Origin of the sequence: Aporhodopirellula rubra, from assembly GCF_014192335.1 — a bacterium.
GTDB lineage: Bacteria > Planctomycetota > Planctomycetia > Pirellulales > Pirellulaceae > Rhodopirellula > Rhodopirellula rubra.
The window spans coordinates 115,343-301,378 of record NZ_JACHXU010000009.1; the positions used below are offsets into that span (position 1 = coordinate 115,343).

Genomic DNA, 186,036 nt, shown 5'->3' on the forward strand with positions numbered 1-186,036 from the left:
GTCGGCTTTAAACGCCAGCGAGTGACGTCCCGAGGGTCAAACCGGGTGCCGGAAGGCAACTCGACCCTTCGAGGAACACGTCGATCGCACGAGCAGCACCGCGACCTTCGTTAATCGCCCAAACGACGAGGCTTTGACCACGACGACAGTCACCTGCCGCGAAGACTCCTTCGATGTTCGTCGCAAACTTGCCATGCTCGGCTTGGAAGTTGCTTCGACCGTCTGTTTCCAAACCGATTGATTCAGCGACGTATTGCTCTGGTCCCAGGAAACCCATGGCGAGCAAGATCAATTGCGCCGGCCATTCTTTCTCGCTGCCTTCGACCTCACTCATCTGCCATCCACCCTCGTCGTTCTTCGTCCATTCGACGGCGACGGTTTGGATGCCTTTGAGTTTGCCCGCATCATCGGTCAAGAACTTCTTGCTCAAGATTTGGTATTCGCGAGGGTCCTTGCCGAACTTCGCTTCCGCTTCTTCGTGACCGTAATCGACACGGAAGATCCGAGGCCATTCTGGCCATGGATTATCCGCACCGCGAGCCTCAGGAGGCTTCGGTAACAATTCAAAGTTGACCACCGAACGGCAGCCGTGCCGGAGACTCGTTCCGATGCAGTCGGTACCGGTATCACCACCGCCGATGACGATCACGTCTTTGCCTTCGGCACTGATAAAGCGACCGTTCAAGCTGTCCCCGTGCACGCTCTTTTGCGTGTTCGCGGTCAGGAATTCCATCGCGAAATGAACGCCTTTGGCGTCGCGGCCTTCGATCGGCAAATCACGCGGTTTTGTTGCGCCACATGCCAACAGGACGGCGTCATAATCCTTGCGTAGATCTTCCGGTGAGATGTCTTTACCGATGTTCACGCCGGTGCGGAATTCGATTCCTTCGGCGGTCATCTTGTCGACACGTCGCTGCACGGCCTTCTTCGACAACTTCATGTTTGGGATGCCGTACTGCAGCAACCCACCGATGCGGTCGGCACGTTCAAACACGGTGACCAAGTGACCGGCTTTGTTAAGCTGATCGGCAGCCGACAATCCCGCGGGTCCACTACCGACGATCGCGACCTTCTTGCCGGTTCGCTCTTTCGGCGGTTCGGGTTTGATCCAACCTTCTTCCCATGCACGATCAACAATCGCGTTCTCGATGTTCTTGATCGTCACCGGTGGATTGGTGATCCCCAACACGCACGCGCCTTCGCACGGTGCGGGGCAGGTCCGACCGGTGAATTCAGGGAAGTTGTTCGTCTTGTGCAACCGCTCGATGGCTTCCTTCCAGCGGTTGTTGTAGACCAAGTCATTCCACTCGGGGATCAAATTATCGATCGGGCAACCGCTCGCCGATTGGCAGAACGGAACACCGCAATCCATGCAACGGGCGCCCTGAGTCTTCAGTTGTTCCGTTTTATGCTCGGTGTAAATCTCGTCGTAATCGTTGATACGGACGACTGGCAAACGCCATGGCACTTTTTCGCGATCGAACTCTTTGAATCCGGTGGGCTTACCCATAGTAATGATCCTGGATGATGACGGGGGAGGCTGGGGGCTGAGTGGGGCGAGCGATTACCGGCCCCGCGGCGCCCATGACGAATCGTCACGGGCGGTTAATAAAAGGGAGATACAAACCTACGCGTTTACAGCAACAGCGGCGGCTTTTTGCTTCTCGGCGTTCTCAAGCAGAACGCGTTTGTAGTCGGTCGGCATGACCTTGACACACTGGCTCAGGAACTTATCCCAGTCTGCAAGTGCTTCACCGGCAACTTCACTGGAGGTGAACTCTTGGTGACGTCGAATCATCTCCTTCACCATGGCTTCCTCTTCACCGGCTTCGATCTTCTCGAGTTCAACGGTTGCGAGGTTGCAGTTCAGATTGAAGTCACCATCACGGTCCCACACGTATGCGATCCCGCCGGACATGCCTGCGGCAAAGTTCCTGCCGGTCCAACCGAGAACGACAACACGACCACCTGTCATGTACTCACAACCGTGATCTCCAACGCCTTCGACAACCGCGTTGGCACCACTGTTGCGAACACAGAATCGCTCGGCCGCACGTCCGCTGAAGAACACTTCGCCGCTAGTCGCACCGTACAGGCACACGTTGCCGACAATGATGTTGTCCACTGCCGAGAACGTTTTTTCACGCGGCGGATAAACAACGATCCGCCCGCCCGAGAGACCTTTACCGACATAGTCGTTGGCATCACCTTCGAGTTCGATCGTGACACCGTGAGCCAAGAAGGCTCCCAGACTTTGTCCTGCCGAACCGGTCAGGTCGATATGCACGGTATCATCAGGAAGTCCTTGTTGACCATGAACCTTCGCGATCTCATGGGACAAGATCGTTCCGACGGTACGGTTGATGTTGATGATCGGCGATGTGATGCGGACCGGTTCACCGGTGTCGATCGCGTTGCGGGCTTCACCGAGCAACTTCGTCATGTCGAGTGATTTCTCCAAACCGTGATCCTGAGCACGCGAGCAAATCACGCCGACATCTTCGTGTGGTTTGTTCGCCGGGTGCAGCACCTGGGTCAGGTCCAATCCGTCGCTCTTCCAGTGCTTGATCGCGTCATCGGTCATCAACACTTCGCTGCGTCCGACCATTTCATCGATCGTTCGGAAGCCCAGCTTCGCCATCAAACGACGGGCATCCTCGGCGACCATGAACAGGTAATTGACGACGTGTTCCGGTTTCCCTGTGAACATCTTCCGCAATTCTGGATCTTGAGTCGCAATTCCGACGGGGCATGTATTCAGGTGACACTTCCGCATCATGATGCAACCGAGCGTGATCAACGGAGCAGTCGAGAAACCGAACTCTTCGGCACCCAACAATGCGGCGATGACAACGTCGCGACCGGTCTTGAGACCACCATCGGTTTGCAAGACCACACGGCTACGCAGATCGTTCAACACGAGCACTTGATGCGTCTCCGCAATCCCGAGTTCCCACGGCAATCCGGCGTGCTTGATACTCGTCAGCGGCGATGCACCTGTACCACCGGTATCACCGGAGATCAGAATGTGGTCTGCGTGTGCTTTAGCAACACCCGATGCAATCACACCGACGCCCACTTCGCTGACCAGCTTCACGCTGACTCGGGCGGCGGGGTTGCTGTTCTTGAGGTCGTGAATTAACTGCGCGAGATCCTCGATCGAGTAAATGTCGTGGTGCGGCGGAGGACTGATCAAGCCCACACCCGGGGTGCTGTAACGAATCCCTGCGATGTAATCGTCCACCTTCTTACCAGGCAACTCACCGCCTTCACCAGGCTTTGCACCCTGCGAGACCTTGATCTGCAACTCGTCCGCGTTGGTGAGGTATTCGATCGTGACACCGAAACGCCCCGACGCGATCTGCTTAATTGACGATCGCTTGGAATCACCGTTCTCCAGTGGCTTGAACCGAACCGGATCTTCGCCGCCTTCACCGGTATTGCTTTTCCCGCCGAGTCGGTTCATTGCGATTGCGAGTGACTCGTGTGATTCGGCACTGATACTGCCGAGGCTCATCGCACCAGTGCAAAAACGCTTGACGATTTCTTTTGCACTTTGCACTTCGTCGAGAGGCAATGACGGACCGGCAACGCCTTCTTTGAATCCGAGCAAACCTCGGAGCGTGCAGCGGGTGCGATTGTCTTCGTTGATCGCGTGAGCAAACTTCCAATAGGCGTCTTCGTTGTTATTGCGTGCGGCAACCTGCAGGCTCGAAATCGCCTGTGGGCTCCACGCGTGTTTCTCGCCTTCGGCACGCCAATGAAATTCACCGAGGTTTGGCAACGAAGGCAGCTTGTCATCGGCTTTGGTTGGGTAACCCAGCTCATGTCGTCGCAGAGTCTCTTCGGCAAGGATGTCGAACGACACACCTTGGATACGACTCGCCGTTCCGACGAAGCATCGTTCGATGATTTCATCACGAAGCCCCAATGCTTCGAAGATCTGTGCACCCTTGTAACTTTGCAGGGTACTGATGCCCATCTTGGCCATCACCTTGAGCATGCCTTTGCCGACGCCCTTGCGGTAAGCGGCAACGATCTTGTCGTCATCGAGCGCGGCGGGCAACAACCCATCACGGTGAGCTTGCCAGAGGGCCTCGAACGCGAGGTAGGGGTTGATCGCGTCGGCACCGTAACCGATCAGCAAACAGTGATGATGAACTTCGCGAGCTTCACCGGTTTCGAGAACCAATCCGACACGGGTTCGTTTCGCCTGTGCAACCAAGTGATGGTGCACCGCACCGGTGGCGAGCAACATGCTAACTGGAACGCGACCGTGAGCGATTTCGCGGTCACTCAAAATAACCAACTCGATCCCGTCATCACACGCCGCTTCGGCTTCGGCACAGATTCGATCCAGTGTTTTCTGGACGCCGGCTTTGCCTTCACTGCGATCGAACGTGATATCGATCGTGCGACTGTTCCAACCTTTGTGGTTGATATGCTTGAGCGCGGCGATCTCTTCGTTGGTCAGAATCGGGTGATCGACAAGCAAACGATGACAATGCTGATCGGTAGCGGCGAGCAGGTTCTGCTCGGGACCGATATAGCATTCCAACGACATGATCACCTCTTCGCGGATCGAGTCGATCGCGGGGTTGGTCACCTGTGCAAAGAGTTGCTTGAAGTAGTCGTAAATCATCCGTGGCTTGTCCGACAGACATGCCAACGCCGAGTCATTGCCCATCGAACCGACCGGGTCACGCAACTGCTCGACGAGCGGACGGAGCATGAAGTTCATCGTTTCGGCGGTATATCCGAACGCTTGCATGCGTGAGAGCAGCGTTTCGCCGTCGAAGCCGTGCGGTTCTTGCTCGGGATGCAAATCGGCCAAGCGGATACGTTGTTCTTTCAACCATTTGCCATAAGGCATCCGGCTCGCAAAGGTACGCTTGAGCTCCTCATCCGGGATCAAACGTCCTTCCTCGAAATCGATCAAGAACATTTTGCCTGGCTGCAATCGACCTTTCTCACGAACGATCGAAGGATCCACCGGCAGCACGCCGACTTCGCTCGCCATGATCACACGATCATCGTGCGTGATGTAATAACGACTCGGACGCAGACCGTTGCGGTCCAACGTGGCTCCGATGTATTTTCCATCGGTGAACACGATCGACGCCGGGCCGTCCCATGGTTCCATCAGGCAACTGAAGTACTCATAGAAAGCACGCTTCTCTTCCGGCATCGTTTGATGCTTTTGCCAAGCTTCGGGGACCATCATCATGATGGCCTCTTGCAAGGTGCGGCCGTTCATCAACAGGAACTCGAGCACGTTGTCGAACGTTCCCGAATCGCTCAGGTGAGGTTCGATCACGGGGAACAGCTTCTTCAGCTCTTCGCCGTAGATTTCGCTTTCGGCCATGCCTTCACGGGCACGCATCCAGTTTCGGTTGCCACGGAGCGTGTTGATTTCACCGTTGTGACTCATGAACCGCAGCGGTTGAGCACGGTCCCAACTCGGGAACGTGTTGGTCGAAAACCGGCTGTGGACCATCGCGAGATGCGTCTCGAAATCGTCATCTCGGAGATCGGGGAAATAGGGCATGACCTGCGCGGGCGTGAGCATGCCCTTGTAGATGATGACCTTGGTCGACAACGAGCAGACATAAAACACGAGCGCTTGCTCGAGCGTTTCGCTGCCACGGAGTTGATGCGACGCTTGCTTGCGGATCAGGTATAAACGACGTTCGAATTCCTCTTCGGAGATGCCATCGGCGGCCGCAACGAAGAGCTGCTCGATCACGGGTTCGCTGCGACGAGCGGTCGGACCGACGTCTGCGGCATCGGTTTCTTGAGGAACGTCACGCCATCCGATCAAAGTCTGACCGGCATCGACGATCAGCTTCTCCATCGTGTCTTTGCAGATCTTTCGCTCGGCTTCGTCCGGTGGCAAGAAAATCAAACCGGCAGCGAACTTACCCGCTTCGGGCAAATCGACACCGAGGTCCGCCTTAGCGACCTTCCGAAGGAACTTGTGCGGCAAACCACACATGATACCTGAGCCGTCACCGGTGTTGGGTTCACAACCACACGCACCACGGTGATCCATGTTTTGCAAAATCGTGTCAGCATCGATCACGATCTGATGGCTGGGAGCACCCTTGATATGAGCGACGAAACCGACACCACAGGCGTCTTTTTCCATTTCTGGATCATAGAGGCCTTGAGCGGGCGGCAAATGAAATCGGTTGAATTTGGTCATCGTCGTTTGTATACAGTGAGGAGTGAAAACGATTAATCGATAAGGCGGCTGATCTCCGTCCTAAATCAGCACGGACACGGCCCGATCCCTGGACTCGCTTTTTTCGCGGTCGGCCTTGGCGGCCTCCGTCTTACTGAGCAGGTCATGCTCCATCTCGCGGCCCAATAACAGTGAGCCGAATTCGGTTGCGGCGCGGCTAAGCTTACCACGCTTGCGGAAAATGATACCCAACGGGCGTACCATCTGAATTTCGGGACACGCAACGACCCTGAGGCTGCCCGTGGCGGTCTCGCGCCGCACGGCCGCCTCGGGAACAATCCCGACGCCTCGGTTGGCCTGAATCGCACGCACGATGGAATCGCAATTGTCAAATTCCATCGAAGTCAAAACGGTCACGCCGGCCGACTTCAGACATTGATCGATCGCTTGACGGAGCACCAACCCCTTCACGAAACCGATCATTTCGATCCCTTCGAGACGTGATGCTGTGATCTCAGTCTCGTTCGCAAACGGGTGCTCGGCAGAACACACCAAACGCATTGGCTCCGACTGCCACGGGATCGCTCCAAGGGCTTTTGTCGCCCGAGGGAAGCTCACCAATCCAAAGTCGACTTCGTTGCTCAAAACCATCTCGACCACCCGCTGACTCGATCCGAACTCGGTTCGAATGCGAACGTCGCGGTGATTTTGCTCAAACGCCTGTTTCGCCTCGGGCATGTAACTCAGCCCGACCGAATACACGGCCCCCACCGTGACGGTGTCGATCAGCCGACGACCGTGCTGATGCACGCGGTCTTCGAGCTCTTTGTACTGGCGGACGATTTCCCGAACGCCATTGAGATAGATCTGCCCCGCCTCGGTCAACTTCAGTGGACGTTTGGAACGATCAATGAGGGTCGTTTCCAATGATTCCTCGAGGTGCCCGATCGATTGACTGACGGCACTTTGAGTAACGCCACCAGCGGCGGCAGCTTTGGAAAAGCTCCGCTGGTCGGCGACGTGACAGAAAAGTTCGAGGGTTCGTAGCTGCAAATGGCACCGTATTAAAATGACTGATACTGCGAGCCGCGATCGTTAGATCGGCTAATGCGAGAAGCTTACTAATCATGCGCGATAACGTCAAGAGTCGCGATAACTTAGCAATACAGGACGGCTCGCCCGCGTTCCGCACGCCGGTGCGACTCCGCGAACCCCGCTCTCGCGGGCCAACCCTTAGGAGCACCGCAGAAGGGCCATCCCAAACGAGCAAAAAAGACAGCCAAGCTGAAAATACAGACGAGCCGACAGCGGGAAACGGTGAGAATTGCTCGGAACGATCACGGAACCGAGGTCAAGAGTGAAACTTAATGTGAAAAAAGCATTAACGGATCGGTACATCCGAGCACAAACCGCGTTCAGACTGCGACGAATTGCCGTCAAAACCGGGTTAACCCCACTGACACAACCGGCCCCCAAGCAGGTGTGGCAAGATTTGACAGTCGGGTCAACTTTGTTACCATAAGACACCTTTGGCGGATCCGTAGACTTCACAGCCACGGACATCCGCCAAACAATCCCACCTTCCGCCCGGAAATTTGCAAACAACCGTTTGCATCTGTTCCGAGCCCCCGCCTCACCAATTTGTTACTCACGCCTGCGAACAAGCCTCGCGAAGACGCGTTGCGAGAGCTTTAACAAATTTCCCACCTCGAGTCTCGACCTCCCATTACCCCGGTACCGATCCGGATTGCACGGTGGGGATGGAGACTTCCCTTCGCTCTTGTTAGGAGCCGACAACGATGATGTGTCAAGGAAATCCATTGACCCGCTCGGGCCTGTTTGGACGTCGCGGTTTTTTAATGGCTGGTGCCGCCGGTGGGCTAGGCCTTTCACTACCGGATTTTCTAATGCGGCGAGCGGCCGCTGAACTCAAACAATACGAGTTCATCAAGGCGCGAGCAAAAAGTGTCATCCATATCTATTTGCCTGGCGGGATGGCGCAGCAGGAATCATGGGACCCCAAACCTTACAGCCCTCTTGAATACCGCGGCGAACTCGGCACGACGAAGACCAACACCGGTGAGGTGATCTGCAATTCGATGCCCAAGTTGGCCAACCAAGCGGATAAGTACTGTGTCATCCGTTCGATGACGCACGGTGAAGCAGCCCATGAACGGGGAACACACAATATGTTCACGGGCTACAAACCGAGCCCGGCATTGCAGTACCCGAGTTTCGGTGCGGTGGTCAGCCACGAATACGGGCCACGCAATAACTTACCGGCCTACATCTGTATCCCGAATGTCCCCAACGAATTCGCGGGAACGGGTTATCTGCCGAGTAGTTATGGCGGATTCGCGTTGGGTGCCGATCCGGCACGTGACGACTTCCAAGTTCGCGACTTGAATCTCGCCAGTGGCGTCGACGCCGAACGTTTCGTTCGTCGCAAAGCGGCACTCGAAAAGATCAACCAACGGTTCGTCTCAATGACGGCCGCGGACAACATCGGCGCGATGAACACGTTTTACGAGCGTGCCTACGACTTGCTCGACACGCCCGCCGCGAAGGAAGCGTTCGATCTCACGAAGGAAGACGGCAAGATGCGTGACCGCTATGGTCGCAATCAAGCGGGTGCGAGAATGTTGATGGCACGGCGGTTAGTCGAAGCCGGGTCACGCCTGGTGACGCTGACATACGGCAGCTGGGACATGCACAACAACATCACCGGCGGCATTAACGGCCAAATGCCCGCTTTCGATCAGGGCCTCTCGGTATTGCTCGAAGACTTGAGCGAACGCGGGATGTTGGACGAAACGCTGGTCATGGTCAGCAGCGAATTCGGACGGACGCCGAAAATCAACAACGACGCAGGTCGCGATCACTGGCCGAAGGTATTCAGCGTCATGTTGGCTGGTGGCGGCGTCAAAGGCGGCATGATCCACGGGGCGTCCGACGCAACCGCGACGGAACCTGAATCAGATCCGGTTTCGCCCGCTGACTTGGCAACGACGATGTACCACCTGCTGGGAATCGTCGCGGACAAAGAACTCATGGCCCCCGGTGCCCGACCGATCGAAATCGTCGACGGCGGCAAGATCATCCAAAACATCATCAGCTAAGCAGGAGTATCTCAGATGCGAATGATCTCCCTCGGCCTCTTGTTTCGGCGTCCCTTGCTTCAGCGTCCCGTCGCTACTGCCACACTATTGGCCGCCGCATTTTCACTCGGGTTGTTTTCTCCCGCGATGGCGGCGTTTCCGATCGTCACCTATCACCAACCTCTCGGTGTAACGCGTGGCGGAGAAGCAACCGTTGTCCTGCATGGCGACCGACTCTCCGATGCACGTGAAGTCTTGTTCGACCAACCGGGCATCGAAGTTCTTGAGTGCAAACCGATCGACAACAAATCGGTCGAACTGAAGGTCAAAACCGAAGCGACGCTTTCGCCAGGCATGTATTCGTTTCGGGTCGTCACCGCGAGCGGTGCAACGAACCTAAGATTTCTCAGCGTGGGCACCATGCCGACGGTCGACGAGGTCGAGCCGAACAACGACTTTGCATCGCCGCAAGAAATTGCGATGAATCATACCGTTGAAGGAAACGTGGACCGCGAAGACGTCGACTGCTATCGCGTTTCGCTCAAGGCGGGCCAAAAACTAACAGTCGAAATTGAAGGAATCCGCCATCGATGGAGCCTGAACAACCGCGACATCCTCGATCCCTACATCGCCATCCTCGACGAAAAGCGATTCGAAGTCGCGGTCAGCGATGATTCGATGCTGTTCCAACAAGACGGTGTTTGTTCCTACACACCGGAAGAAGACGGCCAATACACGATCCTCGTCCGAGACAGCTCGTTCCTCGGCCAACGCAACATCTGCCGCTATCGGTTGCATGTCGGTTCTTTCCCAAGGCCGACCACGGTGATTCCGTCAGGCGGAGTCCAGGGCGAAGTGCTCAAGGCGAAATTGATTGATATCGACGGAACCATCACAGACGCTACGGTGCAATTGCCGACCGATTTAATCACGGCAAAGAACAGTGCCGCGTCACCGACTCAGCCATACCCGGTGATCACTGAGGATGCCTCTGGGATCTCGCCATCGCCGAACTGGATCCGCGTCGGCAATCTTCCGATCGTGACCGAGGTTGAACCCAACAACGATCACCGCAACGCTCCCGAATGCACCGTTCCAGCTTTGTTATGCGGCGTCATTGGCGAACCAGGTGATTTCGATTGCTTTGCGTTTAATTGCAAGAAGGGCGAAAAGTATCTCGTCAAACTCTACGCACGCGAGACGCTCCGTTCGCCTCTCGATGGCGTCATGAACGTGTTTGACGACAATGGCAAAACAATCAAAAGCAGTGACGACAGCGGTGGAAAGCTTGATGGCTTCTTTGACTTTACTGCCGCCAGCGATTCGAAACACACGATTCGCATTTACGATCACCTGCGTGGTGGCAGCCCACTGCACAATTACTTAATCGAGGTCAGTCGGCTCGAACCGAGCTTCAGCATCGATCTGAAAGAACTGCGTCGCGACGAAGCGATGATTGTCCCGGTTCCCGTCGGCGGCAACGGCGCGATGATGGTGCAAGTCAAACGAGATCAATTCAACGAAGAGATCTCACTCGCGTTGGAAGGTTTGCCGGAGGGTGTTACCGCTCAAACGTTCCCCATCCCCGCCGGTCGGGTTGAAATCCCGGTCGTGTTCACCGCGGCGGCGGACGCAAAAATCACTGGGGCCTTCTTCGACATCCTGGGCGAAGGCAAACGGGGCGATGAAGTCGTTTCAGCGGATTTGCAGCAATATCATAAAATCGTTCTCGGTCAGAACCGACGTGCCATGTTGGAACATTCGACGCCGAAGGCGGTCATGGCGGTTTGCGATGCGATGCCGTTTACGATCGAACTCGTACAACCGAAAACTCCGGTGCTCCGACGTGGTAGCAAAGAATTGGTCGTTCGCATCGAACGCAACGAGGGTTTCGAAAATGCGGTTTACCTCAAGACGCTCTACAACCCACCGGGCGTCGGTGTGAACAACAGCCGAAAGATCGACAAAGGTCAAACCGAAGTCCACATCCCAATCACCGCCAACCAAAACGCAGCGATGGGGACATGGCCGATGGTGATGCAGGTCAGCTACGGCACGAAGCTCGGCACCCAAACGGTTGCAACGGCACCGATCATGCTCGACGTTGAAGACTCCGTTTTCGACTTCAAATTCCCACGGGCTGCCGCCGAAACGGGTAGCGAAACTCCATTGTCGATCACGATGGAAAAGATTCGTGACATCAAAGGGGAAATGGAAGTCCAGCTCGTCGGCCTTCCCAACGGAGTGACGTGCGACGCGGCATCCCAAAAGGTAACGCTCGAAAGCACGACGGTCACCTTCCCATTGAAGATCGCCGCTGATGCCAAGACCGGCCTGCACAAAACACTCAATGTCCAGACACGAATCAGTCGAGACGGTGAAACGATGATCCAAACCAACGGCACCGGAGAGATCCGCATCGACAAACCGGTCGTCAAGAAGACGCCAGCGGCTGAACCAGAGAAGAAGGCTGCTCCGCCTCAACCAAAGACCGATGCCCCTCCGAAACCACTCAGCCGACTCGAACAGCTTCGCCAAGAAAAGGAATCCTCATGATTCGATCTAGCCGTGTCGTCAACCGACACAGTCGCGCTGCGAGTTCGTATGTGCACGGAAACCATTTTGCGGGCTCCCGCAGTCAAAACGTCAACCTAGCGTTGCTGTACTTGGCCACGTTGGTCGCCTGCGTCGTTCTCTCGCGTACCGCCTCGGCGGCCTCACCCGACGCGTCCGTTTCGAAACCGGACCCGCGCAAGACGATCCAGATGGACGTCTACCCAGAGACGATTTCACTCAATTCCGGCGCCGATTTCCAATCCTTCATCGCCGTGTTGCGACGCGACGATGGTGTGACGCTCGACATTTCCGACCGGGTCCGATGGACGGTTGAGAATCCAGCGATGGCGAAGATCGACGGTCACATTTTGCGTCCGCTCGCCGACGGTGAAACTGTCTTGGCGGGACGATACGAAGGCGGCTTGGTTCGCGTCCCGGTCAAAGTTGAAAACGCTGCAGCCAATCCACCGATCAGTTTCGCCAAAGACGTGATGCCGGTGCTAACCCGTTCGGGCTGCAACACGGGTTCCTGCCACGGTGCGGCACGCGGGAAGGATGGATTTCGCCTCAGCCTGTTCGGCTTTGACCCGCAAGGCGATTACCAACGGATCACCCGCGAGATCGGCGTTCGCCGGATCAACATAGCATTGCCCGCCGAGAGCCTGTTTCTGAAGAAAGCGATCGGCGCGGTTCCACACACCGGTGGAAAACTATTCGATGTCGACAGCGACTATTACGCGACGTTGCATCGATGGTTGCAATCGGGTGCTAAGAACGATCCTGCCGACGCACAACCACCGGCGGTCACGTCAGTTGAAATCTATCCGAAACAAGCCGTGCTCGAAGGCGATGCGGCGGTGCAGCGTATGGTAGCCGTCGCGACCTACGCCGACGGAACCACCCGCGACCTCAGTCGCTTGGCGGCGTTTTCGACCAACAATTCATCCGTCGCTTCGATCGAACAGGATGGCGTGGTGACGGCGCACTCGCGAGGCGAAGCGTTTGTGATGGCGAGGTTTGACACGCACACCGTCGGCAGCCAAATCCTCACCCTGCCGGCGAACCTTGAGTACACACCGCCGCCTTCGCAACCGAGCAATTACGTCGATGAACTCGTCGACAAAAAGCTGCAACAACTCCGGATTCTTCCGAGTGGCCCATGCACGGACGAAGAGTTTATCCGCCGATTGACGATTGACGTCACGGGATTGCTGCCGACCGACGAAGAAGTCCTCCGGTTCACGGCGGACACGGCACCCGACAAACGCGAGGCACTGGTCGATCAACTACTCAGCCGTAAAGAATTCAGTGAAATTTGGGCGATGAAGTTCGCTCAACTGCTGATGATCAAGAGCGACAACACGGTCAGCAAGAAGTCCGCGTTGCTTTACGCGAATTGGCTGATTGACCAATTCGCTCGCAACGTCCCGATCAACCAAATGGTGCACGATCTTTTAACGAGCACCGGTGGCACGTTCGGCGAACCAGCAACGAACTTCTACCAGATCGAACGCGACACTCTTAAAACGTCTGAGAATGTCGCTCAGGTGTTCATGGGCATCCGGACTCAGTGCGCCCAATGTCATAACCATCCGTTCGATCGATGGACAATGGATGACTACTACGGCTTCGCCGCATTCTTTGCCCAAGTAGGCCGCAAACAGGCCGAAGACTATCGCGAACAGATCGTCTTCAACCAGTTCGGTGGCGAAACGAAACATCCCGTCACCAACCAAAACGTGGCTCCGAAACTACTCGGCGGCCCGACACCGGAAACGCGTGGAAAGGATCGACGCGAAGTGCTGGCCGACTGGCTGGTTTCGCCCGAAAACCCGTACTTCGCAACGAGCATCGCGAACCGAGTTTGGGCACACTACATGGGTGTGGGTATCGTCGATCAAGTCGACGATGTTCGTGTCAGCAATCCGGCGACCAACCCTGAACTGTTGGAAAAGCTCGGTAAAAAGCTGATCGAATACAACTACGACTTCCGCAAATTGGTGCGAGACATTTGTGTCAGCCGTGCCTACGCACGGAGCTGCCAAACCAACGAAACCAATGCTCACGACACGCGAAATTACGCCCACGCGGTCATCCGCCGGATTCCTGCGGAAAGCCTGCTCGACTGCATCTGCCAAGTCACCGAATCGGACGAAAAATTCACTGGCCTTCCCCTGGGAAGTCGTGCGGTCCAGATCGCGGACGGAGCGGTCTCGAACTACTTCTTAAACACGTTCGGTCGATCGCCACGGACAACCGTTTGCGATTGCGAAGCCACAACCGATCCCTCGCTTTCACAAGCGTTGCACTTACTCAACGGGGCAACGGTTTCGCAAAAGATCACGGCGGGGAAAGTCATCAATAAATGGATCGAACAGGAAAAGCTCGAGCACGATCAAGTCCTCGATCGGATCTACCTCCGCTCACTGAGTCGGATGCCTGATCCAGAAGAACGCGAAGCAGTTCACACGATGCTCGCCGAAAAAGACGCGAACGCTCAGCAAGTGTTCGAAGACGTGTTTTGGGCCGTGCTCAACGGTCGCGAATTTGTATTCAATCACTGAGTCAAACAACATGAATTTCTTTCGATTGCTCGCGGCCACGACGTTTGGTCTTTGCTCCACGGGCGTGATGGCGGCGGACGCAAAAACCACCGACGGCGCGCCCGCAAAAGTGACGTACGAAGACGACGTCAAACCGATTTTCCGTCAACACTGCATGACCTGTCACAACCAAAGCGACAAGCGTGGCGGATTGGCGATCGACTCCTACGCGGCGTTGATGGAAGGCGGTGGCAGTGGTGAGGTCGTCTATGACGATGGCGACATCGACGCCAGCCGGTTGTGGCAACTCGTCAACCATGACGACACGCCCGTGATGCCTCCCGAGCAACCCAAGATCGCCGCGGAACAACTCGCGATTCTGAAAGCGTGGATCGAAGGCGGCGTGCTCGAGAACTCCGGCAGCAAGGCGAAAGCGAAAAAGAAAAACGCGTTGGCGTTTGCAGCCCCGTCGACCGGAAAGCCAGACGGACCACCACCGATGCCCGCCGCGCTGCCACAGAAGGTCCCCGTCGCGACCGAACGCGCCTCCGCCGTGACGGCCATCGGCGTCAGCCCCTGGGCACCATTGATTGCGGTCGCCGGACAAAAACAGATCGTGCTGTACCACGCCGAAACGGCCGAACTACTCGGCATCCTTCCATTCGACGAAGGGATCGCACAATCGTTGCGATTCAGTCGCGATGGCCGATACCTCATCGCCGGTGGCGGCGAACACAGCGTGCGCGGGATCGCGGCGGTTTACGAAATCGAAAAGGGAACCCGCGTCGCTACCGTGGGTGACGAGTACGATGTCGTGTTCGACGCCGATTGCAATGACAAACTTTCGCGGATTGCATTGGGTGGCCCGCAAAAAATGCTGCGGATCTTCGACGCGACCGACGGCTCGCTGCTGTTCGATCTCAAGAAACACACCGACTGGATCTACTCGGTCGCCTTCAGCCCCGATGGCGTACTAGTCGCGTCGGCTGATCGCAGCGGTGGGCTCGTCGTCTGGGAAGCCGACACGGGCCGGCAATTCCTCGATCTGACCGATCACAAAGGTGCCGTGAATTCTCTTTCGTGGCGTGACGACTCCAACGTTCTGGCCAGCGCCAGTGACGACGGCACGGTCAAGCTTTGGGACATGATCGCAGGCAAAGCGATTAAATCGATTAACGTTGGCGGCGGTGCTGTGATGGCGGTTCGGTTCGACCATAAAGGGCAACTCGTTACCGCATCGAAAGATCACAGAGTCCGGTTGTGGGATCCATCGGGAAACAAGATTCAGGAGTTCCCGCCAATGTCCGATGCGGTACTCGAAGCGGCGATCACACACGATTCGAGCCACGTGGTTTATGGCGATTGGACGGGCACAGTCCAACTGACCTCGATCGCCGATCCAGCCGCCACCAAACCGTTAGCCGCCAATCCGCCACCCGCGGCGGAACGACTCAAAGCGGTTGAGCAAACACTCGCGTCGATCCGCACGCAACTCGAGCCGTTGGCGAAATCACAACAGGATTTCAAAGCGAAACTCGACGCCGCCGAAAAATCGCTCGCCGAAGCCGATGCGGCTCACAAGGCTGTCGTTGCCGAGATCCAACAGAGCCAGGCGAAAGAACAGTCTCTCCGCGAACAGGCAACACAACTGAACGCAAAACTGCCCGGCATGGTCACGACATCCCGCGACCTGCATGACGCCGTGATTGCGACACGCTTGTCTCTCGGCGACGCTCCTGACGCAGCGAAGATCGAATCGGTCGCCGCAGCGGAAGCTAACCTTGCGAACCATTTAACCCAAATCGCACAAGCCCGACGTGACGCGGTCAACCGAATCGCTCAGGCCGAAGCGGAAAAGACACGCACCTCGGAATTGACGACCAAGGTGAAACCCGCTGAAGAGCAGATCGCTCAGAAACGCGGCGAAGTGGAGACCGCCAAGAAAGCGTTCGAGCAGGCCAAACAAGCTCACGATGCAGTCGCGGCACAAATGAGCGAGCAAGAGAAGAAGAAACAGGCACTCGCCGCTGCGGTGCAGTAGCGGCACTCGGGAGTGACCGCACGACGCCTGTCTCGGTCGCGAACTTATTCCTATCTGGAACCTATTCCAATCGCGAGCCTATCCCGATCACGTACCGGTGTAACGCTGGTCCGGATCGGGCAAGCCTCTCACGAGGCGGCTACGTCGACGCGGTTTTTGACCTGCCAAAGCACACCGGCGCGGCGGATCGTCGGGACCAATTCGCTTCGCAATTCTTGATTGGGCAGCGTGCCACGCAAGATAATCGCGGTGTTCTCGACCGTCACTTGCAAACGGGCCGCGTAGGCACCGAGCCGTTCGTGGACGCGAATCATGGAATTGATCCGATTCAGACTGCGATTTGCGCGATTATTGCTTTCACTTGAAGTATCCATCTCTCGACTCGTCACTTGAATGAAGATGTAAGGTACTGATCCATAACTTAGTAGCGGAAAACGGGCGGCATTCGTGACATAAAAAGCCGCAAATTCGCTCACATTTTCCGATCAAGGGATCCAAGTCACTTTCTCATTGACGAGCCGTAAAGGCATATCGCGTGCCGATTAGTAGATCAGCATCGAATTTTACGTGTGTACCACGATGTCGCCGCAGTGAGCCGTTCCGACCGGTTCACGTGCGACAGACGATCGTGATCCTCAACGATGACTACCACTCTGGGTCATTGATCACTTCTTTGCCTGCTCGGGTGAGCAGCTTTTTGAACAGCTCAGGATCGGTGCTGCGGGTTACAAATCGGATCGCACCGTCGGCGAGCGCCACGTGAAAGCCGCCCTCTCGAGCATTGCCCAAATTTCGCATCGGGTTTTCGAGATCGATTTCAATGTCCTCAGGTTTCGACCACACGACGGCGGCATCTGGATTGACCTCGACGACAAGAATCGAATTGCTCAACCCATCGAGGAAATCACGAAACGCGGTTTTCTTCAGAGGACGCATTCCCATGTCGTCGCCGACAACGCCTTGAACAATCGTCATCCCAGGCGGAAGAGGCACGCCGGGTGCCTCATAAACGGCGGGCAACTTCTTTGATAACGGAAGATTGTGCTCGCTATCCCAAGGTTCATCGAGGTGAAACTGTTGATACAACTCTTGTTCTTCGAGGAATGGCAGGAGCGCGACTCGCCAACTCAATAACGGCTTACCGTCGTCGTCGGTGATCGCTGAAGGAGGCAACTGTCGATACGCCGCATGGTAATTGTGAAACGCCAACAAGACCTGTTTGAGGTTGTTCGAACCACTCATCCTTCGGGCGGCTTCGCGAGCTGCCTGCACGGCTGGGAGCAACAGACCGACTAAAACTCCGGTCGTCGCGATGCCGACTTCCGATTCCAGCTCGATCGCGACTTCGTCACCTTGCAGTTTCGGTTTTAAAGATTGCGTGATCATGTCGGCCATTCGGTTGGCGTATCGATCGGTCGCCTGACGCATCGCGTTGGATTGATCAGTCGAGGCCAAATTGCGATTGATCTCGGCGATAGCGAGCACTCGGGCGGCCATAATCGAGTCGATCAAAATTGATTCGATGCGCTGCGCGGCAACCTCATCGGTTCCCATCAACGCAATTCGCAGATTGCCCGAATCATCGGTGAAGTCGGCGTGAATTTTGATCGCCTCGGTGAGGCCAGGAATTTGAGCGAGTGGTTGCAGGTCCGGGGCGAGTTCGTTCGCATTCTGCATCGCGACCCCACTGAGAATGGGACGAACCTGCTCGGTCACCACCGCGATAGTCAGTCCAGATGAATGCGACATTGTTCGCAACAACATCGGGAGTTCGCCGGCACCGTTGTCGGAATCGAGCATCCCTTGAAGGTAGCCTGCCATCCCGACATACAACGTCCTCGCGTTGATCATAGAAATGACTGTTCCGGGCGGGCCCTCAATCTCGTAGGCGGTATGATCGCCGATTGGTACCTCATCCGGAGAGGCATCGATGGATTCACGCAATCGCGCGAAGTTGATCTTATCGGTGAACTGAGTGATCGCACCGAACTCCGGTTGCATCGTCTGTGGATTGAGCGAGATCACCAATTTGATCTCGCTGACATCGAACGGATCGATCCCCATCCCTTCAATCATTTGCACCCGCAACACCTCGACGGGAAACATCTCCACCATCGGGTTGTTAAACCAACTCGCCGGCGACAAAACGACTGCAGCCAAAGCGTCATCAGGAACGTAGCGGCTGAGCGAGGAGGCCGGAGCGGCGGTCTCTTGAGCCGACGCCGAAGGAGCCAATTCCAAAGGTAAGAAGAGCGTTAGCGCGGCGGCAAACACACCTGCGGTGAACGCGGTAAGAGATCGTGTCATCATTTCATCCGGTGGAGAGTGAGAAGCGAACGGCGGGTTTGATGCCCCCGAACCGATTTTCAGTTTAACGAACCTGATTATGGCGGTGTGTGCCGAGGCAGCATGGCATTAAAAAAACCGCCGCAACCCGAAGGCAGCGGCGGTTTCGATGAATCGTTCAGCGGACGCGTCGCCCGATCTCACTCAAGCCGGCAAAACGCGATCCGATGGAACAGTGTCAGGTCGTCATTAGCATCCGTGACAAGGCGAGGCACTCACGGGAGCACCGCAACCGCCACAGCCGCTGTTGAGAACAGGGGCAGCCATCACAGGAGTCGAGTAGACAGGTGCGCCGCATCCGCCGCCCTGCATGATCGATGGTCCCGTGCTGATCACTCCGCCGCTGATGATGCCGGTCGAGGCACCGCTGCGACATGGGTGAATGGTTTCTTCGACCAAGGTTGGAACCATTTTGCAAACTTGGACGGTTTGCTCTTTGATCACGGTGTGAGGAACGTTGACGACGTACTCTTCGACTTGCTCTTCGGCGACTCGCTCGTAGCGTGTCGTTTGATAAGGCTCGACAGAGTACTCAGGCACGTTGTACGTGTAGCTGATTTCCTTCGTACGCTCTTCGGTCGAGTAGGTGACGTAAGGGATCGTTTCGGTTTTCGTGACCGTGTTGTACGTCAAAGTCTTTCGCATACGAGTGCGAGTTTCTTCGTTGTACTGAACGACTTTACGAGTCCGGGTGCGTGATTCATCGACGTAGTCGACGACTTGCTTGGTACCGGTACGAGTTTCCGGACGATAGGCAATCGTGGTGCATTCGTAAGGAACTTGCGTCGACTGCTGTTCGTAAACGGTGTAGTTAACGACTTGCGATTGTTTCGTGCTGCTCGTGACGGCGATCGTTTCGGTCGTCACGTTCGGGACCCAAACGCGTTTGGTCGTGGTAGTCGTTGTTGGGGCACAACTGGTTGCCACGGCGGGAGCCGAATAGCTCACGCTGCCGCCGCATCCGCCGTAACTGCCGCCACCGCATCCGCCACAAGACGAAACCTTCGCACATCCACCACAGGCTGAACGGCAACCGCAACCACAACCGCGACTGTGGCTGACGCCGCATCCGCTGCCGTAGCTAGCAGACGAACCACAACCGCTGCTGTAAACGACGTTGGTCGCGACAGGTGCGGCAGGGACTTCGATGACTTGCTCTTCCCAGTGGCCGTAGTCTTTGGTGACCGTTTTCATTTCGGTCGTTGGAACGTCGATTTGGATCGTTCGCGATTTGGTAACGGGCACGGCGTTGACGACCGTACGTGTCTTTTGCGTGGTAACGGGGTAAGGAACGTTGACGGTGTATGTGAAGGTTTCGTCGCGGAGACGTGGCACTTTCACGGTGTATTCTTCAGGAACGTCGACGAGGCTCGGCACGCGAACGGTGTACTCTTCAGGCACTTCCGACCACTGCGGGACGGTTTCGGTCACGTCGACGGTCTTTTCGCTCTTGTTGGGAACCAGAACCGTGTAAGTGATGGTTTTGGTATCGGTCTTAGGAACGTTCGTTACCGTGGTACGGTATTTTTCTTCGGTAACGGGAACCGTCTTGTAGATGGTTTTGGTGCGGAATCGCGTTTCCGGGCGAGTTTCCTGGACGGTGACCGGACGTGTTTCGGTGACGTAGGTCGGCTTCATCACGACGCGGTACGCCGTGGTGGGCTCGCAAAGTGTTTCCGGCGCGGGAACGCTGCTGACCGAGACCGAGGGTCCGTAGCTGGCGTTGACGCTGTAACTGCTAACCGATGGGACGACATAGCCTTGGCCACAACCTACCGCTCCGCCGCAGCCACTGCTGACAACGGTTGGCGAGGTGCCGCACGGATCCGAGCAACCACCACAGGGTTGGCATCGGGCCGCCGCGGTCGTCGCGTAGGAAGCGAGCATCGCAGTTGCGATACCCAAGAAGCGGGACATTGAATTCACTGCTGTGTTCCTCAAAGAGAGTTCATTAAAGCCGAAACGGCGAGACTTAGAGATCAAAACGAGATATAGAGCCAACTGCGCACACCACCCGTCAGGTGACAGACTAAACTGAACATTCGCCCATTCAATCTTCCAACCGGTATTTTCTGCGCAAAACAGCTAACCGACAAAAGTGTCGCGTCTTACCCAGGCTATTGCAATCGTCAGAATCCTGACAAATCTCACTATGCGGAAAAACCTCCCAGCCCCCGCAGTCCCTCACGCGACCGAGGATTCGGATTCAGGCTCAAGAGAAGGTTAAAAATCCCAGCGGTTTCCCCGCCCTCCGGACTTCAAAAGACATCTGCAAACGGTTCCAATTCGTGCCGAGTCTTTCCCAAAAACTCTTCCGCGATCCCGCCCGAAGGTAAACAGATGACTAGTGTCCCTTTCCGCTCAACAGCAGGTTTATATTTTGGGAATCGAGACGCCCGGTCGCTTTTCGAATTCGGCCTCTGCCTCGTCACGACGATTTCGTTGAGCATCGCCGCTGCGACCAGTTTTGCCGCCGGTCCCGGGCAGCCCGTGGTGGCTCGCGTTGAGATGAAATTCGCCACCGGCGAGGAAGTCGTCGACGTCATTTCCAAGGGCGATTTGCTGACGGTGGTGGAAGACCGGGGCGACGACTACGTCATCGTGACTCACGACGGGACACGCGGTGCGGTCGACAAAGTCAACGCGGTAGAACTAGCCGAATCGACGGGAATCTACACCGAATTGATCAAAGAATTCCCTAACGAGGGTCGCTATTACACGCTCCGAGCCTCGGCCTGGTGGGCTCTCGGAAAGCAAGACGAAGCCCTCGAGGATTTCAACACGGCGATCGACAAAGGTTACAAGGCGGCCCACGCCTACAGCAGCCGAGGGTTGTTCATGGCGGCGCGCGGTGAACACGCCGCGGCAATCGAAGACTACGACACGGCACTGAAGATTGACCCCGACGACATCACGCCGATGATCAATCGAGCGGCCGTGCACATGGGACAAGGCGAATACGAAAAAGCGATCGCTGACTACACGACGGCCCTCGAAGTTCGCAAAAACAACGCAGCACTCCTGCGTCAACGGGCGATCGCGTACAAGGCTGCCGGCCAGTATGACAAAGCCATCAAGGACTTCGACATGATTGTCGACGCCAACGCAGAAGACGTCGCGGCGATCATGGGACGCGGCTACATCCGATTCCAACAACAAGAATTTGCTGCCGCCGCGGCCGATTTCTCAGCAGCCTTGGAACTCAACGATGAGGATCCGGTCGCCTGGAACAACCGCGGCTACAACCGCTACCAACTCGGCAAAGCGGAGGCCGCGTTGGAGGATTACGACCGTGCGATCGAGTTGGCCCCGAACTACGCGCTCGCTCATCAAAACCGCGCCTGGCTGTTAGCGACGGCCGAAGACGAATCGCAACGCAACCCAACAGCCGCAATCGAATCCGCCGAAAAGGCATGCGAAATCAATGCCTATGGAAATATCGGAGACCTGTCGGCGCTCGCGGCCGCCTACGCCGCAGCGGGTCAATTCAAGGACGCCGTAGGATGGCAAGAGAAAGTCGTCGAGATCGCTCCGGCCGACGTTAAGACGTTCGCCGAAAAAATGCTGACGCGCTACCGAAACGAAAAGCCTTACATCTCCGACCCGGTCGCGGCCGAAAAAGCGGAACGCGAAGCCGCCGAAGCGGTCGCCCAAGCCGAAGCGGAGAAAAAGAACGAAGCGGCGATTAAAGAAGCCGCCGCCAAGCTGGAGCGAGAAGCAAAGAATAACGCGAAGGGTGAAATCGAGGTCGAGTGAGAGGCCGGGAATCGGAACCCATCACCGTTGCGAGAAACGCATCGCTTTTGCATCCAAACCTTCGCCGCACGTTACCGAGCGGCCACACAAACGGCATCTTTCGCGATCAGCAATCACGCGTCATGAGAGGTCTAGCTGCGAGAAGACCACCGCCATCGATTCCGCGTAGCCGTCGGGATCGCCCTGACAATCTTGCCACGCCTTCACCTTGGCTTCTTCGAATTCGATTGCCGCTTCCGGAGCCGAACGAAGATAATCTCGCAACCGCATGGTCTGTTGCAGCAACGGTGCCCCTTGGGTGACCGCGTAGACCTGGTGCGTGACTTCGCCGTGACGGGGCTTGTGCAGCGTGATCCGCCGCCCGCCGCCGCTGGGTGCCCACGATGGCGTTTCGACGGCGAGAAAGTTCAGACCTTCAATCAACGCCGCGGATTCATCCAAGTCGACGGGATCGGCGACGACAGCCACGGCATCGACCACTGGCCGAGCGATCAGCCCACTGATCGCGGTCGACCCGATGTGTTCGACGGCGACGACACGTCCCTCACAGCACTGCAGAATACTGCTGCGAGTTTGCTCAAACTCCTGCCGCCATCTCGCGTCGTGGTGCATCAAACGCACCCGCCCCGGTTCGTCATCTTCGTCGAAATGGTTGCCCAGCCAGTGAGGTTGCGTCAAAGTTTTACCCGTCTTCCTCAATCCGAAACTGATATTTGAAACGTGGGGGGCTGATTTCGATCAACGCCCGTCTCGGTTATAACCCCATGCCGAGGGCGAACGCGAGCGAGTCGTGAACGCCCACCGCTCATCCTCTCACCAGACACAATCGCCCGTGAATTCAAACGACACCACGAATTTGAACGCCACGTCCCCCTCTTCGGCATCCTCAACGAGTCAAGCCTTGGTGGGCGTCATTATGGGCAGTCGCAATGATTGGGACACCATGTCTGCGGCCTGCGAGATGTTATCTCAGCTTCAAGTCCCGTTTGAAAAATCCGTGGTATCCGCCCACCGCACGCCACAGCGAATGTTTGAGTACGCTCAGTCCGCCCGCAGTCGTGGTTTGCGAATCATCATCGCGGGAGCGGGCGGTGCGGCCCACCTGCCAGGCATGGTCGCCTCCGAAACGATCCTTCCGGTGATCGGGGTGCCGATTCAGAGTCGAGCCTTGCAGGGACTCGACTCGCTTCTTTCGATCGTCCAAATGCCCGGCGGTATCCCTGTCGCGACGATGTCGATCGGCAAGGCGGGGGCGAAGAACGCGGGGATTCTGGCCGCCCGCATGCTCGCCATGTCGGATGAAGAACTGGCGAGCCGCGTCGAAGCGTTCGTGCAAAAGCAGCACGATGACGTGATCGCGGGTGCGGACCTCAGCGACGTCTGACGAACTGCGTTCTCACCACTCCACTCGCCCCGTATTGAAGTCACGTTTTGAAGGAAGGCCCACGCGATATGAATTCGACTCTTGCCCCGATCCTGCCCGGATCCACGATCGGAATGGTCGGTGGCGGTCAACTCGGCCGCATGTTCGCCATCGCTGCGGCGAAACTCGGATACCGCGTTGGCGTGTTCTGCGGCAGCAGTGACGAACCTGCCGCGGACGTTGCCACCTTCACGGTTTGCGGCCCGCTCGAAGATCATTCCGCGATCGAAATTTTCGCCGATCGGTGCGACGTGATCACGCTCGAGTTCGAAAACATTCCCGCCGAAACGATCGCTGCTTGCGGGCGTCACGCGCCCACTTTTCCGGATGCCTCGGTGCTCGCGACCGCCCAAGATCGCTTGCTCGAAAAGTCGACGCTGCGTGACGCCGGGCTGCCGGTCACTCCGTTCATGCCGGTCGCCAACGCCGAGCAGGCCTGCGAGGCGGCCAAAGAATTCGGATGGCCGATCATCGTCAAAACGCAGCGAAGCGGTTACGACGGAAAAGGCCAACATCGCCTCAGCAGCGCCGACGAAGCCGAGGCTGTCGATTGGCAGGGCGGTGGCGACTGGATCGCCGAAGCAATGATCCATTTCGAACGGGAAGTTTCCGTCGTCGTGGCTCGACGTGCCGACGGCAAATCCACCACGTTCCCTGTCTTCGAGAATGATCACCGCAATCACATTCTCGACCTAACCACTCTCCCGGCCAACATCACACCCGAAACGGAAAACCGAGCACGAGAGATCGCGATCGAAGCGACCCGCTGCCTCGATGTGGTCGGCCTGTTGTGCGTTGAGATGTTCATCCAAAACATTGACGGCGAACAAAAGATTTACATCAACGAAGTCGCACCGCGGCCTCATAACTCGGGACACGTCACCATCGAGGCCTGCCACACGAGTCAATTCGAACAGCACGTCCGTGCCATCTGCGGGCTGCCTTTGGGAAACACTGATTTGATCGCACCGGCAGCCGGAATGATCAACTTATTGGGCGATCTTTGGGGCGAAAATGGTGCCCCACCGAATTGGCAGGCCGCACTCGCCGTCGACGGAGTCTCGCTGCATCTCTATGGAAAACACGCCGCCCGGCCCGGACGAAAAATGGGACACATGTCTGCCGTTGGCGATTCGCTCGATGATGTCACCGAGCGCTTGCACCGAGCCCGCAACGCCCTGCGTCAGTAATCGCAACCATCGCGAACCGCGGCTCCTGCTCCACACAAACGACACACCGAACATTCATTTCATCACGCCTGACCCTCTTTAAGAAAACGATTCCCCACATGAGTAGCGCCGTCCCCGCCAACACTTCCGACCGCCCCCACGACACGATGCGTGAGGTGCAAATCGAGTGTGGCTACTTGGAATCGAATCCCGCCAGCGTCCTGTATCGCAGCGGAAAGACGATCGTGTTGTGCACCGCATCGATCGAGCGCAACGTTCCACCTTGGATGGTCGGACGCGGCAAGGGATGGGTGACGGCGGAATACAACATGCTCCCCGGCAGCACGAGCCCGCGGAAACGACGCGAACGCGGCGGAAAAGTTGACGGCCGCACGACCGAAATCCAACGACTGATTGGCCGCAGCCTGCGTGCCGTCGTCGACTTGGAAGCCCTCGGCGAACGCTCCATTACCGTTGATTGTGATGTCCTGCAGGCCGACGGGGGAACCCGAACGGCGTCCATTACGGGTGGCTTCATCGCACTTTCGCTCGCCGTCGCTGAACTCGCAGCCAACCCCGATCCCGATCCAGAAGCGAAACCGGTCGTTGTCGCCGATGTGTTGCCACGCAGCGTCGCGGCCGTCAGCGTGGGAGTACTCAACGACGATGTCGTGTTGGACCTCGACTACGTCCTCGACTCCGCCGCCGATGTGGACATGAACGTTATCATGACCGGTGATGGCCGATTCATTGAAATCCAGGGCACCGGCGAAGAAGCGACGTTCGACGATGAACAACTCGCCCGCATGCTCAGCCTCGCCAAGAAAGGCATTCGCGAACTGACCGAACTTCAAAAAGCTGCGATCGGCTGAACCGCCCGCGCTGCGACGGCCAATGACACTCGCCGCTGCGAATCCCAAACGGCATCGCGAATCACAGCACGCCGTTTCCTTCGAAAAGGAACACCAATTCTTCTCGATGCCGAAACGGAATCCCCGCCGGTGCAGCGAGACACCCAGATCAGTCAGGCATTGGGCGGCGCATGTGCTCATACGCGCCAGGCGTCGCCAATCGGCCACGACGGGTGCGGACCAGCAACTCGCTACGCAACAGGAACGGTTCGACTTCGTCTTCGAGCGTATCGCCACTGACGTTCATCGTATGAGCGATCGCGTCGAGACCAGCGGGACCGCCCAAAAAGACTCGCATCAGAGTGTCGAGATAATTGCGATCCTGTTTATCGAGGCCGAGCGCATCGATCCCAATCATGTCTAGCGCCGCACGCGTGATCTCCTGATCAACTTTTCCGCCGGCTTTGCTTTGGGCGTAATCACGAACCCAAAGCAATCGATTGTTCGCTAACCGCGGCGTGCTGCGAGACCTCGCCGCGATGACGGCGGCCGATGGATCGTCGACTTTGATTGACAACTTCTTCGCGTTGCGGTGAACGATCTCGGACAACTCTTCGCGGGTGTACCAACCGAGATGCTCGCGAATTTGGAATCGATCACGCAGCGGCGCGCTCAACATCCCCGCTCGCGTGGTCGCGCCGATAAGCGTGAAAGGCTTCAGCTCGAGATTGAGGGTCCGGGCGTTCACACCGTCGCCGAGAACAACGTCGATGCGATAGTCCTCCATCGCGGTGTAGAGGTATTCTTCGACCGCTTTGGGAACACGGTGAATTTCGTCAATAAACAACACCGAGCCCTCCGAAACGTTTGTCAGGTAGGGCAGCAGGTCCTTCGGAGCTCGCAGTCCGGCACCGTTGGCCATTTGCACGGTGGTGTTCATTTCCGCCGGGATGACGGTCGCGAATGTCGTCTTGCCGAGACCGGGCGGCCCGTCGAAAAGGATATGTCCGAGCGGTTCGCCACGCGATTGAGCGGCGTCGATCGCGATTTTCAACCGTTCGATCACATCGCGTTGGCCGACCATTTCGTCCATCCGGCGGGGACGCAGCTTGACGTCAACTTCCGCGCGTGGACGTGATTCGTCGCCGCTGGCGGTCGCGGGTGGCGCACCCGGTGGCTTCCCAGGCGGACGTTTTGCATTCGTCTCGCCCCCGGAGGGATTTTGCGAGTCAAGCGCATTGCCGCGCCGTTCGGGGTCGGATTGTTGGTAAATTGCTTCACGTGCCATCGTGGATTCCGTCGAGCTATCTCTCAAACAAGTGCGATCTGCTGAGTTCACTGTAGCGGTCGAGAACCCATCGGTGGTAGTTCAGTTCGCTGCCGCGCGGCGTTCTCACTTGAGAAAACTGCGTAAATTGCCATGTATTTGAGTGCCAGAATGATGCCGGAATCCTCGTCGGACCAGCCCACCGCAACCAACCGTCCCGATAAATCGGCGAGCGGCCCCCCAGCCGCAGACATGTCCGACCCACAATGGATCGCCAAATACGAGCCCTATTTGAGAATGCTCGCTCGGACTCACATGCGTGCCGCCTATCGGGCCAAAATCGGGGCGTCCGACATCGTCCAACAGGCCATGCTGCAAGCCGTCGGAGCGATCGACCAATTCCGCGGCGGGACCGAAGCGGAACTGAGAGCGTGGCTGCGACAGATTCTCGTCCGGCAAATCTGCCATCTCGATCGAGACCTCCATCGTGACAAACGCGACGTCCGGCGAGAGCGGTCCATGGAGCAAAAACTCGCGCAATCGTCCATGCGACTCGAGGGACTGCTGGCCGCTGACCAAGCAACACCGAGCCAAGTTGCGATTGTCGGCGAAAACGTCACCGCCCTCGCTGCCGCGGTCGAACGCCTGCCCGACGGACAGCGACAAGCGATCGAACTGCATTATCTCGAAGGCCTCAAATTAGCCGAAGTCGCTGAAGCGCTCGGAAAGACAACCGGAGCCGTCGCGGGACTGCTCCACCGGGGCATGAAACAACTCCGATCAGACTGGGAATCGTCACAACAAGGCTCGACCGGAGGCGGGGCATCGTGACCGACAAACAAAGTGAACCTCGCGACGACGAAGAACTCAACAGTGATGATCTCCACGATGAAACGGCGGACGTGGAGCACGCGGACCAAACGGCACCGGAAAACACCGCACCCGATTCTGATGATGGGTCCGAGTCCAATGATGAGCCCGACGACGACGTTGAACACGCATTCGTGAACGAACCCGAGGACGAATACGAACCGGAAGACGACTTCGAAGATGACGAGGACGCATTCTCGCTCGAGGAACTCGGTGCGGCCTACAAACATATTGTTGCGAAATCAGATTCCGACGACGGTAGCGAAGCGATTCAGACCGGCGAAGTCCTTCAACGTGAACAACTGATCGCGGCTCAAGCGGTCGATCAGAGCGAACCGGAATCGGATCCGTCCGAAGCCCCTGATGATGATGTTGAAACAGAGGCAACGACATCGGAAGACGAACCCGAAAGCGCCGCCACTCCCGAAGCGATTATCGAAGCCGCGCTGTTTGTGGGACATCCCAACGGACATGGAATCACGGCAGCACGATTGGCATCGATCATGCGTGGGATGACCCCAGAAGAAGTGATCGAAACGATCGACACGCTCAACGAGTCCTACCGAACTCACCGACAGGGGATCCGCATCGCACAAGATGATTCAGGCTATCGCCTGATCGTGGCCCCCGAGGTCGAGTCGATCCGCCACGTCTTTACCGGCAAGGTCCGTGAAACGAGGCTCAGCCAAGGGGCGATCGAAGTGCTCTCGCTCGTCGCCTATCAACCGGGGATCACCGCCGTCGAATGCACCGACAAACGCGGGCGCGACAGCGGCCCGTTGCTAAACCAAATGGTCCGTCGACGCTTGATCGAAATGCGCCGTGAACCGGAAGAAGAACCGGCCAAACCCAAACCACCGGCCGTAGCGACGATCGATCCGGACGAAGCGGGCGGAACATCCGACGCGTCAGAGACATCCGACGCCCCCGAGTCAATTGACGCCCCTGCAAAACCGAGCAAGAAAAGGCCTAAACCCAAACTGGTCTCGAAATTCTATCCCGCTGAGCGGCTACTCGTTTTACTAGGGCTGGAATCACTCGACGACCTTCCTCAGGTCGAAGAAGTGCACCTCGAGTAGTTCCCGCGGAGCTGATGCAACGCGACTCATGGTATGAGTCGCGTTTTGCTTGATGATGCTGTACCGGGAGGGGTATCCCCGCCGAGTGATACGATCTCGTAACTGATGTCGAAACGACTGCCCGCTCAGCAATCCGCTTCGATCAACTGCCAACTGCCCGCGTCGGTCTCAACCTTCCAGATATCCGGCATCGCTTCGTCGTTCAGATGGGCAGCAACGAGGCTCGCCATCGGATCCGGAATCACGAACGCCACGACTTGGTTGCGGCTCTTACGCAGCACACGATTGATCGCTTTCATCACACGGGTGGCCGCAACGTCGAGCGACTCGCCTCCCGGTGGGCAGACCGTTTCCGGATTCTCCGCACCACTTCGGTAGAGCCGAGGTTGGTTTCGACGAATCTCGTCAATCAGTTTGCCATGCCACAGGCCATGATCGATGTTGCGAAAACCGTCAATCATCTTCGGACGCAGATCGCGGCCTTCGACGAGAACGGCAGCCGTTTCACCCGCGGATTCGCAGGGTGCGTGATAGACAGCGTCGAGGCGAATTCCCGCCAATTCTTCGGCAAGGTTTTCTACTTGTTCGCGACCACGCTCGCACAGCGGCATGTCCAGCGAACCCTTCATGCGGCCCTGTTCATCAAATGTCGTTGCGCCCGGGCGAATCAAAATCACACGCGATCGTGCTGCAGATCGAAGAGAGATCACCGTGAACCTCCGTTTGCAGACATCATCGCGTCGTTCAATTCCGAAACCGCAACGGTGTAATCGTCGCTCGAAATGATCGCCGATCCGACAACAAACAAATCGCAACCGGCTTCGCGAGCCGCACCGATGGTGGAGAGATTGATTCCGCCATCGATTTCCAACAAAAGCTCAGGGTAGCGTGAGCGCAGTTCACGAATCCGATCGATCGCGACCGGGTTGAACGTTTGGCCGCCAAAGCCCGCTTCCACACTCATCACCAAAACCATGTCGACGCTGTCCAGACACACATCGAGTTCGCTCAGTGGCGTGCCGGGGTTGATCGCAACGCCAACGCCCACACCGAGGTCGCGAACTTTGCCAGCCACCTCGACGGGATCTTTCACCGCTTCGACGTGAAATGTCAGCATGTCAGCGCCCGCATCCACCATCGGTTTGGCGTACGTCACCGGATCGCTGATCATCAAATGAACGTCCAGCGGCATATCCGTGTGTCGCCGCAGGCCTTCGACGATCGGCATGCCGAACGTGAGATTAGGAACGAAGTGGCCATCCATCACATCGAGATGAAGGATTTCAGTGCCCGCCTCGCGCAGCCGATCGACCTCGGCCATCAGATTGCCAAAATCGCAATTCAGCACGCTCGGCAAAATTGCCGGGCCGGCTCCACGAATCGAATCGAGCTTGGCTCGGTTCATAAGGTCCATTCCAACGAGGATCGAAACCACTGATCAAATGAAAAACACCCAACCGACGACGTAAAACCAGAAGCCTGGTGTGGGGACGCCTTCGGCAGACACCTTTCAATCAGTGTTTTGAGAGTCCACGGACACCGCCGCGGCATGTGAACACAGGTATACCTGTGCGCATTGCGTTGCCTCTCATCTGACACCGGCACGATTGCCGATCGTCGCGACCAAGATTGGGCAGAGACCGGTGCGTTGTCAATCGCTTGATTTTTCACGCCGGAGCCCGGAAGTCGATAGAGTTCAGCTTCACCTCGCAAATTCACGGTTTGCGTGGAAACGAAAATGTCGATTCGGTAAAAAAAGACGCCGCTAAAATTCTCATATCTTTCGAGAACCGAACACGTCCATCGGCATGATAGGTGGGCGTGCCTCAAGCCGACCTGAGCCGCAACAGAGACATTGATACAAGATTCGTTAGGACATTCACCCTTGGGAGATAACGCTCCACAGGGTATACCTACGAGGAAACAACCTCATACAACTGATCGGCGGTGGATTCTCCCGCCGATTCCAATCGGATTTTCTATCCCCATGCCCGATAATTGGAACATTCTCGCCAGCCTCCTGGGTACACCACGTCCCCCGGAACCGGTCGAAACCACTCCGGACGAGCCTCAAGAAGCGTCCCCAGCAGTGAAAAATGAAACTGCTGAAGAAACCACCACCGAGCAAGCCAAAGTCGACGACGTCGAGCCCGCCAGCACCGAATCCAATGAGTCCAGCCGCTCGAGCCTGCGTTCATCGCACTCGGTGTCCTCGACCGAATCTGACGAGCCTGCTGCGGAAACAAAATCAGACGTCGACGTGCTCGAAGCTCTGACCGCGGTCCAACCGCCGCCGAAATTGCCCGGATTCGGACTGCCCGATGACGAACCGGTTGCTGCCCCGGCGAAAGCCGCCACGCCGGCCAAAGCCGAAACCGCCGGTTTCGGTTCCGCCGAAGCCGATATTTCCGAACGTGAATCCCAACTCAGCGCCGGACGCCGGTCTGAATCACGCTCACGGCGTGAACCAGACGACTCCCGCGGTGGATCTCGTGGTTCAAGTCGCCCGTCGCGGCGATCGGGCGGATCGAGTTTTGCCGACGGCCTCGGAGTCGTCTCGCCAGACGATGATGATGACGCTCAAGAGGACGAGGTGTTCGGTTTCGTCGACGACGACAACGTTGCCGACGAAGAAGAAACCAACGAAGTGGAGGCACGTCGCCCTGCTTCGCGTGAAGAACGTTCATCCGAAGGCGATCGCGACGAGTCACCTCGCACCGCACCAAATTCACGCCGTCGCGGACGCCGCGGTCAACGACAACGCATGTCCGAAAGCGACGTCGTCGACACTCCGGCCGACGAAGAATCAGCCGACCGCCCACGCGGCCGCGTTGAGAAATCCGACGATGACGACTCCCGATCACGTTCGCGAGGACGCTCCCGCCGGGGAGGCCCGCGCGACGACGAGAAAGCCTCCGAAGACCGCGGCCGAAGCGGTCGCAGCCGAGGACGTGGCCGCGGACGCGACGAAGAGGACGACTTTGGCGCAACCGTCGTTGCGAAAGAATCGTCCGAACCGAAGGAAAAGGACGCCGAATCGGACTCCAACGACTCACCTCGTCGATCCCGACGTGGTCGAGGCGGACGACGCGGCGAACCTCGTCGCGGTGAACGCGAAAACGCCAGCCAACCTGCTGCACGAAATCGCGGACCGGCAATCGACGATGAAGACGGCGATGACGGATTCGCAGCCGACCTATTCGACGACTTTGACTCCGACGACAGCCCTGCGGATGACTTCGGCTCAGAATCCAACAGCCCACGCTCGTCAACTCGCAGCGAAAACGAGGATGACGATGGCCCTCGCGCCGGACGTCGGTCGCGACGTGGCGGTCGACGCCGAGGACGACGCGGCTCCGGCGCGTCCGAATCGAGCGATGCAGAGACGACCGCGCGAGCGAAAAAGCCATCTGACGACCTCCCTCGCTCGGCATTCGACGATGACCTCGAAGATGACGAAGAAGTCGAAGTGATTCGACGGGGACGCGCCGAATCGAAAGATCGCTCGCGCGACGACGAAGGCGGTGGACGCGAGCGTTCTCGCCGAGGCGGCAGAGGCCGTGGCCGAGATCGCGATTCGCGAGATCGTGACTCCCGCTCCGACAGCGGCGCCGCGGGACAAGACTTCCCCACATGGAACACCATCGTTAACACCATGGTCGACAAAAACCTCAGCGGTCGACGCGGAGGAGGAGGCGGCAGCCCACGAGGCGGTGGAAGCGGTGGCGGACGCGGCAACTCGTCGAACGGCTCTCGAGGCCGACGACGCTAAAATCCCGATCCGATTTATAGAAAACCAGTAACGATCCATAATCAATTTGCAAGGAACTCTACGACGTGTTTAAGAATTTTTGTCCTCAAGCCCTCGGTATCAACGGTCGCCAAAGTGAACTCATCGAATTGGCGCTGACCTATGCCTTCCGCGGCATGGATATCGACATGCACGACATGCTTCGTCGATCACAACGCTCCTCATTCGAAGACGCTTCGAAATACCTGAAGGCAGCGGACATTCGCATCGGAACCTTCACGCTGGCACTCAATCTTGATGCCGACGACGATGCGTTCGCAGCGAGCGTGGCAACACTGCACCCGCTCAGCGAAATCGCTCAACAACTCGAAGTGGACCGCGCCCTCATCCGCGTTCCTGCAGCAACCGACCGATTGCCGTTCAACGAATTTTTCGAAGTTCAACGCAATCGAATCGGCCAAATCGCAGACGTCCTCGGATCACGTGACATCAAACTCGGCGTCGGATTCCGTGCCGGCAAAGAGCACACTGAAGGCAAACAGTTCCCATTCATCTCGAAAGTCGAGACCTTCCGCGCCCTCGTCGACGCGATTCCAAACGTTGGATACCTCATCGACACTTGGGACTGGGTTGTCGGCGAAGGTGCCATGGATCAATTCAGCGAAATCCCAGGCGATAAAATTGTCGCCGTGCGTTTGGGATCGATTCCTGAAGACATCGAACCAAGTGCCGCCACCACGCACGACCGCATCCTGCCTGAACTCAACGGCCCGCTCGATCACGTCAAAGTGGTCAAGCACCTCGATGAAGGTGACTTCGCAGGACCGATCAGCCCAACCGCGTCGACGCTGCAGTACAAAGGCCAAACTCGCGAATTCCTCGTGCAGAAGGCTCAAGAAGCGATCGATGCGATCTGCAAAGAAGCCGGCCTGACCGTCGCACCGTTGCCGATGGACCTCATCGAAGACATCCCTTACGAACCGACTCCGATGATCTAATCGGATCGGATTGGAGCCAGTGCTGCGTGACAGCAGAGAACGAGGGTGAAGGCCGCACCGAATATCATCAAGAAATTCGGTAAACAACCAGACCACGGAAATTCTTGACGAGTTCCGTTACCCTAAAATGAAGCTGTGACCTACCACGAGGCTGCAATTGGATGACACCACCAATCGAGGGAACTCCTGCTTCCGCGACGTGGCAACCAACGGCGGAAACTCATTGATCGCCACGCCCGACGGGCGTGGCACTACTAGATGCACTGTTTGAGAATCATTCGATGAGCGAAGCGGAACCTGATCTCCTGACCCAACTCGGCGGAACCGAAGGGCTACGGCGAGTCGTTGACGAAATGTACGTTCGCGTCCTCGCCGATAAAGACCTCAGCCATTTCTTCGAAGGTGTCGAAATGGACACGCTCGTGCGAATGCAGACCGAGTTCATGGCGTCGATCACATCCGGCGACATTGCTTACACCGGCGCCGACCTGACCCGCGTCCATAAAGGACGAGGCATCACCCGGCAACACTTCTCTCAGTTCGTCGGTCACTTCACGTCAGCCCTGCAATCACACGGCGTGACTCCCCATGCCATCGACCAGGTGCTCGGAAAACTCGCGATGTACAGCGACAAGATTACCGGCACGACTAACGTCGACGGCTAACGCTCGCTGCGTGACTGCCGAAGCACTCCCGCCATGCGATCACGGCGTGATTTCCACCGGGCTATCGCGTGAGATCACCTCATGCGAACACGACGACCGGGCCAACACCTCGCCTCGCAGCGTTTGGCCTGACAGCGGACCACCGAGCGGATGACTCCTCGCGACACGGTCTTGCGCTGACAACAAGACGGCGTCACTGAAAACATCAAAGCATTTCAAACGATAGTGCGCCCGACCGCGGTAGCTTCACTCGCCAAAATTCAGCCCCCTGAAGCCTGACGAAATCGGCTACGTCTTTATAAAAATTGCTCTCGGTTTCAGATCGCGTGCGCCTCGGCACAATCAGCACCGACACACACCACCCCGCGCATCGTTCAACCGATGAATTAGCAAACGACCGGAAGCACGTTGACCAACCGCACTGGCCGGAGCCTAATCGAATCTTCATGCGTTTGAGGAAACAGCGCGTACGCGTGTTCGATACGCTAAAACTTGATTACGCTCTCTCGCCCCTTTTCGTCCCGCGGTGGCGTCGTGCGACAACATCGCAATGGCCTAGCCGAAGCTTACTACCGTTTCACCAATCAATCCCCGTACATTCCCCGCCATACACCACGTGCGCCACACACACACCACGCGCGACACCTTGCAACCTCAGCCCCCACTGCCTTGACACCACCGGATGCTGCCCGCAGCGAGACACCTCGCCGTGACCGTCTTTTCGCTGGGCACATGATTTGCTGATGTTGTGCCACTCATCCCCAATCCATCCTCTGTTGAGTTGCCATGACCTTCTTGCCTGCTATTACTCGGCCGCGGGAATCCGCCGCGTTAACGACAGACACGCCCGTCAAGCACGCCAATCAATACGCCACCACGCCTGATGTTCGAACACCGTTCGCAACTGATGTCATCGAAGGCCTTTCACAGCAGCGCAAACGCCTGCACTGCAAACATCTTTACGATCGTCGTGGGTCTCAACTGTTCGACAATATCTGCGAACTACCTGAGTACTATCCGACGCGCACCGAACTGGCGATCATGCATCGTTACGCCGACGCGATGGCCGAGCAGATCGGCCCCAATGCGGCACTCGTTGAACTGGGCAGCGGCAGCAGCCAAAAAACTCGCGTGCTGCTGGATCATTTGCGTGAACCAACCGCCTACCTTCCCGTCGACATCTCACGTGGTCATCTCCTCGAAACCGCCGACAAACTGAGACGCGAGCATCCCGGCCTCAACATTCAACCAATCGTCGCTGACTTCACCCAACCCATCGAATTGCCGTCCTCACTGGCCACCGAAAAGGTGTGTGTCTACTTTCCCGGATCGACGATCGGTAACCTAGAACCGCACGACGCAGTAAAACTACTCAAGAACATCGCCAAACTCGCTGGCAACGAGGCCGGGCTGTTGATCGGGTTCGACCTGCAAAAAGACCATGATGTTCTGCACGCCGCCTACAACGATTCACAGGGCGTCACGGCGGCCTTCAACCTAAACCTGCTACACCGAATCAACCGCGAAGCGAACGGCAACTTGATCGTCGATCAGTTCAGTCACCATGCGATCTACAATGCATCCAAAGGGCGAATTGAAATCTCAATCGAGAGCAAAACCGATCAGACTGCACGTATCGCGGGTCAAGAATTTCACTTCTCAAAAGGTGAGCTAATTCACACAGAATACTCTCACAAGTACACACAAGAAGGATTCGCCAACATGGCCGCTTCCGCCGGCCTGACAACCAAGAATGTTTGGACGGATCCTCGTGACTGGTTCGCTGTGAACTATTTGGAATCGAAACATGGCAACTGACGTCCGCTCGTCGCAAAGAACACCCGCGGTATCGAACAACGCAAAAACACCCTCGTTGATGGATTCGACCCTCGATCGATACAAATGCGTTCGCGACCTTAGCACCCAAATTGCAGAGCCTCTGTCACCCGAAGACTGCGCCATGCAAACGATGCCCGACGTCAGCCCAACCCGCTGGCACCTGGCCCACACGACTTGGTTTTTCGAAACTTTCCTACTGAAAGAACGCCCCGGATACCACCCCTTCAACACCAGTTTCGAACGCCTCTTCAACTCGTATTACAACTCTGTCGGGCAGCCATTTCCTCGCCACCGACGAGGGCATCTTTCTCGCCCGGGACTAGATGAAACGCTTCAATACCGACAACACGTTGACAACCTGGTGAGCGAACTCATTGATTCGGACACCCTGAGCGACGCACAACTGTCCGTGATCGAACTCGGCCTCAATCACGAACAACAACACCAGGAACTGATGCTCACCGACATCAAACACGTGCTGGCATCTAACCCATTGCAACCGACTTACATCGCCGATGGCGTCGCTCCGGTTGACGCAACGAACGCACCGCCGCTGCAATGGAATTCCTCGGATGAAACCATCGTCGAGGTCGGGCATGACGGCAACGGTTTCGCCTATGACAACGAAAGCCCACGACACCGTGAACTCATTCACCCTCACAAGATCGCGTCACGGTGCGTGACCAACCGTGAATACTTGGATTTCATCGACGACGGCGGTTACCGACAACCTGAACACTGGCTGTCGATGGGATGGGACGCAGTCAATCAGCATGCTTGGGACGCACCGCTTTACTGGATATCGCAAGACGGAAACTGGCAGCAGTTCACACTTTCGGGCGTTCGCCCGCTCCACCTGGACGAACCCGTTTGTCATGTGAGCTACTTCGAAGCCGACGCGTTTGCACGGTGGAGCGGCAAGCGATTACCGACCGAATTCGAATGGGAACACGCCGCGTCGGGCAACGCAATCGGCGATGTTTTCTGTGATAAACTCATGCAGTCGGGCAGTGCCATTCACCCTCGCGTGACCGGCGACAGCGATTTCCTCGGGAACGTTTGGGAATGGACGGCGAGCCAATACATGCCATACCCAGGATACCGACCCGTTGCAGGTGCCCTCGGTGAGTACAACGGGAAGTTCATGTGCAACCAATTCGTGCTCCGGGGCGGCTCCTGCGCAACATCGTCGGACCACATTCGATTGAGCTACCGAAACTTCTTCCCACCCGACGCCCGCTGGCAATTTAGCGGCATCCGCTTGGCTCAGTAACAGCGTTCCGCTGAAGCCAGCGTCTGCTTCCTCAAATGAGAAGCTAAAGGCGACGAGCTACCGAGAAGAAGCTCAGCACCAAAGCAGACCGATTCACAGCCATTTGCGGCGTCGAAAAAGCCGAATTTGTCACCGATTCGGCGACAAGGATTCATTCGAAGTCCTACTTAGAAAAGCTGATCTCCAGCCGAAACATCGATTCGCCGCGAACCTCCTTCGTACTGCTTCTGTCATAGGGACATCCTCCCGCGACGCGTGTGCATTAAGCCCCGACCTAAATGGCAGGCCGCACGACGAGCACGATGCGAGCGAGAATTGCTGTTGCAAAGCTTCGAATTCCCAAACGACAGACTCGTCCCCGATTCAACTTCCAGATAATCGCTCCCATGGACACGACTCATCAAATGCTCGATGTCACCGGGCCGGCAACGGCTACGTTGTCTGTAGGTGATTCGATGAGTCCGATCACCGTGATTGGGACCGAGTCGATTCGTGAATCGTTTGGGCCGCAAACATACCAACAGGCAATCAACAGCCGACTCGCACCTGGCGTCTCTCGCGTTGTGCTCAACCCGGACGCGCATGTCGGCTACGGCGCGCCGGTGGGCTGTGTGATGGTATCGCCGACGCACGTTTACCCCGGTCCTGTAGGCGTCGATATCAAATGCTCGATGAGCTTGCTGCAAACGGATCTCCCTGCCGATGCGATTGAGGAACATACCGTTCGCCGGAAACTGATCAAAGCAATCGCCAAACGCGTTCCGACTGGCGCCGGACGCGGACAACGCCATGTCCCAAAGGCTCGCAGCGTGGACGGTTCGCTCGGCTTTCGCGTTGCCACCGAAGGCGCGTCCAAAATGGTCCTGAAGAAACTTGGGATCCCCAAAGCGTGGGCTGATCGATGCGAAGACGCCTACCACACTGCCGCCGACGGGACTTCCGATTCCCTTGCGGCGAGATTGGAGTGGATGGGACGAGACAGGGACAAGCTCAATCGAATCGAGAGCAAGTACCGGCAACTGGGCAGCTACGGCGGCGGCAACCACTTCGGTGAAGCCGAGGTAGTCCAGGTGTCTCAAGATCCGCACGCCCGACAGATCGCAGAGCAGATCGGTTTGCGACACAACCATGTTGCGTTTCTTTCGCACTGCGGCTCCCGCGGATTCGGCCACGATCTCGCGATGGGGCAATTCCGTGCTTTGAAATCAAGCTTCCAAAAACAAGGTCTCGCTTTCCCTGCCGGCGACCCGCAACTCGTTTACGCCGAGGCCGATTCGCCCGAAGGACGACTGTACCTCAGCGACATGGCGATGGGGGCTAATTTTGCCACGGTGAATCACCTGCTGATCAATGCCTTGGTACTGGAGTCATTCCGAGATGTGTTCCCCGGCATTCGCGGTGAATTGATCTACTTCATCAGTCACAATATTGTCCGTCGCGAACCCATCGACGGACAAACGCAATGGGTACATCGCAAAGGAGCCACGCGAGCCTTACCGGCAGGCCACTCACAACTCGTCGGCACCGAGTTCGAACACACGGGACACCCGATCCTGTTGCCCGGCAACCCACGCGACGGGTCGAGCGTGATGGTTGCTCGTCCAGGCGCAGCATTGTCCGCCTTCAGCGTCAACCACGGCGCGGGCCGACAGATGAGTCGCACGAAAGCAAAGAAAAACCTTTCGCAAACGACAATCGATCAAGACCTGCTTGATCACGACATTGTCAGTAACTGCCGGGTGTACCCGCGAGACGAAGCCCCCGATGCATACAAGGACTTTCGCGAAGTGCTCGACAGCGTGGTGGGAGCCGATTTGGCGATGGAGGTCGCACGCCTGAAGGCGAAGTTCGTGCTCAAAGACGGTGCACCGGCAGACGATTGACGCCGCTGCTACGGACGAGGCGGCGGGCGTGAAGACCAACACGTTTCAAATGATGACGTGCCCGTTCACCGTGGCTGGGCTTGCGAAAGCTCGCTCCACCGTCTGGTGACGGTGGCTACAGTTCGAATTGGCTACAGATAGCAAACGATGTCGCCGGTTGCCTGCGGTGCCGAATGCCGATCACGACGAATCGGCACGCGACTATGCCTGGCGTTTACGATTGGCCCTTGTAGGCGCGGTCGACATATTTAGTGTCGATACTTCCACCGAGGAACGCCTCGTCCTTCAAGATCCACTCGTGGAACGGAACCGTCGTCGAAATGCCTTCGATTTGAAGTTCCTTGAGGGCCCGAAGCATCGTCGCGATTGCCATTTCACGCGTCGGACGATGAACAATCAACTTGCCGATCATCGAATCGTAGTACGGCGGAACGGTGTATCCCGTCGTCACATGGGAATCGAATCGGACGCCCAGTCCGCCCGGGGCGAACATCGATTGAATTTTGCCGGGACACGGCTGGAAATTCTTCGTCGGATCTTCCGCGTTGATACGGCACTCGATCGCAACGCCGCTGCAGGTCAGGTCTGACTGCTGGAACGACAGCTTTTCTCCCGCCGCAACGCGGATCTGCTCTTGGATCAGGTCGACGCCGGTAACCATTTCGGAAACCGGATGCTCGACTTGGATCCGCGCGTTGACTTCGATGAAGTAAAAGTTGTAATCCTTGTCGACGATAAACTCGACCGTTCCCGCACCTGCGTAGTCGGCCCCTTTGATCATGCGAACAGCGGCATCACAAATCGCTTCGCGGCGTTCTTGAGGCAGGTCGGGGCTCGGGGCCTCTTCGACGAGCTTCTGGTGACGACGCTGGACACTGCAGTCACGTTCGAAAAGGTGACACACGTTGCCGTGCGTGTCGGCGATTACCTGGACTTCGATGTGGCGAGGCTGCTGGACGAATTTTTCCAGATACACGCCGCCATTTCCGAACGCTGCGATCGCCTCGTTACGGGCCGCTTCGAGCTGGCTGACCAAAACGTCTTCGGTTTCGGCGACACGCATCCCTTTACCGCCACCACCCGCGGTGGCTTTGATTAGGACAGGGAAACCGATTTCCCGGGCGACTTCGGCCGCACGTTCGAAATCGGCAATCAGTCCGTCACTGCCTGGCACGACAGGAACGTTCTGAGCGACGGCCATCGAACGGGCGGTGTTCTTATCACCGAGCTTTTCCATCGCGGTAGGCGAGGGGCCGATGAATTCAAAACCGCTGCTGCGACACATCTCGTTGAACTGAGCGTTCTCGGCGAGGAATCCGTAGCCCGGGTGAATCGCATCAACGCCCGCGACTTCGGCGGCGGCAATGATTTGGTCGATCTTCAGATAGCTGTCGGAACTGCGAGTGGTCCCGACGCATAAAGCACGGTCGGCCAGACGGACATGCATCGAGTCCGCATCGGCTTGGCTGTAAACCGCGACAGATTCGATACCCATCTCACGACAAGCACGAATGATTCGCAGGGCGATTTCGCCTCGGTTGGCGATCAGGATACGTTGAAACATCGCTTAGCCACCGGTTTGGATGCGGAAGAGCGGTTTACCAAAATCGACGGGCTCCTGATCGCTGACCAGCACCTCAACGATCTTACCGCTGCATTCGGCCGGAATTTCGTTGAACACTTTCATGGCTTCGACGATGCAAACCACGGTGTCTTCGCTGACCGAATCACCGACTTTGACAAACGCCGGAGCTTCCGGGTTCGCTCGGGCGTAGAACGTCCCGACCATTGGCGAATTGATGGTGATCGTTCCTGCCGGTGGTGCGGCGGCGGCTCCGCCTGCGGCAGCCGCAGGTGGGGCCGATGGCGCGGCCGGAGCAGGGGCTGCTGGAGCCGGAGCGTAGGCGGCGGGTGCAGCGACCGCGGGCTGCGATCCGCCACGGGTCAACCGGATTCGGTCGTCGGATTGCTGCAAATCCACTTCGCTCAATTCGTGTTGCTCCATCAGCTCAACGATTTGGCGGATGCGATCAATATCAAAAACATCGCCGGAACGATTGGATTTTGAGCGATCGCTCTTGGAGGTGGAGCCGCTTTTGGGCGAATCAGCAGTCATGCGAAAGGCCTGAGTTACAAACGTGATTTTGAAGTTCGTGTGTGGGTGACGCGTTGTTTTACATCACGAGCGGGCAATCATCGAGACCCTTGGGAAGGTCGCTGAGGACCTCACATCCGGTGTCGGTGACCAACAGGTCGTCTTCGATGCGAATTCCAAACTCATTGGCGAAATAAACGCCCGGCTCGACCGTCACAACCATTCCCGATTTCAGTGTTTCGGTGGAGGACGGTCCCATCCGTGGATCCTCGTGAATTTGCAATCCGAAACCATGCCCCAGGCCGTGATTGAACGCCTCACCGAGTCCCGCTTTTGCCAGCACAGCGCGTGCCGCCGTGTCCACGGCCACCGCATCGACTCCATCATGAATGGCAGCGATTGCCGCCAACTGAGCCTCCAACACCGCTTCATAAGCCGCTGCGAAACGATCCGAGGTTGGCGACGTTGAGCCGGGACGATGCAGCGTGCGGGTCAAATCGCTGCAATACCCGTCCACCTTCGCGCCCCAATCCATCAGCAGCGTCCGGCAATCACCGAGCGGGATATTGCCAGGGGTATAGTGAGGCAAAGCCCCGTTGGGCTCGGCACCGATGATCGGGTGAAACGAAACCCCCTCGGCTCCGAGGCGACGCATCTCAGCCTCGAGTTCGTAGTAGATTTCACACTCAGTTTTTTTAGGTGAAAAATTCGCAGTCACCTTCGTGAAGGCCTGCTGAGCGACCGAGACGGCCCGGCGGATGGTTGCAATTTCGTCGGCATCCTTGATCGCGCGGAGTTGTTCGACACGCGAAGAGGTTTCCACCCACGTCACGTCCGACAATCGACTTTCCAAATCTCTCAACATCGAAACGTGAACATGATCGGCTTCGAATCCGATGCTTTTCACGTTCGGCATCGACGAAACGACCTCGGCGAGCAGTCCGCCCATCTTCTGACTCGGCGGTCGAATCGCGACGGGCAAATCCGGGCATTCTTGCGCGAGTTGGATCTCATAGCGTCCGTCGGACAAGAGCGTCGCGGAGGCGTCCGGACGGACCAACAACCAAGTGCTGTCGCCGGTGAATCCGCTGAGGTAGCGGACGTTGATTTCACTGTTAACGAGAAGCGCATCGATCTCGAGATCGGCCATCGTTGATGCGAGACGTGCGATTCGGTTGGATTGGTTGTCTTGGGTCATGGGTGGTTTGTCGTTTGCGAATGTCGAAGTTGCAGGCCTCAACGCCACGATCGGACGCATGCCTCAATAGAGCGAACAGGCTAACAACAAATTACGAACAACTCACCGCCCCCGCCGGATCGATCTCGCACAAAATCGTTCTTGGACAGAACGATTGACAATCGATGGGTGCAAGGCCCAAAAGTTGACCTCAAAACGAAAAAAACGCCACAGACGCGAGCGGGCAAGCGTCAGTGGCGTTTTTGAGCGAGGCGAGGATTTCGTCGGTGGTTTACACCAACTCTTTCTTTGCACCGACGAGAGTTCGCAAACGTTCGGCGAGCAAGTGCGCGTCGAATGGTTTCTTGAACGTTTCGTTGATACTGCTTCGATCGAAGCTCATCGGTTGGCCGTCATCGGGCAGCAACGCGATCAGGACGATATCAGTGAAATCGATATTCTTCCGGAGGTTCTGGCAAATCTGAACTGCTTCGATCTTGCCGATCGAGAAGTCCACGATAATGCAATCCGGGTTAAAGCTCTCAGCTTGAATACCGGCTTCGAAACCGCTGGCCGCAACTGCGACTTTGAACGATTTCTCAGGTGGCAATTCTCGCTTCAAGTTTTCGATCAACACCTGATCCTGGGCGACGATCAGGCATTTCGCCATCGCTTCGTCTTCCAGGTCGCCCAGCGGCATGCCGTGCTCTTTCAGGAATTTGATCAGATATTCTCGCGGAATCCGTCGATCTTGCGATCCAGGAATCCGGTAGCCTTTTAAACGCCCCGAATCAAACCATTTGCTAACGGTTCTCGGAGCAACTTTACAGATCTTTGCGACCTGACCAGTTGTGAAGACCTTCATTCTAGGTTCTCCAAACGCCTCGTTGAATCATCCCTTGAGAAAATGGTGCGTCGGTAACCATTTCCTCGATGGCCCTTGGTCGTTCGTCGAATCGCCTCGTGTTGAATCGGTAATATTGCGGTGGGTCGCAACGGATTCGACGAAACAATTTTCAAAACGCTGGGTCTGGGCCAGCCGGCTCGCATCCTGCTGAACGCGTTGCCGAAGTGGGATCCTCGCGGTTGATAAAAGTAATTATTAGTTGGATCATCCACGCGGGTACGTGAATGTTCGGGGGAAAAAAATAGATGCCGCTTATCGCGTCATGACAAAACGATCGTTCCTATTTGAGAGTCGGCTTCACTGTCACTCGCATCGAACGTGGGTTCGAAATGAATGTCGGCAATCCGTCTTCTCTCAATGGAACGGTCTTGTCAGATCGCTCATCGACCGCGGTCGCACTCTCCCCTTCGGCACTTTGATCCCTGAACCGAAGTCCCGTTGAATCAGTGGCAATGGTGATGAGCCCGAACACGTTTCCCAGAATTCCCCCCTGGGTGTCCGTCGACCTTCGCCCCTCGCTTCGATAGTTTAGTAAGCCTGCAAGTTGATGACTCTCGACCGAAGCCGCGAGGCACCTCCGCCAGGCCAGAAACCGAAGCAAAAGGGAAAGTGTCCTTCCAAGGCTTAGTGTCGAGAAAAACCGGGGTAACTCTTTAATGTGATTCAGCACGAATAACCAGTATCAGCCAATCGAGCCGCCAATCACCGTTAATCACGAGTCAAGAGCAATCGATCTCAGCCAAAAAAAAATTCCCGGTACCGTTAGGACGGTCTCAAACCGGGATGGGTTCCCCCCCTCGAGATCCCCCAACCGTCTTAATTCATATTTTTTTCACGAAAAGGTTGGATTGCATGAGCCAATCTGATTCCGTGGGCTCGACCCATTTCGATGATGCCGGCCAAGCCCACATGGTCGACATCACCGCCAAACCTGTCACCGCTCGCGTCGCGGTTGCGTCGTCGATGATTCGCATGAATCCCGAGGCAGCCGAATTGGTGCGAACAGGAACCGGCCGGAAAGGAGATGTCCTTTCCGTCGCCCGGCTCGCCGCGATCGGGGCGACGAAGTGGACTTCGACTCTGATCCCGCTCTGTCACGCCATCCCTATCGAGGGGGTATCGGTGGATTTCCAATGGGGCCCCCTGGACGAATCGCCGGCCATTGACCCTGCCGATGGGGCCTCGGAAACGCTACGATGCGTCGCGACGGTTCGGACGACGTACAAAACCGGCGTGGAAATGGAAGCGATGACGGCGGCCTCTGTGGCCACGCTGACGGTCTATGACATGCTCAAAAGCGTCGACCGCACGATGGTGATCGTCGAGACCAAGCTGGAATCGAAAGCAGGCGGCAGATCCGGCGTTTTTTCCCGACAATGAGCGACATCGAGTTGCCCAACCGTGCGGGAAATCGGTTCTAAGAACGGCCGGTCGATGGTATCCCCGATACCGGTCGTGGCATTCCCATCGGCGGATCGTCACGGATGAATGACACCTCGCTCATCATCCACCACCCACGAGAGCATTCTCAAAAACCCGAGAGCCTTCTCAAAAGCAGTCGGCGTCAGTTTTTCACCTTCATCGCTTTCTTTCCACGGCCAAACGTTTAATGGACCCATCGACTACTGCTTCCGCGTGTTCGCCTGAGGCTGCCATGGCGGATTCCTCTTCGTCGTCCGCGGGGATCGCTCGCAACGGTGAAAAAGCGGCACCTTCGTCGATCCCATCGCCCAACCGGGCCGCCGAGGCGATGGCCCGCGTCTATGGCCCTATCGCAAAACACCTGGTCGACGTCGACGCCCGATTGCATCTCGAATTGCAATCCCAATACGAAGCCCTCGTTCCCGTCCTCCGCCACGGAACTCAGTTGGGTGGAAAACGATTGCGTCCCGCGTTGCTATTGCTGTCCGCGTTGGCGACGTCGCGTGAGCTCGCAAAGTCCGCCGATCCGACTGCGGATGAATCAGACGCGATCGGCGAAGACCACATTGTGATGGCAACGGTCGTCGAAATGGTTCACACCGCGACCCTAGTTCACGACGACGTCCTCGACAAAGCGGACACACGCCGCCACGTGCCGACGATTAACGCTCGTTGGAACGATGACACCAGCATCCTGTTGGGCGACTACTTGTTCGCACAAAGCTTCTATCTCGCCGCGACGTTGTCTTCGACACTCGCCTGCCGCTGGGTCGGCCGAGCCGCCCAACGAGTCTGCGAGGGAGAACTGCGTCAAATTCTCGGTCGCGATTGGCTCGACATCGATGAAGAGACCTACCTCGAAATCATTCGAGGCAAAACTGCCGAACTGACCAGCGTCTCTTGCCGATTGGGAGCCCAATTGAGCGATGGCGATGAATCACTGGTGAACGCCCTGGGTGTCTACGGCAACGATCTCGGGATCGCGTTTCAGATCGCGGACGATTTTCTGGATTTGTGGGGCGACGGCGATCAAGTCGGCAAAACTCTCGGCACCGATCTGGCACAAGGCAAGATCACGCTGCCTCTGATTCGTTTGCTTCGACATGAGAACACCTTGATCGCCTCCCAAGCCGTCGACGCTCTCCGCGCCGCGCCGCAAGAACGCATGCGGTTGATTGCTCCGTTATTGAGAAAGAGCGACGCCGGCGAATACACTCGCGACGTCGCCGACCGGTATCGCCGCAGCGCGATCGCCGCAATCGAGTCACTCGCCCCCTCCCCAGCACTCGAGTCGTTGATCCGCATCGCCGACTTCTCAGTCGATCGCAGGTTCTAACGTCGCCTCTCTTAATACGATCTCGATTTCGAATCCTCCACTCACCTGCATTCCCAGCGAATTCCAATGCTCCGCTTCGGTGCCGTTTCCTATCTCAACACCAAACCACTGGTCGAGACTCTCGAACAGCGGTTAACGGATTGGGGCACATTGCGATTGGATCTGCCCTCACGATTGGCGGCGGATCTCGCGAGCGGTGATTTGGACGTCGCGCTGATTCCGAGCGTGGAGTACTTTCGCAACCAATCCAACTACGCGATCGTGTCCGACGCCGCGATCGCGTGCCGCGGACCGGTCTGGAGCGTTCGGCTGCTCAGCCGCGTGCCGATGCCTGAAATTCGTACTCTCGCACTCGATGAAGGCAGCCGGACCAGCGCCGCGATGGCTCAAGTCCTGTTGTCGGAAATGCATGGAATTCGGCCCCAAACGGTGCCGTTCCCGATCGGATCCGACGCTGCCGAGCTCGACGCGGACGCGGTGCTGATGATCGGCGACCGGGCAATGCATCCGCCTCGTGGAACCTACAAAGAGATCTGGGACCTCGGCGATCGTTGGTGCCGCTGGACTGAACTCCCGTTCGTGTTCGCGATGTGGGTCGCGCGGCGTGAAGTGGTCGAGAATTCAGATCAACTCAAACGCATCGATCTTGCCTTGAACGCCAGCCGTGACGATGGTGCTCAGTGTTTTGAATCGATCGCCATCCGCGAAGCTGCCGATCAGGGCCTGACAAACGAAGACCTGCATCGATATTTTGCCGAAAACCTTCACTTTCATTTAGGCCCCGGCGAACGGGCCGGCTTGAGTCTTTTTCGCAAAAAAGCGGAAGCGATCGGCTTGGTCCCACCCTTGCCGACGGCTTCAAATCCGAACGCCTGACACCTTTGTCTTCCCTCCGTGCCAGAACATCCTGACGCATCATGAACGCTCCTGTTGCCAGTACCACATCTTCCGTCCGCTCGATTCTCGACCGTGTTGTCGACGGCCAGCGATTGAGTGACGCCGACGCCATCACGTTGCTGCAATCGCATGACCTCGCTGCAATCGGTGCCGCCGCCGAAACGGTCTCGCGGCAAAAACACCCCGAGCCATACCGAACCTACAACATCGACCGGAACATCAACTACACCAACGTATGTACGGCGGTGTGTGACTTCTGCGCGTTCTACCGCGGCCCTAAGAGCGACGAGGGATACGTCTTACCGCGTGAAGTGTTGCTACAGAAAATCCAAGAGACCGTTGATCTCGGCGGCAACCAAATTTTGCTGCAGGGCGGTTTGCATCCGAAGTACAAACTCGATTGGTACGAGGAGATGCTCACGGATATCAAAACAAAGTTCCCACAAATCAACATACACGGGTTCTCCCCTCCGGAACTGCATCACTTCACCAAAGTCAATCGTCTTTCAATTAACGAAGTCCTCACTCGATTGAAAGCGGCCGGGCTGGGCAGCATCCCTGGTGGCGGTGCGGAGATTCTGAATGACCGCGTGCGTGGAGAAATCACCCGCGGCAAAGTCATGACGGATGACTGGCTCGGCGTCATGCGTGCGTGGCATGAACTCGGTGGCGTCAGCTCGGCAACGATGATGTTCGGTCACGTCGAAACCGTCGCCGAACGAGTCGAACACCTTCGACGCCTCCGAGAGGTGCAAGACGACACGGGTGGGTTCACCGCGTTCATTTGCTGGACGTTCCAACCCGAAAACACCGAGATGAGTGACGTTCCGAAAACGGGATCGTTCGAATACCTGAAAATGCTCGCCGTCTCACGTCTGTATCTCGACAACATTCCCAATCTGCAGAGTAGTTGGGTCACCCAGGGTCTGAAGATCGGCCAAATGGCGTTGATGTTCGGTGCAAACGACATGGGCAGCCTGATGATCGAGGAGAACGTGGTCGCCGAAGCGGGCACGGTTCACTACCTGTCGCTGCAACAAATCCGCGAAGCAATCGAGGAGCACGGTTTTGAAGCCCGGCAACGCGACGTGTTCTACAACCTCGTCGACGAAGAACTGGAACAAAAAGCGATCACGGCCAACGCGAACGCCAGCGCCCGCGAATTGGTCCAAATGAGCGTCTGAGCACCGCCGCCACGAAATCAGAACGCTGCTATCCTAAACCCCGTCCTCACACGTAATCGAGTCTCGCCGAGGCTCGGTTTCCAAAATGAGTCGACGGGTAACGCAGATTCCGCGGGACACAAACACAGCGTGGCGAGCCGCACGCGACGAAGCGATTTCCAACTAACCGTCGTGCTGGCCTTCGAACTTCCGGTTCCACCCGCCGTTAACGTTGATGGTTTGTCCGGTGACGAACCCAGCGTTGGGACATGCTAAGTACGCGACCGCTTCTGCGATATCTTCGGGACGCCCCCATCGTTGCATCAACGACTGATTCTGAGCACGTGCATTCCAATACGGGCTCGTTGTTTCGCCCCATGCGGTTTGGATCCAACCGGGGGCCACGGTATTGACGCGAACGCGTGGTGCCAAAGTTTGCGCGAGGCTATTAGCAAACGCCATCACCGCCGCTTTCACGGGACCGAACATCATTCCCGCATCACCCTCCATCCCCTCGGGTGCTTGATCCCATCCGATGAAGATCATCGACGACGCGACTTCACGCGACATTACCTGTTCTGCCATTGCGGGCCCGATGATGCGTGACATTGCAATCGTGCCGCAGACGTCCACATCGAGCAGCATTCGCAGCTTCTGATCAAACGACCACGATGCGGCCTCGCCGGTCAAAACATCGACGCCCGCGTTGTTCACCCACGTCGAAATCACCCCGAGGCGTTCGATCGCGTCATCCGCGAATCGGTGCACGTCGTCCGGTTTGCTCAAATCCGCAGCCATAACGTCGCATTCAACGCCGAGACGTTTAATCTCATCGGCGGTTTCGAGGGCACCGTTACGATTGCGGCGATAGTGTACCAACACCTGCGCCGAATCCTCGAGGCTTCGTCGGGCAACGTCCTCGGCCAATCGGATCGCGATCGCGCGACCAATTCCGCTGCTGCCACCCGTTACCACAATGCCTGTCATCGAATCTGCCGTTGCTGGTGAGGATGCCAACGTCGATGCGTTGGCTCTCGTCTAACCGATCACGTCGGCAGACTTATCGTACGGCTTAGCCTACCCCGTTCACATAGCGTATTGCAATCGAGGGTCATCGAGACCGAGGCGTTTCATTTTCTTGTACAACGTCGTGCGATTGATTTCCAATTCATCTGCCGTGGCGGCACGGTTCCAGGCGTGACGTCGCAGGGAATTAAGAATAATTTCCCGTTCGGGAGCTTCGAGTGCTTCTCGCAAACTTCGCCCCACGGTACCGCTGGCGACCGGAGGCATCGATTGCCCCGGCGCGGCTGCGCGGTTGGAGGTTGAAAATCCGATCTCACGGTTGTCCTGTTTCGTCACCCCTAGAACTTCAGGTGGCAGGTCTTGGAGACCGAGTACTCGGTCGCTGCCCAACAGCACAGCCCGTTCGACCACATTCTCGAGTTGCCGAACGTTGCCCGGCCAATGATACGCCTGCAATGCCGCCATCGCCTCATGATCGAACGCTTCGACATCCCGCGACGCGGCTTCGGCGGCCTCGCGAATGAAGTGATCCGCCAACAACGGAATATCCCCGGGTCGCTCACGAAGCGACGGCAAAACGATATTAACGACGTTAATTCGGTAATACAAATCTTGCCGGAAACTTCCGTCGGCGACGCCACTTTCGAGATCCTGATTCGTCGCCAAAATCACACGAGTGTCCACTTTGCGAGTCTCGGTTCCACCGAGCGGTTCGAATTCAAACTCTTGAAGCACGCGAAGCAATTTGACTTGCATCGCGGGCGTCGCAGTCCCGATCTCATCAAGGAACAGGGTTCCCCCGTCGGCCAATTCAAATTTCCCGACGCGGTCGGTGTTGGCGCCGGTGTAGGCTCCCGCCACATGCCCGAACAATTCACTTTCTAACAACGTGTCCGGCAACGCACCACACGCGACTTCGACGAACGGGCCGCCGCGACGTGAACTGCGATGATGAATCGCTCGAGCGATCATGCTTTTCCCGGTACCGTTCTCTCCCGTGATCAAAATTGACGCGCGGGCGTCGGCCACGCTATCGATCACATCGAAGATTTTCATCATCCGGTAATCATGGCTGAGGATGCTCTCCAACCCACTGCGACGATCGAGTTGCTTGCGAAGAGCTTCGTTTTCCTGCTCGACTTTGTGATGATTGATCGCTCGGTCGATTGCCAGCATCAACTCATCGTCGATGACTGGCTTCGTCAGCAAATCAAATGCTCCCGCACGAACGGCTTCGACTGCCGTATCCGGCGTTGCATAACCGGTCATGACCAGCACCGCAGTCTCGGGATGATGCTTTGCCGCATATCGAATCAGATCGAAACCGTCTTCGCCGCCGAGACGCAAATCAGTGATAATCAGGTCGAACGGACGCCCGCTCAGATGAGCTCGAGCTTGCTGAAGATCGCTCGCGACTTCGGCATCGTATCCGACTTCGACGAGCCATTGCCCGAGCGATGTGGCAAGATGAAAATCGTCATCGACGAGTAACAGACGTGCGGTGTTGTTCATGTGGTGTTTCCGAGGCGTCGGTGGCGTTTCGACTACACTCATATTTAGGTCGGAAAACACGCTCGGTCAAAAATGTCATCACATGTTTCAAAAAATCAACGTCAACTGAAGCGACCGCGAATACGTGACGGCATCAATTCGATCAAACGCTCGCGAGAGGCAGGTTTTTTCCATTGCGACCAACCGATCGCACAGGCCAGAAGAATCGCAACCCAAGGCGATGCCAGTAACGTGAACGGCAATAGCGACAACATCACGGTCTTGGATCCGATCGGATAACCAAAGAACACCATCGCACTCCACACACAGACCATCACTACTCCGTGAGCGAGCAAGGTGGCCACGACGGCCCCCATCAATCCGAAACGTGGCAGCAAAATCGCATTGAGCACGAGGTTCGCAATCAACCCGACGAACATCGCCAAAGCAACCGCACGGCCTTTCTCGGCGGTCAGCAAGTAGCATTGCCCGACCATGACGAGGGCAGACCAAGTACAAAAACAAAGCGCGAGCGGCATCAAGTTCAACCCGTCGCTATACCGTCCTTGCAACAACACATCGAACATCCACGGTCCGATCAGGATTGCGAAGGCCCCGCCGACGGTAAAAACCAACGACACTGCGAGCAACGCGTCTCCGATTCTCGCACGTACGGAGTCGAGTTTCTTTGCCTCCCAATCGGCGGACAAATAAGGCATCAATACGCCCGCGATCATCGTCCCGACACTCAATAACATCATCGGAACGATGCGTCCTGAGTGGTACTGTCCCACGGCGGCCTGGCCCATGGTCTCGCGAATCGAATCCGCGGATCCCGATGCCAACGCATCGGGTGGCAGTGGCAAAAAGTGCAAAATCATATAACGATCGGACAACTCAAAGAGGTTTCCGATCAGATTGGTCATCCACAACGCTGCCGCATACGGTGCCAAGCGGCGAACCATCCGCCCGAGACTTATTTTGTCGTCGGTTTCGTTCGCAATTCCAGCGATTTCTGGAGTCTCCGACACACCGGTCGCAGCTTTCCAATTTTTTGCCAACGACCAGACTCCCGGCAACGTCGCGAGCAAGCAAGCAACCGCGAAGACCAAGATCAATCCGGTAAACCCGCCGCCGTTGACCAACCATGCCAAACTCAGCACGGTAAATCCGACGCCGTGCACAAACTGCATCATCGAGACGACTCGCACCTGGCGCAAGGACGCGTTCAGATCCGATGCAAAGTTATAGACAATCATGCCCACAACCGCGGCGGCCATCGCGTAAACCAATGACGCGGATTGACTCTGTAGAAAGATCACCCAACCGAACCACTCCGGAAGGAGAGCCATCGCGGCAACAAACACTCCGGTGCAGACGAGGGTTCCGATCGCAATCCGGCGAACGAAAGGTTGCAACTGCCCCTTCAACCGGAAATGTTCTGTGAATTTTGGAAGCACTCCCGGAATGCCAAATAACATGACCGGAGTAATCAGGGTGATGAATCCAAACGCCATCGACCAACGTCCAACGTCGGTGTCGTCCATCAGGCGACAAAACGCCATCCCGCGAACAAATCCGATCCCGCGTCCAACCACGGTCATGGCGAGCATCACCAACATGCCGACGGCAAGCGAATCAACGCGAAATTCGCGTGAGGTGCGATTCGCTCCAATCATAGGAACGATCTGTTGAGGTTCAGCGGCGGAGGACATACAGGCGTGAATGATGAAGAAATACAGCCGCAGGCGAAAGATACATGCGATCATCTAATTTTGGGACGTGATCGCAGTCATGTCGGTTAATCGCACTGATGTGACACAGACTCATCGGGGTCCGAGCCTACAGATTTGGGTTGTAACGATCATGCGGTTGATGAGGCTCTCGCCATTCACACTCGCAAAGCAGCGTCCCCAAAAAACACTCGGCATCGGTCGGTGTTTCGCACCTGGCGAGTCGGTGAGACGAGACCTCTGGGAGTCCAAAGGTCCGACTAAACGGTCCGAGTCAGTTGGCCAGGCGTGCCTGCCTAAGTGCAATTCCTTATGCAATGACGCGGTGAAGACTGCTATACTCGGCTATTATCTTTCCTGCCGCCGCTCCCGGCATCTCGCTGAGAGCGTCTTTCTCGTGCCTTTTAGGTCGCTTGATGACAACCACTGCTGAAACCGCGCCGGATGATGTCGTTAATAAAAGCCCGTCTGCGCTCGACATTGACATGCGGACGAGTCGATTCGAAAAGGTATCGAGCTTCTATTTGACGCTCATTCTGTTTTTGGGCGTTATCGTTTCGGCATTGTTTCTTTTGTGGACACTCAATCGCTGGGCGTCACAAGAAGAGATCAAACACTCTCGTCCCACTCGCACCGCATGGGTTCAAGGGACCGAAAATGGATTGACCAACGGCTTTGACGAACCCTCGCGCGATGAATATCCAGCGTTACAGGAACCGACTCTTGACGCGACTTTGGTAGCCGTAACCGACGCCGCTACCCAAACGGCGGCCTCGTTCGAAGGCGCAATGGGGCTAGGCGATTCACAAAACCTTGGCAGGGGTGCCCGGCGTGGAGGCCCCGATCCTGGTAGCGAAAACGGCGTCGATGTGATCCCCCGGTTCAACCGCTGGCAATTGAATTTCTCCGCCGCAGATTTGAGCACCTATGCCGCTCAACTCGACTTCTTCGGCATCGAACTCGGTGTCGTCGGTGGCGGCATCCAAGGAGTCGATATTGTCAACGAGCTGTCGACACAACCGAAGAGCAGGCGAGTCGTTGATACAAGTGACGAGAAACGCCTGTACTTCATGTGGAAGACCCCGAGCCCATTGATGAAGCACGAATCGGTTTTACTGGAAGCCGCAGGGGTGAAACTAACCGATCGACACATGATCCGTTTCATTCCGGCACGGCTCGAACAACAGCTCGCTGACGCGGAACTCGAGTTCGCTGTCATGGCGGGGCATGAATCCGAGACAGAAATCGCCAGGACTGTGTTTCAATGCGTTGCCACCGAAGACGGTTACGAATTTCGAATCGCCGACCAACGCTATCGCTGATCAACATCGAGGGTAATCCAACGCCTCTGCAAAGCCCGTCTGTTGTGCCGTTTTGCGCGGTCATGCGGGCGAGCAAGAATTCCAGCAAGTCACCTCACGTCCCATTCCGATACTTCATCGCAGGCGTCTTTTCAGATAGCGGGAGTTCGGAGCGATGTGGCGAAGTCTATTTTTAGCAATCGGAATCATGGTCATCGTTGTCGGTGTTGAAACGATGTTCATCGACTCAGCGAGCGTGTATGCAGCAGCGGAGTCCACCGCGGTCAATTTTGTTGACCCCAGTGCCACCCCTGCGCCCACGACAAAAACGTGGCAACCCGGTGAAAAGTTCCCGTGGGCAATGCTCGCGATCGGAACCATCATCGTCCTCTACGCGATCACGCTCCCCAAACGCTGGCACCGAACCGCCGAAGGTTGAGCCCGGACGCCTTTTCGCATGTTCGAACGCACACGATCGTGAACCGATCGACTTGGCATAGTTGAATAGTGAAGGTCTCCCCAAACCCTGTCACGTCTCGGCTTCCTATCTGCCCGGAAGCCTGAATCGCCGTGACGTTCGCTCCCAAAATTCTGGCCCCTGATGAGACGGCACGTTAGGCTATAACGGCACATCCGTTTCATTCCAACGCAGCCGGCGCGGCAGAGGCAGGGCCGCCAACATGAGCCCGCAAACTCGCGACGAACCCTCAACTCACCGGTCGTTGCTCGATCGTGCCCGAGACGGCAACGATGAAGGGTGGCGAATGTTGGTCCAGGTTTACGGACCGATCGTCTACAGGTGGATCCGTCGATGTGGAGTCCAGTCCGCTGACGCCGCTGATGTGATGCAGGAAACATTCCTTTCGGCTTCCAAATCGCTCGCACGATTCGACATGGAACGTACCGGGGCGACGTTTCGAGGTTGGCTTTGGACGATCGCGAAACACAAACTTCGCGACCGCCAGCGGGCCGAGGCCCGAGAGCCCGCTCAGGGAAACCAATCGATCGAGGAGATTGCGACCGAGCAATTACATTTCAACGACGCCGATCCTCCCAGTGAAATTGCCGAAGATATCCAGTCGGTGCGAATTCGCATGCTCGAGGTGCTGCGGACGTCGATTCAGCCGCGCACGTGGCAAATGTTTTGGCGAACGGCCATCGACGGCTGTGACCCTGGTGACGTGGCCGACGAAATGAATGTCAGTCGGTGGACGGTCTACAAAGCGAGGGCTCGGGTACTCCAGAGATTGCGAGAGGAAATGCGTGGATTTGAGTGATCTCGGGCTGTCCAATCTCACCGTTGTGTCATCGGACAACCCGCTTTTTCCCACAGGAACATGTCACCGATGATCGCGACTACCTCTCAATGCCTGAGCACGACCGAACTGAAAAAGCTGCTCGAGGGCCAACTCGATGCCGATGCGTTTGAATCCGCGAGTGAACATGTCGATCGCTGCAGCCGCTGCCAAGCCTCGATCGAGGAAATCAGCGAATCGCCCCAGTCGCTCAATTTTTCAAAGGATCCTGATCCCCTCGAGAACGAGTCCGCCTGCCAGTTCGCGATCCATCGATTACTCGTCGCGAAACCAACCGTCAACACGACCGCGTCACAGGGAGACGAATCGTTGCCACTGCAACAACTCGGCCCCTACCGCATTCTCGGTAATCTCGGTCGGGGCGGAATGGGAACCGTTTGTCTCGCCGAGCATGTTCGGCTCAAACGTCGCTGTGCTATCAAGCTATTACCGCCCGCTCGTGTTGCTCAGCCCGGTTGGCTAGAACGCTTTGAACGTGAGATGGCGGCAGTCGCCTCGCTCGAACATCCGGGAATCGTTCGCGCTAACGACGCGGGAACGGAGGCGGGATGGCACTATCTCGTCATGGAATATTTAGACGGACTCGATCTCGCCCGGGTCATGCGTGCAGTCGGCAAGCTGGCGGTTCCTGATGCCTGCGAGGTGATCCGGCAAACCTCGCTGGCGCTCGCCCACGTCCACGGTTCGGGTCTCATCCATCGCGACATCAAACCATCCAATCTGATGCTGACGCGCAGTGGCACGGTGAAGTTACTGGATCTCGGCTTGGTCTTGGCCGGTGACGACCCGCTATCGTGTGATGACCGATTGACGACGGTGGGGCACCTGATGGGAACGCTGCCCGCAATGTCGCCGGAACAGTTAATGGACAGTCGGCGGGTCGACGCCTCTGCAGATGTTTATTCACTCGGAGCCACACTTTACCGGCTGATCAGCGGTCGCTGGCCGTTCTCCAGTGATGGCGGAATTGCAACGCGGGTGCTCGCGATCACGAGTGAGTCACCACCGCCACTCGCGACTGTACATCCCGATGTGGATCAACAACTGAGTGCCTTGGTCGATGCGATGATGAGTCGCCATTCCAAACACCGCCCCAGTGCAGACCGTGTGGCTGACAAAATCCAAGCGTGGACTAGCGAAGCAAACTTGAAGGCACTGATTCGCCGCGCAGAATCAACCCAACCGGCGGATGACGATGACGCACCAGCACCACGTTCGATCGCAGTGATGTCTGCGAACGACAACACCCCACCACGCAGTCGCGGCGGCAAGTCGCTCGCGGGTGGCTTTCGAGCGTTCGGCTTGCTAGCCGCAGTAATGCTGCTCGCGACGGTTGTGATTCAAATCCGTGCCGATCACGGCAATGTTGTCGTGACGACAGACGGAAAGGAAACCCAAGTCGAAGTCATACCCGACGATGCAACCGAACCGGACGCCGTCGGCACCAAACCAGCAGTTGCGGAAACCAAACCCGAACGATTGTATCTCGGCAAGAACTTCCAGCACTGGATGGATGTCTTCCAGCGTGAACAACAAATCGAAGCGATTGGACAAGCGATGCGAGCGGTCGAGTTGCTTTCTCGAGGTGAACCGCAACGTGCCGAGGCAGCCAAGGTGACCTTGCAATTGGGAAATGAGTACGGCACCCGGTATGTTGACGAAACTCCCGACAATCGATTGGAAGGTTCCGGCGGATCCTCATCCAACCCGGAACGGTTCATGGGTTACCTGACGGAAGTCTTTCCGTTCTACCTCCCCGAACCTGGACTCATTGAAATTGACCGTCAATTAGCAAGCGGGAATGACAAAGCGAAAATCGCCGCGATCATGGTGTTGGAGAAATACATGGATGGTGTTTACAACGGAACGTACTACGACGAACGGAAAAAATCAGCGAGCCAATACATCGCAAACTTGGCAAAAACAGACACTGGTGCACGGCAACTTCGCAACCTCTTGGATCATCTCGGCTCCTCATTCGAGTCACTAGATAAGCATGTCCGCAAGCGAGCCAGTCGTACCGGGTCGATTTTATCGTCTGGTGAATACGACGCGATCGCGTCGCGAAAAGCAGCGTGGGACACCGCTATTGATTTGATTACCGCCAGCAAGAGCAACATCGATCCTCCGGCATGGATCGCGAAACATGTTGTGGACGCAGTGCGAACCGCAGTCGCGGAGTACGAAGCGAGACCGGTTGACCCAGTAACAGGCGAGGACATGGTCTCACCAACTCAAAACACCTTCGGAATGATGGGCGGCATGGGAGGATACCCCGCACCGCCGGATTGGGCGATCGACCCGAATATCTTGATGGCAGCATTGGAAATGCGCCGCGAAGGACGCCTCCCTTTCCCCAACGAGTTCGTCGTCGCCCTAATCACCCATCCCGGATTCCGTTGGCATTTCGGATTGGATGAGCAGATCGCGACGCTGGACGGATTGGTCAAAGACGAACCCAACGCACTCAACCTCGTGCTCACGGCCGTCGACAAGCACCTTCAAAAACTGGATTCAATGCTTGAGGGCAGCGAGCACCACTCGATCGGATACAGCTATCCAATGCTTGCGTTTACCGGACGTCTATACGCCGCACATGTTGCGGATATCGAAACCGCAATCCAACGGTTCGAAAAACTACAATCCGCGTTGAAGGCGAACGGGTTCAGCGGCTCTAACGATCTGCTCCAACCCATCATTGAGATATTGAAGCAGCGATTCAACGAAGCTCAAAAAAGCAGCGACAATTAATCGCTCGAGCGATTTAGAAATTGATACGCGATAGAGGGTCGGCTTCTGCAAATCGAGACATTCCGGTGAGTACCGGATGCACGTCTCCTGTTGAATACCGCCACAGCCGGAAGCAAAGAACGTGCAGACGCGCGTAGTGTTTCCCGCCGATCAATCCATCCCGAGATCCTCGATGAACCGTGCGGTGAGAACGATCTCGGAAGCGTCGACTCCGAGTGCGTCAACCAAAACCGGGCGTAATTCCGCCAACACATCCTCGGCGGTGTTGAGATTCAAGTGTTTGGTCGCAAATTCGGTTTGAGTTGCGTAGCGTGCCAGGGCACCAAACGTTGATAATCCGTCCGGCGGTACTTGCCGAAACCCGACCGTTGCCGAATGCAGAAACCACGATCCCATGGCCGCCAGTGGCAAGATATCCGTGTTTACGGTGAATGCCGACCACATGGCGAAAAGGAACAGCAACAACACTGCGACGACCAGCAGTTTCCTCAGCCACGGTGGACGACGCAGCGCACGTGGCGATGCGTCTTGAAGGTCTCCGAGCCAGCTCCAAAGCTGTCTTCGCTGGGATGGATTCAAGACGTCCACAACACGAGTGCGGGTTCGAATGCGCAAACCATCGTCAGCGGCAATTTCTCGGACACGTCGACGAAGATTAAAAAAAGACGCCAGAGAAGGGCAAACTGCAGAACGCGTTGCATCGATCCGTTTCTGGATCACGGCCACCAGATCGCCGACCGTACGGACGCGTTCGGACTCGGTGCTGCGAATCGTGATGCCGAAGTGATCCTCGACATCCATCAAAATCTCAACCGCATCGAGTCCCATGGCTGCTCCATTGAACGCAGGTCACGTGGCCTGCGTCTTGCTGATTTGATCGATCACGTCTCGAGTGAACGCGTTGACTTCGGAGGGATGCGTCAACGAGATCACGTGGCCGCCGCCTTTGACGACCGTGTCGGGTTGAGTGTACCGAATCGGCAGCGTCCAATCACGATCGCCGTGGATGTGAAAACCGGGCAATCGAACTCCGGCTGATGACGCCAATCGAGAATCCGAGCGAGTGACCATTTGAAGACGGCCGGATCGGAACCACGAAATTGCTGAACGAGCCCCCACGAAAACGGAGCGATACGGCGGAACAACGTTATCGCCAGCGGCGCCGCGAGCCACTGCAACATACGGATCGGCAACCAGCCGACGAGCGTCTTCAACGGCCGAGCCATTCGCCCGTACAGCGGCAGTTCGTCGGGCGATGCGATACTGCCGATCAAGAGCACCGCGCGAGCATCCAAGTGCTGGGCAACGTGCAATGCCATCATGCCGCCGAACGAAGCGCCCCCAACGACACACGGACCATGAACACGCAAGTCCTCGGCGATGCGTCCGGCGTATGCATCGAGGGTCTCATTTGAAACCGGCGTCGGCCACGGCGGAACGATGAGTTGCGGGAACGCGATCTTTTGCGGTACGAAGATATTCGCGTCCGCGGCGAGGCCGGGAAAGAGGATCAGCGGAAGCGTTTTATCGTTGGTCATCGGTGCGACGCACTCGATGTCGTAAACGCCTCAACGCAGAAGAAAGCTTCGCCGTCGAAGAACATGTGGAAGCAATTCAGCGTGAAAAAGAAATGCGAGTAAAACGGGGTCTCCCCCGTTTTACTCGCAAATCAGCGTTTCGCCTAACGGCTAGCGAAATGCGTTTCGACGTCGACAAACGGGTTCGATCGGATCTTGCCCGGCTCGAATGTTTTCGCGGTTGCCAAAGTGTCTGCTTCGTTCCAGTTGTTTTCGACAACTGGGCCTGCTTTCACGGGAGCATCAAAGCTCGCCGAGCGGCAGATGAACGGGTTGCTGACCGGACCTTGGTAAGTGCGTGAACGCAGCCCCGACGGTCCGGCTTGGCCTTGATAACTGGCCGGTGCGGAGACTTGCGGAGGCGCCGCAAACGGGCTGATTCCGTATGGACGGAAGTGGCGAGTCCCGTAGTAAACCGGTGGGTTCAACGCGAAATAGGGCGGTGTGCCGACCCGCGAACGATACTGAACACCGTAGGGCTGGTAGAATCCGTAGGCTTGGAACCCATAGGCGCCAAAACCTTGTGCATGCACGCTACGGTTGTCCATCAATCCGGCGAAACAAACCGCGGCGACAAGGGCGAGCATTCGCAACATAGTGAAAAATCTGCTTTCCCCCGCTGGCGGCGAGGTAATTTCCGTTCGGCCTCGGGCCCCGGCGGGGTTTCCGCGGGTCGTGGTGAAACCGGAGGAAGGGGTGGGTTTCGGTTCAAAAACGAGTCTGTGATCGCATGGTTCAACGACGCACCCCCGTGCAGACTCCACGTTAGTCTCGCCTTAAAAACCTTGCAACGAAAACAATTGGTAACTTGAGTAGTTCTTTTCACGAATCGAGACGGAAATTGCCCGCACACGACGAAAACGTGATCTCACAGGACAGCGTTCCGATGAAGATCGCGTGTGTGATCCACTCGCTCGACGGAGGCGGTGCCGAACGCGTAATGGCGGGGCTAGCCTCCCGTTTGGCGATGCGTCACCACGACGTCGATCTGATCACGCTGGACAATGGTCAACGTCAGCGACATCCGCTTAGCGATTTGGTGAAATGGCATCCCCTCGATGTACTCTCGACGACCGACCACCGCGTCTCTCTGCCGACGCGTCTGAAGCGTCTTCGCGCGGCAATCATCGTGGGAGGCTACGACGTTGTCTTGTCTTTCTGTGACTCGACCAATTTGCTGGTGATGTTGTCGACCCGGTGCATGCGGCGTCCCGTGCCGATCGTGCTAAGTGAACGCAGCGATCCGGCTCAACAATCACTCGGGGCCGCTCGCGAATGGCTCCGTGATCGCATGTACCCAAAAGCCGATGCGGTGATCGGGCTGAGCGACGAGGTGGCGACAACATTGCAATCGCGAATGCACGTTCAGCCGATCGTGATCCCCTCGGCGGTCGAAGCGCCGCCCCATCATTACTCTGACATGCGGTTGGCATCGCATCGTCGTCCGGTGACTCCACCGATCGGCAACCGCTCGTCGGTTCGGTTGATCGCGATCGGACGTCTCGAACCGGAGAAAGGTGTCGACCGATTGCTCTCGGCGTTGGCGACTCTCAACGAGTCTGGTAATTCGACGGATTGGCGTTTGAAAATTCTTGGCGACGGCAGCGAAATGGAGCGTCTACGATCATTCGCGGAGGAACATGGGATTGAATCTCGAATCGAATTTTGCGGCTGGGTGGACTCGGTGTGGCCCCATTTGGCGGAGTCAGACGTGTTCGTTCTGCCGAGCCTTTACGAGGGGTTCCCTTCCGCGATGTTGGAAGCGATGGCGGGCGGTCTCGCGGTGTTGGCCGTCGACGCCGGTGGCGGGGTACGGTCGGTAATTCGACACGGAGAAAATGCCTGGTTGGTCGACAACGAAGCGGGCCCGCTTCTCGATGGCCTGCGAACCTTGCTTTCGGACGCGGCACTGCGTGGGCGATTGGCAAATTCGGCTCCCGAGGTCTGCGACCAATTCGGCTGGGACGCGATGGTGGATGCGTACGAGCGGGTGCTCCGCGGCGCAGCACGTTCCTCGTCAGGAGGCACACCGGTGCCAACCGATGGCGATGTCGAGGCCCATCCCCCTGCGCCAGATTGTGTGACACAATAGGGGCTCACGCGTTTGCGCCGATGCCCTCGAAGGAGTGAACCCCATGAGCGATCCAGAAACGAACATCGCCTCCCAAACCGGCAATGAACAATCCGGTATGGCGCCTGAGCAGAGCCCCGTGGGTGACCTGCAGCAACCCTCGGGGATCGTTCACGACAAGAACGAAGTGCCGGTCATCGTTCACAGTCGCGCCAGCGGGCCGATCGCGGAGATGACGTTTTTGCAGCGGGCATTGCTGTTCGCCGAACTCGCCATGGTTTCTTACAACGATGAGCGTGAAGCGACCGCTGCGGCAGAATTCGTGGGATTTCCGGACGTAACGTTTTTCGACCACGACGGATCCCAGGCTTACCGTTTTCGAAACGACCATGATTGTGTGATCGCGTGTCGAGGCACCGAACCGAACGAATGGAACGACATTCGGGCGGATGCCAACGCGGCGGCGGTCTTGGCGGAAACGGCGGGCAAGGTGCACCGTGGTTTCAAAACCGAAGTCGACGATTTATGGCCGATGCTCGAAACCGCACTCATCGGCAACGAACAGCCGACGTGGTTTTGCGGGCACTCCCTCGGTGGTGCGATGGCGACGATTTGTGCAGGCCGCTGCTTTTTGTCACACATTAAAACGACCCCCAGCGCGTTGTTCACCTACGGCAGTCCTCGAGTAGGTGACAAACGGTACATCAATTTCGTTAAACTCGATCACTTTCGATTTGTAAACAACAACGACATCGTCACTCGCGTCCCGCCGGCCTGGATGGGATACCGTCATTGCGGTACCGAGGTATACATTGACCGCAACGGAAATCTCGGTCATCTCGGGATGTTGATGAAACGCCGGGACCGTTGGCGTGGCTTCCTGAAAGGGTTGCGTCGATTTCGCGTCGACCATTTTTCCGACCATCCACTGCACCAATACATCGGGCCGATTCTCAGCGCGGCGCGCCAAGAGCAGGCTGAACTGGGGCGTGGCAAAGAAGCCATCAATGCCTCAGACTTGACCCGCTGAACCTGAACGCTCCCTCCTCACGGATTCCGAATGAGTTCCTCTGAATCGTCCCAACCGCAATCGCAGGCATCCGCCGATGACTCGGTCGTCACCATCGAAGGTGTCGAACTGAAGCTAGCGCATCCCTATGAGTCGCCCGGCGACTGGATCGGTCAAAGCGAAATCCTCAAACAACTGCTCGCGTGCTGGATCACGGTCGACGACACGGACCTGCCGTTGACGCCGCGTTTGTTGGGTTCTCCCGGTGTGGGCAAAACGCAGCTCGCGATTGCAGCGGCAAAGCAACAAAAATTGCCGCTCTACATCTACCAGTGCACCGCCGACACGCGTCCCGAGGACCTGTTGATCACGCCCGTGCTCAGCCGAGGCGGCGAAATCTCTTATCACGCCTCGCCATTGGTCAGCGCGATGATTCGCGGCGGTGTCTGCGTGCTCGACGAAGGCAACCGGATGAACGAAAAGTCCTGGGCCTCGCTCGCTCCGCTGCTGGACAATCGTCGCTATGTGGAATCCATCGTTGCGGGCATCACGATTCCGGCATCGCGTCAATTCCGCGCCGCGGTGACAATGAACCAAGACGAATCGACGTTCGAGATTCCCGACTACATTCTCAGCCGCCTGCAACCGACACTGCAGGTCGGATTCCCGAACAAACAGGACGAAATGGCGATTCTGCAGTACCATCTGCCGTTCGCCGAGCCCGAAATGCTGGCGTTGACGGTCGATTTCCTGCAGCATTCACATGAATTGAAACTCGATTTCTCGCCTCGTGATGGCATCAATCTTTTGCGTTTCGCGATCAAACGGATGGCACAGGATCCCGATCATCCGGTCGCTCATGACGACGCCTGGCAAGAAGCCCTCGAAAAATGCTTGGGCGAAGAAGCAGTTGATCTCGAATTGTTAGCCGAACGTCGTAGCCGAACGCTCGGCGGCGATGCCGTGCCGCTCGGCCTCGCCGATCTGTTCTTCGACCCCGATGATCCGTTGCATCCCGATCGGGATGATGACGACGACGATGACCTCGACGGCATCTAAACCAGATTGACGCCACACGCTCGCGGCGATTGGACGATTTGTTGCTCCAGGCAACCTGAAACCTGATCGCCAACAACGGGAAACGCAGCACCTACCGAATCGCCTCTCCTACGGCTATCTTTCGGGTGCCTCGCCAGTCGTCGATTTCGTGAAAGTGGTCCCCTCAAAAACGCCCCTTCGCACGAGACCGAACGTGTCTCCACACGTTTCGCTAGCGTTTGGCACTCCCTTTCATCGGGGGCCCCATCAATCGAAATGGCGTTCCACTGCGTGACGCTTCGCGTTGATTCGCCCCTCCTTCCGCCCATTCATCACTCGTATTTCCCACGAAATTCATGTCAGACCGCGAGCTACCATTACGTTTGGCCGTTGGAGGGGACCACGCCGGTTTCCCGCTCAAAGAACTGGTCACCAAACATTTCTCGGAATTGGTCATCGAACTGATTGATTGCGGAACGCACGACGCGTCCCCGAGCGACTACCCGGATTTTGCCGTGGAAGTGGCCGAAAAAATCAACAGCGGCCAAGCCGACCGTGGGCTGCTGATTTGCGGCAGTGGTGTCGGTGTCAGCGTTGCGGCAAACAAAATTACTGGCATCCGAGCGGCAATTTGTCACGACACGTACTCGGCACATCAGGGTGTCGAACACGACGACATGAATGTGCTCTGCATCGGAGGTCGGATCATCGGTAGCGAATTGGCGTTCGAGATCATCAAATCGTTCTTGTCCGCCCGCTACACCCCCGAAGAACGACACGCCCGACGACTTCAAAAAATCGTGGCCCTCGAAGAAGATTGATCTCCCCGCGAGATCGCCGGACTACTCGATCCCGACCTACTGCCGTATAAAGACGTACGTTTCGTTCGTTTCCTTGAACCTGAGTTCGACAACCATGACCCAAATCCTGGCCGCCCGTGCGGGTGAAATCACTCCTGAAATGGAATTCGTTGCCCAGCGTGAGTCGCTCACGCCGGAATTGATCCGTGACGAAGTCGCGGCCGGCCGGATGGTCATCCCTGCTAACAAGGTCCATGCCGCCGGTGCACTCGAACCGATGGCGATCGGCATTGCAGCAAAGTGCAAGATCAACGCCAATATCGGCAACAGTGCCGTCACCAGCAACGTCGGGGAAGAACTCGACAAACTGCACACCGCTGTTCACTTCGGTGCCGACACCGTGATGGATTTGTCGACCGGTAAAGACATCGACAACATCCGTCGTCAAATCATCGACAAGAGCCCCGTGCCGATCGGAACCGTGCCGATCTATCAAATGCTCGAAGAACTCGGTGGAAACATCGAAGACATGACGGCCCAGCACTTCCTCGACATGGTCGAGCATCAGGCCAAACAGGGCGTCGACTACATGACGATTCACGTCGGTGTCAAACTGGAACACTTGCACCTGACCGTCAACCGCGTCACCGGCATCGTCAGCCGCGGTGGATCGCTGATCGCCAAATGGATGATGGCGCACAACAAACAGAACCCACTCCTCGAAGCGTTCGATGACCTCTGCGACATCATGCGTGAGTACGACGTGACGTGGTCACTCGGCGACGGCCTGCGACCCGGCAGTATCGCGGATGCCTCGGACGCGGCACAGTTTGCGGAACTCGATGTCCTCGGCGATTGCACACGTCGCGGTTGGGAAAAAGGAACACAGGTTATGGTCGAAGGGCCAGGCCACATTCCTTTGGACCAAATCCAAATGAACATCGAACGACAAATCGAAGTTTGCGACGGTGCCCCGTTCTACGTGCTCGGCCCTCTCGTGACCGACATCGCGCCCGGGTACGACCACATCACCAGTTGCATCGGTGCCGCCAACGCGGGCATGCACGGTGCCGCGATGCTGTGCTACGTCACTCCGAAGGAACACCTCGGGTTGCCTAACGAAGAAGACGTCAAGCAAGGCTGCATCGCCTACAAGATTGCCGCACACACCGCCGACGTCGCGCGCAAACGCGTCGGTGCTCAAGACCGCGATGACGCTCTTTCACGAGCACGATTCGCGTTCGACTGGAAAGAACAATTCCGCTTGGCACTCGATCCCGAAACCGCCCAGCGATATCACGACGAGACCCTGCCTCAGGACACGTTCAAGAGCGCTCATTTCTGCAGTATGTGTGGGCCTAAATACTGCTCGATGAAGATCACCGAGGACATCCGGCAAATGGCGAAAGACAAACAACTCGTCGAACTGCCGACGCCTTAATCTTTCCCCTGCGACGATAACGCGAAATACACATCGAGCGATTGCAAATCTGCAATCGCTCTTTGCGTTTTATCTGCCTGCCAATCCCACGCATTATCGCGATCTGGATTGCTCGGCTCCGATGTCGGCGCCACCTGCGACACGTTGAGCGAATTGATGACACGAAGGGCGTCGACCGCAGTGACATGACCGTCGCCGTTGGTGTCGTAGAAGACGTTAACATCACTCTGCCGCACCCCCAATTCCGTGTCCGAACTGGTCGCGAGACGATTGATAATCATCAACGCGTCAAGTGCTGTGACATAGCCGTCATCGTTAACATCGTGAACCGAACTCGTGTTCTGCCACGCTGGCACCGCGGACACATCCAGCACGAAGATTTTTTCGATGTCCGAATCTTCAGGACCGCTGCGCAGGAACACGACCGCCTCGTCATCGTCGATCGTCACGTGCTGATCGGATTTCAGTCGCAGTCGTCCATTGACGACTTCAAAACGGTCGTCTGACAGCATGAGAGAATCAGCGAGTCCCGTGACTCCCCCGAGACTCGCCCCCGCAACCATCGGGTTAACATCGACTCGCTGCGCACCGTCGTAACGCTGAAACGCCGTGTCTGAAATTGCCCCGTCAAACGTGTCAGTGCCGGTGACGACGACGTTTTTGACATGGCGTCCGTCGGAGACGACACTGGTCGTTCCATAAACCCATGTCTCACCAGGATCCAGTTGGTGATTTACATTGGTGTCCCCTTGGTTTAACGTCGCCGTGGCCCGTCCCGTCGAAAGCACCGTCAATCGATCACCCATCGCCGCAAACAAGAATCGACCGCTCGCGTCGATGGTCATCTCCGACGCCAAACCACTGGTATTGATTGTCCCGGTCTGACTGTACGTCGCCGCCCCAAAGACGGACACGGTTCCGGACTCGGACGTCGTGTAGACAAACCGACCGTCCGGCGAAAACGTGATTTCCTGAGCGAACGAACCAGGTGGATTCGGAAGCACAAAGAGTCCCGCAACCGACATGTCCGACGCATTCCGAGTGACGATGCGGATCCCTTCGGGAAGCGTTTCACCTGCCCTCACTTTCGAGGAAACTGCAGTGGCATAGGCGATTAACTGGCCGTCAGGGCTCAACGCAAGACTCTGTCCATTGCTGCCGCTCAAATCGACGTTCTCTTCGCTCTGCCAAACCACACGGGCGGGCGTGGAACTGATATCAATTTGGTACAACGAAGCAGGCGTCGAATTGGCATCGGCGTAGTACAAACGGGTGCGATCTGGACTGATCTTGATCTCGCCACCCGATACCGACACAGGCAACGTTTCACCGATCGCCTCACCCGTCACCGGACTGAGTTGCATCAGATTTAAATGACCTAGCACGAACAGTCGCCCGTCCGCACCCACTTCAACATCGCGAGGTATTTGAGCGATGCTGATGCCGGGCAACGACTCAAAGGTTTCGACATCAATCACGCCGATATTCTGCGTCTGTGAATTGGCAACATACAAACGGCTGCCGTCCGGCGACAAAGCCATCCCGGATGGTCCACGGCCCGTCTCCACTGAGGCCTCGATCGATAGAGTGAGCGTATTGATCACAACCACGCGATCTTGATTCGTCACGCTCACAAACATGTAGGGCAACGTCGGATGGGCAACCATCTCCTGCACCGAAAAACCTGCAAACTCAGCCATTACCGAACCGCGAGGACTCAGCCCCGTTTCGGTCGTCGGCGGCAATGAAACGGAAACCACTGAAGACGACGGTTCAGATGGCACATCCACACGGACACTCACGTCCGTCACGGGCACGTTTCCAGCGTTCGTTACCTCATATGTCCATTGTACAGAGGTGCCCGAAAGGAACAAATTCTCATCCCCCAACGTCACACGCTGCCCGCTTCCCGCAACGACGGTTTCCACAACCGCGTTCACGCCGAAGTAGTGGATTTCGGATTCGCTGGTGATAGGCGGCTGCGCCAAAGGTGTCCCCGATCCGGTAACAGCTTGGTTCGTTGCAACGATCTGATGCAGCACCGATCCATCCCCGGCAACCAGCACTTGAGAACGGTATTCCCATGTTTCACCGACAGAGAGAATTCCGTCGTTGTTCGCGTCAGGGCTGATGCGAGTCGGTGACGCATTTTCAAACCCACCGCCGCCGTCTGCCCACTCCGGCGCCGCCAACGGTAGAGTTCCCGTGTTCGCGATAACCATTTGAATTTGATATTCGTCGCCGGCGCGGATCGCCGTTTCCTCCGTCGATCCATCCAACGGATTCCCGGTTAGGTCGAGCAAGTGAAGCTCAACGCTCGCTTGCGCACCAACTCCAACGTAAAGTGCTTCCTGCGTATCGGCTACCACTCCTCCCGCCGGATCCGTTGCGGTTACCGACGCGCCGCGGAGGAACAACCCGAGATCGCCCTCATCGTCATAAGTAAAGACCCACGTTTCATCGAGATCCAATTCGCCGTTGTTATTCGTGTCGCCTCCCGACAATGTCGCAGTAACGTCGTCGGATGGATCTTCGGTCCCCGCGTCATCTACGACCATCACCCCTGACAAAGGCGAGTTCCCCGCACTGCGAACCTCGTAGGTCCACACCATCGGTTGGTTGACGTCGATTTCAACAGCAACGCTATCAGAGAGAGATTGCTGATTGAGAAGTACCGTCAAACTGACCGCTGCTTCCACACCAAAGTAAACGCTCGAAGAAGACGCTGAAATGGAAAGACTCGGTGTGGGCGGCTCGCTGACATCGACATAGGAGTCGGCATCAAACAGCCATTCCCGGCGATGCTCGCCAGCGTGGGCAACTTCGCTGTGTTCAAAGACCCACGTTTCATCGGCATCAAAAATCCCATCCGCGTCGGAGTCTCCACTGACATATGAATCCATCACGTCCACCAACGTTTCGCTCGAGTCGGCGTCGCCCCAGGTTAACTCAAGGTTCGTCAATCCACGTGCACCCACGTTCGCGATTGATTGTTGCCAAACCAACACCTCATCAAGCTGGACCTGATATAAACCGGTCGAGTCCGTCGTTCGGCCGATGAGTTGTGTCGACATTTCCACAGCGACAAACCGGCCGAAGTAATGACTATCGACTGATTCAATTACCAGTTCACCTCTCGCATCAACGGCCCTGACTTCCGTCGTCGTTTGCACCAATCCGTCTTTGACCAAACCGTCTGCTCGGAAGTGCCACGTTTCCCCGGGATCCATCACACCATTGGCATCCACGTCGCCAATGTTCAACGGAGCGGATCGACCGGTCGAATAGACTCGCAATTCATCGTCAAACGCGGCGATCAAATCCTGACCACTCGTATCGACGATCAGTTCTCTCGCTTCCCCCTGGACACTCATGCTTCCTGAGTCGGCGAAGGTTGTGGTGTCCCAGGTGTTAATGATTCCCGATCTACTGACGGTATAGGCCACCGCGTCATCGGAACTGAACGACACTTCGCGAGGGAACATGCCGGTTTCGAAAAAGCCAATCGGCTGCATCGTATCGGTTTGGAATTTGGCAATTCGGTAACCGCCCTGACCGTTGCCTGCCGCATAAGAAACGAAGCTTCCGTCATGACTGATCGCGAGGTCCTGTCCATTACTGCCAATGGCTGTCCCTGGCGTGCTTTGCCATAGAACGGCAGGCGTCGGCGCCGAAATGGAATACTGCGACAACGAGGCAACGCCCGTTCCGATACGAGCGACGTACAACCGATCACGTTGCGGATTAATCGCCAATTCCCCGTTTTCAAACCCTGTTTCGATTGGCGTAGCGACTTCATTCCCGAGCACGCGATCAATGGTTTGCAACTGAGAGTTTGTCAGAACGTACAGTCTGTCATGGTGGCCGACTTTAACATCGATTGGCTGGCCGGTGATTGTGATCGTTTTTTGATTTCCGCTTTCGAGATCGATCTCCACGACCGATCCGTTTTTGTCTCCGACGTCATAGCTCGTCACATACAATCGCTGTGCATCGGGTGACAAACCCAATCCATGCGGCTGTGAGTTGATCTGAATTGTCTCAATGATCTCTAACGATGAGGTATCGAGAACGAGAACCTCGTCTTCGTCCGCGGACGTCATGTAGACGCGTGGCCGGATCGGGTCGACCACCATCTTCGAAATTTTTTGATCGTCAAAAGTCGCTAACAACTCTCCCGTGGCAGCGACGCTCACGCTTTCGTCGACAACATGTTCAGGAACAACATCATCGGCCGGCTGAAACGGCGCCCCTCCGTCATTACGGAGAGTCAATTCGACGATCGGTCGATCGCCTGTATTGGTCACCGCAAAGTCCCATTGCTCATAAGTACCAGGAGCAACAGAGGGACCCGGTGAGTTTTCCGTACCACGGCCATCGATTGTGATATCGATATCAATTCCCGCCGCCATCACCACTCGGCTTTCGAGTGATTCTATACGCGGCGAACGTTTGGTGGACGCCAATCCGACATCGCGACGGATTTCGGAACGGGAGTGACGACGAGGACGACGATGCTCTGAACGTGGGGACATGTTCATTCGACAATGGAGACGCGCGGATAAATCTGTATCCGAGCATAATCACCACCTCACCAAAGGCCTTCCCGATCCCTCATCATTCAGGGGGTGGACCACCCTCTGTTCCGATTATTCCGATCATACGGATTACGACAGCTCGCCTAGTCCGGAGGATTTTGCGGCAGACCGAGCTCACGTCGGTCTGAAGGCATCAACATCGGAAGTTAGCCGTTCGCTTGAGCCACGCTAGGCCGCCAAATCATCTGAGAATTGATCGTCGGAAAAACGTTTTGTCGCCGGAATCGCGCCCGCAATGCGTTCGCGTTGCGTTTCACGGTTAGAACGAGAACCATCGAGCATTTGCTGCAAACGCTCCAGCGTCATCGCCATTTGATTCCATTCCCCAACGACCTCCATCGTCGACATCTCATTCGCGTCATCCCGATCAAACCCTCTTTCATTGACCCGCACCACCCCCGATAAAACCGTCATCTTCTGAACCGATTCATCATTTCCGAGGCCATCTGCAGCGGGCGTTACATTCGAATCACAATCATCCTCCTCCGTTGGCAGAATTTGCTGCATCACTTCGTGAACAGCCCACAAAGCCGCCTTGCGAGACGAATCAGCTGCGACGACACGACGAAAAGTACCAGATTGAACGTAAAACTTAGCCATTGAATCATTCCTTGAGAGAGTAAGTTGCCGGGACAACCAAACTATCGGACAGCCCTTGGACACCTTTGGTCACCCACGCATCAAGGATCCAGGTGCTGGAAATTTTCGCGTTCGGGCATCACCACATACCGAACTCCAACCCCGCAGGCACACGAGCATTCGTTACCGCAGAAATCGTCATTCTGAGAAAACCGCCCTTGCGGTAACGTGCACGGCACGACGACTGTGGCGGGCAACCGGGCATGGTAAACTTCTCATCCGGATTCCCGGACGCGATCGCGGTCATCCCCCAATCTCCGATCCTCCTCTTAGACCTATTCAATGCTCACTCATCACGGCGCTTACGACGGTGTCACCGGTTCTTGCCATCAGCTTTCGTGGAACAACGGACGTTCCAGCTTGTTGGTCGATTGCGGCATCTTTCAAGGTAGCGATGCCAAGAAGCATCCCAACCCGGAGATCGAATTCTCCCTGAAAGGGATCAAGAGTCTTTTGTTGACTCACGTGCATATCGATCATGTCGGCCGTTTACCGTATCTGTTGGCCGCCGGATTCGAACAACCAATCTACTGCAGCGAACCGACCGCCAAACTGCTACCGATGGTGATGGAGGACGCGCTCAAAATCGGATTCACTCGGTCGAAACGCTTGATCGCGAAATTCAACCATCAGATTAGAAAGCTGCTTCGGCCGCTGCCCTACCATGTTTGGCAAGAGATTCCCGGTGGCCCCAAGGTACGTTTGCTGCCCGCCGGACACGTCCTCGGCTCGACTATCTTTGAAGTCGAACTTCCCGATGGGAAACGCGTCGTGTTCAGCGGAGACATCGGCGCCGGGACGAACCCGTTACTCAACCCGCCCGTCAGTCCGGAGAAAGCCGACCTGCTCATACTCGAGAGCACCTACGGCGACAAATTGCATCCGCCCAAGATCGATCGACAAGCCGAACTCGAAAAAATCATCCGCCGAACCCTGGAGGATCGCGGGGTCACGATCATTCCCGCATTCTCACTCGGTCGAACGCAAGCGTTGCTTTATGAACTCAACGGAATCTTTGAACGCGTTCAGGAAACCGAACACCACACATTGATGAAGCAAATCGACGTGATCGTTGACTCGCCGTTGGCGTCGCGGTTCACATCGCTCTACAAAGAAATGCAAGACCACTGGGGTGAGGAAGCCCAAACGATCCTGCAAACCGACGATCAACCATTGGTGTTCGAAAACCTAACCACCGTCGGCAGTCACACCGAACACAAGGAAACACTCAACTACGTCGACAAACACGAATTGCCCGCAATCGTCATCGCAGGCAGTGGCATGTGCACCGGTGGACGCGTGATGAATTACCTCAAACGATTTATAGGCGATCCCCGCACCGATATCGTGTTCGCCGGATACCAGGCCGGTGGAACCCCAGGCAATTACATCGCCAGGGGCAGCGATTGGGTACGACTAGACGGCCGAAAATACACCATCAAAGCGGACGTGCACCAACTCACCGGCTACTCGGCTCACGGCGACCAGAGTGACTTGATTCGTTTCGTCGAAGAAACCAAAGAGCCGGTCGGCGAAATCCGGTTGGTTCATGGTGACTATGGGCCGAAGCGAACCCTGACCTCCAAATTGACTGAACGTGGCTATAAAGTGATCTAGCCTCCGCTATTCAGTTGTCCCCTACTCATCTTTTCTTGACCATATCGCGCAATCAGGCCAATGGAATCCACCCAAACAGTCATCATCGGAGCGGGACTCGCTGGTCTCGCCTGCGCCAAACGACTCGCCAATGCCGGACAGCCTTGCGTAATCATTGAAGCAACCGACCGCGTCGGTGGTCGGGTTCGCACCGACCAGGTTGACGGCTTCACTCTCGATCATGGATTCCAAGTTCTCCTAACGAGTTATCCCGCATGCCGTGAACTGCTCGACTACTCTTCGCTAAGACTGTGCCCGTTCGAACCTGGCGCACTGATCCGTCAAGAAGGCCAGTTCCGCCTGCTGAGTGATCCCTGGAGACGTCCGTTCAACACCGTCGCTACGGCATCCAATCCAGTCGGTACATTGGGTGACAAGTTGCGAATTGCCGCACTGCGCCGCGCCAGTAGCAAGGGTACACTCCAAGACGTCTACAACCGGCCCCAAAAGTCCACGGAACAACGATTGCGGGAGGACGGATTCAGCGAGAAGTTCATCAACGAGTTCTTTCGCCCGTTCCTCGGTGGTGTCTTTCTGGACGAAACATTATCGACATCAAGCAGGATGCTCGAATTTGTGTTTCGCATGTTTGCAGCGGGTGAAATTGCAATTCCAGCCGATGGCATGGCAGCGATCCCGCGTCAACTCGCAGACTCACTCCCACGTGGCACGCTTCGCCTGCAATCATCAGTTGTTAGCCTTGAGGAGTTGCCCGCCACCGAAAGTGGACACCACCCCAGAAACCGTGTCGTGATGAGCGACGGCGCGATCGATTGCGAACGAGTTGTCGTGGCCACCCCGAGCGACGCGGCAGCACGATTGTTAAACCGGCCTGAACTAACAACAAAATGGTCAGGAACAACCAATCTCTATTTCGCGGCCAACGATTCACCTGACCCACGACGGCTCTTAATGCTGCGTGGTGACGAGGACGCGCCTGTTCAATCTGCCGTTGTGTTAAGCGATATCGCGAGAACCTATGCCCCCGCCGGAAAGGCACTGATTTCGGTTAGTGTCGACGAAGCAAGTGAGCCATCCCACGGCACCGACGATGCGGAAATCGAAAAACGCGTCCGCGATCACCTTGAAAAATGGTTTGGCCACGAAGTGCGCACTTGGCAGTTAGTGCGCACCTACCGTGTGCCCTACGCGCTTCCGGTGCTGAGCATGGACAACGTTCTTGACGAAGAGCGAATCCTCGCAAAACACACCGACAACTTATCTCCGACGAGCGTATTCATTGCCGGTGATCACTGCGAGACGCCGAGTATCCAGGGGGCGATGAACAGCGGACTGAGGGTCGCCGACCGCATCCTATCGGACCTCAAAACAAAAACCTCTGGCACTTGATGCCCCGCATCGCCGTACGCGAGCGTTAGACTTCTTGAGCCTGCAACATCCAGAGGTGTTTTTCCATCGGCGCAGTAATTCCGATGCACAGGTCTTCGGAAACGGGATCTAAATCGCCAAGCTTCTCGATGGAAGCTCGCAAAGTTTCGATCGTGGATTTGATCGCATCGGCAACCAGTTTGATCGTCTTGGGAACGTCTTGAAAACCGCCCGGATAGACCTCGAGCTCACTTTCGCTGGCGACCGTCTCTGAACGGCCGTCTGCCGACACACCAAGCGTCGCAATGCGTTCGGCGATCTCGTCACTCGCGTCGCGGGTGGTCTCGATAATTTCGTCGAGCTGCAAGTGGATACTTCGGAAATTGGTCCCTACGACGTTCCAGTGGGCCTGCTTCATCAACAACGCCAAATCGACGAGATTGACGAGGTTCTGCTGCAACAACGCGGTAACTTTTTCGTTAGGTTCCGAATTAAGGATATCGCGTTTGAACTGTGACTGTGTTGCGGTAGACATGAAATTTCCTTCAAAAGAGTATCTGTTTTAGTAACCCAACGTCGTCCGCAGAAGCGAACGCCCCAATGGGCAAACGAAATACTCAGCAAACCCCATACCAATCCTGCTGAGAGGGTAGACCGAGTAGATCGACCGCAGCTTTCGCCCCCGCGGACTCAACCTCCGCTATCGCCGAGCAAGACGGTCATCTCCAGCAATCGTGCAGATACCGAGGTGATTGCGATCACGACAATCGGCAGACTGATCCAACCCCATGCCGGCAACCACAAACCCCATCGCTCCCTACCACGAAGCGTCAGAAGCGTGAGATGCCACGTCGAACCGAGCAGCGCTAACAGCGAGATCACGACTGCGACGGACATCACACTCATTGTTTGCAGCCCATGCGGCAGCGGTGCCGTCGCCAACGCTGCCAAAACGATTGCAAAGTAGGCTACGCCCGGTGTCGCAAAGTACGCCATGACGCCGCGCCTTACCCATTGTCCAGTCGACGCACCAACTAAAAAACACAACGCATAGATCGCCAGCAAACTGACTCCCCAGTGACTCAAGTATTCCGCTTCGAAACCCAATACGATCGATACGACCACCCAAACCACCGACAGAACAACCGACACGCTCGCCGGAACCAGCATCCGTGTCCACCAGATCAGTGCAGGTGACAAGCCGCGATCAGCGAAGAAGTACCGTCGCGGCATCCGGTTGTCACCATGAAAAACGCTCACCCCGAGCGTCATCTGTAGCAAAATCAAAACCGGGAAGGTAATAAGTCCATGCATCTCGGAACGCCGATTCATCATCACGATTGCCAACAAAGCGGTGCACATCGTCAGCAACGACAACTGCAGCAACCAACGATTCTGCTGCACGTGTTGCCAAACCAGAGCACGAACGACCGATGGCCTTTCCGCCACTCCCATCTTCAACGCCACCGGACGGACATCGGTCGACCACGAAAAGAACCGCCAAGGTTCATCGCTCGGTCCCACCAGACGTCGTCTTGCCAACCAAAGCACCACACCGATAACGACCAGGTGCGCGAACAGTGGAGCCATGGCAAAGACTGCCTGCTCCCCTACGGAAGTCTGAGGATCGAACAAACGACCGGTGCTGCCTGGATTCATCCAACTTGCGTACAAACTTACACAAACCAACCATGCGATCGCGAAGGGAATGATTGCGATTGCCGAAGCGAGCGAGTTGCGAATCAAGAACGCGGTGAGAAATCCGCACGTGAGAACGACGAGGTTGACATATCCCAATAGACAAAAGCCGACAAAGACCACCCAACCCGCATTCACGTCCTTCGACCGCGATCCCATCTCCAAATCGAGAAAGAAAGAACAGCAAACGAATATCACCCCGGTCCAAACAATCGACGCCAGGACCAGCAGCAATCCCGCGATCATCTTTGAACTAACAACGAACCACCACGGCGTCGGTAATCGGCGCATCCAATCAAACGTACGTTCTTCGTTTTCGGTCCCGACTAAGGTCGGTGCCGCACCGAGCGTGACGAGTCCGGGCAAAAACAAGAGCGTTGCAAAGGAACCATCGAGATCAGTTGAGCTACCTTCCCATATCCATCGAATCAAACAGAGCAATGTGGCCACCGCGAGCGGGCCGATCAACGCCGCGAGCAACAGCGACCGCAGCAATCGTAGATCTTTCCACAACAGATGCCGTAGTGGGCGGATCGATTCGAATGGGCTCGACTTGACGTCAGTCGCGGAGTCATTCATCGAGTTGACTCCAGTTGGTGTTCACGCATGAAGGACACCGCGTGGTCCGGTTTGCGAGGCTTACTCGCACAAACCGCGATAAAGATTTCTTCTAACGACGGCACGACCTCATCAACACTACGAACCCCTCCTTCTTCACCGAAATCGTTTCGCCAGTCATCGGGCAAACCGTTGATCACCCATCTTCGCTGGCGTCCGCTGATTGTCTCACTGAGCACATCACCGCGCGGTGGCCTGCAATACACATGAGCGTCATCCAGTGTCGCGGTGACGATCCGTGTGTGATGCTTGAGGGTGTCCAAGGGCTGGACCAATCGAAGCTTCCCGGCGTGAAGAATGGCGACGACATCCGCAACACGCTCGACCTCGTTGATTTGATGACTGCTCAACAAAACCGTACGCCCCGCAGCCGCGCGATCGACCATCGACTCGAGAAACTGACGGCGCACCATCGGATCGAGCCCACTGGTCGGTTCATCCAAAATCAATAGTTCAGGATCGTGAGCAATCGCGAGTGCCAAGGCGACTTTCGCACGTTGCCCTTTACTCAACGCAGAGAGCTTGGTTCCGACGGGAACCTCAAATTCGTTAATGAGTTCCGAATAACGCCGCGGAAACGCATCATCGTAAAACGCGCTGGTGAACCATCCAATTTCCGACGCAGACATCCATTCATACATCGCCGGCGAATCAGAAACGTACCCAATCCGCCGGCGAATCAATTCCGACTGCGCGACACAATCATGATCAAGCACCCTCGCAACACCGCGATCGGGTCGAAGATAACCCGTCAGAATACGAATCAACGTCGTCTTGCCAGCACCATTTTCGCCGAGCAATGCGAACACTTTCCCCTTTGGCACCGATACATCAATTTGGTCGAGGGCCAACGTGTTGCGAAACCGCTTCGTAACCTCTTTTACATCGATCGCCGTACCGAGGGCACCGCTCTTTTCCGGTGCATCGCTTTGGTACATACCTGCATCCGCATCGATCTCAGCCATCGTTGTTCTCTCCACCTGAAGGAAGAGGCGACGAGTCAGCGTGACCGGTCGCCGGTTGCAAATCGAGTAACGCTCTCTCGAAAATTTCGCGTAGCTGGACAGTCGACATTCCGCCCGAAAACGCATCCGACAACGTCGCTCGGACGTTCGCCGCCACGATTTCGTTGCGGGCATCCAAACACGATTCAATCGCGTCACGACGGACGACCATCCCTCGACCACGCAGCGGCTTCAGAATCTGCTGCGTTTGCAATTCACGGTACGCACGAGCGATCGTGTTGGGATTCAGAGCAATGTCGCGAGAAAGCTGACGCACGCTCGGCAACATCTGCCCGCCCGCGAGCGTCCCATCGGCGATCGCGAATTTGACCTGCCGAACAATCTGTTCGTAGATCGGAATCACGCTGTTGGGGTCGATCGAAAAAAACATGCGTCGCCAATTCCCGTAGACGGTTCGACTCCACCGGGCGCTCGACGACCGTGATCTCGCGAAGACATACATCCATCGCAAAAGCAGCCGACCGCACGATGCGATCACGCACAAGCGATACTGCATCGTCTGAGCCCGAAGCACCAGTGTGCTATCACGATAGCACACGGAGCCGTTTCGTCAACAAGACGAGTGTTTTTCTTCAATCCGGGCCGCATCCAGACTACGCCCCAACGACGCTTTAAACTCGCTGCGGACGATACAGATCGAGATCGGCACGCCCAGCCAATCCCGCGTAGATTCCTGCGATTTGCTTCCAGCCCGCACGCAATTCTTCTGCAGCATCAGGAAGATCTGACGATTGGACTCGGAAGAAGTAATCCGTAAGCAGATCAAACTCGAGCTGGCAAAAGTCCGAAGGCAAATCAGCAACAATCACACATTCACATCGCAGCTGTCCGGCCTCCGCGTTGCCGTCGCCTTCGTCCCCAATCGGTTTGCCGCGGAGCGACAGCAAGAAGTCCGGCGGGATATCGTCATCGAGATCGTCCCCCGCTTCGTCGGACGACTCGTCATCGGCGAGCACCGGAGCCAACGCGACGGAGTCGACAAACGTGCCGGGATAGACTCGCCCGCGCAAAAGATCCGTCGCAACGACTGATTGCAAACCGTCTTCGATCCACTCCTTCATCGTTACCGGCAACGCAGCAGGGGCATCTTCCCGCTGGGCCGCGATCGCTGAAATTGCGAGCGAAGACATGCTGCGGTCGGGAAGCATCGGAAGCGGATCGTTCCAACGCTCGTCGATCGTTTTACCGTCGAGCCAATGACGCGCAAACCAATCGTTTTGAAACGTTGGACCGATGCGATGACGTTCCGTCTTGGTGCTGGCACGTTTCGCCCATACGTCCGCGCCGGCGAGCAAGGTGACATCGTATCCTAAGTAGCGGCCGTACAGGGCGGCTTCAATCCCGATCGGTGTTGTTCCAATGACCGCAATCGTGCCAGGCGGATCAAGAGTGGCGGGCAGGAAATCGTCTGGTTGCATGTTCATGATTGAGTGGAGTGGTGTTCTTGTTGCTTGCCGACAGAGAAAGGCGACATGTCCATGAAAGTTGTTTTTTGTTCGATCAAGTCTGCCATCGCGGTTGCCGTTGCGGGTGCGAAGTGAATCCCGCTGCGATAGTGTCCCGAGGCGACATAAACACGCTGGCTGTCAGGTTGACGTCCGATCAACGGGAAACCGTCAAACGTCATCGGCCGCAATCCCGCCCACCGTTGAATCTCCGGTGCATCGGCGAGATCCGAGCACACGTGCCCGGCAAATTGACGAAGGTGATCGATCACTTCCGCGGTCGTGTGCTGGGCAAACCCAGCCTCCTCTTCGCACGAGCCAACGAGTACGTGCCCGTCGCCGCGGAAGACGAGGTACCGGTTGCCAATGTTGAGCACCGCAGGAGCGTTAAACCGGTCGCTGTGCAACAACAGGATCTGACCGCGGACGGGAATCAATGCGTTTTCTAGCTTGGCCGTCGGCGTGATGTAACCTGTTGCGGCACCACCGCACAACACCACACGATCGGCGAGGATGTTTTGGTGCTGCCAATTCGAGTCGGTTCCGATGGTGACCTGCTGACCGGATTCTTCGACGGCCGTCACCAGGGTGTCATAGACAAACCGAACCCCGGTTTGAACACATGCCGCGTGAAGTGCTTTGAGCACGCGTGAGGGGCGAATTTGATGTTCGTCGGGAACCCACCATGCGGCGAGATCGGGACGTTGCTTCATCCAAGGATTGTCTTTGATCCACTGAGACAACTGGGGCAAACGCTCACCGACTTCAACGCGGTTCAACGCCTCGCACTCGATATCGAGTTCTTTCCAGTACGCTGTCATGCCTCCCATCGCGGCGGCCTCGCCAACGGTTTCGGTGAGATAGTATCCGCCGCATCGCATCAGGCCGACATCGATCCCGGTGAGCTCGCCGAGTTGGTGCGCCCATTGGGGCCATAACTGGTGACTGTAACCACGCAATCGATCGAGCGGATCGGTCGCGCGTTCAAAGTTGGCAGGTGGCAAAATTCCACTCGCGGTCCACGATGCGGGCCGGTTGGTTTGCGTGTTGTCCTCGACGGCCGACGTGTCTTCGCTCCCGGCACTGCGACGTTCAAGCAGAACAACCGATTGCCCACGGCGAGCGAGCTCCCAGGCGATCGACATGCCGATGATGCCGCCACCGACAATGGCGATTTCGCGATTGTTTTCAACTGACGGAAGTGTTTTGGCGGGACGGCTAGATGGATCGGGGTTCATGGTCGTTCTACGGCGAGGGCTGGGGAACCGTTATTTGAGTCGCATTTGGCTGGATTGGATACCTCCCACCCCGTCCCTGGCGTGGGCGATTCAAGGGATCGAATTCTGAAACAGAGGGTGCCCATGCGGATATTGGCGTTGGATCGTTTCGACGAGCCGATTCAAATCCGCGGCCGTATCCACGTCGTGACGCCGTTCGAGCACCGCGACCGAGAGCCCCCGTTCATTCGCCGCAGTCAACGTCTGCTCGAACACCGTCTCGGTACTCCAGGCGATCCCATCGAACAACCCAGCGAGAGTCGTCTCGGTGACCGGGGACGACATCAGAGGATCCCGATCCGCCCCACTCCTTCGCACCCCGATCAAATAATAGCCACCGTCAAACGCGGGACCGATCACCACATCATTTTGCTGTAGCTGCGCCCACGCGTTTTCAATATCCGCATGCGAAAGCAACGGGCAATCCGCGCCGATCAACACGCACGAGCGGCCTCGATATCGATCCGCCGTCTCACTCGCATCGCTAATCTCACTCAATGGTTCACCGGCGATCGCCCTCGAACGGGGAACCGGGAAAAGCAGCCCGGCAAACCAGGACTTCATGCGATCTCCTAAATCTCCGCCCCCCTGGTCGATCACCTCCCAATTCGAAATCGAACGCTCCGCAAGAGTCGCCTCGAACCGCCTGAGTCGCTCAGGCGGCGTCGCCACGAGCTGCCGTTGGTCGCCGGCACCAGACAGTTGGCAGAGCAGGTGACAAACGAACCGCTGATGGATCATCGCGGCCAAATTCATCGCATCGGTGGATTCACCCAAATTGAGCTTTCTCGCGACCTCAGCCAGCAACGATGGCGTACGTTCTTCCGACGAGCTTAGAGACATCGCGAGCCGAGTCTTCACTCGACCGGGATCCCAGTATTTTGCCATCACCCCGAGCGCAAGAAAGTTTCGTTTTTGCGACATGTTTGTGCGAATAACCGAAGGCAGAGGGGTGATTTTTGAGTACACTCGAACGCAGATCGCACGCGGAAAATCGTGGCGTGGAACGGTTCTTGCGGTGTCCGATCGAGCGGTGTGGTATTCTTAATGAACTGCGCAACGCACCTTAACCCCGCCTTTGGGGCAGATAATGAGGTCGTAGACGGTTCATTCGACTAGAAAGATACTATTAAAACGATTAAAAAGTGGCTCCAGCCTAAACGGGTTTAGCTAGACTGCCTCTATTGGCAGCAACGCTCAAATCTCGGTCGGCTGCCGCAACAATTCTCCGGGCGGGATCACGGTCGACCTCTCCATGTCATCCATTACCTCAGAACGCTTCGTATCGATGGTTGCTAAGAGCAATCTGATCGATGAGAACACGCAAGAGCGTTTCTTGAAGAAGGTATATGACAAGTGCGGCGGAAAACTGCCCTCCAACCCTCGGAAATTGGCCACCGCGTTCATACGGGCGGGATTGCTGACCGAATGGCACATCGAAAAGATCTTTGCCGGTAAGTACCGCGGATTCTTTCTTGGCAAATACAAACTGCTCGGCCACATCGGCACCGGCGGAATGAGCAGCGTGTACCTGGCCGAGCATGTCGGCTTGCACGACAAACGGGCGATCAAAGTCCTACCAAAGAAACGGGTTCATGACGCCTCCTATTTGGCACGATTCAAACTCGAAGCGCAAGCGATCGCGTCGCTCAATCACCCAAACATTGTGCTGGCGCATGACATCGACAATGAAGGTGACACCCACTTTATTGTAATGGAATACGTCGACGGCATCGATTTGCAAATGCTCGTTCGCCGCGACGGCCCCCTGGACTTTTCCAACTCCGCCGACCTGATCGCCCAAGCCGCACGCGGACTCGAACACGCACACCAACGTGGCGTCATTCACCGTGACGTCAAACCCGCCAACCTGTTGATCGATCAAGACGGACGCGTTCGACTCCTCGACATGGGTCTCGCACTCATGGCGTCTGAGGAAGAGCACTCCCTGACAGTCGCCAACAACGAAAACGTCCTCGGAACCGCCGATTACCTGGCGCCCGAACAAGCCCTAAACAGCCACAAAGTCGACCACCGCGTCGACATCTACGGTCTCGGTTGCACGCTGTATTACCTGCTAACCGGACGCCCACCGTTCTCCGACGGAACGTTAGCACAACGGATCATCAAGCATCAAAACGAAATGCCACGATCGATCCGAGAACTTCGGCCGGATTGCCCCGGCGAACTCGAGGGCATGTGCGTCAAGATGCTTCAGAAAGATCCCGCGTATCGCTATCAATCTGCGAGAGAGGTCGCCGAGGTCTTCGAGAAGTTCGCCGCACGCGTTCCCAAAGGACAACCGGTTCGCATCGGATTGGGTGACGCACCCGCTGATGTCGCACCGTTGTCGTCGCTGAGCTTTAACGACAGTAGCTCGGGCGGCATCTCGCGAGACAACGTGCAGCACGACACCGTCACCGGAAAAAACGACGAAACGCTCGCCAGCAGTCGGTCGAAATTGATTCGCGAACAAGACCAACTCGCCAGCAGCAGCGGACGGTTAGTGAAAGTTCAATCGATGGGCATTCCATCGGATTCATCAGCGGGCAGCTTGCTCGATCTAGAAGTCGAGTCAGGTTTCCGTGACCCGTCTCAACGCAAGCGACGCGACAACCATCCGATTATCGACAGCGACACTCAGCTCCGTCGCCCATCCCAAAACCAACGAGCTCCGATGGATCCGTTGTTGATGGGAACGATTATCTCCGCACTCTTTGTTGCGGCCCTCGTGCTCGGATACTTCATCGCACGAGTGACTTCTTAATACCGATCACGGCTTCATACTGACTACGGTTTCATGCCGATCGCAGAGAAGCGACGGCGTTTCGTCAGCACCAAGACTTCCGGTGAAACCAAACGACTCGTGACGCCGCTTGGTCGCGGGGCGTGAACCGAAGTTCAATCGCCCTGAGCTTTGCCCAAAACGCAGGCTTATGGTTTCGCTTTGCGTTTGTTCTTCTTGGGTTTACCGGAAAAAGTCCGCTTTGGACCGGCGTGAGCGCCGCGTTTGCCATTCTTAGGCCGGAACCCGCCACCGCTGCGGTTGCCACCACGCTGATAGCCGCCACCACGTGAATCGCCCTCAAAATCAGTGTCGCGTGACACCTCGAGGTTCAAACGCTTGCCCGACACCCAGGTCTTGCGAAGTTTTTGATAGATGTCCGACGGCATGCCTTCCGGCAAATCGATCGTGCTGAACTCGTCGCGAATGTTGATCGGACCAATGTATTGCCCTTCGATACCGGCTTCGTTCGCGACCGCACCGACGATATTGCCCGGCTTCACACCGTCTTGCCAGCCGACTTCGATACGGTAACGAACCATGCCTTCGCGTGGTGGACCGAGTTGACGGTTCGGTTTGTTGCCGCGGCCGTGGGCTCCGCCCCGGTCACTGCCGCCGAAGTGATCCCCGCGATCGAAACGTCCGCCGCGATCTTCCGAACGCGCCGCCGGCCGATCTTTCATCATGAACGGACGCCCTTGCAGGGAGATCTCCGCAAGAGCGGCTGCGATCATTTCGAGAGGTTTGCCGGTTTCTTCGGCGTAGTTCGAGATCAACTCTTTGAACAGAGTCAAATCCTTTTCCGCCGTCGTGTCGGTGATCTGCTGCCCGAATCGCTTGACCCGCATCGCGTTGATTTCTTTTGCGGTCGGAATGCCGACGATTTCAATCGGCTGCTTCGTGGCACGTTCGATGTGCCGCAACTTCGTACGCTGCGCGTTGGTCAAGAAAATGATCGCTTCGCCATCGCGGCCCGCACGTCCGGTACGTCCAACGCGGTGGATGTACGACTCGGTGTCGTGAGGCAAATCAAAGTTGAAGACGTGACTGATCCGTGGCACGTCGAGACCGCGAGCGGCAACATCCGTTGCGACCAAGATATCGAGCTTGCCGTTCTTAAGTTGGCTGATGGTCCGCTCGCGAACCTTTTGCGGCATGTCACCGTTCAAGGCCACCGCGGACAAACCTTCTCGCGTGAGGCTCTCGGCGACACTGATCGTGGCATCTTTGGTCTTGGTAAAGACGATCACACCATCGGTTTCCTCGACTTCGAGCAAACGCACAAGTGCGTCAATCTTGTCACGTGGCGAAACGAAGAGGGCACGTTGACGGATCGAGTCGGCGGTCGCCGTTTTCTTTTTGATCGTGATCCGTGCCGGATCGTTGAGATACTCGTCAGCGATGTTCCGAATCGGTGGCGGCAGCGTCGCTGAGAAAAGGGCGACTTGACGAGTCACTGGTGTCTTTTCGAGAACGAACTCAACGTCTTCCAGGAAGCCCATGTTGAGCATCTCATCGGCTTCGTCGAGAACCAAGCAATCGAGTTTGCCGAGATCCAACGTGCCGCGATTGACGTGATCGATCACACGCCCCGGCGTCCCGACAACAACTTGAACGCCACGGCGGAGTTGTTTGAGTTGGGGCTCATAATCCTGCCCACCGTAGATCGCGGCGACGGCAAAACCAGGAACCTTGGCACCGTACGTCGAAAACGATCGAGCGACCTGAATCGCCAGTTCACGCGTTGGAGCCAGCACCAAAACCTGCGGGTGATACTTGCTGGTGTCGATCGTCGTGAGGATCGGCAATGCGAACGCGGCGGTCTTGCCGGTCCCAGTCTGCGACTGAGCCAAAACGTCTCGGCCGTCGAGCATGTAAGGGATAATCTCGGCCTGAATCGCGGTCGGCGTGTCGTAGCCGGACTTCACGACCGCTTCGAGCACTTCGGGACGAAGAGGGAACGCGGCAAAGCCCTTGTCTTCTTCCTCGACAGGTACTTCCGCAACGACTTCTTCAGCAACGGCTTCCGCAACGACTGGTTCAGCAACGACCGGTTCTTCTACGGCAGGCTGTTGAACGGTGGCTCGTTCAGCGATCGGCTGCTCGGCAGTCACTTGTTCGGCAGTCGGTTGCTCGGCAACAGGCTCTTCAACAGACGACGGGCTAGCGACCGATTCTACCGCGGTGGCTTCAGGCTCAACCGGTTCTGGGGCAGCAGCCTCAGCAACGACCGGTTCAACATCAGTCGGCTCAACTGCAACCGGTTCAATGGCGACGGCTTCGTTCACCACTGGTTCGGTCGCTACCGACTCAGCAGAGGCTAATTCAGCAACGTCGACGGGCTCTTGATTCGATTCCGCCACCACAGGCTCAACAGCAACAGGCTCAACAGCAACAGGCTCAACAGCAACAGGCTCAACAGCAACAGGCTCAACAGCAACAGGCTCAGCAACAATCGGTTCAGCAGCGACCGGTTGTGTCACGACTTCTTCTTCGAGTTCGGCGACGGGTGCGGAGCAGATGACTTCGCTTTCGACATCCGACGGGACCGCGAGACACTCCACGGTCGTGTCTTGGGTGTAGCACGCCAAAAGGGCGTCGTGAGTTACCAGTGCGGGTTGCACGGACGATTCTTCAAATTGGTCGTGTTCAGCAACGAACTGCTCCTGTTCGGTGACGAGGAGTGATTCGTTGGGTGAATTCTGTTCAGACAAAACGGCGTTCTCAGAGTTTGGAAATTGGCTCGACATGTTAGCTTTCAATGCGCAGATCAACCCCAAAAACCGAATCACGAAACCGGTCGGCTGGGGCGTAGTTTAGGTCGGAAGGATGGCGTGGCGAACGAACGCACCGGATACAGGACCGATGCGACGCAACACAGATCGCGACGCTGCTTTCTCTTCCAAGGCAAGTGATAAGAAAATCACGCCCGTAGGATGGCTCATTTGCCCACAAAGGTGATTGCGAGACGGGAACCGTTAAAGACTTGTCGCGTAAATGAGCCCGTGAATCATGAAAAATCCGCGTGTCCTCGATGACTCACTGAGAGCGAGCTGGCCGGTGGCCAAAGACGTGCGGAAGGATCGGATCGAAGTTCTGTGAATCTTCGACGGCTCTTTCGTGCGAGGGAGTCTAACCTAAACTCTGATTTTGCAATAGGAGAAAACTCGGAAGTCATCCGAGTTCGGAGATTGCTTCGCCGCACACGCCCACGCGCGGCCTACCATTCCGCTCAACCGGTTATTCCGATATCTCCCCACGCCCCCCACCATCGATCCAATCAGGGGGAACTCCGGGCGAGTTTCATCGCGGCCGTGTTGGCCGCAGAGGACGATTGCTCAGGATTCGGAAAACGGATCAGGCTTCGGAAAATAACGCGTCCAGGCAAAGCTGGCTCCATGTTTCCAACCGATCGTAGCTGTCTCGCAGCTCCGCGAGGGTCAAGAATTCACCTTCGGCGAGCTCCGGTTCGTTACTCGTCACGTTGGGTTGCTCGAGCGTAAAGCGGTGGATCACGCCCAGGTGCACGCGTCCGACTTCGTTACTCGGGTCATACAGAACGCCTTCCCGGTCATCGGTGTAATCGCTCAGGATCGTGACCTCTTCATCCAACTCGCGCCGCATTCCGGTCACGTACGGATCCTCATCGCCATCGGCATCCTCGCGGCTGATGTGCCCGCCGACACCGATGCTGCGTTTGGCGTGCAGCCTCGTTTCTCCCGAACCACCGCCGCGTGTGTACGTGAAGACTCGCACCAAATCATCGGCCGGGTCGGTCCACTGCATCACCACGTAGGGAATCAGTTGTTTGAAACTCGGATCCAATTCCATCGCTGCTCGCGGACGATAAGACAACTGATCGCTGGCCAGAATCGGAACGAGAAATCGATCCACGTCCACCTCAAAGCCTTCAAGGTGTCCGATCGATGTGATGAGGTCGGCCGGCACGACCAGAACGTGTTCTTCAGACATGATTTGTTGTGGAGGGTTTCGTGGATTCTAATGGAGTGTTTGAGACATCCGATTGCGGCGAAATCGACTCAGGGTTGTCGTTCGATGAGGCCGTGCGACGCGAAGTCAGGTACGTATATCCAGCCAGAGCGCGTTCATACGCGGCAACGGTATTGCCAGCCTGCTGATGATTGATTCGCCCATCGTCGACCGCGACTTCGACCGCATCCTGAATCGCTTCGACTAACTCGCGGTCTTCGTACTGAACGTAGCCGAGCACTTCGGAAACGGTATCACCTTTCACGATCGAACGGATCTTGGTGATTTCCCCGTCGAGTTCGATGTGCACAGCATGAGTGTCGCCGAACAGGTTGTGAAGGTCGCCGAGAATTTCCTGGTAGGCACCGACCATGAACACGGCGAGTTGATAGGGCTCGCCGGCACGAAGCGGATGCAACATCAGGGTCTCGGTTCGCTGGCCGTCACCGACAAATGAATCGATCTTCCCGTCGCTGTCGCACGTGATGTCCCCGAGCACGGCATGCCGTGTTGGACGTTCGTTCAAACGATGAATCGGCATGATCGGAAACAACTGATCGATTGCCCACGAATCCGGCATCGATTGAAAGAGCGAGAAATTCGCAAAATAAATGTCCGACAACATGCGATCGAGCCCCGACAAATCCTCGGGAATTTCGTCGAGCGCGGTCGCGAATTCGCGCGCCCGGTGGCAGATCGCAAAATACAACGTTTCCGCCGCCACACGTTGCTCGAGCGGCAGGTACCCACCACTGAACAAATTCATGCACAAATCCAACGCGACTTGCGCGTCGTGGAATGTTTCGAGCATGTTGGAGGGCGACATGTGTTTGTATTGTTCCCACAGGTCGTGAACCGGTTGCTCGAAATCCTCAGGCGGACCTTCGGGTGCGTCGTTTCGCAGTTGGCGACTGCGTACCTCTTCGCTGAGCCGGTCTTCACCGAGATTATTGTCATCGCCGAATTCGTTTTCGTCGTTTGACGTCACGAGCTCTTCCTCGGCAGGAACCCGCGCCCAATCAGGCAGATCCGATTCGCCCTGCGATGTCACCCCGAGCGTTTCCATCACGAGCACGCTGTGCTGCGCCGTGATCGCTCGACCGCTTTCGGAGATCAACTGCGGATGTGGCACTTCGGCTTCGTCGCAGACGCTTTGAACGTGATATACGACGTCATTTGCGTACTCCTGAATCGTGTAGTTCATACTCGATTCGTTGTCCGACTGAGAACCGTCGTAGTCGACACCGAGTCCGCCACCGACGTCGAGATAGCCCATCGCGGCGCCACGTTTCTTCAGATCAGCGTAGATCCGTGCGGCTTCCAATATCGCCGATTTCAATTGGCGGATGTTTCCGATTTGACTGCCGACATGAAAATGCAACAACTGGAAACAGTCACCCATATCGATCTCAATGAGACGATCGAGTTGCGTGAGCACTTCGGCGACGGTCAATCCAAACTTGCTGCGGTACCCACCGCTGGCTTGCCAACGCCCACTGCCTCGCGTGGCGAGTTTGACGCGGATGCCAAATGTCGGGCGAACGCCGACCTCCTTGGCAACTCGCAAAATCAAATCCAACTCGCTGACCTTTTCAACGACCGGCATCACGGTTCGTCCGAGACGCTGGGCATGCAGGGCCAAACGGATGAATTCCTCGTCTTTAAAACCGTTGCACACGATCGGGAGACCATTGTTCCCCATCGCGACGGCGGCGAGCAATTCGGGTTTGCTGCCCGCTTCGATACCGAACCCGAGTTGGGAACCTTCGCTGACGATCTGCTGCACGACCTCACGTTGTTGGTTCACCTTGATCGGGAACACGCACCGGTACTGATTTCCGTATCCATGGTCCGTAATCGCTTTGCGAAAACAGCGGTCGATCCGCCGCAGTCGGTCACGAAGGATGCCATTGAATCGGATCAAGATCGGTAATTCCAATCCACGATCAATCAATCGATCAACCAACGATTTCAGATCGACCGAATGCGGGTGTCCCGGGTCGGGCGTGACCAACACCGTGCCATCGGGTGAAATCGAGAAATAGCCGTCGCCCCAACGTTCGATGCCGTATTGCGCCGCGGCATCGTCGAGCGTCCAGGATTCAACCGTCGCGTTGTGTTCTTTGTTCGTTTTCAAATCCGGGTGCCTCTGGCAGCAAAATGGAGCGAGGACGAGAGCCTAATCAGCAAAAAAGCGTCCGACCGGAGGCCGACGCACGGCGCCCATGTTTGCCTTATTGCGAGCCTCTGTCGAGGACCGAAACGAAAACAAAAAAAGCCCGGTCTTCCCCCCGAAAGACCGAGCTTGATTTGCAGGGCGGCGAATTGAATTCACACGCTCCGCATTCTCATCGAACACCTCGGGCCCCCCGACCCATTTCATCCGCGATTCGCTTGCTTCACCGGCTCCCTAGCGAATCGTGAACAATTGAGATGTTCGTCGAAATTCAGTGCATCAAATGATGCACAGCTTGTAGCTCAGGTAAGGCACCAGAGCAAAATTGTTTTCGAGGACCTCCGCAGGTGCGGTGCCACCGACGGTGACGTCAATCGAGTCACCGGAATCTGCAGGCGTCGCCCCCGTTCCGTCTTGCTCGAGTCCGTCGTTGTAGAACGAAGGAAGATCGAGCCGTTGGACTTGGTAGTCGCCCGCGATCAGAGCATCGAATTCATAGAATCCGTTTTCATCCGTCGTCGCTCGCCGGCCCTCGGTCCCGAGGTCTCCACCGGTCAGCAACAACTCGATCCCTTCGAGGCCGTTATCCGAACCGTTCTGGATTCCGTCATTGTTGAAGTCTCGGAAGATCGTTCCCGAGAGTTCATTGATTGCCTGATCGATTGCGGTCGTTGCGGTGGCGGTGTTCGTCTTGTCGTTCGTGATTTCCTGCGTCGTGGTCGACACGGTCACCGAGTTGACTTGATCGGCCGTCACACCGGTGTTAACCGAGGCGATAATCGTGAACTGGAACGAATCGCCTGATGCCATCGCCGCGTTGTTGAGCGGAGTCACGGTGATCACGCCGTTGGTTGCGGTGAGGGCACCGTTTGGACCAGTACCGCTGACAAAGGTCACTCCCGCTGGCAAGGTGTCGACGACGGTGACACCTTCGGCAGGTGACGGACCGTCGTTGAACACGGTGACGGTGTAAGTCAGTTCGCTGCCGACCTGAGCCGTCGCCGCATTAACCGTTTTCGTAACGTAAACGTCCGCTTCGGGAACCACGGTCACGCTCGACGAGGCCGAGTTGTTGTCCGTTTGCGTTTCGTCGGCATCCGCTACCAAACTCACGGTATTGCTCAACGCTCCCGACGCGTCATCGTCGACCGAAGCGGTGATCGTGATCGTCCGAGTCGACCCTGGTGCGAGATCGAAGGACGGGAACACGATGTTTCCGTTAGTCGTACTGGTCGGTGTCACCGCCGATCCAGCCGCAGTCGCGGAGACGAAAGTTAATCCGGTTGGCAAAACATCGGTGACAACGATGCCGGTCGCCAACGAAGGACTGAGCCCGTTGTCGGCTTCGGTTCCATCGTCATTGGTATCGTGCGAAACCACCAACGTGAACGTTACCGTATCGAGCGGTCCGACCGTGCCGGTGCCGTTGGTCGACTTGGTAATCGTAACATCGAACTCGGGCGTCGCCGTGATCGTGACGGAGTCGTCGTTGTTCGTGGTATCGAGTTCGGTCACACCAGGAACGGCAACGGACGCGGTGTTGATGATGTCACCAGTCGCCGAATTATCAACGTCGGCGGTGACAGTAAAGGTCCGTGTCTCCCCGACCGGGATCGATGCGTACTCAACCAAAATTTGACGTGTTGTGGTGTTGAAGAAGTTCGTGTTGCTGGCCCCTGCGGCCACCACACTCACTCCCGTCAAGTTGGCCGGCAGTGTGTCAGTAACATCGACGTTCACCGCGTCAGAAATACTGTCGTCGTCATGGCTGACGGTGAACGTGTAGACCACTTGGTCTTGGCCGGGAACGACTGTTGCAACGTTCGCGGTCTTTTCCAGAATCAAGTCCACACGTGGAGCCGGATCGATTTGAACGCTGCCGGTGTTGACCGCATGTCCGGTCGGCTCGGTGTCGGTCGTGGCAATCTCCACGTTGTTGTCGAGCGGGCTGAACTGATCACTTCCGATTGCGACTTCGAACGTAAACGTTCGGGATTCACCTGGTGCCAAATCCGGCACATTGAATGTGATCGTTTGTCCGGAGGTCGATGCGATCGTCGCACCACTGGTCAACGCGTCGAAACTACCGGCGACCAATGACAGGCCCGCGTCGAGCGTATCGGTCACTGTCACACCGCGAGCTTCCGATGTTCCCGAGTTCGTCGCAACGATTTGATAGGTAACAAATCCACCCGCGAACACATCAAACGGTGCCGTAGTATCGATAATGTCGTCGGCGTCATCCCCGTCGGTACGATCATCCGGTGTGCGAGTCGAAATCACCGTTTTGGCAACCGTCACGTCGACTTCACGCTCGACGGGCGTGTCATCTGTCGCGGTGACGTCGGCCGCGTTATCGGCCGTCGCGGTAATCGAGTTAGACAACGGTGAATCGGCATCCTGGAATGCGGCATCGACCAATACTCGGAACGTCACCACTTCCACTTCAGAGCCCGGCATGTCACCGAACGTGATGCGGACTTTGCCGTCATCGGCACCACCGCTGACGAGTTCCACCGTTCCGCTGCCCGTGGTGAACGTTCCCGAACCGGCGACGAAAGTAACGCCGGTCGGCAGGGTATCCAGGGCGACAACGTTGGTCGCAGCATCCGTGCTGACGTTGGTAACCGTGACGGTGTACGTCAATTCGTCACCAGCGATCACGGTGTCCGGTGAATCGATCCCGTCCGTCTTGGTGATCGTCAATTCCGCCAGAGGCACGTCGGCGACTTCGATCGCGGTATTGTTTGCGAGTGCACCATCGAGCGGGTCGCCCGAAGCGCGGTCGGCCAGGTTGGAATCCGCATCAACTTCGACTTGGTATCCGGTGACGCTGATTTCGTTGACCGGATCGGCCGTCAAACTGGAATCAATCGTCGTGTTGACGGTGTAGGTGACGCTTGCTCCCGCAGCAAGGTTGCCTACCGTAAAGGTATGAACAGGACGCCCACTTCCGTTGGTGGTGGTCGTCGTTGCGACCGTGCTCGATCCGCTGTCGACAACACTGACAAACGCAAGACCTTCGGGAATCGTGTCACTGACCGTGACATCCGTCGCGTCCGTTTCGCCGAGGTTGATAACCGTTACGGTAAAGACAGCCGTCCCGCCGAGCGTCAGGTTGCTCGTGCCACTGATTGTTTTGTCAATTCGCAGGTCCGTCGTCGGCAACACACCGAAGTCGACCGTTGTGTTTTCATTGCCGCCGGTCGGTTCGCCGCCAATCGTCAAGGTGATCGAACCGCTGATGAATCCAACACCATCGACCCAGACGCCGTCGTTATCGTTGCCTGCATCGTCGTCGGTATCACCGGCGGGCGTATCGATCGAGCTGCCAATGTGTCCTTCGAGAGGCTGCCCCGTCGCGAATTCGCTCGCGGGAATCATCACGTAGTAGGTTCCCGGACCAAGGTCGTCACCACTGGTCAGTGTCGTGAACGAGTAGGAACCGATATCCGCGCCACCGAGTGGGTTGACGGTTGTGGTCGCGATCGGTGTTTGCAAACCGTCGCTTGGATCGGTGTCATACAGTTCGATCTCGATCGGATCGATAGCCGCGGCTTGGAAGAGTCCCTCACCGGCATCCTGCAAACCGTTGTCCTGTTCGGCTTGATCGGTGCCGCCACCGTTGTCGATGAAGACATCACCGCCGAGCGTCAACGGCACCATCGCCGCCGAGTTAACGACATTCTCGTTGCTTCGACGTGAATCGAGAATCGACAGGAAGAAGTCCAGTCCTGGAGCACCGGCACCGCCGTTGCTATTGACACCGTCGACGAATGCTTCCACAGCACCAACGTTGGTGAAGTCCGCTCCGGTACCGGTCGCGGTGACAAAGTCATCAAACGCGATGAACAGTTCCAAAGGCGTACCCGCGGCGAAGTTATCGGGCAGGTCGATGGTGGCCGACGAAGAGTTTGACGCGTCGGTGTAAACGGTCACGATAAGGCCACTGGTAATGACCGTGTCGCTGCGAATGGCGATCTGCAACCCGCTCTCTGAGTCACCGTCGGTGAGATCGACGCTGCCTAGTCCGGTGTGATCGAGTACCAAACCGCCGCCGTCGGAATCCACGCCATCATATTGGACCAACAAGGTCCCCTCGACGTCACCGCCGTTTGAGAGGACGAGTTGATTGGATCCCGTCACGACTTCAAAACTGGCACTGCCACTGGTGGCGTTGTCGATGAAGATTTCGACGTCACGTTCGTCGCCCAAAATACCGCCGCTCGTGCTCATGGCACCTGGGCTGCTCGTCGTGGTCGAACCGACTAAGGTTTCCGTAATCGGCTGCGACGGTTGGGCGGTCAGAAAATTATCGATCGTTACGGCCGTGACACCGTTGTCATCGGTAACCTGAACACTAATGTCATCAGATAAAACAACGCCGCTAATCGGAGTGCCGCTGGAATCCTGGACACCACCGGCGCCGGCAATGAATTCAAGCACATACATCCCATCGGTCGTAACGAACGGATTCGCTAGTCCGGCGTCTTCTGTCGCATCGTCGTTAGCAACGGTGTCTTCACCATCGAGATTTGTAAAACGATACGCACCATCGGCTCCCGTGGTGAGTGTTCCCACGAGCGTGTCGGTGCCGTCGACTTCACCGGGCGTCGAGCCATCATCGAGATAAAGGTTAACGTCCACGTTTTGCAACAACGTTTCGCCGACATCGACCGTGTTGTCACCGTCGGCGTCAATGAAAGCTACACCGCTGATCGCCCCCAAATCGCTTGCCAGCAATTCGCGTTTCTGCAACGACTCGAGCTTGAGACGCCGGGCGTTCTTGCCACGTCGTGTCGCTGAACGTTCGTTGCGTCGAGTCTTTTGACCGGAAAAACGGTCGATCATGCGTTGCCAAATCATCGTTTCACTACCTTCGTGGGCTAGTGGTTTGTCTGTGGGGGGTGTTGCCGGCGATTCATTCGCTCGGGAACGCCAATCGCGATATCGTGTCGGCTGAGAAAGGACCGCTCCGGCGAACCTGTCCCGTTGGACGCTGCCATGGACGCCTAAGTTTCACGATGGCACTTAGGTTGTCCTTGGTGAACCAAATCGACGTTGTCGATGCAGAATCTGCACATTCGGTTCAATCGGCTGTTTCGTTTCGTCCGCGACAGCCGTTAGGCTTTACCTCGGACGATTCATCCTGATCGTTACGCCTTACCAGCGATAATCGAGTCCAAAGCTGAGCCCTTGGGCCCAGTAGTCGGTGTTGTCAAACGCGAAGCGTGGGAAGACACCGGTCGGCGTAGCGGCGTTCGAGTTAGGAACTTGAGCCTGGTCGATAATCCGTTCGATTTGATCGCCGGGACGAACCACGTTGGACATGTACAGGAACGTGTATCCGAACGTGGCACGCAGTTGATCAGTGAGCTGATAACCGAGCTTCATGTTCAGTTCCGGCAACACCGAGAACTCATCTCGCTCGTAGGTGCCGATGTTTGAATTCAATGCCAGCAGTCCACCTTGCACGGCCGGTGCGGTGCCATTGACGATCGTCGAACCGTCAATGGCGACTCGTTGGCGAGTGTTACCGACGGCCAATCGAAGACCGATGTCGAAGTTCCAGTAGTCGATCGAGCGAGTATGGAACCATCCGAAATCAATACCATTGAACTGGTTACGAGTGCGGAACGATTCATTCAAGGCAAACGTCAAAGGTGCGTTGGTTCCTTGATCAACCAGTACGTTGCTGTCGATACCGATGCCTTCGTCGAGTTCCACCGAACGGAAACCGACTCGGTGTTCGGATCGTGAGCACCAACGGGTCGGGCAGGAACACGGCCCAACGTGAGTGCAACCTTGGCTGGCGATTCGGAAGTGACGCAGGTAGATGTCCCACCCGCTCAATTCACTGTCGACGTCGATGTTCAATGTGCCCGTGTGTCCTCGTGTCGTGTCGTGGACCAATGCAACCGCTTCGGTCAATTCGTCGAGATCGGAGTCCGGGTCGTCGAGAACCGTGATGATCGGACGAACGAGAGTGCCGTTCTGAGCACCACCGGAGAAACTGTCGGTCTCACGGTCCAGTCCAAAAGCACCGGCTCCGATGCCCCATGTGTGGCAGTTGTCGAACCAGAATCCGAAGTCGAACCGCATGCCGTCGAAGTTGTCCGTCAGGACTTCGTCGTTTCCATAAAGCACGGTGCCGTTTTCCAGCGGTGTGCGATCGGACAAACGCCCCGTCGATGCCAACGGCGGAAGATTCATTCCGTCCTGCCACCACATCAAGTATTCAGCAGAGAACCATCCGTCCTGAGGCCAGCACAATGTGATGCAGGGTCGGAGGCTGTCGCAGTCGCGATATTCACCGCACATCGGGTCGCCGTTGCAGCACTGCCCGGTCGAGCAACCGATGCCGTCGCAACCACCCATGGACATGCCACAGACGCCGTCACAACCGATGTCGCCACAACCACATGATCCCATCGGGATCGAGTCGCAGCCGTAATCGTGTACGGGCTCGAGATAGACTTGGCCGTCCATCGGCACGCTCTCTTGCGTGACAATCGGTTCCAGCACCGAGGTGCTCGACACCGGGCGGACCCGTGATTTGGATTGTTGAGATGGTTTGACTTTCCGAGGTGTCGCGGTAGCCGCTTCATAGTCGACCAACTGCACCTCCGCCGCGGTCGGTCGAGCTTTCGACGTCCGCTGGGAAAGGTCTCGGACCGGCTGCCAAGATGCACGAGCGGATTGTTCAACCCCGCCTGCGTTCGATTGGGCTCGGACGGGTTGGCTCAAGCAAACGACCGCAATTAACGCGATCGTCACGAGAGGAATTCGACATGGTGTGTTAAGACGTTGCGACACTTTCGTCACCCATCAAGATGGAAATTGGGGGGCAAAGGGTGATTCTCGATGAAGCCGTCGCGTCTCTAGGAAAAAGACTGCCGTCGGCCGAGAATCACCGGCTCACCAGTGATATCGTCGAATCTCATCCGGATTATTAAGGCAAAACCGGCAAAACCCGGAGAATCCTCAAATCCAGGCCAATCGAAACAGTCCACCGAACAAGAAAAGCCTGCGAATTACGCAAATTCCACCCAAAACAGAAACACACCGGAAAGCAAAAACCTCACCTAACCCGCAAAGTCCAGCACCGGTTCGCGTGTTCACCACAAATCACCCCGCCGACGGAGGACATCCTCCCGTGGGTAGTCAGGGCGATGAGAAACGGAACAATAGGGAACCCACGCACACAGACCGTTTCGCGAATCCACTCAACCGTCGCGCCGAGACGCCCAATTGATGACGCCGAATCAGGTTCCCTCAACAAAACGGGTTCAGCCCCACAGACACACAGGCCCGAGCCGACCCGAGCGACAACCGCGGCGACAGCCAGAGCGTGAACCGGCCTATTGGCCTAGACGACGGCCCGTTGGCCCAGACGATTGCGAAGGAACGAAGACACAACGCGGCCGCGGCCACTGGGAACCGGCAAACATCGCATCGAAAATTCCGTCTTGGAACAACGGTCCTTCCGAAACCAACTTGCAACTCGACCACCTCTCGATCATCTCGCCCATCCCCACTGATTCTCAATTCACATGCTTACCTCGACTAACGCCTCCGACACCCATCCTCTCAGCCACGCCGCGTTTGAACGGGCGACAAAATTGATGCCCGGCGGCGTGAACTCACCCGCCCGCGCGTTCGGAGCCGTCGGCGGCTCGCCACTTTTCATTTCACACGCCGAAGGCCCTTACCTCTTCGACCTCGATGGAAATCGCTACATCGACTACATCGGATCATGGGGACCGATGATCCTCGGCCATGCCCAACCGGAAGTCATCGAGGCGATCACGCAGGCGGCGACGCGGGGAACCAGTTACGGAGCCCCCACCGAAGCGGAATCACGACTCGCCGAGCAAATCATCGACGCGGTGCCGAGTATCGAGAAGGTTCGGCTGGTCAACAGCGGCACCGAAGCCACCATGAGTGCGTTGCGTGTCGCCCGCGGAGCAACGGGACGAAACAAAGTCATTAAGTTTGCGGGCAACTACCACGGTCATGTCGACGCGCTTTTGGTCGCGGCGGGTAGCGCCGCGGCAACACTCGGGGCACCCGACTCCCCGGGCGTGACTCCCGGTGCCGCCGCCGACACGATCGTGTTGTCGTACAACGACGTTTCCGGTCTCGAGAACGTTTTCGCCCAACATGGCAGCGAAATTGCCGCCGTGATCCTCGAGCCGGTTGTCGGCAACATGGGCTGTGTGACCCCGACGATGGAGTTTTTGCAATCCATGCGAGACTTGACCACACGGCATGGTTCGATCCTGATTTTTGACGAAGTCATGACCGGTTTTCGCGTCGCAATGGGTGGAGCACAAGAACGTTTTGGGATCACCCCGGACATGACCACGCTCGGCAAAATTGTCGGCGGCGGCATGCCACTGGGAGCCTACGGCGGACAGCGCGACATCATGGACCAAGTGCTCCCGACGGGTAAAGTTTTCCAAGCCGGAACGCTGAGCGGGAACCCGGTGGCCGTCGCTGCCGGTTCGGCAACGCTCGACATACTGAAGAAGGCCCCACCATACGAAGCCCTCGAACGTATGGGCGAACGCCTCGCCACCGGACTCGCGTCGGCCGCCTCCGACGCTGGCATCCCACACACAGTCGCTCGTGTGGGCAGCATGATGACGCTGTTCTTCAACCCAGATCCGGTCACGTGCTGGGATGAGGCTGACCGATGCGATCGCGAAGCATTCGGGCGTTACTTCTGGGGACTCATCGGCCAGGGCGTTTACATGCCATGCAGCCAATTCGAAGCGTTGTTCTTCAGCCGACTGCATGACGAAGCGATCATTGATGAAACGATTGATGCCGCCCGCAAGACTCTCGCTGCACTTTGATTCGGCTTAATAATTGCACGCTCTGAATCAGCCGATACCCACCTGCCGCCTTCATGCTGAGATACTCGCCGGACCGAAGTCGATCCAGCAAAACAATCTCATCAATAACGAGAGGATCTAGCGACGTGTCACGTCCTGAACTGAGCGATATCGATTTCATTACCCTGCTCGATCAAGATCCAGACATCGGGCTGGCAATCGTATCGAGCGACGGCGAAATCGTGGACTACAACGCAAACACACCAACCCTGTTTGGTGTCGATCCGGCGGTCAATTTTCGAAACAAACTCCTTGGAGATATCTTCGAATTTGAATTTGTCGAGGAACGCATGCAGTGGATCGGTGAAGTGCTGCAAACGCGGCAACCTCTCCGGGTTGATCATTTGTATCACGGTCGCCGAATGGCCTCGACGATCATGCCGCTCACCTTTGACTCTGACGCGCGTTACGTCGCCGTCATGACACGACGCGACGCGCAGATGACCGACGAACCGAAAGACAACCATGTCATGAGTCATTTCCTCGACCTCGGCCCATTGTCAACGCTCACCAAACGAGAATTGGAAATCCTCGTTCTGCTAGGTCACGGATACAGCGTCCCCGAAACGGCCCGGCGACTCTACCGCAGCCCCCGAACCGTGGAACAACACAAAGCGTCGATCGGACGAAAGCTGGGCGTTTCCGCGATCGCTGACATCGCCAGGATCGTGGCCGTCCACGGGTTGAAACTCGAAGACCTCGAACTCGATCGCCTCCTCGCCCTGCGACCTGAATATCGCCACGAAACGGAAAAAGTCGGCCCAACGCGGTAGTCATGGGCTCTTCGCAACAACACAAACCCATAGAATTCATCCCGGCACCATCGTCTCGGAGTGTATCTTGGAGGGACCGATGGCACGTTTTGTCGCGGCGTCACGGAACACTCCTCCTCCGTGATGCTCCCCCCCGATCAACGCAAAACCGAGAACGATCCGATGGCAATCACTCTTTCACGACGAACCGTTCTCCGCGGATTGGGGACATCCGTTGCTCTGCCGATGCTCGATGCGATGCACCCCACTCGACTTCTCGCGGCCTCGCATCGCGAAACATCGTCTCCGATCCGAATGGGATTCTTCTATGTCCCCAATGGCATGCACATGCCTGACTGGACGCCGAAGGAAGACGGTGCGTCGTACGCCATGACCGAAACACTGGCCCGAATTGCCGACCACCGAAACGACATCAATGTGCTCTCCGGGTTAACGCTCGACGGAGCCCGAGCACACGGTGACGGCGGAGGTGACCATGCCCGCAGCGTGGCGGCGTTTTTGACGGGCGCTCATCCGCGAAAAACCAACGGCGCCGACATCGAAAACGGCGTCTCGGTAGACCAGGCAACGGCAATGCAGGTCGGCGATGCGACTCGATTCTCATCACTCGAACTAGGACTCGAAACGAGTAGCCAGGCCGGCAATTGCGATTCCGGCTACAGTTGTGCATACGCGTCGAACATGTCATGGCGTGGACCGACCAATCCGATGGCCAAAGAGCACGATCCGCGGGCGGTATTCGATCGACTCTTCGGAGGTCAAACTGAAAAGGAAACACGACGGGCACGCAGCGAACGCGAAAAACATCGCAAGTCCATTCTCGACTTTGTCGAAGCCGACGCGAAACGATTGCACGCACACCTTCCCATCGTTGACCGCCGGAAACTCGATGAATACCTGTATTCTGTCCGCGACATTGAGAAACGGATTGCCGGAGCTGAAAAACTCGGCATGACCGAAGAAGGCGTCCCCGATTTTCCCCGACCGCTCGGCGTGCCTCGCGAACTATCCAAACACAGTGAATTGATGATGGATATGATCGCACTTGCCTATCAAACCGATAGCACTCGGATCCTCTCGTTCATGTTTACTAACGCGGGCAGCAATCGGTCGTATAAAGAAATCGAAGTCAACGACGGACACCATGAACTTTCGCATCACGGCAAAAGCGCCGACAAGCAGCACGGCATTGCAAAGATCAACCGGTTCCATCTCGACCGATTTGAGTACCTGCTGAGAAAGCTGAAACAAATCCCCGAAGGTGAAGGCACGCTGCTCGACCATTGCATGATTGTCTACGGCAGCGGGATCAGTGACGGCGATCGCCACAACCATGACGACTTGCCGATATTGTTGGCCGGTGGTGGAGGCGGACGCATCCGATCCGGACGACACATTCGCTACAAGAATGGCACGCCGCTCTGCAACCTTTATCTGTGGATGATGCAGCAAATGGGAGCATCGGCAGATAAGTTCGGCGACAGTACCGCACCTCTCGACCGGCTAGGATGAACGCACTCCTGCTGCAACGACGGCGGCTCATTCCGATCGCAATCCTGTTATCCGCACTGGCCTGGTTAGCCACGGGCAGTTCGCTCACGACGGCCAGACAACTGCTTGAATCCTCCCAGGGTGCCGGCCCCATCGGGTTTGTGATTTTGGGGACGGGACTGATGTGTTTCTTTGTTCCTAAGACCTTCATCTCATTGGCCGCCGGTGGTCTGTTTGGGATGTTCGACGGTGCCTGGATTTTGACCACAACGGCACTCGTGTCGGCGATGGTGAATTACCACATCGGACAATGGACTCTGCCGAGTCGCCGAGCCAAACGACAACAACGATCTGATCCGATTTCTTGGCAGGCACCATTCTTCGAAATCGATGCGTCTGCCGAAATCGGTCAAAAGGCGTCGTCAAACAAAGGTTTGCAAACTCAACGTTTGCTGATGCAGATTCGCAAAATGGCCCGCGAAGGAGGATTCGGATTCCATTTGGCGGTCCGCTTAACCCCAATTCCCACGACCATTATCAGCTACACCATGGGCGCCGCGTCGGCCCGGCAAACGCCGTACGCCTGTGCCGCGATCATGGCATCGATCCCACAATGGCTGTGGGTTTGTTGCGGTGCCGCTGCGACCAGTGAAGACGGGTTCGGGATCGCAAAGATGGTCGGCGTCGGATGCTCCGTCGCCGCCGCGATCGTGCTCTCGGTCTGGGTTCCGCGACGTATCGTGAACGCGTTCGCCGAAGAGTCCCGTAACAGCGAAATGGTTTCAGTCGGGTCCGCCTACGAACAGTAGCCTGGTATGGCAGTCGTGAACGATAACCGCGCGTGAAAGGCTTTTCTCAACGGAGCCAATCCGTATGAAGATTATCGATCGAGAACCATGTCGATCAGACTGTCCATTCCCATCCGCGTGTCTTTCGCAATGACCAACCGGTCACCGGGACGTAGCGAATAATCGGACTCAGGACGAATTTGATCAGGAGCCCGGTCGACGAAGAGCACATCCATCCGGACGCCTTCGAAACTACTCGGCGATGGGCGATACAACGCCGCTTGAACTTTGCCGAGTTTCCTCATCACGCCGGTTTGTTCCAACAATGTGCTGACGAAAACACTTTGCCCGGCACCGCTTTCGCCATTAGGCAACGGCAAGACTCGAATCGGCACATCATCGTCGAGAATCTGTAGAACGATCGAGTTGTTGGCCTTCGCGTTGCGAACGCTTTGGTAGACCTCTTGGGTAAACGTGCTCGATGGCAGTGAAGCATTGACGCCGACGGGTACATAGTTTTCTTGCTGTACGGATGCGGAAGGTGCCGCACCGGTACCCAACGCGGTCAACGCTGGCATCTTGATCGCCGCCCCGGGGAACATCGAACATCCCGTCAAACCCATCGGCAATATCGCGAGTCCCACGCACAACAACTGCGGCAGCATCGTCGTAACAACATTTCTATGGCTGCGATGTTTCACGGAAGCACTCGGGTTGGCCGCGCTGGACGATTTGGCAGGTTGCATGAATCGGACCTTGCTTGCGACTGGGGATGTCAGTGGAGGGCGGAATTGCCGGTTGCTCAGACATGGAGGCTTAGGCAAACTTTAACGACACCTGTTGCATCGACCTGCCACAAACGATTTCTTGACGAAATTTCGAAATTTTGCTCATCTGCCATGTGGGGGCCCACGGATTCGGGTTGCTCATCTCATCCTAGGATTGATAGAAGTTCGTTCATGTCATACTCCCCACCATCGTCTTCCTCACGACGCCGAAATCGCAAACGCGGTGTGATTGGCGTGATGTTTCGTCAAGACCGATTACTGATCATTCGTCGATCACTGACCGTCAACGCCCCCGGCAAACTGTGTCTGCCCGGTGGTGGAATCGAAGCGGGTGAATCCGAGGAAGAGGCCCTGATTCGTGAGATGCAGGAAGAAATCCTCGTCGATGTCGAACCCGTTCGCTTGTGCCACCGCAGCGTCACGCCATGGGGAACGCAACTCGCATGGTGGATCGCGAACATCAACGACGAGGCTGAACCGGTGGCGAATCCGGAAGAAGTCGCTGAAATCCATTGGATGACGCCCGACGACATCGCTCAGGCGTCCAATGTCCTCCCGAGCCTACCTGAGTTCCTCTCACATTGGCGGGCCGGCCAGATCGATCTGCCGTGGAATGTCTCTGGTAATTAGGCGAGAACGTCCCCTTCCGCTTTCCACCTTGCCTGAAAAACGTGTTCTGCTACGCTTACGTGCCTTGCATGTTGGGGAGGCCGTAACTCCTCGCAATCTAAAATACAGAAAAATCGACGAGGAGAATGAACTAGGTGGGTACTAAGAGAACTGGAAAAGGCCGTCGCAAAGTGGGAAGAAAGAAACGACGAATGCGGGCAAAGATTCGTCATCGCAAGAAATAAATCTGCGACGGGCCACTGAGATGCGTCGATTCGATTAAATTCGGGTCTCTTGTTCATCCTTCACGAATCGACGCTTTCGAGTTGTATCGCGATGCCCGGTCCCTCAGTCCACGATCTTCTGGGCTTGCCAGCCGACGTCACCCAGCCCAACGCCTACCAGGTTTTTGGGCTCGAATTGGGTGAAGCGGATCATGAGTTGATCCGGTCGGCGATCGAAAAACGGGTTCGCTCTCTCAAGCAGGCAAAACCGTCGGCCTCCCCTGAGGTCTGGACGAAAGCCGCTCGGGCGGTTCAAGCCGCACAGAAAGTATTAAGCGATCCGGCGCAGAAAACCGCTCTCGACGCGCAGTACGGAATCATCAACGATCCCGAACCTGACTCATCGAGCGTTGTCGACCCGCTCGCGGCACTCCTGCCGACGGCCAAGAAATCTCCACCGGGACCAGCGTCAGCCCCTCCACCTTCGGCGGCTTCCCAATCGCCGGCGTTGCCTGATGCGCCCTCGGTCGGAGAACAAATCTTCTCAGCCCCCACTCCCGTTCAGGACCAATCCGGTCCACCCACGGTGGCGAACTCGGCACCGCCCCTCACCCCCATTCGGTCGTCGGGGCCTCAAATCGCGACCCGACGCCCCGTGAGACGCCGACGATCCACCGGCGGACTGATTTTCGGAACGATCGTGCTGGTCCTTCTCACTGCCATCGTTGGCGGCTTTGCGTACGTTTTCCTCCGTGGCGGCGGCATTGTCGTTGTCAAGAACAACGACGGGTTTGCAATCAAACCGGGAACCGACAGCGCAAACTCCAGACCATCACAAAGCGCCCCGCCACGCTCAGTAGCCAGCGACGGGATCATGCCGACACCACCTCGCGTCCGGCCCGATTCCCCAAACGTGGGTTCATGGATGCCATCCGATTTCGAGATGCCGACGCCGCCTACCGGTACCTCGCCCGGTTCGATGCCAAACATGTCGTCGCCCGATCAGCCTCCGTCGATGGATACGATGACGAATCCATCGATGGGTACTCCGCCGATGACAGCCGAGCCCCCGATGGTCACGACGCCCGCTCCGACGCCGACCCCGGTCCCTCCGGCCAACAGCACGCCCGATTCACCTCAACCGCCCACTGCCGAACAAATCGCCGCGGGAGAGGCTGCCGTCACCGCATCGCGTGATGCGATCAAGAACGGCGCGTGGGACACCATGAAATCACTCGCCGAAACCGCCGAAGCGAAAGCGGTCACGGACGCTCAAAAACAAAGCGCCGAGACCCTTTTCCAATTCGCTGATCTCGCTACGTTCTATCGAGGTGCGATTCAACGAGCGATGGCAGACTTGGTCGCCGGTAACGAAGTCAATCTGACCGAATCGATGACATTTTTGGTGAAGCAATCTAGCGCCGAGCAAATCACGCTGTATCGCAACAAACGCGATTATCCCTACACGTTTGAAGAACTCCCGCTCAGCGTCGCACACGCGCTCGCCCCTTTCCAGCTCAACGTGTCGTCACCCGAGGGCCAAGCCGCCAAAGCGGTTTTTCAGGCGATCTCGACCAAAGCAACTCCCGGCCACCGCGTCGAATCGATCGAGATCCTGCGCAACCTCGATCAAGTCGAAGGCGCCGACCCCAAACGCCTCGCCGACCTGATCGAGTCCTTTCGCGACTAGTCAAAAAATCAGCACCCTCGTAATGAGCAGGGTGTCCCCGCCCCAAATCCGTTTGCGATCACAACCAATTCGAGGGTTTCGATTCGTGACGCCCCCCGCAAAACGCGAGCAATCGCGTCCCCACCTCAAAGGCAACACTGAATGTCCACCGTTGATTTGATGCAAACTCCGTCGTCCGACCCTGCTGTGATTTTGCGATACCGAGATCGTCAATATGCGGCTGATCTGATCGGTGCCGCGATTCTCGAATTCGACTTTTTCAGTTTCATCGACCAACACGCGGGAATCTCGTTTGACAATCTCTGTTCCCATTTCGAATGGCAGACACGTCCGGCTGATGTGCTGCTGACATTGTGCCGGGCGAGTGGGTTTATCGCGAACGAATCCGACGGCGGGATCGTGCTGACGTCCGTCGGTCGCGAATTCCTTACCTCCGATAGCCAGTGGTTCTTGGGACCCTACTACCAACCGATCGCCGACTCTCCGGTGCGAAAGGATTTCGTCTCGATCTTGAGGACAGGCAAACCTGCAAACTGGCAAGCCAAATCCGACGGTGCTGATTGGCACGAGTCGATGAAGGACGAGACGTTCGCACGCAGTTTTACGGACCTAATGAATTGCCGTGGTATCGCGTTCGGTCAAAAACTCGCAGCAGCGGTTTCGGATCAAATCGCCGGACATCAACACATGCTCGATGTCGGCGGTGGTTCAGGCATCTACAGTTCAACGATGGTCACGCGGCATCCGCACCTTCGCGCGACCGTGCTGGAACAATCCCCGGTCGACGAAATCGCGAGAAAAGAAATCGATCGCCTGGGGCTCAGCGATCAGGTTCACGTGCATTCGGCGGACATGTTTCGCGATCCGTGGCCGACGGACGTCGATGTGGTGCTGCTCTCCAACTTGCTGCACGACTGGGACGTCGCGGAGGCTCAACAGATTGTGAACAAAGCGCGCGAGGCGCTCCCCGTGGGTGGCCTGATCATCATTCACGGGGCGATCATCAACGCCGAAAAGACGGGTCCATTGCCTGTCGCCGAATATTCCTCGTTATTGATGAATATCACCCAGGGCAAGTGTTACAGCGTTTCCGAATATGGCGATTTTCTTCGTCCTCACGGTTTTGAGCTGCATCCCTACCGAGATACAACCGGAGACCGTGGTTTCCTCACTGCGACAAAATGTTAGGTCGATAAGGAATTTCAAAGCTCTATTTTCAGAGTACGATGAACCGAACTGTTTCCACAAAGAAGTGAGCGGAAGGTTGCCATGCGTTTGCACAAAACAATTTTCATGGCGACCGTTCTGCTGTTCACGCACTTGGTATGCGACCCCGTATTGACCGCAGCGGACAATCATTCGCACACGTTTTCGATCACGGTCCATCATCCCGAAGATACGGTAAAAGTAGTTACGGAAGAAAAACGCACCTGTTTTTCAATCCGTAGCCCGCGAGGAATCGGGCAGGCGGTGATCCAAAGGGAAGCGGATTCGTGGCCCGAGAAGATTGCCATCCACCTACACCTCAAAGGACTCGAAGGATTTCGAATCAGCGACGGTGCGACCACGCTTCACGCGTCCGTATCGAGCAGTGGCGTTCCGTTGATCCGGACGTGGAAAGGGAACGAGGAAGACAAACCACTAGACTCAAAAAGTCCGTATTGGTTGAACATCAAATTGGTTGATCAAGACGGAAACCTTGCCACGGAGATTCCGCTGAAGAAGGGCGTTATCGAAATACAAGTGCCCGCCGCACTGATCTCGAACGCTCCGGAAAAACTCAAGGTTCACTGGATTGATTTTTATCGAGGTTGAAATCATTGGAACGTCACATCAACGACCAACGAAAGCGGTGACGAGAGAGAGTCATGACAAAAAAGGCATTGATAACCGGCGCGAGTGGGTTCATCGGTCAACACCTCGCACGCTATTTGCATCAGAGCGGATGGGATGTGCGGTGCCTGGTACGCCCAACCTCTGATCGATCACCGTTCGAATCCGATGGGTTCGAGTTTGCCGAGGGCTCACTTTCTGATCTCGCGTCTCTTCGTAAAGCCGTCGCCGGAACCGATGCAGTCTTTCACCTCGCGGGGGTTACCAAGGCACTGCGCAAACAGACGTTGTGGGACGTCAATGAAACCGGGTCACGGTTGCTGGCCCAAGCGTGTGCCGATTTGAAAACGCCTCCGACGCTCGTCGCGGTGTCATCACTCGCGGCCGGCGGTCCGTTGGTCAAACTGCAACCTGGCGAGGACGTTCCACAACCCTACCGTCTCGGACGTTACCGGGTTCGCCGAGAAACAGACCCCACGTCGCCGGTATCGAACTACGGTCGCAGCAAACTCGCGGGCGAGCGGGCGATTACCGCGTTCGCCGACCGCATTCCCATCAGCATCGTCCGACCACCGATCGTGATTGGCCCCGGCGACCGAGACGGGTTCGAAATGTTCCGAATGATTTCCTCCATGAGCGTTCATTTGGTTCCCGGTTGGTGGCCGACATTGTTTTCAGTGATTCACGTCGAGGATCTCGCTCAAACCCTCGTGACGGTTGCCTGCCATGGCGAACGTTGCTCGCCACGGACGGGCAGCCTCGACGAACAACACCGAACTCCGTCGAGCGAATACGGGCAAGGAGTCTACTTTGTCAGTGACCCGACGACGGTGACGTACGCGGAGTTGGGAAAGATGATCGGCCGTGCGATCGGAAAAACGAAAGTGCGATGCATTCAAGTCCCACCGCGGATCGTTCGAGCAACCGCGTTGATCAACCAAGGCATGAGTTACCTGCGACGCAGGCCGCATATCCTCGGCGTCGACAAGTCACGCGAAGCGATCGCGACCGGTTGGGCCTGCGATCCCGGAAAACTGCAACGAGCCGGCGATTTGCGTCTGACCAGCGACTTACAAACTCGCCTTAATCAAACGGCGTTGTGGTACCGCGAACACGGCTGGCTATAAAGTCATCGTTGCTCTTCAACGAGAACCGATTTTGACGCTGGTCGTTTCAACGTGTCTTCCCGACGGCCCATGAACCGAAGCCCCCGCAACCGAAGCCCCCGCGAATGCCTGACATCTGCATCATCGGAGGCGGCATCGTCGGCTTGGCCACAGCCTACGCGATCTCACAAAAGAGCCCCGATGCCAACCTGATCGTCGTCGAGAAGGAACCTGCGCCGGCAAAGCATCAGTCCGGTCGCAACTCGGGTGTGTTGCACACGGGCATCTATTACAAACCCGGTTCCCTCAAGGCGACCACGTGTCGGACAGGGAAACGGGCAATGCAAGAGTTCTGCCAGGAACATGCCGTGCCGTTTGAAATCTGCGGCAAAGTCATCGTTGCCACCGACGATTTCGAAATCCCACGACTTGACGCGATCCTCCAACGGGGCCACGCAAACGGAGTCGATTGCCATAAGATTGATTCCCAGCAATTGAGGGAGATCGAACCTCATGCCCGTGGCGTCGCCGCGATCCACGTTCCCGAGGCAGGGATCGTCAACTACGAATCCGTCTGTGAAAGGCTGGTCACTCGGTTGCGAGAATCCGGCCACGAAGTGCGTTTCAACTTTCGGGTCGCGCAAATCGAGCGACAAGCACGACAGGTCATTCTAAAAAGCAATCGTGACCACATCACCGCCGGTCGCATCATCAATTGCGCGGGTCTCTACAGCGATCATCTCGTGCGTTTAGCAGGTGGCAATCCGGTCGCGCGCATTGTCCCTTTTCGTGGTGAATACTACGAACTCCGATCGGAATACCGGCATCTTTGCAGACATCTAATCTATCCGGTCCCCGATCCGAAGTTTCCGTTCCTAGGTGTGCACTTCACGCGAATGATCGACGGCGGTGTCGAGTGTGGTCCGAACGCGGTTCTGGCTCTGGCCCGCGAGGGTTATGACTGGACGACGATCCGTCCCGGCGAACTTTTTGAGGCTCTGACGTACGGTGGTTTTCAGCGGATGGCGTTCAAACACTGGAAGATGGGCGCCGGTGAGGTCTGGCGGTCGCTTTCGAAGTCCGCCTTTGTCGCGGCCTTACAAAAATTGATTCCGGAAATTCAGAGCGAACACGTCGTACGCTGCCGGGCGGGAGTACGTGCGCAAGCTGTCACCGCCCGTGGTGACCTCGTTGATGATTTCCAGATTCAGATCGACGGTCGAATTTCTCATGTGCTCAACGCGCCGAGCCCCGCCGCCACCGCGTCACTGGAGATCGGACGCGTCATCGCCGATGGCGTTCTCAACGGATAGAGAAACGTCCGCGAGGCCTGCGAATCTCGGGCAAGGATCAGTTTCACCGTGAAACGCCTTCGTTCGCTTTAGCCTGAGGCGTCGTTTTGGATTCATGATGATGGTCGCAGATGCCGATCACAACGACTGGAGCGCATTTACTCGCGCGCTGCGTCACATTGAATCCGGGGGGAGTCATGAAAGACAGTTCAATAACCGTGGTCCAACGCCGACGAGCGTTGACGCTTGGGGTTGCCATGTTGGCGACCGCATCGGGCGTCTGCCGCCCGGCCGGAGCGGAAGGTCCGTCGATCATTCAAACCGCAGGCGGCAGCCACACCGACGGCACGCCTATTGTCTCGCGAGTATTCAGGCTCTCCCCCGTCGATAGCGAAGTCGAGCGGGTCGTCGTCACGGCGATCGCAGTGGACCCGCGTGGCGAGTTTCTCGCAGTGGCCGGCGACGATCATGTGATTCGAATTTTGAATGCCGAAACGTTCGGCGTGGTGCACGTGTTGGGTGAAGGCGGATCGCAAAAGTCGTCCAACCCGGGTCATTTTGACTGGATCCGCACGCTGGCGTTCGACTCGTCCGGAAACCGCTTGGTTTCAGCTGGCAACGACGGCCAGATGATCCTTTGGGACCGTCGCCGAGAGTTTGCAGTTTTGCAGGAAATTGATTCCGCCCCCGCGTTGGCGTGCGTGCGGTTTGCAGGTTCGGGCAAACAAATTGCCGCAGTCGGATTTGATTCGCAGGTCTTTTTAATCGGAAAAGCTGCCGCGACGATGCCCAAACTGCGCTGCGATTGTGTCGACCTTCGCTGCTGTGCGTATCGCGACGACGGGCGCATTCTCGCGGTCGCGGGCCGTGACGGCCACGTGCATCTGTTTGATCCCGCCACCGGAAAGACGCTCACCGAAAAACGCCTGCATTCGGCCCGCATCCGCGACATCGCATTCATGCCCAACTCCAACGTTCTGGTGAGCGTTGCAGAAGACGGCGAACTGATTCGGTTCGACACCGGTCGGCTCGCATTGTTATCGCAACAACGGCTCACGTCGGGACGTCTGTTTTCGCTGGCCATAGTGGACAGCCATCTACTGGCGACCGCGGGCAGCGACGATGAAATTCATTTAGTGCGTGTGAACGACGACGATCAGCGTCTATTCACGATCGCAACGTTGACCGGCCATGTGGGCTCGATTTCCACATTGGTTGTTAGCAACGGAACCCTGATTTCTGGCGGATTTGACGCAACGCTGAGGCGTTGGGACTTGGCACGGATGGCGAGTCCCGAAAGCAAGATTGCTCTTGGAAACGATTTAGACAACGGCAATCTGACCCCAACACCTCGGTAGAGAAATCTGCGGCACAGGGAGGTGCCCGGCGTGATTTGGAAACACATCGAAAATTTTTGTAGCGGTCTGGGTTTAGCCAGCGGCAAGCGATCGCGAATGCTCGATCCTGCGGAGTCTTGCGTGCGCACACGTCGCGGACACCTCAGCAATTTGATCGCGTCCTCGTCCTCGCGGACGTCCGTCCACTCGCGTCATATGCGTGTCGAATCACTCGAGGAACGCCGCATGATGACGGCCGACCCGATTCATATCGGGGTCGTCTATCTCGAGACGGATTACCTGGAAGCCGACGTCGGCAGCGATTCGGCAGGTGACCGGTTTATCGTTTCGTTCACCGGTGGTGCCCCGGGAACGCAGTTGACGGAACTGCGGATCCGCACGGACAAAGACGGTGACGGAATTAGTGTCGGTGATCCTATTTACGACACCGAGGCGGGCGGCCGCGGTAAGAACGGCTACCACGGATTCGAACTCGTTCCAGGCCAAACGGAGACCGTCGAAGTCGAGGTTGCCGACGGTGGCCAAGAGTTAATCTTGCGACCGACCGACTTCCAAGCCGGCGACCGTTTGATCTTTACGATCGACGTCGATGAAGTGTTGCGGAACCTGGCCGATCTCGAACAGTTCAATCAACGTCTCGACGTGATCACGTCCGGCCAGGAGTTTCAGGACTCGATTCTCGAAGCCGTCTTCGAAGCACCGAACTACTACGAGGCGTCCGCCGATTCCATTTTCCTCAACGACTACGGCGACCCCAAAACCGACTTCGGTCTGAACCTGCCGCCCGACGAAAGTGACGACGCGGAAAGTCTGCCGAACCGGTCTGCTGCGGCCGTGGCGAGCGTCACGCAAACCCCACGTCCCGCCTCGATCAGTGGATTTGTCTATCGCGACGACAACGACTCGGGAACCAAGGATGCTGGCGAAATCGGGTTGGGTGGAATCCTAGTTCGGCTCGAACCGATCGACACCATTTCCCCCCAGGCAACGTTGACCACAACGACGAAAGCCGATGGGTCGTATTCGTTTAACGACATCATGCCAGGACGATATCGCATCGTCGAAGTCGATCAACCGACTGATTTGGATGACGGGAAAGATGCCGCCGGTACAGTTTCGGGTCAAACTGTCGGTTCGGCAATCAACCCAGGCGACGAGATCGTCAACGTGTTACTCAACGGTGGTGACGCCGGTATCAACTATAACTTCGGTGAATTGCCTCTCGGTTCGATCGGCGGATTCGTCTATCTCGCCGCTCCGGGAGAAGACTGCGACGGCGATCACGACGATGGAGACAGTACTCCGTTGACGGGTGTCGAAATTCGGCTGATCGATGAAAGCGGCAAGACGATCGCAACGACCTACACCGGCGCCGATGGCGGTTATCGTTTCCAAGATCTGCACGCTGGCATCTACAGCGTTGTCGAAATCACACCGGAGGGTTTGATCGATGGCGGTGCCCACCCTGGTGACATTCGCACGTTGGCTTCCAGTGTGCTCGTCTCGATCGGGTCGGCGGTTGACGGTGGAAGGATCAGCCACGTCCAACTGCCATCGGGTGGTTACGGCGAATCCTACAACTTCTGCGAAGCCGCTCCGGGGTCGATCGCGGGACAGGTCTACCACGATCGTGACAACGATGGCGTGAGAGACTCCGGTGAAGAAGCCATCGGCAACGTGTCCTTGGATCTCGTCGACTCAACCGGAACCGTCATCGCGACGACGCAAACGAATTCGCAGGGGCAATACCTCTTCGACAAACTCCCGCCGGACACCTACACGGTCGTCGAAACTCAACCCGCTGGATACATCGACGGCAAAGACAGCGTGGGTTCGATCGGTGGCACCCGGTCCGGTAGCCTCGGTAACGACAATGACTCGTTGGTCGACATCGTGTTGCGACAAGGTTTGCACGGCGCCAATTACGATTTCGGCGAAAGGCAAGTCGCGTCCATCAGCGGTCGCGTGCACGTCGATCTTGACGAAGACTGTGAACTCGACCCCAACGAAATGACACTCGCGGGTGTCGTGATTGAACTCAAGGACTCCACCGGCAAAACCGTCGCGACAACGCAAACGGACGCTTTGGGCGTCTATCGTTTCGACAATTTGTTACCCGGAACGTACAGCGTCGTCGAACAACAACCCGCAGGCTACTTCGAAGGCGGCGCAACGGCCGGCTCGGTCGGCGGCCTTGTTAACGGCACCAACCGCATCGAAAACGTCACGCTCGGTTCAGGCCAAGACGCGACGGACTATGACTTTTGCGAACGTCCGCCGGCTGAATTATCGGGCGTTGTGTATGTCGACCGAGACGCCGATTGTTTCCGCGATACGGGTGAAGAAGGTATCGAAGGCGTGCTGATCGAATTGATCGATCCCTCGGGCGCCGTGATCGCGACGACGACAACCAACGCACTGGGCGAGTACTCGTTTACCAACCTTCGCGCCGGAGAATATCTCGTCCGCGAGACTCAGCCCGTGGGATACTTCCACGGCGGCCAAACCGCAGGGAGCAAGGGAGGCAATGACTCGCTCGAAGATCGCATTTCCGCCATTCCGGTCGGATGGGGCGAAACGCTCACCAACTATAACTTCTGCGAAGTCCTGCCGGCTGAAATTTCGGGCGTCGTCTACGTTGACCGCGATAACGACTGCGTTCGCGACAGCGGCGAAGAGGGATTGGCAGGCGTTCTGATTGAATTGGTCGATGACAGCGGCAACGTGATCGCGACCACGACCACTGACGCCAACGGCGAATACTCCTTCACCAATCTGCGTGCCGGCGAGTACCTCGTTCGCGAAACACAGCCCGAAGGATACTTCCACGGTGGGCAAGTCGCCGGTAGCAAAGGCGGAAACGATTCGCTGGCCGATCGCATCTCGGCGATCCCGGTCGGTTGGGGCGAAACGCTCACCAACTATAACTTCTGCGAAGTTCTCCCTTCGGAAATTTCAGGCGTTGTGTACGTCGACCGCGACGAAGATTGCTTCCGAGACAGCGGCGAAGAAGGGCTGGCAGGGGTTCTGATCGAGTTGATCGACGATTCGGGTACTGTGATCGCCACCACCACAACCGATGCCGAGGGCAAATACTCCTTCACGAACTTGCGAGCGGGCGAATATCAAATCCGCGAAACGCAACCGGCGGGATACTTCCATGGCGGTCAAGTCGCCGGCAGCAAGGGCGGTGACGATTCACTCGCGGACCGGATCTCCGCCATCCCGATCGGATGGGGCGAAACGCTGACTAACTACGATTTCTGCGAACTCCTTCCGTCGGAGATCTCAGGAGTGGTATACGTCGACAACGATGGCGATTGCTTCCAAGATCCCGACGAGATCGGACTCGGCGGCGTTCGCATCGAACTCTACGACGAAGCCGGACGTTTCGTTTCGTCCACCACCACCGCGAGCGACGGCAGTTACAGCTTTGGCAATTTGGCAAAGGGCGTCTACACGGTTCGTGAGACTCAACCCGAAGGTTACTTCCACGGTGGCCAAGTCGCCGGCAGCGGTGGTGGAGACGACTCGGTAGCCGATGTGATCTCACAGATCGCATTAGCATCAGGCCAATCTCTAACACGCTACGACTTCTGTGAACTGCCTCCGGCGTCTATCTCCGGAAAGGTTTGGAGCAACCTCGACCTCGACCAAGAGTTCGATGATAACGAATCACCGATTCCTGGCGTCATCATCGAACTCAGAGATGAATCAGGCAACGTCATCGCGACAACGCAAACCGACGCCAACGGATGCTACGAATTCACCGGTCTACGTCCCGGTCGATACCAAGTCAAAGAGTATCAACCTGATGGATATTTCCATGGTGGACAAACCATCGGAACCTTGGGCGGGCGTCTGCTGCAGTTCGACTTGATCGGCGAAATTGATGTTGCCGGTGGCGACGAAGGAACAGAATACAATTTCCCCGAAGTCCCACCGGTAACGATCTCGGGTTTCGTCTTCCAAGACGGTGACGCACTCGTTCTCAGCGAAGCCCCGGATCCGGCGGACCTCCGTGATTATCGCGACGGAGAGCTGACCAGCGATGACACGCGACTCGGTGGTGTCACTCTGGAATTGCGTGACGTCTTCGGCGTTCCAATCGATCCTGCCAATGATCAACTCGGCGGTTCGTCCTCCAACGTGATTCGTGTTACCACGGACGAAAACGGATACTACGAATTCGTTGGACTGCGTCCTCGAATCGTGTACTCGGTCTATCAAACCCAACCCAGCGGCTTCACCGACTCACTCGATACGGCGGGCACGACCGGTGGCCTGGCGATCAACCTCGCCGACTTCTCCGACCCCAGCAGTCTGAACACGATTATCTCGAACCTCGCCGAGGGCGGTGATCCGAAATTCGATGCGATCTTTAACATCCAAGTTGATCCTGGCCAAACGAGTGTCAGTAACAACTTTAGTGAGATCGTGATCGAAGAACCGCCCGTTGTTCCGCCTTGGTCCTACGAAACCCCGAGCGATCCCGTCAATCCGCTGGCACCGATCGAGACGTTCGATCCGGTCGTCCCCGTCGAAGCCTACTGGCAACCGTACGACATCACACCACCAATGTTGGCTGACGACGAATGGGAAGTCAGTTGGCACCTGAGCGTGATCAACGGCGGATTCCCACGCGGCCAAGGCGCAGAGTCTGCGATGATGGCGTCGAGCGATGGGCGTTTGCAGATTCAACAAGCGACCTACCGCGGTGCTCAGGATGCCGCAAACCGATCCGTCGGCAAACTGCCTGACGTGCTGCTCGAAGTGGATCTGTCAAAAGGACGTTGGCAGATCATGGCGAGCGGCACGCAAGCCCTGTCGGCATCCACGCGTAGCTTGTCGAGCCAGAACGACGACCAATCGATTAAACTCGGACACGCCGATGCCACCGCGCTGACGGGCGACTTCGACGGCGACGGTGTCGACGAAGCGGTCCTGTTCATCAACGGGCAATGGTTCGTCGACCTCAACGGTGACGGACAATGGGACGCCGGTGACTTGTGGGTTCGTTTGGGCACCGAATTGGACCGTCCGGTCGTCGGTGACTGGGACGGCGACGGCAAAGACGATGTCGGCATCTTCGGACGACGTTGGCAAAACGACGCCAAACGAATCCGCCAAGACCCCGGTTTGCCCGATCCGGCAAACCAACGCCGGCGCCAACTCCGACGCGAAGACCTCGTCCACCGCGACCTCACCGAAGAAGAGAAACAACAACGTTTGTTGATGCGTGGCGAAGACGGTGAATGGCTCGCCGATGCCGTGGACCACGTTTTCCAGTACGGAGAACAGGTCGACACGCCACTGGCGGGGGACTGGAACGGTGACGGTATCGACCAAATCGGTGTCTTCCGAAGCGGCCAATGGATGCTCGACGAAGACGGCGATGGCCGTTGGACGAGCAAAGACCGTCCCAAGAACTTCGGCATGCCCGGTGACGAACCGATCGTCGGCGATTTCAACGGCGACGGGATCGATGAAATCGGTGTCGTGCGAGGAGACCTCTGGATTATCGATACCGATGGCGATCACCGGATCACCGGAAACGACAAACAGATTCGAGTGCCTCGACCCGCAGGCGATTCACAACCGATCGCGGGTGACTTCAACGGTGATGACATCGACGATCCCGGCTACTACCAGGCGGCGGGCTAGAGCATCTCAAACGATGACGTGCCTGTCGCACAGTAGCGGGATGTCGCCAAATTTCGGACCTCCGAAGTCAGGCGACATCGGGAACGTTTTTTGAAAACAACTCGAAACCACGAGAGAACATCGCATCACGAAACCATCACGCGGCGACGACTCCCCGGACGTCGCCGCGTGGTGGTTCTGCGATCTTCGCGGAAGAGTGACGCCGCTTCACTTGCCGCGGTGGCGTTGACGATGTTCCGATGGTGACGTGTTCATGATCCTGCGAAAGCTGCGGCTGAAATGGGCATGGTCGAAAAAGCCACACGCATGCGCGATCTGAGAAATTGTTTGTTCGGTTTCGACCAACATGCGTGCCGCATTTTCGATCCGAACGCGAAGCAAGTATTGACGTGGCGACGATCCAAACGCGTGACGAAACCGTCGTTCGAATTGGCTAACCGATAGCCCTGCCATCTCGGCGAGCTGCGATGTCGTTAACGCTTCGTCGTAATGCAGGTGCAAGTGATTGACGACCAGCGAAAAGGCATCCGCGTCGGCCGATTGCTCACGCAACTGTTCGATCTGACGCGAGAACCCAGCGATTCCGATCACCACCCCGCGACGGTTTCGCAGTGGGATCTTGCTCGTCATCACCAACCGTGGCGACCCTTCCGATTCCGGCGCACTCTCGATCCGATTGACGAGTGGCTCGCCCGATCGCATCACCGCTTCGTCGTCGGCGCGATACTCTTCGGCCCGCTGCTTCGGAAAAAAGTCTAGATCGGTGCTTCCGATCGCCTGCTCTTCCGACGACACACCGCAATATTCGCACCCTCGGCGATTCAACGCGATGAATCGGCCCCGGCGATCTTTGACGAAAAACGACACACCCGGCAACAACTCGAACAACTGGTTCAATTGTCCGAAATCATCGAGCTGATCAAAAAAACGCTTTTGCACTTCGGCATCTTTCATGCGTCTAATATACACAGCCATTCCGCGTTGATGCAAGACAACACGTTTCTCTTCGTCGATAATGCCGCCTCAACGAACCATTATTGAACGCGATCATTGTTGCGTGGAGCAAAGACATTGAAAGACCGTCAGCTATCTATCCCACTCGCCCTCGGGCTCGCCGTCGTGATGTTCGGTCGGCTACCGGTCAACGGCGAGGACGTCGATTTCAACCGAGATGTTCGTCCGATCCTTTCGGACAAATGCTATTTCTGCCACGGGCCTGATGAGGAAAACCGTGAGTCCGGATTACGTCTGGACATCCGCGACGAGGCCATCGATGCGATCGAATCGGGCGAGATCCTTGAACGAATGACGAGCGAGGATCCGGACGTATTGATGCCACCGCCCGAATCAAATTTGGCTCTTACCGACGAAGACAAGCAGACAATCGCAAAATGGATTGAAGAAGGAGCCCAATACGACGGGCACTGGTCCTTCAAACCGCTTCCCGAAAAGGTCGAGATCCCTGTCCCCAGTAAACCGGAATGGTGTCGCCAACCGATCGACTGTTTTGTCAACGAGAAAATGGACGAAGCGGGCTTGAGTCCTGCACCCGAGGCGGCACCGCTGATTTGGCTTCGCCGTGTCGCTCTGGATCTGACCGGCTTGCCTCCCACTCCCGCACAAATCACGCGGTTCGAGAAGGCGATCGAACAGTTAGGCGAAAACGCCTACGGTGTCGCCGTATCGGAATTGCTCGCATCGCCGGCCTTCGGCGAGCACATGGCGGTCGCATGGCTCGATGCCGCGAGATACGCCGACTCCTACGGATACCAATCCGACAAACTGAACACGCAGTGGCCCTACCGCGACTGGGTCGTCAGAGCGTTCAACGACAACCTTCCCTACAACGATTTTCTTACTTGGCAGTTGGCCGGCGACCTGCTGGAGAACCCAACCCGCGACCAACGTTTAGCGACCGCGTTTAATCGAATCCATCGCCTCAACAATGAGGGTGGTGCGGTGTTCGAAGAATGGCGACTCGAGAACGTTGCCGATCGCGTTCACACATTCGGAACTGCGGTGCTCGGCCTGACGTTGGAGTGTTGTCGGTGTCACGATCACAAGTACGACCCGATTCCGATGAAGGACTTCTATTCGCTGTCGGGCTACTTCAACTCGATTGACGAAAGTGGCGTTTACGATCGCACCGAAAAGGTTCCCGCCCCCTCGTTGCTGCTGCCTACCGACGAACAGCAAGCCGCCTTGGACGAAGCTCGCCAACGACTGGACGACGCACAACAGAAATACGCAGCAGAACGCGAACACGCGAAAGCTCGCTACTTAACCTGGAAAGAACAACAGCATCAGCAAACAACGACGTCGACATCGATCCCCGATTTGCGACTCGCGTTGTCATTTGATCGCAACTTCGACAACACGCTGAAGAAAATCTATCATCCGTCGGAGTCCGACCGGGCATGGACACCGATGCCTGATTTGGTCGCAGTGACCGACTCCACGATCGCGCGTCTCGATCCGATGTCCGCTGATGATCGTCCCGAAACGCAAGACAAACCCGTCGATTTGCCGCGACGTGCGTTGTCGCTCGATGGCGAACGCGGCGTCACAACCTTGGGCATCGAGCCTTTGGATCGTTGGACGCCTTTTTCATTCGTCGTGACACTACGAGAAACACGACGTGTTGCCGACCGCAGTTTGATCGCTCACCACACACGTGGTACGGACTGCGGATACAACGGGTGGGATCTGACACTCGTCGACGGTTACTTGGAATCGCGGATGTATCGCGTGTGGCCGGGCAATGCCATCGGTGTCCGTTCGAAGGATCCGATTCCTGTCGATCAATGGCACCAGATCACTGCAACCTATGACGGCTCATCGACGGCCTCCGGACTGCAACTGTTCCTAAACGGCGTCCCTCTCGAAACCATCGTCCTGCGAGACAAAATCAAGAAATCTGCGAATGTGAAAGTGGACCATGGTGGTGAATTCGTGATCGGACAACGTTTTCGAGCCCGCGGTCTCGCTGGCGGTTTGATCGACGACATCCGTCTCTACACGCGAGTATTGACTCCAGACGAACTGCAGTCCCTCGCCAGCGGAAAATCCGTGCCGGTATCGGAGTCGACCTACATCTCCGCGATCGATCCCCCGGCACGTGCCGCATGGGACGCGCTCAACGAAGCGCGGCATTCGCTCGTGATGGCGGAAGAAGTGATGGACGAAGTTCCGATTATGGAGGAAACCGAACAGCCTCGCGAAACGCACTTGCTCGCCCGCGGCCAATACGACGCGCCTAAGAACGATCAAACCCGTGTCCAGCGTTCGGTCCTGTCAGGACTGCCGCTCACGTTTCCCGAGGACGCCCCCAACAACCGACTCGGGTTAGCAAAATGGGTGACCGATTCGCGACACCCGCTGACCGGACGCGTTGCGGTGAACCGCTTTTGGGCAAACTTCTTTTCCGAACCGCTGGTCCACACGCCCGAGAACTTTGGCTTGCAAGGCGATCTGCCGACACACCCCGAGCTACTCGATTGGCTCGCCCGCGATTTCATCGACAGCGGATGGAACGTCAAACGGTTGTGCCGCAACATCGTCATGTCGGCAACGTATCGTCAAAGTTCAGCCATCACGCCGGAGAAGAACGAAATCGATCCGACGAATCGTCTGCTCGCACGCGGCCCCGCACACCGTTTGGCGGCGGAACAAATCCGCGATGTCGCTTTGGCCAGCTCCGGGCTGATCAACCTCACCCGAGGCGGACCACCGGTATCGCCGTACCAACCCGGCGAAGACCTCTGGCGTGAATCCAACGGCATGTCACCTCCTTATCAGCAATCGGTGGGCAAGGCGTTGTACCGTCGCTCGTTGTACTCGGTTTGGAAACGCACCGCTCCGCTGCCCAACATGCTGACGTTCGACTCGGGCAGTCGTGAAGTCTGCGCCGTCAAACGCTCACGCACCAACACACCGTTGCAGGCCCTCGTGTTGCTCAACGACGTACAGTTCGTGGAAGCCGCACGTGCATTGGCTACAGCGGTCCTACCGACCAGTGACGACAGTGCACGTATCAGCGAAGCGTTCGTTCGATTGACCGGACGTCATCCAGAAACCAACGAATTGAAGATCCTGATGGACCAAATGGCGAACGAGCGGGACTATTTCACGAACAACCGTGCCGCTGCGGTTGAGTTCATCGGTCTCGGTGAATCCAAACCGGACGCCGACCTCGACCCTGTCGAACTCGCAGCCACCACTGCGGTTTGCCAAACCATCTTGAACCTCGACGCAACCATTTGGAAACGATAAGGGCGGCCTGACATGACCATACAACTGAACCAACACAGCAGCAATCCGCTGGCGGCGAACCGCCGCATTTTCATCCGCAACGGATGCACAACCCTCGGCAGCGCCGCGTTAGCATCGCTGATGGGGCGAGAAGGATTGGCCTCGCCGACTCCCGCCGCCAACACTCCGTCGGCGATGTCCGGCACGCACTTCGCCCCCAAAGCCAAACGGGTAATCTACCTGTTTCAATCGGGAGGCCCGGCGCAACAGGACCTGTTCGATTACAAACCCATTCTCAACAAGATGAATGGTGAAGAACTGCCGCCCGCGGTGCGTGGCGAACAACGACTCACCGGCATGTCGGTGAACCAATCGTCGCTGCCGCTCGCGGGATCGCATTTCAAGTTCTCTCAGCACGGGCAATCCGGTGCGTGGTTGAGCGACCTGCTGCCTTACCACCGCGAAATCGTCGACGATGTTTGTTTCATCAAATCGATGAACACCGAAGCGATCAATCACGACCCCGCGATCACGATGTTTCAAACCGGGTCGCAAATTGCCGGTCGGCCGTCTCTCGGTTCATGGTTGTCGTACGGCCTGGGCAGCGAAAACGAAGACCTTCCCGCATTCATCGTTCTCGTCTCGGCAGGGCAGGGTGGTCAACCTCTTTATTCGCGGTTGTGGGGAAACGGTTTCCTGGACTCGAAGTATCAGGGAGTGCAGTTCCGCGGCGGAAACGATCCGGTTCTCTACCTTTCGAACCCGTCAGGCATCACCCGGCCTCATCGTCGATCACAACTCGATGCGATCAATAAACTGAATCAGCATCAGTATCAAAACGAACTCGATCCCGAAATTGAATCTCGCATCGCACAATACGAGATGGCGTTTCGGATGCAAGCAAGCGTTCCGAGTGTAACGGATTTTTCAGACGAACCCGAATCAACATTTGAATCCTACGGTGCCGACGCTCGCACCCCTGGCACGTTTGCCGCCAACTGCTTGCTGGCTCGACGATTGGCCGAACGTGACGTGCGATTCATCCAACTTTACCACCAGGGATGGGACCAGCATTCCAACCTGCCAAAAGGAATCAAAGGACAAGCTCAGGAAACTGACCAAGCGTCAGCGGCCTTGATCAAGGATCTCAAACAACGCGGTATGCTAGACGACACGTTGGTGATTTGGGGCGGCGAATTCGGACGAACCTCGTATTCGCAAGGTGTCATGACACCGGACAACTACGGTCGCGACCACCATCCACGCTGCTTCACCACGTGGATTGCAGGCGGTGGAGTCAAACCCGGAATGACCTTTGGAGCAACGGATGAGTTCGGATACAACGTCGTGGAAAACGGAGTACACGTTCACGATTTCAACGCCACGATCCTGCACCTGCTCGGCATCGACCACGAACGATTAACCTACAAGTATCAAGGGCGACGGTTCCGACTGACGGACGTCCATGGCGAGGTAATCGAACCGATTTTGAGCTGACGCACCAATCGGTATCACCGGATTGTCATAGCCAGCATATCATCGCCAACAACATCGCCATTCGCTGGCGTGTCGTGCTGGCATGGATGGCTGGAACAGACACATCCCCAGGACAACAACATTTGTTACTGACGAACAATGAGAGCATCTCAAAGGATGGACGTGCCCGTACACAGCAACTGGATGTCGCCTGAATTCAGCCTCACGAACTCCAGCGACATCGGGTACATCGTTTAAAAAATGCTCTAAAACAGTTGACTGATTGCGGATTCGATTTCGTCGTCACCGAACGAAGTCGCCGCTGCATTCGGCCGGGTTAACTGACTGATCGCAACATCAAATGTTTCGTTTATCGACGCTCCGCTCTCGTTGACATCTCGCCCCAACGGTTCCGCGGCGGCACTTCGCCGATTGAGTTCATTGATGACGATCAACGCGTCAAGTTCCGTGACCTGGGTGTCCCCACCGACGTCCAAATCAAATCCAAATCGCTGAGCCTCATCGCTGATGGTCGAGCGACTTCCGAACTCGTTGAGGAAGTTAATCACCAGCAATGCGTCAAGAGATGAAACGAACCCATCTCGGTTCACGTCACTGACCGTTTGCGAGTTTTGCAGACTGACGCTTCTAACAGAACACGCCGCATCCACACCCGAGCAAACCTCAGCTTCGGGATCGTGCAGAGAGATTGTGATCGTCGCCAGCGGTGTGAGGGCTCCGAACGCCGACGCGAGTGTCGCCCCCGTTGGCAAGTCGGTTCCGATGAACTCATCCAATCCGGTGTGAGCATGGACTACACCGCCTTCATCCACACCATCACCACTGCCCGGTGAAAATGCGGCACCGCCACCGACGGCGTTGTTAACCTCGGTTCCGGCATCGTACACATCGCGGCCGTAAATTGTGATCTGACGGGCACCTTTGAAGTTGCCGTTAATGTCGAACAATTCATAGGCAGCCGGGTTGAGGTTGGCGACGAAAGCGTCGTTCGACGGAATCACCATGCTGGCGAAGCTGAAGAAACGATTGTCGTTCGAATCGGTGACCTCGATGATTTGGCTGGTGGTTTCACCGGGTTCAATCACCGGTGCGCCGGCAAAGCCACCCGGTGCCGCCAGCACAGCACCGGTGCCACTGGTCTCGCTTTGGAATCGATTAACCAGTTCACTGACGTCGCCGGTCTCGGCAATCTGTTCGAGTCCTGGAAATTCCGACGCACTGCGGCCACCGCGAGCGATCTCAAAACTTCCTTCGTGGAATCCAACCCAGAACGGTGTTTGACTCAGTCCACCGAGCGGCGACAACGACTCAATACTGACCTCCAATCGAACGCCGACGTCAACGCCAAACGCGCCAATGACTTCTCCACGCCGACCTTGTCCAAACGTATCTCGAACAGAATCCGAATTGATCGCAACGACATAACGTCCATTGTTTCGAGCGGTAAACTCGTCGTCATGAGTGGTAATGGTATACGTCGCGACCACCGATTGAGGCGTTGTCCCATTGGCAGCATCGAACTCAACATCAACAACTCGAAGCTCCTCACCTCGCGGCCCCGTCACGTTGATATCATCGACACCTATCGTCGTCAGATCGATTCCGGCGGGATCGTTGTAGGTAACCGTGATCGTTTGAGAATTGGTTCCCGCAACATCGACATCCATGACGGAAGCTGCCGCAACGGGTCCTTCGAGATCAACGACGCCGCCACCCGTTCCCGCCAATCCGATCGTGATCCGAGCAATCGGAGTCAGCGACGTGAACGCCGATTCCAAATTGCCGCCGCTGGCAATCGGCGTGCCAACAAACGCATCTAATCCTCCATGACGACGGATCACGCCATTTTCATCGACACCATCCCCCGGCAGTGTCGAGAACGCGGCCCCCGCCCCCACACTGTTGACCTCCGTCCCTGCGTCCCAAATGTCGCGACCATAAATCGTGATGGTACGCGGACCGTTGAAGAAACCGTTGACATCAAACAGCTCATATTGCTGTGGGTTTAGATTAGCGAGGAAGGCGTCGTTTGACGGTATCACCATGCTCGCAAAACTGAAGAAGCGATTCGCATCGGTATCGAAAACCTGAACGGTTTGGGTCGCAATTTCGCCGGGTTCAAAAACGGGAGCCCCGGCGAATCCGCCCGGCGCGGCAACCACCGCTCCCGCACCATCGGACTGCGACGCAAAACGTGCCACCAACCCGTCAACGTTTCCCTCCTCCGCGATTGCCTCGAGTCCTTCAAAATCAGCAGCAGACGCACCGGCTCGTCCGACCTCAAAGTTACCCTCGTGAACTCCAATCCAGAAGGGTGTTTGCGCCAATCCGCCGTCACTCGACAGGTTCTCAATGGTGACGTCGAGTTCAACCGCGACACGAACCTCAAACGAACCGATCGCGGTGATCGGCGACTCATTGCCGAGCGTATCACCGACCTCTGCGTCATTCAAACTGATGAAGTACAAACCGTTGTCTTGTGGCGTGAACCCATCACCATCGACCGGAGCGACCTCGTAAACTGCCGTCACGTTGTGACTCGATTCACTACCGACGGGACTCGTTGTCACGCCCACGACTTGTAACTCCCGTCCATCGGCCGAGGTGATCTGAATGTCATTCACATCGAGACTATTGACATCCACTCCTGACCCATCGCTGTACGTCACACGAACCTGGTGCGTCGGTTGAGAACCGCCGATCAATGAAGGTGCGTCCGCAGTCGCCCGTGGCCCCCGGTGATCAATCGCAGACGCAGGCGAATCGGCCATCGTGATCGTAATACGACCGATCGGAGTCATACTCGAAAATGCGGTTCCCAACGATTCACCGGTCGGCAATCCAGTCCCCACAAAATCGTCGAGACCAACGTGACGCCGTATGACACCGCCTTCGTCGACCGACACTCCTCCCTCGGTGCTGAACGCCGCGCCCAGACCTGGGCCGTTCGTTTCCGTCCCCGCGTCCCAGATGTCTTGCCCATAGAGGGTGATCGTTCGCGTGCCAGTGAATTGCCCAAATGCATCAAACAATTCGATCGCTCGCGGATCGAGATTTGCGATGAACGCATCGTTGGACGGGATCACCATGCTCGCGTAGCTAAAGAAGCGGCTCGATGCAGGATCATCGACATCAAGCGATTGAGAAAACACTTCCCCCGGCTCAAAAACCGGTGCTCCCACGAAGCCACCGGGTGCCGTGATGGTCGCTCCGTTCCCGCTGCTTTCATTGATGAATCGATTGACCAACACACTGAGGTCACCGTCTTCGGCGAGTTCTTCGAGACCGCCAAAGTTTGCCGCCGAGCCTCCCGCACGCGCAATTTCAAATCGGCCATCGTGTGCCGCGATCCAAACCGGCGTTTGCCCCAAACCACCTGCATCCCCAAGGCTTTCGAACGTCACGTTGAGACGCACCGGAACATGGACGGTAAAGTCGCCCAAGTTTTCACCTGCGGCGGAATGAGCAAACGGATCATTGACTTCTCCATCGAGCAATACAACCGTGTACGTTCCGTTGTCGAGTGACGTGAACATGCCTGACGACGTCACGATCGATGGCGACAATCGATACGTCGCGGTGACCTCTGTCGGCGCGAATCCAGCAACCGCTCCGACGGGTGCGTCCGTTGTCACCGACACAACATCGAGCTGCGTTAGCAGCGGTCCGGTCACTCGCAAATCACCCGTCGTGATGCTCGAAAGATCCACACCCGAAGGGTCTCGGTAAACAACTTCGACTTCGTGAAAGTCCGCACGCTGGTTCAGATCCGTGGCCTGAAGAACTGCCGTCGGCGCCGACGTGTCAATCGGATTACTGGGCTGACTGGCTTGTGAAATCGTGATGCGTGCGATCGGCGTTTGAGCCTCGAAGGCACGTCCGAGCGTACCGCCAGATGCAATATCGACACCGACAAAATCATCCAGACCGAGATGCGCCGTGATCACTCCGTTTTCATCAGCGCGTGCACCTGCTCCAGGAACAAATGCGGGACCACCGGCTGGGTCATTGACCTCTGTTCCCGCGTCCCAAATCTGATCGCCGTACACCACAATGGTTTGTGTGCCACGGAAATTGCCCGCATCATCGAACAACCGGTACGCTTGAGAATTCAGATTGCCAATGAAGGCATCGTTGGACGGAATCACCATGGACGCAAAGCTGAAATACGGTGACGCTGTCGTGTCACTGACGGTGAAGTTCTGCGTCACCGATTCGCCGGGTTCAAACACGGGAGCTCCCGCAAATCCGTCCGGCGCGGTGACAACATCATCGTCGCCACTGCTTTCACTCGCAAAGCGACTTCGCAGCACTGAGACGTCACCTCCCTCAGCAATTTCCTGCAATCCGCCAAATCCAGCGGCTGACTCGCCAAGGGTTCCGATGTCAAACGTACCGTCATGAGCGCCAATCCAAACCGGTGTCGCCCCCAAACCGCCCTCAACCGCAAGGTTCTCAATCGTCACCTGCAACACCTCGGCAGCCAACAATTGCCGTCGCTCGAGCGATTCCAATTTCAATAAACGACTACGCCCCAATCGGCGAGAGCTAGATCGCGGATTCGTTCGCGTTTTCGAAGTGTGGGAGCAGAAAAATTGGGAACGCATCGGTGACACCTGCGGAAGACTAGACTATGAAAATGAAAGGTGAGGGTGGCGGAATCCACGGCTCAAACGCCATCAACCCAACGCACATGCGGAGAGAGTTCACTGTGGCCGCGGGAGAGTTGGTCGCGTGTGCCTTCCAAAATTCACAGTCCATTTCGAAAGAATCGAATTATTTCTTCCAACCGTCCCAACCGACCGATCGCGCCCACACCGAAACCGGTGGATCATTGCCGCGTCGAATCATGGGTGGATCGCTATGGAGACGCCCTCTTTCGATACGCGATTGCCAAGACGGGCGAGCAGTCACTCGCCGAAGATCTCGTGCAGGAAACGTTTGTCGCAGCCGTAACAGGTCAAAAACAATTCCGAAACGAATCGACGGTTTCGACTTGGCTTTTTGCGATCCTGCGGCGGAAGATTGCCGATCATTTCCGCACCACCTCTCGGCAGGAATCTCGCCAGGAACAGCAGGAGAAAAACGCTCTCAATGCGGCCACCGAGCGAAGTTGGAAAGACGATCCGGCAACCATTTGCGAAGACAAAGAATTTCGAGCCACCTTAGATGCCTGCGTCGAAAAGTTGCCAAATAGGCTGGCCGAAGTGTTTATACTTCGAGAAGTGAATCATCAAACTCCCAAAGAAATCTGTGAAATCCTGGGTCTGTCAGCGACGAACCTTTCGATGCGATTGCACCGTTGTCGCCTAGCGATTCGCGATTGCTTGAACGTAAACTGGTTCGGAGAAGAATCCTAACGTGCCTAGCCTATCAAACCGACTGTGGATGATCCTGACGCTGAAATGCGGACAGGCATCGATATTGATGTCGGATTCGCTAGACCGAAAACTGCTGTGGCACGAACGTTTGGCTCTGCGCGGGCACCTGATCGCATGCCGTGTTTGCCCTACACTTAAAACGCAACTGGAAACCATTGCGAGAACGAGTCGTCGGAAACCACCGAGCGACATCAATCTCAGCAGCGATGCGAAACAGCGACTCAAAGAGGCAATCCGCGCATCGCAAACGATCGAAGAGTAGTATTTAGCGGCCACTCCTCACGTTGAGTGACTCGCTACTTCGACGCGTCGCCACCATAAAATCGCATACGGTATTGCCGCGGTGTTTCGCCGACCAAACGTTTGAAATAACGTACGAAGTTCTCGGGTAGATCGAACCCCGTTTTCTCAGAGATCAGTTTTATCGGCCAAGCGGTCTCGCGCAAGAATCCTTTCGCACGCTCCACTCGAATGTGATTGATTTCTTGCGACGGTGAACACTTAAAGTACTGACGAAATCTTCTCTCAAGTGTACTACGAGACAACAGCAATTCCTCCGCCAACTGATCCACGGTCAAACCGTAAATGGCGCTACGTTCGATGATCTTGATGGCTTCGTCAATTTCCGGATCAATGACGGCCATGCGGTTGGTAGACTCTCGCATGATGACGCCCGAGGGTGGAACGAACACGGGTGTTGTCTTGACCTTGGAGCAGCGCCGCGAACGCTTGGACTTCGCTTCGTTTTTTCGCATCTTCGCATCGAGCAGCGCCGCAGCCTTGTATCCGACTTCGATCGCGTTTAGGTCGATACTCGACAACGATGGTGAAAGCATACTGCACACGACATCCTCATTGGCGGTGCCGAGAATGCCAACCTCCGCGGGGACACGTAGATTCAGACTGCGGCACGCCTCGAGAACCCGAATCGCCTGCGAATCGCCAACCGCCCATATCCCAACCGGTTTCGGCAAACGGTCGATCCACTGAACGAGCGGCTTTTCGAAAGTCTGACGCCATGTCGGGTACGGAAGATTACTACCTTTGAATGCACCGGGGAAAATATTGAACGAGCAACCTCGAATCTCCGTCGTCTCCGCGAACGCGTCTCGACGCGCGTCCGACCACCAAGAATTCGCGAACGAGTAAAACGCAAGGTGCTCGAATCCTTGCTTCAAAAGGTGATCGACGGCGAGCTCGGCCGTCCGCTTCTCGTCGGTGCGAACCTCTGCCGACTGCACCTTGCCGTCGCCGAGGAGTTCAACGACGGGACACTGCAACTCCCCAATCGCTTTAGCGAGAGGACGCGTGGGACTGCGTGCGATGATTCCGTCGCCGTGCCAATTGTCTAACGAAGGGGGCAACCCTTCATTGATTCCGCGGTCCTCAAAATGGAATAGCCAGTTCGCACGCTCCTTCGCGTATCGAGAGATCCCCTGAATCACATCGCGTCCAAATACGCGTGATGTCTCGACGAGAAGGAGAATCTGTTTGGGGTCTGCCATGGCAACCAACGAGAACTCGGATCGACCTTCCGCGGGATGCGATTACGACGTCGTCGGCCGCACCCAACAGAGACAAATATCTACCATTATTTTGACAACATATGCCAGTGGTGTCGAGCCCGCTCATCACTAGACTCTTATTCGAGTCACCGAAGTCATCGCACGCAGCACTGAGAAGGATAAACCTGTCATGGGTAAAGTCGGAATTGGTCTCAACCTCGAAGCCGTACGGACGTCGCACAAATCGTTCGAATGGGGCGTGCAGTTCGCCGCCGAACTGGGATACGAATACATCGAACCGATGGTCCATTGGGGCAGAGAACTGCTCAGCGAAGCGAGATACTTTCACAGCGTCTCGATGCTGGATGATCCGTTCCGAATCCGGGACGAAGTCGAAAAATACAACCTCAAACTTTCGGCCTTATCGTCGCACAGCCAAGCGTCCAAGCCCGAGATCGCGGTCGAATATCTAAAGCAAGCGGCTCGGTTCGCTGCCGAAGCGGGGGCCCCCATCATCAACACGCACGAGGGGCACAAACAACCCTGGACGACGATGGAGGAAGATTTCGTCTTGATCCGCTATTCCCTTATGGAGGCTCTCAAAGTTTGCGAGCGTCGCGGCATCAACATCGGTTTTGAAATGCATCAAACCTATTCACTCAAACCAGACCTTTATGATCGCTGCCTGAATTTGGTCGATTCACCCAACCTGGGTGCCAACTTCGACACCGGCAACGCCTATCTCGGTGGCGAAGACCCTCACGAGTGGCTCGAAAGGATCAAAGATCGCGTGATCCACATCCACGCCAAAGACATTTCTGTCGAACAATCCGATGCCGAACGCGGAAAAGTGATGGGAACTGCTGTCGGTTGTGCCTGCGGCGATGGCGTCATCGATTGGAAACGAATCATCGACACCTGTCGCTCGGTCCCGCAAGACATCGTACTCAGCGTTGAGTGCGGCACCTTGGACCAAGCCGAACGAAGCATCGAGCATCTCAGTTCGATCATCAACGAAAGCAGCGATCACCTCTCTCCCCAAACTGTGATGGAATAGTGCGATGCCAACCCAAGCGAGTTCCCCCCAATCTCGAGTAACACGACGCGGTTTCCTTCAAAAGTCCATGGCTGCGTCCGCAGCCGGAATCGGTTTTCCGACAATCATTCCAGGGTCGGCACTTGCCAACGGCAATCGACCGGGTGCAAACGATCGGATTCGCATCGCGAGCATCGGCGTCGGACGCCAAGGCAGCAGCGTTTTCGGGCGGGCGGCGAACGACCCCCGAACGGAAGTCGTTTGCGTTTGCGACGTCAATCAACCGCGCGGTGAGGCCATCGCAAAAGCCACCGGCGCCAAAGACGTCTACCAAGACTACCGTCGCGTGCTCGACCGCGACGATGTGGATGCAATTACCACCGCCACACCAGAACATTGGCGGGCCAATATCTGCATCGCTGCGGCTCTGGCTGGCAAACACGTTTACGCGGAAAAGCCGCTCACGTTGACCATTCCCGAAGGTCGGTTGATGGTGAAAGCCGCACGCCGAACGGGGATCACGTTTCAAGTCGGATCGCAACAGCGATCGCAACGCGAGAATTTCATCGGCTGCGAATTCATCCGCAACGGCGGTCTGGGAAACATCAAAGAAGTCTACGCGGCAAACTACGAAAGCCCGTGGCTGTGCGACCTTCCGGCTGAACGTGTTCCCGCGGGACTCGATTGGAACATGTGGTGCGGACCAAACGAGTTGGTCCCCTACAACAAAGACCTCTACATTCCTCGAGGCAATCCCGGATGGCTGTCGTTCCGACCATACAGCGGTGGTGAAATGACGGGATGGGGCACTCACGGTTTCGACCAAATTCAATGGGCCCTCGGACGTGACCAAACGGGCCCCACCGAGATCCTGGTCGACGGCCCTGCACTCAAATTGCCAACCTACCACCGCGCCGAATCGATGGATCGAGGAAAGGCGATTTGCTCGCAACCACGCCTTAGTTTCCGCTACGCCGATGGATTGACCGTTCGATTGGATCGAGGCAACCGCGGCGGAGGAATCTTTGTCGGCGAGAGAGGAAAGATGGAAGTGTTTCGAGGCCGTCTGACTTCGAATCCATCCGACCTAGCGAAAGAACTCCTCTCCGAACATCCTCGACAAAACGAAAGCCATATCGGCAATTGGCTCGACTGTTGCATTTCCGGCAAACGCCCGATCGCAGACGTCGAAAACGGGCACCGCAGTGCGACGGTTTGTCACCTGCTCAATATCGGTCGGCTCTTGGGACGCAACCTTCAATGGGATCCCGATCAAGAAACCTTCGTCAACGATCCCGAAGCCAACGCGATGCTGACCCGTCGAATCCGAAAAGGCTTTGAGTTGCCTGACGTTTAATGACATCGCTCCGGCGAGAACATGTGTAACGCCCCCACCCGTAATCCAATCTGTTCGCTAAGAGAATCCCAATGTTCCAATCCGTTCGCGTCCCGCTAGTCTTGATGACAGCGTTGTTAGTGACGTCTGGCCTCACGTCCGCCAACGCCACCGATGTTGATCAACCGAATGTCGATCGCGTTTCAGTCGTGATCGACGACGATGCCGGTTCACTGACGTTACAAGTTGATGGAAAAACCGCTTTCGTCTATCGCTACGGTCCATCGGTGGATCTCCCACACTTCGATCCGTTCAACAGCGTCAGCGGCCGTCCGATGACCGCAAAGATCTCCCGCGACCATCCGCACCACCGATCTTTCTGGGTGGCCGACGAGCGAGTCCAACTCGAGGGACAGCCCGAACCGGTCGGTCTTTACATGGCGGTCTACTCCGGTGTCACCGACAAAGCCAAATCCCCTTGGCCGATCGCTCCATATAAAAGCCGAGTTGCCCATGTCGAGTTTGAAAATCTAAAAGTCCAAGGTGACACAGCGAGCTTCGACGAAAAGTTGACATGGATGAACGGTGACATCCCACTGCTCGACGAACTGCGTCACTATCGAGTGGTGGCATTTCCAAACGGTGAGTACTTCTTCGACTTTTCGTTTGAATTGCGGGCAACGTACGGCAACGTGACCATTAAACGTGACACCGCGCACTACGCGATCCCTTACATCCGCATGAATGACCAATTCAATGTCAAAAAAGGCGGCGGAAAAATCGTCAACAGCGAAGGCGGAATCAACGAGTCGGGCACGCACGATCAACTGGCCTATTGGGCTGACTACTCGGCCCCGTTATCGGGATCCGACGACGCAGAAGGCATCGCGTGCATGATCCACCCCAGCAAGAATCCTCCTCATCTTTGGCTGATCCGTGACTACGGAACTTGGGGACCACGTGGTGCAACGGGGTATCACAATGCGACATTCACGATCGCCAAAGGAGAAGGCTACGATCAACGGGTCGGCATTTTGGTTCACGAAGGAGATGCATCGACCGGTAACGTTGCCCAACGATACCAGCAATACAGCAAAGGAAAGCTGTAGACCTCCTTCGTCTCATTCGATTGGGGACGCGAGCAAACTCGTTTCCCCATGGCGTCCAAACGTCAATCCTTTTCGTGATCGCCATTCAAAGCGGACAACATGCCATCCCTATCCGATCCGTCGGGCGATTGTTGCACATCACCTGAGTCAACGAGTGGAGACTCGACACCCACGCGTCACGCGGTAGCCGCCAATCAAGACATGAGCGACACGGTTCGTTCCGACCGAGCGCTGCTTTTACAGGCCCAGGCCGACGGCAAGACAATGTCGGCCTACGTCAAACTCTCGGGGCCGGGATGGTTACAAAGTGCGACCACACTCGGCGGTGGCTCTCTCGCGGGGTCGCTGTTTTTGGGTGTGCTCGGTGGGACGAGTTTGCTGTGGTTACAAATCGTTGCGATCACGATGGGTGTCGTCATGCTGTCGGCGATCAGTTACGTGACGTTGTCGACAGGCCGGCGTCCGTTTGACGCCATCAACAAAGAAATCAATCCGGCGCTCGGATGGGGATGGTTGATCGCAACCGCAATGGCCAACATGATCTGGTGCATGCCTCAGTACAGTCTGTGTTACGACGCGTTAGATAAAAACCTCGCGACACTGGGTGGAGGAACAGGCCTAGGCGATAGCGTGGTCGCCAAATCGCTCGTGACGGCGTGCATTTTCTCGGCCGCCGGATGGATCGTATTGCTGAACGTTCGGCAGGGCAAAGCAGCCAAGTTTTTCGATCACTTCCTGAAATCTCTCATTGCGATGGTCGTCGTCTGCTTCTTCGGCGTGGCAGTCTTGCTGATCTCCCAAGGACAGATTGACCTGCGTTTGACACTGACCGGTTTGATTCCTGATCTCAGCCAGTGGCGCATGCCCACCGGTGAACTGCGCGATGTTGTCGATCGCATGTCACCGGACGCGAGTGCGTTTTGGACGGAGCGATTGGTAGCGAGTCAACGCACCGTGATGATTGCAGCAGCAGCAACGGCGGTCGGAATCAACATGACATTCCTATTGCCCTACTCCATGATCGCTCGGGGTTGGGACAAACCGTTTCGCGGTCTCGCCCGGTTCGATCTCGCGACCGGCATGGCAATCCCATTTGTCCTTGTGACAAGCTGCGTGGTGATCGCCGCTTCCGCCTCCTTCCACAATCGAATTGACGACAAACTCGCGTCGAGCGAATTGGAGCAGATGCAAACATCACCCATTTTCGACGCAATAAAACCCGCTCTCCTGTCGCGCGTCGAAACCGCTCTGGCTGACGAGTCCCAGCAAACCGATGAGCGAACCAAACTGGCACTCGTGGCGGCATTACCAACAGAAGAAAAACGCGTTGCTGCGGCGTTGGTCAAACGAGACGCGTTTCAACTGTCACAGACGCTGGCACCGTTGCTCGGCGACACCAACGCAAAGCTTGTCTTTGGGCTTGGCGTTTTCGGGATGGGTTTCTCATCCATTATCATTCTCATGCTGATTAACGGCTATGCGTTTCGTGAAATGGTCGGCTCCCCAGAAGGCACATTGCCATTCGTCGCAGGGGTGCTGGTCGCGGGTCTCAGCGGAGCAAGTTGGGTTTGGTTGTGGTCGGGCGGTGCCAAATTTTGGTTGGCCATCTTCGCCAGTACGTTTGGCATGATGCTGTTGCCGATTGCCTACATCACGTTCTTTTTGATGATGAATAGCAAACGCATCTTAGGCGACGATCTTCCCACTGGCATTCGTCGCTGGATCTGGAACTTGGCGATGGGAATATCCGTAGCGGGCGCACTGGCTGCGGCCTATACAGCGATCGCCGACAAAGCGAACGACGCCAACCAACCCGCCGCCTTTCCGACGGTGGTTTCGCTACTGGTAATCTATGGAGGTGCGGTCCTGTTCGGGTTCTGGCACCGACTCAAACATGAAAAACAATCGTCACCTTCGTAGACGTCTCCGACATGCGTCAAACACGTGACCATGGCTTTAGCTGGTCGCTGATTCGACGGTCGCTGATCAACTTTCTAGGCGAGTCGAACTCGCCGGTTTCGGACTATCACATCGCGTTCCCGAATCTTCTCAATACGCGTGATTCGTGAAACCTGTTGGGTTACCATGTTGGCCGATCACCGATGCCGGTGATTAAGTCAACGATGATTCTAACAAGGGATGCATGATGAGTAGGTGGCGGAAATTGACAGGCCTGTTTGGATGTCTCACGATCGCGTTCGTTGGTGTGACGCCAGCCCGTGCGGACGAGGTTTCAAGCGAGACAAACGCGAATCCGATTATCGTCGAGGCGGAGAGTTTTACGGCACAGCGTGACGATGACGTACGGCGTTGGCATGTCATCCCGACCAAAGACGGATCCCCGCCGGTCGCCGAAGCCGATCTACGCAAACAGGCTGCCGAAGGTGCGAGCAACGGAGCCTACATTCGACTCCTCCCAGATACTCGCGTCACCCACGCCGACAAACTAATCCGCGGTGAAAACTTCAGCCCGGAGGCGGGCAAAATGGCCGTGATCAGTTATCCGGTCGAGTTCCAAACCCCGGGACGCTACTACGTGTGGGTGCGGGCGTTCTCGACGGGCAGCGAAGACAACGGGATTCATGTCGGAATCGATGGCCAGTGGCCTGAGCACGGCCAGCGAATGCAGTGGTGCCAAGGAAAGAACACATGGCGATGGCAGTGTGCCCAACGAACCGAAAAACAACACTGCGGTGTCCCGATGGAAATCTACCTCGACATCGATGCAGCCGGCAAGAAAATGGTCGAATTTTCGATGCGAGAAGACGGCTTCACCATGGACCAGTTTCTCTTAACAACCGACAAGAGTTACCGGCCCGAGTGAATAGTCTCAACACTGCAAGGACGGAGACATACCCCCGTCTCGTGCTCAGTTGTGTTGCCTGCAACCGACAGAACTCCTTCGGCATGAAGAACACTCACGTTAGCTCAGCTGCCCGTATCGAAACGGACTGACGCTTGGCGCCCCTGACGCGAGACCGAGTCCAAGTAGAAGCCCAATCATTACTGTCTCGTAACGATCTCGGAAACGCCAAAACGAGGCTTCGGCCAAGCACGAACTCGTCTCGTCAGTGCGACCAGTCCTACCGCGATCGCTCGATCGCAAATGACGTCAACGGAAGGCTCATCGTCCACGCTGCGGACGCTGTTGTCCTAAACGGATCAGGAAGTTGCCAAATGCGGCGGTTTGTGAAGCAACAAAGACGGCCTGATACCGAGTCCACGGACACGCAACGTGTCGCAAAATCGCGACGGTTCAGGAGCGATGGAAGCGACCCAAAGACTGGAAATTAGTCTCTATGGAACTCGACGTGTCACGTTGCTGTTGCCACTCCTGATCCGCGATGAACAACGGATCACTTCTTAGATCGAGCGGCAATGAGCCAGACACCGGAGTTTGCAATGTCATCGTTGTTCCAGTGACGCCGTCGTTGTCCAACACCCAACACGACAGAGCAGCCTGGGTGCTCACACGCCTGAAAAAGAGTTAGAGGCAAACCTTCCAAACAGGCGTCGTCCGTACACTGCCCGAACCACCTCAGTTTAGCTTTGCGTCGTCTGAGAGCTATTGCATTTGGTCGGCCAAAGGAGACGAAAAACATACTGTTTTGGCGAAACGAACAAGACGCCCGTGCCCGCTTTAAGACGGACGTTTAATTCCTTCGAAAAGAAATAATTTTGTGTTTAGGTATTCACCCCTATCCCCATTTAGCGGTTGAAGATTTCTGCAGACCCCACGGGTTTCGCTTTAAACCGGGGGTGTCCCCTTTCACTTTCGAATTTTTCACCGTTGTAGGAACCCTCCATGAACAATCGTTTTCGCGTGCTCTGCGTTTTGACTCTTTTAGCTCCCCTTTTGTCCACTGTGGGCTGCGGCGGTTCGAATGAGCCTGTCGTTGCGACAGAGGGTTTGAGCGACACCGAAATACAGGATCTCCAAGCTGAAATCGATGCACGATACGCGCGTGGAGACGAAGCAGATGAGGGTGGCCCGGACGAGTGAGCCTCGCGTCGTCTGCTGTGAAGCAAAAGAAAGGCTGGACTCGGCTATTCAATGAGCCCGCTTCGTTGCAGGCCTGAGCGGTTCGTCCCTTCAGGACTGCGACCCTTTAGATTTCTTGTTTTAAGATTTTCTCTGGTTTTTCATATTAGGTATTAGAAATGAATAGAATCCGCATTGAGCGAGTAGGTCGGAAGTTAAAAGGTTTCACATTGGTGGAACTGCTCGTCGTGATTGCAATCATCGGCGTGCTGGTCGGACTGCTGCTTCCTGCGGTGCAAGCCGCACGCGAAGCCGCACGCCGCATGAGTTGCAGCAACAATTTCAAGCAAATCGGCTTGGGAATTCACAATTACCACTCTGCCTTCAACCAATTGCCCCAGCAGGGTACGGGATCAACGATCGGCAACGACAACGCGTCAAATTGCCTCAGTTACTTGGTCGGCCTCACGCCGTTTGTGGAACAACAAGCGATTTGGGAACAAATCGTCAACGGTGCCGACTCGACGGGATCGATCTACCGGCAAGGAATGGGTCCTTCGCCTTGGCAAATTGCGTTCGACCCTTGGGCGTCTGACATCCCAACATTTCGCTGTCCCAGCGATCCGGGCCGAGGATTACCCGCACTAGGCCGAACGAACTACGCCGCCTGCTTGGGTGACAACCCATGGATGGCGCACTCGGGCGGACGAAACCAAGCTGGCTATTTGGATTGGGACGGTGGTACCTCGGCGCTGCCGAAATGGGACGCCAATAATCGCTCGCGTTCCGGCAGCAAGCCTACTGACGTCTCTGAAAGCAACATCAGTGCATTTTGCCGTGGGACAAACCGTGGTGCCTTCTGGACCCGTAACACTACCAAGTTCCGTGACATCCTCGATGGGCTCGCCAACACCATTGCCGCCGGTGAAATTAACTCGAGCCTTGGTGCACGAGAAGTGAGCGCGGACATTGTTTATGGAAACTGGGAATACGTCGTTGACGGCTACGGTCCGAAATGGGCATTGGATTATGTCAGAGACCCCGCAAGACCACAGTTCCTCCTTGATGCTCGCAACGTCAATGGTGGTGCGACGGAAGCACGCGGATACCGTTGGGCCGATGCCCGTCCGGTCTACACGGCATTCTTTACTGCGGCGCCCCCGAACAGCGTGAACCTTGCACGCCATTCGGGAGGACGCGATTCGAACGAAATGATGACGTCCGCCGGCAGCCGGCACCAAGGCGGTGCTCACGTCCTGATGGCAGACGGAGCGGTCAAGTTCATTACCGATTCCATTGAAGCGGGTGACCAGTCTGCGGGATTCACCACAACCGGCGGGTCTGCAATTGCACGCGAACCCGGAAAAGCAAGCCCCTACGGTTTGTGGGGATCTTTGGGGACTCGTGCTTCGAAAGAAGTCATCCAGGGTGAGTTCTAATTGAGCAAACCGGCTCCATGAAATGACTCGCGAATGCCCTCCGATGCTTCAAGCATGTGGAGGGCATTTTCATGCAATCACGCCGCACAGTTTTAAGCAATCTTTGCAGTACCCTCCTTCTGCTGGCTGCGCGACAACGCTCGAGCATAAATGAGGGTGGCACATCGATCGGTTCACGCGGCAACGACTCACCAGGGAAGCCGCTCGAGTAACGCCGTGATGAACATTGGGACGTACTTGTTTACCCAGCGAAAAACTGGTGTTGGTGAATTCGGCCTGAATCGACCACAATTCGCGGGTAATGGATGTGCCCAAGATCACCACCGATTGCCCGGATTGCAAGCCGCTGCTTGAGAAGCAGCAGGCGATCATCGACATGCTGATCAAGCAAGTCGAGTTGCTCACGGCACGTCTTGAGAAAGTTGAGCGCAAAGGCAAACGCCAAGCGGCTCCGTTTCGCAAGAAACGCAAAGCCGATCCGAAAAAGCCAGGGCGTAAAAGCGGTTAAGATCACGGCAAGCACCATCGCCTCAGGTGGTCGGAGATGAAACGGGTTGGCGAGTTAATGGGCGTGGGGCTTGGCTTCATGCGTTCGTCGGACTCAATACGACGTGTTACGAAGTGGATGCAACCAGAAGCATTGGCCCCGCAGAAAGACTGCTAGGTATCGACTGGTCGGGAATCTTCGGGCACGACGGCTGGGCGGTGTACGACAAGTTCACCTCGGCGACTCATCAGCAGTGCTTCGCGCACCTGCTTCCGCGATGTGATTCGTTGATCGAAATCGGAACCGGTGGTGCGTTGGCGTTTCCGCGTGGTGTGAAAGACTTGCTGCTCGCAGGCTTCGAGTATCGCAACCGTTTTCGGTCCGATGAGATGACGGCACATGGGATGAAGGTGATGGCGGGCCGATTGACGATGAAGATGTGGAAATTGGTTGGTCACCCAGAGAAGCATGCTGCCAATGAACGCTTCGCGAAGTTTTTGGAAAACCATCTCAATGATCTATTCACGTTCCTGCATCATCCCGGTGCCGACGCAACGAACTGGCGAGGCGAGCAGGCGATCCGTCCGGCGGTCGTGAATCGAAAAGTATGAGGCGGCAACCGCACCGAAGCCGGAGCGTTGACCCAGTCACGAATCATGAGCGTGATGCAAACGTTCACATCGGACGGAGGATTCACGTGGTCGACGCCGAAAGTCGTCGCTGCGGTGGATGGTAAAAACCCTTGTGAACCCTTTGTTTTTCGTTCACCCGACGGATCCGAATTGTGCTGTCTGATGAGAAAAACCACACATACGGGCCGGAGCCTCGTGATGTTTTCTCGCGACGAAGGCGAAACATGGAGCACACCTAACGACACGCCCTGAGGGCTCACCGGTGACCGACACATTGGCGTACACACACCCGATGGTCGTTGGGTCATCGCGTTTCGCGATCAAGCTCCAGGCAGCAAAACAAGAGGGCATTTCGTCGCGTGGGTCGGCACTTACGCAGACATCAAGAACGGCCAACCCGGACAATGCCGGGTGAAGCTGTTGCACAGCCACGCGGGCAATGACTGTGGATACCCGGGTGTCGAGCAATTGAATGACGGCACGATCGTCGCAACCACCTACATTAAGTACCGGCCTGGTGCAGACAAGCATTCGATCGTCAGCACGCGATTCAATCTTGCGGAAATTGACCAGCCTCATACGAAGCCGGCTCCCTAGGAAACGCGGCCTCAGTGTAGTCGTGATCATCTTCAGAAAGACCGGCGAGGATTGAGTTTGCTCCGTTCATCTCTGGACTTCCGGCGAAGCGTTTGCTTCGCCGGACTGCATGAACAAGATCATCGAATACGGCACTTGAACTCAATCGTGACGCTGTCGCCGACCGCGAGCGTCTCTTTCAGACGCCAGATCAGTTGCGATGAAGATGCGCTGTTGACCTTGGTTTCAAAGTCGGCATCGATCGACGCGGTTTGACTGTCGGCAACGTACTCGAGTCGCGTCGTCAAGTTGTCCGTCACGACGACACCTGACACGGCCGAATCGCCGACGTTTTGGAGTCGCAGTGCGAACGTCACGGTATCGCCGATCGCAGCGTGCTGTTTGTCGGCAATCTTGATCAGGTTCAAACGTCCCGCGTCGGGGAAGTCATAAACCACCAAGGAGTCGACTTTCTGATCACGCGTCAACACGGGCGGAGCCAAGTCTTGAATTTCCACCTCGACGCTTTCGTCCACGGTCCAAATATTGGCGGCGACAGCGTGTCGTTCGAGCAACGCGAGTAGCGATTCGTCGAGTTCAGAAATACTGATATTTTGAATCCCGGCCAACACGGTCAGCACATCCGACGCGAGATGCAATTGTTGCACTCGTTCGATCCGAACGCCACGATTGCGATCACGCATCGAGTCGATCCGACGTGTGAATTCGGCATGGTCGACCTCCACCGAATCCCGGACAACCAGTCCCGGCAAATCGTAGTTCACCCCCGCCGGTCCAACCGGACGGATCACACCGGAAACACCAATCGCCCCGTCACCTTGGATCGCGCCGGTGATTCGGCGAACGTTTCCGAAGCGTGGAGAGTAAACACACACTCGGTTGGAAGCGGCAAATTCGATATCGCCGTTTTCGGTCGTGTAGTGCGTCACCGTATCTTCGGGTTGTAAGCCGATAATACGATCATCGATCGTCAAAACAGCATCGGGATTCTGATCACCACCGTCGCATAGGAATTCTTGCGGATCATAGATCCATGGCTGCGGCACCATTGCGGGCATCGCGTAGCCATGAGGACGCTGATTGCACGAGACACAACCACCACCACATTGCGAATCAGCACACGGACCAAAAGAACATCCACACGCATTCGGATCGCAATTGTCGTCGCCCACGTGCGTCGATGATCGACGGAAACCGACTTGGCTGATATTCGCGTTGACTTTGGTCGATGCAGGTTTTGCAACGGATGCAGACATCGTTTGCCGCGACGGTGCGACTGACGCGGTGGCGACTCCCGGTGCTAATGTTGCGACCGGTTCGAGCAACGCGGTCGATGTTTGCGGGGTAGCCGCAGTGGTCGCGGGCAAATCGGCCGGTTGATTGCGGGATCCGCCTAGTGGCAATCCGGCACAACCGCTGGTAACCGCGATTACGCTCAGCAGTGTCATGGCGAAGACGATCGGGGCATCCGTGACCCGGACGCGTTGCGAATTCTCAGCGAGTGGCATCATGGATTTGGCTTGAAAATGGGAGCCCAGGAAGGGTGACCAAAAAAGAACTGAGCTTTCAATACTTCGGCCCGCGGAGGAGCCAACGATCCGATGCGTAAGATGGCAACGGTGCGTCCACGTAAATCAGCCAGTTCCAACGGATCTTGATACTCGGGGACGTCGATTGCGATTGGCCCGTTGGGGCCCTCGGGCAACGGCGTCGCTGTTTGAGGATCTTCGAGGTAGATCACTCGCGTGACCAATCGCCCTTCGAGTGCGGCGTTGATGTCGTCTTCGTCGAGATTAACCGGGATCGGGTAAGTGGTTGCGAGCCCCGGTGGAGGATAGGTTCGGTCGACCATTTCGATCGTCGGATACAGCTCCGCACCCTCTGCACGAGGAATACCGCTGACACGGAAGCGATAGACTTGACCGATCATGAGACCAGCCATCAAATCCGATTCACCTTCGCCGAACGAGCCATACTGGGCGAGCGAAAAACGCACGCCCTCTGGTCCGTGAAATTCGACCGGTTGATAATAGGTCTGCGGCGGCTGTTGATATCCCATCGCTTGGCGAGTCGATGCGATGACGCCGGCGGGCATGTCTCCGGTGAAGAGCGGATGCCCCGTACCGCGAGAAAGATAGTCCGACGGATCGGCAGCCGTAGCGATGTTAGAAACACAACACGCGATCAAGAGCAGTAAGAGTAAGCGTCTTATCATCGCCTGATCCTTTCTTGACTAACGAAAACCGACGGATGTTTTATGTTAAAGCTGTTCGAACTCGGTCGAACAACGTCCTTGCGATAACGCAAGCGAAGCGGACTGATTCAGCCCGCTTCGCTCGGCTGTGATCAGCCTCGATTAGTAAACCCGCTCGCTCGTGCGATCGTAGGCAGGCCGGGCGTTAGGAACACCAGGATGGATGTTCTGTTCGGTCACTCGGATGCGGCTAACCGGGTTTGGATAGCTCATGCCGGGTTGCTGACGGACGTCGATGCGGACGTCTTCAACCGGTCGAGGCATGTGCATGTGAGTGTGATTACGAATCGTGTGACTCTTCAAACCAGCCGGTGAACCCAGTGGAATGTGAGGCGGTCCAGGCAATCCGATCGGCGTGCCGGTGTAAGGCATACCGTATTGCGGTGCGTTGACGCCGGCGATCATGCCTGGCAGGCTTGGTGGAGCCCCGACTTTGCCTGCACCAGGTCCGGTCGGTGTACCACAACCGTCGGTCATGGCAGGTGCGAACGGTGAAGGCAATCCGGTGATCGGTGGGCCCATCATATTGCCGCCCATCAGGCCGGCCATTCCTGCTCCCGCCATTTCAATGTCTTTGTCACCGAGACGGATGATCGCGAGGATGCTACCACGTCGGTCCGCTTCGACGATCGGGTCGATGCCCGGATCGAGTCGGGTGCTGACGAGCGTGTCGATGCCGGCGATGGCAGGACCTTGAAACTCGGGATCTGGAAGGTAGATGACTTTGGTGACGAAGTTACCCGTCAAGACTTGGTCAAAATCTTCTTCGCTGAATTGCAACGGGACCGAGTTGTGAGCGAGGTATGCCCCGGTGCGTGGGTTCGCATAAGCGAGTTCCACGGTTGGGTACAGTTCCACGCCTGGACGGCTAGGAATGTTGGTCAACTTCAGACGATACAGCCCACCTTGAGGAAAGTTCTGACGAGCAGGAACCACGAGTGGCTCGCTGTCGAACATGCCTGATCCGCTAACGTCATAGCGAACATGCATACCGTCAGGGCTGCCGAAGGTGACCTGTGCAGTACTGATCATGCCAGGCATGCCCGACATCATCATCACGCCACCACCCGGTGGAATGACTTGTCCGCCACTGCCGCAACTTGACGAGTCGCCGTGTCCGCCGCAACCGCAATCGGCTGTGCTGGAACCACCTTGTAGCAATTTGCGGAATCCAGCAGTCTGGGCTTCGACTTGGTCATAACCGACCAACGAAATCTCAGGATTGCTGTCGCCTGTTGCCAGATCGCTGATCGACGTGCTGCCGCCAACGTTCTTGTTTTCTGTTACTGCCAAACCGGATGCCGATGGATCGGCCGCCGAGGCGCCCATCATCGGACGGTAAGGTGGCGCTCCGAGGACGCCGGGGCCAGGTCCACCGACGCCAGGTCCGGGCTGCATCATGCGCTGCTCCGGTGGCATGTTATGGCGAACCGGCACACACCCGGTGGCGATCATCGCCATGGTCGCCGTTAGCGCCAAATGAGTGACGATTCGTTTCATCTTTTCCCCCGTCATGGGTCGCTGCGTTCGAGGATTCGGGGAGATTCGCGTTGGAATCACTGGCCAAAAGTCGAACAGGTGTTAATCCGTCATGGTGACGAATCGTGATCGAATGGGATGGACTTCGACGGCCCGGGATCTTTACGATCCGCACGCCGCTGACGCTCTGAATCCACAAACGGACCCATCGCTACGAGGTTGCATCGGCACGTCAGGCCTCGAATCTTTGATAAAATCGTCATAACCCGCACATGAAGATTGACCCGCACGACTGTTGTTGCCCTCATCGGAGCGTTCGAGCGGACCTCCAAATGCGTGAAATCCTGGGAAAGATCGCGATTTCGTCCCTGTTTTGGCTGGTCGGAACCGGATTCCACTGCGTCGCGACGATTTCTCCCGCTGTCGCTCAATCGGTCGCTCCCCCGGCCAAAATAAATTCCAGTGCAGCAGCCGAGACTGACCCGGCGAGACGTCTGCTCGCCCGGGTGATCGAGCAAATCGCACTCGGTCCCGCTTTTGATGCCAAATTTCGACAACGGGTTTGGGTGGGCGGCCGCGAGGTGATCGGCGTCGGAACCTACGAACAAGCCGGCGATGGCAGCGGGTGGTTCAACATGCAAGTCGCGATGCACGACGGCGACGGCAAACACACGTTGCAACAAATTAGCGACGGCCGGCTCGCCTGGACGCGAGAACAAATTGGCCAGGACGTTTCGCTGCAACGCGTTGACGTCGGCCGGCTCGACCAATGGGTGCACGGCGGAACCAACCAAACAATGAACACTCCCGTCCACCGAGAGGAGCCTCCTGAGCCAGATCACGTGGTCGATCATCTCGTCGATCACCTGCCGCCGAGCGTGCGAGTAGGCGGATGGACAGAGATGCTCGAATCCATCGCTGCCGATCATGACCTGCACGTCGTTTCCGGTCGCCTGGAAGAACGCGACGTTTGGATTGTCCGGGGAACCATGCGTGCCGACGTCCGTGCCGCACGGCTCGAACAGTTTGGCACGAAAGATTGGCCTGAACTCTGTCCGACTCAAGTCGTCGTGGCGATTGCCAAGAACGCATCTCCGGAAAACGATTTCGGACAGGGCCTGCCGTTGCGGATTGAGTTCTGGACCGATCCGAGCAAACCTCAAGCAGCCCCAAATGAAGACGCCACGGATACCAACAGTGACACGGTTGACAATACTCTAGCTGCGGATTCCCATGGGCTACCAACGAGCCCAGAAGCGCCAACGACGTCAAACGGTTCAAACGGGAACGCGGTCGCGGCGATGCAGAAAGGACACTTGATCAGCCTGATCGAGCTGTATTCGATTCGCCCGATATCGTCTCCTCCGATCGGTCGGTTCCGTTTCGAGAACCAAGACATGGCGGTGAACTTCACCAACGACACCGATCGCTACTTGGCTCGTTATGGAATCCATATCACCGAGCGTCAAAGTCGAATGCTTCGCAGATGAACAAAGCCAATTGGAAATCGTGGGCAACCCTGGTCCGTCTGCCCAATGTTTTCACTGTGATTGCAGATGTATCTGCGGCATTCCTTCTCGTCCTCGGAGGCAGTGGCTGGTACACCGGCCAACTCAACCTCAGCGGCTTCGCTGACGGAGGAAACTCGGTCTGGATCGTCCTCGCCGCAACGCTCGTGTCCGCGATTTCGCTGTACTGGGCGGGCATGATTCTCAATGACGTTTTTGATCTTCCACTCGACCGAGAGAACGGCCGGGAAGGTCCACTCGTCACCGGAGCAATCTCACTCCGCACCGCAAAAATCTCCGGATGGGGACTTCTGCTTTTTGGCATCGTCCCTACGATCGCGATCGGGATATGGAGCAACGCGAACCTGGGATGGTTGCCGGCAATCGTCGCAGCCGCGCTGGCATTATGTGTGTTCCTTTATGACGGTCCGTTGAAACGAAAACCCATCGCACCGGTTTTGATGGGGATGTGCCGCACACTGAGTTTTCTGCTCGGAGCCACGTCAGCGAGCGCGTCCATCGCGGTTGGAATTGGGAGCGAACAACTCGCCGGAAAACAAGTCGTTGCACTGGGGCCTCAAATCATTCCCGGCATCTCCGTCGTGGTGCTCGCGTTTGCACTCGGAATGGGCACCTACATTGCCGGCCTGACAACGTTCGGACGCCGTGAGTCGATCGGCGATCGCACGATCCACCTCCCCATCGGGCTAGTCGCAATGGCGGTAGGCGCCATGCTGCTGGCGTGGGCACCTCGATTCGCGGGAATCGGCTCCGATGGCGAAGGTCCAACGTGGATGACGGCCTGGCGTGTCGATCCGGTCGTGATATTTCCTGCCGCGATTCTGCTCATGCTCGCCACCACGCTATTACGAGCACGCTCAGCGACGGTCAATCCATCACCGGATCGGATCCAAGGAACGATTCGTGCGGGATTGCTGGCGATCATCCCGATTGCTGCTGCCATCACGATGCTAGGTGTCGGTGCCAAGATCGCCGTTTTGATTTTCGCGTTGATCTTGCCGTCGCGATTGATGGCTCGGCACTTCCGAGTGACTTGAGTCGTCGCATCGCTATGCGTCGATTGTCGGCAACAAATCATTGGTCAGCGGACGCTAGGATGCGACCGGTTCAGCGACCGATTGCTCACGCCAATCGACGATGTGAATCTCGACGCTCTTGTAACCACGGAACTCATTGATCACCGGTCGATAAGCGATCTCAATCGGTCCGGCACAATCGTTTAGTGGGTCACACCAATCGGCGGCACCGAACGCAACGCCGCGAATCACTTTGCTGCCTTGTTTCAATCGCACCGACAGGTGACGTTCGCTGCTACCCATCTTCTTGGCGGGCTCGGCGAGTTCGATGCCCCTGCCCATCAACACTGGACGAGGATTGCCCGCCCCGAAGGGAGCCATCGTTTCGATTTGCTTCATGATATGAAGATTGAGTTGCCCGAGCGGCGCCTCGGCGTCGATCTGAATCGCGGGTTCGATAGACTGATCGGCCCACTGCTTGGCAACTGCTTCACAGAAGTCACCTCGGAAGGCTTCGATTTCGGATTCGCGGATTGTCAAACCGCCCGCGGCCGGGTGGCCACCGAAACGGACCAGGCGATTCTCACAGTCCTTCAACGCTTCAAACAGGTTCACACCGGTACCGCCAACGCGTCCCGATCCGACTGCGTCATTCTTACCTGCCTGGTCCATCGAAATGATGATCACCGGTTTGGCATATTTTTCGGCGAGCCGTCCCGCGACCACGCCAATCACCCCTGCATGCCAACCGATCCCATTGAGCACCAAGGCAGAGTCGTTTTCGCCATCGAACTCTTCTTTGATCTGTTTCTGAGCCGCCAACTGAACGCTTCGCTGCAGCGTGTCACGCGTCGCGTTGAGGCCGTCGATGTATTCGGCCAACATCACCGCTCGCTCGCCGGCGTCAATGGTCATCAACTCGATGCCGAGTTGTGCTTGCCCGAGGCGTCCGGCCGCGTTGAGCCGTGGGGCGAGTGTGAACGAAACGCTCTCGGTGGTCAGTTCGGAAACCTGGTCGAGTTTTGTTCGCTTCATCAACTCCAACAGCCCCGGCAACGGATTGGCTTTCAACGCCTTCAATCCGTGATTGACCAGCACTCGATTTTCATCGACCAACGGCACGACATCGGCGATCGTTCCAATCGCTGCCAACGACAAGGACTGCATCAGCAGTCGTTTCATGGGCGGCGTGACTTTTTTCTGGCCGCATTTGGCCTGACACAACGACCACGCCAATTTGAACGCCACGCCAGCACCGCAGAGTTCACCGAACGGGTAATTCGTCCCCGGCAATCGTGGGTGCACGATCGCCTCGGCATCCGGGAGATCGTCGCCGATTTGATGGTGGTCGGTGATGATCAGTGTGACATCGAGTTCGCGGCATAATTTCGCACAACCAACACTTGCGATGCCACAATCGACCGAAACGATGAGTTTCTTTCCACGGGTGACCAAGGTGCGAATCGCGTCCTCGTTCAGACCGTATCCTTCCTCGAGCCGGTTGGGCACGTAGTAGCTGACGTCGGCACCGAGCAACCGCAACGCGTTGACCATGATGGCCGCGCCCGTCATGCCATCGGCGTCGTAATCGCCATAGATCACAACCGGCGTCTTGGATTCGATCGCCTCGATCAGAATGGCCGTCGCTTTGGGAACGCCGGGCAACTCTTGCGGGTCGCGGAGGTTGGTCAGTTTGGTTTCCAGGAAGGCCGAAGCGTCTTCAGTGGAATAGACCCCACGACTGACCAGCAATTGGGCGACGACCGGTGAAAGCCCCGATGAACGAATCAACTGCTCGACCAGGGGAGCGTCGTGGGGAGTGATTCGCCATTGCCGCTTCATCCTTGATGCCTTGTTGCTCGTTCAAAAAGGTTCGGAACTCAAAAAAAATCCCTCACTTACGCCATCACACGCAGAGACTCAGGAAACGCGAGCGTTTCGCGGGTGCGTGGAGGCGTCGGAGGGAGAAGCAGCCCAATGGGCCTATTTTTTCTTTTCGAGGTGCCAGGTGTGTTTGCGCACGTGCGGGTTGTACTTCTTCAATCGCAGCTTTTCGCCACCCGGTTTGCGACGAAGGGTGTAGTTGTAATGTCCGGTTTCTTCGCAGACGAGGAAAACGGTCTCAGCTTTTTTCTTGCTTTTTGCCATCGAAATGCAGGCGTAGTGGAAATAGGAGGAGTGGAATTTTTCAAAAACGGCCCCGAAGTATGGTCGGTGACGGGGGTTTCTGGCAACCCATGAAATCTCGCGACTTTTTCTCCCCGTTTGACCAAACGTGTCCTGGACGACATCGATAGTGAATTTTGCGGTTTTCGCAACAATCCCACTCAATCGTAGGGTTCGGCCATGTCGACGCTTGATTCACTTCCAATCCTCCCGGATGATCTGCAAGGAGCACCGATCGTCCTCTCGCCCTCGGCTCCCGTCTCCACGCCGTCCTCGGCTTCCAATCCGACGCCGTCCTCGGCAAACCCCACGCCCGGATTCCCTGTGTCCCCGCCGCCGCCCGCCCACGAACCCCACGACTCGACTGAGAACGATCCGCCGCGGGATGAGATACGCCGTGACGAGATGCGCCGTGACACCGGGGAAAACCGAAGCGACGCACCGTCATCGAAGACGGACCCGCGAAAAAGCACCAATCCTGCGCGAGCCAAAGCCCTTTGGTCAGATTCACCCGAACCGCGTGACGTGTCGGCTCAGCCCGTTTCACATCGAAAATGTGATGAACCGGGACAAAGTGATGAACCGGACAGAGCAGCCGATCTGACCGGGGGCAAACATTTGGGCGTCCAACAACTTTTCGGCGGCGAGCATCTGACCGAGGACCAACAGGGATCCGGAGAAGCGGCGCAGACAGAGTTGTTTGAAACCAATCCGCCGCCTTGGGAATTAGCCGTCGAAGATGACGTGTTGCTGGCATCGATCGTGTTTTCACGATCCCCGCACGGCCCCTACGACTACCGCATTCCCGATTCACTTCGCGAGGAACTCAAACCCGGCATGCGAGTGGGCGTGCCTCTCGGGCATCGCAAAAAGCCGACACCTGGATGGTGCGTTGCGGTGAAAGAAGGCAAAGCCGTTCACCGCAAACTCCGCGACGTTGCCGAGTGCATCGACGAATCACCTTTGTGTGACGCGTCGCTGGTCCGGTTGGTGATGTGGATGAGCCATTACTACCAGGTGCCTGCCGGTCAGGTGTTCGACACGTTAATTCCCTCGAGCGTGCGTACCGCGGCCGGAACCAAACAGACGACGTACTTCACACCGGCCAAACAGGTAACCGATGCCGAAATCGAGAAACTGCCCGCGAAGCAACAAGCGGTCATGCGGTTCCTGGTCTCCTCAAACCGCCCAATGACGTCGGCGGAATTAGCGGTGGCGGCAAAGTGCACCGAAGATCCGATCCGGCGACTCAAAAAGAAAAACCTGATCGTTCCGGAAGTCCGCCGTGAGATGCATTCGGGCATTCGCATTTTGGCGCAGACCAACGACGGAGAAGCCGAACGCACGCACGAACTCACCGAACAACAAACCGCTGCACTGGAGCGAATCACGGCCGCAGTCGACAGCGGACGCGGACGCACGTTGCTGCTGCACGGGGTGACCGGCAGCGGCAAAACGGAGGTCTACATCCGTGCCATCGAACACGTCGTTTCGCAAGCCGGATCGGCGATCGTGATGGTCCCCGAAATCAGCCTCACCCCGCAAACCCGAGGGCGTTTCGAAAGCCGCTTTCCCGCCGTCGCCGTGCTGCATTCGCAGATGTCGCCGTCCGAGCGTCACTTCCAATGGCAGCGGATTCGTCGTGGCGAGGTTCAAGTCGTGATCGGTCCCCGCAGTGCCGTCTTCGCACCGTTGCCCAATCTCGGATTGATCGTGCTCGATGAAGAGCACGACACGTCGTTCAAACAAGACTCCCAACCTCGCTACCATGCCCGCAAAGTGGCCCACGCACGAGCAATGTCCTTGGGCGTGCCTCTATTGCTCGGATCGGCGACTCCATCGATGGAGGCGTGGCATGCGACGCAAAGCGGCCACGCCGAGTTGATCTCAATGCCGGACCGTGTGGCGGGACGACCGATGCCCGATGTGCAACTCGTCGACCTTCGCGTGCGTGACGATCGGGCGGGAGGCGGCGCGATCAGTCGTCCGCTCAAACAAGCCGTTGATGAAACTCTCCGTGAAAAGGGACAGGCAATCCTGTTGCTCAACCGCCGCGGTTTTGCGACGACGATCCAGTGTCCGGCGTGCGGCCATGTGGTCGCGTGCCCTGACTGCGACATGCCGTTGACTCACCACCGTGACGGCGGCAAAGCCATGTGTCACTACTGCGACTACACAATCGGCACTCCACCCTGGTGCCCGGCGTGCCGGTTTGACGGGATCCGGTACGGGGGCTTGGGAACCCAGAAACTCGAGGTGGAAGCGAAAGCAAAATTCCCCGATGCCAAGATCGCGCGGATGGACGGTGACACGATGAAGCGTCCTGGCAGCCATCAACGCGTGCTATCGGAATTCCGCAGTGGCGAGATCGACATTTTGCTGGGCACGCAAATGATCGCCAAAGGCCTCGACTTTCCCAACGTGTTGCTGGTCGGTGTGATCAACGCGGACTCGGCTCTTCACTTTCCCGATTTCCGAGCCGCCGAACGCACCTTCCAACTCGTCACCCAGGTTGCCGGACGGACCGGACGAGGCGATCGTGGCGGACGCGTGATTGTACAAACCTTTACACCGGAGCACCCAGCGATCCAAGCCGCGTCACGCCATGACTATTTCAAATTCGTCGAAGAGGAAATGGTGAACCGACGCAAGTTCAACTACCCACCTCTGGGAAGCGTCGCGCGAATCATCATCCGCGGACCAGTAGAGGAGAAAACGGAGGACGTGGCGGACTCCATTCTCACACGACTCGAATCCGCTCGCGACCTCCTCAAAAGTGAAGTCCGCATCCTCGGCCCCGCGCCGCCACCAATCGTTCGATTACGAGGAAAATATCGTTTTCACCTGTTGCTGCAAGCGACCGAGTCGGCTGTCGTTGGTGAGGTCATCCGCCGCGCGTTGGCTGACTTTAAAACCGATCCCAAGGAAGAGATCGAGTACTTGATCGATATCGACCCCGTCAATCTTCTGTAAGCAAAAATCACGAACCGACCGGAACGGACAATGCCGATTTGCCCATTCCGGTCGTCTGGACTCGCGTGAACCGGTAAACTGAGGGCACCACTGCAACGGATCGGAATCCCGTTGCCTCGCTTGCTCGTCCTCTCACCAATTCGAATCGCCATGCGTCCTCTACCCATTGGCCGTGACGGCCGTGTCCCCACTTTTGGCCGCGTCGTGCAGCGAACCGGCATCGTGCTGTTCTTGCTATGCGTTTCCACGTTGCCTACGGCAATCCGGAACACCACTGCTGAGGACGCTAACCTCACCCCGAATCAATCCTCGATCGTTTGGGGCGACGACGACGTCGACATGGTTTTGAAAGCCGACGCGGACGGGAAGGTACGCCTTCGCGAGTTCGTGCTCCTGCTACGCACCGGCAAACCAACATCGGACCAACAACCGCTCGAAACCCTACTGCCCGATATTGTCGTCGACTTAAATCGATTCTCGACACACGCGCTGATCGCGGGTGCCAACGCAGGACTGCAGGGCCACGGAAATTTATCGATCGAGAAGGACACTGACGGATCGCACATGCTGCGTTTGAAATGCGACTTGAAATTTTTGAAGACCGAACGCCCCGAATTCGAACCAACCATCGAACTCGATGAACCGACCGCGACGCCGAACCCGATCGTTGTGTTGTTCATTCATGGTTTCCATGGAACAACGGAGTCATTTCAAGCGATTCGTGACCACTTTCGTGAAGAAGGGTTGCGAACCGGATGCATTCATTACGACGACCATGTCTCCGTCGCGACATCCGCCCGAAAAGTTGCCGCGTTGGTGAAGCAACAGTTTGCGATGGATCCGTCTGTACGCTTAGCGTTGGTCGGCCACTCGATGGGCGGCTTGGTCGCTCGGGAGTGGGTCGAAAATCCTGAACTGACGTCTCCCACGATCAGCCATTTGATCACCGTGGGCACGCCGCACGGAGGATCCGATTGGGCGGAGGTGACACCGCTGCCTGACCTGTTGGTCAACGGGCAATTCACCACCGACACGATGCTGGGTTTGCTGACCGATCGATCGACGACTCCGAGTGCAGGTGATCTGCGTCCGGGATCACCGTTCTTGACGACTCTTGCGTCACGTCCGTTATGCGAGGGCGTTCGCTATACGACAATCATCGGAACAGGCTGTCCGCTCGACGAATCTACTCTGCAGTCGGTGCGGGAACAATTGAATGCCGAGCGGCGAAGAGGCACCGGCGGATTGCTCGAAGCGAGACTCTCTCGAATGGTCAACCAATTCGACGCGGTGTGCTCAGGCGAGGGCGACGGCGTGGTGTCGGTCGAACAGGCAAAGATCCCAGGCGTGTCCGACATTATCTACGTGGATTGCTCGCACTGGGAGTTTTTCAATTCCCCCGAACCGGGAAAGAAGAATCCCGTGTGGGACGCGGTCGCTGAGTGCGTGGCGGCCACCGAATAAAAAGGAACACAGATAGTGGGTGGGTTGCCCCACTGAGCGGCCGACTCGTCCAATTCGAGCCGGAAAACCGATCGCTATCGCGATCCGTTTAAAGCTACCAGACAACGCTAGGGAGCGATCTCTGCGTTGGCGGGCACCATGGAGGCCTCTTCTGCACGCCGGAGAGCCTTCTCAACCCGATCGAGCAGGTCTTGATTCCGCTCAGGGCCCATCCGGGACTCCTCGTTTGCGTTGGCGGTAAACTCCGCGCCACAGTGTTGGCATGCAACAGTACACCCCAGCAGCGATGCTCGGATATCAATGCGTCTACCGCAGGTTGGACACGACTGAGTGAACTTGATCGACATAATGAGATCTCTCCTTTCAACCGCTCACCGAAGCGGTAAATCCGTTGGTTCAGGAAGATTCTAGCCCTTACACGCTGATTAACGCAACATTAATCCCCCACAGCCACATCCCATGGCCACCCCGGCAGTCTACTTCCCACCAGGGAGGCTGGCAAGTCGCGAGCTAACGTGGGATGATCGGGCGGCTCGAGAAGGGCCTCGAGTAGGACGTCCAAGGTAGCACGATCGTTGGCGCATAAGATGAAAAAATCAAGTGTTTTATTTGTGTGTATGGGGAACATTTGCCGCTCCCCTGCCGCAGAAGCGGTGATGCGTTCGGTGGCGAAATCCTCCCAGCAGGACATTCAGATCGAATCGGCCGCAACCGAGGCTTATCATGTCGGGGAACGCCCCGACGCGAGGATGCGAAAAGCCGCCGCCGCACGTGGTTTTTCGCTGGATTCCCGTGGACGCCACGTCAACGCAAACGATTTAGCCGCCGGTAGTTATGATTTGGTAGTCGCGATGGACCACGCCAACGTGCGGCGTCTGCGTTCGATCGCCTCCACCGAGGTCTCGCACGTTCGCCTATTTTCGGAATTTCTCGACGATGGATGGCCCGAAGAGGTTCCCGATCCGTACTACGGCGGCGATGCAGGATTCGAACAAGTGCTCGATATGCTCGAGGCGGGTTGTCCCCGCTTGCTCGAGTCGTTGACGAATAATCAAAAGGAAGATGATGCCTAGGCGATCGCCCCCAAACGCCCTGAACTTAGTGAACAAAACGTTCCTGCGTCAAATGGCAGCATGGTCCGTCATTTCCATGCTAACACTCGCAATCGCATCGAAATCCTCCGCCCAATCGCCAACCGAGGTGACCGTGATCACCTCCGGCGGTGAAAACGTGCAGGGTGAACTGGTATCGATCGATGACCGCGGCGTGAGTCTCGATCGCGGCAACGAGGTGGTGAGTCTGGCCGCCGAGGAGCTGTCACAGCTTCGTTTCGACCCAACGGTTCTCCCGCAACTCCCGATGAAGGTCCAACTGTCCGGCGGATCACTGCTGAGCATCACGGGCGTCGTCTGGACGGACCAAACCGTCACCGTCACACCAGCACGACAATCGCCGATCGAGCTTCCCGTCGAGGAACTGCGATGGGTGCGGTTCCGAACCGGCAACACATCAACCGACCCGACATGGTTGGGATGGGTAGAAGAAGCTCGTCGAGCCGATCGCCTCGCGGTGCGTCGCAACGAAAAGTCACTCGATTCAATTGACGGTACCGTCATCGGAATCAGTCGCGAGTCGGTTCGATTTGAAATGCGGGGCAACGAAATCAACGCCCCGGTCGCGAAACTCGAAGGCGTTTTGCTGTCCACGCAAAACAAGAAAACGCCATCGACTCCGATTCAAATCACGGACACATCGGGTTCGGTCTGGGCGGCGGAATCGATTCGATTTGCGTCCGGCGAGAACGACATTGAAATTCAGTTGCCAGGATCGATCAGACACGACATCCCACTCAACCAAATTTTGATGCTGCAGTACGCCGGAGGGATCCTTCCTCTTTCGGAAGCCGAAATCGCATCAGCGTCGTTCGGGACGCAATCGAGTGGCTCGACTCGATCAGCACTGTCGTCGGACATGGAACAGTGGTTCTCACCGGAAACGGAAGAGGGCACGATTCGCGTCAACGCTCCCGGCCAAATCACGTTTCGCGTTCCCGAGGGATATCAAAAGCTGATCATTGCCGCTCGACGTGGCAATGAGGTGAATCAGTTCATGGCGGTGCGTCTTGAAGTGCTGCTCGATGGCTCCATTCAGTGGACCGGCGTGTTGCAGGACAGACAATCGCTCGGCCTTGAACTGCCGCTCGCAAACGCCAGACAACTTTCGTTAAAAGCGACTCCCTTGCCAAAACCGGACGATCCTAAGTCAACGACCAACACGACCTCGGCCAACACCTCGCTCGGCGACATCAGCGGAACATTGGGTGGGACGGTCGAGTGGTTCTCCGGACGACTCTTGAAATGAAACTCGTCATGAATCGAAATCGAACGCCCGCGGCAATGCCTCTGCTCACAGGCCTGTTCTTGTTCGCAGGTGTGTTCTGCGGTGCCCTCGCGCATTGCCCGTCAATCATGGCGGAGGAGGTGGCGACAACGTCCAACGTGCAAACCGCGGCCAACGATGCGGACATAGTTTGGCAGGTTGAAAAACAGCGGACCGACGCGATTGCCAAAGCGATGAAGTCGACGGTTTGTGTTTTCGTTCCAGGGGGAGCCGGCGGTGGGTCCGGCGTGCTGATCACGTCAGACGGTTTTGCACTGACGAATTTTCACGTCAGCAGCCCTGCGGGCACCTATATGCGTTGCGGGCTCAGCGACGGCAACGTGTACGACGCTGTCATCGTGGGGATCGACCCCGTCGGCGACTTGGCGCTCATTCAATTACTCGGTCGTGATGATTTCCCGACCGCCGATTTCGTCTCCAGCCGCAGCGTGCGGATCGGCGATGCTTGTTTTGCGATTGGTAACCCGTTCTTGTTAGCCACCAATCTGCAGCCCACCGTGACCGCGGGAATCATTAGTGGCACACAGCGATATCAGTACCCATCGGGGACGTTGTTGGAATACGGCAACTGTTTCCAAACCGACGCATCGATCAATCCGGGCAACTCCGGTGGACCGCTCTACGACGCCCACAGTGACTTGATCGGCATCATCGGGCGGGCCTCGTTTGAAAAGCGAGGGCGAGTCAACGTCGGTGTGGGCTACGCCATTTCGGGTGATCAGGCACAAAATTTCTTGGGTTCGCTGCACAGTGGCCGAATCCTCGACCACGCGACGCTCGGTGCAACCGTTGGTACTGAAGACGACGGCAGCGTGCGGGTGACGAACATCCTGCAATCCAGCGACGCGTACCGACGCGGACTGCGCTATGGCGACGAGATTCTGGAGATTGACAACCGTGTCGTGCAAACGGCCAACGACGTGCAAAACCTCTTAGCGACTTTTCCGGCTCAGTGGCGGGTTCCGCTAAGCTTTCGACAGGACGGACGCGTCGTTCATACGGTCGTCCGTTTGGCGAGCGTCCACCGCGGTGACGAATTGCTCGAGAAGATGAAGTCGGCATTGCCACCACCGCCACCCGCACCTCAAAAACCACCCTCCGAGGATTCCGAAGAGACTCCCGATTCCGAAGAGACTCCCGATTCCGAAGAGACTCCCGATTCCGACGCCCCCGATGCGGAAGAGCCTCGCAACGACGAGTCCGACGATGAAGAGGAAGCCCCTGACGCGAAAAACCGCCCCAAGGATGCCTCGAGAGAACCGGTTCCCTTGGCCGCTGCCAAACGCATCGAAGAACGAAAAGGTTTTGCGAACTACTTCTACAACCAACAACAACAGACCAAATTCATCGAGCGATTGAGAAGCCAGTACGCACAACTGCCCTCCTCAGAAAATGGATGGAAAATCACTGGCCAAGCAACAATCGCCGGGGAAACGAAGCCCAAGTTGTTCGAGATGATCATTCGCGAAGACACTTGCGAGTTGTCGATCGGGTCACGACGTGAGCGACTGGCAAACCCAGACGCTTACGTCCAGTCGATCGACTCCGGTGCAGCGGGAAGCTTGCTGGCGGGAATGCGTTCGCTGCAGCGGATGCTCACCAACGGGCCCGACCGATTCGGCGACACGTACAGTTGGGGAACCGCCCCGCTGTTCGGGCGATCGCCACTACGTGACACCACCGTCGCAATTCACGGCGGGATCGAATCGCGATTTTTCCAAGATCCCGACAATGGGAGACTTGAGGTAATCGAATCGTTCGCCGATCGCGACGGCGATCCTGCGGAGCTTTGGATTGATCCGCCGCAATGGCTGCTCGACACCGATTCAAAGAATCTTTCATGGGATTCCTCGGCCGGCCAGCAAACCGACGACGACATCACCACCGTCAGCAATCCCAAAGTACTGCACCTGCGTTTTGGCGTGGATCCATTGGTCACGCTGAATCTCGAATCGTGGACCGCGATCGAAACTGACGGGACACCAAAACCGGAACAGGACAAAGCGAATGATGCCGCCAACGAATAGATCACGACACCGACTCCGCAGACACTTTTGGATGTTGTTCCTCGCGGCATTGATGATCGGAATGGTCATGGAACCGGCGACCGCGCAACCCTCGCTCGCCCGGTCAAGTTCACAGGTTCAAGATCGCGTTGTCAAAATTTACGGCGCCGGCGGCGTCGGCGGCCTCGATGCGTATCAAAGCGGTTTCATCGTGTCGCCTGCGGGTCATGTGGCGACCGCGTGGAGCAGTGTGCTCGATGTCGATCCAATCGTCATCCTTGGTGACGGACGACGATTTGAGAGCAAGATCGTTGGATTCGAACCGGCCTTGGAACTCGCCGTCTTGAAACTCGACGGTTCTGATCTGCCGTACTTCGAAGTTCCTTCCGGCGCAGACGCGCCCGTTGCCCGATGGGGCGATCCCGTCTTGGCGGTCAGCAACCTGTTCAATATCGCCACGGGCAACGAACCGGCGAGTGTTCTCCAAGGACGCATCGCCGCCCGCAGCAAACTCGACGCTCGACGCGGCACCTTTCAAACCTCCTACCGTGGCGAAGTCTGGTTGCTGGATCTCGTTGCTAATAATCCGGGCGCCGCCGGGGGAGCCCTTGTCGACCTCGACGGTAACCTCGTCGGCATGCTCGGCAAAGAACTCCGTGACCGGAAGACCGGCGTTTGGTTGAACTACGCCATCCCCGCCGATGTACTCCGGGCTCCAATCGGAGACATCATCGCGGGACGCAAAACCGTGTCGCCCGTCGATGACGACCCGATGCTCAGTCGCGATAAATCTCACAACTCCGAAACGCTGGGTTTCAAATTAATCCCAGATGTGCTGGAAACGACACCCGTTTACGTCGACACGATTGCGGCCGACGGTCCCGCCTCGCGCGCCGACGTGCGGCCGGATGATTTGGTGCTGCTGGTTAATGGTCGGCGAGTGGCACATCAACGCGCGTTTCGCGAACAACTCCGCCGCATCGACCGCCGTGACAACGTGACGTTGACGATTCAACGCGAAAACGAAATTCTCGAATTGGCAATCCGCCCATGATCTATCGCAAGGTCCTCCTGTCGCTCACGTTTGCATGTGCTCTGCTCGGTCACGTCGCGATCGATCGTGTGACTGCGCAAGACACATATTCGGAGTCGCAGCGTTACCAACGAGCGGTTTCCGAACGTGTCCGTAGCGTGGCCGACGAGGCTCTCCCTTCGGTCGTCGGTATTGAGGTCATCGGTGCGTTGCAGTCCGATGGCGAGGTCCGTCAAGACGCGCCGACCTCGGGGCTGGTGATCGATCGTGAAGGATACGTACTCGCCTCATCGTGGGTAACGCGAGGAGCCTCCGCGAGCATCATCGTGACACTCGGAACCGGCGAACGTTTTCCCGCGCGCGTGGTCGCCGAAGACGAACACCGTGAGTTGACGCTGCTCAAAATCGATCCCAAGGACACCGAACTGCAGCCGATCTCGTTAGAGCCACTCGATGCCTCAGGAAACGCAACATCGATGCCTCCGATCGGCGCGACGTTGCTTGCGATCGCACGTTATGGTGAATCGAATGTCCCCATGATCAGCACCGGTGTGTTATCAGCGGTCGATCGACTCGACGGAACTGCGGTTCAAAGTGACGTCCGCATCTCACCGGTTTTCTACGGCGGCCCATTGCTGGATCTACGCGGTCATTTGATCGGTGTTTTAATTCCCGCGGTTGGTGAAAACGGTGCCGAAGACCCGACGGAATGGTATGACTCGGGAATCGCGTTCGCCATCCCGGCCGACGTGATCGCCGAGAAACTCGAACGACTCCGCAACGGAGAAACGATTCGCTCCGGACTTCTCGGTCTGGTCGTCGGCGGATCGGATCCGTACGCGCCCGGCACAAACCTGGCCGCAGTACGCAAACGGTCCCCCGCGGACAAAGCGGGTTTGCAAGCCGGCGATAAATTGTTGAAAGTCGGAGGCCGTGTCGTTCGCCGACGCCAAGAAGTGAAGCTCGCGTTGGGACGATTTGACTCCGGAGAAGAAGTCACGATTGAGTACGAACGCGACGGCAAGTCGCAAACCACGGTCGCCACGCTCGCTGAAACGATCGAACCCCTTCGCCCCCAATACATCGGCATCACGTCAGACGGTGGACGCATCACATCCATCTTGCCGCAGTCGCCGGCCGACGGCGTTTTGAAAGTCGGCGACAAATTGAACTCACTCGACGACACCCCGATCGAAGATGAGTCGGCGTTGAGGCAACGCCTATGGTCGGCGGATCCCGCAACGCCGATTCGGCTCGCGATCGAACGTGAATCCGATACGACGTTGAGCAAAGAGATCACTCCGGCATCGTGGGCCGGCCCGCTGGATCAGTTGCACCTCGACGAAATGATGCAAAAGGAAGCCGACTCGCTGGCTAAAGAGGAAACATGGACGTCCACAACGCTCCGCCTACCCGATATCGTAAACGAGGCCTTGCTGTGGCACCCGCCTCTGGAGACGGACGCGGAGGTCAACACGGACGAAGAAACACCGGTTGCACCGACGGCACTCGCGATTTGTCTCTTGCCTCCTTCACAGCGTGATCTGGAAGAAGAGATAAAACGCTGGAAGAACGTTGCCCGACAAACCCGCGTGGCCATCTGCTTGATCGCGAGCGAAGATGAAGAGCGATGGCAACTCTCCGAAATTGACGCCGTCAGCAAACTCACCACCGCCGCGATCAAACGCTCCGGTGCTGACCCTCACGCGGTGTCCGTGATCGGCGTGGGCGTGCTGTCGGGGCAAACCGCTGAACAGACGAAGGCATCCGGTCCCGGAGATTCGATGGCACTGGCAGTGTCGCTATCGACGGACAACTTGTACAGCGGTGTTGCGATCCCCGCAAACACCAAACCGCCCGCCGTTCGGTTGCGACGTGACGCCCCCATGCGATTGCTCCGGGTGCTCGTCTCATCACCACCCAATGACGAACTGCCATCATGGACCGAAACGCTCGGTCGTCTCGGTTGCCCGGTCCAAACCACCGGTGACATGGACCGTGAAGGTCTGATGAATTGGTGCCGATCGCTGCCGATTTACTAGCGTGACCGACGCGTTGTCGACACGAAAATGACCAATGCGAACGCCTGCCGCTCGACGTCGCAATTTCCACAAGACATCGCGGTCCGCGACCGACTACAATCGGGGGGCTCACTCATAAGAGCCGCCTTGTCTACGCGATTGGATTTTCCCCATGATCGGCCTCCGCTACCTGAAGTCGACTCCAACGACCTACCTGATGCGATTTCGCAACGGGCAAATTCGTCGGCACGGCGCCGGAATTTCGATGTTCTACTGGACGTTCAACTCGATCATCGTGCGTGTCAATTTGGCGAGCGAGGATCTACCATTTGTTTTCGAACAGCAGACCTCCGATTTCCAGGACGTGACGATCCAGGGCAACATGACCTACCGCGTCGCCGACCCACAACAACTCGCCAAGAAGCTCGACTTTTCGATTGACGCTCGGGGACGCTATCAGTCCGACGATCCTGATTCGATCCGCGATCGGTTAGTTCGCATGCTCCAAGTGGAAGCGAATGAGTTCTCACGTCAACGCAGCATCACGGAGATGTTGACCGCCGGACCGGACCTGACTGACCGTCTTCAAACGTTTGCCTCCAAAGCGACGATCCCGCGAGACCTCGGTTTGGAAATCGAGTCGGTCGTGCTGCTGCAAATCAAACCGACGCCAGAAATGGAATCGGCGTTGCAAGCCGAAACTCGCGAAGCCACGTTGCAGAAAGCCGACTTGGCCGTCCACGAACGCCGCAAGTCAGCGATTGCCGCGGAACAAGAAATTCGTGAACGCGAACTGCAAAACGAACGCATCACTCAAGAGAAACAACGTGAAGTTCGAGAAGCCGAACTCGCCGCAGACGTTGCGATCGAATTAGGCCGAGAGGAGTTGGTACGACAACAGGCGGCCAACGAGAAAACACTCGCGTCGGCCCGCGCCGAAACACTTCGCCAAACCTTTGACGCGATGAGTGTCGTGGACTGGAAAACGATTGCTGCGAGTTCCGAGTCGACCGACGCGAAACAGTTGATCGCGATGGCGTTCGGAGAACTCGCTGAGAACGCCCAAAAAATTGGACGACTCGACATTTCGCCGGACCTGCTACGAGACCTCATGGGTGATACCACGACCGACGGATCGAACACCCAAAACGGCTCGCGTCGCCGCAAATCGGAGTAGCCGTCATGGGCACAAAGATGTCTCCCAACATCGCGTTGGTCACGACGCCGACGCGTTTGGCGGGCTTGCTGGCGAAGTTCGGCACCAAAGGCTCGGCCCGCTTTCGAATCCAATCTGCGAGATCCACCTACCTCAGTGAAAACGCCTCCGCCGCTGCGGTCGTGGATGCCGACGCAGACTTCGAAGAATACATTGACGAAGACCAACACTACGCCGCCGCGGTAAAACGCATCCGCGGTGACCTCGAAGGACTGGGATACCCCGTCGTTCCGGTTCCCCGAAATTACATCTCAAACTTTTACTTTGGAATGACCGAGGCGGTCGTCGTCGTTGGCCCCGATGGCCTCGTCGCCAACACGGCGAAGTATGCCGGCGACATCCCCATCATCGGCGTGAATCCCATGCCTAACCGTTTCGACGGAGTCCTGTTGCCGTTCCAGGTCGATGACATTCGCAAGATCGTTCGCCAAACGCTCGCGGGCAGATCGTCGGTTCGCCGCGTGACCCTGGGCGACGTAACGCTCTCCGATGGTCAATCGATGCTCGCCTTCAACGATTTCTTCATCGGCCGCTCATCGCATGTGTCGTCACGATACATCCTATATTCGGGCAATCAGAGCGAAACACATTCCTCGAGCGGTGTGATCGTCTCGACCGGTGCTGGATCCACCGGATGGCTCAGCAGCGTGTATCACATGACGTGCGGCGTGGGGCGAACTCTCGGCCATCAGTCTATTTCACCGCCGAAGATTCCTTGGGATACCGACGCGTTGTGCTGGGTCGTTCGCGAACCCTTTCTCAGCCGGAGCAGCCAAGTCGAAATGGTGATGGGCGAAATCCGTGACGGAATCCCGTTGCGACTGGAAAGCCTTATGACGGAAGGCGGCGTGATTTTTTCCGACGGTATCGAATCAGATTATCTCGTCTTCAACAGCGGCACGATCGCGGAATTTCAAATCGCGAAAACCCAGTCAAAACTTGTCGTTTGAGCTTCGAGATTATCTCTGCCAATGACGTAGGTTTTGGATAGGCACAAACGACTGCCCGAACGTGGTCCACCGTCTCGCGACGTTGGCGATAGAAAACAGAAATACTCTATTGGTTTTTCTTCTGCTCGCGTTCACGCTCACGCTGTTGTTGGATGTCGTTTGCCTTGGCCTCCGCGTTCACGCTGTGACCGATCGACAACGCGAGCCGTCCGAGCATCGCAAAGTAGATAAACACTGCTGAAACGGCGGTAAAAATCCCCAGTACCGCTGCCGCCGGTGGCGCGAACATGCTCGAGGCGGCAAAGATCAGAAACGTAATAAAGAAAACGATCCCGGACGAAAAGTAAAATCCGCCCCAGGCTTCCTCGCAACGCGTCACGCTGCGTCCCACGTCGGGCGAAAAAGGGACAAAAATGTTTTGCATGTCGAGCATCGAGAGCAAGACAAACGGAAAGATCAGGAACGTCGAGATCATCGAAAAGCAAACCGTCGTCAGACTGTTTCCAAAAGTCATGTATCCGATGAACCATCCCGGACCGTAAGAGAGCCCCGCCGCCGCAAAACAGAAGATCAGCGGCGTGATCCATTCGGTCGGTTCCAACGTGACCGGCCACTCAGTGACACTTTCTTCCTCATTGGCGATCGATTGCATAATCGCAAAACCGCACGCCAGCACGACTGCGGCGAAGAATCCACCGGCCGCGAAAAGACCGACCACTAACATCGGCGAATCAATCGCGAGGGCCACAAACGCAACCGCGGAAGCCATCGTCGAAAGGATCAACCAGTGAGCCATCACGCCGATTTGCAGAAAGATCCCAAATACCGACGTGGCCCAATCACGAATCTTTGGAACATCCAGATCCGGCTTGGGTTCATCTTCTTCGATCTTCGACGCCGCTTCGAGCAGTTCGCTGGCAGATTTACGGAACGGGTCCGCCGGCCGATTTTCGACGTTTTGAGTCGACTCGGAGAACTGAAATGATGGCGCCGCCTCCATATCAATCTTCGCTTTTCGCGGAACACGCGGCGGTCGCGGAACCATCACCATGGTGAAGCAATCCCGACACCGAACCTTCTTCCCCGCTTGAGCGGCCGTCACGTTCGTTTGCGTCCCGCAACTTGGGCAACGGACCCGATACTCTTTCTGATACTGGATTTCGTCGCCATCTGAGTTCTTGCCAGCAGGACGTTCGTCAAACGTCGCGGCGATGTCCTCATCCGCGGTTGCGGGCTCATCATCTTCGTCAGGCCATACTGAATGATCAGGCAGAACCGGATCGGCTGCGGCAGGCCGAGGCTTCACGGGCTGCAAGGCGGGCAGATCGAGCCCCCAATCGTCATCCTCGCTCCCGCTCGTCGACTGCGGAGATGGAACATCCGTTGGTGCGGCCGGCTTGCGAGGTGATGTCGCCGATGGCCTTGGCGTCGAAGGTGCCAGGTTCAGCCAATCATCGTCGTCATCGTCAACCTTGGGAGCCCGCGTTTTGCCGCTGCCGGTTTCGTTATCACGACCGCCAGTGTCATACCCGGTTCCGCCCTCGAAACCAGGTACGATGAAAGCTTGACCGCAATGCGGGCAGCCAACGCGACTGCCGCCTGCATCATCAGAAACTCCGACGGCAGTCTTGCACTGCGGGCAATGCACCATCTGCGGCACGATATTTAAGCCTCCAGGACTTCGGCTTCGCGCGCCTTCGCGGAATCGTTCACGGTCGACTCAAACTTCTTCGTCAACTCTTGAACCTGTTCTTTGCAACGATCGCGATCATCCTCAGTCAGTTCATTGTCTTTTTCGGATTGATCAGCCGCTTTATTGGCATCCCGGCGAATGTTTCGAATCGAAACCTTAGCCTCTTCGCTGAGTTCCTTGATACGACTGACCATTTTCTTACGGACTTCGGTCGACAACGGCGGAACGTTTAGCCGGATCACTCGACCGTCGTTTTGCGGGTTCAAACCGAGATCGCCCGCTACGATCGCCTTCTCGATCTCTTTGATTGTCCCTGCATCGTAGGGGCGAATCAAGATTTGTTGTGGTTCGGGCGTACCGATAGAGGCCAATTGCTTCAACGGCGTGAACGAACCGTAAACCTCCACCTTGATCGAATCAACCAATCCTGGGTTCGCACGTCCGGTACGAATGCCTGCCAAGTTGTTTGACAAAACCGACACGGCTTTTTCCATCCGCTCCTCGGCATCCATCAGAATTTCGTCACTGGTCATATCAAATGTCTCCTGCTAGGTGGGAATCCAGGTTAATTAGTTTGTGAATCGTTCGGATCGCCAATCCATGTTCCAACGGTTTCACCCCGAACGGCTCGCACGATGTTGCCATCTCGTTTGAAGTTAAAGACCAAAATCGGCTTGCGATGCTCGCTGCAGAGAGCGATCGCGGTGGCGTCCATGACACGCAATTTCTTAGTGGTCACCTCTTGGTAACTGAGCTGATCGTAGAGCACCGCGTGTGGATTGATTTCCGGATCATCACTGTACACACCGTCAACCCGCGTGGCCTTCAAAATCACGTCGGCGTCGATTTCCAGCGCCCGTTGCGCGGCGGCAGTGTCCGTGGTGACGAACGGGCAACCGATCCCACCCGAAAGGATCACGACACGTCCTTTTTCGAGATGCCGGATGGCCCGCCGACGAATGAATTTCTCAGCCACTTTGTCAACCGGCAATGCGCTCATCACACGCGTAGGCAACCCGATTGCCTCGAGAGCATCTTGCAACGCGAGCGAATTGATCACCGTTGCGAGCATGCCCATGTAGTGGGCCGTGGCCTCACCGACGGTTGCGTTGGCCCCTGAAAACTGGGCTCCTCGCAAGATATTCCCGCCACCGTTGACGATGGCAATTTGGCAACCGGATTCGTGGGCGAGTTTGATTTGATTCGAAATCGTGGCCATTTCGGCACCACTGATTCCGCGTTTTCCGGACTCAGCCAAACTCTCGCCACTCAGCTTCAAAATCACGCGGCGGTATCGTAAATCAGCAGTATCAGACACGTTGGGACATCTAGAACGAGGACGGGGCAGCGACCAATTTGATCCAACAATAACGCTTGTTGGGTGACTTTAGAACATGGGGCCGGATCACAACGGGGGCATCCGGGCGGTGGGAAGACGTTTTAACCGTCCTTTTGCTAGGCGGGCTCGTCCGGAAGGGCTCTCACGCACCGCCCGTCGTCTTTCGGTCGCGCCACCAAAATATGGTACTGAGGACTCGACCAGGTCCTCTGAAAACGTTTCGCGGATTCCTCGTCTCGGTGCCAAACGAACACGCCCGGCCCCCAACTACTTTGTCCCACGCCCGCAAATCCGGCGTCCAGCAATTGATCGATCAGACGGGTCGTTGCCTCTCCGTTGTAGGCTCCTCCCTGAACGTCCGCGAACAATTCTCCGCTGAGACGATTGTACCGGGTCGCCGCTGAACAGAAGCGGTCAAAATCCCCGTCTTTGATTGCCGGCACGAGGGTGTCGGTTAACAATTTGGCAAGATGATCTCGGCGATCCGGTGCCACCGGCGAGAGCGATTCAAAACGAGCCTGCTCCTGTTCTCCCGACACCGATGCATCCGACGACAACGGTACCTTGGGGAACAAAATGGCCACTCGCCACTGAGAAGGCATTTCAAGACGCATGTCCAGCGGATTCGGCGTCACCCCGCTGCGATCCGCCTCCAATCCCTCGACGATGAATCCGCCCGAAAGATAACCGTGTGTCCCCACCGCGGATCGTCGCCCCCGATCGGCGCCTCGCAACCACAATTCACGATTTAACACTGGCGTCCCATTCAACTCTGACCCCAGATTCAACTCCTGCCCCACCGCCGGATCGCTCTCCGCCACGTCCGAAGACAAACGTAAATCCGAGTCGTCTCCAGGTATCGCAGGATAGGCGTGCAGGATCGCTTCGGAGATCGCCAACGACAATTGAGTCCCGCTGCCCAATCCGGAATGCGCCGGAGCAAGGCTTTGCACCTCGACGTGAACGGGCGGCAACGACCTACCAGGTTTGATGCGTTCCGCAATTCGCCCAGCAATCGCGATCGCCCGGTCACGATGATCCACCGACGAGTCGACCTGCGAATACGCGAACTCGGACGACGGGTGAGCCTCCACCACGGTCGCGGGCCGGTCAATCATCACACCACATCCACCAAACGGAGAGGCGATGTCGAGCAAGCCGAAATGCAATCGGGCACCGGTCGTGATCCGCACCCGTTTCATACCGAACTCTCGTTCGTAACGAGTAGGCGTTCGCGAATAAATGACGTCACGAGATCGAAGGCGGTTTGCTCATCGGGCCCCGCTGTCTTTTCAACGGGGACACGCAATCGTTTCAACTCGTCACGAATCTGCTCAGGATCGATCAATCCGATTCGCGTGGCCAAAATCGCCGCTTCGATCACCGCATGTTTCGCACGGTTGAACCCGAAAAAGGGACGCACCGTTCCCTCCGCAACACATCGCGCAGTCAACTCGTGCCGAGGTGGCTCACCTCCACGATCGATCACTTTGATCGCGAACCAACGATGACAATCGATTAAACGAACATACCCCGCGCCAGCGTCCTCGGCAGGGCAAACGAGCCCATTGGGCTGCACATCACCGATCGCGCTGCGTGCCAGCAGCAACACGTCATCGGTCACGTGAACGACAGCGTTTCCGGACGCGAGCAGATTTCGACACGTTCGCGATCCTTCATACGGGCGAAGCAAAAACGTGGGCAGGTTTTCTTCACCACTCGATTCCTGAACGATCGGCCCCATCGGCGCGATGTTCACGCGTCCTTCGGGACTCACCGTCGTGACAATTGATTCGAGAATCATGACACGGCCCCGTTGTCGTTCGCCAGTGGCGTCGGCGGCGGAACCGAATCAGCAGACGACGACTGCCGCGCCGAAAGTTTGCGCGATGCGGCGATCGACAGTGTCGGGAAAGGAGCCGTTCGGTAGGAGGCTGACTCACCTTCGCCGGTGGCCGACAATTCGCCCGCCCCCGACACTCCGCTCGCGCCGGCTCCCTCAATTTCATCGTCATCGGGGCTCGATGTCGGAAAGACGGATTCGGACATCCATACCACCGGTCGTCCCGATCCGAACGTGGCACCACGCACGTGGCGAGCCCGATCATGGTGACGATCGACCAAGGTAAAGAAGTTATGAATCAAGTCATGCCCGTGCTGCGTGAGCAACGATTCGGGATGGAACTGAACCCCATGGACACAGCGAGCGTGGTCCGAAATCCCCATCACGATCGAATCAGATTGATCGACATTTCCGTCCTCGGTCGATGTCCACGCCGTGATCTCGAGCGAACCGGGCAATGACGTCGCATCGACGCATAGGGAGTGATAACGCCCGACCGTCATCGGACACGGCAGTCCCACAAACACTCCTGTCGAATCGTGCTGGATCGAGGACGCGACCGCGTGTGCGGGCGGCGACACAGTGACCACACCGCCGTAAGCAGAGGCGATCGCCTGATGCCCCAAACAGATCCCCAAAAGGGGAATTTCTCCAGCGAGAGACCGCACCACATCGAGACAACACCCTGCCTGTTCAGGGCGATTGGGCCCTGGCGAAAGAATGATGGCCTCGGGCTGCAACTGATAACACTGGGCGGCCGTGATCGCATCGCTGCGGATCACACGGGTGGCTTTCCCCGCGAGCCGGAGATAGCGGGCGACGTTGTGAACGAAAGAGTCGTAGTTGTCCAACAACAGGATCAAGATCGGGTTACCGTCGCGGTTTGGCGAATTTGATTTTCTCAATCAATTTAACCACCTGATCCCCGTCCTTGTAACCACTGACCGCCGTGATCGCCCGAATAACGTACTCGTACCGCAAGTTGTAGTCGGTATCGATTTCGACCTCGGGCCCCTCCCCGGCTTCTTCCGCGACGGGCGCCGACGAACCGATTTGTCCGATGATGGTTCCACGGAGTTTGTCAAATGCTTCGGGACCGTTGCCCATTTGGATATCGTTGAGTTCCATGCCAACGAGAGTGCCGGTGTCGTCCGAACGCAATCGTAATTTCAGCGGCAATTCGGTCGGATCCACGGTGCTGTTGGAGGATCCGGCCAACGGCATTTTGACACTAAAATCGCCTTCCATCTCGACGATTTTGAAGGTCATGACAAAGAAGATCAGGAGCAGGAACACGATATCGATCATGCTCGTCATGTTCAGCTCATTCTTCTCGCCCGATTGCGGGTTACGAATTTTCATGAGCGATCCTCTTTCACGCGGAGGGCAAAATTAACGAGCTGCGAGTCCTGACAGACCCGCACGACTTCTTGTATCTCCCCGGCCGCACAATCCTTGTGTCCCCGGATCACCACGTTCGCATCCGCGGGCTTTTTGCCTTCACCGCGAATCACGGCCAACTCGCGATCGAGACCAATCCGGAGCGTCTCGGCGGTGTAGTCGTCCCCGCCCAAATAAACCCGACCGTCGGCCGCGACGTGCAACACGATCGGGAATACCAACGGAGCTTCGGGCGGTTTGACCAATTTGCTGTTGGGCAGCACGACGTGATCGTTTGCCTCGGTTTGGGCAAAGTTGATCAACACCATAAAGAACGCGATCAACTGAAACGTCATATCAATCATCGGTGTCATGTCCCCTTCGGCCATGTCCACCTTTTGTCGTTTGACACGCATGATTAGCGGCCCCCGGCCTTGGGTGTGGTGTCTTCAAATCGGCTCATCAAGTTTTCGCTCTCCACACCGACTTCGAGCAACAACCGGGCGACGCGGTTTCGCAAAATGTTGTACGCCGCGATCGCGGGAATCGCGATAAACAGACCGACGAGGGTGGTGAACAAAGCCGTCGAGATCCCGGCCGCCAAATCCGACGGTTTCGGCGTCGATCCACCGTTGGCAATCACGTCAAACGATGCGATCATCCCTTGAACGGTACCGAACAGTCCGATCATTGGGCTCAGGTTGCCGATCAACGCCATGTAACTCAGACGGTGTTCGAGCTTCATGCTCTCCTCTTCGCCGACTTCTTGCATTCCCTCGAGTGCCTTGGGATAGCCGCGAGAAATCTTTGACAATCCGGCGGCGAGCACTTGGCCGAGAACGGACTCGTCGCTCTTCGCCAAATCGTACGCACCCTGGTTGTCATTCTCATCGAGACGCTGACCGAACTCCTCAATCAGATCGAGTGGACAGAGCGTATCCCGACGGGCCGCGAGCATGTTCATGACGAACAGTGACACCAACGTTACCGACAATGCCATAAACACGATCAAGTAAGGAATGCCGAGCGACTTGATAAACCATCCGAGCAGCGATTGGTTGGGCGCGGAGCCTCCCGCGTCATCGCCACCCCCATTGTCGGCGGCTCCAGGGGCAGGAGCGTCCGGCACAACGGGCGGTGCGGGTTCTGGATCGGCACCAAATTCGGCCGCCGCGTCGTCTTGGGCAAACGCCGATTCACTGAAAATCGCACCGCTCGAAACGATGCCAACCACCAAGACCACCAACAAACTTTTCATGCTCCAACCGGGCAACACGTCGCTTATCCGCTCGGACATATATTTCATCGGGGTACCTTTGAATTGAATCGGTTGATACGTCAACACACCGATGTTCAATCGGGACGGCGGTTGATCTTGGTTACGGGGACATGAGCCTGCGTTGGCCAGACAATATCGATAGAATAATCGACCTCGCCCCCGATGGCATCACCCCGCCGGGGACAATCCCGATTCCGTCACGGCTCAGACGGACACCCTCATTCGATCAAAGGCAAACCGAATGGACGAAAAAGAGGAGGAAGAATGGCAGGATGCAAGCGATTGGGACGACGAAGACTACGACGAATTCCTGCAACGTGAATTCCCCGACTCAGCCGGACGCCGCGGCACCGGATTGCCCGCAATATGGCGGTGGACAGCGTGGATTCTGCTTGCAATCGCCGCGTTGCTATGGGTTCTGACGATGTAGAAGGAGGTGAAACCGCCGACGACTCCGAACCCGCTCTTCGCTTCAGTTCCTGTTTTTTCATCCGTGTCCCGATTTTGCTCCCGAGACCAAACTCGCCCCTGAATCAGCGATTCCACCGGGACTGAGCTCCCCGCCTGAACCCACCCTACCGCGGGGGCCCCTCAATACGAAGGAGCGCCTGACCGGAGAACCGATACCAACTGTCAATCGCACGGTTCTCAGCAACAAGGGGACACCAACGCGTGTCCCTTTGTCTACTGCGAACTGCTATCTTTTTCGCAGCACGACCAACCAGTCTTCCTCGGGAGTCTCCGGTGCGGTCCCCAACGAAACGCCAGCACCACCTTCGACCGTCGAGACAGAACCCGCTGCCAAAGTTCCTCCCGAGCGAGGGTTGAACCACTGAACCGAGTAGCGACCGGTCGCGTCCGAGAGGTCCAATTCCGTCGTTCCACCATCAGGCAAGTACACCAAATAAACCTCGTTGGGTTTGGCAAAGCAGAACTTCGACACGCCACGTTTGGGATTCCCGACGAGATCATCGAAGTTCTTCATTTCCCAAAACGGGATTTGATTGTCGTGGAAAAACCCAATCGCGATCCGGCAATAGTCCCAACTCTGATCGCGACTTCGCCAATCTTCGCACACGATATCGTTCTCGACATACGAATACCCGAAGTAGTACTCACACCCCGCGCCACCCGCCATCAAGTTCCCCCACAACGTTTGCTTGCGCACCTTGTGTTGGGTGTAGGTCATCTTTCCGGATTTGTCGCGTCCGTCAAAACCTTTGTATCCCAGATCGGGACACTGAGCATGTGCGGCAGACCCAGATTCATCAAACGCGACCACCCATGGTTTGTCCGCTTCCTCGGACGCCTTCACCCACTTGAACGTTTGCTCGTGCGTGGTTTCCAAACTGCTGTTCTGCAACGAAGCCCCCGTCAGTTGCGAGCGGTCTCCGAGCAACGGTTTGTAGACAAGGTCCTGCTGATTGGGATAGGTATGAATCACGATCGGATGATCATACGCATCGAGCTCGGCGATTTGATCGATCATCGCGATTTGCTGCGCGGTCGATTGAGTATTCTCCTCTCCGATGTTCCAGTTCAACGCCAAACCATGGCCAAACCGGGCAACCAACTCGCGACAGTAAAGTTTTCGTTGTGGCCCGAGGTCTCCCCCGTCCAAACTGGTCGGAACGAATCCGTCTCCTTTGCCTTTTTTGTGATCGTCGTTTTCGGTTTCTTGCATCTTAAAATGAAGATACATGCCTCGTGCGGTTCCATGATCGAAAACCATCGACCATTGGTCGAGCTTGCTGCAGTCGTAGTGCATTTTGTCTTCACGCTGGATGAACGGCCAAACGTTGTCGCCATCACCACCCGCGTTATAGGTCAAAAATGAGAACGCATTGCAGCCCTTGCCCGAAAGATAACTGATCGCGCCGATCAATCCCTTCCCTTTGCCATCAGCCCAAGTGGGATCTCCGCTTTGCCAATCCTTAACGTGAGCTTGCCAAGTCTTCAGGGGTGCCTTCTTCGGATTACCCGCGATGGTGTTATCGAAGTCGGCAAAGGCGAGCAATGTTTCGGGCGCGTCAGCGCCAACTTTCAGAAAATACTCACCCGAACCCGCGAACTGCAGATAGTGCTTGCCGACATAATTCAGTCGACCTCGAGATCGCAAATCACGCCCCGTTTTGTCGGACGGCACAACAGTAATCGTTCCTGATTTCCCGTCATACGCTGACATCGAATTCGCAGGGGCTTTGGTATCGATTGCCACATCGTTACCGCTGACCATGGACACCTGATATGTCCACTGACCGGGACGATCCGCGGCAAACAACGCGCGCCAAACCTGGCCAGACTCCGCGTGAGAATTAGCGGCGTCACCATCAGCGGCGAAGAAGCCCGGAATCACATATTGAGTTCCGTCATCATGCGTGAACGTTACCGTCATCCGGTAGTCGGTGAACGGGTTGGGAGCGTTGTCCTTTTCGTGAGCGTACGGCCCCTGGAGATCGAGGACGATCTTGTGCCATGTTTTCAGTTCCCCGCCGACGTTCACCGATCCGTCTCCGTCAACACCACGCGGCATTTGTAGAGGTTGGTTACTGACCGGAACGGTCGGTGCCCTCGCGGCGGTGTGGGCACCGCTGTTCTTTGCGCGAGAGGCAACCTTCTTCTGTGCGGCCTGTTCTTTGACGACTGGCATCGCCAATTCGCGAGTTGCATCGTCGGCCGGAGTGAACACGACTGCACTCCATCGAGCACGGCTGAATTCCTTACCGTCGCTGCTGCCCACGGACGAACCGACTTGGATGATCGCCCCTTCGGTAACGCGAACGTTTTCCCACGTGTGATGGAAAGCAGTGCCTTCCTCGTAAGTTGAATCGCTTAGCGAGTTCGTAAACTCGGCGAGTTTTTCATCATCCGCGGCAACCGAATAGGTCGACTTGCCGTCATTCTCACCGACCGTTTTTAGCGTGACGTGATAGAGCCCGGTGGGATAGGGAAACGTACGAGATACGGTCGCCTTTTTCCGTTGAGACGGATTGATCGCCAACCACTTCCCTCGATCCAAGTAATAACCGTTATTGGAACCTTCGGCGAACATCGTCGCAGGCATTTCAAGGTGCATTTCGGAGCTTGCATCGGAGGCAACCGCTACCGCGGTTTGCGCATGCGTTGCCTGCCATCCGGGCATCAACAAAGCCGCCAAAAGGATCACACGAATCAAGGGAACAAGAGCGTCAACGGTCATGGTATTACTCAGAGGTGGGATGGTTTGGGGGGATCATCATTAACGCGAAATCACGCCGAAGCGGCACAACTTTTCGTACAACCGATCGCGTCTGCGACCGCATCGGCAACGTCGCTCGTTGACGAGGTGCCACCGATGTCTCGCGTTCGCACGCTCGCGTCTTCGAGCACTTTCGCGACCGCCATTTCAAGACGCGCCGCAGCGTCGATCGCAACCGGATCGTTGTGTTGGTCGCCCAACCAATCGAGCATCATGGCCGCCGACAACATCGTCGCCATCGGATTCGCAACGTTCTTGCCCGCGAGTTGCGGTGCGGTACCGTGCGAAGGTTGGAACAAGCCGTGTTCGTCACCAATTTCGCCCGATGGGCCCAGTCCAAGTCCGCCGACCAAACCGGCGCCCAAGTCAGAAAGGATGTCGCCGAACTGGTTCTCCATCACGAGCACGTCGAAGTCCCATGGGTTTTGAACCAAGTACAAACTCATCGCATCGACGTAAACCGCATCGCTGCTGATGTCAGGATGCTTCTTCGCAACATCAAAGAACACTTCGCGGAAGAACGCGAGCGACCGGAACACGTTCGCTTTATCGACACAGGTCACCATCTTCTTTCCGTCGCTCGGCCGACCGTTGCGACGCTGGGCCAATCGAAATGCGAAGTCAGCGACGCGTGATGTTCCACGCCGTGTCACTACCAGAGTATCTGTCGCGACTTCATTTCCGACCTTCGCCCCGCCACCAAAGGACGCGAACAACCCTTCGAGATTCTCGCGAATGATGACAAAGTCAATCCCCGGTCCGGTATCGCGGAGCACGCACGGCGCGCCCGGATACAATTTCACCGGCCGTACGGCGGAATGAACGTCGAGAGCCCGCCGCAACCCCACCATCATCGTGGGCTGCACTTCGGTGCCGTCCGGGTAGCGAACGTCCGGCAGACCGATCGCCGAAAGAAGCACCGCATCCGACGCGACGCAGTCCGCCAGAACTTCATCAGGCAACGTCTCGCCGGTATCCCGGTACAACTCCGCCCCCGCACGGTGGGAAGTCATTTGAAGGTTAAGTCCAGGCGTCTCGGCAATAATGCGATCCAGAACGGTGCGGGTCGCACTCATGCATTCGGGGCCGATGCCGTCACCGGGCAATAACGCGATTCGATAGTCTTTCATTGGATTCAATCGATAAAAGTGAGATGAGTCTATTCTTGGCTGTGCCAGGTTTGAACGGATTTACTAACGAGTATGGGACCAACGGTCGCGTCAAACTCATGGAAGTGATCGGTTTGTTTGTGCGCCGCAAACGCCGCTGCGTCGTCGTACTTTTCGTACAGAAAACAGGCCTGCGGTCGGTCCTCGTCGTAACAAACATCAAACTGCTTGCACGCCTCTTCTTTCTCAAGAGAGTTCTCGGCTTGCGCTTTCATGGCGACACGGAATGCGTCGAGGTAATCGGCATGAACCTCAAAGGTGACAGTAACTACGAACATGGACAGCACTCCGAATAAATGGCCGGACAGGCGTACGCCGACCACTCGCAAGGTTTAACTAGACAAAACATGGCTGGCTCTGAAATCGGATCGATGACGTTTCGAAATCTCATTTGGCTAAATCACTGACCTGCTGCGGAGTGAGGAATCGCGTCGTTTCGTGACGCAGCAACAAGAACAGTTTCGCGGTCTCTTCGAGTTCCTCGGTGGCATTGACCGCACTCTCCAACGAGCCTCCGGCGACCACCGGACCGTGATTCGACAGCAGCACGGCGTGTGACAATTTCGCCGCCCGCTCAACCGCTTCGGCGAGCTTCATATCACCGGGAGGAAAATACGGCACGAGCGGCAACGTGCCGACTCGCATGACGTAATACGCGGTGATCGGCGGCAAGACATTTTGCTCGTCAATATTGGCAAGACAGGAAACGGCCACTGAGTGCGTTGAATGCAAGTGCACAATCGCCTGCTCGCCCGGACGTGACTGATACATGCTGTGATGCAAAAACGCCTCTTTGGAAGGCTTGTCGCCAGCGACCACATTCCCGACGTTGTCAATCTTCGTGATCCGATCGGGATCGAGACGTCCGAGACAACTGTTCGTAGGCGTGATCAACATCCCGTCAGGCAAACGAACACTAATGTTGCCTGAACTTCCCGCCGTCAAACCGCGGTCAAACAGCGACTGCCCCTGCGTCGCGATTCGCTCTCTCAACTCGCGTTCGCTCATTTCAGCATCTCCAATGCGGATTCAAAAAAGCCCACTCCGCCGAAATTGCCCGACTTCAGCACTAACGCCAACGGACGCTCACCATCGAGCGACTCCGTCCATGGAACTCCGGTGCATATCTCTGGACCGATCTTCAAAGCTCCTATCGAAAGTTCTCGAACAATCGCTCCCGATGTCTCGCCACCGGCGAGTACCAAACGATTGAACCCGAGATCCGAGACCAACCGGACTGTCGTTGCCGCCAAGAAGTTCTCGATCGCAAGCGCAACTTCCATCGCACCAAATCGACTTTGCATTTCCGCGATCTTGTCTGGCGCGGCACTCGACGCGATCAAAACAGGCTGAGACACATCGACTTGCCCGGCCCACTGAACGATTTTCTCCAGTTCTGCCGCGTCGTCTTCCATCACCGCGGCCACGTCGACGGCATAACAAGGACACTTCTCCTGCATGTATTTGACTTGTGCGGTCGTCGCCTTTGAACAACTTCCCGCGACAATCAAACTACGCCCCTTCACGCTCGGGATCTCCGGTGCAAAGGTTCCCGATCGCAGCAGTCCACATTTCCGATACGCATCGGGAAGGAAATGAGCCAATCCCGATCCGCCGGTCACCAACGGCATCGACGCACATGCCGACGCGAGTGTCGCGAGATTCTCATCACTGCAAGTGTCCGTCACCACCATCGAAACGCCATCGCGGCGCAGACGTGACAGACGCTCTTCAACCGAGGAGACGCCGGGACGAATGTCATCGTAAGAAACCAACCCGATCCCGCGTGACGTTTGTTTGGCGAGAAAACGAATCAGGTTCGCGTCCGTCATTGGGTTAATCGGATGACTCTGCATCCCCGACTCATTGAGCAACGAATCGCCGACAAACAAGTGACCGTGATACACCGTTCGGCCTGCCCGAGGAAACGCGGGGCAGAACACCGTTTGTTCAACACCGAGTGCGTCCATCAACGCTTCGGAAACCGGACCGATATTGCCATGCTCTGTGGAATCAAACGTCGAACAGTACTTGAAATAGAAACGAGCAACCCCGATTTCACGCAACGCATTCAATGATTTTAACGACTGCGAGATCGCATCCTGTGCCAGAATCGAGCGTGTCTTCAACGCGACCACAATCGCATCGGCTTCGGAAAGCCGCGCCAACGTTTTGGCATCAGGCGCACCGAGAACCTGAACGACGCGCATGCCGCCCTGAACCAAATTATTGGCCAGGTCGGTCGCTCCGGTCACATCATCTGCGATGCAACCCAGCACAGCATTTCGTTCTAAATTTTTTTCTGACATGGTAGATTATTAGTTGCACTTATCGCTCAATCGCTATCGCCCGGACCGGCGAACCGTCACCGCCGCCTACTTTCATCGGCAGCGCGATAAACTCCACGCTGGTTCGTGTGAGTTGGTCCAAATTCGCGAGCCCCTCGACAATCAAAACGTTTCCGCGAAACAGTGTTTGATGGACGGCGGTGAGTTCAACGGCATTGTTCACGTCGGCGACCGAGGGTGGCTCGACTCCGATCATTGCTACCCGGCGATCAACTAACCAATCCGCCAGTTCCATCGAAATTCGCGGCAACTCGTTTCGATACTCGGGTGTGCCATACCGTTTGTGCCAATCCGTTCGAAACAACAACCGTGATCCCGCACTAATCGATTCCGCATGAGTTCCGAGATCGGCAACGCTGATTAACTGTTTCGGTGCCGCCGGGGCGAGATTGATAACGATCGCATCACCAACACAGACGGACAGGTCCTGTTGATCCAGAGTCGCACCGTCGCTCAAGAAATGTCGGGGCGCATCCATGTGCGTACCGCAATGGGAATAAAGACTCAATGTTGTCGCGTTCCAACCTTCCACTTCGAGCCGTTTGGCGACAGAAATGCTCACGCCGGGCATCTCACCGTCGACCGTCAGACTTAGATCGATCACTCTCATTTTGAATCCCCCGCCAATCCTCTCACCGGCAACTTGGATCGCGACGAATCATAGATCGCATCGACCACCGCCAACGACTTCAAGTACTCACGCCCGCTCGTTTCCATCGCCGTTCCCGCGAGAAGGCTGTCGACGAAATGCCGTTGCGTTGCGAACACACAATCGCCCGCGAACCCACGCCGATGACACGCATATTCGATGTCACGTTCCGGTTGCCCCAGCGGCTGAACCGTGAGTTGCCCGTTGCCATAGAGTCGCAACGTCCCACCGCTGCCATCGACAACGGCTTCACCAAACGTAAAACGCGCGTCAGCCGACGTCGGCTCGTTGTATCGGTTCCCCTGCCAAATCCCATTGGCACCGGACGCAAACTCAAACAACACCGTTCCCGAATCTTCACCCGCAATGTCGGGATTGTGTTTGGTCAGGTTTGCGAACACCCCATCGATCTCTCCCGCGAGGAAACGGAACGTGTCAACGAAGTGAACACCAGTCTCAAAGATCAACAGCCGAGGCATTTCTCGGAAGTACGGCTGGCGAGCCAAATACGCATCCGACTGCCAACCGTCGCCCATCCGACACTCAAACGCGACTGAGAACAATTGATCGCCGATCGCGCCGTCTTCGATTTGGCGACGAATTTCTCGATACCATGGTTGAAAGCGAAAGTTCTCGTGCACCATCAAGGGCACTGATGCCGATTCCGCAACGCGAACAATCTCTTTGGCTTCGTCGATCGACGGCGCGAGCGCCTTCTGACAGATCACCGCAATACCACGTTTCGCAGCCTCGGAAACCAACGCGAGGTGCGAATCGGGACGCGTAATGATGTCAATGAAATCCGGTGCTTCTTGGTCCAGCATCTCGCCGACGTCGGCATACGTTTTCTCGATGCCGTATTTGCCCGACGCTTCCTGAGCAGCCTCCGCGTTCACATCACAAATAGCCGACAACTCGACCTCGGGAAGACGCCCCCAAGCATCAAAATGAAATTGACTAAAGTAGCCCGCACCGACAGCGACTCCTTTGAGTTTTTTCATACCAACGCGCCCCGTTCGATACGCGTTGAACCCACATTACTTGCGGCCTCGGGCATGGAATGAAAGCCGCCACAGAATCCGTGCCCCTCGAATTTCGCATCGAGCAAACATTTTGTGTCCAACAAACAAGACACACCGCCATGCCCTGTCCCTTCCCGTGCCTCACGCTTTGGTTCGTAGACAAATTTGGTGTAGAGCAGCGCAGCCATCACCAACAAAAACATCGCCAAGAATGCCCCAAGGCGAATCTTCAATGCCGATGAGGAAATCTCTTTCAGCTCACGCCGCGGGTTCATTAACAACCACGCACCCAACGCTAAAAGGTTCATCACCGCCGCGAAAAGAAAAAACGAATTCGCGGTCCCCGTCGTTTCGGCAATCCCGGGGACGGTCACGTTGGCAACAAAGAATGGAAACGCCACTGCACTGACCGCGGCGCCCATGTTACCGACCATGTTCATCGCGGCCGATACCGCGCCCGAACGCGACCCACCAATGTCCATGCAAAACGCCCAACTCGGGCTAAGCGTCATCTCAACGCCAAATGTTCCCATGGAAAAGAAGAAGATGAACATCCACACGCTCGTCGATTCCGTGACCTGCGTGCATAGCAAAAGCCCGATCGCCCCGAGAGCAAAACCCATCATCGCTGGTAAACGGCGTGACATCACCGGCATGTCAAGTTTGTGCAAATACGTCACCGCATAACCCGACAGCCACAACGCCACGGCGCCGCACAGCAACGGCAGGGAAGCCAAGTACGCATACTCGCTGCCATACGTTTCCACCAGATAAGGTTGCAACCATGTGATGCTGATAAAGAACGTAATGTTACTCGCCGCGTACTGGAACATCGCCAACAAAACGTTTAACGACGTGACGACCTGGACGTAGGGGACCTTGGATTCCGTCGCAGCTTCTTCGGCGATCCCACGCTGGATCAATTCCAACTCGGCCGCGTTGACTTTCGAATGCTTCGCGGGATCATCGCGGTACCACCACCACCAGATTCCTCCCCACAACAAACCCACCGCAGCGTTAGCAACAAAGGTCATCCGCCAACCGATTGCGGAGATCAGCATCGGCATCAAAACCAACGACAACGCCGCCCCGATGCGTGCCCCCGAATGAAAGATCCCTTGTCCTAAACCGCGTTCTTTCGCGGGCAGCCAACTGTACATCGCGCGGGTCGCACCGGGATAAGCGCCCGCTTCGCCCACACCGAACAGAAAACGCACAACCAACAAACTGATCGCCGTGTACACCGCCCCAGTCATGGCAGTGAAAATGCTCCAAATCGCGACGACAATCGTCAGCCCCAATCGCGGACCAACGCGGTCACTAAACCAGCCAGCGGGGATTTGAAACAACGCATAGCCGATAGCAAAAATACCAAAGACGTAACCCATCATCTGGTCGTCCAAACCCGAGATCTCATCCTGCATCGGGCCCTTCGCCGCAGAGATGCAAACGCGATCCATGTACGTATTTACCGTGTGCAAAAACACAAGGAAAACAAGCCAGAATCGCTGGGATGTGGGGGCAACAGGATTCATCAAAGACAGATAAGAGAATGGCGTTCGGGTTATCGCCATGGTAGCCTTTAGGGGGTTCCGAATCCCCAAAAAGCAACAACGACAGTCAGCTTCGGCGATGATTGTACTGGCTCGTTCGCTCGGTACAATTAAATATTCCTTAACGATCATTCAGGAATCCGAAATGAATGTTTCTGTCGAATCTGCTCTCCGCTCCTCCGCGATTAACATCGCTCATTTGCACACGTTTCGACATGTAATCCAGCAAGGTGGCTACGCTGCGGCGGCCCGCGTCACGGACCTCTCCGTACCTTCGATTTGGCAGCACATTCACGCGCTCGAAAAGTTGTATGAGGTAGAACTGTTCCACCGTGTCGGACGACAAGTCCGGCCGACCGCCGCGGCACAACAACTCTACGAAGAGATTGACGGCATTCTCGTTCAGCTCGAATCCACATTCGAACGAATGAGTCGCGAACCGAGCAAGCAAACGATTCGCTTGGTGTCGGGCGTCCGGATGATGATCGAAGACCTTGCCGAACCACTCGCTCAATTTCACGAACAACACCCCAACCGGCTCGCCATCCGCCAGGGCAACGAGCGACGCGCATTAGAACTGTTGCTCGCCGATGAAGCCGACATCGCACTAACGCTCGAACCTGGACTCCACCAAAGTTCCACTGCGATTCACTACGAACCGGCCTACACGGTTGAGTTCCTGGCCGTTTGCAGCCAATCACACCCGTACGCGAAAGCGCGTTCGAACAGTTTGCGGGAATTGTCCAAACATCCTTTGGTGGTGACCGCCGCTGGCACCCACGGACGCGACGCGTTAGAGCAAGCGTTTCATCGCGAAGGGTTGGTGTCCAACATTCACATCGAAACCGACAACAGTGCTTTCACCATCGCCTGCGTCGCGGCAGGGGTCGGGGTTGGAATTCTGGCCGGCCGTCGACAGGGAGACCTCTGCCAAAAGTTAGCCACGAGGTCACTGAGCAAACAACTCGGTAAACGCAAAATCGTCTTCATGTGGCGGCGAGGACGATTGCTTACCGAACCGATGCTGGAATTGATCGAAGCCGTTAAACGCATCGAAACTGAAGAATAACAACGACGCACCGAAGTCAGGTCGCCTCTCCATTTGACGTGCCCGATGAGGCCGACGCATCTCGTGACTTCGACGAAAGGAGTGCGTTCATCAACTCCTGGGGCATCGATCGTAAATGAAGATCACGCTGTGGGAACGCAATTTCGATCCCTGCGGCGTTGAACTCTTTATTGATCATCGTATGCAACTCATGAATCGCGGCTAACCGGTTGTCGAGATCGGCGAGATAACACCGCAGCACAAGGTTCAACGTCGAATCACCGAAACCTTCAAACGTCACATTGGGTGCAGGGTCATCCGAAATCGAACTGTGCTCGCCGCAAATTTTCTTTAGCAACTCACACGCTTGATCGGTATCGCTTCCGTACGCGACCCCGACCTGAACCACCACACGGTTCGTCGTGTCAGTCAACGTCCAGTTAACCAACCGACCTGTAATCAAATCTTTGTTCGGAATGATCAACTCCTGACGATCCCAATTAGTGATCGTGGTCGCTCGCATGCGGATCCGTGCGACAACACCGGTGGTGTCACCGAGCGTGACAACGTCGCCGACACGGATCGGCTGTTCAAACAGAATGATCAACCCGCTGACAAAGTTCGCGAAAATCTCCTGCAACCCAAAACCGAGACCGACGCCGAGAGCCGCAACCAACCATTGAATGTTGTCCCATCGCAAACCGAGCGTCTTCGCACTCAGACTGAACCCGAGTGCCATCAACGCATAGGTCCCGAGTGTTGTGATTGCGTATCGAACCGGCTTTTCCAGGGGCAACCGCTCCAAGAGCACGCCTTCGATCAATCCCGGCAGGTTTCGCACCGACGCCCAAGTGAGCACAACGATCGGAATGGTTTTCACCACATCCGCGAGCGTGATGTAAACAATTTCATTCTTGTCATCAACGCTCGTCCATAATTGAATCGACTCGAGATAGCCGACCGCGGGCAAAACCGGTGACCAAATCCAAGCGACGCCGATCAGTGTCCCAATCGCCAAGAAGGTACTGAGCAAACGGCTCGTTTGCGCGCTGATCTCAGACGCTTCCATACTGGCGGGTTGCTCGACATCGACTCCGACCGAACCGATCCGATCGGCCTCTTCCAATCGTTCGCGGTGCACCGCCCACGCAAGTCGTCGACGCTGAGTGAGCAACCATCGCCGCACTGTTCCGCCGATGAAAAACGCGACGACACAAAGCCAAAACGTGTAATAGAGTTGTTCGACCAAGACCTCCGCCGCGCTGCCGTAACCGATGATCGAAACAATCGCAAACACGATCGGCAACCAAACGATCGGCAGAAACCAAATGTGTCTCAAACGTGCCAACCAACCGTTAGGGTTCTCACGAATCTCGACAGAAAAAATCCCTTTCTTTGGCTCGAGCGTCCGCCACAACACAACACTGAGCAGCACCATGGCCGAGATAAACATCAACCGGCTGAGAGCCTGCGTCAGTTGGTATCGGCCGAGCTGCGCCGTCGTGACATAAACGATGAGCAGCGGCAACCCGATGTCGATGAGTATTCGTAACCAGCGGCGCAAGCCACGAATCGAATCTTCGTCGGTGCCGAAGTGAGCAATCGCGAGCCCCTGGGGACGTAACCATTGCCGGAGTAACTCAATCGGGAACGCCACGATTGCGGCGAGATGCAGTGCCTGAACGATCGCTCGAACGAGCGGCTCCTCACCGCCCGATGCCATAAAGGCGTCGCCCGTAACCCACAGCAACGCGATCAAAGGCAGCATCAAAGCAAACGACAACAACGACGTCGCAAATGTGGGATGAAGCGAAAGATTCTGACGACTCGAGGCCTTCTTTCCGTGCTCGATAATCCGGCGCCTCAATCGTGCCCCCAGTCCCAGAATCGTCGCCAAGGCAACAAACGCAATTACGATCAATTCGGGGCGGTTCCAATAGCCTTCGAACAACCGCATGGCCAGCAACTTCAGATGACGTGGGTGGACGATCCACCGAAATGACCGCCACGCCAACGGGATATCACGCAAACGAAACACCGCTTCATTTCGGATCCAAACGATATGCGATTCGATCAGCGACGATAGTTGAGAGACGGTTTTGCGCAGGCTCTCCAACTCGCGACGACGCTCAGCGAGTTTGGTCAGGTGCGTTTCGAGGTCAGAGATAAACTTGACCAGCAACTCAACCTCCGTCGCAGGCAAATTGCTCGAACTCCGGTTGTTCCCGAGGATCACCCGATTCGAGAAAACCTCCATCGGCAACTCACCAGCAACAGAATCGTCGATGCCCTGAAGAGTTAATTCGAGTTGTCGTTGCAGGTCGCGTCGTTTTTCGATCGTCCGATCGACCGCTGAAATCGTACTGCCGATTTGGCTGAGTGATGGCAATCGGTTCTTCAGTAACTGCAACTGCAGCCCCACGCTGCTGGACAGTCGCTCGCCGGTCCGATTGGCCTCCGCGATCAGTGCTTGTGTGTCGGCATATCGCTCCGACCATTTATCGGTCTCGATCTTTTCCTTCGCCAACATCCGGCTGGCCTGATCGGTCTCGCTAATGATATCAATCCAAACCTTTCGGAGCTTGAGGATTTGAGATGACTCGGCGTCGCCCCCCGTGGCTGCGATTTCCTGTTCGTATTCTTTCAGGTCATCTTCGATCTGGCTCTGTCTTCGCTTCTGCAAGATCGAAGACCATCGCTCGTCGACTAATTCGGCTTGGCGAACGTTCCGTTGTTCAGCGGCACTTTGGAGGGGCAGGAGATCGGCCTGCGCCTCAAGCAACATTTGTTCGCGAAGGAGTGCATCGAGCTGTTGCTTCGCGGTGGCGAGCTGAGCCACCAATAGTGACTCGCGAACATGCTTCAACTTCCCATCGGGATCGTCATTGAGTTCGCCGACGGACGAGGCTTCGAGCGTTTCGATTTCACGACGAAGCGAAGAGATCTCACCCGGTAATTTCTCCAACCGAGCCTTACGTGACGCGATCGCGGCATCCGCTTTCTGCAGTCGTTCACGAGCGGCCACTAACTGCGATTCGGCAAGGACGACCTTTTGCTTGACCTCATCAATGTTGAGAAATTCATCGTTGATATCGGACGGTTCTTCGAGCGCTCGCTCGGATTCCTTCTTGGCGGCCTTTTTGTCGCTGTCGATTTGCTTCAACGACTTTTCGAATCCAGCAACCGCATCGGCTGCCGCACGCTGATTGGCGAAAACCTTGGTGAGATCCTGCAACGTGGTGACGATGAGATCCTTCAACATCGGGTCGAGCGATTCGTCAGCACTGACCCGAGCCAACTCGTTGGCGACGGCCTCGGAGTTTGTCAGTGGCGTCAGCTCGAGTGGTGTTTTCGAATCTATCGAAATAGAACCCGTGCGAGACGTCGATGAGTCAGCAACCTGGAACGGCGTCGCGACCGCGACGTGATGAATCGGCAGCGAGGCAAGGTTTCGCCCAATCGCAACCGAGGGAGCTTCCTGCCCTGACGCTACCGAGCACGCGGCCCCCCACAGCACGACCACTGCCAACCATGAAATTGCATGATAGGAAATCGCACGGTAGTGATGGACGCCCGGCCACAAACCGCCAAACCACGGGGCAGGGCGTCGCTCGAAGGCTCGTTCGAAATATCTAGATTGTCGCAACATGTGGCGTAGTTTGTGAAATCAATGCAAAGGGCCGAAAGGGCAAAAGTCGTTAAGCGATTTTGCGGCTTCTCTTGACAGAATCGAGCCCATTTTGATAGCCGATGGAAGTATGGGCGATTCCTCTAGCCATTACCGTTCCGAAAAGACCTCTCTCACGCCATTTGCGGTGCGAATATGCGGCTGCGCGTTGCTTGAATCCTCTGCTCCCAAAAACCAACGGGGCGATTATCGCCACGCCGTCATCCCGCGTCGTTTTCATCGAACCGAAACCACACGTCCCCGTCAAATCATGAACTCTTGCTGGCAATTGCTGATTTGCCTGTGCGTCCTGATGCCCTGGCTGGGAAATCAACCAACTCTCGCGGACGCCCCGCTCGCTGGCTCGCCGCTGACAGGCGTGCCTTCGAACAAAACGCAATACGTGCTGCTCAACAATGACCGCGTCCTAAGTGGAACGGTCTGGATGCGTGGATCCTCCGTGATCGTCAGGCGTGGGCACGAAGCCGAATTGACTTTACGTGCCAATCAAGTGCTCGCAGTCGAGGATGACTTGATCAGCCTGTACCACGCTCGTGTTCGATCACAACGGCGCCGAACTCTGCCATCAATCAATGTTTTGATCTCCGACCTGCGTTGGTGCATTGACCAGCGAATTCCTGATCAAGCGACACGGCTCTTGATGCAGATCTACTCCGCCTCGCCGAACCATCCCGTCGCACTGCAACTCGAATCGAGATTGCGCCGGCTGGCCGAATTGGATTCACTCGATGAAGACTCCGCCGTGGCCGTGATGAACCTCGACGTCGAATCGTCCTCGGTCAATGAAATCCAACCGGCCAGCCACTCGGTCGAACGCCCCGCATTGGATTCGATGCAGCATCGAACCGAATTGCCGATCAATCCGACCACCGCTCCCGCTTCGCTGCATCGATTCACAGCAAGAGTGCAGCCAATTCTCATCTCACGATGCGCACGATGCCATCACGACGATGCGCCCGTTGCCACGAATTGGAACCTCGTTTTACCACCGAGCGGTGCGTTACGTGTCACGCAGCGCGGATCGATCGCCAACCTCGAATCAACCCTGCCGCATTGCGATCCAAACCGTCCATCCTCGAGTGCCCTCATCACCATGGCAACGCAGTGCCACGGAGAAGAGGTGGAAACCGGAACGTTGTCACGAGCCAAACAACAACCACCTATCGCGGAACACGAGACCGCGTTGGTTCGCACGCTGGTCGAATGGATTGATTCCTTGTCGGCACAAACCATTCGCGACTCAATGCAGTCACAGGTGGCGTCGTCAGACGAAACTGAAATGCTGAACGATGGCGAGATGAAGCGAGAAGGACGACTCAGTCCGATCCAACCGTCTGAAGTTGCCGCGTCACTTTCCAGCCCACCGGTTCCCGACGGTTCCCCGCCCGCATCCGGCGGGTCGCCGATAGAAGATCCGTCAACTTGGTCGCCAATCCGCGAATCACAGGCCTCGGCGGCATACGATGAGCAAACCCGAAATTCGGCTCGTCCTGTTCGGCTGCCTGTCGTCGAAAACCCCGATGATGTGCGGCACTTCAACCGAGAAACACGCCTTCTGCGGCAACTCGGACTGGGCCGCGAGTAACGCGATTTACTGGCTGTATTTATTACGATCGCTGCATCGTTCTCGAAACCACCGGGTTGCCGGCACGCCGGTTGCGACATTGATTTTCTTCGTTTCAGGCGTTCACTCATACACGTGAACGCATTCGAGTTCACTAACGAAGAAGCAGATCATGGACTTTATCCGTCTTTTGCTGGCGTTCGTATTGCCGCCGGCTTCCGTCTACGTTCAATTCGGAACCAACAAATACTTTTGGATCAACTGCGTCCTAACGCTTCTGGGGCTCATCCCTCTTTATAGCCCACATCTTATTAGCTAGTTCCGAAGACGGTGTAGGCTTCGCGGTAGGCTTCCATTCGCCGCAGTCCTCGCCAGATGGTTTTTGATCCAGGCGGGCCTTGGCCTTTCTGATTTAGGTAGCCTCCTAGCTTTGCCAGGATCAGCATGAACTCCGCGATCGTCGGCGGTGTCGGGGGAAGCTTCCGCGTCTTCGTGGCAACCATCATTGCGGGTTTCCACTCACTGGCCTCAAAGTAATCCTCGCAACTGGCATCGCCGTCGACCCGAGC

At 56.6% G+C, this 186,036-nt stretch carries 139 protein-coding genes; 75 read left to right on the forward strand and 64 right to left on the reverse strand.

Annotation, left to right across the window (positions count from 1 at the left end; genetic code table 11):
- Positions 1 to 7: 7 nt before the first annotated feature.
- From FHS27_RS13840 to FHS27_RS13850, 3 genes are all read right to left on the reverse strand, one after another.
- Positions 8 to 1,510 carry a glutamate synthase subunit beta gene (locus FHS27_RS13840; RefSeq protein WP_009096415.1) on the reverse strand — a complete coding sequence of 501 codons (1,503 nt, stop codon included), beginning with the start codon at positions 1,508 to 1,510 and terminating at the stop codon, positions 8 to 10.
- 117 nt (positions 1,511 to 1,627) lie between these two features.
- Positions 1,628 to 6,205 carry a glutamate synthase large subunit gene (gene gltB, locus FHS27_RS13845; protein WP_184305512.1) on the reverse strand — a complete coding sequence of 1,526 codons (4,578 nt, stop codon included), beginning with the start codon at positions 6,203 to 6,205 and terminating at the stop codon, positions 1,628 to 1,630.
- Between the two features lie 60 nt (positions 6,206 to 6,265).
- A complete protein-coding gene (locus FHS27_RS13850; RefSeq protein WP_184305513.1) occupies positions 6,266 to 7,237 on the reverse strand; it encodes a LysR family transcriptional regulator in 972 nt (323 codons plus the stop codon).
- 746 nt (positions 7,238 to 7,983) lie between these two features.
- Here FHS27_RS13850 and FHS27_RS13855 point away from each other — a divergent pair.
- The 4 genes from FHS27_RS13855 to FHS27_RS13870 are packed head-to-tail and all read left to right on the forward strand — an operon-like array spanning position 7,984 to position 16,422.
- Positions 7,984 to 9,303: a DUF1501 domain-containing protein gene (locus FHS27_RS13855; protein WP_184305514.1), complete on the forward strand. Its 1,320-nt coding sequence runs from the start codon at positions 7,984 to 7,986 to the stop codon at positions 9,301 to 9,303.
- Positions 9,304 to 9,318: 15 nt separating this feature from the next.
- The gene (locus FHS27_RS13860) at positions 9,319 to 11,838 is read left to right on the forward strand and encodes a PPC domain-containing protein (protein ID WP_184305515.1); all 2,520 of its coding nucleotides are present in this window, start codon (positions 9,319 to 9,321) and stop codon (positions 11,836 to 11,838) included.
- A complete protein-coding gene (locus FHS27_RS13865) occupies positions 11,835 to 14,402 on the forward strand; it encodes a DUF1549 domain-containing protein (RefSeq protein WP_184305516.1) in 2,568 nt (855 codons plus the stop codon). Before FHS27_RS13860 ends, FHS27_RS13865 begins: the two co-directional genes overlap by 4 nt.
- A gap of 10 nt (positions 14,403 to 14,412) precedes the next feature.
- A complete protein-coding gene (locus FHS27_RS13870; RefSeq protein WP_184305517.1) occupies positions 14,413 to 16,422 on the forward strand; it encodes a c-type cytochrome domain-containing protein in 2,010 nt (669 codons plus the stop codon).
- A gap of 128 nt (positions 16,423 to 16,550) precedes the next feature.
- Here FHS27_RS13870 and FHS27_RS13875 read toward each other — a convergent pair whose 3' ends face one another.
- The 3 genes from FHS27_RS13875 to FHS27_RS13885 form a co-directional block, all read right to left on the reverse strand.
- Positions 16,551 to 16,736, reverse strand: coding sequence for a hypothetical protein (locus FHS27_RS13875; protein ID WP_009096401.1), 186 nt, complete (start codon positions 16,734 to 16,736; stop codon positions 16,551 to 16,553).
- A gap of 331 nt (positions 16,737 to 17,067) precedes the next feature.
- The gene (locus tag FHS27_RS13880) at positions 17,068 to 18,729 is read right to left on the reverse strand and encodes a DUF1559 domain-containing protein (protein ID WP_246419757.1); all 1,662 of its coding nucleotides are present in this window, start codon (positions 18,727 to 18,729) and stop codon (positions 17,068 to 17,070) included.
- A 228-nt stretch (positions 18,730 to 18,957) separates the two neighbouring features.
- Positions 18,958 to 20,685: a ferredoxin gene (locus tag FHS27_RS13885; protein WP_246419799.1), complete on the reverse strand. Its 1,728-nt coding sequence runs from the start codon at positions 20,683 to 20,685 to the stop codon at positions 18,958 to 18,960.
- A 423-nt stretch (positions 20,686 to 21,108) separates the two neighbouring features.
- On the opposite strand from FHS27_RS13885, the gene FHS27_RS13890 reads away from it, so the two are divergent.
- Positions 21,109 to 22,524 (forward strand): tetratricopeptide repeat protein, encoded by a 1,416-nt coding sequence (locus FHS27_RS13890; RefSeq protein ID WP_184305519.1) that lies wholly within the window; start codon positions 21,109 to 21,111, stop codon positions 22,522 to 22,524.
- Positions 22,525 to 22,644: 120 nt separating this feature from the next.
- Here the strand turns inward: FHS27_RS13890 and FHS27_RS13895 are convergent, their stop codons facing one another.
- Positions 22,645 to 23,202, reverse strand: coding sequence for a GrpB family protein (locus FHS27_RS13895; protein WP_184305520.1), 558 nt, complete (start codon positions 23,200 to 23,202; stop codon positions 22,645 to 22,647).
- A gap of 238 nt (positions 23,203 to 23,440) precedes the next feature.
- Between FHS27_RS13895 and purE the strand changes: the two genes are divergently transcribed.
- The 3 genes from purE to rph all read left to right on the forward strand — a co-directional run bounded on the left by purE (position 23,441) and on the right by rph (position 25,988).
- Positions 23,441 to 23,908, forward strand: a complete 468-nt coding sequence (gene purE, locus FHS27_RS13900) for a 5-(carboxyamino)imidazole ribonucleotide mutase (protein ID WP_184305633.1) — start codon at positions 23,441 to 23,443, stop codon at positions 23,906 to 23,908.
- A gap of 68 nt (positions 23,909 to 23,976) precedes the next feature.
- Complete coding sequence (locus FHS27_RS13905; protein WP_184305521.1) at positions 23,977 to 25,137, forward strand: 5-(carboxyamino)imidazole ribonucleotide synthase; 1,161 nt, start codon at positions 23,977 to 23,979, stop codon at positions 25,135 to 25,137.
- 98 nt (positions 25,138 to 25,235) lie between these two features.
- Entirely contained in the window at positions 25,236 to 25,988 is a 753-nt protein-coding gene (gene rph, locus FHS27_RS13910; protein ID WP_184305522.1) for a ribonuclease PH, read from the forward strand.
- 148 nt (positions 25,989 to 26,136) lie between these two features.
- Here rph and ruvB read toward each other — a convergent pair whose 3' ends face one another.
- Positions 26,137 to 27,255, reverse strand: coding sequence for a Holliday junction branch migration DNA helicase RuvB (ruvB, locus tag FHS27_RS13915; protein ID WP_184305523.1), 1,119 nt, complete (start codon positions 27,253 to 27,255; stop codon positions 26,137 to 26,139).
- 150 nt (positions 27,256 to 27,405) lie between these two features.
- Here ruvB and FHS27_RS13920 point away from each other — a divergent pair, with 150 nt between their 5' ends.
- On the forward strand, positions 27,406 to 28,065 hold the full coding sequence (locus FHS27_RS13920) for a sigma-70 family RNA polymerase sigma factor (protein WP_246419759.1): 660 nt from the start codon (positions 27,406 to 27,408) through the stop codon (positions 28,063 to 28,065).
- The gene (locus FHS27_RS31095; RefSeq protein WP_315854564.1) at positions 28,062 to 29,183 is read left to right on the forward strand and encodes an SMC-Scp complex subunit ScpB; all 1,122 of its coding nucleotides are present in this window, start codon (positions 28,062 to 28,064) and stop codon (positions 29,181 to 29,183) included. The genes FHS27_RS13920 and FHS27_RS31095 overlap by 4 nt, the downstream gene beginning before the upstream one ends.
- 125 nt (positions 29,184 to 29,308) lie before the next feature.
- Here the strand turns inward: FHS27_RS31095 and FHS27_RS13930 are convergent, their stop codons facing one another.
- A complete protein-coding gene (locus FHS27_RS13930) occupies positions 29,309 to 29,893 on the reverse strand; it encodes a histidine phosphatase family protein (RefSeq protein WP_044252650.1) in 585 nt (194 codons plus the stop codon).
- Entirely contained in the window at positions 29,890 to 30,588 is a 699-nt protein-coding gene (gene rpe, locus FHS27_RS13935) for a ribulose-phosphate 3-epimerase (protein WP_184305524.1), read from the reverse strand. Before rpe ends, FHS27_RS13930 begins: the two co-directional genes overlap by 4 nt.
- A 582-nt stretch (positions 30,589 to 31,170) precedes the next feature.
- Here rpe and FHS27_RS13940 point away from each other — a divergent pair.
- From FHS27_RS13940 to FHS27_RS13965, 6 genes are all read left to right on the forward strand, one after another.
- Positions 31,171 to 32,955 carry a hypothetical protein gene (locus tag FHS27_RS13940; protein ID WP_221225102.1) on the forward strand — a complete coding sequence of 595 codons (1,785 nt, stop codon included), beginning with the start codon at positions 31,171 to 31,173 and terminating at the stop codon, positions 32,953 to 32,955.
- A 65-nt stretch (positions 32,956 to 33,020) separates the two neighbouring features.
- Positions 33,021 to 33,932 (forward strand): TIM barrel protein, encoded by a 912-nt coding sequence (locus FHS27_RS13945; protein ID WP_184305525.1) that lies wholly within the window; start codon positions 33,021 to 33,023, stop codon positions 33,930 to 33,932.
- A 281-nt stretch (positions 33,933 to 34,213) separates the two neighbouring features.
- The gene (locus tag FHS27_RS13950; RefSeq protein WP_184305526.1) at positions 34,214 to 34,597 is read left to right on the forward strand and encodes a group I truncated hemoglobin; all 384 of its coding nucleotides are present in this window, start codon (positions 34,214 to 34,216) and stop codon (positions 34,595 to 34,597) included.
- A gap of 786 nt (positions 34,598 to 35,383) precedes the next feature.
- On the forward strand, positions 35,384 to 36,415 hold the full coding sequence (gene egtD, locus FHS27_RS13955) for an L-histidine N(alpha)-methyltransferase (protein WP_184305527.1): 1,032 nt from the start codon (positions 35,384 to 35,386) through the stop codon (positions 36,413 to 36,415).
- A complete protein-coding gene (gene egtB / locus FHS27_RS13960; RefSeq protein ID WP_184305528.1) occupies positions 36,405 to 37,709 on the forward strand; it encodes an ergothioneine biosynthesis protein EgtB in 1,305 nt (434 codons plus the stop codon). The genes egtD and egtB overlap by 11 nt, the downstream gene beginning before the upstream one ends.
- A gap of 386 nt (positions 37,710 to 38,095) precedes the next feature.
- Positions 38,096 to 39,592 (forward strand): RtcB family protein, encoded by a 1,497-nt coding sequence (locus FHS27_RS13965; RefSeq protein ID WP_184305529.1) that lies wholly within the window; start codon positions 38,096 to 38,098, stop codon positions 39,590 to 39,592.
- A 214-nt stretch (positions 39,593 to 39,806) separates the two neighbouring features.
- On the opposite strand, the gene accC is transcribed toward FHS27_RS13965, so the two are convergent.
- From accC to FHS27_RS13985, 4 genes are all read right to left on the reverse strand, one after another.
- Entirely contained in the window at positions 39,807 to 41,156 is a 1,350-nt protein-coding gene (gene accC / locus FHS27_RS13970; RefSeq protein WP_184305530.1) for an acetyl-CoA carboxylase biotin carboxylase subunit, read from the reverse strand.
- Positions 41,157 to 41,159: 3 nt separating this feature from the next.
- Complete coding sequence (gene accB / locus FHS27_RS13975) at positions 41,160 to 41,708, reverse strand: acetyl-CoA carboxylase biotin carboxyl carrier protein (RefSeq protein WP_184305531.1); 549 nt, start codon at positions 41,706 to 41,708, stop codon at positions 41,160 to 41,162.
- A gap of 58 nt (positions 41,709 to 41,766) precedes the next feature.
- On the reverse strand, positions 41,767 to 42,885 hold the full coding sequence (locus FHS27_RS13980; RefSeq protein WP_184305532.1) for a M24 family metallopeptidase: 1,119 nt from the start codon (positions 42,883 to 42,885) through the stop codon (positions 41,767 to 41,769).
- 271 nt (positions 42,886 to 43,156) lie between these two features.
- Positions 43,157 to 43,729, reverse strand: coding sequence for a helix-turn-helix domain-containing protein (locus FHS27_RS13985; protein ID WP_007329551.1), 573 nt, complete (start codon positions 43,727 to 43,729; stop codon positions 43,157 to 43,159).
- Between the two features lie 894 nt (positions 43,730 to 44,623).
- On the opposite strand from FHS27_RS13985, the gene moaC reads away from it, so the two are divergent.
- From moaC to mqnC, 4 genes are all read left to right on the forward strand, one after another.
- Positions 44,624 to 45,151, forward strand: coding sequence for a cyclic pyranopterin monophosphate synthase MoaC (gene moaC, locus FHS27_RS13990; RefSeq protein WP_009096349.1), 528 nt, complete (start codon positions 44,624 to 44,626; stop codon positions 45,149 to 45,151).
- A 274-nt stretch (positions 45,152 to 45,425) separates the two neighbouring features.
- Positions 45,426 to 46,529 (forward strand): polyprenyl synthetase family protein, encoded by a 1,104-nt coding sequence (locus FHS27_RS13995; protein ID WP_390853500.1) that lies wholly within the window; start codon positions 45,426 to 45,428, stop codon positions 46,527 to 46,529.
- Positions 46,530 to 46,595: 66 nt separating this feature from the next.
- Positions 46,596 to 47,405 carry a menaquinone biosynthetic enzyme MqnA/MqnD family protein gene (locus FHS27_RS14000; protein ID WP_184305533.1) on the forward strand — a complete coding sequence of 270 codons (810 nt, stop codon included), beginning with the start codon at positions 46,596 to 46,598 and terminating at the stop codon, positions 47,403 to 47,405.
- 41 nt (positions 47,406 to 47,446) lie between these two features.
- Positions 47,447 to 48,610, forward strand: a complete 1,164-nt coding sequence (mqnC, locus tag FHS27_RS14005; protein ID WP_184305534.1) for a cyclic dehypoxanthinyl futalosine synthase — start codon at positions 47,447 to 47,449, stop codon at positions 48,608 to 48,610.
- 162 nt (positions 48,611 to 48,772) lie between these two features.
- On the opposite strand, the gene FHS27_RS14010 is transcribed toward mqnC, so the two are convergent.
- From FHS27_RS14010 to FHS27_RS14020, 3 genes are all read right to left on the reverse strand, one after another.
- Positions 48,773 to 49,576 carry an SDR family NAD(P)-dependent oxidoreductase gene (locus tag FHS27_RS14010; protein WP_184305535.1) on the reverse strand — a complete coding sequence of 268 codons (804 nt, stop codon included), beginning with the start codon at positions 49,574 to 49,576 and terminating at the stop codon, positions 48,773 to 48,775.
- 99 nt (positions 49,577 to 49,675) lie between these two features.
- Entirely contained in the window at positions 49,676 to 51,127 is a 1,452-nt protein-coding gene (locus tag FHS27_RS14015; RefSeq protein ID WP_184305536.1) for a sigma-54-dependent transcriptional regulator, read from the reverse strand.
- 101 nt (positions 51,128 to 51,228) lie between these two features.
- Positions 51,229 to 52,875: a lipopolysaccharide biosynthesis protein gene (locus FHS27_RS14020; RefSeq protein ID WP_184305537.1), complete on the reverse strand. Its 1,647-nt coding sequence runs from the start codon at positions 52,873 to 52,875 to the stop codon at positions 51,229 to 51,231.
- A 380-nt stretch (positions 52,876 to 53,255) separates the two neighbouring features.
- On the opposite strand from FHS27_RS14020, the gene FHS27_RS14025 reads away from it, so the two are divergent.
- The 4 genes from FHS27_RS14025 (at position 53,256) to FHS27_RS14040 (ending at position 58,207) form a co-directional block, all read left to right on the forward strand.
- On the forward strand, positions 53,256 to 54,161 hold the full coding sequence (locus FHS27_RS14025; RefSeq protein WP_184305538.1) for a hypothetical protein: 906 nt from the start codon (positions 53,256 to 53,258) through the stop codon (positions 54,159 to 54,161).
- 154 nt (positions 54,162 to 54,315) lie between these two features.
- Positions 54,316 to 54,579: a hypothetical protein gene (locus FHS27_RS14030; protein ID WP_009096327.1), complete on the forward strand. Its 264-nt coding sequence runs from the start codon at positions 54,316 to 54,318 to the stop codon at positions 54,577 to 54,579.
- A gap of 241 nt (positions 54,580 to 54,820) precedes the next feature.
- The gene (locus FHS27_RS14035) at positions 54,821 to 55,417 is read left to right on the forward strand and encodes an RNA polymerase sigma factor (RefSeq protein ID WP_009096325.1); all 597 of its coding nucleotides are present in this window, start codon (positions 54,821 to 54,823) and stop codon (positions 55,415 to 55,417) included.
- A 69-nt stretch (positions 55,418 to 55,486) separates the two neighbouring features.
- Complete coding sequence (locus FHS27_RS14040; RefSeq protein WP_184305539.1) at positions 55,487 to 58,207, forward strand: serine/threonine protein kinase; 2,721 nt, start codon at positions 55,487 to 55,489, stop codon at positions 58,205 to 58,207.
- Positions 58,208 to 58,357: 150 nt separating this feature from the next.
- On the opposite strand, the gene FHS27_RS14045 is transcribed toward FHS27_RS14040, so the two are convergent.
- The 3 genes from FHS27_RS14045 to FHS27_RS14055 all read right to left on the reverse strand — a co-directional run bounded on the left by FHS27_RS14045 (position 58,358) and on the right by FHS27_RS14055 (position 60,380).
- Positions 58,358 to 59,035: an acyl carrier protein gene (locus FHS27_RS14045; RefSeq protein WP_184305540.1), complete on the reverse strand. Its 678-nt coding sequence runs from the start codon at positions 59,033 to 59,035 to the stop codon at positions 58,358 to 58,360.
- Positions 59,036 to 59,136: 101 nt separating this feature from the next.
- Complete coding sequence (locus FHS27_RS14050) at positions 59,137 to 59,745, reverse strand: alpha/beta fold hydrolase (protein WP_315854565.1); 609 nt, start codon at positions 59,743 to 59,745, stop codon at positions 59,137 to 59,139.
- A gap of 143 nt (positions 59,746 to 59,888) precedes the next feature.
- Positions 59,889 to 60,380, reverse strand: a complete 492-nt coding sequence (locus FHS27_RS14055) for a hypothetical protein (RefSeq protein WP_184305541.1) — start codon at positions 60,378 to 60,380, stop codon at positions 59,889 to 59,891.
- Positions 60,381 to 60,592: 212 nt separating this feature from the next.
- On the opposite strand from FHS27_RS14055, the gene FHS27_RS14060 reads away from it, so the two are divergent.
- From FHS27_RS14060 to thiC, 5 genes are all read left to right on the forward strand, one after another.
- Positions 60,593 to 61,876 carry a glycosyltransferase gene (locus FHS27_RS14060; protein ID WP_246419760.1) on the forward strand — a complete coding sequence of 428 codons (1,284 nt, stop codon included), beginning with the start codon at positions 60,593 to 60,595 and terminating at the stop codon, positions 61,874 to 61,876.
- A gap of 97 nt (positions 61,877 to 61,973) precedes the next feature.
- Positions 61,974 to 62,885 (forward strand): lipase family protein, encoded by a 912-nt coding sequence (locus FHS27_RS14065; RefSeq protein ID WP_315854571.1) that lies wholly within the window; start codon positions 61,974 to 61,976, stop codon positions 62,883 to 62,885.
- 30 nt (positions 62,886 to 62,915) lie between these two features.
- On the forward strand, positions 62,916 to 63,923 hold the full coding sequence (locus FHS27_RS14070) for an AAA family ATPase (RefSeq protein ID WP_009096310.1): 1,008 nt from the start codon (positions 62,916 to 62,918) through the stop codon (positions 63,921 to 63,923).
- Between the two features lie 335 nt (positions 63,924 to 64,258).
- Complete coding sequence (gene rpiB / locus FHS27_RS14075; protein ID WP_184305543.1) at positions 64,259 to 64,723, forward strand: ribose 5-phosphate isomerase B; 465 nt, start codon at positions 64,259 to 64,261, stop codon at positions 64,721 to 64,723.
- 94 nt (positions 64,724 to 64,817) lie between these two features.
- On the forward strand, positions 64,818 to 66,143 hold the full coding sequence (thiC, locus tag FHS27_RS14080; protein ID WP_184305544.1) for a phosphomethylpyrimidine synthase ThiC: 1,326 nt from the start codon (positions 64,818 to 64,820) through the stop codon (positions 66,141 to 66,143).
- Here the strand turns inward: thiC and FHS27_RS14085 are convergent.
- Positions 66,140 to 70,678, reverse strand: a complete 4,539-nt coding sequence (locus FHS27_RS14085; protein WP_184305545.1) for a dockerin type I domain-containing protein — start codon at positions 70,676 to 70,678, stop codon at positions 66,140 to 66,142. The two genes, thiC and FHS27_RS14085, sit on opposite strands and share 4 nt — an antisense overlap.
- A gap of 231 nt (positions 70,679 to 70,909) precedes the next feature.
- Positions 70,910 to 71,341, reverse strand: a complete 432-nt coding sequence (locus tag FHS27_RS14090) for a hypothetical protein (protein ID WP_184305546.1) — start codon at positions 71,339 to 71,341, stop codon at positions 70,910 to 70,912.
- A 321-nt stretch (positions 71,342 to 71,662) separates the two neighbouring features.
- Here FHS27_RS14090 and FHS27_RS14095 point away from each other — a divergent pair, with 321 nt between their 5' ends.
- Entirely contained in the window at positions 71,663 to 72,997 is a 1,335-nt protein-coding gene (locus tag FHS27_RS14095; protein WP_184305547.1) for an MBL fold metallo-hydrolase, read from the forward strand.
- A 60-nt stretch (positions 72,998 to 73,057) separates the two neighbouring features.
- Complete coding sequence (locus tag FHS27_RS14100; RefSeq protein WP_184305548.1) at positions 73,058 to 74,386, forward strand: NAD(P)/FAD-dependent oxidoreductase; 1,329 nt, start codon at positions 73,058 to 73,060, stop codon at positions 74,384 to 74,386.
- Between the two features lie 25 nt (positions 74,387 to 74,411).
- On the opposite strand, the gene FHS27_RS14105 is transcribed toward FHS27_RS14100, so the two are convergent.
- The 7 genes from FHS27_RS14105 to FHS27_RS14135 all read right to left on the reverse strand — a co-directional run bounded on the left by FHS27_RS14105 (position 74,412) and on the right by FHS27_RS14135 (position 81,352).
- A complete protein-coding gene (locus FHS27_RS14105) occupies positions 74,412 to 74,900 on the reverse strand; it encodes a Dps family protein (RefSeq protein ID WP_184305549.1) in 489 nt (162 codons plus the stop codon).
- Positions 74,901 to 75,055: 155 nt separating this feature from the next.
- Positions 75,056 to 76,642 carry a hypothetical protein gene (locus FHS27_RS14110; protein ID WP_184305550.1) on the reverse strand — a complete coding sequence of 529 codons (1,587 nt, stop codon included), beginning with the start codon at positions 76,640 to 76,642 and terminating at the stop codon, positions 75,056 to 75,058.
- Entirely contained in the window at positions 76,639 to 77,646 is a 1,008-nt protein-coding gene (locus tag FHS27_RS14115; protein WP_184305551.1) for an ABC transporter ATP-binding protein, read from the reverse strand. The genes FHS27_RS14110 and FHS27_RS14115 overlap by 4 nt, the downstream gene beginning before the upstream one ends.
- Positions 77,639 to 78,076, reverse strand: a complete 438-nt coding sequence (locus tag FHS27_RS14120) for a GntR family transcriptional regulator (protein ID WP_184305552.1) — start codon at positions 78,074 to 78,076, stop codon at positions 77,639 to 77,641. The genes FHS27_RS14115 and FHS27_RS14120 overlap by 8 nt, the downstream gene beginning before the upstream one ends.
- Before the next feature lie 241 nt (positions 78,077 to 78,317).
- Positions 78,318 to 79,130 (reverse strand): hypothetical protein, encoded by an 813-nt coding sequence (locus tag FHS27_RS14125; protein WP_184305553.1) that lies wholly within the window; start codon positions 79,128 to 79,130, stop codon positions 78,318 to 78,320.
- Positions 79,127 to 80,389, reverse strand: coding sequence for an NAD(P)/FAD-dependent oxidoreductase (locus FHS27_RS14130; RefSeq protein ID WP_184305554.1), 1,263 nt, complete (start codon positions 80,387 to 80,389; stop codon positions 79,127 to 79,129). The genes FHS27_RS14125 and FHS27_RS14130 overlap by 4 nt, the downstream gene beginning before the upstream one ends.
- A 90-nt stretch (positions 80,390 to 80,479) precedes the next feature.
- Positions 80,480 to 81,352, reverse strand: coding sequence for a TIGR04282 family arsenosugar biosynthesis glycosyltransferase (locus tag FHS27_RS14135; RefSeq protein ID WP_184305555.1), 873 nt, complete (start codon positions 81,350 to 81,352; stop codon positions 80,480 to 80,482).
- A gap of 331 nt (positions 81,353 to 81,683) precedes the next feature.
- On the opposite strand from FHS27_RS14135, the gene FHS27_RS14140 reads away from it, so the two are divergent.
- Positions 81,684 to 83,195, forward strand: coding sequence for a serine/threonine protein kinase (locus tag FHS27_RS14140; RefSeq protein ID WP_184305556.1), 1,512 nt, complete (start codon positions 81,684 to 81,686; stop codon positions 83,193 to 83,195).
- Positions 83,196 to 83,362: 167 nt separating this feature from the next.
- Here FHS27_RS14140 and FHS27_RS14145 read toward each other — a convergent pair whose 3' ends face one another.
- The 6 genes from FHS27_RS14145 to FHS27_RS14165 form a co-directional block, all read right to left on the reverse strand.
- Positions 83,363 to 85,963 (reverse strand): DEAD/DEAH box helicase, encoded by a 2,601-nt coding sequence (locus FHS27_RS14145; RefSeq protein ID WP_184305557.1) that lies wholly within the window; start codon positions 85,961 to 85,963, stop codon positions 83,363 to 83,365.
- A 66-nt stretch (positions 85,964 to 86,029) separates the two neighbouring features.
- On the reverse strand, positions 86,030 to 86,158 hold the full coding sequence (locus FHS27_RS31395; RefSeq protein WP_261363929.1) for a hypothetical protein: 129 nt from the start codon (positions 86,156 to 86,158) through the stop codon (positions 86,030 to 86,032).
- Positions 86,159 to 86,570: 412 nt separating this feature from the next.
- Entirely contained in the window at positions 86,571 to 87,185 is a 615-nt protein-coding gene (locus FHS27_RS14150; RefSeq protein ID WP_184305558.1) for a phosphoesterase, read from the reverse strand.
- Positions 87,178 to 89,268, reverse strand: coding sequence for a biosynthetic arginine decarboxylase (speA, locus tag FHS27_RS14155; protein ID WP_390853545.1), 2,091 nt, complete (start codon positions 89,266 to 89,268; stop codon positions 87,178 to 87,180). Before speA ends, FHS27_RS14150 begins: the two co-directional genes overlap by 8 nt.
- A 390-nt stretch (positions 89,269 to 89,658) precedes the next feature.
- Positions 89,659 to 94,245, reverse strand: a complete 4,587-nt coding sequence (locus FHS27_RS14160) for a beta strand repeat-containing protein (RefSeq protein ID WP_184305560.1) — start codon at positions 94,243 to 94,245, stop codon at positions 89,659 to 89,661.
- Positions 94,246 to 94,542: 297 nt separating this feature from the next.
- Complete coding sequence (locus FHS27_RS14165) at positions 94,543 to 96,156, reverse strand: BBP7 family outer membrane beta-barrel protein (protein WP_184305561.1); 1,614 nt, start codon at positions 96,154 to 96,156, stop codon at positions 94,543 to 94,545.
- Between the two features lie 776 nt (positions 96,157 to 96,932).
- On the opposite strand from FHS27_RS14165, the gene hemL reads away from it, so the two are divergent.
- The 4 genes from hemL (at position 96,933) to FHS27_RS14185 (ending at position 101,352) form a co-directional block, all read left to right on the forward strand.
- On the forward strand, positions 96,933 to 98,240 hold the full coding sequence (gene hemL, locus FHS27_RS14170; protein WP_184305562.1) for a glutamate-1-semialdehyde 2,1-aminomutase: 1,308 nt from the start codon (positions 96,933 to 96,935) through the stop codon (positions 98,238 to 98,240).
- A 125-nt stretch (positions 98,241 to 98,365) separates the two neighbouring features.
- Positions 98,366 to 99,052 carry a helix-turn-helix transcriptional regulator gene (locus tag FHS27_RS14175; RefSeq protein WP_184305563.1) on the forward strand — a complete coding sequence of 229 codons (687 nt, stop codon included), beginning with the start codon at positions 98,366 to 98,368 and terminating at the stop codon, positions 99,050 to 99,052.
- A 162-nt stretch (positions 99,053 to 99,214) separates the two neighbouring features.
- Positions 99,215 to 100,564, forward strand: coding sequence for a DUF1552 domain-containing protein (locus tag FHS27_RS14180; protein ID WP_184305564.1), 1,350 nt, complete (start codon positions 99,215 to 99,217; stop codon positions 100,562 to 100,564).
- A complete protein-coding gene (locus FHS27_RS14185) occupies positions 100,561 to 101,352 on the forward strand; it encodes a VTT domain-containing protein (protein WP_184305565.1) in 792 nt (263 codons plus the stop codon). Before FHS27_RS14180 ends, FHS27_RS14185 begins: the two co-directional genes overlap by 4 nt.
- Before the next feature lie 71 nt (positions 101,353 to 101,423).
- On the opposite strand, the gene FHS27_RS14190 is transcribed toward FHS27_RS14185, so the two are convergent.
- On the reverse strand, positions 101,424 to 102,077 hold the full coding sequence (locus FHS27_RS14190) for a hypothetical protein (RefSeq protein ID WP_246419761.1): 654 nt from the start codon (positions 102,075 to 102,077) through the stop codon (positions 101,424 to 101,426).
- Positions 102,078 to 102,290: 213 nt separating this feature from the next.
- On the opposite strand from FHS27_RS14190, the gene FHS27_RS14195 reads away from it, so the two are divergent.
- The 8 genes from FHS27_RS14195 to FHS27_RS14230 all read left to right on the forward strand — a co-directional run bounded on the left by FHS27_RS14195 (position 102,291) and on the right by FHS27_RS14230 (position 115,895).
- Entirely contained in the window at positions 102,291 to 102,749 is a 459-nt protein-coding gene (locus FHS27_RS14195) for an NUDIX hydrolase (RefSeq protein WP_184305566.1), read from the forward strand.
- Positions 102,750 to 103,064: 315 nt separating this feature from the next.
- A complete protein-coding gene (locus FHS27_RS14200) occupies positions 103,065 to 104,642 on the forward strand; it encodes a hypothetical protein (protein ID WP_246419762.1) in 1,578 nt (525 codons plus the stop codon).
- Positions 104,643 to 104,783: 141 nt separating this feature from the next.
- A complete protein-coding gene (locus FHS27_RS14205; RefSeq protein WP_184305568.1) occupies positions 104,784 to 105,830 on the forward strand; it encodes a methyltransferase in 1,047 nt (348 codons plus the stop codon).
- A gap of 81 nt (positions 105,831 to 105,911) precedes the next feature.
- Positions 105,912 to 106,457, forward strand: a complete 546-nt coding sequence (locus FHS27_RS14210; RefSeq protein WP_184305569.1) for a hypothetical protein — start codon at positions 105,912 to 105,914, stop codon at positions 106,455 to 106,457.
- Between the two features lie 53 nt (positions 106,458 to 106,510).
- A complete protein-coding gene (locus FHS27_RS14215) occupies positions 106,511 to 107,602 on the forward strand; it encodes an NAD-dependent epimerase/dehydratase family protein (RefSeq protein WP_184305570.1) in 1,092 nt (363 codons plus the stop codon).
- Positions 107,603 to 107,706: 104 nt separating this feature from the next.
- The gene (gene lhgO / locus FHS27_RS14220; protein WP_184305571.1) at positions 107,707 to 108,894 is read left to right on the forward strand and encodes an L-2-hydroxyglutarate oxidase; all 1,188 of its coding nucleotides are present in this window, start codon (positions 107,707 to 107,709) and stop codon (positions 108,892 to 108,894) included.
- Positions 108,895 to 109,070: 176 nt separating this feature from the next.
- Positions 109,071 to 110,231: a WD40 repeat domain-containing protein gene (locus FHS27_RS14225; RefSeq protein WP_184305572.1), complete on the forward strand. Its 1,161-nt coding sequence runs from the start codon at positions 109,071 to 109,073 to the stop codon at positions 110,229 to 110,231.
- 195 nt (positions 110,232 to 110,426) lie between these two features.
- Positions 110,427 to 115,895 carry an MSCRAMM family protein gene (locus FHS27_RS14230; protein ID WP_449224078.1) on the forward strand — a complete coding sequence of 1,823 codons (5,469 nt, stop codon included), beginning with the start codon at positions 110,427 to 110,429 and terminating at the stop codon, positions 115,893 to 115,895.
- Between the two features lie 207 nt (positions 115,896 to 116,102).
- Here FHS27_RS14230 and FHS27_RS14235 read toward each other — a convergent pair whose 3' ends face one another.
- The gene (locus FHS27_RS14235; RefSeq protein ID WP_184305574.1) at positions 116,103 to 116,849 is read right to left on the reverse strand and encodes an AraC family transcriptional regulator; all 747 of its coding nucleotides are present in this window, start codon (positions 116,847 to 116,849) and stop codon (positions 116,103 to 116,105) included.
- 117 nt (positions 116,850 to 116,966) lie between these two features.
- On the opposite strand from FHS27_RS14235, the gene FHS27_RS14240 reads away from it, so the two are divergent.
- Together FHS27_RS14240 and FHS27_RS14245 are read left to right on the forward strand one after the other, a co-directional pair.
- Complete coding sequence (locus FHS27_RS14240; protein ID WP_246419766.1) at positions 116,967 to 120,167, forward strand: DUF1553 domain-containing protein; 3,201 nt, start codon at positions 116,967 to 116,969, stop codon at positions 120,165 to 120,167.
- A 12-nt stretch (positions 120,168 to 120,179) separates the two neighbouring features.
- Complete coding sequence (locus FHS27_RS14245) at positions 120,180 to 121,643, forward strand: DUF1501 domain-containing protein (protein ID WP_184305576.1); 1,464 nt, start codon at positions 120,180 to 120,182, stop codon at positions 121,641 to 121,643.
- A gap of 245 nt (positions 121,644 to 121,888) precedes the next feature.
- On the opposite strand, the gene FHS27_RS14250 is transcribed toward FHS27_RS14245, so the two are convergent.
- Entirely contained in the window at positions 121,889 to 126,163 is a 4,275-nt protein-coding gene (locus FHS27_RS14250; protein ID WP_184305577.1) for a spondin domain-containing protein, read from the reverse strand.
- Positions 126,164 to 126,469: 306 nt separating this feature from the next.
- Here FHS27_RS14250 and FHS27_RS14255 point away from each other — a divergent pair, with 306 nt between their 5' ends.
- Both FHS27_RS14255 and FHS27_RS14260 read left to right on the forward strand, forming a co-directional pair.
- The gene (locus FHS27_RS14255) at positions 126,470 to 127,003 is read left to right on the forward strand and encodes an RNA polymerase sigma factor (protein WP_184305578.1); all 534 of its coding nucleotides are present in this window, start codon (positions 126,470 to 126,472) and stop codon (positions 127,001 to 127,003) included.
- 1 nt (position 127,004) lies between these two features.
- Positions 127,005 to 127,286 carry an anti-sigma factor family protein gene (locus tag FHS27_RS14260; protein ID WP_184305579.1) on the forward strand — a complete coding sequence of 94 codons (282 nt, stop codon included), beginning with the start codon at positions 127,005 to 127,007 and terminating at the stop codon, positions 127,284 to 127,286.
- A gap of 34 nt (positions 127,287 to 127,320) precedes the next feature.
- Here the strand turns inward: FHS27_RS14260 and FHS27_RS14265 are convergent, their stop codons facing one another.
- Positions 127,321 to 128,529 (reverse strand): XylR family transcriptional regulator, encoded by a 1,209-nt coding sequence (locus tag FHS27_RS14265; protein ID WP_184305580.1) that lies wholly within the window; start codon positions 128,527 to 128,529, stop codon positions 127,321 to 127,323.
- A 190-nt stretch (positions 128,530 to 128,719) separates the two neighbouring features.
- On the opposite strand from FHS27_RS14265, the gene FHS27_RS14270 reads away from it, so the two are divergent.
- The 12 genes from FHS27_RS14270 (at position 128,720) to FHS27_RS31115 (ending at position 139,147) form a co-directional block, all read left to right on the forward strand.
- Entirely contained in the window at positions 128,720 to 129,586 is an 867-nt protein-coding gene (locus FHS27_RS14270) for a sugar phosphate isomerase/epimerase family protein (RefSeq protein WP_184305581.1), read from the forward strand.
- A gap of 67 nt (positions 129,587 to 129,653) precedes the next feature.
- A complete protein-coding gene (locus FHS27_RS14275) occupies positions 129,654 to 130,922 on the forward strand; it encodes a Gfo/Idh/MocA family protein (RefSeq protein WP_184305582.1) in 1,269 nt (422 codons plus the stop codon).
- 71 nt (positions 130,923 to 130,993) lie between these two features.
- Positions 130,994 to 132,010, forward strand: a complete 1,017-nt coding sequence (locus FHS27_RS14280) for a DUF6807 family protein (RefSeq protein ID WP_184305583.1) — start codon at positions 130,994 to 130,996, stop codon at positions 132,008 to 132,010.
- 201 nt (positions 132,011 to 132,211) lie between these two features.
- The gene (locus FHS27_RS14285; protein ID WP_184305639.1) at positions 132,212 to 133,930 is read left to right on the forward strand and encodes a divalent metal cation transporter; all 1,719 of its coding nucleotides are present in this window, start codon (positions 132,212 to 132,214) and stop codon (positions 133,928 to 133,930) included.
- 11 nt (positions 133,931 to 133,941) lie between these two features.
- Positions 133,942 to 134,079 carry a hypothetical protein gene (locus FHS27_RS30805; RefSeq protein WP_221225103.1) on the forward strand — a complete coding sequence of 46 codons (138 nt, stop codon included), beginning with the start codon at positions 133,942 to 133,944 and terminating at the stop codon, positions 134,077 to 134,079.
- Between the two features lie 95 nt (positions 134,080 to 134,174).
- Positions 134,175 to 134,834, forward strand: a complete 660-nt coding sequence (locus FHS27_RS14290) for a hypothetical protein (RefSeq protein WP_246419767.1) — start codon at positions 134,175 to 134,177, stop codon at positions 134,832 to 134,834.
- Between the two features lie 411 nt (positions 134,835 to 135,245).
- Positions 135,246 to 135,377 (forward strand): hypothetical protein, encoded by a 132-nt coding sequence (locus tag FHS27_RS31400; RefSeq protein WP_261363930.1) that lies wholly within the window; start codon positions 135,246 to 135,248, stop codon positions 135,375 to 135,377.
- 794 nt (positions 135,378 to 136,171) lie between these two features.
- On the forward strand, positions 136,172 to 137,431 hold the full coding sequence (locus tag FHS27_RS14295; RefSeq protein WP_184305585.1) for a DUF1559 family PulG-like putative transporter: 1,260 nt from the start codon (positions 136,172 to 136,174) through the stop codon (positions 137,429 to 137,431).
- Between the two features lie 307 nt (positions 137,432 to 137,738).
- Positions 137,739 to 137,939, forward strand: a complete 201-nt coding sequence (locus FHS27_RS31100; protein WP_246419768.1) for a hypothetical protein — start codon at positions 137,739 to 137,741, stop codon at positions 137,937 to 137,939.
- A gap of 26 nt (positions 137,940 to 137,965) precedes the next feature.
- Complete coding sequence (locus FHS27_RS31105; RefSeq protein WP_315854566.1) at positions 137,966 to 138,529, forward strand: IS66 family transposase; 564 nt, start codon at positions 137,966 to 137,968, stop codon at positions 138,527 to 138,529.
- A gap of 54 nt (positions 138,530 to 138,583) precedes the next feature.
- Positions 138,584 to 138,802 carry a sialidase family protein gene (locus FHS27_RS31110; RefSeq protein WP_246419806.1) on the forward strand — a complete coding sequence of 73 codons (219 nt, stop codon included), beginning with the start codon at positions 138,584 to 138,586 and terminating at the stop codon, positions 138,800 to 138,802.
- A 159-nt stretch (positions 138,803 to 138,961) separates the two neighbouring features.
- Entirely contained in the window at positions 138,962 to 139,147 is a 186-nt protein-coding gene (locus FHS27_RS31115) for a hypothetical protein (protein WP_246419769.1), read from the forward strand.
- A 119-nt stretch (positions 139,148 to 139,266) separates the two neighbouring features.
- Here FHS27_RS31115 and FHS27_RS14310 read toward each other — a convergent pair whose 3' ends face one another.
- The 3 genes from FHS27_RS14310 to FHS27_RS14320 all read right to left on the reverse strand — a co-directional run bounded on the left by FHS27_RS14310 (position 139,267) and on the right by FHS27_RS14320 (position 142,901).
- A complete protein-coding gene (locus tag FHS27_RS14310; protein WP_184305586.1) occupies positions 139,267 to 140,658 on the reverse strand; it encodes a DUF11 domain-containing protein in 1,392 nt (463 codons plus the stop codon).
- A complete protein-coding gene (locus tag FHS27_RS14315; RefSeq protein WP_246419770.1) occupies positions 140,655 to 141,362 on the reverse strand; it encodes a hypothetical protein in 708 nt (235 codons plus the stop codon). Before FHS27_RS14315 ends, FHS27_RS14310 begins: the two co-directional genes overlap by 4 nt.
- A 141-nt stretch (positions 141,363 to 141,503) precedes the next feature.
- The gene (locus FHS27_RS14320; RefSeq protein ID WP_184305587.1) at positions 141,504 to 142,901 is read right to left on the reverse strand and encodes a hypothetical protein; all 1,398 of its coding nucleotides are present in this window, start codon (positions 142,899 to 142,901) and stop codon (positions 141,504 to 141,506) included.
- A 311-nt stretch (positions 142,902 to 143,212) separates the two neighbouring features.
- On the opposite strand from FHS27_RS14320, the gene FHS27_RS14325 reads away from it, so the two are divergent.
- Positions 143,213 to 144,370, forward strand: coding sequence for a hypothetical protein (locus FHS27_RS14325; RefSeq protein ID WP_184305588.1), 1,158 nt, complete (start codon positions 143,213 to 143,215; stop codon positions 144,368 to 144,370).
- Positions 144,367 to 145,446: a UbiA family prenyltransferase gene (locus FHS27_RS14330; RefSeq protein ID WP_184305589.1), complete on the forward strand. Its 1,080-nt coding sequence runs from the start codon at positions 144,367 to 144,369 to the stop codon at positions 145,444 to 145,446. The genes FHS27_RS14325 and FHS27_RS14330 overlap by 4 nt, the downstream gene beginning before the upstream one ends.
- A 54-nt stretch (positions 145,447 to 145,500) precedes the next feature.
- On the opposite strand, the gene recJ is transcribed toward FHS27_RS14330, so the two are convergent.
- Both recJ and rpmG read right to left on the reverse strand, forming a co-directional pair.
- Entirely contained in the window at positions 145,501 to 147,267 is a 1,767-nt protein-coding gene (recJ, locus tag FHS27_RS14335) for a single-stranded-DNA-specific exonuclease RecJ (RefSeq protein WP_184305590.1), read from the reverse strand.
- Positions 147,268 to 147,408: 141 nt separating this feature from the next.
- The gene (gene rpmG, locus FHS27_RS14340) at positions 147,409 to 147,573 is read right to left on the reverse strand and encodes a 50S ribosomal protein L33 (RefSeq protein ID WP_044255296.1); all 165 of its coding nucleotides are present in this window, start codon (positions 147,571 to 147,573) and stop codon (positions 147,409 to 147,411) included.
- A gap of 198 nt (positions 147,574 to 147,771) precedes the next feature.
- Between rpmG and priA the strand changes: the two genes are divergently transcribed.
- Positions 147,772 to 150,564, forward strand: a complete 2,793-nt coding sequence (gene priA, locus FHS27_RS14345; protein WP_184305591.1) for a replication restart helicase PriA — start codon at positions 147,772 to 147,774, stop codon at positions 150,562 to 150,564.
- Positions 150,565 to 150,714: 150 nt separating this feature from the next.
- A complete protein-coding gene (locus FHS27_RS14350; RefSeq protein WP_221225104.1) occupies positions 150,715 to 152,028 on the forward strand; it encodes a lipase family alpha/beta hydrolase in 1,314 nt (437 codons plus the stop codon).
- Between the two features lie 107 nt (positions 152,029 to 152,135).
- Here the strand turns inward: FHS27_RS14350 and FHS27_RS14355 are convergent, their stop codons facing one another.
- The gene (locus FHS27_RS14355) at positions 152,136 to 152,375 is read right to left on the reverse strand and encodes a response regulator (RefSeq protein ID WP_184305592.1); all 240 of its coding nucleotides are present in this window, start codon (positions 152,373 to 152,375) and stop codon (positions 152,136 to 152,138) included.
- 240 nt (positions 152,376 to 152,615) lie between these two features.
- On the opposite strand from FHS27_RS14355, the gene FHS27_RS14360 reads away from it, so the two are divergent.
- From FHS27_RS14360 to FHS27_RS14390, 7 genes are all read left to right on the forward strand, one after another.
- Positions 152,616 to 153,101 (forward strand): low molecular weight protein-tyrosine-phosphatase, encoded by a 486-nt coding sequence (locus FHS27_RS14360; RefSeq protein WP_246419772.1) that lies wholly within the window; start codon positions 152,616 to 152,618, stop codon positions 153,099 to 153,101.
- 28 nt (positions 153,102 to 153,129) lie between these two features.
- Positions 153,130 to 154,389, forward strand: coding sequence for a glycosyl hydrolase family 98 (locus tag FHS27_RS14365; protein ID WP_184305593.1), 1,260 nt, complete (start codon positions 153,130 to 153,132; stop codon positions 154,387 to 154,389).
- A gap of 8 nt (positions 154,390 to 154,397) precedes the next feature.
- Positions 154,398 to 156,455, forward strand: coding sequence for a S1C family serine protease (locus tag FHS27_RS14370; protein ID WP_246419773.1), 2,058 nt, complete (start codon positions 154,398 to 154,400; stop codon positions 156,453 to 156,455).
- 31 nt (positions 156,456 to 156,486) lie between these two features.
- Entirely contained in the window at positions 156,487 to 157,488 is a 1,002-nt protein-coding gene (locus FHS27_RS14375; RefSeq protein ID WP_184305595.1) for a S1C family serine protease, read from the forward strand.
- Positions 157,485 to 159,509: a S1C family serine protease gene (locus FHS27_RS14380; RefSeq protein WP_184305596.1), complete on the forward strand. Its 2,025-nt coding sequence runs from the start codon at positions 157,485 to 157,487 to the stop codon at positions 159,507 to 159,509. Before FHS27_RS14375 ends, FHS27_RS14380 begins: the two co-directional genes overlap by 4 nt.
- A gap of 151 nt (positions 159,510 to 159,660) precedes the next feature.
- Positions 159,661 to 160,665 (forward strand): SPFH domain-containing protein, encoded by a 1,005-nt coding sequence (locus tag FHS27_RS14385; protein ID WP_184305597.1) that lies wholly within the window; start codon positions 159,661 to 159,663, stop codon positions 160,663 to 160,665.
- A gap of 5 nt (positions 160,666 to 160,670) precedes the next feature.
- Complete coding sequence (locus FHS27_RS14390) at positions 160,671 to 161,654, forward strand: NAD(+)/NADH kinase (protein WP_184305598.1); 984 nt, start codon at positions 160,671 to 160,673, stop codon at positions 161,652 to 161,654.
- Between the two features lie 106 nt (positions 161,655 to 161,760).
- On the opposite strand, the gene FHS27_RS14395 is transcribed toward FHS27_RS14390, so the two are convergent.
- The 9 genes from FHS27_RS14395 to FHS27_RS14435 form a co-directional block, all read right to left on the reverse strand.
- Positions 161,761 to 163,305: a hypothetical protein gene (locus FHS27_RS14395; protein WP_184305643.1), complete on the reverse strand. Its 1,545-nt coding sequence runs from the start codon at positions 163,303 to 163,305 to the stop codon at positions 161,761 to 161,763.
- 14 nt (positions 163,306 to 163,319) lie between these two features.
- Positions 163,320 to 163,880 (reverse strand): ribosome recycling factor, encoded by a 561-nt coding sequence (gene frr / locus FHS27_RS14400; RefSeq protein WP_184305599.1) that lies wholly within the window; start codon positions 163,878 to 163,880, stop codon positions 163,320 to 163,322.
- 32 nt (positions 163,881 to 163,912) lie between these two features.
- Complete coding sequence (pyrH, locus tag FHS27_RS14405; protein WP_009100641.1) at positions 163,913 to 164,665, reverse strand: UMP kinase; 753 nt, start codon at positions 164,663 to 164,665, stop codon at positions 163,913 to 163,915.
- Positions 164,666 to 164,802: 137 nt separating this feature from the next.
- Positions 164,803 to 165,888 carry a GHMP family kinase ATP-binding protein gene (locus tag FHS27_RS14410; RefSeq protein WP_184305600.1) on the reverse strand — a complete coding sequence of 362 codons (1,086 nt, stop codon included), beginning with the start codon at positions 165,886 to 165,888 and terminating at the stop codon, positions 164,803 to 164,805.
- Positions 165,885 to 166,490 (reverse strand): DUF447 domain-containing protein, encoded by a 606-nt coding sequence (locus FHS27_RS14415; RefSeq protein WP_184305601.1) that lies wholly within the window; start codon positions 166,488 to 166,490, stop codon positions 165,885 to 165,887. Before FHS27_RS14415 ends, FHS27_RS14410 begins: the two co-directional genes overlap by 4 nt.
- The gene (locus FHS27_RS14420; protein WP_246419775.1) at positions 166,487 to 167,434 is read right to left on the reverse strand and encodes an anthranilate synthase component II; all 948 of its coding nucleotides are present in this window, start codon (positions 167,432 to 167,434) and stop codon (positions 166,487 to 166,489) included. The genes FHS27_RS14415 and FHS27_RS14420 overlap by 4 nt, the downstream gene beginning before the upstream one ends.
- Positions 167,400 to 167,891 (reverse strand): ExbD/TolR family protein, encoded by a 492-nt coding sequence (locus tag FHS27_RS14425; protein WP_184305602.1) that lies wholly within the window; start codon positions 167,889 to 167,891, stop codon positions 167,400 to 167,402. Before FHS27_RS14425 ends, FHS27_RS14420 begins: the two co-directional genes overlap by 35 nt.
- Positions 167,888 to 168,325 (reverse strand): ExbD/TolR family protein, encoded by a 438-nt coding sequence (locus FHS27_RS14430; protein WP_184305603.1) that lies wholly within the window; start codon positions 168,323 to 168,325, stop codon positions 167,888 to 167,890. Before FHS27_RS14430 ends, FHS27_RS14425 begins: the two co-directional genes overlap by 4 nt.
- Positions 168,326 to 168,327: 2 nt before the next feature.
- Complete coding sequence (locus tag FHS27_RS14435) at positions 168,328 to 169,206, reverse strand: MotA/TolQ/ExbB proton channel family protein (protein WP_390853549.1); 879 nt, start codon at positions 169,204 to 169,206, stop codon at positions 168,328 to 168,330.
- Positions 169,207 to 169,429: 223 nt separating this feature from the next.
- Here FHS27_RS14435 and FHS27_RS14440 point away from each other — a divergent pair, with 223 nt between their 5' ends.
- Complete coding sequence (locus FHS27_RS14440; RefSeq protein ID WP_184305604.1) at positions 169,430 to 169,618, forward strand: hypothetical protein; 189 nt, start codon at positions 169,430 to 169,432, stop codon at positions 169,616 to 169,618.
- A 267-nt stretch (positions 169,619 to 169,885) separates the two neighbouring features.
- On the opposite strand, the gene FHS27_RS14445 is transcribed toward FHS27_RS14440, so the two are convergent.
- The 8 genes from FHS27_RS14445 to FHS27_RS14480 all read right to left on the reverse strand — a co-directional run bounded on the left by FHS27_RS14445 (position 169,886) and on the right by FHS27_RS14480 (position 179,149).
- Positions 169,886 to 172,387: a DUF5060 domain-containing protein gene (locus tag FHS27_RS14445; RefSeq protein WP_184305605.1), complete on the reverse strand. Its 2,502-nt coding sequence runs from the start codon at positions 172,385 to 172,387 to the stop codon at positions 169,886 to 169,888.
- A 50-nt stretch (positions 172,388 to 172,437) separates the two neighbouring features.
- Entirely contained in the window at positions 172,438 to 173,556 is a 1,119-nt protein-coding gene (locus FHS27_RS14450; protein ID WP_184305606.1) for an isocitrate/isopropylmalate dehydrogenase family protein, read from the reverse strand.
- Positions 173,557 to 173,585: 29 nt separating this feature from the next.
- Positions 173,586 to 173,873, reverse strand: coding sequence for a putative quinol monooxygenase (locus FHS27_RS14455; RefSeq protein WP_184305607.1), 288 nt, complete (start codon positions 173,871 to 173,873; stop codon positions 173,586 to 173,588).
- A gap of 109 nt (positions 173,874 to 173,982) precedes the next feature.
- The gene (otnC, locus tag FHS27_RS14460; RefSeq protein ID WP_184305608.1) at positions 173,983 to 174,603 is read right to left on the reverse strand and encodes a 3-oxo-tetronate 4-phosphate decarboxylase; all 621 of its coding nucleotides are present in this window, start codon (positions 174,601 to 174,603) and stop codon (positions 173,983 to 173,985) included.
- Positions 174,600 to 175,904, reverse strand: a complete 1,305-nt coding sequence (gene otnK / locus FHS27_RS14465) for a 3-oxo-tetronate kinase (protein WP_184305609.1) — start codon at positions 175,902 to 175,904, stop codon at positions 174,600 to 174,602. The genes otnC and otnK overlap by 4 nt, the downstream gene beginning before the upstream one ends.
- A gap of 19 nt (positions 175,905 to 175,923) precedes the next feature.
- Positions 175,924 to 176,553 (reverse strand): cyclase family protein, encoded by a 630-nt coding sequence (locus FHS27_RS14470; protein ID WP_184305610.1) that lies wholly within the window; start codon positions 176,551 to 176,553, stop codon positions 175,924 to 175,926.
- Positions 176,550 to 177,593, reverse strand: a complete 1,044-nt coding sequence (locus tag FHS27_RS14475; protein WP_184305611.1) for a Gfo/Idh/MocA family protein — start codon at positions 177,591 to 177,593, stop codon at positions 176,550 to 176,552. The genes FHS27_RS14470 and FHS27_RS14475 overlap by 4 nt, the downstream gene beginning before the upstream one ends.
- Positions 177,590 to 179,149, reverse strand: coding sequence for an MFS transporter (locus tag FHS27_RS14480; RefSeq protein ID WP_184305612.1), 1,560 nt, complete (start codon positions 179,147 to 179,149; stop codon positions 177,590 to 177,592). The genes FHS27_RS14475 and FHS27_RS14480 overlap by 4 nt, the downstream gene beginning before the upstream one ends.
- 163 nt (positions 179,150 to 179,312) lie before the next feature.
- Between FHS27_RS14480 and FHS27_RS14485 the strand changes: the two genes are divergently transcribed.
- Entirely contained in the window at positions 179,313 to 180,236 is a 924-nt protein-coding gene (locus FHS27_RS14485; RefSeq protein WP_184305613.1) for a LysR family transcriptional regulator, read from the forward strand.
- Between the two features lie 16 nt (positions 180,237 to 180,252).
- On the opposite strand, the gene FHS27_RS14490 is transcribed toward FHS27_RS14485, so the two are convergent.
- Entirely contained in the window at positions 180,253 to 183,864 is a 3,612-nt protein-coding gene (locus FHS27_RS14490; protein ID WP_246419784.1) for a mechanosensitive ion channel domain-containing protein, read from the reverse strand.
- Positions 183,865 to 184,153: 289 nt separating this feature from the next.
- Here FHS27_RS14490 and FHS27_RS14495 point away from each other — a divergent pair, with 289 nt between their 5' ends.
- Together FHS27_RS14495 and FHS27_RS14500 are read left to right on the forward strand one after the other, a co-directional pair.
- Positions 184,154 to 185,488 carry a hypothetical protein gene (locus FHS27_RS14495; protein ID WP_246419786.1) on the forward strand — a complete coding sequence of 445 codons (1,335 nt, stop codon included), beginning with the start codon at positions 184,154 to 184,156 and terminating at the stop codon, positions 185,486 to 185,488.
- A 151-nt stretch (positions 185,489 to 185,639) separates the two neighbouring features.
- Positions 185,640 to 185,786, forward strand: a complete 147-nt coding sequence (locus FHS27_RS14500) for a YqaE/Pmp3 family membrane protein (protein ID WP_184305615.1) — start codon at positions 185,640 to 185,642, stop codon at positions 185,784 to 185,786.
- Here FHS27_RS14500 and FHS27_RS14505 read toward each other — a convergent pair.
- Positions 185,779 to 186,036, reverse strand: a 258-nt coding sequence (locus FHS27_RS14505) for an IS4 family transposase (RefSeq protein ID WP_315854567.1), incomplete at its 5' end; no start/stop codon positions are given. The two genes, FHS27_RS14500 and FHS27_RS14505, sit on opposite strands and share 8 nt — an antisense overlap.

Coding starts and splice junctions, on each gene's coding strand:
- FHS27_RS13840 (WP_009096415.1), bottom strand. CDS start 1,510: ATGGGTAAGCCCACCGGATTCAAAGAGTTCGATCGCGAAAAAGTGCCA.
- gltB (WP_184305512.1), bottom strand. CDS start 6,205: ATGACCAAATTCAACCGATTTCATTTGCCGCCCGCTCAAGGCCTCTAT.
- FHS27_RS13855 (WP_184305514.1), top strand. CDS start 7,984: ATGATGTGTCAAGGAAATCCATTGACCCGCTCGGGCCTGTTTGGACGT.
- FHS27_RS13860 (WP_184305515.1), top strand. CDS start 9,319: ATGCGAATGATCTCCCTCGGCCTCTTGTTTCGGCGTCCCTTGCTTCAG.
- FHS27_RS13865 (WP_184305516.1), top strand. CDS start 11,835: ATGATTCGATCTAGCCGTGTCGTCAACCGACACAGTCGCGCTGCGAGT.
- FHS27_RS13870 (WP_184305517.1), top strand. CDS start 14,413: ATGAATTTCTTTCGATTGCTCGCGGCCACGACGTTTGGTCTTTGCTCC.
- FHS27_RS13875 (WP_009096401.1), bottom strand. CDS start 16,736: ATGATTCGCGTCCACGAACGGCTCGGTGCCTACGCGGCCCGTTTGCAA.
- FHS27_RS13880 (WP_246419757.1), bottom strand. CDS start 18,729: ATGACACGATCTCTTACCGCGTTCACCGCAGGTGTGTTTGCCGCCGCG.
- FHS27_RS13885 (WP_246419799.1), bottom strand. CDS start 20,685: ATGTCCCGCTTCTTGGGTATCGCAACTGCGATGCTCGCTTCCTACGCG.
- FHS27_RS13890 (WP_184305519.1), top strand. CDS start 21,109: ATGACTAGTGTCCCTTTCCGCTCAACAGCAGGTTTATATTTTGGGAAT.
- purE (WP_184305633.1), top strand. CDS start 23,441: ATGGGCAGTCGCAATGATTGGGACACCATGTCTGCGGCCTGCGAGATG.
- FHS27_RS13905 (WP_184305521.1), top strand. CDS start 23,977: ATGAATTCGACTCTTGCCCCGATCCTGCCCGGATCCACGATCGGAATG.
- rph (WP_184305522.1), top strand. CDS start 25,236: ATGAGTAGCGCCGTCCCCGCCAACACTTCCGACCGCCCCCACGACACG.
- ruvB (WP_184305523.1), bottom strand. CDS start 27,255: ATGGCACGTGAAGCAATTTACCAACAATCCGACCCCGAACGGCGCGGC.
- FHS27_RS13920 (WP_246419759.1), top strand. CDS start 27,406: ATGATGCCGGAATCCTCGTCGGACCAGCCCACCGCAACCAACCGTCCC.
- rpe (WP_184305524.1), bottom strand. CDS start 30,588: ATGAACCGAGCCAAGCTCGATTCGATTCGTGGAGCCGGCCCGGCAATT.
- FHS27_RS13940 (WP_221225102.1), top strand. CDS start 31,171: ATGCCCGATAATTGGAACATTCTCGCCAGCCTCCTGGGTACACCACGT.
- FHS27_RS13950 (WP_184305526.1), top strand. CDS start 34,214: ATGAGCGAAGCGGAACCTGATCTCCTGACCCAACTCGGCGGAACCGAA.
- egtD (WP_184305527.1), top strand. CDS start 35,384: ATGACCTTCTTGCCTGCTATTACTCGGCCGCGGGAATCCGCCGCGTTA.
- egtB (WP_184305528.1), top strand. CDS start 36,405: ATGGCAACTGACGTCCGCTCGTCGCAAAGAACACCCGCGGTATCGAAC.
- FHS27_RS13965 (WP_184305529.1), top strand. CDS start 38,096: ATGGACACGACTCATCAAATGCTCGATGTCACCGGGCCGGCAACGGCT.
- accC (WP_184305530.1), bottom strand. CDS start 41,156: ATGTTTCAACGTATCCTGATCGCCAACCGAGGCGAAATCGCCCTGCGA.
- accB (WP_184305531.1), bottom strand. CDS start 41,708: ATGACTGCTGATTCGCCCAAAAGCGGCTCCACCTCCAAGAGCGATCGC.
- FHS27_RS13980 (WP_184305532.1), bottom strand. CDS start 42,885: ATGACCCAAGACAACCAATCCAACCGAATCGCACGTCTCGCATCAACG.
- FHS27_RS13985 (WP_007329551.1), bottom strand. CDS start 43,729: ATGAAGGTCTTCACAACTGGTCAGGTCGCAAAGATCTGTAAAGTTGCT.
- moaC (WP_009096349.1), top strand. CDS start 44,624: ATGAGCCAATCTGATTCCGTGGGCTCGACCCATTTCGATGATGCCGGC.
- FHS27_RS13995 (WP_390853500.1), top strand. CDS start 45,426: ATGGCGGATTCCTCTTCGTCGTCCGCGGGGATCGCTCGCAACGGTGAA.
- FHS27_RS14000 (WP_184305533.1), top strand. CDS start 46,596: ATGCTCCGCTTCGGTGCCGTTTCCTATCTCAACACCAAACCACTGGTC.
- mqnC (WP_184305534.1), top strand. CDS start 47,447: ATGAACGCTCCTGTTGCCAGTACCACATCTTCCGTCCGCTCGATTCTC.
- FHS27_RS14010 (WP_184305535.1), bottom strand. CDS start 49,576: ATGACAGGCATTGTGGTAACGGGTGGCAGCAGCGGAATTGGTCGCGCG.
- FHS27_RS14015 (WP_184305536.1), bottom strand. CDS start 51,127: ATGAACAACACCGCACGTCTGTTACTCGTCGATGACGATTTTCATCTT.
- FHS27_RS14020 (WP_184305537.1), bottom strand. CDS start 52,875: ATGATCGCATGTATCTTTCGCCTGCGGCTGTATTTCTTCATCATTCAC.
- FHS27_RS14025 (WP_184305538.1), top strand. CDS start 53,256: ATGACAACCACTGCTGAAACCGCGCCGGATGATGTCGTTAATAAAAGC.
- FHS27_RS14030 (WP_009096327.1), top strand. CDS start 54,316: ATGTGGCGAAGTCTATTTTTAGCAATCGGAATCATGGTCATCGTTGTC.
- FHS27_RS14035 (WP_009096325.1), top strand. CDS start 54,821: ATGAGCCCGCAAACTCGCGACGAACCCTCAACTCACCGGTCGTTGCTC.
- FHS27_RS14040 (WP_184305539.1), top strand. CDS start 55,487: ATGATCGCGACTACCTCTCAATGCCTGAGCACGACCGAACTGAAAAAG.
- FHS27_RS14045 (WP_184305540.1), bottom strand. CDS start 59,035: ATGGGACTCGATGCGGTTGAGATTTTGATGGATGTCGAGGATCACTTC.
- FHS27_RS14050 (WP_315854565.1), bottom strand. CDS start 59,745: ATGACCAACGATAAAACGCTTCCGCTGATCCTCTTTCCCGGCCTCGCC.
- FHS27_RS14055 (WP_184305541.1), bottom strand. CDS start 60,380: ATGTTGCGAATGCTCGCCCTTGTCGCCGCGGTTTGTTTCGCCGGATTG.
- FHS27_RS14065 (WP_315854571.1), top strand. CDS start 61,974: ATGGCGCCTGAGCAGAGCCCCGTGGGTGACCTGCAGCAACCCTCGGGG.
- FHS27_RS14070 (WP_009096310.1), top strand. CDS start 62,916: ATGAGTTCCTCTGAATCGTCCCAACCGCAATCGCAGGCATCCGCCGAT.
- rpiB (WP_184305543.1), top strand. CDS start 64,259: ATGTCAGACCGCGAGCTACCATTACGTTTGGCCGTTGGAGGGGACCAC.
- thiC (WP_184305544.1), top strand. CDS start 64,818: ATGACCCAAATCCTGGCCGCCCGTGCGGGTGAAATCACTCCTGAAATG.
- FHS27_RS14085 (WP_184305545.1), bottom strand. CDS start 70,678: ATGTCCCCACGTTCAGAGCATCGTCGTCCTCGTCGTCACTCCCGTTCC.
- FHS27_RS14090 (WP_184305546.1), bottom strand. CDS start 71,341: ATGGCTAAGTTTTACGTTCAATCTGGTACTTTTCGTCGTGTCGTCGCA.
- FHS27_RS14095 (WP_184305547.1), top strand. CDS start 71,663: ATGCTCACTCATCACGGCGCTTACGACGGTGTCACCGGTTCTTGCCAT.
- FHS27_RS14100 (WP_184305548.1), top strand. CDS start 73,058: ATGGAATCCACCCAAACAGTCATCATCGGAGCGGGACTCGCTGGTCTC.
- FHS27_RS14105 (WP_184305549.1), bottom strand. CDS start 74,900: ATGTCTACCGCAACACAGTCACAGTTCAAACGCGATATCCTTAATTCG.
- FHS27_RS14110 (WP_184305550.1), bottom strand. CDS start 76,642: ATGAATGACTCCGCGACTGACGTCAAGTCGAGCCCATTCGAATCGATC.
- FHS27_RS14115 (WP_184305551.1), bottom strand. CDS start 77,646: ATGGCTGAGATCGATGCGGATGCAGGTATGTACCAAAGCGATGCACCG.
- FHS27_RS14120 (WP_184305552.1), bottom strand. CDS start 78,076: ATGTTTTTTTCGATCGACCCCAACAGCGTGATTCCGATCTACGAACAG.
- FHS27_RS14125 (WP_184305553.1), bottom strand. CDS start 79,130: ATGAACATGCAACCAGACGATTTCCTGCCCGCCACTCTTGATCCGCCT.
- FHS27_RS14130 (WP_184305554.1), bottom strand. CDS start 80,389: ATGAACCCCGATCCATCTAGCCGTCCCGCCAAAACACTTCCGTCAGTT.
- FHS27_RS14135 (WP_184305555.1), bottom strand. CDS start 81,352: ATGTCGCAAAAACGAAACTTTCTTGCGCTCGGGGTGATGGCAAAATAC.
- FHS27_RS14140 (WP_184305556.1), top strand. CDS start 81,684: ATGTCATCCATTACCTCAGAACGCTTCGTATCGATGGTTGCTAAGAGC.
- FHS27_RS14145 (WP_184305557.1), bottom strand. CDS start 85,963: ATGTCGAGCCAATTTCCAAACTCTGAGAACGCCGTTTTGTCTGAACAG.
- FHS27_RS31395 (WP_261363929.1), bottom strand. CDS start 86,158: ATGAGCCATCCTACGGGCGTGATTTTCTTATCACTTGCCTTGGAAGAG.
- FHS27_RS14150 (WP_184305558.1), bottom strand. CDS start 87,185: ATGTCTGAAGAACACGTTCTGGTCGTGCCGGCCGACCTCATCACATCG.
- FHS27_RS14160 (WP_184305560.1), bottom strand. CDS start 94,245: ATGATTTGGCAACGCATGATCGACCGTTTTTCCGGTCAAAAGACTCGA.
- hemL (WP_184305562.1), top strand. CDS start 96,933: ATGCTTACCTCGACTAACGCCTCCGACACCCATCCTCTCAGCCACGCC.
- FHS27_RS14180 (WP_184305564.1), top strand. CDS start 99,215: ATGGCAATCACTCTTTCACGACGAACCGTTCTCCGCGGATTGGGGACA.
- FHS27_RS14185 (WP_184305565.1), top strand. CDS start 100,561: ATGAACGCACTCCTGCTGCAACGACGGCGGCTCATTCCGATCGCAATC.
- FHS27_RS14190 (WP_246419761.1), bottom strand. CDS start 102,077: ATGCAACCTGCCAAATCGTCCAGCGCGGCCAACCCGAGTGCTTCCGTG.
- FHS27_RS14195 (WP_184305566.1), top strand. CDS start 102,291: ATGTCATACTCCCCACCATCGTCTTCCTCACGACGCCGAAATCGCAAA.
- FHS27_RS14200 (WP_246419762.1), top strand. CDS start 103,065: ATGCCCGGTCCCTCAGTCCACGATCTTCTGGGCTTGCCAGCCGACGTC.
- FHS27_RS14205 (WP_184305568.1), top strand. CDS start 104,784: ATGTCCACCGTTGATTTGATGCAAACTCCGTCGTCCGACCCTGCTGTG.
- FHS27_RS14210 (WP_184305569.1), top strand. CDS start 105,912: ATGCGTTTGCACAAAACAATTTTCATGGCGACCGTTCTGCTGTTCACG.
- FHS27_RS14215 (WP_184305570.1), top strand. CDS start 106,511: ATGACAAAAAAGGCATTGATAACCGGCGCGAGTGGGTTCATCGGTCAA.
- lhgO (WP_184305571.1), top strand. CDS start 107,707: ATGCCTGACATCTGCATCATCGGAGGCGGCATCGTCGGCTTGGCCACA.
- FHS27_RS14225 (WP_184305572.1), top strand. CDS start 109,071: ATGAAAGACAGTTCAATAACCGTGGTCCAACGCCGACGAGCGTTGACG.
- FHS27_RS14230 (WP_449224078.1), top strand. CDS start 110,427: ATGCGTGTCGAATCACTCGAGGAACGCCGCATGATGACGGCCGACCCG.
- FHS27_RS14235 (WP_184305574.1), bottom strand. CDS start 116,849: ATGAAAGATGCCGAAGTGCAAAAGCGTTTTTTTGATCAGCTCGATGAT.
- FHS27_RS14245 (WP_184305576.1), top strand. CDS start 120,180: ATGACCATACAACTGAACCAACACAGCAGCAATCCGCTGGCGGCGAAC.
- FHS27_RS14265 (WP_184305580.1), bottom strand. CDS start 128,529: ATGGCAGACCCCAAACAGATTCTCCTTCTCGTCGAGACATCACGCGTA.
- FHS27_RS14270 (WP_184305581.1), top strand. CDS start 128,720: ATGGGTAAAGTCGGAATTGGTCTCAACCTCGAAGCCGTACGGACGTCG.
- FHS27_RS14275 (WP_184305582.1), top strand. CDS start 129,654: ATGGCTGCGTCCGCAGCCGGAATCGGTTTTCCGACAATCATTCCAGGG.
- FHS27_RS14280 (WP_184305583.1), top strand. CDS start 130,994: ATGTTCCAATCCGTTCGCGTCCCGCTAGTCTTGATGACAGCGTTGTTA.
- FHS27_RS14285 (WP_184305639.1), top strand. CDS start 132,212: ATGAGCGACACGGTTCGTTCCGACCGAGCGCTGCTTTTACAGGCCCAG.
- FHS27_RS30805 (WP_221225103.1), top strand. CDS start 133,942: ATGCGTCAAACACGTGACCATGGCTTTAGCTGGTCGCTGATTCGACGG.
- FHS27_RS14295 (WP_184305585.1), top strand. CDS start 136,172: ATGAATAGAATCCGCATTGAGCGAGTAGGTCGGAAGTTAAAAGGTTTC.
- FHS27_RS31110 (WP_246419806.1), top strand. CDS start 138,584: ATGCAAACGTTCACATCGGACGGAGGATTCACGTGGTCGACGCCGAAA.
- FHS27_RS14310 (WP_184305586.1), bottom strand. CDS start 140,658: ATGATGCCACTCGCTGAGAATTCGCAACGCGTCCGGGTCACGGATGCC.
- FHS27_RS14315 (WP_246419770.1), bottom strand. CDS start 141,362: ATGATAAGACGCTTACTCTTACTGCTCTTGATCGCGTGTTGTGTTTCT.
- FHS27_RS14320 (WP_184305587.1), bottom strand. CDS start 142,901: ATGAAACGAATCGTCACTCATTTGGCGCTAACGGCGACCATGGCGATG.
- FHS27_RS14325 (WP_184305588.1), top strand. CDS start 143,213: ATGCGTGAAATCCTGGGAAAGATCGCGATTTCGTCCCTGTTTTGGCTG.
- FHS27_RS14330 (WP_184305589.1), top strand. CDS start 144,367: ATGAACAAAGCCAATTGGAAATCGTGGGCAACCCTGGTCCGTCTGCCC.
- recJ (WP_184305590.1), bottom strand. CDS start 147,267: ATGAAGCGGCAATGGCGAATCACTCCCCACGACGCTCCCCTGGTCGAG.
- rpmG (WP_044255296.1), bottom strand. CDS start 147,573: ATGGCAAAAAGCAAGAAAAAAGCTGAGACCGTTTTCCTCGTCTGCGAA.
- priA (WP_184305591.1), top strand. CDS start 147,772: ATGTCGACGCTTGATTCACTTCCAATCCTCCCGGATGATCTGCAAGGA.
- FHS27_RS14350 (WP_221225104.1), top strand. CDS start 150,715: ATGCGTCCTCTACCCATTGGCCGTGACGGCCGTGTCCCCACTTTTGGC.
- FHS27_RS14355 (WP_184305592.1), bottom strand. CDS start 152,375: ATGTCGATCAAGTTCACTCAGTCGTGTCCAACCTGCGGTAGACGCATT.
- FHS27_RS14360 (WP_246419772.1), top strand. CDS start 152,616: ATGAAAAAATCAAGTGTTTTATTTGTGTGTATGGGGAACATTTGCCGC.
- FHS27_RS14370 (WP_246419773.1), top strand. CDS start 154,398: ATGAATCGAAATCGAACGCCCGCGGCAATGCCTCTGCTCACAGGCCTG.
- FHS27_RS14375 (WP_184305595.1), top strand. CDS start 156,487: ATGTTGTTCCTCGCGGCATTGATGATCGGAATGGTCATGGAACCGGCG.
- FHS27_RS14380 (WP_184305596.1), top strand. CDS start 157,485: ATGATCTATCGCAAGGTCCTCCTGTCGCTCACGTTTGCATGTGCTCTG.
- FHS27_RS14385 (WP_184305597.1), top strand. CDS start 159,661: ATGATCGGCCTCCGCTACCTGAAGTCGACTCCAACGACCTACCTGATG.
- FHS27_RS14390 (WP_184305598.1), top strand. CDS start 160,671: ATGGGCACAAAGATGTCTCCCAACATCGCGTTGGTCACGACGCCGACG.
- FHS27_RS14395 (WP_184305643.1), bottom strand. CDS start 163,305: ATGGTGCATTGCCCGCAGTGCAAGACTGCCGTCGGAGTTTCTGATGAT.
- frr (WP_184305599.1), bottom strand. CDS start 163,880: ATGACCAGTGACGAAATTCTGATGGATGCCGAGGAGCGGATGGAAAAA.
- FHS27_RS14410 (WP_184305600.1), bottom strand. CDS start 165,888: ATGAAACGGGTGCGGATCACGACCGGTGCCCGATTGCATTTCGGCTTG.
- FHS27_RS14415 (WP_184305601.1), bottom strand. CDS start 166,490: ATGATTCTCGAATCAATTGTCACGACGGTGAGTCCCGAAGGACGCGTG.
- FHS27_RS14425 (WP_184305602.1), bottom strand. CDS start 167,891: ATGAAAATTCGTAACCCGCAATCGGGCGAGAAGAATGAGCTGAACATG.
- FHS27_RS14430 (WP_184305603.1), bottom strand. CDS start 168,325: ATGCGTGTCAAACGACAAAAGGTGGACATGGCCGAAGGGGACATGACA.
- FHS27_RS14435 (WP_390853549.1), bottom strand. CDS start 169,206: ATGTCCGAGCGGATAAGCGACGTGTTGCCCGGTTGGAGCATGAAAAGT.
- FHS27_RS14440 (WP_184305604.1), top strand. CDS start 169,430: ATGGACGAAAAAGAGGAGGAAGAATGGCAGGATGCAAGCGATTGGGAC.
- FHS27_RS14445 (WP_184305605.1), bottom strand. CDS start 172,387: ATGACCGTTGACGCTCTTGTTCCCTTGATTCGTGTGATCCTTTTGGCG.
- FHS27_RS14450 (WP_184305606.1), bottom strand. CDS start 173,556: ATGAAAGACTATCGAATCGCGTTATTGCCCGGTGACGGCATCGGCCCC.
- FHS27_RS14455 (WP_184305607.1), bottom strand. CDS start 173,873: ATGTTCGTAGTTACTGTCACCTTTGAGGTTCATGCCGATTACCTCGAC.
- otnC (WP_184305608.1), bottom strand. CDS start 174,603: ATGAGCGAACGCGAGTTGAGAGAGCGAATCGCGACGCAGGGGCAGTCG.
- otnK (WP_184305609.1), bottom strand. CDS start 175,904: ATGTCAGAAAAAAATTTAGAACGAAATGCTGTGCTGGGTTGCATCGCA.
- FHS27_RS14470 (WP_184305610.1), bottom strand. CDS start 176,553: ATGAGAGTGATCGATCTAAGTCTGACGGTCGACGGTGAGATGCCCGGC.
- FHS27_RS14475 (WP_184305611.1), bottom strand. CDS start 177,593: ATGAAAAAACTCAAAGGAGTCGCTGTCGGTGCGGGCTACTTTAGTCAA.
- FHS27_RS14480 (WP_184305612.1), bottom strand. CDS start 179,149: ATGAATCCTGTTGCCCCCACATCCCAGCGATTCTGGCTTGTTTTCCTT.
- FHS27_RS14485 (WP_184305613.1), top strand. CDS start 179,313: ATGAATGTTTCTGTCGAATCTGCTCTCCGCTCCTCCGCGATTAACATC.
- FHS27_RS14490 (WP_246419784.1), bottom strand. CDS start 183,864: ATGTTGCGACAATCTAGATATTTCGAACGAGCCTTCGAGCGACGCCCT.
- FHS27_RS14495 (WP_246419786.1), top strand. CDS start 184,154: ATGAACTCTTGCTGGCAATTGCTGATTTGCCTGTGCGTCCTGATGCCC.
- FHS27_RS14500 (WP_184305615.1), top strand. CDS start 185,640: ATGGACTTTATCCGTCTTTTGCTGGCGTTCGTATTGCCGCCGGCTTCC.